This window comes from Serratia sp. DFXYC6, assembly GCF_057196085.1.
Genome location: NZ_JBXUNV010000001.1, coordinates 1912379 through 2133280, shown reverse-complemented (window position 1 = coordinate 2133280; position 220902 = coordinate 1912379). Strand labels below are relative to the sequence as shown.

The 220902-nt window shown below is 59.6% G+C and carries 232 protein-coding genes, 3 tRNA genes, 1 other RNA gene and 2 pseudogenes (2 of these 238 only partly in view); 139 read left to right on the top strand and 99 right to left on the bottom strand.

What is annotated here, in order from left to right; translation table 11 throughout:
* Window positions 1-981, bottom strand: partial view of a macrolide efflux RND transporter periplasmic adaptor subunit EtsA gene (etsA, locus tag AC2CGQ_RS10525; RefSeq protein ID WP_015377409.1) — the 5' portion only. The gene continues 210 nt to the left of window position 1, outside the view; only the first 981 of its 1191 coding nucleotides appear in the window; its start codon is at window positions 979-981; its stop codon lies off the left edge, out of view.
* Between the two features lie 231 nt (window positions 982-1212).
* Here etsA and cho point away from each other — a divergent pair, with 231 nt between their 5' ends.
* The 5 genes from cho (at window position 1213) to AC2CGQ_RS10500 (ending at window position 3584) form a co-directional block, all read left to right on the top strand.
* On the top strand, window positions 1213-2061 hold the full coding sequence (gene cho, locus AC2CGQ_RS10520) for an excinuclease Cho (RefSeq protein ID WP_484593658.1): 849 nt from the start codon (window positions 1213-1215) through the stop codon (window positions 2059-2061).
* 112 nt (window positions 2062-2173) lie between these two features.
* Window positions 2174-2270: transfer RNA gene (locus AC2CGQ_RS10515), tRNA-OTHER, on the top strand.
* Between the two features lie 186 nt (window positions 2271-2456).
* A complete protein-coding gene (locus AC2CGQ_RS10510; RefSeq protein WP_015377411.1) occupies window positions 2457-2756 on the top strand; it encodes a sigma-S stabilization anti-adapter protein IraP in 300 nt (99 codons plus the stop codon).
* A 123-nt stretch (window positions 2757-2879) separates the two neighbouring features.
* Window positions 2880-3383: a YlaC family protein gene (locus AC2CGQ_RS10505; protein ID WP_015377412.1), complete on the top strand. Its 504-nt coding sequence runs from the start codon at window positions 2880-2882 to the stop codon at window positions 3381-3383.
* Window positions 3384-3452: 69 nt separating this feature from the next.
* Window positions 3453-3584, top strand: coding sequence for a hypothetical protein (locus tag AC2CGQ_RS10500; RefSeq protein ID WP_015377413.1), 132 nt, complete (start codon window positions 3453-3455; stop codon window positions 3582-3584).
* 62 nt (window positions 3585-3646) lie between these two features.
* Here AC2CGQ_RS10500 and AC2CGQ_RS10495 read toward each other — a convergent pair whose 3' ends face one another.
* The 4 genes from AC2CGQ_RS10495 to mdoC form a co-directional block, all read right to left on the bottom strand.
* Entirely contained in the window at window positions 3647-3775 is a 129-nt protein-coding gene (locus AC2CGQ_RS10495; protein WP_016928228.1) for a hypothetical protein, read from the bottom strand.
* 240 nt (window positions 3776-4015) lie between these two features.
* Entirely contained in the window at window positions 4016-5737 is a 1722-nt protein-coding gene (locus AC2CGQ_RS10490) for a potassium/proton antiporter (protein ID WP_099982627.1), read from the bottom strand.
* A gap of 282 nt (window positions 5738-6019) precedes the next feature.
* Window positions 6020-6244, bottom strand: coding sequence for a hypothetical protein (locus AC2CGQ_RS10485; RefSeq protein WP_033633376.1), 225 nt, complete (start codon window positions 6242-6244; stop codon window positions 6020-6022).
* Between the two features lie 302 nt (window positions 6245-6546).
* On the bottom strand, window positions 6547-7677 hold the full coding sequence (mdoC, locus tag AC2CGQ_RS10480; protein ID WP_033633375.1) for a glucans biosynthesis protein MdoC: 1131 nt from the start codon (window positions 7675-7677) through the stop codon (window positions 6547-6549).
* Between the two features lie 259 nt (window positions 7678-7936).
* On the opposite strand from mdoC, the gene mdoG reads away from it, so the two are divergent.
* From mdoG to AC2CGQ_RS10465, 3 genes are all read left to right on the top strand, one after another.
* A complete protein-coding gene (mdoG, locus tag AC2CGQ_RS10475) occupies window positions 7937-9505 on the top strand; it encodes a glucans biosynthesis protein MdoG (RefSeq protein ID WP_004927882.1) in 1569 nt (522 codons plus the stop codon).
* On the top strand, window positions 9498-12056 hold the full coding sequence (gene mdoH / locus AC2CGQ_RS10470; protein ID WP_015377416.1) for a glucans biosynthesis glucosyltransferase MdoH: 2559 nt from the start codon (window positions 9498-9500) through the stop codon (window positions 12054-12056). Before mdoG ends, mdoH begins: the two co-directional genes overlap by 8 nt.
* A gap of 163 nt (window positions 12057-12219) precedes the next feature.
* A complete protein-coding gene (locus AC2CGQ_RS10465) occupies window positions 12220-12465 on the top strand; it encodes a YceK/YidQ family lipoprotein (protein ID WP_004927875.1) in 246 nt (81 codons plus the stop codon).
* A 6-nt stretch (window positions 12466-12471) separates the two neighbouring features.
* Here AC2CGQ_RS10465 and AC2CGQ_RS10460 read toward each other — a convergent pair whose 3' ends face one another.
* A complete protein-coding gene (locus AC2CGQ_RS10460; protein WP_415423628.1) occupies window positions 12472-13017 on the bottom strand; it encodes a GNAT family N-acetyltransferase in 546 nt (181 codons plus the stop codon).
* A gap of 33 nt (window positions 13018-13050) precedes the next feature.
* Window positions 13051-13428, bottom strand: a complete 378-nt coding sequence (locus AC2CGQ_RS10455) for a MysB family protein (RefSeq protein ID WP_004927872.1) — start codon at window positions 13426-13428, stop codon at window positions 13051-13053.
* Window positions 13429-13638: 210 nt separating this feature from the next.
* Here AC2CGQ_RS10455 and leuA point away from each other — a divergent pair, with 210 nt between their 5' ends.
* On the top strand, window positions 13639-15327 hold the full coding sequence (leuA, locus tag AC2CGQ_RS10450) for a 2-isopropylmalate synthase (protein WP_484593657.1): 1689 nt from the start codon (window positions 13639-13641) through the stop codon (window positions 15325-15327).
* On the opposite strand, the gene AC2CGQ_RS10445 is transcribed toward leuA, so the two are convergent.
* Complete coding sequence (locus tag AC2CGQ_RS10445) at window positions 15278-16078, bottom strand: AraC family transcriptional regulator (RefSeq protein ID WP_484593656.1); 801 nt, start codon at window positions 16076-16078, stop codon at window positions 15278-15280. The genes leuA and AC2CGQ_RS10445 overlap by 50 nt on opposite strands.
* Before the next feature lie 135 nt (window positions 16079-16213).
* Between AC2CGQ_RS10445 and AC2CGQ_RS10440 the strand changes: the two genes are divergently transcribed.
* The 4 genes from AC2CGQ_RS10440 to AC2CGQ_RS10425 are packed head-to-tail and all read left to right on the top strand — an operon-like array spanning window position 16214 to window position 17775.
* Complete coding sequence (locus AC2CGQ_RS10440; RefSeq protein WP_004927863.1) at window positions 16214-16531, top strand: ArsR/SmtB family transcription factor; 318 nt, start codon at window positions 16214-16216, stop codon at window positions 16529-16531.
* Entirely contained in the window at window positions 16521-16955 is a 435-nt protein-coding gene (locus AC2CGQ_RS10435) for a YeeE/YedE family protein (protein ID WP_484593655.1), read from the top strand. The genes AC2CGQ_RS10440 and AC2CGQ_RS10435 overlap by 11 nt, the downstream gene beginning before the upstream one ends.
* Before the next feature lie 2 nt (window positions 16956-16957).
* Window positions 16958-17386 carry a DUF6691 family protein gene (locus AC2CGQ_RS10430; protein WP_484593654.1) on the top strand — a complete coding sequence of 143 codons (429 nt, stop codon included), beginning with the start codon at window positions 16958-16960 and terminating at the stop codon, window positions 17384-17386.
* Window positions 17377-17775: a VOC family protein gene (locus AC2CGQ_RS10425; RefSeq protein WP_350981709.1), complete on the top strand. Its 399-nt coding sequence runs from the start codon at window positions 17377-17379 to the stop codon at window positions 17773-17775. The genes AC2CGQ_RS10430 and AC2CGQ_RS10425 overlap by 10 nt, the downstream gene beginning before the upstream one ends.
* A gap of 49 nt (window positions 17776-17824) precedes the next feature.
* Here AC2CGQ_RS10425 and AC2CGQ_RS10420 read toward each other — a convergent pair whose 3' ends face one another.
* The 4 genes from AC2CGQ_RS10420 to AC2CGQ_RS10405 all read right to left on the bottom strand — a co-directional run bounded on the left by AC2CGQ_RS10420 (window position 17825) and on the right by AC2CGQ_RS10405 (window position 22598).
* Window positions 17825-19378: a peptide MFS transporter gene (locus AC2CGQ_RS10420; RefSeq protein WP_484593653.1), complete on the bottom strand. Its 1554-nt coding sequence runs from the start codon at window positions 19376-19378 to the stop codon at window positions 17825-17827.
* Between the two features lie 475 nt (window positions 19379-19853).
* On the bottom strand, window positions 19854-21092 hold the full coding sequence (gene mdtG / locus AC2CGQ_RS10415) for a multidrug efflux MFS transporter MdtG (RefSeq protein ID WP_004927846.1): 1239 nt from the start codon (window positions 21090-21092) through the stop codon (window positions 19854-19856).
* Window positions 21093-21291: 199 nt separating this feature from the next.
* A complete protein-coding gene (locus tag AC2CGQ_RS10410; protein WP_004927842.1) occupies window positions 21292-21576 on the bottom strand; it encodes a YciI family protein in 285 nt (94 codons plus the stop codon).
* Between the two features lie 101 nt (window positions 21577-21677).
* A complete protein-coding gene (locus tag AC2CGQ_RS10405) occupies window positions 21678-22598 on the bottom strand; it encodes a Kdo(2)-lipid IV(A) acyltransferase (RefSeq protein ID WP_015377426.1) in 921 nt (306 codons plus the stop codon).
* A 261-nt stretch (window positions 22599-22859) separates the two neighbouring features.
* Between AC2CGQ_RS10405 and AC2CGQ_RS10400 the strand changes: the two genes are divergently transcribed.
* Together AC2CGQ_RS10400 and trhO are read left to right on the top strand one after the other, a co-directional pair.
* A complete protein-coding gene (locus AC2CGQ_RS10400) occupies window positions 22860-23018 on the top strand; it encodes a hypothetical protein (RefSeq protein ID WP_015377427.1) in 159 nt (52 codons plus the stop codon).
* Between the two features lie 118 nt (window positions 23019-23136).
* Complete coding sequence (trhO, locus tag AC2CGQ_RS10395; protein WP_015377428.1) at window positions 23137-24204, top strand: oxygen-dependent tRNA uridine(34) hydroxylase TrhO; 1068 nt, start codon at window positions 23137-23139, stop codon at window positions 24202-24204.
* Window positions 24205-24247: 43 nt separating this feature from the next.
* Here trhO and AC2CGQ_RS10390 read toward each other — a convergent pair whose 3' ends face one another.
* Together AC2CGQ_RS10390 and AC2CGQ_RS10385 are read right to left on the bottom strand one after the other, a co-directional pair.
* Entirely contained in the window at window positions 24248-24826 is a 579-nt protein-coding gene (locus tag AC2CGQ_RS10390) for a YceI family protein (protein ID WP_015377429.1), read from the bottom strand.
* Between the two features lie 23 nt (window positions 24827-24849).
* On the bottom strand, window positions 24850-25404 hold the full coding sequence (locus tag AC2CGQ_RS10385; RefSeq protein ID WP_044031485.1) for a cytochrome b: 555 nt from the start codon (window positions 25402-25404) through the stop codon (window positions 24850-24852).
* Window positions 25405-25846: 442 nt separating this feature from the next.
* Between AC2CGQ_RS10385 and AC2CGQ_RS10380 the strand changes: the two genes are divergently transcribed.
* On the top strand, window positions 25847-26905 hold the full coding sequence (locus AC2CGQ_RS10380; RefSeq protein WP_021504908.1) for an AI-2E family transporter: 1059 nt from the start codon (window positions 25847-25849) through the stop codon (window positions 26903-26905).
* On the opposite strand, the gene AC2CGQ_RS10375 is transcribed toward AC2CGQ_RS10380, so the two are convergent.
* From AC2CGQ_RS10375 to pyrC, 8 genes are all read right to left on the bottom strand, one after another.
* The gene (locus AC2CGQ_RS10375) at window positions 26853-27857 is read right to left on the bottom strand and encodes a zinc-dependent alcohol dehydrogenase family protein (protein WP_484593652.1); all 1005 of its coding nucleotides are present in this window, start codon (window positions 27855-27857) and stop codon (window positions 26853-26855) included. The two genes, AC2CGQ_RS10380 and AC2CGQ_RS10375, sit on opposite strands and share 53 nt — an antisense overlap.
* Window positions 27858-27860: 3 nt before the next feature.
* Entirely contained in the window at window positions 27861-27977 is a 117-nt protein-coding gene (locus AC2CGQ_RS10370; RefSeq protein ID WP_004927822.1) for a DUF2770 family protein, read from the bottom strand.
* Window positions 27978-28099: 122 nt separating this feature from the next.
* Window positions 28100-28726 carry a LuxR C-terminal-related transcriptional regulator gene (locus AC2CGQ_RS10365; RefSeq protein ID WP_015377442.1) on the bottom strand — a complete coding sequence of 209 codons (627 nt, stop codon included), beginning with the start codon at window positions 28724-28726 and terminating at the stop codon, window positions 28100-28102.
* A 216-nt stretch (window positions 28727-28942) separates the two neighbouring features.
* Window positions 28943-30058 (bottom strand): N-methyl-L-tryptophan oxidase, encoded by a 1116-nt coding sequence (gene solA, locus AC2CGQ_RS10360; protein WP_021504910.1) that lies wholly within the window; start codon window positions 30056-30058, stop codon window positions 28943-28945.
* Window positions 30059-30197: 139 nt separating this feature from the next.
* Entirely contained in the window at window positions 30198-30452 is a 255-nt protein-coding gene (gene bssS, locus AC2CGQ_RS10355; RefSeq protein ID WP_004927812.1) for a biofilm formation regulator BssS, read from the bottom strand.
* 201 nt (window positions 30453-30653) lie between these two features.
* Window positions 30654-30932 (bottom strand): hypothetical protein, encoded by a 279-nt coding sequence (locus AC2CGQ_RS10350; protein WP_484593651.1) that lies wholly within the window; start codon window positions 30930-30932, stop codon window positions 30654-30656.
* 130 nt (window positions 30933-31062) lie between these two features.
* Complete coding sequence (gene dinI / locus AC2CGQ_RS10345) at window positions 31063-31302, bottom strand: DNA damage-inducible protein I (RefSeq protein WP_015377444.1); 240 nt, start codon at window positions 31300-31302, stop codon at window positions 31063-31065.
* A gap of 75 nt (window positions 31303-31377) precedes the next feature.
* The gene (gene pyrC, locus AC2CGQ_RS10340) at window positions 31378-32424 is read right to left on the bottom strand and encodes a dihydroorotase (RefSeq protein WP_004927803.1); all 1047 of its coding nucleotides are present in this window, start codon (window positions 32422-32424) and stop codon (window positions 31378-31380) included.
* A 213-nt stretch (window positions 32425-32637) separates the two neighbouring features.
* On the opposite strand from pyrC, the gene AC2CGQ_RS10335 reads away from it, so the two are divergent.
* Window positions 32638-32925, top strand: a complete 288-nt coding sequence (locus AC2CGQ_RS10335; RefSeq protein ID WP_015377446.1) for a putative quinol monooxygenase — start codon at window positions 32638-32640, stop codon at window positions 32923-32925.
* 60 nt (window positions 32926-32985) lie between these two features.
* Here the strand turns inward: AC2CGQ_RS10335 and rne are convergent, their stop codons facing one another.
* The gene (gene rne / locus AC2CGQ_RS10330) at window positions 32986-36318 is read right to left on the bottom strand and encodes a ribonuclease E (protein ID WP_076740344.1); all 3333 of its coding nucleotides are present in this window, start codon (window positions 36316-36318) and stop codon (window positions 32986-32988) included.
* Window positions 36319-36870: 552 nt separating this feature from the next.
* On the opposite strand from rne, the gene rluC reads away from it, so the two are divergent.
* Window positions 36871-37830, top strand: coding sequence for a 23S rRNA pseudouridine(955/2504/2580) synthase RluC (gene rluC / locus AC2CGQ_RS10325; protein WP_015377448.1), 960 nt, complete (start codon window positions 36871-36873; stop codon window positions 37828-37830).
* Between the two features lie 6 nt (window positions 37831-37836).
* Here rluC and AC2CGQ_RS10320 read toward each other — a convergent pair whose 3' ends face one another.
* A complete protein-coding gene (locus AC2CGQ_RS10320; protein ID WP_004927784.1) occupies window positions 37837-38418 on the bottom strand; it encodes a Maf family protein in 582 nt (193 codons plus the stop codon).
* 141 nt (window positions 38419-38559) lie between these two features.
* Here AC2CGQ_RS10320 and yceD point away from each other — a divergent pair, with 141 nt between their 5' ends.
* The 14 genes from yceD to ptsG all read left to right on the top strand — a co-directional run bounded on the left by yceD (window position 38560) and on the right by ptsG (window position 50869).
* Window positions 38560-39081, top strand: a complete 522-nt coding sequence (yceD, locus tag AC2CGQ_RS10315; RefSeq protein ID WP_004927780.1) for a 23S rRNA accumulation protein YceD — start codon at window positions 38560-38562, stop codon at window positions 39079-39081.
* A 16-nt stretch (window positions 39082-39097) separates the two neighbouring features.
* Window positions 39098-39265 (top strand): 50S ribosomal protein L32, encoded by a 168-nt coding sequence (rpmF, locus tag AC2CGQ_RS10310; protein ID WP_004927778.1) that lies wholly within the window; start codon window positions 39098-39100, stop codon window positions 39263-39265.
* Between the two features lie 11 nt (window positions 39266-39276).
* Window positions 39277-40311: a phosphate acyltransferase PlsX gene (gene plsX / locus AC2CGQ_RS10305; protein ID WP_071796784.1), complete on the top strand. Its 1035-nt coding sequence runs from the start codon at window positions 39277-39279 to the stop codon at window positions 40309-40311.
* A 6-nt stretch (window positions 40312-40317) separates the two neighbouring features.
* The gene (locus tag AC2CGQ_RS10300) at window positions 40318-41271 is read left to right on the top strand and encodes a beta-ketoacyl-ACP synthase III (protein ID WP_004928723.1); all 954 of its coding nucleotides are present in this window, start codon (window positions 40318-40320) and stop codon (window positions 41269-41271) included.
* Between the two features lie 18 nt (window positions 41272-41289).
* Entirely contained in the window at window positions 41290-42219 is a 930-nt protein-coding gene (gene fabD / locus AC2CGQ_RS10295; RefSeq protein ID WP_015377451.1) for an ACP S-malonyltransferase, read from the top strand.
* A gap of 11 nt (window positions 42220-42230) precedes the next feature.
* Window positions 42231-42965, top strand: a complete 735-nt coding sequence (gene fabG / locus AC2CGQ_RS10290; protein ID WP_004928729.1) for a 3-oxoacyl-ACP reductase FabG — start codon at window positions 42231-42233, stop codon at window positions 42963-42965.
* Window positions 42966-43119: 154 nt separating this feature from the next.
* Window positions 43120-43356 (top strand): acyl carrier protein, encoded by a 237-nt coding sequence (gene acpP / locus AC2CGQ_RS10285; RefSeq protein ID WP_004719003.1) that lies wholly within the window; start codon window positions 43120-43122, stop codon window positions 43354-43356.
* A gap of 82 nt (window positions 43357-43438) precedes the next feature.
* Window positions 43439-44680, top strand: coding sequence for a beta-ketoacyl-ACP synthase II (fabF, locus tag AC2CGQ_RS10280; RefSeq protein ID WP_015377452.1), 1242 nt, complete (start codon window positions 43439-43441; stop codon window positions 44678-44680).
* A 144-nt stretch (window positions 44681-44824) separates the two neighbouring features.
* Window positions 44825-45622, top strand: a complete 798-nt coding sequence (gene pabC, locus AC2CGQ_RS10275; RefSeq protein WP_484593650.1) for an aminodeoxychorismate lyase — start codon at window positions 44825-44827, stop codon at window positions 45620-45622.
* Window positions 45623-45635: 13 nt separating this feature from the next.
* Complete coding sequence (gene mltG, locus AC2CGQ_RS10270) at window positions 45636-46661, top strand: endolytic transglycosylase MltG (protein WP_082996849.1); 1026 nt, start codon at window positions 45636-45638, stop codon at window positions 46659-46661.
* Entirely contained in the window at window positions 46651-47289 is a 639-nt protein-coding gene (tmk, locus tag AC2CGQ_RS10265) for a dTMP kinase (RefSeq protein WP_033633352.1), read from the top strand. Before mltG ends, tmk begins: the two co-directional genes overlap by 11 nt.
* On the top strand, window positions 47289-48296 hold the full coding sequence (gene holB / locus AC2CGQ_RS10260; protein WP_484593649.1) for a DNA polymerase III subunit delta': 1008 nt from the start codon (window positions 47289-47291) through the stop codon (window positions 48294-48296). The genes tmk and holB overlap by 1 nt, the downstream gene beginning before the upstream one ends.
* A gap of 19 nt (window positions 48297-48315) precedes the next feature.
* Entirely contained in the window at window positions 48316-49092 is a 777-nt protein-coding gene (locus AC2CGQ_RS10255) for a metal-dependent hydrolase (RefSeq protein WP_033633350.1), read from the top strand.
* Between the two features lie 343 nt (window positions 49093-49435).
* The gene (gene ptsG, locus AC2CGQ_RS10250; protein WP_015377458.1) at window positions 49436-50869 is read left to right on the top strand and encodes a PTS glucose transporter subunit IIBC; all 1434 of its coding nucleotides are present in this window, start codon (window positions 49436-49438) and stop codon (window positions 50867-50869) included.
* A gap of 56 nt (window positions 50870-50925) precedes the next feature.
* Here ptsG and AC2CGQ_RS10245 read toward each other — a convergent pair whose 3' ends face one another.
* On the bottom strand, window positions 50926-51291 hold the full coding sequence (locus AC2CGQ_RS10245) for a DUF4180 domain-containing protein (RefSeq protein WP_484593648.1): 366 nt from the start codon (window positions 51289-51291) through the stop codon (window positions 50926-50928).
* A gap of 14 nt (window positions 51292-51305) precedes the next feature.
* Window positions 51306-51776: a manganese-binding transcriptional regulator MntR gene (mntR, locus tag AC2CGQ_RS10240; RefSeq protein ID WP_094143735.1), complete on the bottom strand. Its 471-nt coding sequence runs from the start codon at window positions 51774-51776 to the stop codon at window positions 51306-51308.
* 230 nt (window positions 51777-52006) lie between these two features.
* On the opposite strand from mntR, the gene AC2CGQ_RS10235 reads away from it, so the two are divergent.
* Window positions 52007-53311: an Nramp family divalent metal transporter gene (locus AC2CGQ_RS10235; protein WP_015377461.1), complete on the top strand. Its 1305-nt coding sequence runs from the start codon at window positions 52007-52009 to the stop codon at window positions 53309-53311.
* Between the two features lie 37 nt (window positions 53312-53348).
* Here the strand turns inward: AC2CGQ_RS10235 and AC2CGQ_RS10230 are convergent, their stop codons facing one another.
* Window positions 53349-54098, bottom strand: a complete 750-nt coding sequence (locus AC2CGQ_RS10230; protein WP_015377462.1) for an SDR family oxidoreductase — start codon at window positions 54096-54098, stop codon at window positions 53349-53351.
* A 99-nt stretch (window positions 54099-54197) separates the two neighbouring features.
* On the opposite strand from AC2CGQ_RS10230, the gene AC2CGQ_RS10225 reads away from it, so the two are divergent.
* Window positions 54198-54575 (top strand): winged helix-turn-helix transcriptional regulator, encoded by a 378-nt coding sequence (locus AC2CGQ_RS10225; protein WP_075685547.1) that lies wholly within the window; start codon window positions 54198-54200, stop codon window positions 54573-54575.
* On the opposite strand, the gene AC2CGQ_RS10220 is transcribed toward AC2CGQ_RS10225, so the two are convergent.
* A complete protein-coding gene (locus AC2CGQ_RS10220) occupies window positions 54572-55477 on the bottom strand; it encodes a transporter substrate-binding domain-containing protein (RefSeq protein WP_075685545.1) in 906 nt (301 codons plus the stop codon). The genes AC2CGQ_RS10225 and AC2CGQ_RS10220 overlap by 4 nt on opposite strands.
* 221 nt (window positions 55478-55698) lie before the next feature.
* Between AC2CGQ_RS10220 and hinT the strand changes: the two genes are divergently transcribed.
* The 9 genes from hinT (at window position 55699) to AC2CGQ_RS10175 (ending at window position 62867) form a co-directional block, all read left to right on the top strand.
* The gene (hinT, locus tag AC2CGQ_RS10215) at window positions 55699-56049 is read left to right on the top strand and encodes a purine nucleoside phosphoramidase (protein ID WP_004928776.1); all 351 of its coding nucleotides are present in this window, start codon (window positions 55699-55701) and stop codon (window positions 56047-56049) included.
* 11 nt (window positions 56050-56060) lie between these two features.
* Window positions 56061-56450 (top strand): YcfL family putative periplasmic lipoprotein, encoded by a 390-nt coding sequence (locus tag AC2CGQ_RS10210; protein WP_015377465.1) that lies wholly within the window; start codon window positions 56061-56063, stop codon window positions 56448-56450.
* Window positions 56451-56476: 26 nt separating this feature from the next.
* Window positions 56477-57067: a penicillin-binding protein activator LpoB gene (gene lpoB, locus AC2CGQ_RS10205; protein ID WP_021504924.1), complete on the top strand. Its 591-nt coding sequence runs from the start codon at window positions 56477-56479 to the stop codon at window positions 57065-57067.
* Entirely contained in the window at window positions 57048-57914 is an 867-nt protein-coding gene (gene thiK, locus AC2CGQ_RS10200) for a thiamine kinase (protein ID WP_015377466.1), read from the top strand. Before lpoB ends, thiK begins: the two co-directional genes overlap by 20 nt.
* Before the next feature lie 37 nt (window positions 57915-57951).
* Window positions 57952-58971 (top strand): beta-N-acetylhexosaminidase, encoded by a 1020-nt coding sequence (nagZ, locus tag AC2CGQ_RS10195; protein WP_021504926.1) that lies wholly within the window; start codon window positions 57952-57954, stop codon window positions 58969-58971.
* A 79-nt stretch (window positions 58972-59050) separates the two neighbouring features.
* Window positions 59051-59593: an alpha/beta hydrolase YcfP gene (gene ycfP, locus AC2CGQ_RS10190; protein WP_015377468.1), complete on the top strand. Its 543-nt coding sequence runs from the start codon at window positions 59051-59053 to the stop codon at window positions 59591-59593.
* A gap of 332 nt (window positions 59594-59925) precedes the next feature.
* Entirely contained in the window at window positions 59926-61230 is a 1305-nt protein-coding gene (locus AC2CGQ_RS10185; RefSeq protein WP_004928794.1) for an NAD(P)/FAD-dependent oxidoreductase, read from the top strand.
* A 356-nt stretch (window positions 61231-61586) separates the two neighbouring features.
* Window positions 61587-62123, top strand: a complete 537-nt coding sequence (locus tag AC2CGQ_RS10180; protein WP_004928798.1) for a glycine zipper 2TM domain-containing protein — start codon at window positions 61587-61589, stop codon at window positions 62121-62123.
* Between the two features lie 264 nt (window positions 62124-62387).
* On the top strand, window positions 62388-62867 hold the full coding sequence (locus tag AC2CGQ_RS10175) for an RrF2 family transcriptional regulator (RefSeq protein WP_015377469.1): 480 nt from the start codon (window positions 62388-62390) through the stop codon (window positions 62865-62867).
* 64 nt (window positions 62868-62931) lie between these two features.
* Here the strand turns inward: AC2CGQ_RS10175 and sdeB are convergent, their stop codons facing one another.
* Together sdeB and sdeA are read right to left on the bottom strand one after the other, a co-directional pair.
* A complete protein-coding gene (sdeB, locus tag AC2CGQ_RS10170) occupies window positions 62932-66075 on the bottom strand; it encodes a multidrug efflux RND transporter permease subunit SdeB (protein WP_044031466.1) in 3144 nt (1047 codons plus the stop codon).
* 24 nt (window positions 66076-66099) lie between these two features.
* Entirely contained in the window at window positions 66100-67287 is a 1188-nt protein-coding gene (gene sdeA, locus AC2CGQ_RS10165; protein ID WP_118892171.1) for a multidrug efflux RND transporter periplasmic adaptor subunit SdeA, read from the bottom strand.
* Window positions 67288-67582: 295 nt separating this feature from the next.
* Between sdeA and AC2CGQ_RS10160 the strand changes: the two genes are divergently transcribed.
* Window positions 67583-67939 carry a helix-turn-helix domain-containing protein gene (locus AC2CGQ_RS10160; RefSeq protein WP_004928813.1) on the top strand — a complete coding sequence of 119 codons (357 nt, stop codon included), beginning with the start codon at window positions 67583-67585 and terminating at the stop codon, window positions 67937-67939.
* Window positions 67940-67993: 54 nt separating this feature from the next.
* Here the strand turns inward: AC2CGQ_RS10160 and AC2CGQ_RS10155 are convergent.
* From AC2CGQ_RS10155 to AC2CGQ_RS10145, 3 genes are all read right to left on the bottom strand, one after another.
* Window positions 67994-68113: non-coding RNA, RtT sRNA (locus AC2CGQ_RS10155), on the bottom strand.
* A 47-nt stretch (window positions 68114-68160) separates the two neighbouring features.
* Window positions 68161-68250: transfer RNA gene (locus AC2CGQ_RS10150), tRNA-Ser, on the bottom strand.
* A 308-nt stretch (window positions 68251-68558) separates the two neighbouring features.
* Window positions 68559-68648, bottom strand: a tRNA-Ser gene (locus AC2CGQ_RS10145).
* A gap of 447 nt (window positions 68649-69095) precedes the next feature.
* On the opposite strand from AC2CGQ_RS10145, the gene AC2CGQ_RS10140 reads away from it, so the two are divergent.
* The 6 genes from AC2CGQ_RS10140 (at window position 69096) to AC2CGQ_RS10115 (ending at window position 75993) form a co-directional block, all read left to right on the top strand.
* Entirely contained in the window at window positions 69096-70562 is a 1467-nt protein-coding gene (locus AC2CGQ_RS10140; RefSeq protein WP_099982655.1) for a peptide MFS transporter, read from the top strand.
* 127 nt (window positions 70563-70689) lie between these two features.
* Window positions 70690-71631, top strand: a complete 942-nt coding sequence (gene ghrA, locus AC2CGQ_RS10135) for a glyoxylate/hydroxypyruvate reductase GhrA (RefSeq protein ID WP_021505290.1) — start codon at window positions 70690-70692, stop codon at window positions 71629-71631.
* Window positions 71632-71721: 90 nt separating this feature from the next.
* Window positions 71722-72459, top strand: a complete 738-nt coding sequence (locus tag AC2CGQ_RS10130; RefSeq protein WP_004928821.1) for a phosphatase — start codon at window positions 71722-71724, stop codon at window positions 72457-72459.
* A gap of 42 nt (window positions 72460-72501) precedes the next feature.
* Window positions 72502-73080, top strand: a complete 579-nt coding sequence (locus AC2CGQ_RS10125) for a TorD/DmsD family molecular chaperone (protein ID WP_484593647.1) — start codon at window positions 72502-72504, stop codon at window positions 73078-73080.
* A 157-nt stretch (window positions 73081-73237) separates the two neighbouring features.
* Window positions 73238-73891: a tellurite resistance TerB family protein gene (locus tag AC2CGQ_RS10120; protein WP_099982672.1), complete on the top strand. Its 654-nt coding sequence runs from the start codon at window positions 73238-73240 to the stop codon at window positions 73889-73891.
* A 68-nt stretch (window positions 73892-73959) separates the two neighbouring features.
* The gene (locus AC2CGQ_RS10115) at window positions 73960-75993 is read left to right on the top strand and encodes a S9 family peptidase (RefSeq protein WP_172574634.1); all 2034 of its coding nucleotides are present in this window, start codon (window positions 73960-73962) and stop codon (window positions 75991-75993) included.
* 35 nt (window positions 75994-76028) lie between these two features.
* Here the strand turns inward: AC2CGQ_RS10115 and exoX are convergent, their stop codons facing one another.
* Together exoX and AC2CGQ_RS10105 are read right to left on the bottom strand one after the other, a co-directional pair.
* Window positions 76029-76697 (bottom strand): exodeoxyribonuclease X, encoded by a 669-nt coding sequence (gene exoX / locus AC2CGQ_RS10110; protein WP_004928833.1) that lies wholly within the window; start codon window positions 76695-76697, stop codon window positions 76029-76031.
* Window positions 76698-76723: 26 nt separating this feature from the next.
* Window positions 76724-77470 carry a carbon-nitrogen hydrolase family protein gene (locus AC2CGQ_RS10105; RefSeq protein ID WP_015377477.1) on the bottom strand — a complete coding sequence of 249 codons (747 nt, stop codon included), beginning with the start codon at window positions 77468-77470 and terminating at the stop codon, window positions 76724-76726.
* Between the two features lie 369 nt (window positions 77471-77839).
* Between AC2CGQ_RS10105 and dksA the strand changes: the two genes are divergently transcribed.
* Entirely contained in the window at window positions 77840-78265 is a 426-nt protein-coding gene (gene dksA / locus AC2CGQ_RS10100) for an RNA polymerase-binding protein DksA (RefSeq protein WP_004928840.1), read from the top strand.
* 4 nt (window positions 78266-78269) lie between these two features.
* On the opposite strand, the gene AC2CGQ_RS10095 is transcribed toward dksA, so the two are convergent.
* Entirely contained in the window at window positions 78270-79166 is an 897-nt protein-coding gene (locus AC2CGQ_RS10095; RefSeq protein ID WP_484593646.1) for a LysR family transcriptional regulator, read from the bottom strand.
* A gap of 148 nt (window positions 79167-79314) precedes the next feature.
* On the opposite strand from AC2CGQ_RS10095, the gene AC2CGQ_RS10090 reads away from it, so the two are divergent.
* Together AC2CGQ_RS10090 and pip are read left to right on the top strand one after the other, a co-directional pair.
* Entirely contained in the window at window positions 79315-79710 is a 396-nt protein-coding gene (locus AC2CGQ_RS10090; RefSeq protein ID WP_166445024.1) for a RidA family protein, read from the top strand.
* A 156-nt stretch (window positions 79711-79866) separates the two neighbouring features.
* A complete protein-coding gene (gene pip / locus AC2CGQ_RS10085) occupies window positions 79867-80820 on the top strand; it encodes a prolyl aminopeptidase (protein ID WP_004928848.1) in 954 nt (317 codons plus the stop codon).
* 31 nt (window positions 80821-80851) lie between these two features.
* Here the strand turns inward: pip and AC2CGQ_RS10080 are convergent, their stop codons facing one another.
* The gene (locus tag AC2CGQ_RS10080; RefSeq protein ID WP_044031457.1) at window positions 80852-81082 is read right to left on the bottom strand and encodes a DNA polymerase III subunit theta; all 231 of its coding nucleotides are present in this window, start codon (window positions 81080-81082) and stop codon (window positions 80852-80854) included.
* 344 nt (window positions 81083-81426) lie between these two features.
* Here AC2CGQ_RS10080 and ftnA point away from each other — a divergent pair, with 344 nt between their 5' ends.
* The 5 genes from ftnA to AC2CGQ_RS10055 all read left to right on the top strand — a co-directional run bounded on the left by ftnA (window position 81427) and on the right by AC2CGQ_RS10055 (window position 84841).
* A complete protein-coding gene (gene ftnA, locus AC2CGQ_RS10075; RefSeq protein WP_015377481.1) occupies window positions 81427-81945 on the top strand; it encodes a non-heme ferritin in 519 nt (172 codons plus the stop codon).
* A gap of 323 nt (window positions 81946-82268) precedes the next feature.
* On the top strand, window positions 82269-82652 hold the full coding sequence (yobA, locus tag AC2CGQ_RS10070; RefSeq protein ID WP_019454719.1) for a CopC domain-containing protein YobA: 384 nt from the start codon (window positions 82269-82271) through the stop codon (window positions 82650-82652).
* A 2-nt stretch (window positions 82653-82654) separates the two neighbouring features.
* Window positions 82655-83536, top strand: a complete 882-nt coding sequence (gene copD, locus AC2CGQ_RS10065) for a copper homeostasis membrane protein CopD (protein WP_484593645.1) — start codon at window positions 82655-82657, stop codon at window positions 83534-83536.
* Between the two features lie 69 nt (window positions 83537-83605).
* Window positions 83606-83947 carry a YebY family protein gene (locus tag AC2CGQ_RS10060; RefSeq protein WP_004940890.1) on the top strand — a complete coding sequence of 114 codons (342 nt, stop codon included), beginning with the start codon at window positions 83606-83608 and terminating at the stop codon, window positions 83945-83947.
* A gap of 489 nt (window positions 83948-84436) precedes the next feature.
* Window positions 84437-84841 carry a hypothetical protein gene (locus AC2CGQ_RS10055; RefSeq protein WP_261438332.1) on the top strand — a complete coding sequence of 135 codons (405 nt, stop codon included), beginning with the start codon at window positions 84437-84439 and terminating at the stop codon, window positions 84839-84841.
* Here the strand turns inward: AC2CGQ_RS10055 and AC2CGQ_RS10050 are convergent.
* Window positions 84838-85056: a hypothetical protein gene (locus tag AC2CGQ_RS10050; protein ID WP_044032093.1), complete on the bottom strand. Its 219-nt coding sequence runs from the start codon at window positions 85054-85056 to the stop codon at window positions 84838-84840. The two genes, AC2CGQ_RS10055 and AC2CGQ_RS10050, sit on opposite strands and share 4 nt — an antisense overlap.
* 74 nt (window positions 85057-85130) lie before the next feature.
* Window positions 85131-85481 (bottom strand): hypothetical protein, encoded by a 351-nt coding sequence (locus AC2CGQ_RS10045; protein ID WP_099982658.1) that lies wholly within the window; start codon window positions 85479-85481, stop codon window positions 85131-85133.
* 248 nt (window positions 85482-85729) lie between these two features.
* Here AC2CGQ_RS10045 and AC2CGQ_RS10040 point away from each other — a divergent pair, with 248 nt between their 5' ends.
* A complete protein-coding gene (locus tag AC2CGQ_RS10040) occupies window positions 85730-86080 on the top strand; it encodes a DUF4377 domain-containing protein (protein WP_033638116.1) in 351 nt (116 codons plus the stop codon).
* Between the two features lie 39 nt (window positions 86081-86119).
* Here the strand turns inward: AC2CGQ_RS10040 and AC2CGQ_RS10035 are convergent, their stop codons facing one another.
* Entirely contained in the window at window positions 86120-86956 is an 837-nt protein-coding gene (locus AC2CGQ_RS10035; protein WP_484593644.1) for an aminoglycoside phosphotransferase family protein, read from the bottom strand.
* Between the two features lie 207 nt (window positions 86957-87163).
* On the opposite strand from AC2CGQ_RS10035, the gene fabV reads away from it, so the two are divergent.
* From fabV to AC2CGQ_RS10015, 4 genes are all read left to right on the top strand, one after another.
* Complete coding sequence (gene fabV, locus AC2CGQ_RS10030) at window positions 87164-88363, top strand: enoyl-ACP reductase FabV (protein WP_004940952.1); 1200 nt, start codon at window positions 87164-87166, stop codon at window positions 88361-88363.
* A gap of 226 nt (window positions 88364-88589) precedes the next feature.
* Window positions 88590-88808, top strand: coding sequence for a hypothetical protein (locus AC2CGQ_RS10025; protein WP_021504846.1), 219 nt, complete (start codon window positions 88590-88592; stop codon window positions 88806-88808).
* A 171-nt stretch (window positions 88809-88979) separates the two neighbouring features.
* Window positions 88980-89285: a hypothetical protein gene (locus tag AC2CGQ_RS10020; protein ID WP_004940954.1), complete on the top strand. Its 306-nt coding sequence runs from the start codon at window positions 88980-88982 to the stop codon at window positions 89283-89285.
* Window positions 89286-89333: 48 nt separating this feature from the next.
* On the top strand, window positions 89334-89669 hold the full coding sequence (locus tag AC2CGQ_RS10015) for a hypothetical protein (RefSeq protein WP_004940957.1): 336 nt from the start codon (window positions 89334-89336) through the stop codon (window positions 89667-89669).
* Between the two features lie 37 nt (window positions 89670-89706).
* On the opposite strand, the gene dcuR is transcribed toward AC2CGQ_RS10015, so the two are convergent.
* From dcuR to AC2CGQ_RS10000, 3 genes are all read right to left on the bottom strand, one after another.
* Window positions 89707-90426, bottom strand: coding sequence for a two-component system response regulator DcuR (gene dcuR / locus AC2CGQ_RS10010; RefSeq protein ID WP_004940959.1), 720 nt, complete (start codon window positions 90424-90426; stop codon window positions 89707-89709).
* On the bottom strand, window positions 90419-92032 hold the full coding sequence (locus AC2CGQ_RS10005) for a sensor histidine kinase (protein WP_076740328.1): 1614 nt from the start codon (window positions 92030-92032) through the stop codon (window positions 90419-90421). The genes dcuR and AC2CGQ_RS10005 overlap by 8 nt, the downstream gene beginning before the upstream one ends.
* A 125-nt stretch (window positions 92033-92157) precedes the next feature.
* Window positions 92158-93000, bottom strand: coding sequence for a class I fructose-bisphosphate aldolase (locus tag AC2CGQ_RS10000; protein ID WP_015377543.1), 843 nt, complete (start codon window positions 92998-93000; stop codon window positions 92158-92160).
* Window positions 93001-93484: 484 nt separating this feature from the next.
* On the opposite strand from AC2CGQ_RS10000, the gene AC2CGQ_RS09995 reads away from it, so the two are divergent.
* The 5 genes from AC2CGQ_RS09995 to AC2CGQ_RS09975 all read left to right on the top strand — a co-directional run bounded on the left by AC2CGQ_RS09995 (window position 93485) and on the right by AC2CGQ_RS09975 (window position 98917).
* Window positions 93485-94414: a sugar ABC transporter substrate-binding protein gene (locus tag AC2CGQ_RS09995; protein ID WP_015377544.1), complete on the top strand. Its 930-nt coding sequence runs from the start codon at window positions 93485-93487 to the stop codon at window positions 94412-94414.
* A 75-nt stretch (window positions 94415-94489) separates the two neighbouring features.
* Entirely contained in the window at window positions 94490-95974 is a 1485-nt protein-coding gene (locus AC2CGQ_RS09990) for a sugar ABC transporter ATP-binding protein (protein ID WP_004940975.1), read from the top strand.
* A 15-nt stretch (window positions 95975-95989) separates the two neighbouring features.
* A complete protein-coding gene (locus AC2CGQ_RS09985) occupies window positions 95990-97030 on the top strand; it encodes an ABC transporter permease (RefSeq protein ID WP_004940978.1) in 1041 nt (346 codons plus the stop codon).
* Window positions 97031-97093: 63 nt separating this feature from the next.
* Window positions 97094-98014: a sugar ABC transporter substrate-binding protein gene (locus tag AC2CGQ_RS09980; protein WP_004940980.1), complete on the top strand. Its 921-nt coding sequence runs from the start codon at window positions 97094-97096 to the stop codon at window positions 98012-98014.
* A 138-nt stretch (window positions 98015-98152) separates the two neighbouring features.
* The gene (locus AC2CGQ_RS09975; RefSeq protein WP_004940984.1) at window positions 98153-98917 is read left to right on the top strand and encodes an SDR family oxidoreductase; all 765 of its coding nucleotides are present in this window, start codon (window positions 98153-98155) and stop codon (window positions 98915-98917) included.
* A gap of 46 nt (window positions 98918-98963) precedes the next feature.
* Here AC2CGQ_RS09975 and metQ read toward each other — a convergent pair whose 3' ends face one another.
* Window positions 98964-99779 carry a methionine ABC transporter substrate-binding lipoprotein MetQ gene (metQ, locus tag AC2CGQ_RS09970; RefSeq protein WP_015377546.1) on the bottom strand — a complete coding sequence of 272 codons (816 nt, stop codon included), beginning with the start codon at window positions 99777-99779 and terminating at the stop codon, window positions 98964-98966.
* A 236-nt stretch (window positions 99780-100015) separates the two neighbouring features.
* Here metQ and AC2CGQ_RS09965 point away from each other — a divergent pair, with 236 nt between their 5' ends.
* The gene (locus AC2CGQ_RS09965) at window positions 100016-100534 is read left to right on the top strand and encodes a hypothetical protein (protein ID WP_015377547.1); all 519 of its coding nucleotides are present in this window, start codon (window positions 100016-100018) and stop codon (window positions 100532-100534) included.
* A gap of 148 nt (window positions 100535-100682) precedes the next feature.
* The gene (locus AC2CGQ_RS09960) at window positions 100683-101108 is read left to right on the top strand and encodes a universal stress protein (protein ID WP_015377548.1); all 426 of its coding nucleotides are present in this window, start codon (window positions 100683-100685) and stop codon (window positions 101106-101108) included.
* Between the two features lie 43 nt (window positions 101109-101151).
* Here the strand turns inward: AC2CGQ_RS09960 and ygjK are convergent, their stop codons facing one another.
* Window positions 101152-103521 (bottom strand): alpha-glucosidase, encoded by a 2370-nt coding sequence (gene ygjK / locus AC2CGQ_RS09955; protein WP_484593643.1) that lies wholly within the window; start codon window positions 103519-103521, stop codon window positions 101152-101154.
* Window positions 103522-103538: 17 nt separating this feature from the next.
* The gene (gene ygjJ, locus AC2CGQ_RS09950; protein ID WP_021504841.1) at window positions 103539-104609 is read right to left on the bottom strand and encodes a protein YgjJ; all 1071 of its coding nucleotides are present in this window, start codon (window positions 104607-104609) and stop codon (window positions 103539-103541) included.
* Window positions 104610-104945: 336 nt separating this feature from the next.
* Here ygjJ and ebgR point away from each other — a divergent pair, with 336 nt between their 5' ends.
* The 7 genes from ebgR (at window position 104946) to AC2CGQ_RS09915 (ending at window position 112575) form a co-directional block, all read left to right on the top strand.
* Window positions 104946-105926: a transcriptional regulator EbgR gene (gene ebgR / locus AC2CGQ_RS09945; protein WP_076740327.1), complete on the top strand. Its 981-nt coding sequence runs from the start codon at window positions 104946-104948 to the stop codon at window positions 105924-105926.
* 167 nt (window positions 105927-106093) lie between these two features.
* A complete protein-coding gene (gene ebgA, locus AC2CGQ_RS09940) occupies window positions 106094-109183 on the top strand; it encodes a beta-galactosidase subunit alpha (protein ID WP_076740326.1) in 3090 nt (1029 codons plus the stop codon).
* Entirely contained in the window at window positions 109180-109632 is a 453-nt protein-coding gene (locus tag AC2CGQ_RS09935; protein WP_015377553.1) for a beta-galactosidase subunit beta, read from the top strand. Before ebgA ends, AC2CGQ_RS09935 begins: the two co-directional genes overlap by 4 nt.
* Before the next feature lie 58 nt (window positions 109633-109690).
* Window positions 109691-111193, top strand: coding sequence for an amino acid permease (locus tag AC2CGQ_RS09930; protein WP_015377554.1), 1503 nt, complete (start codon window positions 109691-109693; stop codon window positions 111191-111193).
* A gap of 102 nt (window positions 111194-111295) precedes the next feature.
* The gene (locus AC2CGQ_RS09925; RefSeq protein ID WP_004941008.1) at window positions 111296-111610 is read left to right on the top strand and encodes an ArsR/SmtB family transcription factor; all 315 of its coding nucleotides are present in this window, start codon (window positions 111296-111298) and stop codon (window positions 111608-111610) included.
* Window positions 111607-111936: an SRPBCC family protein gene (locus tag AC2CGQ_RS09920; RefSeq protein WP_015377555.1), complete on the top strand. Its 330-nt coding sequence runs from the start codon at window positions 111607-111609 to the stop codon at window positions 111934-111936. The genes AC2CGQ_RS09925 and AC2CGQ_RS09920 overlap by 4 nt, the downstream gene beginning before the upstream one ends.
* A gap of 45 nt (window positions 111937-111981) precedes the next feature.
* Window positions 111982-112575, top strand: a complete 594-nt coding sequence (locus tag AC2CGQ_RS09915; RefSeq protein ID WP_015377556.1) for an ATP-dependent Clp protease proteolytic subunit — start codon at window positions 111982-111984, stop codon at window positions 112573-112575.
* Window positions 112576-112580: 5 nt separating this feature from the next.
* Here AC2CGQ_RS09915 and AC2CGQ_RS09910 read toward each other — a convergent pair whose 3' ends face one another.
* From AC2CGQ_RS09910 to AC2CGQ_RS09885, 6 genes are all read right to left on the bottom strand, one after another.
* Window positions 112581-113447: a hypothetical protein gene (locus tag AC2CGQ_RS09910; RefSeq protein ID WP_015377557.1), complete on the bottom strand. Its 867-nt coding sequence runs from the start codon at window positions 113445-113447 to the stop codon at window positions 112581-112583.
* A 43-nt stretch (window positions 113448-113490) separates the two neighbouring features.
* Window positions 113491-114243 (bottom strand): fimbrial biogenesis chaperone, encoded by a 753-nt coding sequence (locus AC2CGQ_RS09905; RefSeq protein WP_322193889.1) that lies wholly within the window; start codon window positions 114241-114243, stop codon window positions 113491-113493.
* Window positions 114240-115580 carry a fimbrial protein gene (locus tag AC2CGQ_RS09900; RefSeq protein WP_484593642.1) on the bottom strand — a complete coding sequence of 447 codons (1341 nt, stop codon included), beginning with the start codon at window positions 115578-115580 and terminating at the stop codon, window positions 114240-114242. The genes AC2CGQ_RS09905 and AC2CGQ_RS09900 overlap by 4 nt, the downstream gene beginning before the upstream one ends.
* Before the next feature lie 27 nt (window positions 115581-115607).
* Window positions 115608-118139 carry a fimbria/pilus outer membrane usher protein gene (locus tag AC2CGQ_RS09895; RefSeq protein ID WP_484593641.1) on the bottom strand — a complete coding sequence of 844 codons (2532 nt, stop codon included), beginning with the start codon at window positions 118137-118139 and terminating at the stop codon, window positions 115608-115610.
* 20 nt (window positions 118140-118159) lie between these two features.
* Window positions 118160-118882 (bottom strand): fimbrial biogenesis chaperone, encoded by a 723-nt coding sequence (locus AC2CGQ_RS09890; RefSeq protein WP_484593640.1) that lies wholly within the window; start codon window positions 118880-118882, stop codon window positions 118160-118162.
* An 88-nt stretch (window positions 118883-118970) separates the two neighbouring features.
* Window positions 118971-119504, bottom strand: a complete 534-nt coding sequence (locus AC2CGQ_RS09885) for a fimbrial protein (RefSeq protein WP_015377562.1) — start codon at window positions 119502-119504, stop codon at window positions 118971-118973.
* 375 nt (window positions 119505-119879) lie between these two features.
* Between AC2CGQ_RS09885 and AC2CGQ_RS09880 the strand changes: the two genes are divergently transcribed.
* Complete coding sequence (locus tag AC2CGQ_RS09880) at window positions 119880-120563, top strand: helix-turn-helix transcriptional regulator (protein WP_232471582.1); 684 nt, start codon at window positions 119880-119882, stop codon at window positions 120561-120563.
* Between the two features lie 7 nt (window positions 120564-120570).
* Here AC2CGQ_RS09880 and AC2CGQ_RS09875 read toward each other — a convergent pair whose 3' ends face one another.
* Window positions 120571-121041: a winged helix-turn-helix transcriptional regulator gene (locus AC2CGQ_RS09875; protein WP_243750858.1), complete on the bottom strand. Its 471-nt coding sequence runs from the start codon at window positions 121039-121041 to the stop codon at window positions 120571-120573.
* Window positions 121042-121220: 179 nt separating this feature from the next.
* Between AC2CGQ_RS09875 and AC2CGQ_RS09870 the strand changes: the two genes are divergently transcribed.
* Window positions 121221-121646, top strand: coding sequence for a tautomerase family protein (locus tag AC2CGQ_RS09870; protein ID WP_049240239.1), 426 nt, complete (start codon window positions 121221-121223; stop codon window positions 121644-121646).
* A 110-nt stretch (window positions 121647-121756) separates the two neighbouring features.
* Here the strand turns inward: AC2CGQ_RS09870 and AC2CGQ_RS09865 are convergent, their stop codons facing one another.
* The gene (locus AC2CGQ_RS09865; RefSeq protein ID WP_484593639.1) at window positions 121757-122638 is read right to left on the bottom strand and encodes a LysR family transcriptional regulator; all 882 of its coding nucleotides are present in this window, start codon (window positions 122636-122638) and stop codon (window positions 121757-121759) included.
* 181 nt (window positions 122639-122819) lie between these two features.
* On the opposite strand from AC2CGQ_RS09865, the gene AC2CGQ_RS09860 reads away from it, so the two are divergent.
* The gene (locus AC2CGQ_RS09860; protein WP_049240237.1) at window positions 122820-123764 is read left to right on the top strand and encodes an amidohydrolase family protein; all 945 of its coding nucleotides are present in this window, start codon (window positions 122820-122822) and stop codon (window positions 123762-123764) included.
* A 127-nt stretch (window positions 123765-123891) separates the two neighbouring features.
* Here AC2CGQ_RS09860 and ychF read toward each other — a convergent pair whose 3' ends face one another.
* Window positions 123892-124983, bottom strand: a complete 1092-nt coding sequence (ychF, locus tag AC2CGQ_RS09855) for a redox-regulated ATPase YchF (protein WP_033633304.1) — start codon at window positions 124981-124983, stop codon at window positions 123892-123894.
* Between the two features lie 334 nt (window positions 124984-125317).
* Here ychF and AC2CGQ_RS09850 point away from each other — a divergent pair, with 334 nt between their 5' ends.
* Window positions 125318-126847: a SulP family inorganic anion transporter gene (locus AC2CGQ_RS09850; RefSeq protein ID WP_484593638.1), complete on the top strand. Its 1530-nt coding sequence runs from the start codon at window positions 125318-125320 to the stop codon at window positions 126845-126847.
* Window positions 126848-126867: 20 nt separating this feature from the next.
* On the opposite strand, the gene pth is transcribed toward AC2CGQ_RS09850, so the two are convergent.
* Entirely contained in the window at window positions 126868-127458 is a 591-nt protein-coding gene (gene pth, locus AC2CGQ_RS09845) for an aminoacyl-tRNA hydrolase (protein ID WP_021504829.1), read from the bottom strand.
* Between the two features lie 301 nt (window positions 127459-127759).
* Here pth and ychH point away from each other — a divergent pair, with 301 nt between their 5' ends.
* Entirely contained in the window at window positions 127760-128038 is a 279-nt protein-coding gene (gene ychH / locus AC2CGQ_RS09840; RefSeq protein WP_004941056.1) for a stress-induced protein YchH, read from the top strand.
* A 185-nt stretch (window positions 128039-128223) separates the two neighbouring features.
* Here ychH and prs read toward each other — a convergent pair whose 3' ends face one another.
* The 3 genes from prs to lolB all read right to left on the bottom strand — a co-directional run bounded on the left by prs (window position 128224) and on the right by lolB (window position 130832).
* Window positions 128224-129171 carry a ribose-phosphate diphosphokinase gene (gene prs, locus AC2CGQ_RS09835; RefSeq protein WP_004941061.1) on the bottom strand — a complete coding sequence of 316 codons (948 nt, stop codon included), beginning with the start codon at window positions 129169-129171 and terminating at the stop codon, window positions 128224-128226.
* 174 nt (window positions 129172-129345) lie between these two features.
* Entirely contained in the window at window positions 129346-130212 is an 867-nt protein-coding gene (gene ispE / locus AC2CGQ_RS09830; protein WP_484593637.1) for a 4-(cytidine 5'-diphospho)-2-C-methyl-D-erythritol kinase, read from the bottom strand.
* Entirely contained in the window at window positions 130209-130832 is a 624-nt protein-coding gene (lolB, locus tag AC2CGQ_RS09825) for a lipoprotein insertase outer membrane protein LolB (RefSeq protein WP_004941069.1), read from the bottom strand. The genes ispE and lolB overlap by 4 nt, the downstream gene beginning before the upstream one ends.
* 467 nt (window positions 130833-131299) lie before the next feature.
* Here lolB and hemA point away from each other — a divergent pair, with 467 nt between their 5' ends.
* From hemA to kdsA, 6 genes are read left to right on the top strand one after another with little or no spacing between them, the layout of a single operon-like run.
* Window positions 131300-132562 (top strand): glutamyl-tRNA reductase, encoded by a 1263-nt coding sequence (hemA, locus tag AC2CGQ_RS09820; protein ID WP_019454778.1) that lies wholly within the window; start codon window positions 131300-131302, stop codon window positions 132560-132562.
* A 31-nt stretch (window positions 132563-132593) separates the two neighbouring features.
* Window positions 132594-133679 carry a peptide chain release factor 1 gene (prfA, locus tag AC2CGQ_RS09815; protein ID WP_015377573.1) on the top strand — a complete coding sequence of 362 codons (1086 nt, stop codon included), beginning with the start codon at window positions 132594-132596 and terminating at the stop codon, window positions 133677-133679.
* Window positions 133679-134512, top strand: a complete 834-nt coding sequence (gene prmC, locus AC2CGQ_RS09810; RefSeq protein ID WP_049188211.1) for a peptide chain release factor N(5)-glutamine methyltransferase — start codon at window positions 133679-133681, stop codon at window positions 134510-134512. The genes prfA and prmC overlap by 1 nt, the downstream gene beginning before the upstream one ends.
* A gap of 40 nt (window positions 134513-134552) precedes the next feature.
* On the top strand, window positions 134553-134954 hold the full coding sequence (locus AC2CGQ_RS09805) for a SirB2 family protein (RefSeq protein WP_484593719.1): 402 nt from the start codon (window positions 134553-134555) through the stop codon (window positions 134952-134954).
* The gene (gene sirB1, locus AC2CGQ_RS09800; RefSeq protein WP_015377575.1) at window positions 134951-135760 is read left to right on the top strand and encodes an invasion regulator SirB1; all 810 of its coding nucleotides are present in this window, start codon (window positions 134951-134953) and stop codon (window positions 135758-135760) included. The genes AC2CGQ_RS09805 and sirB1 overlap by 4 nt, the downstream gene beginning before the upstream one ends.
* Window positions 135761-135818: 58 nt before the next feature.
* Window positions 135819-136673 (top strand): 3-deoxy-8-phosphooctulonate synthase, encoded by an 855-nt coding sequence (kdsA, locus tag AC2CGQ_RS09795; RefSeq protein ID WP_004941087.1) that lies wholly within the window; start codon window positions 135819-135821, stop codon window positions 136671-136673.
* 46 nt (window positions 136674-136719) lie between these two features.
* Here kdsA and dauA read toward each other — a convergent pair whose 3' ends face one another.
* Both dauA and AC2CGQ_RS09785 read right to left on the bottom strand, forming a co-directional pair.
* Window positions 136720-138408, bottom strand: coding sequence for a C4-dicarboxylic acid transporter DauA (gene dauA, locus AC2CGQ_RS09790; protein ID WP_015377577.1), 1689 nt, complete (start codon window positions 138406-138408; stop codon window positions 136720-136722).
* A gap of 232 nt (window positions 138409-138640) precedes the next feature.
* A complete protein-coding gene (locus AC2CGQ_RS09785; protein ID WP_004941092.1) occupies window positions 138641-139126 on the bottom strand; it encodes a heme-degrading domain-containing protein in 486 nt (161 codons plus the stop codon).
* A 200-nt stretch (window positions 139127-139326) separates the two neighbouring features.
* On the opposite strand from AC2CGQ_RS09785, the gene AC2CGQ_RS09780 reads away from it, so the two are divergent.
* On the top strand, window positions 139327-140427 hold the full coding sequence (locus AC2CGQ_RS09780) for a GGDEF domain-containing protein (RefSeq protein ID WP_484593636.1): 1101 nt from the start codon (window positions 139327-139329) through the stop codon (window positions 140425-140427).
* Window positions 140428-140459: 32 nt separating this feature from the next.
* Here the strand turns inward: AC2CGQ_RS09780 and mfd are convergent, their stop codons facing one another.
* Window positions 140460-143933: a transcription-repair coupling factor gene (gene mfd / locus AC2CGQ_RS09775; RefSeq protein ID WP_021504825.1), complete on the bottom strand. Its 3474-nt coding sequence runs from the start codon at window positions 143931-143933 to the stop codon at window positions 140460-140462.
* Window positions 143934-144137: 204 nt separating this feature from the next.
* Complete coding sequence (locus AC2CGQ_RS09770) at window positions 144138-144743, bottom strand: serine O-acetyltransferase (RefSeq protein WP_164122932.1); 606 nt, start codon at window positions 144741-144743, stop codon at window positions 144138-144140.
* 419 nt (window positions 144744-145162) lie between these two features.
* Here AC2CGQ_RS09770 and lolC point away from each other — a divergent pair, with 419 nt between their 5' ends.
* The 5 genes from lolC (at window position 145163) to cobB (ending at window position 150208) form a co-directional block, all read left to right on the top strand.
* The gene (gene lolC, locus AC2CGQ_RS09765) at window positions 145163-146365 is read left to right on the top strand and encodes a lipoprotein-releasing ABC transporter permease subunit LolC (protein ID WP_004941116.1); all 1203 of its coding nucleotides are present in this window, start codon (window positions 145163-145165) and stop codon (window positions 146363-146365) included.
* Complete coding sequence (gene lolD / locus AC2CGQ_RS09760) at window positions 146358-147062, top strand: lipoprotein-releasing ABC transporter ATP-binding protein LolD (protein ID WP_004941120.1); 705 nt, start codon at window positions 146358-146360, stop codon at window positions 147060-147062. Before lolC ends, lolD begins: the two co-directional genes overlap by 8 nt.
* Window positions 147062-148309: a lipoprotein-releasing ABC transporter permease subunit LolE gene (lolE, locus tag AC2CGQ_RS09755; RefSeq protein WP_484593635.1), complete on the top strand. Its 1248-nt coding sequence runs from the start codon at window positions 147062-147064 to the stop codon at window positions 148307-148309. Before lolD ends, lolE begins: the two co-directional genes overlap by 1 nt.
* Window positions 148310-148362: 53 nt before the next feature.
* Window positions 148363-149280, top strand: coding sequence for an N-acetylglucosamine kinase (gene nagK, locus AC2CGQ_RS09750; protein WP_484593634.1), 918 nt, complete (start codon window positions 148363-148365; stop codon window positions 149278-149280).
* Between the two features lie 91 nt (window positions 149281-149371).
* Window positions 149372-150208, top strand: coding sequence for a Sir2 family NAD+-dependent deacetylase (gene cobB, locus AC2CGQ_RS09745; RefSeq protein WP_033633293.1), 837 nt, complete (start codon window positions 149372-149374; stop codon window positions 150206-150208).
* 47 nt (window positions 150209-150255) lie between these two features.
* On the opposite strand, the gene potD is transcribed toward cobB, so the two are convergent.
* Window positions 150256-151299 carry a spermidine/putrescine ABC transporter substrate-binding protein PotD gene (potD, locus tag AC2CGQ_RS09740; RefSeq protein ID WP_033633291.1) on the bottom strand — a complete coding sequence of 348 codons (1044 nt, stop codon included), beginning with the start codon at window positions 151297-151299 and terminating at the stop codon, window positions 150256-150258.
* Entirely contained in the window at window positions 151229-151546 is a 318-nt protein-coding gene (locus AC2CGQ_RS09735) for a hypothetical protein (protein WP_134954151.1), read from the bottom strand. The genes potD and AC2CGQ_RS09735 overlap by 71 nt, the downstream gene beginning before the upstream one ends.
* Here AC2CGQ_RS09735 and AC2CGQ_RS09730 point away from each other — a divergent pair.
* Window positions 151536-152246, top strand: coding sequence for a MurR/RpiR family transcriptional regulator (locus tag AC2CGQ_RS09730; protein ID WP_004941137.1), 711 nt, complete (start codon window positions 151536-151538; stop codon window positions 152244-152246). The genes AC2CGQ_RS09735 and AC2CGQ_RS09730 overlap by 11 nt on opposite strands.
* Before the next feature lie 12 nt (window positions 152247-152258).
* Here AC2CGQ_RS09730 and AC2CGQ_RS09725 read toward each other — a convergent pair whose 3' ends face one another.
* From AC2CGQ_RS09725 to AC2CGQ_RS09700, 6 genes are all read right to left on the bottom strand, one after another.
* Window positions 152259-153644, bottom strand: coding sequence for a family 4 glycosyl hydrolase (locus AC2CGQ_RS09725; RefSeq protein WP_103085664.1), 1386 nt, complete (start codon window positions 153642-153644; stop codon window positions 152259-152261).
* Window positions 153645-153668: 24 nt separating this feature from the next.
* A complete protein-coding gene (locus tag AC2CGQ_RS09720) occupies window positions 153669-155228 on the bottom strand; it encodes a PTS transporter subunit EIIC (protein WP_015377586.1) in 1560 nt (519 codons plus the stop codon).
* 219 nt (window positions 155229-155447) lie between these two features.
* Entirely contained in the window at window positions 155448-156230 is a 783-nt protein-coding gene (gene potC / locus AC2CGQ_RS09715; RefSeq protein WP_004941147.1) for a spermidine/putrescine ABC transporter permease PotC, read from the bottom strand.
* On the bottom strand, window positions 156227-157087 hold the full coding sequence (gene potB / locus AC2CGQ_RS09710; protein WP_004941149.1) for a spermidine/putrescine ABC transporter permease PotB: 861 nt from the start codon (window positions 157085-157087) through the stop codon (window positions 156227-156229). Before potB ends, potC begins: the two co-directional genes overlap by 4 nt.
* Entirely contained in the window at window positions 157071-158186 is a 1116-nt protein-coding gene (gene potA, locus AC2CGQ_RS09705) for a spermidine/putrescine ABC transporter ATP-binding protein PotA (protein ID WP_103085663.1), read from the bottom strand. The genes potB and potA overlap by 17 nt, the downstream gene beginning before the upstream one ends.
* A gap of 25 nt (window positions 158187-158211) precedes the next feature.
* The gene (locus AC2CGQ_RS09700; protein ID WP_126180994.1) at window positions 158212-158484 is read right to left on the bottom strand and encodes a hypothetical protein; all 273 of its coding nucleotides are present in this window, start codon (window positions 158482-158484) and stop codon (window positions 158212-158214) included.
* A gap of 57 nt (window positions 158485-158541) precedes the next feature.
* Here AC2CGQ_RS09700 and pepT point away from each other — a divergent pair, with 57 nt between their 5' ends.
* The 15 genes and pseudogenes from pepT (at window position 158542) to AC2CGQ_RS09625 (ending at window position 169357) form a co-directional block, all read left to right on the top strand.
* Complete coding sequence (pepT, locus tag AC2CGQ_RS09695) at window positions 158542-159771, top strand: peptidase T (protein ID WP_099981848.1); 1230 nt, start codon at window positions 158542-158544, stop codon at window positions 159769-159771.
* 316 nt (window positions 159772-160087) lie between these two features.
* Entirely contained in the window at window positions 160088-161218 is a 1131-nt protein-coding gene (locus AC2CGQ_RS09690; RefSeq protein ID WP_484593633.1) for a tail fiber domain-containing protein, read from the top strand.
* 206 nt (window positions 161219-161424) lie between these two features.
* Entirely contained in the window at window positions 161425-163584 is a 2160-nt protein-coding gene (locus tag AC2CGQ_RS09685) for an S-type pyocin domain-containing protein (protein ID WP_484593632.1), read from the top strand.
* Window positions 163584-163841, top strand: a complete 258-nt coding sequence (locus AC2CGQ_RS09680) for a hypothetical protein (RefSeq protein ID WP_015377593.1) — start codon at window positions 163584-163586, stop codon at window positions 163839-163841. The genes AC2CGQ_RS09685 and AC2CGQ_RS09680 overlap by 1 nt, the downstream gene beginning before the upstream one ends.
* Window positions 163842-163969: 128 nt before the next feature.
* Window positions 163970-164278: an S-type pyocin domain-containing protein gene (locus AC2CGQ_RS09675; protein ID WP_370456264.1), complete on the top strand. Its 309-nt coding sequence runs from the start codon at window positions 163970-163972 to the stop codon at window positions 164276-164278.
* Window positions 164188-164480 (top strand): annotated as a pseudogene (locus AC2CGQ_RS09670) (HNH endonuclease signature motif containing protein). The gene AC2CGQ_RS09675 and the pseudogene AC2CGQ_RS09670 overlap by 91 nt, the downstream one beginning before the upstream one ends.
* A 4-nt stretch (window positions 164481-164484) precedes the next feature.
* Window positions 164485-164742: a bacteriocin immunity protein gene (locus AC2CGQ_RS09665; RefSeq protein WP_015377595.1), complete on the top strand. Its 258-nt coding sequence runs from the start codon at window positions 164485-164487 to the stop codon at window positions 164740-164742.
* Window positions 164743-164885: 143 nt separating this feature from the next.
* Window positions 164886-165410, top strand: a complete 525-nt coding sequence (locus AC2CGQ_RS09660; protein WP_484593631.1) for a colicin D domain-containing protein — start codon at window positions 164886-164888, stop codon at window positions 165408-165410.
* Entirely contained in the window at window positions 165407-165682 is a 276-nt protein-coding gene (locus AC2CGQ_RS09655) for a colicin immunity domain-containing protein (protein ID WP_230199829.1), read from the top strand. The genes AC2CGQ_RS09660 and AC2CGQ_RS09655 overlap by 4 nt, the downstream gene beginning before the upstream one ends.
* 122 nt (window positions 165683-165804) lie before the next feature.
* A complete protein-coding gene (locus AC2CGQ_RS09650; RefSeq protein WP_242141764.1) occupies window positions 165805-166071 on the top strand; it encodes a colicin immunity domain-containing protein in 267 nt (88 codons plus the stop codon).
* A gap of 138 nt (window positions 166072-166209) precedes the next feature.
* Complete coding sequence (locus AC2CGQ_RS09645; protein WP_076740313.1) at window positions 166210-166683, top strand: colicin D domain-containing protein; 474 nt, start codon at window positions 166210-166212, stop codon at window positions 166681-166683.
* 5 nt (window positions 166684-166688) lie between these two features.
* The gene (locus tag AC2CGQ_RS09640) at window positions 166689-166946 is read left to right on the top strand and encodes a colicin immunity domain-containing protein (protein WP_242141762.1); all 258 of its coding nucleotides are present in this window, start codon (window positions 166689-166691) and stop codon (window positions 166944-166946) included.
* A gap of 235 nt (window positions 166947-167181) precedes the next feature.
* The gene (locus AC2CGQ_RS09635) at window positions 167182-167736 is read left to right on the top strand and encodes an S-type pyocin domain-containing protein (protein ID WP_085336603.1); all 555 of its coding nucleotides are present in this window, start codon (window positions 167182-167184) and stop codon (window positions 167734-167736) included.
* Window positions 167733-168005: a hypothetical protein gene (locus tag AC2CGQ_RS09630; protein WP_015377598.1), complete on the top strand. Its 273-nt coding sequence runs from the start codon at window positions 167733-167735 to the stop codon at window positions 168003-168005. The genes AC2CGQ_RS09635 and AC2CGQ_RS09630 overlap by 4 nt, the downstream gene beginning before the upstream one ends.
* Before the next feature lie 263 nt (window positions 168006-168268).
* Window positions 168269-169357, top strand: a complete 1089-nt coding sequence (locus AC2CGQ_RS09625) for a malate/lactate/ureidoglycolate dehydrogenase (RefSeq protein WP_484593718.1) — start codon at window positions 168269-168271, stop codon at window positions 169355-169357.
* Between the two features lie 41 nt (window positions 169358-169398).
* Here the strand turns inward: AC2CGQ_RS09625 and AC2CGQ_RS09620 are convergent, their stop codons facing one another.
* The 3 genes from AC2CGQ_RS09620 to phoP form a co-directional block, all read right to left on the bottom strand.
* Window positions 169399-170520 (bottom strand): ribosomal protein uL16 3-hydroxylase, encoded by a 1122-nt coding sequence (locus AC2CGQ_RS09620; protein ID WP_004941161.1) that lies wholly within the window; start codon window positions 170518-170520, stop codon window positions 169399-169401.
* Between the two features lie 84 nt (window positions 170521-170604).
* Window positions 170605-172062, bottom strand: coding sequence for a two-component system sensor histidine kinase PhoQ (gene phoQ / locus AC2CGQ_RS09615; RefSeq protein ID WP_004941164.1), 1458 nt, complete (start codon window positions 172060-172062; stop codon window positions 170605-170607).
* A 5-nt stretch (window positions 172063-172067) separates the two neighbouring features.
* Window positions 172068-172739 carry a two-component system response regulator PhoP gene (phoP, locus tag AC2CGQ_RS09610; RefSeq protein WP_004941169.1) on the bottom strand — a complete coding sequence of 224 codons (672 nt, stop codon included), beginning with the start codon at window positions 172737-172739 and terminating at the stop codon, window positions 172068-172070.
* A gap of 379 nt (window positions 172740-173118) precedes the next feature.
* Between phoP and AC2CGQ_RS09605 the strand changes: the two genes are divergently transcribed.
* Complete coding sequence (locus tag AC2CGQ_RS09605) at window positions 173119-174138, top strand: ADP-ribosylglycohydrolase family protein (protein WP_033645924.1); 1020 nt, start codon at window positions 173119-173121, stop codon at window positions 174136-174138.
* Between the two features lie 21 nt (window positions 174139-174159).
* Here the strand turns inward: AC2CGQ_RS09605 and AC2CGQ_RS09600 are convergent, their stop codons facing one another.
* Window positions 174160-174924: a GntR family transcriptional regulator gene (locus AC2CGQ_RS09600; protein WP_484593630.1), complete on the bottom strand. Its 765-nt coding sequence runs from the start codon at window positions 174922-174924 to the stop codon at window positions 174160-174162.
* Between the two features lie 139 nt (window positions 174925-175063).
* Between AC2CGQ_RS09600 and pdxR the strand changes: the two genes are divergently transcribed.
* From pdxR to AC2CGQ_RS09585, 3 genes are all read left to right on the top strand, one after another.
* Complete coding sequence (pdxR, locus tag AC2CGQ_RS09595; protein ID WP_380693613.1) at window positions 175064-176578, top strand: MocR-like pyridoxine biosynthesis transcription factor PdxR; 1515 nt, start codon at window positions 175064-175066, stop codon at window positions 176576-176578.
* 116 nt (window positions 176579-176694) lie between these two features.
* Window positions 176695-177147 (top strand): GNAT family N-acetyltransferase, encoded by a 453-nt coding sequence (locus AC2CGQ_RS09590; RefSeq protein WP_015377605.1) that lies wholly within the window; start codon window positions 176695-176697, stop codon window positions 177145-177147.
* A gap of 15 nt (window positions 177148-177162) precedes the next feature.
* Complete coding sequence (locus AC2CGQ_RS09585) at window positions 177163-177867, top strand: GNAT family N-acetyltransferase (protein WP_015377606.1); 705 nt, start codon at window positions 177163-177165, stop codon at window positions 177865-177867.
* A 51-nt stretch (window positions 177868-177918) separates the two neighbouring features.
* On the opposite strand, the gene purB is transcribed toward AC2CGQ_RS09585, so the two are convergent.
* On the bottom strand, window positions 177919-179289 hold the full coding sequence (gene purB / locus AC2CGQ_RS09580; RefSeq protein WP_484593629.1) for an adenylosuccinate lyase: 1371 nt from the start codon (window positions 179287-179289) through the stop codon (window positions 177919-177921).
* 22 nt (window positions 179290-179311) lie between these two features.
* On the bottom strand, window positions 179312-179938 hold the full coding sequence (hflD, locus tag AC2CGQ_RS09575) for a high frequency lysogenization protein HflD (protein ID WP_004941196.1): 627 nt from the start codon (window positions 179936-179938) through the stop codon (window positions 179312-179314).
* 331 nt (window positions 179939-180269) lie between these two features.
* Here hflD and kup point away from each other — a divergent pair, with 331 nt between their 5' ends.
* The gene (gene kup, locus AC2CGQ_RS09570; protein WP_484593628.1) at window positions 180270-182138 is read left to right on the top strand and encodes a low affinity potassium transporter Kup; all 1869 of its coding nucleotides are present in this window, start codon (window positions 180270-180272) and stop codon (window positions 182136-182138) included.
* Between the two features lie 50 nt (window positions 182139-182188).
* On the opposite strand, the gene mnmA is transcribed toward kup, so the two are convergent.
* The 4 genes from mnmA to rluE all read right to left on the bottom strand — a co-directional run bounded on the left by mnmA (window position 182189) and on the right by rluE (window position 184839).
* Window positions 182189-183289 carry a tRNA 2-thiouridine(34) synthase MnmA gene (gene mnmA, locus AC2CGQ_RS09565; RefSeq protein ID WP_015377608.1) on the bottom strand — a complete coding sequence of 367 codons (1101 nt, stop codon included), beginning with the start codon at window positions 183287-183289 and terminating at the stop codon, window positions 182189-182191.
* 106 nt (window positions 183290-183395) lie between these two features.
* Window positions 183396-183842 (bottom strand): NUDIX hydrolase, encoded by a 447-nt coding sequence (locus AC2CGQ_RS09560; RefSeq protein ID WP_015377609.1) that lies wholly within the window; start codon window positions 183840-183842, stop codon window positions 183396-183398.
* 9 nt (window positions 183843-183851) lie between these two features.
* A complete protein-coding gene (locus tag AC2CGQ_RS09555) occupies window positions 183852-184190 on the bottom strand; it encodes a lysozyme inhibitor LprI family protein (protein WP_015377610.1) in 339 nt (112 codons plus the stop codon).
* Window positions 184191-184212: 22 nt separating this feature from the next.
* Entirely contained in the window at window positions 184213-184839 is a 627-nt protein-coding gene (rluE, locus tag AC2CGQ_RS09550; RefSeq protein WP_021505540.1) for a 23S rRNA pseudouridine(2457) synthase RluE, read from the bottom strand.
* 131 nt (window positions 184840-184970) lie between these two features.
* On the opposite strand from rluE, the gene icd reads away from it, so the two are divergent.
* The 3 genes and pseudogenes from icd to tnpA all read left to right on the top strand — a co-directional run bounded on the left by icd (window position 184971) and on the right by tnpA (window position 187993).
* Complete coding sequence (gene icd, locus AC2CGQ_RS09545; RefSeq protein WP_015377612.1) at window positions 184971-186224, top strand: NADP-dependent isocitrate dehydrogenase; 1254 nt, start codon at window positions 184971-184973, stop codon at window positions 186222-186224.
* Between the two features lie 496 nt (window positions 186225-186720).
* Window positions 186721-187281, top strand: a complete 561-nt coding sequence (locus AC2CGQ_RS09540) for a zinc ribbon domain-containing protein (protein ID WP_135638098.1) — start codon at window positions 186721-186723, stop codon at window positions 187279-187281.
* A gap of 306 nt (window positions 187282-187587) precedes the next feature.
* Window positions 187588-187993 (top strand): annotated as a pseudogene (gene tnpA, locus AC2CGQ_RS09535) (IS200/IS605 family transposase).
* Window positions 187994-188103: 110 nt separating this feature from the next.
* On the opposite strand, the gene uspF reads toward tnpA, so the two are convergent.
* Together uspF and AC2CGQ_RS09525 are read right to left on the bottom strand one after the other, a co-directional pair.
* Window positions 188104-188559, bottom strand: coding sequence for a universal stress protein UspF (gene uspF / locus AC2CGQ_RS09530; RefSeq protein WP_033633280.1), 456 nt, complete (start codon window positions 188557-188559; stop codon window positions 188104-188106).
* Window positions 188560-188791: 232 nt separating this feature from the next.
* Entirely contained in the window at window positions 188792-189337 is a 546-nt protein-coding gene (locus AC2CGQ_RS09525; RefSeq protein WP_099981931.1) for a GNAT family N-acetyltransferase, read from the bottom strand.
* A 219-nt stretch (window positions 189338-189556) separates the two neighbouring features.
* On the opposite strand from AC2CGQ_RS09525, the gene tolA reads away from it, so the two are divergent.
* Complete coding sequence (tolA, locus tag AC2CGQ_RS09520; protein ID WP_166445036.1) at window positions 189557-190000, top strand: cell envelope integrity protein TolA; 444 nt, start codon at window positions 189557-189559, stop codon at window positions 189998-190000.
* Window positions 190001-190161: 161 nt separating this feature from the next.
* On the opposite strand, the gene AC2CGQ_RS09515 is transcribed toward tolA, so the two are convergent.
* Window positions 190162-190452 (bottom strand): hypothetical protein, encoded by a 291-nt coding sequence (locus AC2CGQ_RS09515; protein ID WP_015377616.1) that lies wholly within the window; start codon window positions 190450-190452, stop codon window positions 190162-190164.
* Window positions 190453-190598: 146 nt separating this feature from the next.
* Between AC2CGQ_RS09515 and AC2CGQ_RS09510 the strand changes: the two genes are divergently transcribed.
* Window positions 190599-191018, top strand: a complete 420-nt coding sequence (locus AC2CGQ_RS09510) for a GNAT family N-acetyltransferase (RefSeq protein ID WP_015377617.1) — start codon at window positions 190599-190601, stop codon at window positions 191016-191018.
* On the opposite strand, the gene AC2CGQ_RS09505 is transcribed toward AC2CGQ_RS09510, so the two are convergent.
* Together AC2CGQ_RS09505 and AC2CGQ_RS09500 are read right to left on the bottom strand one after the other, a co-directional pair.
* Window positions 191015-191227, bottom strand: coding sequence for a hypothetical protein (locus AC2CGQ_RS09505; RefSeq protein WP_015377618.1), 213 nt, complete (start codon window positions 191225-191227; stop codon window positions 191015-191017). The two genes, AC2CGQ_RS09510 and AC2CGQ_RS09505, sit on opposite strands and share 4 nt — an antisense overlap.
* 93 nt (window positions 191228-191320) lie before the next feature.
* A complete protein-coding gene (locus tag AC2CGQ_RS09500; protein ID WP_015377619.1) occupies window positions 191321-192436 on the bottom strand; it encodes an AI-2E family transporter in 1116 nt (371 codons plus the stop codon).
* A gap of 294 nt (window positions 192437-192730) precedes the next feature.
* On the opposite strand from AC2CGQ_RS09500, the gene AC2CGQ_RS09495 reads away from it, so the two are divergent.
* Window positions 192731-192868, top strand: coding sequence for a hypothetical protein (locus tag AC2CGQ_RS09495; RefSeq protein ID WP_004941229.1), 138 nt, complete (start codon window positions 192731-192733; stop codon window positions 192866-192868).
* Window positions 192869-192952: 84 nt separating this feature from the next.
* On the opposite strand, the gene AC2CGQ_RS09490 is transcribed toward AC2CGQ_RS09495, so the two are convergent.
* The gene (locus AC2CGQ_RS09490) at window positions 192953-193162 is read right to left on the bottom strand and encodes a tautomerase family protein (protein ID WP_015377620.1); all 210 of its coding nucleotides are present in this window, start codon (window positions 193160-193162) and stop codon (window positions 192953-192955) included.
* 17 nt (window positions 193163-193179) lie between these two features.
* Window positions 193180-193920 (bottom strand): SDR family NAD(P)-dependent oxidoreductase, encoded by a 741-nt coding sequence (locus tag AC2CGQ_RS09485; protein ID WP_021505537.1) that lies wholly within the window; start codon window positions 193918-193920, stop codon window positions 193180-193182.
* Between the two features lie 122 nt (window positions 193921-194042).
* Here AC2CGQ_RS09485 and AC2CGQ_RS09480 point away from each other — a divergent pair, with 122 nt between their 5' ends.
* A complete protein-coding gene (locus AC2CGQ_RS09480) occupies window positions 194043-194945 on the top strand; it encodes a LysR family transcriptional regulator (protein WP_015377622.1) in 903 nt (300 codons plus the stop codon).
* Here the strand turns inward: AC2CGQ_RS09480 and AC2CGQ_RS09475 are convergent.
* Window positions 194920-196128: an MFS transporter gene (locus AC2CGQ_RS09475; protein WP_164044750.1), complete on the bottom strand. Its 1209-nt coding sequence runs from the start codon at window positions 196126-196128 to the stop codon at window positions 194920-194922. The genes AC2CGQ_RS09480 and AC2CGQ_RS09475 overlap by 26 nt on opposite strands.
* Window positions 196129-196356: 228 nt before the next feature.
* Here AC2CGQ_RS09475 and AC2CGQ_RS09470 point away from each other — a divergent pair, with 228 nt between their 5' ends.
* The 5 genes from AC2CGQ_RS09470 to AC2CGQ_RS09450 all read left to right on the top strand — a co-directional run bounded on the left by AC2CGQ_RS09470 (window position 196357) and on the right by AC2CGQ_RS09450 (window position 200725).
* Complete coding sequence (locus AC2CGQ_RS09470; RefSeq protein ID WP_484593627.1) at window positions 196357-196815, top strand: hypothetical protein; 459 nt, start codon at window positions 196357-196359, stop codon at window positions 196813-196815.
* A 98-nt stretch (window positions 196816-196913) separates the two neighbouring features.
* Complete coding sequence (locus AC2CGQ_RS09465; RefSeq protein WP_004941246.1) at window positions 196914-197330, top strand: DUF2000 domain-containing protein; 417 nt, start codon at window positions 196914-196916, stop codon at window positions 197328-197330.
* 72 nt (window positions 197331-197402) lie between these two features.
* Complete coding sequence (locus tag AC2CGQ_RS09460) at window positions 197403-198434, top strand: LacI family DNA-binding transcriptional regulator (RefSeq protein ID WP_015377625.1); 1032 nt, start codon at window positions 197403-197405, stop codon at window positions 198432-198434.
* 180 nt (window positions 198435-198614) lie between these two features.
* On the top strand, window positions 198615-199538 hold the full coding sequence (locus tag AC2CGQ_RS09455) for a TIM barrel protein (protein WP_021505535.1): 924 nt from the start codon (window positions 198615-198617) through the stop codon (window positions 199536-199538).
* Between the two features lie 14 nt (window positions 199539-199552).
* On the top strand, window positions 199553-200725 hold the full coding sequence (locus tag AC2CGQ_RS09450) for a Gfo/Idh/MocA family protein (RefSeq protein ID WP_021505534.1): 1173 nt from the start codon (window positions 199553-199555) through the stop codon (window positions 200723-200725).
* Window positions 200726-200738: 13 nt separating this feature from the next.
* Here AC2CGQ_RS09450 and AC2CGQ_RS09445 read toward each other — a convergent pair whose 3' ends face one another.
* Window positions 200739-201089, bottom strand: coding sequence for a GFA family protein (locus AC2CGQ_RS09445; protein ID WP_015377628.1), 351 nt, complete (start codon window positions 201087-201089; stop codon window positions 200739-200741).
* Window positions 201090-201230: 141 nt separating this feature from the next.
* Here AC2CGQ_RS09445 and AC2CGQ_RS09440 point away from each other — a divergent pair, with 141 nt between their 5' ends.
* The 3 genes from AC2CGQ_RS09440 to AC2CGQ_RS09430 all read left to right on the top strand — a co-directional run bounded on the left by AC2CGQ_RS09440 (window position 201231) and on the right by AC2CGQ_RS09430 (window position 203386).
* Window positions 201231-201440, top strand: a complete 210-nt coding sequence (locus tag AC2CGQ_RS09440) for a hypothetical protein (protein WP_004941260.1) — start codon at window positions 201231-201233, stop codon at window positions 201438-201440.
* Window positions 201441-201593: 153 nt separating this feature from the next.
* Window positions 201594-202715, top strand: a complete 1122-nt coding sequence (locus AC2CGQ_RS09435; RefSeq protein WP_484593626.1) for an SMP-30/gluconolactonase/LRE family protein — start codon at window positions 201594-201596, stop codon at window positions 202713-202715.
* 26 nt (window positions 202716-202741) lie between these two features.
* The gene (locus AC2CGQ_RS09430; RefSeq protein WP_015377630.1) at window positions 202742-203386 is read left to right on the top strand and encodes a Qnr family pentapeptide repeat protein; all 645 of its coding nucleotides are present in this window, start codon (window positions 202742-202744) and stop codon (window positions 203384-203386) included.
* Here the strand turns inward: AC2CGQ_RS09430 and AC2CGQ_RS09425 are convergent.
* On the bottom strand, window positions 203376-203993 hold the full coding sequence (locus tag AC2CGQ_RS09425) for a LysE family translocator (protein ID WP_484593625.1): 618 nt from the start codon (window positions 203991-203993) through the stop codon (window positions 203376-203378). The genes AC2CGQ_RS09430 and AC2CGQ_RS09425 overlap by 11 nt on opposite strands.
* A 279-nt stretch (window positions 203994-204272) precedes the next feature.
* Between AC2CGQ_RS09425 and AC2CGQ_RS09420 the strand changes: the two genes are divergently transcribed.
* Together AC2CGQ_RS09420 and budC are read left to right on the top strand one after the other, a co-directional pair.
* Window positions 204273-204701, top strand: a complete 429-nt coding sequence (locus tag AC2CGQ_RS09420; RefSeq protein ID WP_033633267.1) for a universal stress protein — start codon at window positions 204273-204275, stop codon at window positions 204699-204701.
* A gap of 315 nt (window positions 204702-205016) precedes the next feature.
* A complete protein-coding gene (gene budC, locus AC2CGQ_RS09415; protein WP_015377633.1) occupies window positions 205017-205772 on the top strand; it encodes a meso-2,3-butanediol dehydrogenase in 756 nt (251 codons plus the stop codon).
* Between the two features lie 43 nt (window positions 205773-205815).
* Here the strand turns inward: budC and AC2CGQ_RS09410 are convergent, their stop codons facing one another.
* Genes AC2CGQ_RS09410 through puuD form a run of 4 tightly spaced genes read right to left on the bottom strand, consistent with a single transcriptional unit; the run spans window position 205816 to window position 209935 of the window.
* On the bottom strand, window positions 205816-207096 hold the full coding sequence (locus AC2CGQ_RS09410; protein ID WP_004941279.1) for an NAD(P)/FAD-dependent oxidoreductase: 1281 nt from the start codon (window positions 207094-207096) through the stop codon (window positions 205816-205818).
* An 11-nt stretch (window positions 207097-207107) separates the two neighbouring features.
* On the bottom strand, window positions 207108-208604 hold the full coding sequence (gene puuC, locus AC2CGQ_RS09405; RefSeq protein WP_049240210.1) for an aldehyde dehydrogenase PuuC: 1497 nt from the start codon (window positions 208602-208604) through the stop codon (window positions 207108-207110).
* Between the two features lie 15 nt (window positions 208605-208619).
* On the bottom strand, window positions 208620-209177 hold the full coding sequence (gene puuR, locus AC2CGQ_RS09400; protein WP_015377636.1) for an HTH-type transcriptional regulator PuuR: 558 nt from the start codon (window positions 209175-209177) through the stop codon (window positions 208620-208622).
* On the bottom strand, window positions 209174-209935 hold the full coding sequence (puuD, locus tag AC2CGQ_RS09395; protein ID WP_004941285.1) for a gamma-glutamyl-gamma-aminobutyrate hydrolase: 762 nt from the start codon (window positions 209933-209935) through the stop codon (window positions 209174-209176). Before puuD ends, puuR begins: the two co-directional genes overlap by 4 nt.
* A 219-nt stretch (window positions 209936-210154) precedes the next feature.
* Here puuD and AC2CGQ_RS09390 point away from each other — a divergent pair, with 219 nt between their 5' ends.
* The 5 genes from AC2CGQ_RS09390 to AC2CGQ_RS09370 all read left to right on the top strand — a co-directional run bounded on the left by AC2CGQ_RS09390 (window position 210155) and on the right by AC2CGQ_RS09370 (window position 215824).
* Window positions 210155-211573, top strand: coding sequence for a glutamine synthetase family protein (locus AC2CGQ_RS09390; RefSeq protein WP_015377637.1), 1419 nt, complete (start codon window positions 210155-210157; stop codon window positions 211571-211573).
* A gap of 308 nt (window positions 211574-211881) precedes the next feature.
* Window positions 211882-213252: an APC family permease gene (locus AC2CGQ_RS09385; RefSeq protein ID WP_484593624.1), complete on the top strand. Its 1371-nt coding sequence runs from the start codon at window positions 211882-211884 to the stop codon at window positions 213250-213252.
* A 91-nt stretch (window positions 213253-213343) separates the two neighbouring features.
* Window positions 213344-214237: an aromatic amino acid DMT transporter YddG gene (yddG, locus tag AC2CGQ_RS09380; protein WP_021505526.1), complete on the top strand. Its 894-nt coding sequence runs from the start codon at window positions 213344-213346 to the stop codon at window positions 214235-214237.
* Between the two features lie 73 nt (window positions 214238-214310).
* Window positions 214311-214583 carry a hypothetical protein gene (locus AC2CGQ_RS09375; protein WP_004941292.1) on the top strand — a complete coding sequence of 91 codons (273 nt, stop codon included), beginning with the start codon at window positions 214311-214313 and terminating at the stop codon, window positions 214581-214583.
* Between the two features lie 362 nt (window positions 214584-214945).
* On the top strand, window positions 214946-215824 hold the full coding sequence (locus tag AC2CGQ_RS09370) for a nucleoside-specific channel-forming protein Tsx (protein WP_031300510.1): 879 nt from the start codon (window positions 214946-214948) through the stop codon (window positions 215822-215824).
* A 54-nt stretch (window positions 215825-215878) separates the two neighbouring features.
* Here the strand turns inward: AC2CGQ_RS09370 and AC2CGQ_RS09365 are convergent, their stop codons facing one another.
* On the bottom strand, window positions 215879-216058 hold the full coding sequence (locus AC2CGQ_RS09365; RefSeq protein ID WP_031300509.1) for a hypothetical protein: 180 nt from the start codon (window positions 216056-216058) through the stop codon (window positions 215879-215881).
* Between the two features lie 442 nt (window positions 216059-216500).
* On the opposite strand from AC2CGQ_RS09365, the gene AC2CGQ_RS09360 reads away from it, so the two are divergent.
* A complete protein-coding gene (locus tag AC2CGQ_RS09360) occupies window positions 216501-217013 on the top strand; it encodes an anti-virulence regulator CigR family protein (RefSeq protein ID WP_048323073.1) in 513 nt (170 codons plus the stop codon).
* Window positions 217014-217127: 114 nt separating this feature from the next.
* Entirely contained in the window at window positions 217128-217658 is a 531-nt protein-coding gene (locus tag AC2CGQ_RS09355; RefSeq protein ID WP_166445040.1) for a chorismate mutase, read from the top strand.
* A gap of 3 nt (window positions 217659-217661) precedes the next feature.
* Here AC2CGQ_RS09355 and AC2CGQ_RS09350 read toward each other — a convergent pair whose 3' ends face one another.
* From AC2CGQ_RS09350 to hutI, 3 genes are all read right to left on the bottom strand, one after another.
* Complete coding sequence (locus AC2CGQ_RS09350; RefSeq protein ID WP_015377642.1) at window positions 217662-219197, bottom strand: serine hydrolase domain-containing protein; 1536 nt, start codon at window positions 219195-219197, stop codon at window positions 217662-217664.
* Between the two features lie 237 nt (window positions 219198-219434).
* The gene (gene hutG / locus AC2CGQ_RS09345) at window positions 219435-220238 is read right to left on the bottom strand and encodes an N-formylglutamate deformylase (RefSeq protein ID WP_004941302.1); all 804 of its coding nucleotides are present in this window, start codon (window positions 220236-220238) and stop codon (window positions 219435-219437) included.
* Window positions 220235-220902, bottom strand: partial view of an imidazolonepropionase gene (gene hutI, locus AC2CGQ_RS09340; protein ID WP_048323079.1) — the 3' portion only. It continues 556 nt past the right edge of the window; the window shows 668 of its 1224 coding nt (coding positions 557-1224); its start codon lies off the right edge, out of view; its stop codon occupies window positions 220235-220237. The genes hutG and hutI overlap by 4 nt, the downstream gene beginning before the upstream one ends.

Below are 220902 nucleotides of genomic sequence, written 5' to 3'. Positions count from 1 at the left end.
CAGGGTGTTCTTCGCGTCGCCGAGCAGCAAGGACACCTGCGCGGTCATGGCAATGCGCAGGCGGTTCTCCGGGTTGGGTACGTCCAGCAGCGCGTTGTAATAGACCGAGGCGTTCGAGGTGCCGGAGCCGGAAGCGGAGCTGGTGCCGGCGAGCGAATCGTCTTTCATCACCGATTCCGGCGCCAGCTCGATGGTGCGCAGCGTGGCGTCGTACCGTTTATCCGGATCGGAGAAAATAGTGAAGTACGCCTTTTGCCCCGGTGAAATGCGGGTGATGTCGGCTTCGGAGATCTGCGCCTTGATGGTCATCATATCCAACCGCGCCAGCTTGACGATGGTCGGCGCGCTTTGGCTGGAGTTGACCGTTTGCCCCTGCTGCGTGACCACGGCGATAACGATGCCGTCCATCGGCGCAACCACGCGGGTATAGCCCAGATCGATTTTTTTCTTCTCGACTTCGATCTGCGATTGCACCAACTGCGCATTGAGCGCCTGCAGATCGGCGCGAGTGGTGGCGAGCGAGGCTTCGGCAGTTTCGAAGTCTTCCCGCGAACTGGCTTCGTCGTTCAGCATGCGGCGCTGGCGTTTGAAACGCGACTCCGCCTGTTTCAGCAAGGCCTGTTTGGCTAACATATTGGCTTTGACTACGTTCAGCGCCGCCTCGGCGTTGCGCAGATCGTTGCGCTGTTGCAGATCGTCGATGTCGGCGATCGGTTGCCCTTTGGTGACGCGATCGCCCAGCTTGACCTTCAGCGATTTGACTTCGCCGGAGACGCGGGCGCCGACGTTGACGCGTTCGATGGCATCCAGCCGCCCGGTGGCCAGCACGGCGTTTTCGATATCGCCCAGGCGGGCCGGCGCGGTAACGTAATCCTGCTGCGGCGGGCGTTGCCAAAAGATGGCCAGCGCGACGGCGACGGCGATGAAAACGATGGCGGCGAGCAACGCCAGACGGCGGGAGGGGAGTTTCAGTGATGACATACCCAGGTTTTCCATAACGATAAAAGCGGCGGTTCCAGTCTGCCATCATGGCAGCGCCAGCTTGAACTGGCGCTAAACGTGAGGCGCTTTCCCGCTGGAAAGGGGATAGTAAAGGCTTTCCCGTTAAAGATCACGGTGAGTTATTATCCGCCGGGTGTGCAACCGGCTGCAGGGCGCGTTATACTGGCTAAAAAACCAGTATTCATTCATCAGCAGGATAATGCCACCGCCATGATGCCAAACCGCCTCGAGCCGGAACTCGACATTTATCAATACCCGGAGCACCTGCGCGCCTGCCTGGCGCCGTTGCCTAAAGGGCCGGGCGTGTATGTGTTTCACGGTCAAAGCGAGAGCCTGCCGCTTTACATCGGTAAAAGCGTCAATATACGCAGCCGGGTGATGGCGCACTTCCGCGCGCAGGACGAGGCTAAAATGCTGCGCCAAACTCGACGCATCAGCTTTATCGAGACCGCCGGTGAGTTGGGCGCATTGCTGCTGGAGGCGCAGTTGATCAAACAACAACAGCCGCTGTTCAACAAACGTCTGCGGCGCTCGAAACAGCTTTGCGCGCTGCGCTTGCAGGCAGATGCGGTGACGATTGCTCACGCCAAAGAGATCGACTTCGCCGTCACGCCCGATCTCTACGGGCTGTTTGCCAATCGCCACGCCGCGCTGGAAAAGCTGCGCGCCATCGCCGACGAGCATCGTTTATGTTACGGCAAGCTGGGGATCGACAAGCTGCCCGCCGGGCGAGCCTGTTTCCGTTACAGCCTGCGCAAGTGCGCCGGCGCCTGCTGTGGCGTGGAGTCGGCGCAGGAACATGCTCTGCGGCTTAGCGCGGCGCTTGAACAGTTGCGCATCGCCTGTTGGCCGTTCGCCGGACGCGTGGCGCTGGAGGAGCAGGGCGAGACGCTGCGTCAGTACCATGTGATCCACAATTGGTTTTATCTGGGCTCGGTCGGCAATCTGGCGCAGGCGAAGTTGCTGCAGAGCGCGGCCAGCCACTTTGACAGCGATGGCTACAAGATTCTGTGCAAGCCGCTCATCGGCGGCGATTACCGGATTATTGCGCTGCCTTAATGCCAGAACGCTATCGATAACCTAAGACTTATCTGTAAATTCAGGGCATTATGCTAAAAAAGCTTGAGTCCATAATGTTGTTATGGATAATGGCACCCCGAAGCGAAGGAACGCGCTATTAACTCAGTTGGCAGAGTGATTGGTTTTATAATGGCTTGTTTTGGCTTGAAAATTGATAGACGCGGGTTCGAGTCCTGCATAGCGCGCCAGCTTTCTTTCCCTTCACCTCACCGCGTTTACCGTAAAGCGCACCCGGGTTGATTTGCACTATCGGCTCCTCGTTGGGATTTTCGGGTGTGCTTTACCGTAACCGCTGGCTTTCCTTCCTCTTTCTCTTTCGATCCTTTGCTAAACTGTAATCAGGCAGGCTTGCTGCCCGGCAACAGGAGGTCGATATGTCTCACTCCGAGCAACTGCAGGAGCTCTTGCAACGCGTCGCCGCCCTTGAGGCGAGGGAGAAAGCGCTGAGCGCCGCGTCCAACGCTTACCAGGCGATTATCACCACCATGTTGGGCAATATGGAGAAGGTCGAACGTGACCGGATCATCGCCATGATCGATCAGGCCCATGAAATCGCCTACGCTCGCGCCATTCAACGCAGCAACGAACCGCAAAAGCAAAAAATCAAACAGGCCGACGACGTCGCCCAGCGCATGTTCATGTTTGCGCAAGGCAAAGCCGCTCAGCCGCGCTGAAGCCGAACTATAACAGTTGCCGCCATTAAGTTGGCTAACTGATCTACCCGGCAAAACTGTACTTGTGTTACTTTTAGCGGTGAGATTTGATGGCAATGCTGTTTCCAGCATAAGGTTGTAACGATGGACGCGATTAAAAGCATCTTGGTTAAAGAGATTGAACAGATCAATCGGCGCGAGGGGCGCGACGGCAAGCCGCGTTTCAACAGCGAATTCGCCCGCACTCACCGCTATTTGTGCCTTGCCATGTTCGCCGGTTACTTCGCGGTGATCGCCGTGATGTATCAGGTGCCGTATATGGGGATGTATGCCTTCCTGGGCTTCACCGCTTTCGTGCTGTTCATGTTCGCCATGCTGCTGATCGAGATCCGGCCGGTGTATCGTTTCGAGGACATCGGGGTGCTGGATTTGCGGGTTTGCTACAACGGCGAATGGTACTTCACCCGCGCGCTGTCGCCTTATGCGGTGCAGCAGCTGCTGGATGAGCCGTCCATCGGCGCCGCGCTGAAACAGAAGATGCGAATCATCATCGGCAACAAGGGCGAAATCGATTTCTACGACGTGTACGACATGGCCTACGGAAAAAAGCCGCAGGATGAACCGTCTCAGCTGGCGGCGGCGAACTGAAAGGTTTCCGGCCGGCGGCTTGTCGATTATACTCAGCGTTTGAACGCGAAGCAGAATGAGGACCAAGCGATGAGTGATGATATTTTCGATTTTGATATCGATGCCGAACTGGCGAAAGCCGAAGAAAAAGCGGCGCAGAAGGTAAAAGAGGTCCCCGAGTTCCTCGAAGACGAAGCGGACTGCGAAGGTTGCAAGATCTGATTGCCTGCCCCATAAAAAAAACCGCCGCGGCGGTTTTTTTTATGTCTGAGCGTCGCGCGGCGTCAATCCAGCACGAATCCCCAGATCAGGAACGCCGCCACCAGAATCAGGCAAAGCGCGGACACCGTCACCAGTATTTTCCCCAGAATGTCTTTTTCTTGTTCCTGCTGCGTCACGTTGAAATTATCCAATTAAAAGTCTATGGACCAAACCGGCGATGCCGAGATCGAGCGCCGCTACGCCCAGCGCCATGATCACTATCACCGAAAGAAATCGAGTCTTGCCGTTCACTTCCCTAGTCCCTATCGGCGCCGTTATATCAAAGGGATATAATTTGGCGGCGCCGTACTGCATACATCGTGATAGAGATTAAGAGCGTTCTTAAGGCCAGAAGTTCCCTCATCTGGTAGGCCGGCGCCTGAGCGGCAGCGTTAGTCGGTCACGATCCGCACGCCTATCTTGCTGACTTGATTGCCGTCCATTTCGGCGATGGTCCAGGTCAGACCGTCCCATTCCACCTGGTCGCCGATCACCGGTTCACCGCCGATCAGCTGAATGACGAACTGCCCCAGCGTCTGCTGCTCGTCGACGTCGTCTTGCAGATTGAGACCATAAACCTGCGAGATGTCGCTTAAACGGGCGTCGGATTGCAGGATAAAGTCGCCGAAGAAGCGTTCGTCGAGCGTCACGGCCGGCGCCTGGCTGAACAGCTTGCCGAGGATCGGCAGATCGTGCTCATGGCCGATGACGCACAGAATATCGTTCTCCCGCAGCCGGGTACTGCCGCTAGGATGGAGCAGCTCTTTGCCACGGAACAGGGCGGCGATGCGGGTATTGGGCGGCATTTTCAGCTCACGCAGCGCCGCGCCGACGCACCAGTTTTCCGCCGAAAGCTGATACACGAACTGTTCCCACTGGTTCTCCGGGTGCACGTCCAGCCCAACGCGGGAGATCGGCGTCAGCGCCGGCGGCACGATCACCTTGGCTTTTTTGGCGGCGAACGACAGTGTGGTGCCCTGCAGCAGCAGGGAGACCAGCACCACGAAGAACGCCACGTTGAAGAACAGCTGGGCGTTGGGCAGCCCGGCCATCATCGGGAACACCGCCAGGATCACCGGCACCGCGCCGCGCAGGCCGACCCAGGAAATAAAGCCGCGCTCGCGCAGGGTAAAGCTGCGGAACGGCAGCAGGCCGATAAACACCGACAGCGGGCGGGCGAACAGGATCATCCACAGCGACAGCAGCAGGGCAGGGATGGCGATCGGCAGCAGCTCGTGCGGGTTAAGCAGCAGCCCGAGCACCAGGAACATGCCGATCTGGCTGAGCCAGGCGAGGCCATCGAAGGTTTGTACGATGCCGTGACGGTTGCGGATCGGCCGGTTGCCCAGCAGCAGGCCGCACAGATACACCGCCAGAATGCCGCTGCCGTCCAGCGCGGTGGTCAGCGCGAAAATAAGAATACCGCCGCTTACCGCCAGCAGCGGATAGAGGCCGTCCGCCAGTTTGATGTGGTTGATCAGCGTCAGGAGCAGCCAGCCGCCGCCCAGACCGAAGACGATGCCCATGCCGAACTGCTGCATCAGATGCAGCGGGAAGGTCCAGCTCAGTGCGGTTTCCCCGGCGGCGATCATCGCAATCAGCGTGATGGTGAGAAACACCGCCATCGGATCGTTGCTGCCGGATTCGATCTCCAGCGTGGCGCTGACGCGTTCGTTCAAACCTTTGCCCCCCAAAAGAGAGAAGACCGCGGCGGCGTCGGTGGAACCGATGATGGCGCCGATCAGCAGCCCCTGCAGCAGATCGAGATTGAACAGCCAGGCGGCGGCCATGCCGGTCAGGCCGGCGGTGATCACTACGCCGACGGTGGCGAGAGAGAGTGCCGGCCACAGGGCGACGCGGAAAGAGCTGACCCGGGTACGCATGCCGCCGTCGAGCAGGATCACCGCCAACGCGAGGTTGCTGACCAGATAAGCGGCCGGGTAATTGCTGAAGACGATGCCGCCGGGGCCATCGACGCCGGCCAGCATGCCGATCGCCAGGAAGATCACCAGGATCGGAATGCCGAGCCGGGAAGAAAATGAGCTGAGCAGAATGCTTGCCCCCACCAGCACGGCACCGATGACGAACAAACTGTTAATGGTGCTGGCATCCAAAATATCGCTCTCCTGAGGCTGGGGGATAGGGGCACTGCGCTGGTGTCGATGATAACGTGTTTAGTGGGTAAAACGCCAAGGCTGATTGCGAAAACAACCGATCAATTATTGCCCTTTGGTGCGATTAACCGAATAAAGTGAGGGGAAGAGGGAGAATGCTGTCTTTTATCCAACATTATCAGGCTGCTGTATTTCGGTTTTGGCAACAATGCCGGGTTTGCACGGTGGGAAAAACCATTAAGCCCGCGCCGGCAGGCTTAATGGTTTGCAGGCGCGGTAGGATTAATGATCGAGCGATTCCAGCGCCCGTTTGATCAGCTCGGTGGCCAGCTTGCTTTCTGCTTCAGAAATGCCGTCGAGATTGAAGTTGGAAAGCTCAGCGACCAAAACGCTGCGTTCTTTGCCGCTGATCGAAGCGTCCAGCGCGGACAGCAACCTGCCGAGGATCTTCAGCAGGGTGGCGTTTTCCGCTACGGCTTCTTGAGCCGGGGTGTTCTTATCGGTCATTCAAAATCCTCTCTGTCGTGACGGAAGGGAGATGCAGCTAACGCCATCGAATAAATTAAACGATCGCGCAGCCCTTCGGGGGTGCTGAGCCCAATCACTACCGTAAGGCAGGGATCCGGATTTCTACTTATGCATTGCAGTTATAACGGCTAGGTTATCTATGCAGCCGTATCACTTTGCCCGAACGGGCGACGCCAGGCTGAGCAATGCGTGCTCTGCATGCAAACGACCAGTATAGGCTTTTTACGCGGCGGCAATATGACAGAATCCCCCTGCAAACGGTCGGGTTTACAGGGGCAAGGTTATTGCGGTTTGCCGGAGAACAGGAAGCGCAGTGCCGGAATGCGCTTGTGCAGTTCATATAGCGCGAAGGCCAGGGAGAACACAAACAGCAGGCCCAGCAAGAATCCCAACAGGTTGTTGCCGATATACGGCGTCACGAAAGCGCCATATATCAGGGTTAACGGATGGTGCACCAGATATATAAACAGCGAGGCGTTGACCAGATAGGTGATGCGCGGCGAGTGATAATTCAGCAGGTTATGCCCGAAAGAGAACACGACGTTGGTCATCAGGATCCCCATTAGGGTTTTGATCACCACTTCCAGCTCGAACATATAGCTGCTGTGCGCCAACAGCTTTTGGTTAAGCATATATGCGATAAACAGCAGCAGCGAACCGAGCAGTGCCAGCGGCGAGCGGCGCAGAAAAATCTCCTTAAGCCACACATACTTAAACGCATAGGCGCCGAGGAGGAAGAACGGCAGGTAGAACATCGTCTCCATCACCACGAAATTGAACAGGCCGTTGGATAATAGCTGCGGGGCGAAAATTAAAATAATGCGGTGCGCGGCCGAATAGCATACCGCATAAATAAAGAAATACAGTGAGATGTTTCCTAATCCACGCATTCTGTTTATTAGCGTTGGAATATGTTCACGGGTTTGACGCTTGATTTTACGGAACAGATAAAAACAGGCGCAGGTTAACAATGACAGCGTCAATAAGAACCACAGATGAGAAACCAATTCCCAAACTGTTACATTTATTTTCTGATAGAGAGAAAATTCATCCCAGCCGTTTAATTTGTCGGTGAAATATTTCAGCATGAAAAACTGCGGCACCGTGATCAGCGGGATGGAGCTCAACAGCGGGATCGCCACCCGCTCCAGCCTGACCTTCAGCCACTGGTGGCGCTCGTAGCGCTCGTAAAGCATGTAGGAGAAGTAGCCGGATATCACGAAGAACACCTGCATGCGGAAGGCGTGGATGAAGTCGTTCAGCACCGTGAGCGAGAAGGAGGGCGAAGCGCTGTTCACCGCCCAGGCGTGGCTGGAATAAATCAGGGAGAGGTGAAACGGAATGCCGAGCAACATCAAATAGGCTCTGATGGAGTCGAGGAAAAACTCGCGCTGTTTGCTGCCTTTAGTCATAGATTACCGCTGGTGATTTAATCGAGAGTTCATTAACACGCTTAATAAGTCGTCAAACGTTAAATTGTTATCCGGAACCCTACTATAGCCCCCCGCATTTTTCCATAGCGTCTTGTTGCGCGGCTTGCTACGCTGGTGTTCCATCAGCTGCTTAAACAATGAGCCGTAAACATGAACCATCCATTTATCATGTTGTCGGAAAGCTGAGTAATCCATTAATATGGATTTAAATGCTTTGAGCACACGAATAGGGGGGGATGTGCTAGTTAATATATTATCCGGACAACCACGCGCCGCGAGCGTTCGTTGGTTAGGTGCGACCGTATTGTTCACGCTGTTCAGTTCGCCGGCTTGGGCCTTTTCTATTGATGATGTCGCCAAGCAGGCGCAGGATCTGGCGGCGAAAGGTTTCGAAGCCCCGAAGAGCAACCTTCCTTCTCAGTTCCGCGAGATGAAGTTCGCAGACTATCAGCAAATTCAGTTCAATCACGATAAAGCCTATTGGAGCAAGCTGAAAACCCCTTTCAAGCTTGAGTTTTATCATCAGGGGATGTACTTCGATACGCCGGTGAAAATCAACGAAGTCACCTCCACCAGCGTAAAACAGATCAAGTACAGCCCGGATTACTTCAACTTCGGTTCGGTCAAACACGACCCTGAATCGGTGAAAAACCTCGGCTTTGCCGGTTTTAAGGTGCTTTATCCGATCAACAGCGCCGACAAAAACGATGAGATCATGAGCCTGCTGGGCGCGAGCTATTTCCGCGTGGTGGGTAAAGGACAGGTTTACGGGCTTTCCGCTCGCGGCCTGGCTATCGACACCGCTTTGCCGTCCGGCGAAGAGTTCCCGCGTTTCCGCGAATTCTGGGTTGAGCGTCCGAAGCAGGGCGACAAGCACCTGGTGATTTATGCGTTGCTGGATTCCCCGCGCGCCACCGGCGCTTACCGTTTCACGGTGATCCCGGGCCGCGACACCACCGTGGACGTCGAGTCTAAAGTGTTCCTGCGCGACAAGGTGGGCAAACTGGGCCTGGCGCCGCTGACCAGCATGTACCTGTTCGGGCCGAACCAGCCGTCGCCGACGCTGAACTACCGCCCGGCGTTGCACGATTCCAACGGTCTGTCTATCCACGCCGGCAACGGCGAGTGGATCTGGCGTCCGCTGAACAATCCTAAACACCTGTCCGTCAGCACCTATACCGTCGAGAATCCGAAAGGCTTCGGTCTGCTGCAGCGCGGCCGCAACTTCAAGGATTACGAAGATCTGGACGATCGCTACGATCTGCGCCCGAGCGCCTGGATCGAACCGAAGGGCGACTGGGGCAAAGGCAAGGTCGAACTGGTGGAGATCCCGACGGCGGATGAAACCAACGACAACATCGTCGCGTTCTGGACGCCGGATACCTTGCCGGAAGCCAAAAAGCCGCTGACGCTGAGCTACCGTTTGAACTTCACCCGCGATGAAGACAAACTGCATTCGCAAGATATCGCCTATGTGGCCCGTACCATGCGTTCGACCGGCGACGTGAAGCAGTCCAACCTGATCCGCGAGCCAGACGGCAGCGTGGCCTTCCTGGTCGACTTCGTTGGCCCGGTGCTGAAAGGGCTGGACGCCAATACCCCGGTCGCCTCTCAGATCAGCATCGGCGACAACGGTGAGATGGTAGAAAACAACGTCCGCTATAACCCAGTGACCAAAGGCTGGCGCCTGACGGTGCGTCTGAAAGTGAAAGACGACAAGAAGCCGGTAGAAATGCGTGCGGCGCTGGTCAATGGCGATAAGACTCTGTCGGAAACCTGGAGCTATCAGCTACCTGCCAATGAATAAGCCTACTCAACCCGCCCAGGATTATCTTGCGGCGCTGCCTCTGACCGCCGAGCGGTCGGAGGCGCTCAACCCTCAAACGGCGGATGGCGCTCAGGCACTGGAGGCGCTCCATCGGCAGATGGGCGCCGCCGACGCCAACGTTAATAGCCTGTCGGCGGATGACGTGGCGCTGGCCTCGGTCAAACCGCGTATCGAAAACGCCTGGCCGGATGCGGTCAGCGATGACGACTTCGATACCGACGCCGAAGGGCGCGCCATTCTGAAGGCGACGCCGCCGATCAAACGCACCACCATGTTCCCGGAAGCCTGGCGCACCAACCCGGTGGCGCGCTTCTGGGATTCTCTGCTGGGGCGGTCGCCGCACAATCGGCACGCCACCAAAGAGGAGGCCGAGGCCGAGAACCGCTGGCGTACCGTCGGCTCCATGCGCCGCTATGTGCTGCTGGTGCTGATGCTGGTGCAAACCGGCATCGCCACCTGGTACATGAAAACCATCTTGCCTTACCAGGGCTGGGCGCTGATCGATCCTATCGCCATGCTGGATCAGGATCTGATGCAGTCGGTGTTGCAACTGCTGCCGTATGTGCTGCAAACCGGCATTCTGATCCTGTTCGCCGTACTGTTCTGCTGGGTCTCGGCCGGTTTCTGGACCGCGCTGATGGGCTTCCTGCAACTGCTGATCGGCAAGGACAAATACAGCATTTCCTCCACCATCAAGGGCGATGAGCCGATCAACCCGGCGCACCGCACTGCGCTGATCATGCCGATCTGCAACGAAGACGTCGAACGCGTGTTCGCCGGCCTGCGTGCGACCTATGAGTCCGTCGCCGCGACCGGTCAACTGGAACACTTCGATATCTACGTGCTGAGCGACAGCTACGATCCGGACATCTGCGTGGCCGAGCAAAAAGCGTGGATGGAGCTGTGCCGCGATGTCGATGGCCACGGCCGCATCTTCTATCGCCGCCGCCGCCGCCGCGTCAAACGCAAGAGTGGCAACATTGACGACTTCTGCCGTCGCTGGGGCGGTGAGTACAGCTACATGGTGATCCTGGATGCCGACAGCGTGATGAGCGGCGAATGCCTCACCGGGCTGGTGCGCCTGATGGAAGCCAACCCGAACGCCGGCATCATCCAGTCGGCGCCGAAGGCGTCCGGCATGGATACCCTGTATGCGCGCGTGCAGCAGTTCGCCACCCGCGTTTACGGGCCGTTGTTCACCGCTGGCCTGCATTTCTGGCAGCTGGGCGAGTCGCACTACTGGGGGCACAACGCCATCATCCGCGTGAAGCCGTTTATCGAGCACTGTGCGCTGGCGCCGCTGCCGGGCGAGGGCTCTTTCGCCGGGTCTATCCTGTCGCACGACTTCGTTGAAGCGGCGCTGATGCGCCGCGCCGGCTGGGGCGTGTGGATCGCTTACGATCTGCCGGGCAGTTATGAAGAGCTGCCGCCAAACCTGCTGGACGAGCTGAAGCGCGACCGTCGCTGGTGTCACGGCAACCTGATGAACTTCCGCCTGTTCCTGGTGAAAGGCATGCACCCGGTGCACCGCGCGGTGTTCCTTACCGGTGTCATGTCCTACCTGTCGGCGCCGCTGTGGTTTATGTTCCTGGCGCTCTCCACCGCATTGCAGGTGGTGCATACGCTGATGGAGCCGCAATACTTCCTGCAGCCACGGCAGCTGTTCCCGGTCTGGCCGCAGTGGCGGCCCGAGCTGGCTATAGCGCTGTTCTCCACCACGCTGGTGCTGCTGTTCCTGCCGAAGTTGCTCAGTATTGTGCTGATCTGGGCCAAGGGCGCGAAAGAATACGGCGGGGCGTTCCGTCTGTTCATTTCGATGCTGATGGAAATGCTGTTCTCGGTGCTGCTGGCGCCGGTGCGCATGCTGTTCCATACCGTGTTCGTGGTGAGCGCCTTCCTCGGTTGGGAAGTGGTGTGGAATTCGCCGCAGCGTGACGATGATGATACGCCGTGGGGCGAAGCGTTCCGCCGCCATGGCTCGCAGATGTTGCTGGGCCTGGTGTGGGCCGGCGGCATGGCGTGGCTGGATCTGCGCTTTCTGTGGTGGTTGGCGCCGATCGTGTTCTCGCTGATCCTGTCGCCGTTTGTGTCGGTGTTGTCGAGCCGCGCAACGCTGGGCATGAAAAGCAAACGCGCCAAGCTGTTCCTGATCCCGGAAGAGTACAATCCGCCGCGTGAGCTGTTGGCGACGGAAGAATATCTGCATCTCAACCGCAACCGCGCGCTGACCAACGGCTTTATGCATGCGGTGGTCAATCCATCCTTCAACGCGCTGGCGACGGCGTTGGCGACGGCGCGTCACCATCTGCGCGCGACGCTCGATCGCAATCGTGAGGAGCGGGTGAACGAAGCGCTACAGTTAGGGCCTGAGAAGCTGGTGAAGGGCAAACGTCTGGAGCTGCTGAGCGATCCGGTCACGCTGGCTCGTTTGCATCAGCGCGTCTGGCTGTTGCCGGAAGGCGCCGCCTGGCGTGAGCATTATCAGCAGTTGCCGCACAACCCGCTGGCGCACCCTACGGGCCGGCGTTAATTGCTAATCGGCAACGCTCAGACGGGGAATGCGCATGGCGCATTCCCCGTTTTTTTTACCTTTTGCTTACGTGCGCCGGTACCGGTGGAGAAAGGGAACTGTGATAGACTGCGGCCGATGCGTTGTTCACTCGCGAAACAACCCCTTGCTCAGAGTCAATGTCGTGAAGCTCTCTTCCTATCTTCGGCTGGCCTGCGTGACGGCCGGTGTGATGACACTCACCGGCTGCGGCAGCATTATCAGCCGCACCGTGCCCGGTGCGGGGCATGGCCACCAGTACTATCCCGGCGTGCAGTGGGATCTGCGTGACACGCCCTGGCGCTACGTCACGGTGATAGATGTGCCGCTGTCGATGGTGGTGGACACCTTTATGCTGCCGTTCGATGCGCAACACGGCCCCTATGAATAAACCCGTTCAGCGGGTGGCGAACACCACCAGCTGATAGCCTTGCTGCCCGCAATGGAAAGGCGCCAGCGCCGTCATCCCCAACCCTTGCACGTGAGCGGCCAACGAATGCGGATTGTCATCGTCGATAAACAACGCGCCCACGTCATAGTCATGGCAGGTATGCGCTTTGACCGCGGCGTAGAGGCGCTTCAGCACGCCTTTGCCGCGCCAGGCGGCGGCGAGGCAGACCGGGCCGTAGAGAAACACCCGCTGCTCACTCAGCGGCCGTCCGGCGAAGGATTGCGTGGCGAGCGTCACCAGCATCGCCTCCACCACCGGCGGGCGCGGTTGCACGTCGGTGGGCATCAGGCAAACAAACCCCGCCAGTTGGTTCTCCTGTTCGGCCACCCATATGCCGATGCCGCGGTTGATCGCCGCCAGCTGCGCCTCATTCATGCGCGATACGATAAATCCCTGCCGTTTTTGGCGCTCGTCGAGCGCTTCCGGCACGTTTTCCCCCTGTAGCTGCAAAATGGCGGGGTAGTCGGTAGGGCGGGCCCGGCGAATAATCATGCGGCCTCCTTGGCGATGAAAGCGTGGTGCGGGTTAACGTTCATCCCACTCATCGGCTGCGGCCTGGCCTTCTTCGGTATCCAGCGGCGGTTCGAGCTGGAAGTCGCCTTCCTCCCATTCGTACAGGGTGTTTTCATCTATCCACTCGGCGGTAATTTCCACCTCGTCGTAGTCACCGTCGAAGATCGCCTGCGCCGCCGCACCGCTGCGCAGCGTCAGACATTCTACCGCCTCGCCTTCTTCTTCGAAGAACTCCGCCTGCCACATCGTGTCGCCATCCTGCATCACGTACTTTTGCAGATTGAACTGCTGGGGCACCGGCGGTTCGTCACCGCTGCCGCCTTCGGCGGTGTCGATAAACTCTTCGCGTGCGGCCTCGATGGCTTCTTCCAGGGTTGCATACAGGCTCATGTTCGCCTCCGTTGACAATGAGAGTAAAGCGTCCGGCGTGCTGCCGGCGCGGTGGGGGAAAACGTCAAAACTAATTGTTGTCTCACTGGCGCAGGATGCAAATTTTTTTGTTGTCCGCTTTGCGACGATGGTTGTCCGCAAAGCGGGAGAAGAGGAGGCGATGGCGGGAAATAATGACGCGATCGTTCACTCTGGCGTCAGGAGAAGCCCATGTTAATCGACCCTTCAAGCAAATACCGACCTTTCCCGCCGGTGGCGTTGCCGGACCGCCAATGGCCTGCGCGTACGCTGCGGCAGGCGCCGCGCTGGTGCTCCAGCGATCTGCGCGACGGCAACCAGGCGCTGGCGGAGCCGATGGATAACGCGCGCAAGCGCGAATTCTATCAATTGTTGTTGCAGTGTGGTTTCAAAGAGATCGAGGTGGCGTTCCCTTCGGCGTCGCAAACGGATTTTGACTTTGTACGCGCGCTGATCGACGAGCGGCTGATCCCGGACGACGTTACGATCCAGGTGCTGACGCAGTCACGTGACGATCTGATCGATCGCACCTTCGAGGCGCTGCAGGGGGCGCCGCGGGCTATCGTGCATCTGTATAACGCCACGGCGCCGATGTTTCGCGATATCGTGTTCCGCCAGGATAAGGCGGCGACCGTGGCGCTGGCGGTGAACGGCGCGCGGCGCATTCGCCGGCAGTGCGAGGCGCAGCCCGATACCGCCTGGTGCTTCGAATATTCGCCGGAAACCTTCTGTTTTACTGAGTTAGAGTTTGCGCTGGAGATCTGCGAAGCGGTGGCGGAGGTTTGGCAGCCGGGGCCGCAGCGGCCGATGGTCATCAACCTGCCGGCGACGGTGGAAGTGAGCACGCCCAACGTGTATGCCGATCAGATCGAATGGTTCTGCCGTCACTTCAGCCGTCGCGCCGATGTGGCGATCAGCGTGCATCCGCATAACGATCGCGGCACCGGCGTGGCCTGTGCGGAGCTGGCCTTGCTGGCCGGCGCCGATCGGGTCGAAGGCTGCCTGTTCGGCAACGGAGAGCGCACCGGCAACGTCGATCTGGTCACGCTGGCGTTGAATCTCTATACCCAGGGCGTGGCGCCGGGTCTCGACTTCAGCCGCCTGAAGCAGGTGGTGGAGATGGTGGAGCAGTGCAATCAGCTGCCGGTGCATCCTCGCCATCCTTATGCCGGTGAGTTGGTGTTTACCGCCTTCTCCGGTTCGCATCAGGATGCGATCAAGAAAGGTTTCGCCGCACAGCGGCAGCGGCAAGATGGCCGCTGGCAGGTGCCATACCTGCCGCTCGATCCCGCCGATGTCGGTTGCAGCTATGAGGCGGTGATCCGGGTCAACAGCCAGTCCGGCAAAAGCGGCGCCGCCTGGCTGTTGGAGCAGAATCATGGGCTGGCGTTGCCGCGTGGTTTGCAGATTGATTTCAGCCAGGTGGTGCAGCGCGCGACCGACGATAGCGGCAAAGAAATGAGCGGCGCGCAGCTGTGGCGCTTATTCCGCGATACTTACGGGCTGGTGGAGCAGCCGCGTTTGCAGCTGTTAAGCTACCAGACGGAAAGCCATGGGGTAGAGGCCTACAGCTTCAACGCGCGAGTTGCCTGCGAGGGAGAGCCGCTGCGCCTGCAGGGGGCCGGCAACGGTCTGCTGTCCAGCGCGGTGGATGCACTGCGTCAGCGCTTCGGCTTGCCGCTGGCGATCGAGGATTACCACGAGCATACGTTGGGGCATCAGAGCGATAGCCGAGCGGTGGCCTATATTCGCTGTACGCTGCCGCAAGGTGAGGCGACTTATGGCGTTGGCATCGACGTCGACTCCGCCAGCGCCTCGCTGCAGGCGCTGTTCAACGTCGCCGGGCGCTATCTGGCGCCAACGTCGGCGCAGTCCGGCTGAAATAGTCGCTGGGTGCTACTCCCAGCAGCCGGCGGAACATGGCGCTGAACGCGCTGGGGCTGTCATAGCCGAGATCCAGCGCCACTTCCAACACCGAGCGGCCGGTCGCCAGCGCGTTTAATGCCGCCAGCAAACGGGCGCGTCGCACCCAGTCGCTAAAATGTAGCCCGGTTTCTCGCAGGAAGCGTCGCGACAGGGTGCGTCCGCTGACGCTGAGATGAGCGGCAGCCTGTTCCAGCGTCCAGGGCTGCGCCAGCGTGGCCTGGATGTGGCGGCACAGGGCGAGCAACGAGGCTTCGCGAGGTTCCGGCAGGTGCAGCGGCAGGATCGGCAGCATTCGCAACTCATCCAGAATCAGTTCCATCACGCGCTCATCGCGCCCGCCGCTGGGGTAGCCGGGCGCAATCTCCATCGCACAGATAATCAACTCGCGCAGCAGCGGGGAAACCTGCACTACCTGGCATTGGGCCGGCAGATCGGCGCGCGCCAACGGATCGACGAACAACGTCCTGGCCGCCACCTGGCCGGTGATACGCAGGCTGTGCACCACTTTCGCCGGCACCCAGACGCCGCGGCCGGGCGGCACCACCCAGCTGCCGAGCCGGGTCGTGACCTGCACCACGCCGCTCAGGCTGTGGATCAGCTGCGCGCAGTTATGGTAGTGGTCCGGCTCGCTGTCGCCGTGGCGATAATCCCTGGCTAATGGCTGGACAGGCCGAGCGGGCGGCAGAACGTCGTGAAAAAACAGCATCGTAAGCAGGCTCCGCGCGGCAAAAGGGGGAGGACAGCATGCCATGCGTCGCTGTTTCACACCAGTCTGTGGCGCGGCACGGTAAAATGGTTTATAAAATTATATTATATGATTTTATAAACTGATGGAGAGGCAATGGATATTGATGCGATGCGCAAGGCGGCGGCGCAGGCCGGTGCGATGCTGCGTACCCTGGGCAACGAAGATCGGCTGCTGCTGCTGTGCCGGCTCAGTCAGGGCGAGATGGCGGTGAGCGAACTGGCGCAGGCGCTGGATATCCGCCAGCCGACGCTGTCCCAACAGCTTGGCGTGCTGCGCGAGGAGGGGTTGGTCTCCACCCGGCGAGCCGGCAAGCAGATTTACTATGCGGTGGCCGATGCCAAAGCGCTGGCGCTGCTCGCGACCCTGTATCAACTGTATTGCCCACAGCCGGAGAACCGCGATGACCATTGACTGGCAGCACTTCACGCCGTATTCCGCGTTGGCGGGCGGGGCCATTATCGGCGGCGCGGTAGCGCTGCTGCTGTTGTTCAACGGCCGGATCGCCGGTATCAGTGGCATTACCGGCGGTTTATTGAGCGCGGCCGGCCGGGAGCGGGGCTGGCGCGCCGCATTTATTGGCGGGTTGCTGCTCTCCCCGTGGCTATATGCTGCCGCTGCGACGTTGCCATCCGGTGAGATCTCGGTTGGCAACGGCTGGCTGGCGGCCGCAGGGCTGTTGGTGGGCTTGGGTACTCGATTGGGCAGCGGTTGCACCAGCGGGCACGGCGTGTGCGGTGTCGCGCGGTTGGCGCCGCGTTCACTGGCCGCCACGGCGTTGTTTATGCTGCTGGGCTTTATGACCGTGTGGCTGATGCGCCACACGTTGGGGGGGTGAAAATGCTTAAAACGCTGTTGGCGCTGCTGAGCGGCGTGATTTTCGGTCTGGGGTTAATTATTGCTGGCATGGCCAATCCGGCCAAGGTGTTGGCGTTTCTCGACGTTACCGGCCAGTGGGATCCCTCGTTGGCGCTGGTGATGGCTGGGGCAATCGCGGTGGCGACGCCGGCCTTCCTGTGGGCGCGGCGACGCGAGCGGAGCCTGTTGGGCGAGCCGCTGCAGATCCCGGCCGCCGGGCGTGTGGATCGCCGTTTACTGGCGGGCAGCGCGCTGTTCGGCATCGGCTGGGGCATCGCGGGGATTTGCCCTGGCCCCGCCTGGGTGTTGGCCGGGGCGGAGATAAGTCGGGTATGGCCGTTCCTGTTGGCGATGCTGGCGGGTATGGCGCTGTATGAAATTATCATGAGGCGGAGGCGTTCATGTCGATAGCCAAAGCGGTGTTGCGCATCGCGCGCCCGACAGATCGGTTGCAAGAGATTGCCGCGCTGTATTGCCGTGGGCTGGGGTTCGAAAGGCTGGGCGAGTTTGTCGATCATCTGGGCTTTGACGGCATGATGATCGGGCATCCGCAGCATGCTTACCATCTGGAGTTTACGCAGCATCGCGGGGTGCGGGTCGGGCAGGCGCCGACGCAGGATCACCTGCTGGTGTTTTATCTGCCGGATGAGAACGAATGGCGAGCCGCGTGTGAGCGTATGCGGGCGGCGGGGTTCTTGGCGGTCGCCGCCTATAACCCCTATTGGGAGCGGGCGGGGCAAACCTTTGAAGATCCTGATGGCTACCGGGTGGTATTGCAACACCAGGCCTGGCAGGCATAAAAAAACCGGCGCATCGAGCGCCGGTTTGCGAGATAAAACGGTTTATCCGTCAGGCGCTGGTCGCCGGCTTTTGTGCGCTCTTGGACTGGGTATTTTCCAGCATGCGGCGAATCGGCACGATCAGCACAATAAGCACGGCGGCGCAGATCAGCAACGCGACTGAGCAGCGGGCGAACAGATCCGGCAGCATATCCAGTTGGTCGGCCTTGACGTGACCGCCGATCAGACCGGCCGCCAGGTTGCCCAGCGCACTGGCGCAGAACCACAGCCCCATCATCTGACCGCGCATTCTCTCCGGCGCCAGCAGCGTCATGGTGGCCAGCCCGATCGGGCTCAGGCACAGCTCACCCAGCGTCAGCATCAGGATACTGCCCACCAGCCACATCGGCGATACGCCGGTGCCGCCGTTGCTCAGCACATTCTGCGCGGCCAACATCATCAGGCCGAAACCGCCGGCGGCGCACAGGATACCGATCACGAACTTGGTGATGCTGCTCGGACGCACGTTATTGCGTGCCAGCGCAGGCCAGGCCCAGCTGAACACCGGCGCCAGCAGGATGATGAACAGGGCGTTGATCGACTGGAACCACACCGCCGGGATCTCGAAGCCGCCAATCATGCGATTGGTGTAATCGTTGGCGAACAGGTTGAACGAGGTCGGTTTTTGCTCAAACGCCGACCAGAAGAACGCAGCGGAGATCAGCAGGATGAAGCACACCAGCAGGCGTGCGCGCTCTTCGCGGCTCAGGCCGGCAAAGGCGAACAGATAGATGAAGTACAGGGTGACCGACGCAGCGATCACGTACACCAGCACGCTGGCCACTTCGACCGGATTGATGACGATGGTGCCCTGAGCGATCAGCACGATGACGGCCACCAGGATGACCGCCAGCGCCAGCAACCAGGCGCCGACGCCTTTTTTCTTCGCTACCGGGCTGTTCCAGGTGGAGTCCAGGCCCACTTCGCGGTCATAGCGTTTCATCGCCGGGACGGCGAACACCCGGAAGATCACCAGCGCCACCAGCATCCCGATACCGCCGATGCCGAAGCCCCAGTGCCAACCGTGTGACTTGATCAGCCAACCGGAGATCAGCGGAGCGATGAACGAGCCGATGTTGATGCCCATGTAGAACAGCGAGAAACCGCCATCGCGGCGCGCATCGCCTTTTTTGTACAGCGTGCCGACCATCACCGAGATACAGGTCTTGAACAGGCCGGAACCGAGCACGATGAACATCAGGCCGATGAAGAACAGGTTGGTGCCCATCACCGCGGACAGGGCGATCGACAGGTGGCCGAGCGCGATCAGGATCGAACCGTACCAGACGGCCTTGCGTTGGCCGAGCCAGTTGTCCGCCAGCCAGCCGCCCGGCAGTGCCGCCAGGTACATGCTGCCGGCGAAGATGCCGACGATCGCCGAGGCGTTCTCGCGCGCGAGACCCAGACCGCCGTCGTACACGGTGGCGGCCATAAACAGGATCAGCAGCGGACGGATGCCGTAGAACGAGAAACGCTCCCACATTTCGGTGAAGAACAGAGAACCCAGCGGATAGGGATGGCCGAAGAAGGTCCGGCTTTCTGACTTATTGACAGAGGATTGCATAACGATTTCCCAATAAAAGGCGCTGCAAGGCTGCAGCCCGTACTGTGGTATGTATGTGTATTTAATAAAGGCGATCCGCCCAATGCGGAGTACCCGACAAACACCGTGGCTGCAACGCTGATAAACCGTGGAAAGCGTGCTGACCTTTTCTTCACTTGGCCGATGCTTCACATCTGGCGTGATATTATTTAACCATTTGATAACTGGTCGTTGGTTTTGTCTAGTACCTGTATCCCATTTTTTAGACGAAAAGTCGACAAGCATCTCCTTTTCTGGTTTTTATGTTGGTTGTGACAGGAATATGATTGACAGCGGGTTTTATGTGCTGAAAGTTATTTTTTTGTTGATAAACAAAACGTTGAGATAAAAAAGTTCTGGGTGGGACGAAAATTCGCCGGCCCGAAGGAGGCATTATTAAAAGTGGGGGAAATGCGCCGTTGATCCGGCAAATGGAGGAAGCTGGCGATAAATGCAGCTATTGTTCTTCCTGCAGCGTGTCTTCCCGCAAATAGCCCGGCCGCCGCCGCAGGCACCACCAGGAATAACCGGCGTTGAACAGCACCACTAAAGCGGTGACGGCGAAGACCGCGCGAAAACCGTAGCCGGCGGAGACCGCAGCGCCGAGCAGCGGACCGCTGACGTTGCCGACGTCGCGGAACGACTGGTTGTAGCTGAAGATTCGGCCGGCTACCTGATTAGTGCAGTTGTAAATCAACAGCGTCTGTACCGCCGGCAGCAGCGCGCCGTCGGCCGCCCCCAGCAGAAAACGCAGCACCCCAAGCTGCCACGGCGTTTGCACGAACGCCATCGGGATCAGCAGCAGCACCGAGACGATCAGCATAAACACCAGAATGCGCTCCGGGCCGATGCGATCGCCCAGCTTGCCCAACCGTGGGGCGCTCATCAAGGCCGCGACGCCGGGCACCGAGGCAATCAGCCCGCTGATAAACGCCAGGTTATGGGTGGCGCCGGCCAGATCGCGCACATACAGCGTCAGGATCGGCGCGATCGAGCCGGTGGCGATCTGGATGATCATGGTGGTCACGAACAGGCTGAGCACCAGCTTCGGGTTCTTCAGCGAGGCGAACACCTGTTTTGCGTGCAACATGTCGCGCTTTTGCACCGGGGTGAATTGCTCTTTGACATACAGCAGCGTCAGCACGAAACAGACGAACAGCACCGCGGCGGTAATATAAAACACCGGGCGCAGACCATAAAGGTCGGCCAGCAAACCGCCGATCAGCGGGCCGACCAGCGCGCCGCCGACGCCGCCGGTTGACAGGGTGCCCAGCGCCCAGCCGCTGCGGTTGCGCGGCACCTGGGTGGCGATCAGCGCGTTGGCGTTGGGGATGAACCCGCCGAGCAGCCCCAGCACCGCGCGCAGCGCGAGAAACTGCCAGACCGTTTGCGCCATGCCCATCAGCACCATGACGATCGCCATGCCCAGGGCGGAGCGCAGCAGCATCAGTTTACGGCCGCGTCGGTCGGCCAGGGCGCCCCAGAACGGCGCGGCGATAGCGGAAAACAGGAAGGTGATGCTGAACAGCAGACCGGACCACATGTTGAGCGCCTGATGGCCGGTAACGCCCAGCGTCTCTACGTACAGCGGAAGAAACGGCATCACCAGGCTGAAGGCGGCGCCGGTGAGAAAACACCCGACCCAGGCGACGAAAAGGTTGCGTTTCCAGTTAACGGGTTCTGCTGCCGAAGCCATAAATGTCCACTGTAGAAGGGTGACGCGCTTTGCCGGCGGCATGATGAAGGGGCAAAACGTGAAAGTTAGCCTGATAAGTATGCGCCGCCTGCGTGGCAACGGCAAACCAGAGGACGGAAATAGGGCGAAAAATGAAATAAAGTTTTAAAAATGGCGTTTAAACCTTATTCCGCGCTTAGCGCGCGGAATTTACAGCGTTTTATAAGCCGGCCAGCGCCTCGAAACCGGCGGCGGTGGTGGTCGCGCTAAAGTCGATGACCTCGTAGTGGGCCACGGCGTTGAATGGATCTTCGGCCAGGATGGCGTCCAGCTGCGCACGCTCAATGCCCTTGGCCAGGATAACGCCGCCGGTGCGGGGATTCTTGCGGCCGGAAGCGACGAAGGTGCCGTCCTGAAAATATTTCTTAAGCCAGGCGATGTGCCCGTCAAGGTGGCTGTCGACGTCGGCGATCGGGCGATGGTAGGTCAGGCTGACAATGTACATAGCGGCTCCTGGGGTGTCGGCAAAGGCATTACCATCCCACCCTCGCCGGCGATTCTCAAGAGGCACGCAATAAAAAACCCGCCGACGGCGGGTTGGTTTTATCAGTAAAGCGAAGGCTCGCCTTCCGGACGGGTCTTGAAGCGGCGATGCAGCCACATGTATTGGTCCGGCGCCATCAGGATCTCTTTTTCCACCACTTTATTCATGAAGGCGGCGGCGTCGAGTTCATTATCCAGCGGGAAGTTTTCCACCGCCGGCTGCATGATCAGCTCATACCCTTTGCCGTCCGGCAGGCGACGCGGGGTGAACGGAATGATCGCCGGTTTACCCATTCGCACCAGCACATAGCTGCCGGTGGTGGTGGCGGCTTTGTCCACGGCGAACAGCGGCACGAAAACGCTGCTGCGCGGGCCGTAGTCGTGATCCGGCGCATACCAGATGATATCGCCCTGTTTCAGGGCACGGATCATGCCTTTGACGTCCTTGCGATCCAGCATCGACTTGTTGGAACGCATGCGTCCCCAGGTTTGCAGCCAGTCCATCAGCTTGTTGTCGTGCGGGCGGTAAACGCCGATGCCCGGGTTGTGAATGCCGAAGATGCGCGCGCCCAGCTCCAGCGTCAAAAAGTGCAGGCCAATCAGCAGCACGCCCTGCTGGTTGTCGCGCGCTTTTTGGATATGCTCCAGGCCGCTGACCTTGAACCAGCGCTCGATGCGCCAGTTGGGCCAGAACCACGCCATGCCGGTTTCAAACAGCCCCATGCCGACCGATTCGAAATTCTTTACCACCAGCGCATCGCGTTCGGCCTGCGGCATGTCGGGAAAACAGAGCTCGAGGTTGCGTTGGGCGATAGCGACGCGCCGCTTGAGAAAGCGCATGGAAAATCGCCCAATCGAGGTGCCGAGCCAGTAGATGACGGGGTAAGGCAGCAACACCAGCAGATACAGCAAGCCGATGCCGACCCAGGTCAGCCAGTAGCGCGGGTGCAATAAGGAGCGATTGAAAGTAGGAACTTGAGTCATGGGTTCTCTGTTTGAATACGGTTGTTTAAGTGTAATGACAGCGTCATCGCACGGTCTGGCAGCCGGGTGAACTCGGCGGCAAGGTTCGTTTCTGCCGTTTGTTTGCGACTATTGTGGCATTTTTCTGGCGATCCGGGAAAACACAACGCATTAAAATCCCTTTTGGGGCGTTAAATATGCATCGAATGCCGAATTTTTCCACAATCTTTCCTGCCAAAGATAATGGCGATATTATTGTCGGTAATTATTTAGAGGGTAAATATGTTGGCATCATGGATCAGTGCGGGGCTGCTGGTGTTGGGTGCGGCGGTCGGCAGCGTCGGCGCACATCTGCAGATGAACGCGATATTGGCGCTGGCCGGCGTAATGATGGCGCTCGGTATGGTGGCCTCCGCGTTTACCGAAGGCGGCGGGCGCTGAACGGGGCGCTGCGCCAGGGCTGCGCGGCGGTGGTTTTTCGGGTATGATGTGCGCCGCGCGTGGGCCTGCTGGCTGCGCGCGGTAATCAGTCACCTCCCGAAAGACAGGAAAGTACACCATGCCAGTGTTACATAACCGAATTTCTAATGAGGAACTGAAGGCGCGCATGCTGGCGGAAACCGAGCCGCGCACCACAGTTTCTTTTTACAAATACTTCTCCATCGACGATCCCAAGGCGTTTCGCGACAGCCTGTACGTTCAGTTTGAAAAACTGAAGGTGTTTGGCCGCATCTACGTGGCGAAAGAGGGCATCAACGCGCAGATCAGCGTGCCTCAGCATAACTTCGACGCGTTCAAAGCCGCGCTGTTCGCCTCGCACCCGGCGCTGGATCAGGTACGCCTGAATATCGCGCTCGAAGACGACGGCAAATCCTTCTGGGTGCTGCGCCTCAAGGTGCGTGAGCGTATCGTGGCCGACGGCATCGATGACGAAAGTTTCGATCCGAGCAACGTCGGCGAGTATCTGCAGGCCGAGCGCGTCAATCAGATGATCGACGATCCGAATACGGTATTTGTCGATATGCGCAACCACTATGAGTACGAAGTCGGCCACTTCGAAAACGCCATCGAGGTGCCGTCGGATACCTTCCGCGATCAGTTGCCGATGGCGGTGGAGATGCTGCAGGACAGCAAAGACAAGAATATCGTCATGTACTGTACCGGCGGCATTCGCTGTGAAAAAGCCAGCGCCTATATGCTGCACAACGGTTTTAAAAACATCTACCACGTGGAAGGCGGGATCATCGAATACACCCGCAAAGCGAAAGAACAGGGGTTGCCGCTGAAGTTTATCGGCAAAAACTTCGTGTTCGATGAGCGCATGGGCGAGCGCATCTCCGACGATGTGATCGCCAACTGCCACCAGTGCGGAGCGCCGTGCGACACTCATACCAACTGCAAGAACGACGGCTGCCATCTGCTGTTCATTCAGTGCCCGAGCTGCGCCGCCAAGTTTGAAGGATGCTGCAGCGAGATTTGCCGCGAAGAGCTGAAGCTGCCGCGCGAAGAGCAGCGCGCGCGCCGTGCCGGCCGTGAAAATGGCGTCAAGATCTTCAATAAGTCGAAAGGCTTGCTGCAGACCACGATGCACATTCCGGCACCGGAAGAAGAAGGCCCAGCCCGCTGAGCCTGAGGAAATGAGAAGCCCGGCCGCCAAGCCGGGCTTTTTTTTATTTCTCGCGCACGCCTTCTACGGAGATGATCAGCTCAACGTCTTGCGACGCCGGGCCCAGATCGGTGGTGATGCCGAAATCTTTCAGCTTGATCTTGCCGTTGGCTTCAAAGCCGGCGCGGTAGCCGCCCCACGGATCGTTGCCCTGGCCAATCAGTTTGGCGTCCAGCGTAACCGGTTTGGTGACGCCGTTCAGCGTCAGGTTGCCGACCACCGCATAACCGTCGCCGTTTTTCTTCACTTCGGTGGATTCAAACTTGGCCTGCTTGTTCTTCTCCACGTTGAGGAATTCGGCGCTGCGCAGGTGCTTGTCGCGCTCGGCATGGTTGGTGTCGACGCTGGCGGTATTGATGGTCACGTTGACCTTGTCCTTCGAAGGATCTTTTTCGTCGAAGGTGAAGCCGCCGTCGAAGTCTTTAAAGCTGCCGTACAGCCAGCTGTAGCCCAGATGCTGGATGCGGAACTCGATAAAGGCGTGCTGGCCCTGTTTGTCGATCTTGTAGTCCGCCGCCAGTGCGGAACCGGCGCTCAGCAGCAGGGCGCCTGCGGTCAGGCCCAATACGGTCTTTTTCAACATAGCAATCTCCATAAATCCAAAGGTTAATCGGCGCTGCTACCCAGCATCCGTTTCAAAGTGACATCACGATCGATAAAGTGATGTTTAAGCGCGGCCAGCCCGTGCAGTACCGAGAGCACTACCACGGCCCAGGCCAGGTAAAGGTGTATGGCGCCGGCGGTGTCGGCCTGTTCCGCCATGCCGGTCACGGTGGCGGGCACGTTGAACCAGCCGAATACGCTGATCGGTTGGCCGTCGGCGGTGGAGATCAGATAGCCGCTGATCAGAATGCCGAACAGCACGGCGTACAGCGCCAGATGCGCGAGGATGGCGCTGACGCGAGTGAGGCGGCCATAGCTGGCCAGCGGCTTGGGTGGCGGTGAGACAAAGCGCCAGATCACGCGGATCACCATCACGATGAACAGCAGCGTGCCGATGCTTTTGTGGATCTCCGGCGCCTGGTGGTACCAGACGTCGTAATAGCCCAGCGTGACCATCCACAGGCCGAGCGCGAACATGCCGTACACCGTCAACGCCACCAGCCAGTGGATCAACACTGACACATGGCCGAAACGATCGGCGGTATTTTTCCAGAGCATCCTGTTTCCTTCGATTACCGATTGGCTGGCTGCAATAATTAAACTTTAGGAAACATAAAATCAATAATAAATTTAACTATGTTACTTCTTAGAAATATTAGTCAGTGAATTTGTTTGAGATGTTCGTGAACCTTCAGATAAATCGTTGAAGATGATATTGTTTCTCTCGCCCGGTGATTGTGCTAGTTGTTGAAAATTAGGCTTATTATCTATTAATGTCAGCTTTTGTCATTTTACGTAAACCTCGCGTGAGTTGCCCGGTGAGATTATTTGTTGGCAAAGGTTATGCCTATTTTTTGCGGCGCAGAGCAGGGCGGAAAGATTAACGTTGTCGAACGGTTTCGCTAAATCCCCTGCGGTGCAGCGGCGGATTTTGCTACCATTAGCGCCAAGAGACGGCCCCATGAGGCCGGTTAACCCAGTGAAATAACAAGGAAACGTCATGGGCCGAACCCGCGTGACCGACAGCAGCCTGCGTCTGGCCGTCCTGCTGGCGATGTTGGTGATCATTTTGGCCGGGGTGAAAGCCGCCGCCGACATCGTGGTGCCGTTTTTGCTGGCGGTATTTCTCGCTATGGTGTTGAACCCGCTGGTGGCGATGCTGGAACGCAAGCGGGTGCCGCGTATCGTCGGGGTGACGCTGCTGCTGACGGCGGTGATCGTGGTCGTGATGCTGTTTATCGGCATGCTGGGTGCTTCGCTGAACGAATTCGCCCGCTCGCTGCCGCAGTACCGCGGCATGATGATCGAGAAGCTGCGCGAGCTGCAGCATTACGCCGATCGCTTCAATATCAGCCTCTCCAGCGAAGCGATGCTGCAGTATGTCGATCCCAGCGCGGCGATGAATCTGGTCACCCGCATGCTGGGGCACCTGTCTGGCGCCATGACCAACGTCTTCCTGCTGCTGATGACCGTGGTGTTTATGCTGTTCGAAGTGCAGCTGCTGCCTTACAAGCTGCAGCAGGCGCTGGATAAGCCGAACGAGGGGCTCGCCGCGATGCGGCGGGCGCTGGACGGCGTGACGCGCTATCTGGTGATTAAAACCATCATCAGCCTGGCCACCGGGGTGATCGTCTGGATCTTCCTGGCGGCGGTCGGCGTGCGTTTTGCCTTTATCTGGGGGCTGCTGGCGTTTCTGCTCAACTATATTCCCAATATCGGCTCGGTGTTGGCCGCCATTCCGCCGCTGATTCAGGCGCTGTTGTTCAACGGGCTGGGTGATGCGCTGGTGGTGGCGGGCGGCTTTATCGCTGTCAACATGGTGATCGGCAATATCCTCGAACCGCGGGTGATGGGGCGCGGGCTGGGGCTGTCGACGCTGGTGGTGTTCCTGTCGCTGATCTTCTGGGGCTGGCTGCTCGGCCCGGTGGGCATGTTGCTGTCGGTGCCGCTGACGATCGTGGCGCGCATCGCGCTGGAGACCACCGAGGGCGGCTATCGGCTGGCGGTTATCCTGGGGGACGGCCGCCCGCCGCGCCAGCCTCCGGCGGCGCCGGAGTGAGGAAGATTTTTCCGCTCACGCCAGGTTGTGCGGCATGCTGCAGCGCCGCTGCGTACTGATGCAAAGGATAAATCGCGGCGGGTGGGCGCAGCGCCAGCTGGCCGCGCCGCAGCAGCTGGAACAACTGATAAAACGCCATCTGCCATTGCGCCGGCGCCGCCTGTGCGTTCCATTTGCGCAGGTGGAACAGCGAAGCGCGCAGCTTTAACTCGTCCACCACGCGCCGCCAGTCTACCTGGCGGCCGCTCAGCAGGCCCAGCGCCACAAAATCGCCGCCGGAGCGCACCGCCCGCGCCAATTGCAATCCGTCTTCTCCACCGATGCAGTCGATGGCCGCACGGGCGCCAAAATTCGTCATTTCCACCAGCTGCGGCGCTTCGATAACGCGCCAGGCGCCGGCGGCCAGTAAAGCCTGGCGATGAGCGACGTTGCGCACCACGACCGCCAGACGAATGCCGCGCAGCGCCGTCAGCTGCGCCAGCAGCAGGCTGACAGCGGAGCCGCCGCCGTTGAGCAGCAGTACGTCGCCGGCGTTGAGCGGCAGCCATTGCGTCAACAGCACCCAGCAGGTGAGCGGGTTGATATAGATTTGCGCTGCGCAGGCGTCGTCGATGTCGTCCGGCACCCAGACCACTCGATCTTCAGGCAGCGTGACGAAGGTTTGCCAACTGCCGTTACCCGCTACCGCCAGCGCGCGTCGGCCCGTTGAATGCCCATTCTGCGGATTGACGATGATGCCTACGCCTTCATATCCCGGCACCTGCGGCAGGGCGGTGCGGTGCGCGTATTGGCCGTGGATCGGGATCAGATCGGAAGGGTTGATCGGGGCATAGCGCATCTGCAATAACCGCTGCCCGGGGCGCAGCAGCGGTCTGCTCATCTGCTGCAATTCCAGCACCTGGGTGGGATCGCCGAAGCGGCTGAAGCTCAATCGGGGAAATAACGGCGGCATGGCTTACATGACGAAGAAGAAATAGACATCCAACGCCAGCAGCACCAGCCACAGACAAAGGTAAAGCACCAGGTGCTCACGCACATTGTTGACGATAGCCGCCAGTATTCGGTTTAACATTTCAGCTGCCTGAAGAGAAGGACCCTTGATTATAGTCCTTTTCTCGGCGTCTTTTACAGCGCGCCGCGCGTGAGTGCTGGAAGAGCGGCGATAAAAAAGCCTGCGTTATCGCAGGCTTGATGTTATACCGCCAGCAGCGCCAGCGGCGTCGAATTGGTTGGCGTGCTCGGTGGGTAGAAATAGCGCAGCACGTTATACAGCGAGTAGAACTCCAGCCGGTTGCGCGCGTTGATCTTCTCCGTGATGTGACGCTTGTGCACGTACACCGTATGCGAGCTGATCTGCAGCTTTTTCGCGATGCGGTAGTTGGGCATTTCCGCCATCCAATATTTCATTACCGTCAGTTCTTGCGGGCTGAACAGGGAACGCTCTTCGCCGTCATCGGCCAGCGCCAGCGGATTTTCGCGCAGCGTGCGTAAGGTGAGCGGCAGAATGCTTTTATTGAACAGAAAGGCATTATCGGCAATGCGCATTGGCGCTTCGCTGTAAGGATAAGGTGTATCGAGATAGATAAACAGCAAGGCGGACTGGCTGGCTTCCATAAATGCCTGCAGCTGTGCGTCCGCTTCGTTATAGCGGCATTGGTTGCTGAGGTTCACCAGAATGTGGCTCGGCTGAAAGCTGGCCAACAGCGGCGTAGCGTATTCAATGCTGTGGCAGCACTTGATCGTCGTAATCCCACTATCAGCAAAGTAGCTGGCTATACCGACCCGGGTGAAGCAGCATTCGTCCACGACAAGTAGTTTCATGGTGACGTCCTTGTTGAAAGCCGATGGAGCATATCTTCTGTAAAATAGGACTTACACTGCAAGTGTTCAATTCGGAAATTCAAATGCTGAATGCAAGAAATTTCCGTTATCAGAATTTTTACTTGGTATTTAAAAGAGTTAGCAGGTTAATAAATTGTAACCGGCAGATTTCGCTGTCCAGGGCGCGACGGGAACGTGGACAGCGAAATCCTTCGCTTAGCTGAATCGCTTCAGACCAAAGCTGGAGAGGTCAACCGGCGGCGCTTTGTCCTGCGCGAACAGCGCGGCGATCTCGCCCAGTGCGCTGGCGAACTTGAAGCCGTGGCCGCTCAATCCGCTGATGACCATCAGGCGATCGCAATCCGGCAGGGTATCGATAATAAAATCTTCGTCGGGGCTCATATCATAACTGCAGGCTTCGCCGTGTAAACATACGCCTACACCCGGCAAAAATTGCCGCAGGAAGGAGAAAACTTCCGTGCCGTCGCTGGCGTAGCTGCCGAAGGGTTTGCGCTGTTCGGGGGCATCCATCGGCTGGCCGCCGTCGTGTTTGCCCACTTTCAGGCCATCGTTATCCGCCGGGAAGCCGTAATAGTGCGTGCCGTCCTGCGCTTCGACGGTAAAGGCCGGGAAGCGATTGTTCACGCTGTAGCGGCCGTCCGCCTGATGCCAGGAGAATACCTTGCGCAATGGCGCGATAGGCAGCTGCGGCAACAGCGCTTTCACCCAGGTGCCTGCGGTGACCACCGCTTTTCGCGCCGTGAAACGCCCTTCGCCGGTGACGATCTCAACGCCGCCATCAATGGGGTTCACCGCGCTGACCGGGCAGTTGAACAGCTGGCTGCAGCCGGCCTCTTTCGCCAGTTTGATCAGGCTGGCAACCGCCTGTTCGGAGCGCAGGAAGCCGGCGTCTGGCTCGAAGACGCCGACGTAACCTTCCGGCGCGCGGAATTCCGGCCAGCGTTGAGCGATCTGTTCGGCGCTGAGGGTTTGCGCATTCAGGCGAAACTTTTGCGCGCTCTGCTGAGCATTGCGAATGAATTCGGAGTGCTGCGGCCCCAGGTTGAGTACGCCGCACGACTGGAACAGTTCTTCACCGGATTGCTGAATCAGCGCATTCCACAGCGCCTGTGCACGCAGCACCAGCGGCACGTACTTTTCACCTTCGCCGTAAGCGTGACGAATGATGCGGGTATCGCCGTGATGGCTGCCGTTGCGGTGTGGAGGAATGGCGCTGTCGATCATCAGCGCTTTCAAACCGGCCCGGGTAGCGTAATACCCTGCCGCCGCGCCGACTGAACCGCTGCCCACCACGATCAAATCATATTCCACGTGCCCACCCTCTCTGATAGCAATTGCTTATCGCCCCATGATAAAAGGTTGGCGAGCGCAATGCACTGATTGAACGGCGAAAGGCAAAGAAAAAGGCGCCGGGAACGGTCACGGCGCCTTAGGGTTAGGGGACGATGAATCAATGTTTTCTGCGATCAAGATCCTGGTAATCCGTAGCTTCAATCTTGGCGATGCCGGCCTCTAAAATATTGATTAATTGACGGGCGACATCTGTAGTCAGCCAAAGCGTTCGGTCTACTTGGGCTTCTTCGGGCGTTTGGTCTAGTGAAGACAGGTAATGAAGGCGTATCATCATGGCGTCGTAAACGTCGACAGTACTGATATCCCAACCGACAAGCGGGTGCGTCTGAATTACTTCATCATTTCTGTCCATAAAGACCCCTTATTGAGTAGTAACTACCGTGAGTGACTAACGAGGATCAATGCGGCTCATCATCATGAGAGCAATTACAGTATACGCATCCGCTTTCAACGGTGGAGAGGGTTGTCACCGAAATTTGCAAAATAAATATTTATTTGAACAATTATTCTACAAATTTGTATGTGCAGCAGTGGATGAGCAGAGCGCAGCGCGTTATTCCGCGTCGGCAGGCGGCGATGCGCCATGCAGACATTTTTCCAGCTCTTCGGCCAAATGGGCGAAATGCTTTTGCGTTTCGGCATCGCGATTCTGGCTGTGCGATTCCAGCTTCAGGCTGTGGATCAGCCGTTGGTTGGCTTTGTCATCCAGGCTGAAGGCCAGATAAGAAAAAGCCACTTCCAGTACGTTCAAGCGCCTTTTCTGATCGGCTATCAGCGTCAGCAGTTCGCCAAACGTCATTGCGTCTTCGGATTTCACCTTGTCCGGGGCCATGCTAACTCCTTTGCGTTAAATACAGCGCTGAGGCGGATTTTGTTCCAGAGTAAGGGTAAGCGATGAATGGGCAGGGCGCCAGAAACAAAAAAGCCGGAGAGCGACCCCCGGCAAAAACAGCATTGCAGTGTTATTCTGCGCTAAACCATTCGTCTGCGCTTTCCCAGGTTTCCTGAAGGATTTCCTCGATCAGATCCCGGTCGGTTTTGGCGCCCCCCAGCACGGAGAGCCCGTTGGCGCCGGCATAGCGTACGTGCACGACGGCGTCTGGAAACTGGCGGTTGACCCGCTTGCCCAGTTCTCCGGTCAGCGCCTCAATGGCGCCCGCCGGCAGCGGCCGGGTTTTATCTATAGTGACTTCAACACGCATAATTGCCCCCGAAGCGATTTACTGTTTATTTATACAGTTAACCGAGTGCGGGGGCAAGAGGGCGAAGCAAAAATATCAGTCTTTCAGCGACCAGTTCAGGGTTTCACCCGCCAGGAAGGGGATCACGGATTCATTGCCGAGGGCGATCTCTTCCGGCTGGGTGGTTGGCACGCGCTGCAGTTCGATGAAGTCTTCGTTGAGCGGCAGGCCATAGAAGCGCGGGCCATTGAGCGAACAGAAGGCTTCAAAGTGTTCCAACGCGCCGAGTTGTTCGAACACGGCGGCGTAAGCCGGGATGGCATTCGGCGCGTTGAAGCAGCCGGCGCAGCCACAGCTGGACTCTTTACGGTGCTTGAGGTGCGGCGCGGAGTCGGTGCCAAGGAAGAAGCGGTCCGAGCCGCTGGCCACCGCCTGACGCAGCGCCTCCTGGTGGACATTGCGCTTGAGGATCGGCAAGCAGAACAGGTGAGGGCGAATGCCACCGACCAGCATGTGGTTGCGGTTGAACATCAGGTGCTGCGGCGTGATGGTGGCGCCGAGGAAACGATTGCCTGCCTGCACATATTGCGCCGCTTCCTTGGTGGTGATGTGCTCGAAGACGATCTTCAGCTCAGGGAAATGCTGGCGAATCGGTTCCATCACCTGTTCGATAAAGCGCGCCTCGCGGTCGAAGATATCGACGGCGGGATCGGTCACTTCGCCGTGGATCAGCAAAGGCATGCCGATTTTTTGCATCTGTTCGAACAGCGGGTAAATACCGGTCACGTCGCTGACGCCGTGGCTGGAGTTGGTGGTGGCGTTGGCCGGATACAGCTTGGCGGCAGTAAACACCCCTTGTTCGAAGCCGTTGACCAGTTCACTGGCCGCCAGGGAGTTGGTCAGGTAGCAGGTCATCAGCGGAGTGAAGTTGTGCCCCTGCGGGACCGCCGCCAGAATGCGATCGCGGTAGGCGCGCGCGGCGGCCACGGTCGTTACGGGCGGAACCAGGTTCGGCATCACGATCGCCCGGCCAAATACCTGACTGGTATAGGGCACCACCGTTTTCAGCATTTCATCGTCACGCAGGTGGATATGCCAGTCGTCTGGGCGGCGGATTTTCAGAACTTGAGGTTGTGCGGTCATCTAGCTAGGCTCCGGCGGTCAAATACGTCTAATGAAAAGCGAATAATGGGTTTATTCACGCCGGGGTGTAAGGATAAGCGGAAAGTGCCGCAGATGCATCTGTTTGTTGCCGACAAGTTGAAATCAATAGCGCGGCGGGCGCATAGTAACCGGGATTTCAACGATGCCGACGCCAATACCGTCGACCTTCATCAAGTGGAAAGGGAGAAAGCAATGGAAGTACGCGTTATCGCCACCCTGCAAGCGAAAGCGGGATTTGAAGCCGCCGTCAGCGAAGCGGTGCACGACATTATCGAGCCGAGCCGCCAGGAGTTGGGCAACCTGCAATATGACTTGCATCGCGATCTGGAAAAGCCGGGTGTTTTCGTGTTCTTTGAGCGTTGGGCCAGCAGCGAAGCGCTGGATAAGCATAATGAGACGGCGCATTTTCAGCAGTTCGTCAGCCGGCTTGACGGCAAGTTGGATGTTCTGGACATCAAAAAACTGAAGAAGATCGCCTGAGTATTTTACAGGCAAGAAAAAACCCGCCGATGGCGGGTTTTTTTAGGGGTGCAGATTAACTTATTCGTTAACCGGCTGCGGTTTGGTGGCCGGCGCGGTTGCCTGGCTCACCGCCGAATGGCCGCCTGCGGAGCCTTTGCCTTCGAAGTTGAAGGAAGGGCGCTGCCAGTCGCTGTGCTTGCGTTCTTCCGGTACATAGGCTGGTGCCGGCGCTTTGGTCATCGGTGCAGTGGCGATGTGTTTGTACAGCACGTTCTGCACGGCTTTCACCGGCGCCGGCTGCTGAGCAACCACTGGCGCAGGGGCTGTTTCCACCGGAGCGGCTTCCACGGCCGCCGCCGTAGGTGCAGCTTCTACCACTGGCGTTTCTTTCGCTGGCGTGGCTTCTACCGGCGCAGTTTCGACCACAGGCTCGTCCTCGACCGACTTAGCTTCAACTACAGGCTCTGCAGCAACGGTTTCAACTACCGGCTCGGCTTCCACTGCCGGGGCAGTCTCTTCCACTTTCGGCTCTTCAACCGCGGCTTCCGCCGGCGCCGGGGTTTCCTCGGCCGGGATAGCAACGACAGGCGCTACGGCTGCAGCTTCTTCCGTTACGGTGACGGCGGCAGTTTCAACGGCGGCTTCTGGTGCCGGTTCGTTGACGCTGGCCGCGGCCTGGGTTTCTTCCACGGCAACGTTGTGTTGTTCAACCGCTGCGGCGACAACCGGTGCCTGCTCTACGGCTTCGGTCTGCACTTCGGCTTCTTCAACCTGAGCGACCGGGTAGCTTACCCAGACTTTGCCCGATGCCATTTCCGGCGAAGCGAAGGCACCCGCCAGCGGCATTGGAGATTGCAGCGGGTAACGCTCATCGCGGTAACGACGGCGGCGCTGGCCGCTGACGCGCAGGTGACGCGGTGAACGACGGGAGCGGCGCGGCATGCCTTCGCCGTTGCCGCGGTTTTCACCCTGGGCATCGTCTTCCGGCTGTGCGGCAACGGTTTCCGGCAGCAGCTTGACGCTATCGTCGGCGGTCGGCTGCACGTCTTCGGCTTTCGCTACCGGCGCTTTCGGCGCCAACAGCTCTTCCGCTGCACGCTGCAGCTCTTCTTCGGCAGACAGGATACGCACTTTCTGCGTCAGCGTGCGGCGCTGACGGCGCTGCATGTTCTGCTGCTGGCGTTCTTCCTGCTCTTCGTCGGTGCTCTCGACCGCTTCAACGCTTTCCAGCGCTTTCACTTCCTGCTGAGCCTGACGTTTCTCTTCCTGACGGCGACGCTGGCGTTCAGCACGCTGCTCACGACGCTGCTGCTGATCTTCGCGCGGCGCTTTAGCGCTTTCTTCCGAAGTGGTTTCCTCCGCTACCGGCGCGTTCTGCTGCTGGTTGCGGCGGTTACGACGCTGCTCATCGCGGGACTCACGCGATTCACGGCCTTCACGGTTCTCACGCGGTTCACGGTTGTCGCGCTCGCGATTGTCACGGCCTTCACCGCGCTCTTTACGCTCGCCGCGTTCAGGACGATCGCCACGCTCACCGCGCTCTTTACGGCCGGTGCCTTGGCGGCGCTGACCGCGACGATCCTGACGACGGTTTTCACCGTTGCCTTCCGCTTTCGGCGTTTCGGCCGGTTTGGCTTCTTCGACGGCAGGTTGTTCTTCACCGGCGAACAGGCTCTTCAGACCACCGAACAGGCGGCCCAGGAAGCCCTGCTTGGCGGCGACCGGCGCTGCGGCTTTCGCCTTGGCGGCGGCAGCGACAGGTTTGGTCACGGCGACGGGCTCTTCAGCCGGCGGCGGCGCATCGGCGGACAGCGAGAAGGAAGCCAGGGCCGGTTGCTCCGGACGCTTGCGTTCCATCGGCGCATCTTCCAGCGGGCGCTCCATGTCTTCTTCGTGCAGCTTCGGCAGCAGGTAGCTGAGGGTAGAGGTTTCCTCGCCCTTGCGCACGCGCAGCACCGAGTAGTGCGGGGTTTGCATCTGATCGTTCGGCACGATGACGGCTTTCACGCCGCCCTGGCGTTTTTCGATCGCGCTGACGGATTCGCGCTTTTCGTTCAGCAGGTACGAAGCGACCTGAACCGGCACGATAGCGTGAACTTCTTTGGTGTTTTCCTTCAGCGCTTCTTCTTCGATCAGGCGCAGAATGGACAGCGCCAGCGATTCGTTGTCGCGAATGGTGCCGGTGCCGTTACAGCGTGGGCACACGTGGTGGCTGGACTCGCCCAGCGACGGGCTGAGGCGCTGACGCGACATTTCCAGCAGGCCGAAGCGGGAGATGCGGCCGATTTGGATGCGCGCGCGGTCTTGGCGCACGGCGTCACGCAGGCGGTTTTCCACTTCGCGCTGGTGGCGTACCGGCGTCATGTCGATGAAGTCGATGACGATCAGGCCGCCGAGGTCGCGCAGGCGCAGCTGGCGAGCGATCTCGTCCGCCGCTTCCAGGTTGGTGTTGAACGCCGTCTCTTCGATGTCGCCGCCGCGGGTTGCGCGCGCGGAGTTGATGTCGATGGCGGTCAGCGCTTCGGTGCTGTCGATGACGATCGAGCCGCCGGACGGCAGGCGCACTTCGCGCTGGAAGGCGGATTCGATCTGCGATTCGATCTGGTAGTGGCTGAACAGGGGAATTTCACCGCTGTACAGTTTGATTTTGCTGCTGAAATCCGGGCGACCCAGCGCAGCGATGTGCTCTTTGGCCAGATCGAGAATTTTCGGGTTGTCGATCAGGATTTCGCCGATGTCCGGGCGCAGGTAGTCGCGGAAGGCGCGCACGATAACGTTGCTTTCCTGGTGGATCAGGAACGGCGCAGGGCGGCCTTCGGCGGCTTTTTTAATCGCTTCCCAGTGCTTCAGACGGAAGGAAAGATCCCACTGCAGCGCGTCGGCGGATTTGCCTACGCCCGCGGTGCGAACGATCAGGCCCATGCCGTCCGGCAGCTGCAGCGAGGAGAGCGCTTCTTTCAGCTCGGTGCGATCGTCACCCTCGATGCGGCGAGAAATACCGCCGGCGCGCGGGTTGTTCGGCATCAACACCAGATAGCTGCCCGCCAGGCTGATGAAGGTGGTCAAGGCGGCGCCTTTGTTGCCACGTTCTTCTTTGTCTACCTGAACAATGACTTCCTGGCCTTCGCGCAGCACATCTTTGATGTTTGGGCGACCATGGGAAGAGTAATTGCTAGGGAAGTATTCGCGGGCGATTTCTTTAAGGGGGAGGAAACCATGTCGTTCTGCGCCGTAATCCACGAACGCTGCTTCAAGACTTGGTTCAATGCGGGTGATTTTGCCTTTGTAAATATTCGCTTTTTTCTGCTCATGACCCGGACTTTCGATATCCAAATCATACAGCCGCTGTCCATCTACGAGGGCAACACGCAACTCTTCCTGCTGAGTTGCGTTAATCAACATTCTTTTCATCTTAACTTACTCGTTATTTTTACATTATCGACAAAGCTGCGGGCAAAATAACCTCATGGCCGGAGTTAAACCGAAAGCCCCGTGTCTTCTCGCAAAGTCGTCAACCTCACGGTTGTCGCCTGCATAGGGGCGCATTATCTCGGTAAGCCTGCTTTTCTTTGTGAAAGACAGCACTTTTACTAGGGGAATAGCCTCTGATTTACGTCGACAGATCTGATTCCATTTGCCGGCCAAGCTGCAACCCGCAGCCCGCTAATTGTTTGATTTCGCATTACGTCTTACGCCATTGCTGCGTTTTTGCGCGATCAGACAAATTTTATAATTCCACCGTTTTCCCTGTTTAACGAGAATCAACGCGGAAAGTGACTGCATTATTCCACTGCTGATGCCGTTATAGCAAGGTGACTTTTCCTTAACTGCGGAAGAAATCGCAAACGTTCAAATCGGCTTGCTGCCTTATTGTCCGCTGGGGTTTCGCCCGCCGTCAGAGAGACAGTTAAGCACAGAAAAAGATGTGGCGCTATTCACGCGCTCTATTTAGAATCCCGCACCATGAAAACGAACAATCCAGCAGTACAATTCATCACGATTTCCGACGACGAAGCCGGTCAGAGAATCGACAACTTTCTGCTCGCTCGCCTGAAAGGCGTACCGAAGAGCATGATTTATCGCATCGTGCGCAAAGGCGAGGTGCGGGTCAATAAAGGGCGCATCAAGGTTGAATACAAATTGGCGGCCGGCGACGTGGTGCGCGTGCCGCCGGTGCGGGTGGCCGAGCGCGAAGAGACGCCGGTGTCGGCCAAGCTGGATAAGGTGGCGGCGCTGGCCGACTGTATTCTGTATGAAGACGACCACCTGTTGATCCTCAACAAGCCTTCCGGCACCGCGGTGCACGGCGGCAGCGGCCTGAGCTTCGGCGTGATCGAAGGGCTGCGCGCGCTGCGCCCGGAAGCCCGCTTCCTCGAGCTGGTGCACCGTTTGGATCGCGATACCTCCGGCGTGCTGTTGGTGGCCAAGAAGCGTTCCGCGCTGCGTTCGCTGCATGAGCAACTGCGGCTGAAGGGCATGCAGAAGGATTATCTGGCGCTGGTGCGCGGCCAGTGGCAATCGCACTGCAAGGCCGTACAGGCGCCGCTGCTGAAAAATATTCTGCAAAGCGGCGAACGTATCGTGCGCGTCAACAGCGAAGGCAAGCCTTCGGAAACCCGCTTCAAGGTAGAAGAGCGTTACGAATTCGCCACCCTGGTGAAGGCCAGCCCGATCACCGGGCGTACTCACCAGATCCGCGTGCACACTCTGCATGCCGGGCACCCGATCGCCTTTGACGATCGCTATGGCGATCGCGAGTTCGATCGTCAACTGGCGGGTACCGGCCTGAAGCGTCTGTTTCTGCACGCCGCGGCGCTGCGTTTTGAGCATCCGGCCACCGGCGAAACGATGCGCATCGAAGCGCCGATGGACGAAGAACTGCGCCACTGCCTGCAGGTGCTGCGCCGGCAGGCGGCCAAGTAATCTGCGTCACACCAGCGGGTTGATGCCTTCAGCCCGCAACATGTCCAACAGCGCGATCAACGGCAGGCCGATCAGGGCGTTCGGATCCCGGCCTTCCAGCCTGTCGAACAGCGCGATCCCCAATCCCTCGCTCTTGAAACTGCCTGCGCAGTTCAGCGGTTGCTCCAGACGCACATAGGCGGCTATCTCCGCTTCGCTTAGCGCGCGAAAATGCACGTGAAACGGCTCGCACAAGGCTTGCAGCTGCTTGCTGCGGCCGTTGTACAGCGCCAGGCCGGTATAGAAAGTCACTGCCTGGCCGCTGGCCTGCCGCAGCTGCGCGCGGGCGTTTTCCTCGGTATGGGGCTTGCCGGTGATGTTGCCATCGATCACGCAGACCTGATCGGAGCCGATGATCAGATGCTCGGGATAGGCGAGGGCCAACGCCTGAGCCTTCGCCGCCGCCAGGCGCAGCACCAGCGCTTCGGCGCTTTCGCCGGGCAAGGGGGTTTCATCCACCTCCGGCGCGGCGCAGTCGAACGGCAGCTGCAGCTTCTCCAGCAGCATTTTTCGATAGGGGGAAGTGGAGGCTAAAAGCAATCTCTGCATAATTTTTTTCGCAAACCGTAGCGTAAATGGGTACGGCATTTTAAACTGTCGGCCGCTGTGGAAGCGAATATTGGTGAAAGGAGCCGTTTTACGGCCTTTTTCTTTGACTCTATGTCGTTACAAAGTTAATATGCGCGCCCTATGCAAAAGGTAAAATTACCCTTGACCATTGATGCGGTACGTACCGCTCAGAAACGCCTGGACTATGCTGGTGTCTATGCGCCTGAGCAGGTTACTCGTGTTGCCGACTCCGTGGTCAGTGTGGACAGTGATGTCGAGGTGTCGTTGTCGTTCAATATCGACAATCAACGCCTCGCGGTGATAACAGGGCATGCGGACGTCACGGTAACGTTGATGTGCCAACGCTGTGGAGTCCCGTTCGAACATCAGGTTCACACAACATATTGTTTTAGCCCGGTCGTCAATGATGAGCAGGCTGAGGCATTACCGGAAGCGTACGAACCGATCGAAGTTGACGAGTTTGGCGAAGTCGATCTGTTGGCAATGATTGAAGACGAAATTATTCTTTCACTGCCTGTCGTTCCGGTACATGAATCTGAACACTGTGAAGTGTCCGAAGCGGACATGGTATTTGGCCAACTGCCTCCCGAGGCGGAGAAACCGAATCCGTTTGCCGTATTAGCCAGTTTAAAGCGTAAGTAATTGAGGAGTAAGGTCCATGGCCGTACAACAGAATAAACCAACCCGTTCCAAGCGTGGCATGCGTCGTTCTCACGATGCTCTGACCACGACTACTCTGTCTGTAGACAAAGTATCCGGTGAAACTCACCGTCGTCACCACATCACTGCCGACGGTTTCTACCGCGGTCGCAAGGTTATCGGCTAAGTAGCGATACCTTGACTCGTCTAACCCTGGCGTTAGATGCAATGGGCGGGGACTTCGGTCCCTGCGTCACAGTGCCTGCTTCGTTGCAGGCACTGGCCTCTAATTTACAGCTTCATCTCCTGCTGGTCGGCAATCCCGACGTCATCTCTCCCTTGCTTGCCCACGCCGATCCGGTTCTTCTGGAGCGTCTGCAAGTCGTGCCCGCCGTGTCCGTGATCGCCGGCGACGCCAAACCTTCACAAGCGATACGCGCCAGTCGCGGCACGTCGATGCGCATTGCGCTCGAACAGCTCAGCAGCGGCAACGCGCAGGGGTGCGTCAGCGCCGGCAATACCGGTGCGCTGATGGGATTGGCGAAGCTGCTGGTCAAGCCGCTGGAAGGCATCGAGCGCCCGGCGCTGATGACGGCGATCCCGAACCAGCAACGCAGCAAAACCGTGGTGCTGGATCTGGGCGCCAACGTTGAGTGCGACAGCACCATGCTGGTGCAGTTTGCCGTGATGGGTGCGGTGATGGCGGAAGAGGTGATCGGCATTGCGCAACCGCGGGTGGCGCTGCTGAATATTGGCGAAGAAGAGACCAAAGGCCTGGATAATATCCGCGAAGCGGCCGCTGTGCTAAAAAATACTCCGGCAATCAACTATATTGGTTACCTGGAAGGAAACGAACTGCTCACCGGCAAGACCGACGTGTTGGTTTGTGATGGCTTCGTGGGCAATGTCACCCTGAAAACCATGGAAGGGGTGGTCAGGGTGTTCTTATCGCTGCTGAAATCGTCCGGCGACGGAAACAAGCGAGCGTGGTGGCTGAAATTGTTGGGCCGTTGGTTGCAAAAACGGGTGGTTAAGCGGTTCGGCCACCTGAACCCCGACCAGTATAATGGCGCATGTCTGTTAGGATTGCGCAGCACCGTAGTCAAGAGCCACGGCGCTGCGAACCCTCACGCGTTTGCAGTCGCAATCGAACAGGCTGTGCAGGCGGTGCAGCGGCAAGTCCCGGAAAGGATTGCTGCGCGCCTTGAGGCTGTATTACCTAAGAGTGACTGATCGTACATGTATACAAAGATTCTCGGTACGGGGAGTTATTTGCCCGTACAAGTGCGCACCAATGCTGATTTGGAAAAAATGGTGGATACCTCTGACGAGTGGATCGTCACGCGTACCGGTATCCGCGAACGTCGCATCGCCGCCGCGGATGAAACCGTTGCGACGATGAGCTTCCAGGCCGCTGAAAAAGCGCTGGAAATGGCAGGTGTGGCTAAAGAAGACATCGGGCTGATCGTGGTGGCGACCACCACGAATACGCACGCGTTCCCGAGCGCGGCGTGCCTGGTGCAAGACATGCTGGGTATCAAAGACTGCGCGGCGTTCGATCTGGCTGCGGCCTGCGCCGGCTTTACTTACGCGCTCAGCGTGGCCGATCAGTACGTGAAAAACGGCGCGGTCAAACATGCGTTGGTGATCGGCGCAGATCTGTTGTCACGCACGCTGGATCCTGAAGATCGCGGCACCATCATCCTGTTTGGTGATGGCGCAGGGGCGGTGGTGCTGGGGGCGTCTGAAGAGCCGGGCATTCTGTCTACCCATCTGCATGCCGACGGCAGCTACGGCAACCTGCTGACGCTGCCATATAAGGATCGCCAGAATCAAGACAAGCCGGCCTATGTCACCATGGCGGGCAATGAAGTCTTCAAGGTTGCGGTCACCGAGCTGGCGCGCATCGTCGACGAGACGCTGCAGGCCAACAACATGGACCGCAGCGAGCTGGATTGGCTGGTGCCGCACCAGGCCAACCTGCGCATCATCAGCGCAACGGCGAAAAAACTGGGCATGGGGATGGACAAAGTGGTGGTGACGCTCGATCGTCACGGCAACACCTCTGCCGCCTCGGTGCCTTCCGCACTGGACGAAGCCGTGCGCGACGGGCGAATTCAGCGTGGCCAACTGGTGCTGTTGGAAGCCTTCGGCGGCGGCTTTACCTGGGGCTCGGCGCTGGTTCGTTTCTGATTTGGACAGGAAGAAAAAATGACGCAATTTGCTTTTGTTTTCCCGGGCCAGGGGTCGCAGACCGTTGGCATGCTGGCCGAGTTGGCCGCCCAGTTCCCGATCGTCGAAGAAACCTTTGGCGAGGCTTCTTCCGCCCTGGGTTACGACCTGTGGCAGCTGGTGCAGCAAGGTCCGGCGGAAGAACTGAACAAAACCTGGCAGACCCAACCGGCTCTGTTGGCCGCTTCCGTGGCGATTTTCCGCGTGTGGCAGCAGCAGGGCGGTAAAGCGCCTGCGCTGATGGCGGGCCACAGCCTGGGCGAGTACTCGGCGCTGGTCTGCGCCGGCGTGCTGGACTTCAAGGCGGCGATCCGTCTGGTCGAGCTGCGCGGCAAGCTGATGCAGGAAGCGGTGCCGGAAGGCACCGGCGCGATGTACGCCATCATCGGTCTGGACAACGACGCGATCGCCAAGGCGTGCGAAGAGTCCGCGCAGGGGCAGGTGGTTTCTCCGGTCAACTTCAACTCGCCGGGCCAGGTGGTTATCGCCGGCAATAAAGAAGCGGTTGAACGTGCAGGCGCCGCCTGCAAAGCCGCCGGCGCCAAACGTGCGCTGCCGCTGCCGGTGAGCGTGCCTTCGCACTGCGCGCTGATGAAACCGGCCGCCGACAAGCTGGCCGTGGCGCTGCAGGACATCACCTTCAACGCGCCGCAGGTGCCGGTGGTGAACAACGTCGACGTACGCACCGAAAACGATCCTGAAGCGATCCGCAGCGCGCTGGTGCGTCAGCTTTACAGCCCGGTGCGTTGGACCGAGAGCGTAGAATTTATCGCAGCACAGGGAGTGACGTCGCTGCTGGAAGTGGGGCCGGGCAAAGTGCTGACCGGTCTGACTAAACGTATTGTTGACACCCTGACGGCTGCGGCGGTGAACGACACCGCCAGCCTGTCGGCGGCGCTTGAACAATAAAGAGGAAAATGATGAGCTTCGAAGGTAAAATCGTTCTGGTCACCGGCGCGAGCCGCGGTATTGGCCGAGCCATTGCAGAAACGTTTGTAGCACGCGGCGCCAAAGTGATCGGCACCGCGACCAGTGAGAGTGGCGCTGAAGCGATCAGCGGCTACCTGGGCGCAAACGGCAAAGGGTTTATGTTGAACGTTGTTGATGCGCAATCTATCGACAGCGTGCTGGCATCGATTCGTGCCGAATTTGGCGAAATCGACATTTTAGTGAATAATGCCGGCATCACGCGTGATAACCTGCTGATGCGTATGAAGGATGATGAGTGGGAGGATATCCTCGACACCAACCTGACTTCCGTATTCCGCCTGTCAAAAGCGGTAATGCGCGCTATGATGAAAAAGCGGTTTGGCCGTATCATCACCATCGGTTCCGTTGTCGGTACCATGGGGAACGCAGGGCAGGCGAACTACGCGGCGGCTAAAGCCGGTCTGATTGGTTTTAGCAAATCTTTGGCACGTGAAGTTGCTTCTCGTGGCATTACGGTCAACGTCGTGGCACCTGGCTTTATTGAGACGGACATGACACGGGCGTTGACAGATGATCAACGCGCAGGCATTTTGTCATCAGTTCCAGCCAACCGGCTGGGCGATGCTAAAGAAATCGCCAGCGCTGTTGCATTTTTGGCCTCTGATGAGGCCGGCTATATCACCGGTGAAACGTTACATGTCAATGGCGGCATGTACATGATTTAAAAAATGCGAAAACCATTTGCGTTATTTGAGGCAAAAACCGCAAAATAGCGTAAAATCGTGGTTTGACCAGCCGGGATTTAGTTGCATCTTTTTCAGCATTTTATACACTACGAAAACCATCGCGAAAGCGAGTTTTGATAGGAAATTTAAGAGTATGAGCACTATCGAAGAACGCGTTAAGAAAATCATTGTTGAGCAACTGGGTGTTAAACAGGAAGAAGTTTTGAACAACGCTTCTTTCGTTGAAGATCTGGGCGCTGATTCTCTTGACACCGTTGAGCTGGTAATGGCACTGGAAGAAGAATTCGACACCGAGATTCCAGACGAAGAAGCTGAGAAGATCACTACTGTTCAGGCAGCTATTGATTTCATCAACGCTAGCCAGCAGTAAGAGAACATATCTAGGCGGTCGTTCGACCGCCTAAGTTTTTTCTATCCCTAGTGTCATATTTTTCCCTCCCTGGAGGACAAACGTGTCTAAGCGTCGAGTAGTTGTGACCGGACTGGGCATGTTGTCTCCTGTCGGCAATACGGTAGAGTCCACGTGGAACGCTCTTCTTGCCGGTCAGAGTGGCATCAGCCTGATCGACCATTTCGATACCACTGCCTATGCGACCAAGTTTGCTGGCCTGGTAAAGAATTTTAATTCTGAGGATTTCATCTCTCGCAAAGATGCGCGCAAGATGGACGCCTTTATCCAGTACGGTATCGCTGCCGGCATGCAAGCCATGCAGGATGCAGGTCTGGACATCACCGAGGCTAACGCCACCCGCATTGGAGCCGCGATCGGTTCCGGCATCGGCGGCCTGGGTTTGATCGAAGAAAACCACAGTTCACTGGTTAACGGTGGCCCACGGAAAATCAGTCCGTTCTTCGTGCCATCCACCATCGTGAATATGATTGCAGGCCACCTGACAATCATGTACGGCATGCGTGGTCCAAGCATCTCTATCGCCACCGCCTGTACTTCAGGTGTGCACAATATCGGCCATGCGGCGCGCATCATTGCCTACAATGATGCGGACGTGATGCTGGCCGGTGGGGCAGAGAAAGCCAGCACCCCATTGGGCGTCGGCGGCTTTGGCGCAGCGCGCGCCCTGTCCACCCGTAATGACAATCCGCAGGCGGCGAGCCGTCCGTGGGATAAAGACCGCGACGGCTTCGTGCTGGGCGACGGCGCCGGCATGATGGTGCTGGAAGAGTACGAACACGCGAAAAAACGCGGCGCGAAAATCTACGCCGAAGTGGTGGGCTTTGGGATGAGCAGCGATGCTTATCACATGACGTCACCACCGGAAAACGGCGCAGGCGCTGCGCTGGCGATGGAAAATGCCCTGCTTGACGCCGGTGTGACCCCGTCACAAATCGGCTACATCAATGCGCACGGCACCTCTACGCCGGCGGGTGACCAGGCGGAAGCGCAGGCGGTGAAATCCGTCTTCGGTGCCGACGCCCACCGCGTGCTGGTGAGCTCGACCAAATCGATGACTGGCCACCTGTTGGGTGCGGCAGGCGCGATCGAGTCCATCTTCACCGTGCTGGCGCTGCGCGATCAGGCGGTACCGCCAACCATCAACCTGGATAACCCGGATGAAGGTTGCGATCTGGACTTCGTGCCTCACGAAGCGCGCCAGGTCAGCGATATGGAGTACACCTTGTGTAACTCCTTCGGCTTCGGCGGCACCAACGGCTCGCTGATCTTCCGCCGAGTGTAACTCGCGCTGTCGAACGCTGATGAAAGCCCGGTTTTTTAACCGGGCTTTTTTACGCCTGGCGTCCGGCCGTCAGCAGGGCTGCGTATTGCCTCGCCGCCTGCTATTCTGCGAGCGTAATGAAATAACCCGGCAACAGGAGGAAGCATGTACTGGATTAACGGACAACGCCACGACGCGCTGGCGCCGAGCGATCGCGGCCTGCAGTTCGGCGATGGCTGTTTTACGACTGCCCGGGTTATCGACGGTAAAATCGAGCTTTTGCCCTGGCATCTGGAGCGGCTGAAGCAAGCGGCGCAGAGGCTGATGCTGCCCGCCACCGATTGGGCGGCTTTCGAGCGCGAGATGGCGCTGGCGGCCGAATCAATTCCGCTCGGCGTGGTCAAAGCGATACTGACGCGCGGCAGCGGTGGGCGGGGTTACAGCCCGACCGGGTGCGAGAACCCGACGCGCATTGTTGCCCGCAGCAGCTACCCTGCGCACTATTTGCAGTGGCGCGAGCAGGGCATTACGCTTGCGCTCAGCCCGGTGGCGCTGGCGCGCAATCCGCTGCTGGCGGGGTTGAAGCATTTGAACCGCCTGGAGCAGGTGCTGATCCGCGCGCATCTTGACCAGACGGGCGCCGACGAGGCGCTGGTGCTTGACACTGCCGGTATGCTGGTGGAATGCTGTGCGGCTAATTTGTTCTGGCGTAAGGGAAAAGCGGTATTTACCCCGGATCTGAACCAGGCGGGCGTCGCGGGCCTGATGCGGCGGCGAGTGATCGCGCTGCTGGCGGGCTCGGAATACCGTCTGCATTGCGTCAGTGAACCGCTGGAGACGCTGGCCGATGCCGACGAAGTTCTGGTGAGCAATGCACTGATGCCGTTGCTGCCGGTAAACGCTGCACAATCATGGCGTTATGCTTCGCGTCAGCTGTATGATTTTTTGCGTCCACACTGTTAACCATGGCTAATTGATGAAGAAAAGAAAGCTGAAGGTCCTGTCTGTTATTGTTGTTCTGGCATTGGCGCTGCTGTTTTGGGGCTATCAGAAGATCGAACGCTTTGCCGATACGCCGCTGGCCATCCAGCAAGAGACCATCTTCAAACTGCCGGCCGGCACTGGCCGGGTAGCGCTCGAAGGGTTACTGGTGCGCGACAAATTGGTGCACAATGGCCGCTGGTTCCAGTGGCTGCTGAAGCTGGAGCCGGAGCTGGCGGAATTTAAAGCCGGTACCTACCGGTTCACGCCGGGCATGACGGTGCGTCAGATGCTGAAACTGTTGGCCAGCGGCAAAGAGGCACAGTTCACCGCACGCTTTATCGAAGGCTCACGCCTGCGTGACTGGCAGCAGGTGTTGCAGCAGTCCAAATACCTGAAACACACCCTGGCGGGCAAGAGCGAAGCGGAGATCGCCGCTGCGCTCGGCATTCCTGCGGGCGAAACCCCGGAAGGGCATTTGTACCCGGATACCTATCAGTATACCGCCGGCATGAGCGACATCGCGCTGCTCAAACGCGCGCACGTGCGCATGAACAAAGCGCTGCAGGCCGCCTGGGCCGGCCGCGACGCCAGCCTGCCGTACAAAACGCCGGAGGAGCTGCTGACCATGGCTTCGATCGTCGAGAAAGAGACCGCGGTGCCGGAAGAGCGCAGCAAGGTGGCGTCGGTGTTCGTCAACCGCTTGCGCATCGGCATGCGTCTGCAGACCGATCCGACGGTGATCTACGGCATGGGCGAAAGCTATAATGGCAACATCACGCGCAAGGATCTGGAGACGCCGACGCCTTACAACACCTATGTGATCGCCGGCCTGCCGCCAACGCCGATCGCCATGCCGGGTGAGGCCTCGTTGCAGGCGGCCGCCAATCCGGCCAAAACGCCATATCTCTATTTTGTCGCCGACGGCAAGGGTGGGCATACCTTCACCACCAATCTGGCGAGCCATAACCAGGCGGTGCGCGTGTACCGTCAGGCGTTAAAGGAAAAGAATGAAAAGTAAATTCGTTGTTATCGAAGGGCTGGAAGGCGCGGGCAAGACCACCGCGCGCGATACGGTGGTCAATGTGTTGCGCGAACACGGCGTCAGCGACATCGTCTTCACCCGTGAACCCGGCGGCACGCCGCTGGCGGAGAAACTGCGCGATCTGTTCAAGCGCGGCATCGACGGCGAATTGCCGACCATCAAGGCCGAAGTATTGATGCTGTACGCCGCGCGCGTGCAGCTGGTGGAAACCGTGATTAAACCGGCTCTGGCGCGCGGCGCCTGGGTGGTGGGCGATCGCCACGATCTCTCTTCACAGGCTTACCAGGGCGGTGGCCGTGGCGTAGATCCGCAGCTGATGGCCTCGCTGCGCGACACCGTGCTGGGGGATTTCCGCCCGGATCTGACGGTTTATCTCGATCTGCCGCCGCTGGTCGGCCTGCAACGCGCACAGGCGCGCGGCCAGCTGGATCGCATTGAACAGGAGGCGCTGCCGTTCTTCGAACGCACCCGCGCGCGCTATCTCGAGCTGGCGGCGCAGGATGAAACCATCGTCACCGTTAACGCTGCCCAGCCGCTGGAGCAGGTGACGGCGGCGATCCGCGACTGCGTCGGCCACTGGTTGCGGCAGCAGGAAGGCGCATAATGAACTGGTATCCGTGGCTGAATGGCCCTTATCGCCAGCTGATTGGGCAGTACGCCGAGGGGCGCGGCCATCATGCGCTGCTGCTGCACGCGGCGCCGGGCAACGGTGACGATGCGCTGACCTATGGCCTGAGCCGTTGGTTGATCTGTCAGCAGCGCAACGGTGAAAAAAGCTGCGGCGAGTGTCACAGCTGTCGGCTGATGCTGGCGGGCAACCACCCGGATTATCACGTGCTGGCGCCGGAAAAGGGCAAGAGCAGCCTGGGCATCGAACCGATCCGCCAGGTGATTGAAACGCTGTATGCCCACGCGCAGCAGGGCGGCGCCAAGGTGATTTGGCTGCCGCAGGCGGAACAGCTGACCGAGGCGGCGGCCAACGCGCTGCTTAAAACGCTGGAAGAGCCGCCGGAGAAAACCTATTTCCTGCTGGGTTGCCGTGAGCCGTCGCGGCTGATGGCGACGCTGCGCAGCCGCTGCCTGTACTGGCATTTGGTCAGCCCGGAGGAGCAGCTCAGCCTGCAGTGGCTGGGCCGACAGGCGGCCGGCTCTCCGACGGACCGCCTCACGGCGCTGCGCCTGCACGACGGCGCGCCGCTGGCCGCCGAACAGCTGTTGCAGCCGCAGCAGTGGCAGCAGCGCAGCGCGCTGTGCGCCGCGTTGAGCGCCGCGCTGCCGCAGCGCGATATGCTGTCGCTGCTGCCGGTGCTGAACCATGAAGATGTCGCTGAGCGCCTGCACTGGCTGTGCGCGCTGCTGGTGGACGCCATGAAGTGGCAGCAAGGCGCGCATCACTATGTATTGAATCAGGATCAGCAACCGCTGGTGCATCAGCTGGCCAGCCTGCTGAGCAGCGCCTCGCTGCAGCAGATCGTGCAGCAGTGGCTGAACTGCCGTCACCAGCTGCTCAGCGTGGTGGGCGTTAACCGCGAGCTGCTGCTGACCGAACAGTTACTTCGCTGGGAACAGATGCTCGGCGCCGCCGGCTATTCCCACCCTCACTCGCTGTAAAGTTAAAGAGTTAAAAATTATGTTGTTAGTCGATTCTCATTGCCACCTTGACAGTCTGGATTATCAGACGCTGCACCAGAATGTGGACGACGCGCTGGCCAAGGCCAAAGCGCGCGACGTCGGCTATGTGCTGGCGGTCGCCACCACGTTGCCGGGCTACCGTTCCATGACCGAACTGATCGGCGAGCGTAACGACGTGGCCTTCTCGTGCGGGGTGCATCCGCTCAATCTGGAAGAGGGCTATGATTACGCCGAGCTGCGTCGCCTGGCGGCGGCGGAGCAGGTGGTGGCGCTGGGGGAGACCGGGCTCGATTACTTCTACCAGAAGGATAACCTTGAGCTGCAACAGGACTCTTTCCGCGAGCATATCCGTATCGGCCGGGATCTGAACAAGCCGGTGATCGTCCACACCCGCGACGCGCGCGCGGACACGCTGGCGATCCTGCGTGAAGAGAATGCACAGGACTGCGGCGGCGTGCTGCACTGCTTCACCGAAGATCTGGCCACGGCCGAAGCCTTGCTGGATCTGGGCTTCTACATCTCTTTCTCCGGCATCGTGACCTTCCGCAATGCTGAACAGCTGCGCGAAGTGGCACGTTACGTGCCGCTGGATCGCATTCTGGTGGAAACCGACTCGCCTTACCTGGCGCCGGTGCCGCATCGCGGCAAAGAAAACCAACCCGCCTATGTGCGCGATGTGGCTGAATACATGGCGGTATTGAAGGGCGTTAGCCTGGAACAGCTGGCCGAAGCCACCACCGCCAACTTTTCACGCTTATTTCACCTCGATCTGTGATCTTTGACCTAGGCTATAGCTGTAGGTCATTGTCTGCGTAATTTTTTTTAAGCTCGTAATTAATCACTGAAACGGGTAAGGTTCCCTCCCGTTTCAAGGTGGTTGGTGCGCGTTTTTTGCTCTGTTTTGTCAAAAAAACGCCGGTTTATGCAAAGTTGCCGCGGCTCGATCATCGAAACGTGATTGTCATCAAACATTGCGCAGGCTATTTATTTTACTCTGCGTAATAAATTCAAGGGGTGCTCAGACACCCTGAATTGCAGGGGTTTTTCTCCCCCCCTTGCAGCGCGACGTATCGCGACAAGAAGTAGCAAAGCATTATTACTCAGGAGCACACTCAACTATGTTCAAGAACGCATTTGCAAACCTGCAAAAAGTAGGTAAATCGCTCATGCTGCCGGTGTCCGTGTTGCCTATCGCAGGTATCCTGCTGGGCGTCGGCTCCGCCAACTTTAGCTGGCTACCTGCGGTAGTCTCCCACGTGATGGCGGAAGCGGGCGGTTCGGTCTTCGCCAACATGCCGCTGATTTTCGCCATCGGCGTCGCCTTGGGCTTCACCAACAACGACGGCGTTTCCGCGCTGGCGGCGGTGGTGGCCTACGGCATCATGGTGAAAACCATGGCGGTGGTTGCGCCGCTGGTGCTGCACCTGCCGGCTGAAGAGATTGCGGCCAAACACCTAGCGGATACCGGCGTGCTCGGGGGGATTATCTCCGGCGCCATCGCGGCCTATATGTTCAACCGCTTCTTCCGCATTCAACTGCCGGAATACCTGGGCTTCTTTGCCGGTAAGCGTTTCGTGCCGATCATTTCCGGTCTGGCGGCGATCGTTCTGGGCGTAGTGCTGTCCTTCATCTGGCCGCCGATCGGTACGGCTATCCAGACCTTCTCGCAATGGGCGGCTTACCAGAACCCGGTTGTAGCCTTCGGCATTTACGGCGTGGTTGAGCGTGCTCTGGTGCCGTTCGGTCTGCACCACATCTGGAACGTACCGTTCCAAATGCAGATTGGTGAATTCACCAACGCGGCGGGTCAGGTGTTCCACGGCGACATCCCTCGCTATATGGCGGGTGACCCAACCGCGGGCAAACTGTCCGGCGGCTTCCTGTTCAAAATGTACGGTCTGCCTGCTGCGGCCATCGCCATCTGGCACTCGGCCAAGCCGGAAAACCGCGCTAAAGTCGGCGGCATCATGATCTCCGCCGCGCTGACCTCGTTCCTGACCGGTATCACCGAGCCGATCGAGTTCTCCTTCATGTTCGTCGCGCCGATCCTGTACGTGATCCACGCTATCCTGGCCGGTCTGGCGTTCCCAATCTGCATTCTGTTGGGCATGCGTGACGGCACCAGCTTCTCGCACGGCCTGATCGACTTTATCGTACTGAGCGGCAACAGCAGCAAAATCTGGCTGTTCCCAATCGTCGGCATCGTCTACGGTCTGGTGTACTACACCATCTTCCGCGTGCTGATCGCCAAGCTGGATCTGAAAACGCCGGGCCGTGAAGACACCGCTGCCGAGCAGTCTGCGCAGGGCGGTTCCGAAATGTCCGCGGCGCTGGTTCAGGCCTTCGGCGGCAAAGAAAACATCACTAACCTGGATGCTTGCATCACCCGTCTGCGCGTCAGCGTGGCCGACGTGTCCAAAGTTGACCAGGCGGGCCTGAAGAAACTGGGCGCAGCCGGCGTAGTCGTCGCTGGCTCCGGCGTGCAGGCCATCTTCGGCACCAAGTCCGACAACCTGAAAACCGATATGGACGAATACATCCGTAATCACTGATTCAGGCAGGGGAGTTACCAAGGGAGGCGAAAGCCTCCCTTTTTTATTGCCTGTCGTCAGGCGCCAAGGCGCTGATTTAGTTCAGCGAGAGAAGGGAGGAACCAGACCTGTTCGCCGCGATTGGCTTCGCGCACAAAGTCTTGCAGCGCGTTGCTTTGCGCTAACCAAGGGGTGATATCGCCCAGCAGGGCCACACGCAGGCGGTAGTTGATGAATTTCTGCAATACGGCGCCGGCCATGCCGCTCCTCAGCTGGAAAAAGGTGGCGTCCAGGCGGCTGACAGGGAGGACGATCATCCCGGCCTCGTGTTCAAAGGCGGGCGCGATAAACAGGCTGACGTCATTTTCATCTTTCAGCATCGGCCCGGCTTCGGCGAAAACCACCAGGCGCAGATCATGAATTTGCTGCACGGCGTAGCTCATCGGCGCTCCGGGGCTCAGGGTTTGGCGTGCTTTTGCAGGTAATGCTCGAACACCGCCAGCGTTTCGTCCGAGATATGGTGTTCAATCCCTTCGCTGTCCAGCTCGGCGGTTTCGCTCGGCACCCCGAGGCACATCAGCAGATCGACCACGATGCGGTGGCGGCGGCGCACCTTCTGCGCCAGCTGCTCGCCTTCCTCGGTTAAAAACACCCCGCGATAAGGGCGCGATTCCACCAGCCCAGCGCTTTTTAGCCGCGCGATATTTTTGATCGCCGTCGGGTGAGACACGCCGAAACGGCGCGCGATATCGGTGGTTCTGGCTTCGCGGGTGCTTTGCAGCAAATCGGCGATCAGCTCAACGTAATCTTCGATCAGCGCATTGGACTGCGCTTCGCGGGCGCGGCTAAAACGCAGGGCGTGCTCGGCCTCGTCCGGCATATCGGTCAGGGCGGGGCGTTCGGCGTTATCTGGCGCGCGGGTAACCATAGCGTGGGGCGTCCTGTAAGCATAAAAATGGCGTCTCCCGGCAATGCGGGGAGGGTTGCCCTAAGTTAGTCCAAATAGCACACATTATCAATTCGATGCCACGCATTGTGGTAGTTAGAAATATCTCTACACAAAGCCAATGAATTTCGCCTGTTGCATAAAGTGTAGCCGATGCTACATTGTCAGCATGACCGGTGGAAAAATAACCAGCAAAAGATTAAGGGCAATTCATGCGTGACGCGGCAACCCCCTCATCGTTAACCGAACGGACCAACATCGCGATTGGCGCCGCCCTTGCCGGACGCAAGCGCGGTGCCTTCACGCCGTTGCTGTTCGCCGGCCCGGCGGTGATTGCCTCTATCGCCTATATGGATCCCGGTAATTTCGCCACCAACATTCAGGCCGGGGCGAAATACGGCTACAGCCTGCTGTGGGTGGTGGTGATGGCCAACCTGATCGCCATGCTGTTTCAGGCGCTGTCGGCCAAACTGGGCATCGTCACCAACCGCAATCTGGCGGAAATGTGCCGTGACCAGTTTTCACGGCCGGTGGTGATCGGCATGTGGCTGCTCAGCGAAGTGGCGGCGATGGCCACCGATCTGGCGGAGTTTCTCGGCGGGGCGATCGCGCTGGCGCTGCTGTTCCACATGCCGCTGCTGGCGGGGATGGGGGTGACGGCGGTGATCACTTATGCGCTGTTGATGGTGGAAAAGAAAGGTTTCCGCCCGGTCGAGCTGATGATTGGCGGCCTGGTGGGCATCATCGCGCTGTGCTACCTGGTGGAGATGTTCATCGTGCCGGTGGACTGGCAGGCGGCCGGCCTCGGCATGGTGACGCCGCAGTTGCCGGATGCCCAGGCGCTGACCATCGCCGTCGGCATTATCGGCGCCACCGTGATGCCGCACGCCATTTTCCTGCACTCGGGATTGACTCAGCACCGCAGCCCCGCCAGCGACAACGGCGAGCGGCGCAAGCTGCTGCGTTTTTCCAATATTGAAGTGGTGATCGCGCTGGCGCTTGCCGGGCTGGTGAATATTGCGATGGTGATCATGGCCTCGAGCGCCTTCCACGCCGGTAACAGCGACGTGGCCGAAATCGGCACCGCCTACCATACGCTGACGCCACTGTTCGGCGCGGCGGCGGCCGGCATCTTCCTGGCTTCGCTGATCGCCTCCGGCATTTCCAGTTCGGTGGTGGGTACCATGGCCGGGCAAATGATCATGCAGGGCTTCGTCGGCTTCCGCATTCCGGTGTGGGTGCGCCGCCTGGTGACCATGGTGCCGGCGTTTATCGTGGTGGCGATGGGCGTCAACGCCACCGACGCGCTGGTCTACAGCCAGGTGGTGCTGAGCCTGGCGCTGCCGGCGCCGATGATCGCGCTGGTGATGTTCACCCGCCGCCGCGACATCATGGGCGAGTTCGCCAACGGCCGCTGGACCAGTCTGGCGGCGGTGGTCGGCACGGTGGTGATCGTGCTGCTCAACGTGGTGTTGCTGCTGCAGACCTTTGGCGTCGACATCCCTGGATTGGGGTGATCTTGCGGGCCGCGCGGGGCGCGGCCGCGTCGCTAAATTATAAATTCCCCACGCCGCCGTCCATCTGCAGCTCCGCGCCGACCATAAATGCCGACTCGTCCGCCGCCAGAAACACCGCCGCTTTGGCCAGCTCCAGCGCGCTGCCCATGCGGCCGATCGGCACCAGCGCGCGGATATCGTCGCGTAAGGCCCGCTCGTCCGCTTCCGCCAACCCCAGTTTACCCAATGCCGGGGTTTCGGTCGGGCCGGGGCTGAGGCCGTTGACGCGAATGCCGCGCGCGTGCAGCTCGCCGGAGAGCGTTCTGGCCAGCGATAACAAACCGGCTTTGCTGGCGGCGTAGGCGCTGCTCTGCGGCAGGCCGATATGGGCGCTGACCGAACCGCACAGGATCACCGAAGAAGGGTTGGCCAGCAGCGGCAGCAGCGCCTGGATCAGAAAGAACGGCCCCTTCAGGTTGATGTCCATCAGCCGCTGATAGCTTTGCTCATCCCACTCCTGCAGCGGGCGGTGCGTGACGTCGCCGGCGTTGATGTACAGCACGTCCAGCCGCGGCCACCGCTGCTCCAACTGCTGCGCCAGCGCGCGCTGCTGTGGGATGTCGCCGGCGTCGCTCAGCAGCAACAGCGCCTTGTCCGCCAATGCCTGGCCCGCCGCGTCCAGGGCGCGTTGGCTGCGGCCGGTGATCGCAACCAAAGCGCCCTCGGCGATGAACTGGCGAGCGGTTTCCAGCCCGATGCCGCTGGTGCCGCCGGTAATCAATGCGTATTTGCCTTGCAGTCGTGACATAACCGATTCCTCTTTAGCGTCTGTTACGGCATTATTTGCGCTATAGTTCCTTTTGCATAGTAGGCACCTTTTGGATACTAAAGGACGAGGAGGGATGAAATGACGACGCAAGCGCCCTTAGAGGCAGAAAATAATTTGGCGGCGTTGCCGACGGCGGGCGAACCCTGCCCGATGGTGGACTTCGTCAATCTGGTGTCGGGCAAATGGGCGATACCGATCTTGTACCGGCTGATCATGATCGACGGCCCGGTGCGATTCAGCGAGCTGCAGCGGGCGGTGGCGCCCATTGCGCAGAAGGAGCTGACGCGCCAGCTGCGGCTGTTCGAACAGCGCGGCCTGGTGACGCGGCAGGTGTTTCCCGAAGTGCCGCCGCGGGTGGAGTATCAGGTCACCGCGCTGGGCAAATCGCTGCGGCCAACGCTGGACTCGCTGGCCGAGTGGATGCGTCGGCATGCGCCGCAGCTGATCGGCGGCTAGTCGCCGATGCCCGGCGGGTTGATGGTGGAACGCTCGACCTTTTCGTCGCCTTCGCCCCAGCGTTCCAGCACCTGCGCATATTCGCCGCTGACGATCGCGCCATTGATCGCGGCGTTGATGGCGTTCACCAGCCCGTTGCCTTTTTTGGTGGTGACCGCGACATAGGCCACGTTGGGGCCGATGCCGACCATTTTGGTTTTGCCGGTCAGCGCCGCCTTGTAGGCGCCGGTGGAGTGGGGGCCGAAGAACGCATCGGCGCGCCCGGACTGAATGCTGAGGTTGGTGGCGGCGTCGTCGGTCACGTAGATCGGTTGTACCGGCGGCAGCCCGGCGGCGCGATTTTGCTTATCCCATCCCAGCAGAATGTTTTCCTGATTGGTGCCGGATCCGACGATGATCCGCAGACCGGCGACGTCCTGCGGCCGGTTGATCGCGGTGATGTGGCTGGTGGATTTGACGTAAAAGCCCAGCGTGTCCACTCGGTAAGTGGCGAAGTCGAATTTGGTTTTGCGCTGTTTGGTGACGGCGATGTTGAAGATCGCCGCGTCGTATTTGCCGGCGCTGATGCCCAATGGCCAATCCTCCCAGGAGGTGGGCACTAGGTTCAACTCTAGCCCGAGGCTGTCGGCCACCAGGCGGGCGATGTCCGGATCGCTGCCGATCAGCGTTTTATTGTCTTCGGCGAACAGCGCCAGCGGCGGGGAGTTTTCGAACGCCACCGCCACCGTCAGCTTGCCTGGCACCGCGAAGTGAAAGTTCGCCGGGATCAGCGCGATAGCGGCGGGATTCTTCTCTGCGTGTATCGGCTGTCGGTTAGCCTGCAGGTCGATACCGCCCGTCGTGGCCGCCTGCACGGCGGCGCTCAGCAACAGCGCGCACAGCGCCGAAATTCTCGGTAACATAACGCCCTCTATCCTTTGTTAATCATGGAGTTACTATTGGCGGCGGCGCGGGGCAAGTAAAGCAACAATAGTGAATAACCAAAGTGAAAAGATGCACAAGCGGGGGGCCGGGCTGCGCGAATCTGCAGCACTCGACGTGGAAAGTGCGCAATCAGGTTGAAAGCAGTAGAATTTGTCACTCATACTGCGTACAGCTAATTGTGTAAAACAAGGAACGCCAGATGGCCGAAGAAACGATTTTCAGTAAAATTATCCGCCGCGAAATCCCTGCTGATGTGGTTTACCAGGATGAACTGGTGACCGCTTTCCGTGACATCTCCCCCCAGGCGCCCACCCATGTGCTGATCGTTCCCAACGTGCTGATCCCAACCGTCAACGACGTGACCGTGGAGCACGAAGCCGCGCTGGGCCGCATGATCACCGCTGCGGCGAAAATCGCCGAACAGGAAGGCATCGCCGAGGACGGCTACCGCCTGATCGTCAACTGCAACCGCCACGCCGGTCAGGAGGTCTATCATATTCATATGCACCTGGTCGGTGGCCGCTCGCTGGGGCCGCTGCTGTCACGTTAAGCGAGGAAATCATGCGCGGTAAAAAAACTCTGCGTGGTCTGATGGCGTTGGCGCTGCCCGCCGCGTTGTTGATGGGATGCAGCTCACCGCCCGGCATCGCTGTCAACCAAGGGCAGACGGTGGTGATGGATCCCTCGGTGCTGACCGCCGGTATTCTGGCCGATACGCCCTCGATTTCGAACGCTTCCGGGCGGGTGATGGCAACCTCGGTGCTCAATAACAGTCAGCCGACGCCGGTCACCGTACATTACCGTTTCTATTGGTACGACGCGCAGGGGCTGGATATTCGCCCCTTCGAGAAACCGCGTGAGATCGTGGTGGCACCCGACTCGGACGCCAAAATCTACTCGATTAACGGCAATCTGGACGCTAAAAGCGCGCGTCTGTATCTGTACCTGTAAGCGCTTGCCAGGTTTGGAGAAAAAGCATGAAAAAGTACGTCTTAGTGGCGCTGGCCGCATTAACCCTGAGCGGCTGTCTGTCGCGCCCGCCTGAGCCGGAACAACCGTTGCCGCCGGTCACCGTCGAGCCGGATCAGCCGACGCCGCCGGTGGAGCAGCCGCAGCCGCCAACTACCGAGCCGGTGCCGCAGCCGCCGAAAATCCAGCAGCTCGACTGGCTGGGCAGCGTTCAGCCGCTGGTGGGGCAGATGTTGAAGGCCGATGGCGTCACGGCCGGCAGCGTGCTGCTGCTGGACAGCGTCAAGAACAACACCAACGGCTCGCTGCAGATGGGCAAAGCCACCGCGGCACTGTATAAGGCGTTGGCGTCGAACTCCACTTTCAGCGTGGTGCCGGAAGCGAAGCTGACCAGCGCCAGACAAACGCTGGGCCTGTCGGCGGATGACAGCTTCGGCTCGCGCAGTAAGGCGATTGGCCTGGCGCGCATCGTCGGCGCGCAGTACGTGCTGTACAGCGATGTCAGCGGCGACGTGAAGTCACCGGCGCTGGATATGCAGCTGATGCTGGTGCAAACCGGCGAGATCGTCTGGTCGGGCAATGGCGCCGTTAAACGCTGAGGCCGCGCTGCGACGATTGATGGAAACCAGACTGCCGGCGGTGAATACCGCCGGTTGTCATTTCAGCCCGGTGCAGGGGCTGACCGGCGAGAGCTGGCGCATCGACGGCTCGGGCGTCACGCTGCTGGCGCGGCAACATAGCGCGGAGAAACGCGCGCTGGGCGTGAGCAGGCGGCGGGAGGCGCAGGTCCTGCGTCGCTGTGCGCCGGGGCTGGGGCCACGGGTTTTCGCACAGAATAATCAGTGGCTTATCCTCGAATGGCTTGAAGGTGACGTCGTCACAAATTCCGAATTTGACGCGCTGAATCAGCGCGGCGAGCTGGCGGCGATGGTGGCGACGCTGCATCGGCGGCCGCTCAGCGGTTACCGGCTGGATCTGCGGCGGCAATTCCTCCGCTACTGGCAGCAGTTGGATACGCGGCGTTTAACCCCCGCCTGGCTGCGCCTGCAGCGTCATTTTTTACGCAGCGCCTTGCCACGGCCGCTGCGCCTGGCGCCGCTGCACATGGATATCCATCCGGGCAATCTGCTCACCACCGGCGAAGAGCTGCGGCTGATCGACTGGGAGTATGCCGCCGACGGCGACATAGCGCTGGATATCGCCGCGCTGTTTCGCAGCAACGGCTGGTCGGCCGAACAGCAGCAGCGCTTTTTGCAGCACTACGCGCATCAGGGCTATCGCGACGTCGCCCGGTTGCAGGCGCAGGTGCGCCGTTGGCTGCCGTGGGTGGATTATCTGATGCTGCTGTGGTTTGAAGTGCGCTGGCAGCAGAGCGGCGACGTTGAATTTTTGCGCTGGGGCGCTGCGGTGCGCCGGCGATTCTGTTTATCATCATCTGAATTCTGAACGAACAAAATGAAGTGAGGTGCCCGTGGGCCCAGTAATGCTAGATGTCGCCGGCTACGAGCTGGATGCAGAAGAACGCGAGATTTTGAAACACCCGCTGGTTGGCGGATTGATCCTGTTTACCCGTAACTTCCACGATGCGGAGCAACTGCGTGAGCTGGTGCGCCAGATCCGCGCCGCCTCGCACGATCGGCTGGTGGTGGCGGTAGACCAAGAGGGCGGGCGCGTGCAGCGCTTCCGCGAGGGTTTCACCCGTTTGCCGGCGGCGCAGTCGTTCGCCGCGTTGCACGATGCGCAGGAAGGCGGCCGTCTGGCGCAGGAGGCCGGCTGGCTGATGGCGGCGGAGATGATCGCGCAGGATATCGACATCAGCTTCGCGCCGGTGCTGGACATCGGCCACGGCAGCGCGGCGATCGGCGAGCGTTCGTTCCACAGCGATCCGCCGCAGGCGCTGGCGATGGCGGAGCGCTTCATCCTCGGCATGCACAGCGCCGGCATGAAAACCACCGGCAAACACTTCCCGGGGCACGGCGCCGTCAGCGCCGATTCGCACAAGGAAACCCCGCGCGATCCGCGGCCGCTGGCGCAGATCCGCGAGCACGACATGGCGATCTTCCGCGAGCTGATCAACCGCCAACTGCTGGACGCCGTCATGCCGGCCCACGTCATCTATACTGAAGCGGACCCGCGTCCGGCCAGCGGCTCGCCTTACTGGCTGCAGCAGATCCTGCGTCAGGAGCTGGGCTTCGACGGCGTGATCTTCTCCGACGATCTGTCGATGGAAGGCGCCGCCATCATGGGGAGCTACGCCGAGCGCGGCCAGGCGGCGCTGGATGCCGGATGCGACATGATTCTGGTGTGCAACAACCGCGCCGGTGCGGTCAGCGTGTTGGATAACCTGTCCCCGGTCAAAGCAGAGAAGGTGAAGCGGTTATATCATCGCGGTCAGTTCACCCGTCAGGAACTGCGTGACTCCGAGCGCTGGCAGCAGGCGCACAAGGCGCTCAGCGCGTTGAGCGAGCGTTGGGAGGAGCACAAGCAGCGTTCGCAAGGGTGAATCCAGGTGCCGCATCGCGGCGCAGAGCGGAAATGATGAGGGCCGCGCCCGCGGCCCTTGGCTTGTTGCGAGGATCCACATGATTATCTATTTGCACGGCTTCGATTCCACCAGTCCCGGCAATCATGAAAAGGTATTACAGCTGCAGTTTATCGATCCGGACGTGCGCTTTATCAGCTACAGCACGCTGCATCCGCGTCACGACATGCAGCATCTGTTGAAAGAGGTGGACAAGGCGGTGCAGCAGGGCGGCGATGCGCACCCGTTGATCTGCGGGGTTGGCCTCGGCGGCTTCTGGGCGGAGCGCATCGGCTTCCTGTGCGGCATTCGCCAGGCGATGTTCAATCCCAACCTGTACCCGGAAGAGCACATGCACGGCAAGATAGACCGGCCGGAAGAGTATCGCGATATCGCCACCAAGTGCGTGGAGGATTTCCGCGAGAAAAACCGCGATCGCTGTCTGGTGGTGCTGTCGCGCCACGACGAGGTGCTGGATAACCGGCGCAGCGCCGAATTGCTGCATCACTACTACGAGATCGTGTGGGATGAACAGCAGACGCACAAGTTCAAAAACATCTCTCCGCATCTGCAGCGGCTCAAGGCGTTCAAGGCGCTGGGTTAACAGTTTCATAACGCTGCCGCGAGCCGCGCGCCCCGTTTTTCACCGGCGGAAAGTGCGGCTTTTTTGTACGTCAAAGCAAGATTCTGTGTGGCAATCGGCAAAATTTAAAACTGTGACTCAGCGCTAACTATTTGAATCACAATCCCCAAAAAATCCCCGCGTCCAGCCTTTAACCAAAAAAATTTGATGTACGTCAATTTTGGTATGACCAAATAACCTCACATGCTATTCTGGCTGCAGAGAGCCGATTTATTTTAAGCGAACCCTATGTATTCTAAGGATATTATTTATTTACCCTGGGATAACAAATGGTTCACATTTAGGGGGTTATTTTGACAACGCCAAAGAAGAAAATCGTTATTGTTGGCGGCGGCGCCGGTGGTTTGGAGCTGGCGACCAGCCTGGGCCATAAACTTGGCCGCAAGAACAAAGCCGAGATCACGTTGGTGGATCGCAACCACAGCCATTTGTGGAAACCGCTGTTGCACGAAGTGGCGACCGGTTCCCTCGATGACGGCGTAGATGCGCTCAGCTACCTGGCGCACGCGCGCAATCACCATTTCAGCTTCCAGCTGGGGTCGTTGACCAACATCAACCGTGAGACGCAAACGCTGCAGCTGGCGCAGATCTGCGACGAGCAGGGCGGCGAGCTGGTGCCGGCGCGCGAATTGCCGTACGACATTCTGGTGATGGCGTTGGGCAGCACCTCGAACGATTTCGGTACGCCAGGCGTGAAAGAGCACTGCATCTTCCTGGATAACCCCCATCAGGCACGTCGTTTCCACAACGAAATGCTCAACCTGTTCCTGAAGTTCTCGGCGCAGCCGGGGCAAAAAGAGCGGGTCAACATCGCTATCGTCGGCGGCGGCGCCACCGGCGTTGAACTGTCCGCCGAACTGCACAACGCGGTGAAGCAGTTGCACAGCTACGGTTTCGAAGGCCTGGACAACAGCGCGCTCAACGTGACGCTGGTGGAAGCCGGCGAGCGCATCCTGCCGGCGCTGCCGCCGCGTATTTCCGCCGCTGCGCATCAGGAGCTGATCAAACTGGGCGTGCGCGTGCTGACCAACACCATGGTGACCAGCGCGGACGCCAAGGGGCTGAACACCAAGGGCGGCGAATTCATCGACGCCGATCTGATGGTGTGGGCGGCCGGCATCAAGGCGCCGGACTTTATGAAGGACATCGGCGGCCTGGAAACCAACCGCATCAACCAGCTGGTGGTGGAGCCGACGCTGCAGACCACGCGCGATCCGAACATCTTCGCCATCGGCGACTGCGCTTCCTGTCCGAAAGAGGGCGGCGGTTTCGTGCCGCCGCGCGCCCAGTCGGCGCACCAGATGGCCTCACGCTGCGCCACCAATATTCTGGCGCTGATGAACGGCCAGACGCTGAAGCCTTACGTGTACAAAGACCACGGTTCGCTGGTGTCGCTGTCGCGCTTCAGCACCGTCGGCAGCCTGATGGGCAACCTGATGCGCGGTTCGATGATGGTGGAAGGGCGCATCGCGCGCTTCGTCTACATCTCGCTGTACCGCATGCATCAGGTCGCGTTGCATGGCTACATCAAAACCGGCCTGATGATGCTGGTGGGCGGCATTAACCGGGTGATCCGTCCGCGCCTGAAGATGCACTGATCCCGCCTTTGTCGACCAACCCGCGCCGGTTCGCCCGCGCGGGTTTTTTTATGGCGGCGCGAGCCGATCGGCGGCGGTTGCTTGATTCTTCTGCATAAGCCGTCGTTGGCATGGGTAAAATTCTTAAGATTCCTCCTAAACAACAGGAAAACGGCCGTTTTCCCGCATTTTTGGTCCCCTTGTCTTATTGCGGGCCTTCAGATCATTGTGCAGACTTTACCTCGTTTACAGACGGCGCGTCGCGCACGCCGTAAACCGGGATACCGCCAGCCGCCCATGCGCAAAATAATAAGCGCGGTGCCAGCCGGTAACAGACCCCGGAAAAAATGCGTGGTAACACTTTCAGGAGGTTTCCTGTGAACAAGTCAATGTTAGCCGGTGTTGGAATTGGTATCGCTGCCGCTCTGGGGATTGCCGCGGTAGCCAGCCTGGACGTCTTTTCTGCCGGTCCGCAATATGCGCAGGTGCTCGCCGCCACACCGATTAAAGAAACCATCAAAACGCCGCGTCAGGAATGCCGCAACGTCACCGTCACGCACCGTGCACCGGTGCAGGATGAAAACCGCATCGCCGGTTCTGTGCTGGGCGCAGTGGCGGGCGGCGTGATCGGCCACCAATTCGGCGGCGGTCGCGGGCGCGACGTGGCGACCGTGGTCGGCGCGCTGGGCGGCGGCTACGCCGGCAACCAGGTGCAAGGGGCGATGCAGAACAACGACGTCACCACCAGCGTTCAGCAGCGTTGCAAAACGGTCTACGACAAGTCCCAGAAAATGTTGGGCTATGACGTGACCTACAAGATCGGCAATCAGCAGGGCAAGATCCGCATGGATCACGATCCGGGCACGCAAATCCCGTTGGATAAAAACGGCCAGCTGGTGCTGAACAGAGCCTGATCGCCACATTCGAATTAAACCCGCGGGCAGTGTTAGTTCTGATCGTTTAACCCGGTTAAGCGAGCGGCGTTAACATTGACGCGGGTTTCTGTTTTCTGCCTGCCCAAAAGTTTGCGATCGTTCTAATGTCTGCGTGCGATATCGCTGGGCGAAACTTCAAAAAAGCCCCTGCGTTTGTTATATTATTGTGCAATTAAGCGGTGTTATCGGCGCCAATCGCCACACCGGCCAAACCCGAGTATTTCGTCTCGCAGAGATAACGACATGTTAGATTTTCGCTTTCCGACAGCGTTGCAAATGGTCCTTAGCGTCGCCGTAGCTGAGAAGCAGGGCATGCGTTCGACGAGCGCCACCCTCGCCGCCGCTCTGGAAGCCAACCCCAGCTTTATCCGCAAACTGATGGTGCCGCTGACCAAAGACGGCATCATCGTTTCCACCTTGGGCCGAAACGGCTCTATCCACCTCGGCCGCCCGGCGGAAGAGATCACCCTGCGGGACATCTATCTGGCGGTGATCGACGACAAGCGCATCTGGGCTTCCCGCCCTGAAGTGCCGGCTCGTTGCCTGGTGAGCGCCAACGCCTGCTGGTATTTCAAATCGGTGGTGAACGAGGCCGAGCAGGCTTCGCTCGCGGTGCTGGCGCGCCACACCGTGGCCGACTCGCTGGCCGAGCTGGAGCGGGGCGACAAGCGCGCCTGCGCGGAATACGCCGCCGAGCAAGAGGCTGAAGCCGCCGGTAAATAATGCCGGATGGAGCGCATAAAAAAGGTCGGGCATTGCCCGACCTTTTTGCATTTCAGGATGATGATTACGCCGTCTGCGGCTGCGCTTTGCGCGCCACCAGGCGCCGCAAGGTGACGTAGAACACCGGCGTCAGGAACAGCCCGAACAGGGTGACACCCAGCATGCCGGAGAACACCGTGATGCCGGTGACGCCGCGCACTTCGGCGCCGGCGCCATGGCCAAGGATCAGCGGGATGGTGCCGGCGATGAAGGCGATGGAGGTCATCACGATCGGCCGCAGCCGCAGGCGGCAGGCCTCCAGCGCCGCTTCGACGATGCCTTTGCCCTGCATTTCCAGTTCGCGGGCGAACTCGACGATCAGAATGGCGTTCTTGCAGGCCAGCCCCATCAGAACGACCAGCCCGACCTGCACGAACACGTTGTTGTCGCCGCCGGTCAGCCACACGCCGAACAGCGCCGACAGCATGGTCATCGGCACGATCAGGATCACCGCCAGCGGCAGCGTCCAGCTTTCATACAGCGCCGCCAGCGCGAGGAACGCCAGCAGCACCGCGACCGGGAATACCACCAGCGCGGCGTTGCCCTGGGTCGATTGCTGGTAGCTCAGATCGGTCCACTGGATGTTCATGCCGTTCGGCAACAGCTTGCCGGCCATTTGCGTCAGCGCGCTCATCGCCTGGGTAGAGGAGAGGACGCGCGGATCGGCGTCGCCGATCAGGTCCGCCGCCGGGAAACCGTTGTAGCGGATCACCGGATCCGGGCCGTAGGTGGTGCCGATGCTGACCATACTGCCGATCGGCACCATTTCGCCTTTGTCGTTGCGGGTACGCAGGTTGGCGATGTCTTCCACGCTGTCGCGGAACTGGCCGTCGGCCTGCGCCATCACCTTCCAGGTGCGGCCGTAACGGTTAAAGTCGTTGATGTAAGACGAACCGAGGTAGGTCTGCAGCGTGCTGAACAGCGCATTGAGCGGCACCCCCTGGGCCTTGGCCTTGTCGCGATCGATTTTGGCGTCCAGCTGCGGCACGTTGGCCTGATAAGAGGAGATCGGGAAACCCATGCCCGGCGTTTGCATAATGGCGCCGGACATCGTGTTGATCGCGGTCTGCAGCGCGCCGTAACCCAGCCCGGCGCGATCCTGCACGTACAGTGAATAGCCGGAGCCCTGGCCGATGCCGAGGATCGGCGGCGGCATGATCGAGAAGGCGAAGCCTTCCTGGATCTGTGAAATGCGCGCGTTGATCTCGGCGTTGATCTGCGCCGCGGTGCGGGTACGGGTGCTCAATGACTCCAGCGCGAAGAACACCGTGCCGGTATTCGGCGTATTGGTGAACTGCAGCGCGTTCAGGCCGGGGAAGGCCACCGCATCGGTGACGCCGTCCACGCTCAGGCCGATGGCGCTCATCTTGCGGATCACCGCATCGGTGCGCTCCAGCGAGGCGCCTTCCGGCATCTTCACGCCGCCGATCAGGTATAGCTTGTCCTGCGTCGGGATAAAGCCGCCGGGCACGGTCTTGAACATCACGCCGGCGGCGGCCAGCAGCAGCAGGTAGACGACGAACACCGCGCCGCGTCGGCCAAGCACGCGGGATACCCCGTGCTGATAACGCTGCGAGCCGCTGGCGAAGAAGCGGTTGAACGGCCGGAACAGCCAGCCGAACAGCCGGTCGATCAGGCGCGACGGCAGGTCTTTCGGCGCGCCGTGCGGTTTCAGCAAGCGCGCCGCCAGCGCCGGCGACAGGGTCAGCGAGTTGATGGCGGAGATCACCGTCGAGATGGCGATGGTGACGGCGAACTGCTTGTAGAACTGGCCGGTGACGCCGGAAAGGAACGCCATCGGCACGAACACCGCACACAGCACCACGGCGATGGCGATGATCGGGCCGGAGACCTCGCGCATCGCCTGGTGCGCCGCCGCCAGCGGCGACAGCCCCTCTTCGATGTTGCGCTCGACGTTCTCCACCACCACGATGGCGTCATCCACCACGATGCCGATCGCCAGCACCAGCCCGAACAGGCTGAGGGTGTTGAGCGAGAAGCCGAGCAGATACAGCGCGGCGAAGGTGCCGACCACGGAGATCGGCACCGCCAGCAGCGGAATGATCGAGGCGCGCCAGGTCTGCAGGAACAGAATGACCACCAGCACCACCAGGATCACCGCTTCCAGCAGGGTATCTACCACCGCGCGGATCGAGTCGCGCACGAATACCGTCGGGTCGTATGGCGACTTCCAGCTCATGCCGTCCGGGAAGCGGGTCGCCAGCTCGGCCATCTTGCCGCGCACCGCGTCCGACAGCTCGATGGCGTTGGCGCCCGGCGACTGGAAGATGCCGATGCCGACCGCATCCTTGTTATTGAGCTGGGCGCGCAGCGCGTAGCTGCCGGAGCCCATTTCGATGCGCGCCACGTCGCGCAGCCGCACGATCTCGCCGTTATCACCGCTCTTGAGAATGATGTTGCCGAACTCTTCTTCGGTTTGCAGGCGCCCCTGGGCGTTGATCGACAGTAGATAGTCGCTGCGCGTCGGCATCGGCTCCGCGCCAAGCTGGCCGGCGGAAACCTGCACGTTCTGCTCCTGCATGGCGCTCACCACGTCGGAGGCGGTCAGCCCGCGCGCGGCGACCTTGTTCGGATCGAGCCAGATGCGCATCGCATATTCGCCGGCGCCGAAGATCTGCACCTGGCCGACGCCCGGCAGGCGGGCCAGCTCATCCTTGACCTTCAGGGTGGCGTAGTTGCGCAGGTACAGCGAGTCGTACTTGCCGGAAGGCGATACCAGATGCACCACCAGCGTCAGCGCCGGAGACTGTTTCTGGGTGGTGATGCCCTGGCGGCGCACGTCTTCCGGCAGGCGCGCTTCGGCCTGCGCCACGCGGTTTTGCACCTGCACCTGCGCCTGATCGGGATCGGTGCCCGGGCGGAAGGTGACGGTGGTCACCAGCACGCCGTCGGAACCGGCGACCGATTTCATGTACATCATGTTTTCGACGCCGTTGATCGCTTCCTCCAGCGGCGTGGCCACCGTTTCAGCGATCTCTTTCGGGTTGGCGCCCGGGTATTCTGCACGCACCTGCACGCTGGGCGGCACCACGTCCGGGTACTCGCTGATCGGCAGCAGCGGGATGGCTATCACCCCGGCGACAAAAATCAGTATCGACAGCACCGCGGCGAAGATCGGCCGGTCGATGAAAAAGCGGGAAAAGTCCATGGGTCAGAAGTCTCTGCTGGGAGCTTAGTTAAGCGTGGAGGCGATAGGATTCATGGCGACGGCTTTCGCGTCGACCGGCATGCCCGGCATAAACACTTTCTGCATGCCGTCGACGATCACCCGATCGCCGTTTGCCAACCCTTTCTGCACGATGCGCAATCCTTCGGCCATGCGGCCCACGTCAATGTCGCGGCGCTGCGCCTTGCCGTCTTTATCGACGATGTAAACGAACTTGCGGTTCTGGTCGGTCATCACCGCTTTGTCGTCGATCAGCATGGCGTTGAACTCGGCGCTGCCGGGCATCTGTACCCGGGCGAACAGCCCCGGCGTGAAGCGGCGATCGCGGTTGTCGAGCAGGGCGCGCATGCGGATGGTGCCGGTCCCGGCGTTCAGTTGGTTATCGGTGAAGTCCACCAGCCCCTGATGCGGAGTGCCGTCTTCGCCTACCAGGCCGACTTTCACCGGCAGGCGGGCATCGTGCCGGCCTTGCTGCTGATAGCGCAGGAAGGTGGCTTCATCCACGTCGAAATAGACGTAGACCTTGTCGAGCGACACCAGCGTCGTCAGCACGCTGGCGCTGTCGCCGGCGGTGACCAGGTTGCCGGCGGTGATCATCGCGCGGCTGGCGCGCCCGTCAATCGGCGCGGTAACGCGGGTAAAGTCGAGATTCAGCTGCGCCATATCGAGCTGGGCCTGCGCCGCCAGCACGTTGCTTTGCGCCTGCGCGGCGGACGACCGGCGCTGCTCCCACACTTCCTGAGAGATGGCCTGAGTGCCGATCAGTTTCTCGGTGCGCGAGGATTCGCTGCGCGCCAGGGCGGCCTGGTTGCGCGCCCGCACCAGCTCTGCCTGCGCCTGTTCGCGCGCGGCGCGGTAGGTGCGATCGTCGATGGTGAACAGCACCTGGCCTTTTTTCACCTCGTCGCCTTCGGTGTAGTTGACCCGCTCGATGTAACCGGAGACCCGTGGGCGCAGTTGCACGCTCTGCACCGCCTCGACCCGGCCGTTGAAGGCATCCCACTGGCTGATCGGCTTGACCACTACGCTGGCGGCGCTGACCACCGGCGGCGGCGGTGGGGCATTGTGCGCGACGCTGTTGTCGCACCCGGCGAGCAGGGCGGCCAGCAGCGCCACCCCGGAGAGCCGCTGACCCAGAGCGACGGTGCGCGTGCGGCCGCCGGCGTTGAACGATGAGTTTGGTTGATTTGCCATTATTTTTATTCCGATAAGTAAGCGCGGTCAGGCCCCACACCCGGCCCTGTTCTCCGGGATTCGCCCCCGCACCGGCGAGCGGTGAGGGGGCGGCTGCGCCGTGCAGCGGCGCAACGTTAGGTTTTGAAACACATTGGTGTCACATTAATGTATCAATATCGGTTACATTAATTGGGTGGAGTATAGTGGCGGCTTTCCGGTAAATGCAATAATAAAAATTGCATTTAAAGCGAAACTGTTGCAACGTATGTGCATCGGGCAGAGGGTGACCCTGCCGAATGATGGGAGCATCAGCATGAACACTACGGGCTTTATTACCGATTTGAAGGCGTGGATCGACAACAATCTGGAAGAGAAACTGGATATTAACACCGTGGCGGACCGCGCGGGCTATTCCAAATGGCATCTGCAGCGCATGTTCAAACGCCAGACCGGCTACGCGCTGGGGGAGTATATCCGCATGCAAAAACTGAAAGTGTCGGCGGAGCGCCTGGCCAACAGCGGCGAGCCTATCGTCAGCGTGGCGATCTCGCTTGGCTTCGACTCACAGCAGTCGTTCAACCGCAGCTTCAAACGCCAATTCGGCCAAACGCCGGGCGACTGGCGCCGCGCGCTGGCGCAGCCGGCGTCAATGGGGCGCACGCACCACTGAGCGGTTGGGGTATGGGGATAAAAAAGCCTGAATTTGCGTTCGGGCTTTTTTGTATGGCGGTGAGGGAGGGATAGATTCGCTGCGCTCACCCTGCGGGCCGCCGTTGGCGGTCCAAAACGCAGGCGTTATGTCGAACCCTGTCGAGGGTTCTCACCCTCCCGGTCGGTGCGCTATGCATACAAAAAAGCCTGAACTTTCGCTCAGGCTTTCTCGTTAGAATATGGCGGTGAGGGAGGGATTCGAACCCTCGATACACTTTCGCGTATACACACTTTCCAGGCGTGCTCCTTCAGCCACTCGGACACCTCACCATATTTTTTTGTTGCGAAATCATCGCTGCAACGGGGCGCTACTATAGGGAGTGGGGCCGATCCGGTCAAGAATAATTTCTGTGTTTTTGTTTGTCCGCTCAACCCGTGTTCACTTTGCTGAAAACTGCGGCGAACGGCAGGGCGGAAGCCATGAAAGAGCGAGAACATCAGGGGTAAGGTTCGTTGATAACCGGCGGAAATGGGAATCACGGTCACAGAGGGAGGGAGATGCGCTGCGCACGCCCCTCTCGGCGGTGCACCATGCAAAAAAAAAGCCTGGACGCGAATCCAGGCTTTCTCTTTGAATTTGGCGGTGAGAGAGGGGTTCGAACCCTCGATACACTTTCGCGTATACACACTTTCCAGGCGTGCTCCTTCAGCCACTCAGACACCTCACCGTTTTGTCGTCGATAACGCCTTGCGCTGTCGACGGGCGCTAATGTAGGAGAATCTGATCTCAGCGTCAACCCTCTTATTTCATTCTCATGACTGTTTAGCCAAACTTGCAGCAATTTGCTGATTTACCGAACGATATTCCCACTCTTGGCCGTCGGCGGGCAGGGCGGACTACGTTCAAAACGCGTGAAAGATGATTGTTTGACCTTTTTCTGTACGGGTAGCTCAATATATCGCCAATGAGATCGGTCTATTTGCTGTTATATGCATTAATACTGGATTATTAGTCAAATGTGTCGCTAAATGGAATTATGTCGGCGCGGCGTTTTTGGCAAGGAACATCACGGCGCCGCGCAGATTGCCGGGAGACAGGCCGGCGATATCGCAGACAGGGACAGACTCATTACATAATAATGCAGTAGAGGTTCGTTTTGACTCCTTCAGATGCCATGCCGGCGCCGCAAGCGCGCCATGCCATTCCCCCCGGTGCGGGGGCGCTGTTCTTCATCCAGATCTTCGCCACACTGGGCTTCGCCGTGCTTTACTCCACGCTGGTGCTGTACGCCACCAAGCGATTGGGCTTCAACGAAAGCAGCGCCAACGCCATGATGGGCGTGTTCGGCGCCTTCAACTATGGTCTGCACATGTTCGGCGGCTACCTCGGCGGCCGTTTCCTCAGTAACCGCAATCTGTTCGTGCTGGGCATGGTGTTGCAGGTGATCGGCTGCGCGCTGATTGCCGTCGCGGGCGTGTGGGGGCTGTACTGGGGGCTGGCGATGTTCCTGACCGGCAGCGGCCTTAACGTGACCTGCATTAATATGATGCTCACCCAGCGTTTCAAACCGGATGATGACCGGCGCGAATCGGCATTCCTGTGGAACTACGCTGGCATGAACCTCGGGTTCTTCGTTGGCTTTACCGTCGCCGGGTATTTCCAACTGACGGAAAACTATCGCGCGCTGTTCCTGTTCGCCACGCTGGGCAATGCGGCGGCGATCATCGTCGCCGTCTGCCGCTGGCGGATTCTGGCGGATCTCAATACGCCGCTGCACGATGCCAGCCGCAGTCAATACCGTTGGCGCATGCTGGTCGGGCTGGCGGTGCTGGTGGCGCTGGTGCCGATTATCCGCGTGATGCTGACCCACGCCGAGTTCAGCGGCCATTTCGTGATCGTGCTCGGCGCGCTGATCTTCCTGATGCTGTGCGTGGTGACGCTGCGCCACCATCCGCGCGATGAGCGCCGCAGAATGGCGGCCTATCTGATCCTGGCGCTGGGGTCGCTGGTGTTCTGGGCGCTGTATCAGCTGGCGCCGATGGGGCTGATGCTGTTCTCCGAGCACAACATCAACCTGAACGTTTACGGCATTCAGGTGGCGCCGCAGTGGATCCAGAATATCAACACGCTGGTGATCGTGGTGGGCGGCCCGCTGCTGGCCTGGTGGTTCAATCGCCTGCGCGCCCGCGGTTGCAACATCGACATTCCGCTGCAGTTCTCCGGATCGCTGTTCTGCATCGGGCTCGGCATGCTGGTGCTGCCGCTGGGCATCAGCATGGCCGGCGGCGACGGGCTGGTGGCGTTTAAATGGATCGTCATCAGCTATGTGCTGCAAAGCGTCGGTGAATTGATGATCTCGCCGATCGGTTACGCGATGATCGGCAAGCTGGCGCCGCCGCGCTATCAGGGCGTGATGATGGGCTGCTGGATGATGGTGACCGGCGTCGCCTCGGTGCTGGCGGGCTACGTCTCCGGCCTGATGCCGGAAAACAGCGGCAGTACGCCGCTGCAAACCAATCCCGGCTACAGCGAAATCTTCAGCGCGCTGGGCTGGGGGGCGACGGGCGTCGGCATGGCGATGCTGATCCTCATTCCGCTGTTGCGGCGCCTTATCCGGCGCGACGGTCCGTCTGCCGCCTGATTTGGCGAGAATACACAGCAGCCCCACTGGTCGGGGCTGTTTTTATTTTGGGCTTTAACGCTTGCATCCGGCGGCGAATCGCGGAAGGCTGAAGGAAAACCAATAAAAACAAACCGGAGCCCGCAGTATGAACATCATCTATTACCACCCCTTGTTTAACGCCCAGGAATGGCTGACCGGCATCAAGCAACGCCTGCCGCAGGCCGAGATCCGCGAATGGCAGCGCGGCGACGAGCGGCCGGCGGATTACGCGCTGGTATGGCGCCCGCCGCACGAAATGTTAGCCAACCGCCGCGATCTGAAAGCGGTGTTCGCCCTCGGTGCCGGCGTCGACGCCATTCTCGATCAGGAGCGCAAACACCCCGGCACACTGCCCGCCGGCGTGCCGCTGCTGCGGCTGGAGGATACCGGCATGGCGCAGCAGATGCAGGAATATGCGCTGAGCTATGTGCTGCGCTATTTCCGCCGTTTCGACGAGTATCAGGCGTTGCAGCAGCGGCAGGAATGGCAACCGCTCGATCCGCACTCGCTGGATGATTTCACTATCGGCATCCTCGGCGCCGGCGTGCTGGGGCAGAGCGTGGCGCGCAAGCTGACCGAGTTTGGCTTCAGCGTACGCTGCTGGAGCCGCAGCGCCAAACAGATCGACGGCGTGCAAAGCTTCGCCGGAGAGGCGCAGCGCGGCGCCTTTCTCGACGGCGTCAAACTGCTGATCAACCTGCTGCCCAATACGCCGGAGACCGTCGGCATTCTCAACCGTGAGCTGTTCGCGCAACTGCGGCCGGGAGCTTACCTCATCAACATCGCGCGCGGCGCGCATCTGGTGGAGGCCGATCTGCTGGCGGCGCTGGAGCAGGGGCAACTGGCCGCCGCCACGCTGGACGTGTTCGCCCGCGAGCCGCTGCCGCAGGATCACCCGTTCTGGCGTCATCCGCGTGTCACCATTACCCCGCATATTGCTGCCATCACGTTGCCGCAGCAGGCGATGGATCAGATCGCCGCCAACATCCGCGCGCTGGAGGCGGGGCATGCCCCGGCCGGCGTGGTCGACAGGCAACGGGGTTACTGAGCCTTCAGCCGCCGTTCGGTAACTGATAAGCTGTTATCGTCATCGCGCCTGTCCGTACCTTTGCGGGCGGGCCCTCTGGAAGGAGAAACAATGTACCCCGTTGATTTGCATATGCACACCGTCGCCAGCACCCACGCCTACAGCACGCTGCACGATTACATCGCCGAAGCCCAGCAGAAGGGCATCAAGCTGTTCGCCATCACCGATCACGGCCCGGACATGGCCGATGCGCCACACTATTGGCACTTCATGAACATGCACGTGTGGCCGCGCCGGGTGAACGGCGTGGGCATTTTGCGCGGTATCGAAGCCAACATCAAAAACCTGCAGGGCGATATCGACTGCACCGGCCCGATGCTGACGGCCACCGACGTGATCATCGCCGGTTTCCATGAGCCGGTGTTTGCGCCGCAGGATAAAGCGTCCAATACTGAAGCGATGATCGCCGCGATGGCGCAGGGAGACGTGCATATCATCAGCCACCCCGGCAACCCGCGTTACCCGATCGATATTCCCGCCGTCGCGGCGGCGGCGGCCAAATACGAGGTGGCGCTGGAGCTGAATAACTCGTCGTTCACCCACTCCCGCAAGGGCAGCGAGGCCAATTGCCGGGCGATCGCCGCCGCGGTGCGCGACGCCGGCGGCTGGCTGGCGCTGGGTTCGGATTCGCACGTCGCTTTTTCACTGGGTAATTTCGAGCACTGCGAGCGCATCATCGAAGAGGTGGGCTTCCCGCAGGAGCGCATTCTCAACGTCAGCCCGCGCCGGTTGCTGGATTTTCTCGAGCGGCGCGGCAAGCCGGCGATTGCGGAATTGGCCGATTTGTGACATCGTCCCGGCAAAATTTTCCGTATTGTATAAGGCATTATCATGAATGAGTTTTCCATTGTCTGCCGCGTGCTGGGTACGCTGTTCTACCGCCAGCCGCAGGATCCGCTGCTGGTGCCGCTGTTCGCGCTGATCAAAGAGGGCAAGCTTCAGCAGCACTGGCCGCTGGAGCAGGATGACCTGCTGAAGCGCCTGCAGCAGGGCTGCGACGTCAACCAGCTGGCGACCGACTTTAACGCGATGTTCGTCGGCAGCGAATGCAGCGTGTCGCCGTTCCGCTCCGACTACGTCGAAGGCGCCAGCGAAGCGGAAGTGCGCACCTTCCTGCAGCAGCGCGGCATGCCGCTGGCGGAGGCGCCGGCCGACCATTTCGGCCAGCTGCTGCTGGCCGCTTCCTGGCTGGAGGATCAGTCGCAGGAAGATGAAGCGCAGGCGCAGATCGCGCTGTTCGACGAGTTTCTGCTGCCGTGGTGCGGCCGCTTCCTCGGCAAAGTGGAAGCGCACGCCACCACCGGTTTCTACCGCTCGCTGGCGCTGATGACCCGCGACGCCATCCAGGCGATGCGCGACGAGCTGGCGGAGTACGAGCAGGACGACGAAGCGGGCGACGAAGACGCGTAACGCCGCAGCCATCCAGGCGGGCCGCCCGGCCCGCCGAGCCGCTAAACACAGGTTTGCATCCCCCAGACGTAAATTGACAAAAGATCCCCTAATCTGGCGGTTTACCGTCGGTTCGGCCGCGCCTGCGCGCCGCGCTTTTTCACGCAAGGGGTAGATGATGAAAAGTAACTGGATGCAGCAGATTCAAACGTTGATCGGGCAGAAGGCCGGCGCGATGGGCGGGGCGGAAGGCATCGGCAAGCTGCTGGCGCCCACGGCGCTGGGCGGTTTGGTCGGCGTGCTGTTGGCCAACAAATCCTCGCGCAAGCTGGTGGGCAAGTTCGGCAAGAATGCGCTGATTATCGGCGGCAGCGCGGCGGTGGGCGCGGTGCTGTGGAACAAGTATAAGCAGCGGGTGAAAGAGACCCACCAGGACGAACCGCAGTTCGGTTTGCAAACCACGCCGGTGGATCTGCGCGCCAAGCGTTTGGTGCAGGCGCTGGTGTTCGCCGCCAAGAGCGACGGCCATATCGATGCCGACGAGCAGCGCGCCATCGATCACAGCCTGTCGCAGCTGCAGGTGGGGGAAGAGGCGCAGGCCTGGGTGCAGGAAGCGCTCGATCAGCCGCTCAACCCGGAATTGATCGCCCGCAGCGTGCAAAATGAAGACGAGGCGCTGGAGGTTTACTACCTGAGCTGTCTGGTGATCGACGTCGATCACTTTATGGAGCGCGGCTACCTCGATGCGCTGGCGCAGGCGCTGAAGATCCCGGCGGACGTCAAGCAGGGCATCGAGAGCGACGTCAACGAGAAAAAGCGCGAGCTGGCGTAGCGCCGCTTGGCAAGCCGGGGGGAATCGTGTCACTCTTGCCGCAATCTATGTAAGCGGATGATTTAGCAATGATGACCCCACCGAAAGCGGAAAAACGCCCTTATCCCATCACCATTCACGGCGACACGCGCGTGGATGACTACTACTGGCTGCGCGACGACGAGCGCGCAGACCGCCAGGTGCTGGACTACCTGCAGGCGGAGAACGCCTACACCGATGCGATGCTGAAGCCGCAGCAGGCGCTGCGCGAAACCCTGTACGAAGAGATGGTGGCGCGCATTCCGCAGCAGGAACATTCGGTGCCTTACGTGCGCCACGGCTATCGCTATCAGACGCGCTATGAACCGGGCAACGAATACGCGATTTATGTGCGCCAGCCGCAAACCGAGAGCGAGCACTGGGAAGTGCTTATCGACGGCAACCAGCGCGCCGAGAACCACGAGTTTTACACCCTGGGCGGGCTGGACGTCAGCCCAGACAATCAGCGGCTGGGGGTAGCGGAAGATTTCCTGTCGCGCCGCCAGTATGACATTCGTTTCAAGAACCTGGCCGACGGCAGCTGGGCGGACGAAGTGTTGGAAAATACCTCCGGCAGCTTCGAGTGGGCTAACGACTCCTCGACGGTGTACTACGTGCGCAAGCACGCCAAGACGCTGTTGCCGTATCAGGTCTATCGCCACGTGGTGGGCAGCGATCCGCAGCAGGATGAGCTGATTTACGAAGAGCTGGACGATACCTTTTACGTCGGGCTGGAGAAGACCACCTCCGAGCGTTTTATCCTGATCCACCTGAGCAGCACCACCACCTCGGAGATCCTGCTGCTGGACGCCGATCGTGCGGACGCCAAACCGCAGCTGTTCGTGCCGCGCCGCAAGGATCACGAGTACGCCATCGATCACTATCACCAGCATTTCTACATCCGCTCCAACAAGGACGGCAAGAACTTCGGCCTGTACCAGAGCGAGCAGGCGGACGAAGCGCAGTGGCAGACGCTGATCGCCCCGCGCGCCGACGTAATGCTGGAGGGCTTCAGCCTGTTCCGCGATTGGTTGGTGGTGGAAGAGCGCAATGCCGGCCTGACGCTGCTGCGCCAGATCCACTGGCAGACGGGCGAAGAGAAACGCATCGCCTTCGACGATCCGACCTACACCACCTGGCTGGCGTATAACCCGGATCCGGAAACCGCGCTGTTGCGCTACGGCTATTCGTCGATGACCACCCCGACCACGCTGTACGAACTGAACATGGACAGCGGTGAGCGGACGATGCTCAAACAGCAGGAAGTGAAGAACTTCACGTCGGAAAACTACCGCAGCGAGCGGGTGTGGGTGAAGGCGCGCGACGGCGTCGAGGTGCCGGTCTCGCTGGTGTATCGCCAGGACAGCTTCCAGCGCGGCGCCAACCCGCTGATGGTGTACGGCTACGGCTCTTACGGCAGCAGCATGGATCCGGCGTTCAGCGCCAGCCGCCTGAGCCTGCTGGATCGCGGTGTCGTGTTCGCGCTGGCGCACATTCGCGGCGGCGGTGAGCTGGGGCAGCTGTGGTATGAAGACGGCAAACTGTTCAACAAGCAGAACACCTTCAACGACTTTGTCGACGTGACCGAAACGCTGATCGCCCAGGGGTACGGCGACGGCAAGCGGGTGTTCGCCATGGGCGGCAGCGCCGGCGGCCTGCTGATGGGCGCGGTGATCAACCAGGCGCCGCAGCTGTTCCACGGCGTGGTGGCGCAGGTGCCGTTCGTCGATGTGGTGACCACCATGCTGGACGAGTCGATCCCGCTGACCACCGGCGAATACGACGAGTGGGGCAACCCGAACGAGCAGGCCTATTACGACTACATCAAACAGTACAGCCCGTACGATCAGGTGAAGGCGCAGGCATACCCGCATCTGCTGGTGACCACCGGCCTGCACGATTCGCAGGTGCAGTATTGGGAGCCGGCCAAGTGGGTGGCCAAGCTGCGCGAGCTGAAAACCGACGATCGGCAGCTGCTGCTGTATACCGACATGGATGCCGGCCACGGCGGCAAATCCGGCCGCTTCAAGGCCTATGAGGATATTGCGCTGGAGTACGCCTTCATTCTGGCGCTGGCGGAGTAACGGCGAACAGCGGGCGGCCTGCGCCGCCCGCTGTGCTAGCCAATCAGATAGTATTTCAGCGTGTGTTTCATGTCCGGGCTCAGATCGTCGATGGATTTCAGCATCCAGCGCAGATAGCCGGGATCTTCCTGGGCGATGCGATCGATTTCCTGCCCGCGATACTTGCCGAATTTGAACTTCTTCAGCAGCACCGGCTGTTCGGTGATCTGCACCATTTGCTCCGGCGTCCAGCCCGAATCCTTGATGATGCGTTGCAGCAGCGCGGCGGTGACGTAGCAGTCGTACAGCGCGCGGTGCGGGTACAGCGTGGCGTCTGCCGGCAGCTGCACGTCCAGGTTCAGCGCGTAGCGCAGATACTGGTTGCCGTACTTGATGTCCGGATACAGCGTGCGCGCCAGCTTGAGGGTGCAGATCCAGGCGCCGTTCATCTCCGGCAACACCCCGCGATCAAAGGCGGCGTTGTGCGCCACATAGTAGGGGCTGCCCTGATAGCGGCCGATCGCCACCGCAATGCGCGGTTTGCCTTCCACCATCTGTTCGGTGATGTGGTGAATAGCCATCGCGTCGAGGCTGATGGGGCGATCCGGGCTGACCAGGTCGCTCATCGGATTGGTTAACTGGCCGTCGAGCAGATCGAGGGAGGCCACTTCCACCACGCCGCCGTCCAGCCCGCAGGTCTCGGTATCTATTACGCGTAACGTCATGCTTTCCTCCGCGTTGCCGTCAGGCTTCAGCTTAACCGGCACAGGCGGCCGTGCCAACCGTCGAAAGTCTTGCCGGCGATGATCAGCCCAGGAGCGTCATCCGGCGCGGCAACCAAAAGCGCTCCCGTTTCATCCCAGATGGCGCTGCGGCCTGCCGGGATCCAGCCGCCGGTCGGCGCCGCATGGTTGGCCATCAGCGTGACCATGCCGTAACGCCGGGCATAGCCTGCCAGCGCGGCGCTGTCTTTCGCGTAACCGGCTTCAGATACCAGCACGCCGGCAGCATAAATCTGCGCGCCCGCCTGTGCGGCGGCGCTTGCGTGGCCGGGCTCCGAAGTATCGGCGCAGATGGCCAGCGCGATGCGTTGCCGATGTATTTCCAGCAGCGAGCCGCCATCGCCGGGCAAGAACCGTTGCCGTTCCGCGCCGTGCAGATGCTGCTTGGTATAGGGCGTCAATGCGCCATTGGGGTGAAAGATCAAGGCGGCGATATGCAGCGCCTGGCCGCTGCGTAAGGGCGCGCCGACGATGATCGTCATCTGATGCGATTGCGCCGCCGCAGCGAGCGGTTGCAGACGCGGATCGCCCAGCGTCAGCGCCAGTTCGGCAGCATCAGCCAGTTCATAGCCGCTTAGCGACAGTTCGGGAAACACCAGCAGCTGCACCTGCTGTTGGGCTGCCTGCGCGACAAATTCAAGGTGACGTTCAAGGTTACAGGCGATATCGGCCGCAGCGGCGGGGTATTGGGCGGCGGCGAGGGTGAAGCAGGACATCGGCCATCTCTCCTGTGAGGCAATAAAAAACCCGCCTTGGCGGGTTTAATGACGGATGGAAGGACGCTTACTCACCAGACGGATGCGCTTTTTTGGCGCGTTTCTCCGCACGTTTCTCTGCTGGGGTTTTCAACGGCTTCTTCTTCGCATTTTTTTTGCTATCCATTCCCTTACTCATGATGGCCTCTCGTTACCTATGATTGGGTGGCTTGCTCAGCCATTAACCGCCTAAAGCCGGCAGGATGCAAGCGACAAAGTGCGAATTGCACTTAACCGGCTGTTTGCACGTGAAATTTTGTTTTTGGATGACCGGGTGATAAAAATAATTATTATGTTATAATATTACACTTTCAATATTCGGAGAACGCAATGACTGTGATGGCATTACCGGATGCGCAGCAACTGCTGGCCATGCCGGATTCTGATTATATGAACTCGGTTCAACGGGCGTTTTTCCGTCAGCTGCTGCAGGATGAGCGGCAAAAGCTGCTGCTGCACATCGATGAGCTGAAAAAAGAGATCGATGGCGGCGAAGCGACGGGCGATGAGGCCGACAAGGCGGCGCGCGAAGAGGATCTGCGCCTGCTGTTCCGCCAGCTGGATCGCGAAAGCCGCCTGCTGCCGAAAATCGATGCGGCGCTGGCGCGCTTGCAGAACGGCGAATACGGCTACTGCCGGGAAACCGGCGAACCCATCGGGCTGGCGCGCCTGCTGCTGCGTCCGACGGCGGAACTGAGCATTGAGGCGAAAACCGCGCAGGAGATGCGTGAGCCGCATATGCGTAAAGGCGGGTAAGGTCTCAGCCGCCGAGCGTATCCACCAACAGATCGAGAAAGCGCCTGACGCGAGGTTCCAGCAGGCGCTTATTCGGATAGAGCGCCACAATCCTGACTTCTTCACCCGCCACGGCGCGCAACACCTGCCGCAGACGGCCGGCGGCCAGGTCCTCCGCAATCATAAACTCCGGCAGATACGCGATGCCCAACCCGGACAGAGCGGCGTCGCGTAACGCTTCCCCACTGTCTAGCCGCAGGCGGCCGCGCACCGGGGCCTTGACCCATTCGCCGCGCTCGTCGCGCAGCCGCCAGGGCTGTTTTTGGTTGCGGCTGCTGAACAGCAGAGCCTCATGCCCGGCGAGCGACTCGACGGTTTGCGGTTCGCCACGGGCGGCGAGGTAGGCGGGGGAGGCGCACAGCAGGGCGCGATACCTGGCGAGGGTTCTGGACACCAGCCGGGTATCCGGCGCCGTGACGCCGATCCGCACCGCTAAATCAAATCCTTCTTCCACGATATCCGCCAGGCGATCGGAAAAACTGATCTCCACCTGCACCTCAGGCCAGGTGACGAGAAATTTCGGCACCAGCGGCAACAGGATCCGTCTGCCGAAGGCGGCGGGAGCGGTCAACCGCAGCACCCCGCGTGCGGTGCCTTTGTCGCCGGCCACGCTGGCCTCGGCGTCGTCGACCGAAGCGAGGATCTGCAGACCGCGCCGATAAAACTCCCGCCCCTCGTCGGTCAGGCCAAGCGAACGCGTGGTGCGATGCAACAGCCGCACGCTCAGCCGTTGCTCCAGACGCGCGATGGCCTTGCCCGCCGCCGAACGCGATAGCCCCATCGTCTGTCCGCCGGCGACAAAACTGCCGGCGTCGACGACGGCCATGAAAACCTGAATGTCATTGAGATTCGCCCGTAGCATGCTGCCCTCCGAGAACCGGTGAAAAGACAATAAATTTAACATATTCAATATATTAAATGCATCGTTAACGTCGTTTCAGTGACGACATCCATTCGCCAATCAAACGATTATAGTCGCCATGGAAACGATAAACGGTTGGAGAAACAGCATGAAAAACGGCATCACGCACTACCATCACGGGGTCATTTGGGAAGAGGAGAATGGCGTGTCCCAAGGCATTCGCGTCAAAGACACCCTCTATATTTCGGGGCAGTTTTCCCATGATATGCAGGGTGAGTTTATCGGCGCGGGCGATATCGAACGGCAAACCCAGCAGACGTTGGACAACCTGGATCGGGTATTGGCGGGATTCGGCGCCGAACGTTCGAACCTGGCGTATGTGGAGATCTATCTGACTGACGTACAGGCGCATTTTGAACCCTGCGTTGCGTTGTTCAAGCGCTATGTCGGCGATCACCGGCCTGCCGGTTCGCTGATCGGCGTCATTGGGCTGGCTTCGCCCGAGCAGTTGGTGGAGATCAGCGCGATTGCGCACCTGAACTGATCGGGCCTGTGGGCGTTTTGCAAGCAGGTCGTTGTGATTTTGAGCAAACGCGCGCCGAGTTCCCGGCGCGCGTTCGAGTTTTCGGGTTTTACCGTTGACCTGCCGGGCGGCTTCCGCTTTGATGAAAGCATGACTCACAGAGAGACGGAAAGCGCCATGGAACAATTACGAGGTTTGTACCCGCCGTTAGCGGCATACGACAGCGGTTGGCTGGACACTGGGGATGGCCACCGGATCTACTGGGAGCTGAGCGGTAACCCGAACGGTAAGCCGGCGGTTTTCATTCACGGCGGGCCGGGCGGCGGCATCTCCCCGCATCATCGTCAGCTGTTCGATCCCGAACGCTACAAGGTGCTGCTGTTCGATCAGCGCGGCTGTGGCCGCTCCCGTCCGCATGCCAGCCTGGACAACAACACCACCTGGCATTTGGTGGCCGATATCGAGCGGCTGCGCGAAATGGCCGGCGTCGAACAGTGGCTGGTGTTCGGTGGTTCCTGGGGATCGACGCTGGCGCTCGCCTATGCGCAGACCCACCCGGAGCGCGTCAGTGAAATGGTGCTGCGCGGCATCTTCACCCTGCGCAAGCAGGAGCTGCATTGGTATTACCAGGACGGCGCTTCGCGCTTCTTCCCGGAAAAATGGGAGCGCGTGCTGTCCATCCTCTCGGATGACGAGCGTAAAGACGTGATCGCCGCCTACCGGCAGCGGCTGACCTCGGCCGATCCGCAGGTGCAGCTTGAAGCGGCCAAACTTTGGAGCGTGTGGGAAGGGGAGACGGTCACGCTGCTGCCGAGCCGCGAATCCGCTTCGTTCGGCGAGGATGATTTCGCGCTGGCGTTCGCCCGCATTGAAAACCACTACTTCACCCATCTGGGCTTCCTGGAGAGCGACGACCAACTGCTGCGCAACGTGCCGCTGATCCGCCATATTCCGGCGGTGATCGTCCACGGCCGTTATGACATGGCCTGCCAGGTGCAGAATGCCTGGGACCTGGCCAAGGCCTGGCCGGAGGCGGAGCTGCATATCGTGGAAGGGGCGGGGCATTCGTATGATGAGCCGGGCATTTTGCACCAGCTGATGATCGCCACCGACCGGTTTGCCGGCAAGTGACGCAAAAAACCCGCCGTAACGGCGGGTTTTTCTATTTAGCCTTCGGCTCGTACGGCAGGCGCGAAAACTTGTGGGATTCCGCGCGGTAGTGTGCCACGCGCTCGCGAAAATAGTCGCGCAGCGCTTCCGGTTGCTCGCGCTCCACCACTTCCGGGATCACCGGCATGTTGTAGCGCTCTTTATACGCCACGCCTGAGGCGGCGAGATCCACATTCACCCTGTCCATTTCCTCTTTGGGCAGCTCGGCCAGATTGTAACCCACGCTATGCTCCTTACTTACTTTGCCGCATTGAATCTGCGCAGAAGGTAATCCACCCGGCGGCGCTTGGCAAGCCCATTACGCCGTTGCCGGGAGCGATATTTATCCAGCAGTAATGCAATCTATTTATTCTTTTAAATAAGAATGATTCGCTTTTTGATTAAACTAAAAGATGAAAATAATTATCATGTTAATTCTCAATGTGGCGGTGATATTATAATTTGTTGATATATATGATTTTTATAATTAATGTGATTTGAGTGTAAATAAGGTGTTTTTATTTTTACGGCAGCAGGGCATAATGCGCGGAAATTAAATTCATGACCTGCAAAATAAAAGGAATCATTATGCTTACGCAAGAAATGACTCAAAAGCTGAATGAGCAACTGAATCTGGAGTTCTACTCCGCCAACCTGTATCTGCAGATGAGCGCATGGTGCAGCGATAAAGGCTTTGAAGGCGCCGCCGCATTTCTTAAAGAGCATTCTCAGGAAGAGATGCAGCATATGCAACGTTTGTTCGACTATCTGAGCGACACCGGCTCTCTGCCGCTGCTGGGCACCATCGCCGCGCCGCCGGTGGCGTTTGAGTCGCTGGCGGACGTGTTCCAGCAGACCTACGAACACGAACAGCTGATCACTCGTCAGATCAACGAACTGGCGCACGCCGCCATGACCGCACACGATTACTCCACCTTCAACTTCCTGCAGTGGTACGTGGCGGAGCAGCATGAAGAAGAGAAACTGTTCAAATCCGTGCTGGACAAGCTGGCGCTGGTGGGCACCAGCGGCAAGGGCCTGTTCTTCATCGACAAAGATCTGAAGAAAATGGGCGCGATGGGCCAGGGCGGCAACGACCAGGCCTGATCTGCACCAGAGCATCGAAAAACCGCGCGCGGGCGAGCCTGACGCGCGGTTTTTTTTACCCTGCGTTTATCGCGGTTATGCGGCGATACGTGCTGCCGGATCGCAAAATGCCAGTGATGCGCTCGACTTGCCGCGGCGTGGTCGTTATGATTTACCGCGATACGCTACAGGGATGGTAGAGTCAAAACAGCGGGTTAGCCGATACAACCCGTTTTCTGTTTACCCGTGGCGCAATCATTTGCGGTGGGTTGGGGCCGCTGATACATCGCCTTGGCTGTGGCCTTAACCCTTATGACCCTCTTTTACTGTTAAGGGATACCACTGTGATCGGTAAAATTCGTTCCTCCTGTCGCCTGCTTTCCACCATTTTCGTCCTGTTCGTTGGCCTGTCTTCACAGCAAGCGCTGGCGCACGCCCACCTGAAAGTGGAAACGCCGAAGGCCGACGCCAGCGTCAGCCCGGCACCGAAGGCGCTGACCCTCAGCTTCTCCGAAGGCATCGAGCCGAACTTCAGCGGCGTGAAAATCACCGGCCCGGACAACGCCGTGGTGAAAACCGGCAAGCTGCAGCTCGATCCGAACAACAACACCCAGGTCAACGTGCCGATTGAAGGCGAGCTGAGCGCGGGCAAATACAACGTCAGCTGGCATGTGGTGTCGGTCGACGGGCATAAAACCAAAGGTCAGTACAGCTTCACCGTAAACTGACTGTGAGTCTGGCGACCCTGTTCGTTCTGTGTCGCTTGGTGCACTTTGCGGCGGTGATGCTGATGTTCGGCATCAGTCTGTTCACCGCCTTATTGTCACCGCAGCGCCTCTCCCCGATCCTCTCCCGCGATGTGCGTCCGCTGCTGCTTGCCGGCACCTGGGTAGCCGGGCTTTCCGCCGTGGCGCTGCTGGCCATCCAGGCCGGGCAGATGGGCGACGGTTGGCAAGACGCCTGGCGGCTGGAGGTCTGGTGGGCGGTGCTCGGCACCACCTTCGGCGAAGTGTGGCGCTGGCATCTGGGCCTGACGCTGCTGGCGATCCTGGGCCTGCTGCTGCCGGAACGGCCGCGCGTACAGGCGTTGGCGCTGTGCTCGGCGCTGCTGCTGGTGAGCCTGGCGTTCATCGGCCACGCGGCGATGCATGAAGGCGCGTTGGGCGCGCTGCACCGCGCCAACCATGCGGTGCACCTGCTGGCCGCCGGTTACTGGTTCGGCAGCCTGGCGCCGCTGCTGGTTTGCCTGCGTTACCTGTCGCCGCCGCAGTGGCGCAGCGACGCCATCACCACGCTGATCCGTTTCTCGCGCTGGGGGCACCTGGCGGTGGCGGCGGTGATCGTCACCGGCATCGTCAACAGCCTGATCATTCTCGGCGGTTGGCCGCTCAACCTCGGCTCGCCTTATCAGCGCCTGCTGCTGATCAAAACCGCGCTGGTGGCGCTGATGGTGATGGTGGCGCTGGCCAATCGCTACGCCATCGTGCCGGCGATGAGCCGCGTACCGGCGCTGGCGCAGCGCGGCGTGGTGCTGGCCTGCTGGCTCGAAGTCGGGCTGGGGATGGCGGTGCTGCTACTGGTCAGTTTATTTGCAACCTATGCGCCGGTATGACATTTCAGCTTGCCGCAACCGGCCAAGCTGCGGGAAAATCGGCGCGAATAGCAACCTTAAGGCCATCACATGAAATCGGTATTACTCGGCATTACGCTGCTGGCAACCGCGACCGGCGCGCTGGCGGCAGACAAACTGGTGAACATCACCAAACTGGAGTACGGCAAACAGTGGGCGTTCACCAAGGAAGAAGTGACGCTGCAGTGCCGCAGCGGCGGTGCGCTGTTTGTGCTGAATAACAGCACTCTGATGCAATATCCGCTCAACGACGCGGCGGAGCAGCAGGTGAAGAAGGGCCATCAGCGCGCGCAGCCGCTGGAAGTGATCCTGCTGGACGACCCTGCCGAACCGGGGAAAAAAATGAGCATGGCGCCGTTTATCGAGCGCGCCGAGAAGCTGTGCGCTGACTAACCGCTTGTTTGCCAACGCCTTGCCCAGCGTGCGCAGATTGATGCGCATTTGCCGCATAGTTATTTCGTCACGAAACTATCACGCGGCCGCCGGGCGGCTGGCAAAACTGGCGCGGTAGGCTACTCTTAAAGTGCACGGCTGAACAAGCCCTGCATTAAATGCCAACTTTTAGCGCACGGCTCTCTCCCAAGAGCCATTTCCCTAGACCGAATATAGGAATCGTATTCGGTCTTTTTTTGTGTGATTGATTTATAAGGAAATTCCACTTAAGACGCCAATAAATTTCTGGTTTCTCTTTCCAGTCGTAACACCTCAGCCCGATCTCCGGCTCCACACACCCACCGCACCTATCGCTAATTTAGCCGCACCAAAAGTCATTACGTCATTTATGGCGCTGATAAGCTCCGTTCATTGTTCCCATTATCGGTTTAACGAGAGTGGCATTATGCAGAATATCAAGGCATTAGGCGTTGTAAAAGGAAACCTGCGTTGAACGACCGGTTGAGCCAGTTGAAGAAAACGCTACCCGGCTATCTCAATGCGTGGCGTGAGGGGGCCTTACCCTCTGACTGGGGGCTGGTGGCTAACCCTGAAGTGGTTGCCGCCCTGTTGGCGGAGTGGGAGGCGCTAAGCGAGTTGGCGTCTCAGTTCGACACCGCCACTGAAACACGCGCCGATGCCACCGCGTTTTGGCAGGCGCGCGCCGAGCTGATGGCGCAGCGCAATCGTGAGCTGATGGCCCAACTGGCGACGCCAGTCCGTTTGCCCGGCGCACGGGTGGCCTTTTTTGGCTATGTGAAAACGGCCGTGATGGACGCCAGGCAGGTTAAGGCGGCGATTCGCGATGCCGGTTTTATCGTTGCGGGCGGCGCCCCCAACGAGAACACGGCTTAACGCGGTTTCTTCTCAAATTTCTCGGCAAAAAAGAACCGCAGCAATTTATGGGTCCACAGCAGGATGGCGCCAACCACCACCAGCGAGACGACGAAATGCGACAGATTTTTAGGCGCGGCGTAGCCGTGGGTAAAGGAGACCCCCGCGCCGCTGAGCAGCAGGGTGGCGATCCAGAAGCTGAGCAGCAGGCATAAGGTACGAAACAGTTTAAACATGGTTATCACCAAAAATATGGAAAGCACCGACCGAACGGAGAGGTTCAGCCGGGGCTTTGATTAATTAAAACCGCTTAGCGCGAACAGGTATTGCCGCCTTTATTGCTATTGTTATTGCAGCTGCTGCCGCTGTTTTTGTTGCCGCCTTTCCCCATGCCGACGTTGCCGCCGCCTTTGCTGCCCTCCTTGAAGCAGCCGCCGTTGAGCGCGCCCACAGCCAGGCCGCCAAGGCCGCCCAGAGAACCGGTGATCACGCCGTTAACGCAATCCGGCGAGGTGTGCTTGCCGTAGAATCCCTGATTGGATGACCCGCCCCCGTTCTTGTTGCCGCCGTTGTTGTTGACGCGGCCATTGCTGCCGCGGTTGTCGGCAAAGTTACCGGCACCGGCGATCAGGTGAAAGTGTTTGGCATCGATCTCTTGCATAAAATTCCCTCTTTATCGATTCAGTTAAATTCAGTAAAGCTTGCGCAAGCCAGCTGTTTTTAACAGAAAAAATAGCGGGGGTAATTACCGGTTCGGATAAGAACAGGGGGTTTATTTTGCGATATTTTCCAGACTGATAGAGCACAGAGGAATGATATTTGGGGCGTGTGGAACCGTAGCGCTATCTGTTCTCTTGGGTCGGTTAATTTGTTAGCATGGCGCCCCTGGATGACTATTGGTGCAGTACATTGAAAATTAAAGCGTTGTTATTTGTTGCGTTGGCCGCGCTGGCCGGCTGCAGCCAGGAGGGAACCTCGATGAATCAGCCCGCAAACGAGAAAGGCGGCCAAACGGAAGTGTTGCTGGTGAACAGCGCGCTGGTGGACTGCGTGGGCGTTGCCCCGATGAAGTGCATGCAGGTGCGCCGCTCCGCGCAGCAGCCGTGGGAGTTGTTCTATACCGGCATCGAGGGCTTCACCTTCGAACCTGGCTATCAGTATCGATTGAAAGTGCGCGTCACCCCGGTGGAGAACGTACCGGCCGATGCCTCATCGCTGCGTTACACGCTGATTGAGCAGCTGGAAAAGAACAAGGCGTAATGATCATCAGGCCGGGCGAAGTGAGCCCGTCCTGCTGTTTTATAGCGTCAACCCCATCTCCGCCGCGACCTGCTCCAGCTGGTAGCGTGATGTGCGCGTGAGTGAAGGCTCCTTATCGACATAGTAGATGTAAGCGATAACGCCAATCGACAGCGCCCAGGCGCGGCCGCGCCGCCAGGTCTCATCGTCCACTTTCACCGCCTGGCGGAAATGTTCGCGGGCTTCCGCTCCCATCAGGTTCCAGGCAACTATCATATCGACCGCAGGATCGCCGATGGCGATACCGCCCCAGTCGATCACCGCCGCCAACTCACCGTTGTCGATCAGCACATTGCCGGGTTGAATGTCCGTATGCAGCCAGCATGCGCCGCTGGTGTTTTCACTCACCTGGCTCACGCTGTCCCATGCTTGCAGTAGGGCGGCAGCGTCGAGGTGAGGGGCGGACTGGGCAATAGATTCGCGAGTGAGGGCATCTCTGGCGCTGACCGGGCCGCCGCGATAAGCGCTGATCGCGTGGCCTGCGGTTGGGATGGCGTGGAGTGCGCGCACGAACTCACCCAATTGCGTCGCCAGCAGCGGGCTGCACTCGCCGCAGGTGGGCGTGCGGCCGGTGATCCAACGGCCGATGCTCCAAGCGAAAGGATAGTGGACGTTCGGCTTACCCTGGGCCAAGGGCGCGGAAATCGTCACTGGCAGATGAGGTGCCAGCAACGCGGGGTAGCGGTTCTCGCGCGCCAGCGCTTCGGCCGCCGAGGCGGTACGCGGCAGACGAATCAACAGCTCGTCGCCTAGCCGCAGCATCACGTTGTCGGTACCGCCGGTGGTGACGAGTTCGATGGGCAACGCCGCCCAGGCCGGGAATTGTTCGGCGAGCATGACTCGGACATGGGGGAGGGAAATCTCGGCCTCATCGGCATGTATTTTGGGAATGGCATTCACCCGGTACGGCTCCTTCACTGGCGCGGGGGGGGGGGGGCGGTCCCGACTGGTCTGTTCACTGCGCTTGTTTTCGCACTTTCTTAAGTATATCGAGAAAATCAGGTATATTGTCCTTCGGTTTTTAGCTACCAAGAAAAAATTACTATGATTATCAAACCTAAAATTCGTGGTTTTATCTGCACCACCGCTCACCCGGCAGGCTGTGAAGCCAACGTCCGTGAGCAAATCGCCTACGTTAAGTCACGCGGCGAACTGAAAAACGGGCCTAAAAAGGTGCTGGTTATTGGTGCATCCACCGGTTACGGTCTGGCCTCGCGCATCAATGCCGCTTTCGGCAGCGGTGCGGCCACCATCGGCGTATTTTTCGAGAAGCCTGGCAGCGAAGGCAAAACCGGTTCCGCCGGTTGGTACAACTCCGCCGGTTTCGACAAGGCAGCTAAAGAAGAAGGCCTGTACGCGAAAAGCATCAACGGCGACGCATTCTCCAACGAGTGCCGTCAGACCGTGATCGATCTGATCAAAAAAGACCTGGGTCAGGTTGACCTGGTGGTTTACTCGCTGGCTTCACCGGTGCGTAAGATGCCGGAAACCGGCGAAGTGGTGCGTTCCGCACTGAAGCCGATCGGCGAGCCATACAAATCCGTCGCGCTGGACACTAACAAAGACGTGCTGGTTGAAGCCGTGGTCGAGCCGGCCAACGAGCAAGAAATCGCCGACACCGTGAAGGTGATGGGCGGCCAGGACTGGCAGCTGTGGATGGACGCGCTGGACGAAGCGGGCGTGCTGGCGGATAACGCGCAGTCGGTCGCTTACTCCTACATCGGTACCGATCTGACCTGGCCAATTTACTGGCACGGTACGCTGGGCAAGGCGAAAGAAGATCTGGATCGCGCGGCGCACGCCATCAACCAGAAGCTGCAGGCCAAAGGCGGCGCGGCTTACGTTGCGGTGCTCAAGTCGGTAGTGACTCAGGCTTCCTCCGCCATTCCGGTGATGCCGCTGTATATCTCCATCGTGTTCAAAATCATGAAGGAGCAGGGCATTCACGAAGGCTGCATCGAGCAGATCCAGCGTCTGTTCGCCACCAAGCTGTACAGCGGTGCGGCGCCGGACACCGACGAGAAGCACCGTCTGCGTCTGGATGACTGGGAACTGCGCGACGAAGTGCAGGAAACCTGTCGTGAAATCTGGCAGCAGCTGAACGACAACAACATCAACGAACTGACGGATTACCAGGGCTACAAGGCGGAATTCCTGCGCCTGTTCGGCTTCGGTCTGCAGGGCGTTGACTACGACGCCGATCTGAGCGGCGAAGCCAATTTCGATGTGATCGAGCTGGTCTAAGCGCGTCGAGCGGTCAAACAAGGTCGGGTTAGCCCGGCCTTTTTTATTGCCTGCGAATTATCGGGTGGCTAAGCGAAAATGTTTATTTCGGGTTAAGAGAGGAACCGGGTGGTTAACATCGGCAGTCGGATGGTGAAATAACGGCGGTTATTAAACTAAAGAAAGTCATTTTTTATTTACCCTTGCCGCCGGCTGCGGGTATTTTATTTCCTTTAAGGAGAAAACCATGACATGGCGTTATTGTGCCACGGTATCGTTGTTTTTGTTGGGCGGCTGCAGCGCGATCCAGCCAACGTCGACGTCCCCGGACTGGTCTCAGCCTCAGCCGGCCACGCGGGAACAGCGGCAACGCATCATGGCGGGTGAGTCTGCCTCGTCGGTATTGCATGAAGGTAATATCGGTATTGGCGGCACGTTAGATGGGGCGAAAATATTCGATCGTTAAACCGCTAAATATATTCAGCCAAATTAATGCGCGCATTCTGCCGATATTGTCGGAGGGTTTACCTTTCCTGCGTTATTCTGCCGTGGCTTGACCATTCATTGCGTTAGCAGACAATTCGTTTTCCTTATAGGGAACCGCCGGTTTATTTCGGCGTAATCAAAGGAGTTGCCCATGACGAAGAACATGGCCGCGATCTTTCTCTTGCTGTTGCCGCCGCTAAGCCAAAGCGCCGGCGCAGCGCGCTACGACAGGCCGTGCGAAGGAGTGTCGCCGGTGCTGTTTCAAAAGCGCCTGAAAGCGCTGGCGCAGGATCTGCGTCAGGAAATGAGCGAGGAAGCGCCGCCGACAGAGCGCGATGCGGAAGAGCTGGCGCGGTTGGCGGAGTGCGCTATCGAGCCCGGCAAAGCGCCCGTCACCGGCGGGCAGCGCGTCTCCCGTTCAGAGGAAAAGCCGACGGCATCGCCGAACGGTTGCTGAGCCGGCGTGTACGCAGAGTCTAGCGATGTAATGTAAAAGGAGTCATTGATGAAAAGGATCGTGTTGGCCGGCGTGGCCTTGTGTTGTTCCAGCTTCGCGCAGGCGCGGGTGGATCTGGAATACCATGCGGCGGCGCCGAAGGACAGTAAGGTCACCGAGGAGTACCAGAAAAAGCGCGACGCATTGCGCCACAAGGTGTGGAATGTCGATAACCTGACGCTGGCCAACGAGCAGGCGATTGCACGCGAACAGCAGCGCGAAGCCGCTGAGACCGCCGAGCGGCAGCAGCGGAACCTGGAACAGCAGCAGAAAAAGCAGCGCTGCCTGCGCAGACACTCGAAAGATCCTCATCCCGAGGCGAAGTGTTACATGCACAACTTCTAACCTTTAACGTCCGGGCGCTTTCTGCGCCCGACGTCGTTTAGGCCGGGCGGCAATGCTCTTTCAGCATGGCGATAGCGTCCGGTTTCAGCTGATACAGATAGACCGGCCGGCCGGTGGCGCCGTACAGAATACGGGTGCCGAGGATGCCGCTTTCCGCCAGATAGATGAGGTACTTGCGGCAGGACACCCGCGAAATGCCAATGGCGTTGGCCAGATTGTCGGTAGAGAATTCGCTGTCGTGCTGCTGTTCGATCCACTCGCACACCGTGCTCAGGGTGATGCTGGTCAGGCCCTTCGGCAGCTTTTTGCTCTCCTGGCCGCCGGGCTGGCGGCGCAACAGGCTGTCGACGTCGGCCTGCGAAAACTCGCGTTGCGCCAAGAGCTGTGACTGTTGCCGGTAGTGGCTCAGCGCCTCCTTGAAGCGGCTGAACTGGAACGGCTTGATCAGATAATCCACCACGCCGTAGTGCAGCGCTTTTTGCACCGTGTTCACGTCGCTGGCGGAGGAGATGATGATCACATCGGTCTTTTCGCCGAGTTCGCGCAGGCCGGGCAGCAGATCCAGCCCGTTCTCCTGCTGCATGTAAATATCCAGCAACACCAGATCGATGCTGACGCTGGCGTCGGCCAGCAGGGCACGCGCCTGGCTCAGGGTCGCGACCGTCGCCTGGCAGTGAAAACCGCCGACCTGGCTCAGGTAGTATTTATTCAGCTCCGCCACCATCGGGTCGTCGTCGACAATCAGTACGTTAATCATGGGCTCTGCTCTTGGCCTGATAGGGAAGGTGCACGAAAAATTGGGTCAGCTCGCCCGGTTCGGATTCGAAATCGATGCTGCCGCCCAGTTTCTCCAGATGGCTGCGGATCAGCGCCAGGCCGATGCCGCGTCCCGTTCCCTTGGTGGAAAATCCGTGTTCGAAGATGCGCGCGCCGATCGCCGGATTTATGCCGGGGCCGTCGTCGCTGACGATACAGTGTAATTGATCGTCGTGATGATGGAAGCTCAGGCCGATCTCGTGGCCCTCAACGCCGTCGATGGCGTCGATGGCGTTTTCGATCAGGTTGCCGAGCACGCTGATCAGCACGTGGGTGGTTTCCGCATCGTCGGTTTCCGGCAGCAGGCTGTTTTCCTCGATGGTCAGTTCGATGCCGGCCTCGTGGGCGCGGCTGATCTTGCCGATGAAGAAGCCCGCCACCTCCGGCGAATGGATCTTGCGCAGCAGCGCGCCGATCTCTTCCTGGTAGTTGCTGGCGGTGTTGATGATGTAGTTTTCCAACTGCTGATAGGCCTTCATATGCAGCATGCCGAGTATCACATGCAGCTTGTTCATAAATTCGTGCGACTGCACCCGCAGGGCGTCGGCGTAGTGCGCCATGCCGCTCAGCCGCTGCAGCAGGCGGCTGATCTCGGTCTTGTCGCGGAAGGTGGCGATGGCGCCGGTCACCTGGCCGTTGACGATCACCGGCACGGTATTGGTCAGCAGTTCGCTGCCGTTGAAGCTGATCTGCCGATCGCGCAGCGGTTCGCCGCTGGCCAGCACCTCCGCCAGATGCAGCTGCGCCGGCCAATGTTTGCTGGCGGCTTCCAGCAGCAGGTTTTCCACCGGCCCGCTCTGGCGCAGCAGGCGCTTGGCTTCGTCATTGACGATGGTGATGCGGGATTCATTATCGACCGCGATCACGCCTTCTTTAATCGATTGCAGCATGGCGTTGCGCTGTTCGAACAGGTTGGAGATTTCGTAAGGCTCGAAACCCAGCATGATGCGTTTGAGCGCAGAGACCAGGAAAAAGGTGCCCAGGCTGCCGACCAGGGCGGCGAAGGCGATGGTCCAATAGATGATCCATCGGCTTTCCGCCACCACCCGCTGCACGGTGTCCAGCGCGATGCCGAGCGCCACCACGCCGATTTGTTTTTTCTGATCGTCATACACCGGCACGAACACCCGCAGCGCCGGAGCCAGCGTGCCGCGGTTGATGGCGCTGTTGACGTTGCCTTGCAGCGCGGGCGCCAAATCGTCGCCGATAAAATGCTTGCCGATCAGCCAGGGTTTAGGGTGCGAATAGCGGATGCCCTGCATATCCACCACCACCACGAACAGCAGCTCGTTTTGATGGCGCACCTGCTCGGCGAAGCGCTGAATGGCGCCGCTGTGATCGCGCCGCTGCAGGCCGTCGATCACGGTGTTGGAGAGCGCCAGCGTGTTGGCGACGGCGATGGCTTTTTGCTGCAGCTGATCTTGCCCCTCGCGGCTCATCTGCACGAAAAACAGCGCGAACACCACCAGCAGCACCGAAGCGATGATGGCGGACACCATCAGCGTGATGGAGGTGCTCAGCTTGAGCGGCACCCGTTGTTTTGGCATGGCGGTTCTCCGAATGGCGATATCACGGCGTATTCTAGCGAGGAATGCGGCAAGCTGCAGTTACCGGCAGCAGGTTATAGCACGCTGCCGGGGTGCGGAGGGGTTATTTTAGTTACAAAAGCGGGTTACTGCTGGTGGTAGATCTCCAGCGCCTGTTGGCCGCTGGCGCCCTGATGGATGATCGCCATCAGGGCGCGCACCACCTGCGACGGGTTGCTGTGTTGATAGACGTTGCGGCCATAGACCATGCCGGAGGCGCCCTGGGCCATCAGCGCGGCGGATTTCTCCAGCACCGGGCCCAGCTCTCCCTTGCCGCCGCCGCGCACCAGCGTCGGGCAGCGCGCCGCTTCCACCACGCGGTGGAAATCTTCCACCCGATCGGTCGGATCGGCCTTGATGATGTCGGCGCCCAGCTCGCGCGCCAGCCGCACCAGCGGCACGATTTTCTCCACGTCACCCAGCGATCCGTAGGCGGCGCCCTGGCCGGCCGGGGCCATCACCAGCGGTTCGATCATCAGCGGCATGGCGTAGCGATCGCAGGCGTGGCGCAGGCGGCCGATGTTTTCTACGCACTGGCGGAAAATGCCGGGTTCATCCGGGATCATATAGAGGTTGACCACCACCGCGGCGGCGTCCATTTGCAGCGCGGCCAGGATCGGCGCTTCCGGGTTGTGCAGCACCGCCCACATTTCGCGGTGGCGTGCGGCGTTATAGGCGTTGCCGACGTCGGTGCGCATCACCAGCGCCGGTTTTTCGCGCTGTGGCGCGCGCTGCAGCAGATCCGCCTGCCCGTAGTTGACCTGAATCGCGTCGGGGCGCGCGGCGATCAGGTTGCCCATCACCCGTTCGATATCTTCCAGCCCGATTAAAAAATCCGGTTCGTTGGCGATGCCGTGATCGATCGCCACATCCAGGCACTTGCCGTTGTTGAACAGGCGGTTCATCCGCACCTTACTGCTGAGCTGCATGTCAGGTCCTCCTGAGATAGGGATATGTCCATTATTGCCGAGTAAGGATGGTCGGGAAACGCGGAAACCGCAAACTGCGCGCCCGCTCGCAGTTTTTGCCTGCGCACGAAAGGGGAACGCTCGCGGGCGGCTTTCATTTCATTTGTTAGATCCGTGTCATGTTTTTGTTAATAAGCCATTCCAAAACGCATGTTTCGCTTGTTTGGGTTAAAAAGTTTCAATAGTCTAAATTATGAAATAAACATTTAAAAAAGCGGCGAGGACGCGACTTGCTCCACCAGGGGTTTATTTCAATTGATTGTTTTTAATCTGTTTTGAGATATCGATCACCATTTTGTTCACGGCCTTAATACGGCGATAACGCGGTAATTTCGCCGTATCAAAGGGATAACACCGACCGTATTGTTGTTTGAATGTAAAAAATATTTTTCATTAGCTGTCAACCAACAGACCTCTTCATTCTAACGATTAAAGGGTAACGAACATGAAGCTGAAGAAATTGATCGCCGCCTCGGTACTGATGTGCATGCTGCCGGCCAGCGTGTTGGCGAAAGACATCAAGATCGGCGTTTCCATGGCTTACTTCGATGACAACTTCCTCACCATTCTGCGCCAGTCGATGCAAAGCAAAATGAAGGCCGACGGCAACGTCAGCGGCCAGTTCGAAGACGCCAAGGGCGACATCGCGCAGCAAATTCAACAAATCGAAAACTTCGTCAGCCAGGGCGTCGACGCCATCATCCTCAACCCGGTGGATACCCAGGGCGTCAAGCCGATGATCAAACTGGCCGAGAACGCCAAGATCCCGCTGGTGTTCGTCAACCGCAAGCCGGAAGTGACGCTCCCGGCCGGCATGGCCTACGTCGGCTCCGATTCCAAGCTGGCCGGCAAACTGCAGATGGAAGCGTTGGCCAAGCTGATGAACGGCAAGGGCAACGTGATGATCCTGATGGGGGAACTGTCGAATGAATCGACCCGCGACCGCACCCGCGGCGTGGAAGAGGTGGCGGCCAACTATCCCGGTATCAAGATTGTCGATAAGCAAACCGCCAAGTGGACGCGTAAAGATGCGGTGGATATCACCACTGACTGGGTGCTGACCGGCCAGCAGATCGACGCTATCGCTTCCAACAACGACGAAATGGCCATCGGCGCTATCCTGGCGCTCAAGCAGGCTAAAAAGTCCGGCGTGCGGGTGGCCGGCGTGGATGGCACGCCCGATGCGCTGGAATTCATCAGAAAAGGCGATCTGGCGCTGAGCGTGTTCCAGGACGCCAAAGGCCAGGGCGAGGGTGCGGTGCAGACCGCCGTTCAACTGGTGAAAGGCGAGAAAGTGGAGAGCAACGTGCTGATCCCTTACCAGCTGATCACCCAGGCCAATTACCAGCAATTCGCCGATAAAAACAAGAAATAAGCCTTGAAGCCCGCCGCGGGCGCCGGTGTGGGGCGAGCGCGGCGGAAAACGTGGGTCAGTGCGGAGGTAAGCGGTATGTACCCTTATGTTCTTGAGGCCGAAGGCATCAGCAAGCAGTTCCCCGGCGTCAAAGCGCTGGATAAGGTCTCGATTAAAATCAAACCCGGCAGCGTGCACGCGCTGATGGGGGAAAACGGCGCAGGCAAATCGACGCTGATGAAATGCCTGATCGGCATCTACCACCCGGATGAAGGCTCGATAAAAATCAAAGGCCGGCCGGTCACCTTCAGCGACACGCTGCAGGCGCTGCATTCGGGCATTTCCATGATCCACCAGGAGCTGAACCTGGTGCCTTATATGACGGTAGCGGAAAACATCTGGCTGGGGCGCGAGCCGGCGCGGTTGGGGTTCGTCAACCACGAGCAGCTGAACGAGAACACCCGCGAGCTGCTGGCGCGGCTGAACATCAAACTGCAGCCGGACACGCTGGTGGGCGAACTGAGCATCGCCAACCAGCAGATGGTGGAGATCGCCAAGGCGGTGTCCTACAACGCCGACGTATTGATCATGGACGAACCGACCTCGGCGCTGACCGAAGGTGAAGTGGTGCACCTGTTCGCCATCATCCGCGAACTGCGCGAGCAGGGCAAAGGCATCATCTATATCAGCCACAAGATGGACGAGATCTTCGCCATCACCGACGAAGTGAGCATTTTCCGCGACGGCACTTTCATCGCCTGCGACAAGACCGAAAATCTGACCAAACAGTCGCTGATCACCATGATGGTGGGGCGTGAACTGACGCAGATGTTCCCCAAATTCAACAACAATATCGGCGAGGAAGTGCTGCGGGTGGCGGGGCTGCGCCGCAGCGGCTGGTTCCACGACGTGTCGTTCAGCGTCAAACGCGGCGAGATCCTCGGCGTCGCCGGGCTGGTGGGCGCCGGGCGCAGCGAAGTGATGGAAAGCCTGTTCGGCATGCACCCGGCGGACGGCGGCGAGATCTTTATCGAGGGCCAGGCGGTGAAGGTCGATTCCCCGGCGAAGGCGATCGAGAGCGGGTTGGCCTTCCTCACCGAAGACCGCAAAAAATCCGGCCTGTTTTTGGTGCTGTCGGTGGTCGAGAACATGAGCATCGTCAACCTGTCGGAATACATCGGCAAGAACGGTTTCGTCAGCCACGTGCAGATGGCTAAAGACTGCATGGATCAGATCAAAAAGCTCAACATCAAAACGCCGACCATGGATCAGATCATCAATAACCTCAGCGGCGGCAACCAACAGAAGGTGCTGATTGCGCGCTGGCTGCTGGCGCAGCCGAAAATCCTGATCCTCGACGAACCGACGCGCGGCATCGACGTGGGAGCCAAAGCGGAAATCTACCGCCTGATCAGCGAGCTGGCCAACCGCGGCGTCGCCATCATTCTGGTCTCCTCCGAGCTGCCGGAGATCCTCGGCATGAGCGATCGGGTGATGGTGATGCACGGCGGCCGCATCACCGGCATTTTGGACAAAGACGACGCGGACCAGGAAAAGATCCTGGCGCTGGCCTCAGAATAACGAAGGGTGAACATCATGAGTAACGTAAAGATTGAGAAGCCGCTCTCCGCCGATTCAACGAGCAAGGGAACGCTGTTCTCCGGGCTGAGCGGCAAAATGCCGAAGGATACCGGCATCTTCATCGTGATGCTCGGCATCGCGCTGGTCTTCGAAATCCTCGGCTGGTACATGCGCGATCAGTCGTTTCTGCTGAACCCGAACCGCCTGCTGCTGATCGTGCTGCAGGTGGCGATCATCGGCATCATCGCGGTGGGCGTCACCCAGGTGATCATCACCACCGGCATCGATCTCTCCTCCGGTTCGCTGATTGCGCTGACTGCGGTGGTGGCGGCCAGCCTGGCGCAGACCTCGGACAGCATTTCGCCGATGTACCCGGGGCTGCTCGATCTGCCGGCGGCGATCCCGATCGGCGCGGGGATTGGGGTGGGCATTGTCTGCGGCTTTATCAACGGCTTCCTGATCACCCGCACCGGCATTCCGCCGTTCATCGCCACGCTGGGGATGATGGTATCGGCGCGCGGTCTGGCGCAGTACTACACCAAGGGTAACCCGGTCAGCTTCCTGTCGGACGGCTTCACGTCAATCGGTCAGGGCGCGATGCCGGTGATCATCTTCCTGGTGATTGCGGTGATCTTCCATATCGCGCTCAAACACACCCGCTACGGCAAATACATCTACGCCATCGGCGGCAACATGACCTCGGCGCGGGTGTCCGGCATCAACGTCAACAAATATCTGGTGACGGTTTACACCATCGCCGGCGGGTTGGCGGGACTGGCGGGCGTGGTGCTGGCGGCGCGCGTCAGCAGCGGCCAGTCGAGCATGGGGATGTCGTACGAGCTGGACGCCATCGCCGCGGCGGTGATCGGCGGCAGCAGCCTGATGGGCGGCGTCGGGCGCATCACCGGCACGCTGATCGGCGCGGTGATCCTCGGCCTTATCAAAAGCGGCTTCACCTTTATCGGCGTCGATTCTTACATTCAGGACATCATCAAAGGCGTGATTATCGTCGCCGCCGTGTCGATCGACATGCGTCGCAACCGCAAGAAACACTGATTGCCGTGAATTGCCGCCGGCGCCAGGGTTGGCCGGCGGTGTTTTTTTACCGGGGGGCACATCATGAATTACCTGAAAGGGCTGTGGCTGGCGGTGGCGCTGTGTGCGTCCACCCCGGCATGGGCGCAAACCATCGGCGTATCGATGGCCTATTTCGACCAGAACTTCCTCACCATTATCCGCCAGGCGATCGACAAGGAGGCCAAGGCGCGCGGTATTACCGTGCAGTTCGAGGACGCGCGCGGCGACGTCGGCCGCCAGACCGACCAGGTGCAGAGTTTTATCAGCGCCGGGGTGGACGCGATTATCGTCGATCCGGTCAACTCGGCCAGCACGCCGGTAATGACCAAAATGGTGCAGGCCGCCGGCGTGCCGCTGGTGTACGTGAACCGCACGCCGGGCGACGCCAAACTGCCTCAGGGCGTGGTGTTCGTCGGCTCCGATGAGCGGGAGTCCGGCACGTTGCAAATGGAAGAGTTGGCGCGGCTGGCCAACTATCAGGGCAACGTGGCGGTGATGATCGGCAACCTGACCGACGCCGGCGCGCTGCAGCGCACCAAAGACGTGGAGCAGGTGGTGGCCAAATACCCGAACATGAAGGTGGTGCAGAAGCAGAGCGCCAACTATTCACGCAGTGAAGGCATGGATCTGATGATGAACTGGCTGACCAACGGCGAAGCGATCGACATCGTCGCCGCCAACAACGACGAGATGGCGATCGGCGCGATCATGGCGCTGCAGCAGGCGGGCAAGGCGGACAAGAAAGTGCTGATCGGCGGCATCGACGCCACGCCGGACGGCCTCAAGGCGCTGGCCTCCGGCAAGATGCAGGTCACGGTGTTCCAGGACGCGATCGGCCAGGGCAAGGCCTCGGTCGAGGTGGCGCAGCGCATGATCAACGGCGAAAAGCTTGAGCCGTATTACTGGATCCCATTCGAGCTGGTGACGCCGGCCAATCAGGAGAAATACGCGGCCAAACCGTGAGTTCGCCGTCGGATCCGCGTTGCCGGGGCGCTGCTTGCAGCGCCTTTTTTATTGCGCCAATTGCATGTCCGCTTGCGGCCAGCGCGGCGTCGAACCTTGCCTCACACTGAGGATCTTTAAACAGCGTGAGGATGAGCGATGAACGCATTAAACGGCAAGGTGGCGGTGATCGGCGGCGCCAGTTCAGGGATCGGCAAAGCGGCAGCGCTGCTGTTCGCCCGGCAGGGGGCGGCGCTGGTGTTGGGCGCCCGGCGCGCGCCGCTGTTGGCCGAGCTGGTGGAGGACATTCGGCGCGAGGGCGGCCGGGCATTGGCGGTGGCGGGTGACGTGCGCGATGAAGCCTTCGCCGAACGGCTGACGGCGACGGCGGTCGACGAATTCGGCGGCCTGGATATCGCCTTCAACAACGCCGGCACGTTGGGGCCGCTGGGGCCGTCGCTGGCGCTCAGCGCGTCAGAATGGCGCGAGGTGCTGGAAACTAACCTGTCCAGCGCCTATTACGGCGCCAGGCATCAAATTCCCGCCATGCTGGCGCGCGGCGCGGGCTCGGTGATCTTCACCTCCACGTTCGTCGGCCACACGGCGGCGTTTCCCGGCACGGCGGCCTATGCGGCCGGCAAATCGGGGCTGATCGGCCTGACGCAGGCGCTGGCGGTGGAGTTTGGCGGGCGCGGCATTCGGGTGAACGCGCTGCTGCCGGGAGGCACCGATACGGCGATGGGGCGGCAGATGAGCAATACCCCGGAAGCCTTGGCGCAGGTGGCCGACCTGCACGCACTGAAGCGGCTGGCGATGCCGGAGGAGATCGCGCAGGCGGCGCTGTATTTGGCGTCTGACGCTTCCTCATTTGTCACCGGCACCGCGATGCTGGTGGACGGCGGCGTGTCCATTCAGCGCGGCTGAGGTTGGCATGGCCCGTGGCCTGGCGCCACGGGCATACGGGAGAGCGTTACCAGCCTTTGACGGCGTCGCCCTTGTAGATTTCGGCGGCGCTGGCCGCCACTTCGTCGGTCTGATAGGCCTTGACCAGATCCTTCACTTTCTCGCTGTCTTTGTTGTCGATGCGGCTGGCGAAAATGTTGACGTAAGGCGAGTTTTTGTCTTCGACAAACAGCCCGTCCTTGGCCGGCGACAGGCCAATCTGGCTGGAATAGTTGGTGTTGATGATCGCCAGCGTCACCTGTTGGTCGTCCAGCGCGCGCGGCAGCTGCGGCGCTTCAATCTCGACGATCTTCAGCTTTTTCGGGTTGCTGACGATATCCAGCGCGGTCGGCAGCAGGCCGACGCCGTCTTTCAGGGTAATCAGCCCCTGTTTTTGCAACAGCAACAGCGAGCGGCCCAGGTTGGTGGGATCGTTCGGCACCGCCACCTGCGCGCCGTCCGGCAGCTGGCTGAGTGCGGTTATCTTCTTCGAATAGCCGGCGATCGGGTAGACGAAGGTGTTGCCCACCGCCGCCAGCTTGTAGCCGCGCTCCTGCATCTGCTTGTCCAGATACGGTTTGTGCTGGAAGGCGTTGACGTCCAGATCGCCGTTGTTCAGCGCTTCGTTCGGCAGCACGTAGTCGTTGAAGGTCACCACCTCCACGTCCAGATCGTATTTCTGCTTGGCGACCTTTTGCACCACCGCCCACAGCGACTGATCGATACCGGCGCTGATGCCGACCTTGATGTGGTGATCGTCCTGTGCGGTCGGGCCGCAGGCGGTCAGCAGCAGCGTGCCGGCGGCGGCCAGCGCCAGGGTGAGGTTTTTCAGCGTAAATGTCATTTTCCCAGGGTCCTTGTCAACATTGCCTGCTAATTTTGGCGGGCAGAATAGTGGCAGTGACTGTAGGTAATCGCTGGGCTAAAACAAAATACTGATTCACTATGACTCATAGCGATTAGCTATGAGCGGCCGCGGCCCGGTGCGGAGCGGATTGTTTTGACGGCGAATCGGCGGGCTTATTATGATAGCCGTTGGCCCGCGAGGGCAGACTGGGTACTGAAACGAAGGAAAAGACAATGCGATTGAACACTTGGAGCAAGGCGCTGCTGCCGCTGGTGGTGTTGGCCTGCGTCTCGGCGACTCAGGTTCGGGCGGCGGAAAGCGATACCGGGCCGATCCCCAAACAGCTGCTGGGCAACTGGCGCGTCAGCAAGATCGTGCCGACCCAGACCACCGGCTGCTGGGATCAACAGCAGGCGCAGAGCCTGATCGGCGGCAAAATCAGCTACAAAGCGGATGCGTTCAGCTGGAACGGCACGGCGCTGAAAAGCGAAGGGGCCACCGTCAGCACCGTAGAAGCGCAGGAGTTTGTCGAGGACAATGCCGGCAGCAGCTCCTACATCGATTTCCCGATGCTGGGCATCAGCACGCCGTCGGTCGAGCGCGTGGCCATTCAGCACGCGGATACCGCCATCAAAGGCATCACCGATCAGGGCACCGATGGGGTGCCCGGCGATAACGTGCTGGTGAAAGACGCCAACACGCTGATCCTGTCGCTGTGCAACGTCTGGTTTGAGGCGCAGCGCGAGAAATAATTTTTTGCCTTCAGCCCCGGCGACGGGGCTTTCCCACTGCATCACCTCCCGCCACGAGCGCCATTTCTGAACTAAAATTAATCATAACGATATGACCCCGGCGTGATATCGGAGCCTCGGCTCAACCGAGTCCATGACAGGAGGCGCTATGTGTTACCACCATATTGTCATCGCCACCGATCTGAGCGATGACGGCAAACGGCTGGTCGAAAAAGGGGCGTTGCTGGCGGAGGCGCTGCAGGCCAAACTCTCGCTGATCTATGTGGACGTCCACTACGACACCTACCACGCGGCGATCGGCTTTTCGGAGCGCAGTTATGACGGCGTGCCGTTCGAAGAGAAGATCCGCAAAGAGCTGGAACCCACCACGCAAAACGTCAATTATCCGATCGCGGAAGTGATTATCGGGCGCGGCGGCTTCGTTGACGAACTGCGCACGGCGGTCGTGGACAAGAACATCGATCTTCTGGTGTTCGGCCATCACCACGATCTGTGGAGCAACCTGTTTTCTTCTACCCGCAACGCCATCAACCAGCTGAATATCGACGTGCTGGTGATCCCGATCCGATCATAAACGCGGGCCACCGCCGGGCAACGATGGCGGTGGCCGCCGCGGCTTATTGCGTGAAGAAGTCGTTATACAACATGTACAGATGCGCCGCGCTCCAGGAGAAGTTCGGCGCGCCTTGCTGTTTGCCGGTGAGCGGGTTGTAGTTCTCGCGGATCGGCCCGTCGGCGACCAGGCCGTCGGCGTGGCGGAAGAAGGCCTGCGCCATCGCTACCGCGTCGTCGCGATAGCCGTAGCGTTCCATGCCCTTGAGGCCGAAATACAACTGATCGACCCACACGCGGCCGCGCCAGTAGATGTCCGCGCCGAACGCCGGGTTGGTCAGCGCCGCGGTGCCGAGCGGCACGTAGGTATTGAACTCGCGCGGATCCTTCATCACCCTGACCACCGCATCGGCGTGCGTCTGGCTGGCGGCGCCGTTGAACAGCGGCGACCAGCCTTCCGGCCCTTTGCCGCGTTCGACGATCGGTTTGCCGGCGCAGCCGTTGGCCAACGGCCGGCTTTCGATGCGGATGTCGTAGAAGAAACCGCTCTGCTTGTCGAACATGCAGGTGTTGATGTAGGCCGCCAGCCGGTCGGCTTTGGCGCGGAAGGCGGCGGCTTCCGCGCCGCGGCCCAGAATATCGGCCATCTCCGCCAGGTAGCGGTTATCGCTGTACATATAGCTGGCCTGATCCACCGACTCCTGCAGCAGCGAGTAGCCGAGCAGCGTGCCGTCCGGCGCGCGGTTTTCGGCGAATTTCACCTGCCAGTCTTCGCGTTTGCCGCCCTGCGCCACGTAGCGCGCCAATTGATCCGGATCGATAAAGCCGAATACCGCCGCATCGTCACGGCCCGACTCCCAGGAGGCGGCGGTCTGCGCCGGGATCGCGATGCTGTCGTAATGCCCCTCGCGCACGATGCGATCGTAGTTGTCGAGGCCGGCCAGCGTTTGCTCGCGTTGCCCGCGTTTGACGGTAAACAGCATGCGCCCGTCGGGAGTATTGTGCGCTTTGTCACGGGTGGCGCCGTACTCCGGCACGCCGTTGCCGTTGTGATCGCGGTTGCGCAGCCACCAGTCATGGTAAGCCACCAGCTTCGGGTACATCTCCGCCAGCCAGCCCTTATCGCCGGTGACGCGATAGACCTCCATCACCGCCCAGGCCGCCAGGCTCGGCTTGGTGTTGCGTTCGTTCCAGTTGCCGCCGTCGCCGCCGCGCTCCGGGCTGGGGTTGTAGGCGATAAGGTCGGGCAGGAAACCGGCGTCCCACGGCCGCAAAGCGTCGCCCGGCCGGATCTGGTAGGCGAACACCGCGCGAATGTTGTCCTTGGCCACGTCCGGGTTGAAGTGCGCCATGGCGTAGGCCTGTTTCCAGGTGTCCCACGGCCAGGTCTGGTTGCCGGAGAACCAGCGCCCGGTGACCGACGGGGTGACCGAGTCGAACTTCATCGCCCCGGCGGCGCCGCGCCAGTTGCCGTTCAGCGTTTCTATCGCTTTGACCGCCACACGCGTTTGTTCCGCCGTGGCGTGCGGGTTGCGGAGCCCGGCGGCGAGATAGCGTTCCCAACGCTGGGCCGATGCGGCCATATAGCGCTGCGGGTGAGCGAGGATGTCGGCGATAGCGCGCTGTTCGCGCTGCGCCTCGTCGGCGGTGAGCAGGTGCGAATAGGTGGTGTACAGCGTGGTTGTGCCGGCGATGCGCGCCGTGGCGCGGAAGCGGTGGCCGTCGACCGTGGTGCGCTGCGGCAGCGATTTATGGATCTGATACTCGGACTGGCCGGAGGTCATCAGCTGCGACGGCGCACGCACCTTGCCGAAGGTGACGCGCAGGCCGTCCGCCGTCGGCACAATGCGGCGCGTGTAGTCCGGAAACGCCTGTTCGAGGGTCGCCGGCGGCTGCGGTTTTTGCTCTTTGGCCGCGTAGCGCTCCAGCAATTCGCCATCCCACACCAGCTCCAGCGGCGCATCGGTGATAATTTGCGTCTCCAGCAGCGAGGTGCGCGCACTGGCGAAGCGCAGCGTCAGGTTGACGGTAACCCCCGGCGCGCTGAGCCGCTGCACCAGGGCGCCGGGCAGGCTGTAGGCCGTCATGGTGAAATGCACCGGCTTGCCGTTGCGATACACGCTGAGCCGATCGAAATTGTTGGCCATAAAGTTGATGTATTCTTCGGTCAGCAGCGCCGGGCCGGGGAAACCGCCCATGCCTTCCGGGCCGCTCGGCAACAGGTGGCCGTGCCAGGCGCCGAGATCGAAGAACGGGTTGAAGCGTTGATGATCGTCGAAGTCATAGTCGAGCATAAAATGCGGCGCGCCGTGGCGATCGATAACGTTTGGGTAGCGTTCGGCCTGTGGGGCGGCGGGCGTTTTCGGCGCGCAGCCCGCCAGCGTCAGCGCGAGGGTGAGGGCGGTGGCCAGCGGCGTCAGGGGAGTCATGTTCATCGTAGGGGCCTCAACGGTTACCAATAGAAATATTGCATCAGAAACACCGAGTTGCTGGCGCCGGTGCTGTCATTGCGCATAAAGAATTTGCTGTCCAGCGCGGTGGCCAGCTTACCGCCGGCATATTCGTACCAGACGCCGAACTGGGCGTAGGAGGTGGCGGTATCCGCCGCGTTATCAAACCGGTGGCGGGCGTAGCTGTAGGCGGTGGAGAGGTACAGCCCTTTGGCGGTTTCCGTCATCGCGCTGAGCATCAGGCCCGATTCACTGCCGGGATGGCCGCCGCTGTCGCCTTTGCCGGTGTGGTGCCAGACGCGGCCGGCCAGGTGTTTGCCGCGCAGCCCCAGCAGAAACAGCTGCCCCAGGCCGTCGGTCACCTCCAGGCCGTTCAGCAGCGTCAGACCGTCTTGCAGATCGTACTGGGTGTAGCCGTTGATCATCGCCCGGTAGGTGTATTTGTCGGAGTAGCGGTCGTATTTGCCGAAGTGCAGCAGCGCCTTGCTCTCGTCGATGCGGCTTTCCGGCGCCGCCGTCACGCTGTAGCGAAAGCGCCCGGTCAGGTTTTGCAGCTTGGCGGCGTAGCTGAGATCGCGGGTGTTGGGGATCACGTAGCCGTACTCCGGCGTGAAGTCGCCCCACCATTGCAGATCGTCGAGCGACGAGTCGTTGCGTACGCTGAGCATCATCTCGGTGCCGTCATCGGTACGGTAACCGCCGTAGAAACGGTTCAGGCCCCCCTCGAAGCCGCCCCAGCCGTGTCCGGGCGTCCAGGCGTGGCCCTGGCTGTCGGCCTGCACGGTCCAGCCCTCGCCGTAAATCAGGCCGAACCAATGGCCCTGTTTGATCTCGAGGCCGCCTTCGATGTAGGTGCCGTCGCTGTATTTATGTTGATGTTCGCCGTTCAAATAGACGCTGCCGCCGATGCCGAGCTCGCCGTAAAAGCGCAGGGCGGTCGCGGCGGTTTCGGGCAACGGCGGCGGCGGCAGCTGATTGCGCTCCGCCGGGGTAACGGGTTCCTGCGCCGCCCAGACCGGCGCGCTGAGTATCAGTAACAAGGGCAACAGGGCGTGATGATTTATTGATGTCATGGGGCATGTGCCTGGTGTTGGATGGATCGGTGCGTCAGTCGAACGGCGGCTCACGCAAGGTCGCTCCCGGCTCCTTGGGAGAAGAGATAAAGTCCGCCCGGTCGCGGGCGGTAAACGGCAGGTATATTAGTAAAATATTTAGTAAAAAATACGCTTTAATCAGTAAATCGTTAACTTGATCACAACGGGTGAAATGGGTATCTTTCGCTGCAGGCGCCCGGCAGCGGTTTGCATGAGCGAGCGCTGGCCCGGTCTGGGAAGAGAGGGGCGGGCGGCACTGTACGTTGCGCCGCTATCCGATTAAGCTACCGTTTTTCGTCTGTGCATTGGGACTCTATGGCCACACTGAAGGAAATTGCTGAAGCCGCTAATGTGTCCGTCGCCACCGTTTCGCGCGTGTTGAATGACGACCCCACCCTGAGCGTGAAGGCGCAAACCCGCCAGAAGATCCTGGAAGCGGCGGAGCGCCTCGAATACAAGGTGGCGCCCTCCAAACGGCAAAGCGGACATCGCCTGCATTTCACCGCGCTGTTCACCTATACGCAGGGTGTGGAGATCAACGATCCCTATTACCTGGCGATGCGCTACGGCATCGAAACGCAGTGCGAAAAACTGGGCGTGATGCTGAGCGCCGGTTACGACTTTACCGGCGACAAGGCGCTGCCGGCGGCCGACGGCCTGCTGGTGATCGGCCGGCCACAGCCCGCGCTGTATGAGCAGCTCAGGCTGCAGGAAACGCCGGTGGTGTTTATCGACGGCGTGGTGGACGATGAGCGTTTCGACTGCGTCAATGTCGACCTGTACAAGATCAGCCGCAAGGTGATCGATTACTTCATCGGCCGCGGCTATCAGCGCATCGGCTTTATCGGCGGGCGCGACCATCCGGCCGGCATCGACCAGCGCGAGCAGGCGTTCGTCGAGTATGGCCGGCAGCAAAACGTGGTGCGGCCGCAGGATATTTACCACGGCGATTTCAGCAGCCAGTCGGGCTACCAGTGCGCCAAAGCGATGTTGCAGAGCAAGAATGGCTATCCGCCGGCGCTGCTGGTGGCGACCGATTCGATCGCCATCGGCGTGCTGCGCGCGCTGCACGAACACGGCGTCCAGGTGCCGGGGCAGATTGCGCTGATCAGCGTCAACGACATTCCCACCGCCCGTTTTATTTTCCCCGCCTTGTCCACGGTGCGCATCCCTTCGGAAACCATGGGCGCACAGGCCGTTAATCTGCTGGCGGAGCGGCTGCGCGATGAGCGCGCGGTCCCGCTGTCGATCTTCGTTCCCAGCTCGCTGCAGCTGCGTGACACCACCGTCGCCTGACCGGCCCCCGCCTCGGCGGGGGGCGTTGGCGCTCAAAATTAACGTCATGATAAAAAAAGGCATTTGAGATTTATTGTGATCCTGTCGTCATTTGGTAAATATCGGCTGTAGTTTTTACTAAATATTTACTATCGTTTCCGCATTGCACAGGTGTCGGGAGACGTGACGTGAATAATTGGGAAAACATTGAAAAACAGTCGGAGCACCGGTTGGCGCCGCGCGCGAGCTTCTTCAGCTACGCGGACGCCGGGCAGGCGCTGAGCTTCGATCGCAACGCCAGCCGGCGTTTCCAACTGCTGAGCGGCCGCTGGCGCTTTCGGTTCTTCGAGCACCCGGCGCAGGTGCCGGCGGCGTTTTACCGTGAGCCGATGAGCGACTGGGGCGATATGGCGGTGCCGGGCATGTGGCAGCTGGAAGGGCACGGCCACCTGCAGTATACCGATGAGGGCTTCCCGTTCCCGATCGACGTGCCTTACGTGCCGACCAACAACCCCACCGGCGCCTATCAGCGCCACTTTACGCTCGACGCCGGCTGGCGGGACCAGCAAGTGCTGATCAAATTCGACGGCGTGGAAACCTACTTCGAGGTGTACGTCAACGGCCATTATGTCGGCTTCAGCAAGGGCAGCCGACTGTGCGCCGAATTCGACATCAGCCCCTATGTGCGGCAGGGCGAGAACCTGCTGTCGGTGCGGGTGATGCAGTGGGCCGACTCCACCTACATCGAAGATCAGGACATGTGGTGGATGGCCGGCATCTTCCGCGACGTTTATCTGATCGGCCAGAACGCCACTCATCTTCACGATCTGACGCTGGTCACCACCTTCGATGAACGCTATTGCGACGCGCAGTTGGCGATCGACGCCGAGCTGCGCCATCTCGGATCGCCGGCCGCCGAGGGCTGCCGCCTGCAGGCGCAGCTGTTCGACGGCGATCGCTGCGTGGCGGAGCAGTGGCGCGACGATCTGCGCATCGAGCGGGCGCTGATCTGCCGTTTCGAGCTGCCGGTCAGCCGCCCGCAGCAGTGGAATGCGGAAAATCCCTATCTGTATCAGCTGTTGCTCAGCCTGTATGACGGCGCCGGCAACCTGCTGGGCGTGGTGCCGCAGCGGGTGGGCTTCCGCGAGATCGCGGTGCGCGACGGGCTGATGTACGTCAACGGGCGTTACCTCAAACTGCACGGCGTTAACCGCCACGATCACGATCACCGAAAAGGGCGCGCCGTCGATATGGCGCGGATGGAGCGCGACATCGTGCTGATGAAACAGCACAACATCAACTCGGTGCGCACCGCCCATTATCCCAACGATCCGCGTTTTTACGAGCTGTGCGATCTCTATGGCCTGTTTGTGATGGCGGAGACCGATCTGGAGAGCCACGGCTTTGCCAACGTTGGCGATCTGAGCCGCATTACCGACGATCCGCGCTGGGAGCAGGCTTACGTCGAGCGCATCGAGCGCCACGTGGCGGCGCAGAAAAACCACCCGTCGATCATCATCTGGTCGCTCGGCAACGAGTCCGGCTACGGGTGCAACATTCGCGCCATGGCCCGGCGCTGCAAGGCGCTCGATCCGACCCGCCTTATCCACTACGAAGAAGATCGCGACGCCGAAGTGACCGACGTGATCAGCACCATGTATTCCCGCGTGGCGATGATGAACGCCTTCGGTGAATACCCGCACCCCAAACCGCGCATTCTGTGTGAATACGCCCACGCCATGGGCAACGGCCCCGGCGGGCTGTTCGAATACCAGTCGGTGTTCAACCGTCACGCCAGTTTGCAGGGGCACTATATCTGGGAATGGTGCGATCACGGTCTGCTGAGCCACGACGAGCAGGGGCGCGAGCGCTACCAGTACGGCGGCGATTACGGCGACTACCCGAACAACTACAACTTCTGCATGGACGGCCTGATCTACCCGGACCAGCGCCCCGGCCCCGGCCTGCGTGAATATCAGCAGGTGCTATGCCCGGTGGAAGTGACGGCGGAAGAAGGCGCAGGCGACGTGCTGCGGGTGAAAAACCGCTACTGGTTCAGCTCGCTGGCGGACATCACGCTGAAGGTCAGCGTCAAGACCGACGGCCGCCAGGTGGCGAGTTACGAATTCAAGCTGCCGCATCTGCAGCCGGGCGAGAGTGAAGACATGCACCTGCCGGTGCTGGCGCTGGGGCAGGGGGAAACGCTGATCGACGTGGCGGTGCATAAAGACAGCGCCACCCGCTACAGCGAGAGCGGCCAACTGCTGGGGCATTACCAGCATCTGCGCCAGGCGGCGACGCGGCTACCGGCTCCACCGTTGGCCGATGCGCCGGCGCTGCAATGCCGCGAGGAAAATCATCAGCTGCTCGTCAGCGGCGGCCGGTTCCAGCTGGCGTTCTCGCTGCTGAGCGGCGAACTGCTGTCGTGGCGGGTAGACGATGAAGAAATGGTGGGGCGCGCGCCGCGCATCACCTTCTTCAAACCGGTGATCGATAACCATAAACAGGAATATGAGGGGATTTGGTTGCCGTATCACTTCCCCATCATGCAACAGCATTTCCGCCGCCTTAGCCGGCAATGGCAGGGCGAAGATCTGCTGATCGAGGTGCGCAGCCTGATCGCGCCGCCGGTGTTCGACTTCGGCATGCGCTGCACCTATCGCTGGCGCATCTCTCCGCAGGGCTGTGTCAGCCTGGATCTGGCCGGGGAGCCTTACGGCGATTTCCGGCAGGTGATCCCGAAAATCGGTCTCGATTTCGGCATCAGCCGCCGCTTCGAGCAGGTGGAGTACTACGGCCGCGGGCCGGGTGAGAACTACCGCGACAGCTGCCGGGCCAACCTTATCGGCCGCTACCGGCAGCGCGCCGATGCGCTGTTCGAACACTATCCGTTCCCGCAGGACAACGGCAATCGGCAGGACGTGCGCTGGCTGAGCCTGCAGGACGCGGCGGGCAAGGGGATCTTCATCCAACCGCGGCGGCCGATCAACTTCAGCCTGTGGCCGTACAGCGCCGAGATGCTGCATCGGGCTCAGCACATCAACGAGCTGGAGCCTGACGATTGCCTGACGCTGAACCTGGACGATCAGGTGCTCGGTCTCGGCTCCAACTCCTGGGGCTCCGAGGTGCTGGATACCCACCGGGTCTATCTGGCGCCGTTCAGCTACGGCTTCACGCTGGTGCCGTTCGACGGCCGGCAAACGGACGGCGCCACGCTCGCCGGTTATGACTTCGCGCCGGCCCCTCATCACCCGCAGTCTGCGGAGGAAAACGCATGATCATTCTCGAATCCCTGACGGAGTTTCAGCGCATTTATCACAGCGGCAAGAAATGGCTGCGCTGCATGGAGGCGATCGCCAATGTCGATCGCATCAGCCCGAACGTGTGCCATTCGATCGGCGACTCGCTGACCTATCGGCTGAGCGTCGGCGCCGGCCGGCAGCACGGCTGGCTGGAAGGCAACCGCCGCTACTTCGACGTGCACTACTACCTCGAGGGAGAAGAGATCGTCGAAGTCGCCGACAAACGGGCGCTGACGACGGTGGCGCCCTATCAGGACGAAACCGACCGCGAGTTTTTCAGCGGCGAAGGCGAGAGGCGCCGGGTCGGTAAAGGCAACGTGGTGATCTTCGAAAACCACCAGGCTCACCGCTTCAAAGAAAGCGGCAAGGTAAAAAAAGTCATTTTAAAAGTGACGGTGGAAGACAGCTATTTCATCAACAAATAGCGCGACCGCCGATCGATAACAACAAACCGAAGTCCCCTACACCATTCGGAGAATCTCTATGGCTGCGTCGAACAGAAACACCATCGGCAAGTTTGGCCTGCTGTCGATGACGTTTGCGGCAGTGTTCAGTTTCAACAACGTGATCAACAACAATATTCAGCTCGGCATCGCCTCGTCGCCGGTATTCCTGGTGGCGACGATCATTTACTTCATTCCCTTTTGCCTGATCATCGCCGAGTTCGTCTCGCTCAACCGCAACTCCGAGGCCGGCGTCTATGCCTGGGTCAAAAGCGCGCTCGGCGGGCGCTGGGCGTTTATCACCGCCTACACCTACTGGTTCGTGAATCTGTTTTTCTTCACCGCGCTGCTGCCGCGCGTCATCGCCTACGCTTCTTACGCGTTCTTGGGCTATGACTATGTGTTTACGCCGCTGACCACGGCGATCATCAGCATCTTCCTGTTCGCCTTCTCGACCTACATCTCCAACAGCGGCGCGAAACTGCTGGGGCCGATGACCTCCGTCACCTCGTCGCTGATGCTGCTGCTGACGTTTTCCTACATCATCCTGGCGGGCGCGGCGGTGCTGGGCGGCATCGAGCCGGCCGATCCGATCAACGTGCAGGCGATGACGCCGAACTTCAACTGGGCGTTCCTCGGCATTACCGCCTGGATCTTCCAGGCGGCGGGCGGGGCGGAATCCGTGGCGGTGTACGTGAACGATGTGAAAGGCGGCAGCCGCGCCTTCGTGAAGGTGATCATCGTTTCCGGGCTGTTCATCGGCGTGCTGTATTCGGTGTCATCGCTGCTGATTAACGTATTCGTGCACCGCACCGACCTGCATTTTACCGGCGGTACGGTACAGGTGTTCGAAGGTTTGTCGGCGCACTTCGGCCTGCCGACGGTATTGATGAACCGCTTTGTCGGCATCGTTTCCTTCACCGCCATGTTCGGTTCGCTGCTGATGTGGACGGCGGCGCCGGTGAAAATTTTCTTCACCGAGATCCCGAAGGGCATTTTCGGCGAGAAAACCATCCGCCTGAACCGGCACGGCGTGCCGACGCGCGCCGCCTGGATCCAGTTCTTCATCGTTATCCCGCTGATGCTGATCCCGACGCTGGGCTCCAGCAGCGTGCAGGATTTGATGAACACGCTGATCAACATGACCGCCGCCGCCTCGATGCTGCCGCCGCTGTTCATCATGCTGGCCTACCTGAATCTGCGTCTGAAGTACGATCGGGTGGCGCGCGATTTCAAAATGGGCTCGCGCCTGCAGGGCATCGCCATCGTCAGCGTGCTGATCGCCATCTTCACCGTCGGCTTCTTCGCCTCGACGTTCCCGACCGGCGCCAGCATCATGACCATCGTGTTCTATAACGTCGGCGGGCTGGTGGTGTTCCTCGGCTACGCCTGGTGGAAGTACAACCGCTACTCAAAGACTCTGAATGCCGAGGCGCGCTACCACGAAGACATGCCGCTGGCGCGTCTCGCGCTGGAAGCGCAGGAGGGGGCGCCTGCCGGTCAACCGGCGCTGACCACGCCCGCATGCAATAAACCGCTGTAATTGCTCACCTCTCGACTCCGCGCCCCGGCGCGGAGTCTCGCCTTGCGAAAAAAATCTGCCTCTGCGTTTGCATAATACATAAGTGAATACTAATGTGTTTGTATGAACGAAAATGACATCTTCAAGGCGTTGGCCGATCCGACCCGCCGCAGCATCTTCGACAAACTCGCTGTCGCCAGCATGAACGCCAGTGCGTTGCGCGAAGGGCTGCCCATCAGCCAGTCGGCGATGTCGCAACACCTGGCGGTGCTGCGTAACGCCGGACTGGTACGCGAGACGAGGCAGGGGCGCTGCGTCAATTACCAGGTCGACCCGGAAGGGCTGGCGCAGATCGCCCAGTGGCTGGCGAAGTACCGCGCCTACTGGCCGGCGCGCATCGACGCGCTGCAAACTTTGCTGAAGGACATGGATCAATGAACAAACAGGCTGAGCGGCCGCCGCGCGACCGGCTGGTGTTGGAATATTCGCTCGAGGCGCCGCCGGAAAAAGTGTGGCGGGCGCTCAGCGTTCCCGAATTGCGTGAGCAGTGGCTGCCGACGGGGGATCTGGCGCAGGCCGAGCCGCTGGCCGCCACGCCGGGCGAGGCGGTGAGCTATCGCTTGCGCGACGACCAACCGCCGTTTCTCGAAAGCGTCGTCACCCTGCAGATCGTGCCGGACGCCGGCGGCGGCAGCCTGCTGCGGATTATCCACCAGCTCGATGCCGCCAACGATGGCCCGCCGACGGTGATGCGCGCCGCCTGACGCGTTAAACACATTTCCCTTTGTTGCCAACCCAGGAGTTCACCGATGCGTGAGAAGATGATGCTCGTCCCGATGGTGGTGGAACAGACCAGCCGGGGAGAACGTTCCTTTGATATTTATTCGCGTCTGCTGCGCGATCGGATCGTGTTCCTTAACGGCGAAGTCAACGACGACGTGGCCGAAATGCTGTGCGCCCAGCTGCTGTTTCTGGAGGCGGAAAACCCGGAAAAACCCATCCATCTTTATATCAACTCGCCGGGCGGAGTGATCACCAGCGGGTTGGCGATTTACGACACCATGCAGTATATCCGCGCCCCGGTGCATACGCTGTGCATGGGCACCGCGCGCTCGATGGGCTCGTTCCTGCTGATGGCCGGCGAATCGGGGCACCGCATGGCGCTGCCTAATGCCAGCCTGCACGTGCACCAGCCGCTGGGCGGCTTTCAGGGGCAGGCCTCCGACATCTTGATCCACGCCGAAGAGATGAAGCGCACCAAAGACACGGTGATTCGGTTGTATGCCCAACATTGCGGCCTAAGTTATGAAGAGGTGGAGCGGGTGTTGGATCGCGATCGCTTTATGACCGCCGACGAAGCGGCGGCCTGGGGGCTGATCGATCGGGTGCTGCGGGCGCGCTAAAGGGCTCAGGAGTGCGTGGCGGATTGTAGCGTTTGCCAAACCCGTTCAAGTCCGAATTCGACCATCGCGAAATAGAGACTAAAATAGCGCTCCGCCATGATGAAGAACGAACTGTTGAGTTCGATCACCACATTATTGGTGGTGGTCAGCAGGCCGGATTTTTCCGCCGCCTGCAGAATGCGGTTCACGTGCGCGCGTGAGACGGAGCAGGACTTGGCGATTTTCGCCGAGGAGAGCAGCAGAAAGGGGGAGTCCTGTCGGATGCTTTCGATAAACAACATCAACAGCACCATGTGGCCAGCATCTTTGCTGATGAACAGCGCGGATTGCGGCACCAGGTCGATCAGGTAGACCTCCTTGAGCATCAGTTGCCCGTAGGCGGCGAAAAAGGTGGACAGAAAGTCGGGCGCCGCCAGCAGCGCCGCGATGGGCATCTGTGGCGCCAGCGCCTGATAAGGGCGCGCCATTGAGGCGATCAGCGCCTGGGTTTCCGCCAGCGCGTGCGGCGTAGGCTTATAGCGTAACTGGCGTTTGTCATGTTCGCAGGGTTTGACCTCCAGCCGGCGCCCGACCCGTAAAAAGAACAGAAAGGAATCCAGGGAATTCTCGCTGATCATATTCTTCCCTTTGAAAAAGGCTTTGATGTCTTTCAGCGCGGCGGCGTGCTGGTGGTAATAAATGGACAGGATGGTGGAGCAGATGATGAACCGGCTGTTCCTGAAAATGATTTTGTAAAACAGCGGATGCTTCTTGTAGGTCTCCCTCAATAATTCCCCGTGTTTGACGATGGCGGCGTGGAACGCCGGTGACTGCCTGATGATGTTGGCCTGTTTCTCCAGGTGAAACTGTAGCTGGAATCTGCTTAGACTCATTTTCCCTATTTCCTGTACTTAAAAAATGTGCTGCTTTTTATCGTTATGGGTTTGCTGTGTATGGCTTGACGATCTGTTGGCCCTGGTCGTTGATGAGAGTGGCCTGAACGGTGACCTGAGAAGGGAGTGTCGGCGCTGCAACGCCGTCCAGGTGATAATCTCGCGTGCTGAACGGCGCGGTCATCATGTCGCTTTCTTGCCGCACCGGGTAATCGCGCCTGTCGGCGTGCACGGCGATGCGCGCGAACGAGAGATAAAACGCCGATCGGTTTTGACAGCGCAGCAGATAACCGTCCGGCGATTTTTGCAGCGTGAATGAGACGGCCTCGGCCGCGTTCTCGGCTTTCCCCTGCAGCGCTCTGGGCCGGTAGAAGATCTTCATCTGGGTGTTCATCGCCAGCGTCACGCGCGACGCCAGCGGCGGCGTGGTCGGCGGGTTAGGCGGGATCTCATACAGGTTGAGCCAGAATACCGACTCCCGGTCGGTGGGCAGGTTAGCGCCGGCAAACAGGATGCGCAGCCCTTTCAGCGCAGAAGGCGGCAGGGCGAAAACGCTGGGCAGGGTGACAAACGGCGCGCGGGACAGTTCGGGGGCGGCGTTGACGTCACCGTTATCGACCCAGGTTTGCGCCACGATCGGGTAGCCGTTGGTGTTGAGCAGCATCAGGGTTTTTTCCGTCTCGCCCTCATGAAAGATCACCCGCGTGGCGGAGGCGATGATGCCCGCCTGCGCGCCGATGGAAGCCAGCGCCAGCAGCAGGGCGCATCCCATCGTCAGATATTTCTTTCTCATCATTGAACCTTAACCCAAACGTAGGCCCTGGCGTCCACCTTGCCGGCGGTGACGGTTTGGCCGGGCAGCCGGGCGAGCGTGGCGGTGAGCTGGGTGGTGTAGTGGGTAAACCCCGCCGCGGTGCTGCCGCCGCCGCTGGCGCCGTTGAGCACCGGGTACCAGCCGGCGTCGTTGCCCTGCGGGCATTGCCCGGCGCTGCAACGCGCCCAGCCGACAAAGTTCATCGGCGCGCCGTTGCCGGCGTTGGCGAGCGCGATGCCCACGCCGGTGGCGATGCTGCTGTCAGTGCCGTAGCCGCTGGAGAGCAGGTAGCTCACGCCGCCGTTGGCGCTGACCAGCCCGAGCTGCTGCGCCGCGACATAGCTTTCATACGGTACCTGCAGGCCGAGGGCGGTATTGTTGCTGCTGACGCCGGACACGGCGGCGTTGTCGCATTCGATATTGATAGTGAACTGCGCCTGTGAGGTTTGCCCGGCGGTCAACTGGCTGACGGAAATGGTCGGCAGGATCACCAGCGGCGTGACGTTGCGCGCCACGCAGGTGGCGGTATAGGTCAATGAGGAGATCGGTGCGGTGCCCATGCCCATCGCGTTCCAGCGCCCGGTGCCCCAGGTGGCGTAGTTGGTGGCGGAATCGCTGCCGATAGGATCCGAAGCGATGCCGGGCCCCTGAAAGGTAACATAGCCGTTCGGCTGCGTGCAGGTATAGTGCGAATTGCCGGTGGTCGACGCCATGCCCACCAGCGGGTTGCCGGCGCTGTAGCCGCAGTAGTTGCTGGCGCCCGCGCCCGGCAGCGAGCTGATGCGGATCAGATCGGCGCGGATGGCGCTGAAGTCTTTCACCCGGATCTGGATTTTGTTGCCGACGGTGGCGTAGCGGGTAATCGGCGCCGACTGCCAGTAACGGGTAAAAACCTTGCCGGAATCCAGGTGGGTCAAACGGATGCCGACGTAAGGGAAGTAGGTGGCGTAATAGTTGGGGTTGCCGTCCCTGGCGCCCAGATCGAAATAGCCGCCGACGCGATCGTCGCCGTTGGTGGCGAAGACTTCATAAATTTGCCCGACATCGCCTGCATCGCATTCATACAGCACCTTGTTGGGATCGGGATAACGGGTGCCGGAGGTCAGATCGAACACGCTGGTGCCGAGCGGCGTGCCGACGGGCTGCAGGTAAGTGCTGGTCAGGTTGACCCGGCCCAGCGCCGTGCCCACCCCGCAAGGATCGCAGCCGGAGTCGATCCAGGGGGCGACCCGCGTGCATTGCGCCAGCGCCGCGGGGGCGCCGAACAGCGACAGGGCGAACAGCGCCGGGGCGGCGACCAGATAAGAAATGTGTTTCATCGTCTCTCCTGAGATCAGTTAAACGGGCTAGCGGCATGGGGCGCTGAGCCGCTGAATCGGGCTGTCTTCCGCGGCGGGCAGGCGATAATGCAGCGTGCACTGCTGGCCGGGCGCGTCGCCCCAGTTCAGCGTCAGTTCGCCGGCGCTCCGATCGCTGCGTAGGTACACCTGGTTGGCCTGGCCGACCATGCCCACGCTGTTGCCTGCCGCGTCAAGGACGTTGGCGCCCATCGGGATCGGTGCGTTATCGGGCCGCTGTGCGGTGATCAGCAGCGCCTGGCCGCGCACGGTGTTGAAGCGCAGGCGCACCGTGGCACCGGCATAAGGAGCCACGCGCCGCTGGCCGTCTTCCAGTTCCGCTTTGTCGTTCATGCCCTCGGGGTTCAGTGCGACGGTGTTGTAGTGATAGGGCACCAGCGACGGCGCCAGCGCATAGCCGAAGCGATCGACGCGCGCGCCCTGGCCGTCCATCACCCGTGCGCCGCTGGCGCCGGGCGCTTCGATCAGGGCGAAGGTGTCGCCGACATACGGCCCTAATGTCACGCCGCCGCGGTGCGCCACCACCGCGCCCTGCAGCGACAGGGAGCCTTGTCGGTACTGGCGCGCGGTGGAGAACGAGCCGGTGACGTTGGCGTAAGGCAGGCGGGTTTGCAGGTTGCCGCCCCAGACGCTTTGTTGGCGATCGTCGTCGGTGGTGAAGTTCAGGCCGTAACTGACCGGCTGTTCGTCGCCGACGCTGCCCGACAGCGCAGCCTGATAGTTGCCGCCCTGACCCTGGCTGTGGTTGGCCAGCAGCGAGACGCTGGGGGCGGATGATGAACGCCCGAGCGGGAAGCTCAGCGACAGGGCGGTGACGGTCTGCGCGTTCTGCGCCAGCGGCGCGCTGTAGACGTTATCCAGCGGCCCGTAGCCGCGGTAGTCGCCGTTGCTGTAGCCCAGGCTGCGGGTGCGGGTGACGGAGAGGTTAAGCGCCACGCCGTTGCCGAAGGTTTTCCCCCAGCCCAGCTGGAGCTGATTGTCGCGGCCGCGCTGATCGCGGTAGTCCTGAGTCGAGCCGGACATCGTCAGGCTGCCGAACGCGCCCATGCCCTGATTGACGGCCACCTCGAAACGCGAACGCTGGTGGTAGGAGTCGGACTGCCAGTTTTGGCCGGTAACGGCGGCGCGCCGCACGCCGAGCACGTCGCTGAGATCGCGAAAGCCTTCGGTAGAGTAGCGGTAGCCGGCGATGGATAGCGTGGTGTCCGTCGGGCTGAAAGTTCGGCTGTAAGAGAGGTGCAGCATCCAGCCGGAGGCGCCGCCGTCCGGCAGGCTGGCGTGGGAATAGGTGGTATCCATGCCGAAGGCGCCCAGCCAGCTGCTGTACACGCCGCCCAACATCATCGCCTGGTAGCCGTCCGCCAGCTGATTGCCGAGGTTGAAGGTCAGGGCGTTGGTCAGGCCGTGCTGCCAGGTCACTTCGCTGAACAGATCGTTGTCGCCGACGTAGCGGGAACGGCCGACGATGGCGGAGTAGCGCGACTGGCCGGGGCGAATGGATTCCGGCACCGCGGCGAACGGCACGGTGAAGGTGCTGACGCTGCCGTCGGCTTCGGTCACCACCACGGTCAGATCGCCGGCGTAGTTGGTGGCGTACAGATCGTTGATGGCGAACGGCCCCGGCGCCACGGTGGTTTCGTACAGCGTGCTTTTACCCTGCAGCACCGTCACGCGCGCGTTGCTTTTCGCCACGCCGCGCACCACCGGCGCATAGCCGCGCTGTGAATCCGGCAGCATGCGATCGTCCGAGCTGAGCTGAATGCCGCGAAAGCCCAGGCCGGAGAAGAAGTGCCCGTCGGTAAAGCCTTCGCCCAACAGCATTTCGCTGCGCCAGGGCAGGATTGCGCGCTGCACGTAGCGGCGGCTGGTGTCCAGGTGACCGCCGAACTCCCGATCGTAGCGGTAGCTGGACTGCTGGCGGTAGCGCCAGAGCCCGAGGTTGAACCCGCCGTTCAGGTTGGCGTAGGTCGAATCGAGATCGCGGGTTTGCCCCTGCCGGTAGCTGACGTGGTACTGGTTGAGGTTGTAATTGACGAAGGCCATTGATTCGCCGCTGTCCAGGCTGGCGGGATTGACGCTGCCGCGCGGCCGGCCGTTCAACAGCGCCTGCGGAATGCTGAGATCCAGCCGCAGCCGCGAGATATCGGCGTTCACCATGATGTCCTTCAGATCCCGGCCGGGCAGCAGGCATGCCGTTTTGGCCGCCGGCGGATTTTTCAGCCCGAAGCGCGTCAGCTGCGGCCGATCGAAACAGGGCAGCACCTGCTGGCCTGCGCGCACGAAGCGAATTTGATCGCGCTCGAGAAACTGGCCGTTGAGGTACAGATCGATCTGATAGCTGCCGGGGGCGACGGCGTCCTGCTGGTTGAACTGGCTCAGGGCGCTGTTGCTCAGCACGCTGCCGCGCAGCAGCGCGGGATCGAAGGTGTAGCCGTCGGCGGCGGCGCAGCCCAACGGCAGCGCCAGCAGCGCGCAGCACCAGCGTGCGGGCAACGGCGTCGCCTTGCGGACATCGAACATGAAAACCTCCCTGTCTGGTTTCAGCGCGCGACGTTCAGGGTGCGCGTGATTTCCACCCCGTAGTCATTGATGACGCGCAGCGCGACCTGCCGCACTTCCCCGTTCACAGGCCAATTGGCCTGTGAAAACGGCGGGATCAGATCCGCCTGCGGAATGGCGCTGCGCTTCGCACCGCTCAGAATTACCGCCTGGCTGACGTTGGCGTAGTAGCCGGTCGGGTTGTCGACGCGCAGCGCGTTGCCGACCTGACGCAGGCTAAGGCGATCGATGACGTGGTTGGCGTCGCCGGCCAGCCCGGCCGGGCGATAGAACACTTTCAGCCGGTTGGTGACCACCAGCAGCAGTTTGTTCTTGTCGCTGTCCGTCTGACGCACGGCGGGGACCTGCAGGAAGTTGAGGTGGAACAGCGATTCGCGATCGCGCGCCAGCGGCTGGCCGACGAACGACAGCCGCACCATTTGCCCGCTGTGCGGATCCATGCGGAAGATTTGCGGCGAGGCGACAAAGGGCGCATCGGCGTTTTCCGGCGTGGACTGCGGGTTGTTGATGTCGAGCCAGATCTGCATCAGCGCCGGGGCGCCGTCATCGTTGGTGAACTGCAGCGTTTTCTCCCGCGCCTCGGCGGGGTAGATCACGCGGTTGCCGAGCAGCGTTACGCTGGCCAAGGCGTGGGTGGCGGCAAAACTCATCAGGCAAAGCGACAGGGCGGCCCATCGGCGGGCGGAACGGGATATCTGCGGCATAAACGTGAACCGATAAAGAAGCGAGTCATTCAGCGCCGTCCGCTAAGGAACGGCGCTGGCATCAACAGGTATGGCGCCTGACGCCGGCTTATTTGTAGCTAATGGCGAACTGGGCGGTGGCGATCACCGAACCGGCCGCCACGCCGGTGTCTTCCGCGTAGTAGCGGGCCACCAGGTTCTGCGAGGTGGAGGTGGCGTCTTTCGCCAGCGTCATCGCCGACGTGGTGACGGTCGAACCGCTGGCGAATGACAGCGGCGTGGTGGCGTCGCTGTCCAGCAGTTGAATGGACACCTTGGCCGCATCGCCCGCGTTGCCCAGATTGCCGTTGGTGGTCGGGTTGTTGCCCGCCAACACGGTTTTGATCGCCGTATCGCTGGTCGCCGCCGCACAACCCGTGACGTTAACGGTAAAGGTGGTGTCGCCGGCGGTGGCGCCTTTGGTGGCGAGTTTGCTGGCGGCGACGGTTGGCAGCAACACGACCGGGTTGGATTGGTTGCCGTTAATATTCACCGAACAGGTTTGCGTGCTGACTTCGCCTTTGAATTGCACGGTATTGGACGAGGCGGCCGCACAGGCGCCGGAGAGAGCCAGCATGGATAATGCGACTAATTTAACATTCATGTGAAATACCCTTTAATTAACTTTAGAGAAAAGCTTTCCTGACAGTAATAAATTACTGACGTGCGTTTGTTGATTAATCATGTTGCGCAATTGTTTTTTAAACGCGTCGGCAAACATGGATTTTCATCCTAACAAACTAAGAATTTTCCCTATAGGTGTTTTCCGCATGGTAATAAGTTTGCGATGCGGGTTGTTACATTTATTTTCATTTTTGCTTATATCATACAAAATGGAAAATAGATCTATATCATTGCGTTGCGTTTTTATTGGATCGTCGGCTTTTGTTTATGAAATAATTTGAAACATTCATGCCTTTTTTGCGTATTAATCAAAGTGCTGGCTGTTGCGTGATTATTTGAAAAACATGTTATCAAGATGTTTTATATCGGTGTGCTTTGCAGGCGAATTACCCCAAAAAAGAGCAGCGACAAGCCGCCTGAGGTGTGGAAGCATACTTTCACGCTGATAAGGAGAATTAAAGTGAGAGTGATTTATATCGACGGTTCGCCGCTGTGCTGTTTGGGGATGAAAACATTATTGGGAGAAGGAGTGATAACCTTATCCTCGCCCAATATTAATATTATTAAAAATATAAGCCCTGCGCCTGATTTAATTATCATGGATTTTCCCCATGAAATTTACCGGTTCGAAGCGTATTTGCGATTTATTCACGCCTCACGTGCTGAATATGAAGGCGTCCGGATACTGTTCTTCGTCGATAAGACTTCGCCGCTGATCCTGGCATTTATCGCGGCGGCGCAGCCGGATGCGATTTTGCACAAACGGGAAGCGCTGCGGGTGGTGCGGGAAACCTGCGCGGCGCTAGTCCGCCGTGAAGAGACGGGCGAACGGCGCGTGGTGAGCCGGCATCGGGCGGCGGCGATCACGCCTGGCGAGGCGGCGGTGTTGTGTGAAACCGCCCGTACGGAAGATATCCGCCAGACTGCGCGGCGGCTGAATTTGCACCCGAAAACCGTTTATTCGCACCTCAACAATGCCGGCAAGAAGTTCGGCATCCGTAATCGGGTGGAACTGCTGAAGATGATTGCGCTGCTGTAGCGCGCCGTTAACAGGCCTGGCCTACGGCCAGCCGCCATCGCGTGATCTCATCGGCGCCGGGCCCGGCGGCCAGCGCCAGGCTTTGCGGCGGCAGAGATTCGCCGGTCACGGCATCTACCACGCGCAGGGTGGCGGGGTGGCCGGTCACGCGGTCAACTACGCGCAGCGGCGGCCCGGCCAGCTCGGACAGATTCCATTTGTCGCCAATCTGAATCATCGCCATCACCAGCAGCCCGAGATCTTTTCCCTTCTCCGTCGGCAGATACTCGTAGCGATCGGGACGCGTCTGGTATTGCCGCTTTTCGATAAGGCCGTGGCTTTCCAGGGCCTTGAGGCGATCGGTCAGCGTATTGTTGGTGATGCCGGTCGATTGGCGCAAATCGTCATAGCGCGAGAGCCCCAGCAATAGATCGCGCATGAGAATCGCGCCCCAGCGATCGCCCAGTGCCGACAGCACGTGCGCCACCGAGCACGTCATACCTTCAAACCCTTTTGCTTTCACGTTGCCTTACCTCCGCTTGCCGCCTGATTGCCGAGAATGTTATCGCCTCGGCTTGATAACTTCAATAATTGGAGTTATTACTCTTATTATTGGAGTTTTCGTTTAACAACGGCTGATGGCCTGAACGCCGGCCGGAAAACCTAGGAGACAACGCGATGCCACTGTGGCAGATCTACCACCCCGAACCGGCCTTCAGCGCCGCCGATAAACGCGCGATTGCGCAGAAGGTCACCGCCCTGTACCAGGACTTTTTGCCGCGTTTCTACGTCAACGTCTTCTTCCATGCGTTGCCGACAGGTTCGGCCTATCTTGGCGGCGAACCGGCCGATGACTTCGTGCGCGTGACCATCGACCATATCGCGCGCGCCATGGACAACGACGCGGAGCAGCAGCAATTTCTGGCGGCCTGCACCCGCATCCTGCAACCCTACATCGCCGCACGCGGGCTGCGCTGGGAGCTGCACGTGGACGAAACGCCGTTCCCGCTGTGGACGATAGACGGATTGAAACCGCCGGCGCCGGGAACGGCGGCCGGGGAGAGGTGGCGCAAGGAGAACCGGCCTTCGGCGTGGGAGGGGTAGCGGCGTCTTCGGAATGCCCAATGCTTAAAGGCAGCTATGAGTGTCGGTTTTGATCTTCGCGTTCAAAGAGGGGCGAGATTAAGCGTGGGGGGAGGAGAAATCGACGAAAGTCATAGACTACTTTTTACATCTGATATGAAGGCATTAACGATGGCGGATTTTTCATTCTCACGATAGATGAAAAAAAACTCAGTCACGTTATCGACACCGGGGATCGCTCTGTAGGTAATGTTAGGCAGCTTGATTGAGGATAGTGTAGAAGGAACGATAGCGATGCCCAGGCCAGAAGCCACCATGGCGAGCACGCTTAGTGTGCTGTCCAGCCGATAGGAAACCTGGACGTCTTCTTCAAGAATGGCTTTCAGGATACGAAGCTGGCCATCGTCTCCGCTGTTTTCCGAGTAGATGATAAAGTCTCGTCCCGAGAGGTCTTCTTTTTTCAAGGTCTCTTTTTTCGCCAGATCGGAGTCTTCCTGAATCACGACGACCCAGTCAAACTTTTTAATGGGTATAAGGCCGAGCCCCGGTGGGATTTTGAGATCCAGATTGGGGCAGTAGCTGACGTCGATATTTCCGTTGACGATCTCATCGATTTGTTTCCAGTAAGACATCTCTTTGGCGCGGAAGTTAACGCCGGGATGATCTGCTTTAAATCGATGAATATCGGCGGTGACTAATCCCGCCGCGACGGCATTGCCGACAAATCCGATGCGCACATTGCCATTCTCACCTTTCGCTGCTGCTTTGGTTTCGTCAAGCGCGCTTTTTATTTTTTCATAAATATCCGGTGCATTTTTTAAAAATATCTCTCCTACTTCGGTAAGTTCGACATTGCGGTTGGTGCGAATAAAAAGTGGTGCACCAATTTCTTCTTCCAGCGCTTTTATCTGCATGCTGAAAGCCGACTGTGTAACATGAATTCGCTTAGCCGCCTTGCCGAAATGTTTTTCTTCAACGAGAGCCAGGAATGCCTGGATATGGCGAAAATTCATGGATTAGATTCCTGCATCAGTTGTTCAAAAAAATGAATTGGATATATAGCGACCATGAAAATACACTCTAATAGAACTCACGTTAAAGTGTAGATTATTTCTGGAATGCGGGTTAGTCAACAACACTCAGCATGTTGCTATCTGTTTCAAAGACCGAATATATGCATAGTGGAGGCGTTAAATGAATTCATTAGCCAGAATCGATGTTCATACTCACCTGGTCCCACCTTTTTGGGGCAGCGCGCTGCCCAGCCACGGCGGCGATCCATCCGGTTGGTCTCTGCCCAAATGGACGGCGGACGACCATCTGGGCTATATGGACAAACAGCAAATAGCGACCAGCGTCCTGTCGTTAACCGCGCCGAGCGTGGTTGGCTGGGAAGGCCAGGCGCGCCGCGATATGGCCAGAAAAGTCAATGAGTATACGGCGGATCTGGTGGCGAAATACCCTACGCGGTTTGGTAACTTCGCGACAGTGCCGTTGCCGGACGTTGAGGGGGCGGTGCTGGAAGTGGAGTATGCGCTGGATGTGCTGAAAGCCGATGGCGTGGTGTTATTAACCAACTATGAAGGGGTTTATTTAGGGGATAAAAAGTGGGCTCCGCTTTGGGCTGCACTAAATCAACGCTCTGCCGTTGTTTTCATTCACCCTGGTCATCCCATCATGGATTTGCTGGATGGCGTTCCGGGTCCCTTGGTTGATTATCCGTTTGATACTGCCCGCAATGCCGTCCATATGGTGTTGAACGGCATTATGGACAATTATCCTAACGTGAAAATTATTCTTTCGCATGCCGGCGGATTCCTGCCTTATGCCGTTCTGCGCTTTACATTGCTGGCGGAATCGCTTAATCCAAATGGGCCGTCAGCTCAGGAATTGAACGATAAATTTAAGCGTTTTTATTTTGATACCGCATTGTCTTCCGGCCCGAATGCATTTTCCAGCCTGCTGACGTTTGCGAATCATAACAATATTCTGTTCGGCAGCGATTATCCTTATGCGCCTGAGTCCGTCGCCGCTAAGTTTAATCATATTCTCGACGCCGAGACAAACCTGACGGATGCCCAGAAAGCAAGTTTCAACCGGAATAACGGTCTGGCGCTTTTCCCTCGATTAAATAAATAAAGGTTCTGCTGGGGCGATGCCGCACTGCTTCAAGCGCTGGTGGGTTCCTTCCCGAAAACAAAAAATCCACGCCGAAGCGTGGATTTTTCCGTTTCCGGCAGCGGAGAGAAACGCTGCGGGGAAGGGGTTAGACGTTGAACAAGAAGTTCATCACGTCGCCGTCTTTGACGATGTAGTCTTTACCTTCGGAACGCATTTTGCCGGCTTCTTTGGCGCCTTGCTCACCCTTGTAGGTGATGAAGTCGTCATAGGAGATGGTTTGGGCGCGGATAAAGCCTTTCTCGAAGTCGGTGTGGATCTTGCCGGCCGCCTGCGGGGCGGTGGCGCCGACCGGGATGGTCCAGGCGCGCACTTCTTTCACGCCGGCGGTGAAGTAGGTTTGCAGGTTCAGCAGCTCGTAACCGGCGCGGATCACGCGGTTCAGGCCCGGCTCTTCCAGGCCCAGCTCGGCCATGAACTCGTCGCGCTCTTCGTCTTCCAGCTCGGCGATATCGGATTCCACAGCGGCGCACACGGCAACTACCACGGAGCCTTCGGCATCGGCGATTTTACGCACGGTGTCCAGGTACGGGTTGTTCTCGAAGCCGTCTTCGTTGACGTTGGCGATGTACATGGTCGGCTTCAGCGTCAGGAAGCTCAGGTATTTGATCGCCGCTTTGTCTTCCGCAGTCAGATCCAGCGCGCGCAGCATGCCGGCGTTTTCCAGGTGCGGCAGGCATTTCTCCAGCGCCGCCAGCTCGGCCTTGGCGTCTTTGTCGCCGCCTTTGGCTTTTTTCTGCACGCGGTGGATAGCGCGTTCGCAGGTGTCCAGGTCAGACAGCGCCAACTCGGTGTTGATGACGTCGATATCTTCGGCCGGATCGACCTTGTTGTTGACGTGAATGATGTTGTCGTTCTCGAAGCAGCGCACCACGTGGCCGATGGCTTCGGTTTCGCGGATGTTGGTCAGGAACTGGTTGCCCAGGCCTTCACCTTTAGACGCGCCTTTCACCAGGCCGGCGATGTCGACGAATTCCATGGTGGTTGGCAGAATGCGCTGCGGCTTGACGATCTCGGCCAGCTTATCCAGACGCGGATCGGGCATCGGCACCACACCGGTGTTCGGTTCAATGGTGCAGAACGGGAAGTTGGCTGCTTCAATGCCCGCTTTGGTCAACGCGTTGAACAGGGTGGATTTGCCTACGTTAGGCAGGCCGACGATACCGCATTTGAATCCCATGTTGTAATCACCTTAAATATCTTAACTATCAGCTGGTTAGATTTAACCGACTGCATAAAGGGCAAAATAATGCCGCCATTATACACGTAATGGGCGTTTATCTCGATCAGACTTGCTTGGCCGGGGCGAACGCAGCGCGGACGGCCGGTTTTTATTTGAGATTTGGATCACATTTACCCATACTGGCCATTCCGATTAACCGACAGGAAACGCGCCGGATGTATTTCTTGCCTACGCCACCCTGAGCTGTGCCCGCCTGCACTCTGCCGCCCCTTGCGGCTCCCCATACCCGCTACGCGGGGAGATGATGTCATCTGTCATAAGTGAATAATGCATGTTTAATCTGAGTAACGTCAGGATCGCGGACGTTAAAAATGAAGTCCTGGCGGGCTTTGTGGTGGCGGTTTCGATGATCCCCGAGGCGGTCGGCTTTTCGCTGGTCGCCGGTCTTTCGCCAATTGTCGGCTTGCATACCGCGTTTATTATCGGCCTGGTCACGGCGCTGTTCGGCGGCAAACCGGGCATGGTTTCCGGCGCCGCCGGCTCCATTGTGGTGGTGCTGATGAGCCTGGCGGCGCAGTACGGCATGGGTTACGTGCTGTGGGCCACGCTGTTTGCCGGGGCGATTCAAATCCTGATCGGCGCCTTCCGGCTGGGCAAGTTCATTCGTCTGGTGCCGCTGCCGGCGATCCACGGCTTCGTCAACGGCCTGGCGATCGTCATCATGCTGGCGCAGCTGAAGATGATCGCCGGGCAGGGGCCGCTGATGTACGGCCTGGTGGCGCTGGCGATTGCGGTGGTGGTGCTGTTCCCGCGCCTGACCAAAGCCATTCCGTCTTCGCTGGCGGCGCTGCTGGTGGTCTCGGCGTTGGCCATCGGCCTCAACCTGCACACGCTGCGGGTGGGCGATCTGGCGGACATTTCCGGCGCGCTGCCGCACTTTAGTCTGCCGACGGCGCCGTTTACCCTGGAGATGGTGCGGGTGGTGCTGCCCTATGCGGTGGTGATCGCCCTGGTCGGTTTGATTGAATCGCTGCTGACCATGACGGTGCTGGATGAAATGGGCGGCAAGAAGGGCAACGGCAATCGCGAGAGTATCGCGCAGGGCGCCGGTAACGCGGTATGCGGCCTGTTCGGCTGCTTCGCCGGCTGCGCGATGATCGGCCAGTCGATCATCAACTTCACCTCGGGCGGGCGCGGGCGCATCTCCGGTACGGTGGGCGCCATCCTGCTGATTCTGTTCGTGGTCAGCCTGTCGCGCTATATCGGCCTGCTGCCGGTGGCGGCGCTGGCCGGGGTGATGCTGGTGGTGTGTTACAACACCTTCGAGTGGAGCTCGCTGCGCCGCTTGCGCCGCATGCCGAAAGCCGACGCGCTGGTAATGATCGTCGTCACGCTGATCACCATCTTTACCGATCTGGCGGTGGCGGTGATCAGCGGGGTGATTATCTCAGCGCTGGTGTTCGCCTGGCAGCAGGCGCGCATCCGCGTGCGCCAGCGGCAGGTGACGGGCGACGTGGCGGTGTATCAACTGGATGGCCCGCTGTTCTTCGGCTCCGCCGCGGCTTTCGCCGAGCTGTTCGATCCGCAGAGCGATGCGCAGAATGTGGTGCTGGATTTTGCCGGCACCCGGGTGATGGATTCCAGCGGCGTGGAGGCGATCGATAAGCTGACGGCGCGTTATCTGGCGGCGGGGAAAAGCATTCGTCTGCGCCACCTGAGCAGTGACTGCGTGCGCCTGCTCAAGCGCGCCGGGCCGTTCTGCAGCCATGAGCTGGACGATCCGCAGTATTACGTGGCGGAAGAGGGCTTCACCGCCGATGAGCGCCGCGTGGGCGAGGAAACCTTCAACCCGCGCGGCTAAAAGCAGGCAGCGGGCAGGGTTCAGGCCTGCGCCTTGAAGCTGTGCAGGCGCTGAACGGTTTTTTCCAGCCCGTCCTTCATCAGCATTTCGGTGCAGCGCAGCGACTCGTCGATCGCTTCGTCAATCATCTTCTGTTCGCTGGCCGGCGGCTTGCCGAGCACGAAGCCCACCACCTTGTTCTTGTCGCCCGGATGGCCGATGCCGATGCGCAGGCGATAGAAGTTCGGGTTGTTGCCGAACTTGTTTTGGATGTCTTTCAGGCCGTTGTGGCCACCGTTGCCGCCGCCGAGCTTGATTTTGGCCACGCCGGGCGGCAGATCCAGCTCGTCGTGCGCCACCAGGATCTCGCTGGGTTCGATGCGGTAGAAGTTGGCCATCGCCAGCACCGCTTTGCCGCTCAGGTTCATGAAGGTGGTCGGCACCAGCAGGCGCACGTCGTTGCCCGCCAGGTTCAAACGGGCGGTGTAGCCGAAGAACTTGCTCTCTTCTTTTAACTGCTGATTGTGGCGCTGGGCCAGCAGATCGACGTACCAGGCGCCGGCGTTGTGGCGTGTCTGGGCGTATTCCGCGCCCGGGTTGGCGAGACCGACTATCAATTTAATACTGCTCACTGGGAGATTCGCTATGATCAGGGTAATGGAAAGGGCCTTAGTCTACCTGTCGGGGCGATGAATGACAAAACCCGATCTCTGCCGTCACCCTGGGTAAGAAAAACGAATGATTCATTAGCTGAATAATTCAATTTGTCCGCTAATTTTCAGCGCCGTGTTAAGAAGTGTCAATAATTCTTTACCATTTGTGATCGCCTCCGCAATCCCCTTGCCACAACAGGGACTATACTTAACTTATCAAAGTGGGTTAACAAGTTGCAGCGTTATCCCGGTTGGCACATGGCAATCATGGAGGTGGCATATGAAACGTAGAAGCGCGGACAGAGTGGGCAACTTTTTTATGGGGCTGGGGCTGGTCGTGATGATCGGCGGTGTCGGATACTCAATTATTGCTGAAGTATCCCAGTTCAATCTGCCGCAATTTTTCGCCCACGGCGCCATCATGAGCATCTTCGTCGGCGCGCTGTTGTGGCTGGTGGGCGCGCGTATCGGCGGCCGCGAACAGGTGGCGGATCGCTACTGGTGGGTAAAACACTTTGATAAACGGTGCCGCAACGATCAACATCGTTCGTCGCATTGATTAAAAAAGCAGAAGGGAAGCAAGAGCGGGGCAAGGGAACATCTGCCGTGCATTAAGGTTTGAGGTCATGTCGGACTACAAGTAGAAAACCCGTTGTTGCTCGCGCACCAACGGGTTTTTCTTTTTCTGCTGTCGGGCGCGCTATCTTTCCGGCGCAGTGGGCGCCGCACCGGAAAGACGACGAATTAATGCTCGAACATCGCAGAGATCGACTCTTCGTTGCTGATGCGGCGGATGGCTTCAGCCAGCATGCCGGACAGGGTCAGAGTGCGAACGTTTTTCAGTGCCTTGATTTCCGGCGACAGCGGAATGGTGTCGCAGACGATCACTTCATCAATCACCGAGTTCTTGATGTTGTCCACGGCGTTGCCGGAGAAGATCGGGTGCGTCGCGTAGGCGAATACGCGCTTGGCACCGCGTTCTTTCAACGCTTCAGCCGCTTTACACAAGGTGCCGCCGGTGTCGATCATGTCGTCGACCAGCACGCAGTCGCGGCCTGCCACGTCACCGATGATGTGCATCACCTGAGAAACGTTCGCGCGCGGGCGGCGTTTGTCGATGATGGCCATGTCGGTGTCGTTCAGCAGTTTGGCGATGGCGCGGGCGCGCACGACGCCGCCGATGTCCGGGGAAACCACGATCGGGTTTTCCAGGTTCTGCTGCAGCATGTCTTCCAGCAGGATCGGGCTGCCGAACACGTTGTCTACCGGTACGTCGAAGAAGCCTTGAATCTGCTCAGCATGCAGATCCACCGTCAGAACGCGGTCAACCCCTACGCTGGAGAGGAAATCGGCAACCACCTTGGCGGTGATTGGCACACGCGCGGAACGCACGCGGCGATCCTGGCGGGCATAGCCGAAGTAAGGGATAACGGCGGTAATACGACCTGCGGAGGCGCGACGCAGGGCGTCGACCATCACAACCAGTTCCATCAGGTTGTCGTTGGTCGGGGCACAGGTGGACTGGATGATGAAAATATCACCGCCGCGTACATTTTCGTTGATTTGCACGCTCACTTCGCCGTCGCTAAAACGACCTACAGCGGCGTCACCAAGGCTGGTGTACAAACGGTTGGCAATACGTTGTGCTAGTTCCGGGGTGGCGTTACCAGCAAAAAGCTTCATATCAGGCACGAGAAGAACCTCAGGCTTGCGTCCAGAGAAGATATTGTCATACGACATCGCCAAGGGGCAGTCGGCGACGCCGGCGCAATATACATACGGGTATGTAAAACTAAAATTGAGACCGCAGGCAGCGCAGGGATAACAGGGCCAGGTGTGCATGACCCTGCGCAGCGAAACGTTGAGCTACGACTCAAACCGCCCGGAACGAATGCGATGTAGTGGGGAGACGTTAACGCCGCGCGCTACAAAACCACACAACCACTCCGGGGCTTGATTTAACACCTGACGGGCGGCGATTTCTGTGTCGAATTCAGCAAACACACAAGCACCTGTGCCAGTCAGGCGTGACGGGGCGTATTCTAACAGCCATGAAAGAAGCTGTTCAACCTCGCGAAAACGTTTTCTTGCGATCGGTTCGCAATCATTTGCGTACGGCGCCTGCAACAGCTCACTTAAGGAGCGAACCGGGGTGTCCCTTTTCAATTCGGCGTCGCCGAAGATAACCGGCGTCGGGATGCCGACGCCGGGATGCGCCACCAGATACCATTTTTCCTGCGGCTCGGCCGGCTGCAGGCGCTCGCCGATGCCTTCGGCGAAGGCGGCGTGGCCGCGCACGAACACCGGCACGTCGGCGCCGAGGCTAAGCCCCAACGCAGCCAGTTGGTCGTCGTCAAGGCCGCAGCGCCACAGTTCGTTCAGCGCCACCAGCACGGTGGCGGCGTTGGAAGAGCCGCCGCCTAGGCCGCCGCCCATCGGCAGGCGCTTGTCGATGCTGATGTCGGCGCCGCGCGGTGCGGTCTGCAGACCCTGTTCATCACAATAGCGCTGCAGCAGGCGGGCGGCGCGCACGATCAGGTTCTGCTCGTCCGGCACGCCGTCGACCGGCGTCAGCAGGTTAATGCGATCGTCCTGGCGCGGGTCAATGGTCAGGGTGTCGCCGTAGTCCAAAAACTGGAACATCGTCTGCAGCAGGTGATAGCCGTCTTCACGACGGCCGGTGATGTACAGAAACAGGTTGAGCTTCGCGGGGGAGGGCCACTGGCGGATCATTTGAGCGTCCAGTTATCCATTTTCAGCTTGATGCGTTGGTCGCCCTGCTGCAGCTCCAAACGGTTCGGCAGCGTCGGCTGCACCTCGGTGCTGTAGCTCTGGTAATCCACTTTCCAGGTTTGACCGCCTTGCTGGTAGGTCAGTTTGCTCAGGCGATATTGGTCATCCAGCGCAAAATCGCTGGCTTCGCCCGGCAGGCCGACCATCCACTGGCGCAGGTTGTTCAGCGGGATCGCCATCCCGGTCAGCTTGCGGATCATCTCTTCCGGGTTGTCGCTGACGTAGCGTTTGCCCTGGTTGTCGGTCAGCTGCACCACGTTTTTCTGTACGTTGAGATCCATTTCCGTGCTGCCCAGCGGGTTAGTCAGTAGCAGGCGGTAGCGCTCCGGCGAAAACTGCTGCCAGAAGAAGCGGGCATAGACTTTTTTCTGATCAGACAAGTAGGCGAAAGAGCCGCGGGTCTGATAGGTGCTAAGCTGCTGCACCGCCTGCTCATGGGCGCGCCACTGCGGTGAGGTCGGGCTGGTGGCCGGGCCGGTTGGCTTGGTGGTGGTACAAGCGGCCAGCACCAGGCTGGCCAGCGGGATCAGACGGAGCAAACTAACTTTGCGTATTGGCATAACTTTTTCTTGTCCTTTTGTCCTTGCGGGCATGCGCGACGAAACCCGGATTCAGCGCTCACGCTAACGGGGCGGCGGCGGCGCGTCAATTTTTTGCTGCATCGCGTTGAATCTTGCCGCGTTTATCGGCGTAGTGCCAACGCGGCGCGCGCGTCGGGGTTGCCATTAAGCGTAACACAATCGCCTGAAGGCGGGGGAGGCGCTCCCGATAAGCGGTGCAGAGTTGCGCAAACGCCAACGTTATGTGCGCCGAATAGCGTGCGCGTCTTCGCAAACTGCGCTAAAATTTAAACCATCAACCTACCCTTTGACTATTTATCCCGCTGTATTTATTACTTATTCATTAATTGATGTCGTCTATGACAGCGATTGAACGGAAGATGCGGTTGTTACTTTTATTGATCCCGCGCATCAAGTAGAATGCCGCTCAACGAGAACCCGTACCAACAGAAGTATTACTCGAAGCAATGACCCTGCTGGCGTTAGGTATAAATCACAAAACCGCTCCGGTTTCTCTGCGTGAAAGGGTGACCTTCTCGCCAGAGTCCATCGATGAGGCGCTGACCAGCTTGCTCCAACAACCGTTGGTGCAGGGCGGCGTCGTGTTGTCCACCTGCAACCGCACCGAGCTGTACCTCAGCGTGGAGCAGCAGGAACACATGCACGAGCAGCTGGTCGCCTGGCTGTGCGCCTACCACAATCTGCGTCCGGAAGAGGTGAAGAAAAGCCTCTACTGGCATCAAGGCAATGACGCGGTCAGCCATCTGATGCGGGTGGCCAGCGGGTTGGATTCGCTGGTGCTGGGCGAACCGCAAATCCTCGGCCAGGTGAAAAAGGCCTTCGCCGAGTCACAACGCGGCCAGTCGCTGTCCGGCGAGTTAGAGCGTCTGTTCCAGAAATCCTTCTCCGTCGCCAAGCGCGTGCGCACCGAAACCGAAATCGGCGCCAGCGCAGTCTCCGTGGCGTTCGCCGCCTGTACGCTGGCGCGGCAGATCTTCGAATCGCTGGCCGATCTCAACGTCTTGCTGGTGGGCGCCGGTGAAACCATCGAGCTGGTGGCGCGCCACCTGCGCGAACACAAAGTGCGGCACATGATCATCGCCAACCGCACCCGCGAGCGCGCGCAGCTGCTGGCGGACGAAGTCGGCGCGGAAGTGATCACCCTGCCGGAAATCGACGAACGCCTGGCGGACGCCGACATCATCATCAGTTCCACCGCCAGCCCGCTGCCGATCATCGGCAAGGGGATGGTGGAGCGGGCGCTGAAAGCGCGCCGCAACCAGCCGATGCTGCTGGTGGATATCGCCGTACCGCGCGATATCGAGCCGGAGGTCGGCAAGCTGGCCAACGCTTATCTGTACAGCGTGGACGATCTGCACGCCATCATTCAAAGCAACCTGGCGCAGCGCAAAGCGGCGGCGGTGCAGGCGGAATCGATCGTGCAGCAGGAAAGCACCAACTTTATGGCCTGGCTGCGTTCGCAGGGCGCGGTGGAAACCATCCGCGACTACCGTTCGCAGGCCGACCAGATCCGCGCAGAGATGGAGGCCAAAGCGCTGGCCGCCATCGCGCAGGGCGCCAACGTGGAGCAGGTTATTCACGAGCTGGCCCATAAACTGACCAACCGTCTTATTCATGCCCCTACCAAATCCCTCCAGCAGGCCGCCGGCGACGGTGACGTGGAGCGGTTGCAGTTATTACGCGACAGCCTCGGGCTGGATCAGCATTAGTTTTCTCTATTAACAGGGTTTATTACCACGCATGAAGCCTTCTATTGTTGCCAAACTGGAAGCGTTACAAGAGCGCCATGAAGAAGTGCAGGCGCTGCTCGGCGATGCCGGCGTTATCGCCGACCAAGACCGGTTCCGCGCGCTGTCGCGAGAATACGCGCAGCTGACCGACGTCAGCCGCTGCTTCCTGGAATGGCGTCAGGTGCAGGAGGATCTGGAGACGGCGGAAATGATGCTGGACGATCCGGAAATGCGCGAGATGGCGCAGGAAGAGCTGAAACAGGCGCGGGCGAGCAGCGAAGCGCTGGAACAGCAGCTGCAGGTGTTGCTGCTGCCGAAAGATCCGGATGATGAGCGCAGCTGTTTCCTCGAAGTGCGCGCCGGCACCGGCGGCGATGAGGCGGCGATCTTCGCCGGCGATCTGTTCCGCATGTACAGCCGTTACGCCGAAGGCCGCCGGTGGCGCGTCGAGGTGATGAGCGCCAACGAAGGCGAGCACGGCGGCTTCAAAGAAGTGATCGCCAAAGTTTCCGGCGACGGCGTGTACGGCCAGCTGAAGTTTGAATCCGGCGGCCACCGCGTGCAGCGCGTGCCGGAAACCGAATCCCAGGGGCGCATCCACACCTCCGCCTGCACCGTGGCGGTGATGCCGGAAGTGCCGGAAGCCGAGCTGCCGGACATCAACCCGGGCGATCTGAAAATCGACACCTTCCGCTCCTCCGGCGCCGGCGGTCAGCACGTTAACACCACCGATTCGGCGATCCGCATTACCCACCTGCCGACCGGCATCGTGGTGGAGTGCCAGGACGAACGTTCACAGCACAAAAACAAAGCCAAGGCGATGTCGGTGCTGGGCGCGCGCATTCGCGCCGCCGAGATGGCCAAGCGCCAGCAAGCCGAGGCGTCCACTCGCCGCAACCTGCTGGGCAGCGGCGATCGTTCCGATCGCAACCGCACCTACAACTTCCCGCAGGGGCGGGTGACCGACCACCGCATCAACCTGACGCTCTACCGTCTGGATGAAGTGATGGAAGGCAAACTGGACATGCTGATCCAGCCGATCGTGCAGGAGTATCAGGCCGATCAGCTGGCTGCGCTGTCCGCCGAGCAAGAGTGATGGATTATCAACACTGGCTGAAAGCCGCCGCCGCGCGTTTGACCCACAGCGACAGCGCCCGGCGTGACGCGGAAATCCTGTTGGGTTTCGTGACCGGCAAGGCCAGAACCTTCCTGATGGCGTTCGGGGAAACCCTGCTGACGCCGCCGCAGCAACAGCAGCTGGAGACGCTGCTGGCGCGCCGCGAACGCGGTGAGCCGGTGGCCTATCTGGTGGGCGAGCGCGAGTTTTGGTCGCTGCCGCTGTCGGTCTCGCCCGCGACGCTGATCCCGCGCCCGGATACCGAATGCCTGGTGGAACTGGCGCTGGCGCGCCTGCCGCCGCAACCCTGCCACTTCCTCGATCTCGGCACCGGCACCGGCGCCATTGCGCTGGCGCTGGCCAGCGAGCGCCCGGATTGTTCGGCTATCGGCGTCGATGTGCAGCCGGAGGCGGTTGCGCTGGCGCAGCACAATGCGCACAAGCTGAAGATCGACAACGTCCGATTTTTACAGGGCAGCTGGTTTGCGCCCGTCGCGGGGCAACGTTTCGCGCTGATCGCCAGCAATCCGCCCTATATCGACGCCGCCGATCCGCATTTGTCACAGGGCGACGTGCGCTTCGAGCCGGGCAGTGCGCTGGTCGCCGCCGAGCATGGCTTGGCGGATCTGGCCGCCATCGTGCGCCAGGCGCCGCACTATCTGCAGCCGCAGGGCTGGCTGCTGTTGGAACATGGCTGGCAGCAGGGTGAGAGCGTGCGCGCGTTGCTGCAGGCCGCCGGATTTTCCGCTGTCGCCACCCACCGTGATTACGGCGACAACGACCGCGTGACGCTCGGCCAATGGCCGGGATAAGCGCCCTCATAATAACGACGCCCGGGCCATTTAAGGGAGCATCATGACTGCATACACCGCGTTGAAACATTTCCATTTGCTGACGGTCGCCATCAGTATTACCTTGTTTGTGCTGCGTTTCTTTTGGCAGTGGCGCCGTTCGCCGATCATGGGCCGCCGCTGGGTCAAGATAGCGCCGCACCTGAATGACACGCTGCTGTTCGTCAGCGGCATCGCGCTGGTGGTGACGTTCGCGTTTTATCCGCTGCTGGGTATGGACTCATGGCTGACCGAGAAGCTGTTTGGCGTTATTATCTATATCCTGCTTGGCTACGTCGCATTGGGCAAGAAGACCAAAAATCAGCGGCTGCGAACCGTGGCGTTCGTGCTGGCGTTGGGCTGCCTGTACCTGATAATTAAACTTGCCACGACGAAAATACCGTTTCTGATGGGATACCTATGAGTAGCATTGCTGATTTTGAATTTAACACCTCGCCGCTGAGCGAAGGGGTGATCCTGGTGTCGCAGTCGGTGCGGCGCGATTTCCCGGCTGCCGACGTGGAGCGCAAGCTGCAACAACTGGTGGACGAAGCGCGCGCGGTGGTGCCGGCCGATATCACTCAGGAGCAGCAACTGGATGCGCTCATTGAACTGTTCTACAAGACCTGGGGATTCGGCGGCGCCAGCGGCGTGTACCGCCTGTCGGACGCCATCTGGCTGGACAAGGTGCTGGAGGGGCGGCAGGGCACGCCGGTTTCGCTCGGCACCATCTTCCTGCACATCGCCAACGCGCTGGATCTGCCGCTGCTGCCGGTGATTTTCCCCACTCAGCTGATCCTGCGCGCCGATTGGCTGGATGAAGAGCTGTGGCTGATCAACCCGCTGAACGGCGAAACCCTGAGCGAACACCAGCTGGAAGTGTGGATTAAGGGCAACCTGGGCTTGGGTGCCGAGCTGGAAGACGACGATCTCGACGAATCCGAGAACATCATGGTGGTGCGCAAGATGCTGGATACGCTGAAGGCCGCTCTGATGGAAGAAAAGCAGCTGGAAATGGCGCTGCGCACCAGTGAAACGGTGTTGTGCTTCGATCCGGAAGATCCGTACGAGATCCGCGACCGCGGGCTGATTTACGCCCAGCTGGAGTGCAACCATATCGCGATTTCCGATCTCAACTATTTTGTCGAGCAGTGCCCTGAAGACCCGGTCAGCGAAGTGATCAAAGTGCAGATCCATTCGATTGAGCCGAAACAGGTGACGCTGCATTAATTTAATGACTCCGTGCAGTTTGCAAGGCGACGGTTACAACCTTAACAAAGGCGAAAGCATGAAACAGAAAGTGGTTAGCATTGGCGACATCGACGTAGCAAACGACCTGCCGTTTGTGCTGTTTGGCGGTATGAACGTGCTGGAATCGCGCGATCTGGCGATGAGCATCTGCGAGCACTACGTCACCGTGACGCAAAAACTGGGCATCCCTTACGTTTTCAAAGCCTCTTTCGACAAAGCCAACCGTTCTTCCATCCACTCGTACCGCGGTCCGGGCCTGGAAGAAGGGATGAAGATCTTCGAAGAGCTGAAGAAAACCTTCGGCGTGAAAATCATCACCGACGTTCACGAAGCGGCGCAGGCGCAGCCGGTTTCCGAAGTGGTTGACGTGATCCAGCTGCCGGCCTTCCTGGCGCGTCAGACCGATCTGGTGGAAGCGATGGCGAAAACCGGCGCGGTGATCAACGTCAAGAAGCCGCAGTTCGTCAGCCCGGGGCAGATGGGCAATATCGTCGACAAGTTCAAAGAGGGCGGCAACGACCAGGTGATCCTGTGCGATCGCGGCAGCAACTTTGGCTATGACAACCTGGTGGTCGACATGCTGGGCATCAACGTGATGAAGAACGTGACCGGCGGCCATCCGGTGATCTTCGATGTGACCCACGCGCTGCAGACCCGCGATCCGTTCGGCGCCGCGTCCGGCGGCCGTCGCGCTCAGGTGGCCGAGCTGGCGCGTGCCGGCATGGCGGTTGGCCTGGCAGGGCTGTTCCTCGAGGCGCACCCGGATCCGAACAACGCCAAGTGCGACGGGCCGTCTGCGCTGCCGTTGGACAAGCTGGAACCGTTCCTGGCGCAGATGAAAGCCATCGACGACCTGGTGAAGAGCTTCCCGGAGCTGGATACCAGCAACTAAGCGCTCATCGCCAAAAAAAAGCCCGACGCGTCGGGCTTTTTTACGTTTAGGCGCCGGTGGCCGCCAGCGCTTCCGGCAGCGTCGGGTAGAACTGCAAGCGGCCCTCGATCGGCTGCACCCGCGCGCGCGCCAGGGTTTTCAGCGGCTGGAACGGCACGTCGGTGATCACCAGCTTTTTATCCGCCGGCAGCGCGTCGATAAAGCGCCGCAGGGCGCTCAGGCCGCCGGCGTCGAGCACCGGCACCGCATCCCACTGCAGCACGATCGTCCGGTAATCCTCGCTGCGCGCCAGCAGTTCGCTAAAGATGCGCTCGGCGGCGGCGAAGAACAGCGGGCCATTCACTCGCAGCACCAGGCGGCCATCGTCGGCGCTCAGCTCGCTCAGCCGCGTCATGCGGGCGATGCGACGCATAAACAGCAGCGACGCCAACACGATGCCCACGGTAATGGCGATCACCATGTCGAACAGCACCGTCAGCGACATGCACAGCAGCAGCACCAGAATGTCGTCCTTCGGCGCCCGGCGCAGCAGGTAAATCACTTTGTGCGCCTCGCTCATGTTCCAGGCGACCATCAACAGCAGCGCCGCCATCGCCGCCAGCGGCAGATAAGAGAGCCACGGCGCCAGAACCAGCAGCGCCAACAGCACCAGCAGCGCGTGGATGATGGCGGAAACCGGCGAGGTGGCGCCGGCGCGCACGTTGGCGGCCGATCGGGCAATCGCAGCGGTCGCGGTGATGCCGCCGAAGAACGGCGCGATGATGTTGCCCGCACCCTGGCCGATTAATTCGCTGTTCGAGTTATGCTTCTTGCCGGTCATGCCGTCGAGCACCACCGCGCACAGCAGCGATTCGATCGCCCCGAGCATCGCCATCGAAAACGCCGCCGGCAACAGGGCGGAAACGGTTTGCCAACTCAGAGTGAACGGTTGCCCGCCGCCGCCCGGCAGATCCCAGGGCAGCAACAGCTGCGGCAGGATCGGCGGAATGCCCTGGCCGCTGCTGCCATCGGCCAGCAGGTAGCTGAAGCGGGAGCCGATGGTCGCCACCGGGTGGTCAAACAGCGTCAGCAGCCCCATCAACGCGGTGCCCGCCAGCAGCGCCGGCAGGTGCCCGGGCACCCGCAGGCCGAGTTTGGGCCAGAAGATCAAAATCAGCAGCGTCACGGCGCCGATCAGGGTATCGCCGATATCCAGCGTCGGCAGCGCCTGCAGCAGGGCATACAGCTTGCCGACGTAATTTTCCGGCGTGTGCGTCAGCTGCAGGCCGAAGAAGTCCTTGATCTGCATGGTGGCGATGGTGATGGCGATGCCGGAGGTAAAGCCGAGCGTCACCGGCAGCGGAATGTACTCGATCAGCCTGCCAAAGCGCGCGAGCCCCATCAGCAGCAGAAATACCCCGGAGATCAGCGTGGCGACCAGCAGGCCGGCCAGGCCGAACTGCTGCGAGACCGGATAGAGGATCACCACGAAGGCGGCGGTGGGGCCGGAGACGCTGTAGCGCGAACCGCCGCTGACGGCGATGACGATGCCGGCGATGGCGGCGGTATACAGACCATACTGCGGCGGCACGCCGCTGGCGATCGCCAACGCCATCGCCAGCGGAATGGCGATAATACCGACCGTCACCCCGGCGATAGCGTCTTTCAGCAACCGCGCCAGGTTATAAGGTTCCCGCCAGCAGGCGTCTATCAGCGCGCTGAAGGGGCGAATTTTGTTTATTTCATGCGTTTTCATCTACGGTGCGTACCAAATCTTCAAAAGTGAAAGGAATGGCGGGCCCGATGAGGTCCGTCTTGTCACGTGACAGATACCATACGCCTTTTGTTCAGCGGATTACCAGACCTGTATCAATTTGGCGCAGGAAATCAGAGAGTCGCCCTTTTGTTCGGCGCTAAATTTCGATAATAGAGAAGTCAGCCGCAGATTCTGCGGCTGAAAAGAAAGGTGACAGTCAAGGTTTTAACGGTTATTGCAGGGCGGGCAGGGATAAGCCGAGAAAATGGGCTAAAGTGCTCACCAGCAGCTGGTGATCTTCCTTCTGCGGCGCGCCGGAAATGCTGATGCTGCCGACGCAGCCGAGGCCGGTCAGGGTGAGCGGGAAGGCGCCGCCGTGCACCGAATAGTCACGCACGCTCAGCCCGTAACGCTCCTCCAGCGACGTTTGCCGCTGCTGCAGGCGCAGGCCGATGGCGTAAGAGCTTTTGTGAAAATGGTTCACCAGATTGCGCTTGCGCCGCACCCAGTCGGCAATGTCCGGCGTTGCCCCCGGCATGGCGTAATAAAACAGCGTCTGCCCGGCCAGTTGGATCTCGATGGCGATGCTCAGGCCGCGCCGCTCGGCGGCGGTTTTCAGCGCCGCGCCCAGTTCCCAGGCGGTGGCGGCGTCAAAATGGGTAAAGGCCAGCGTCGCTTCCTGTTCGCTGAGCGCTTGCAGTTCATCGTCGATATTCATGCGGTTCTCCCCCGATAACACAACGCACAGAGTAGCCTGAAGCGGGCGTCGTGAGATAGACGGCTTGGCGATAAGATAGAACTGCTACTCTATTAATAGACTGTGTAAAATGGCCGCCGCCGAAGCGGAGACGACAGGGATGCGTTATTCAACGTCTGCACATTACCCCCTGGCGATCCCGAGGAGCGCGCTGACTATTTATGACTTACATTGCGTCCATTTCTACCCTTTACAGCGACGCCTGCATCACCTACGCCACGCTGTCGATAAGCTATTTCCTTCTCAGCAAGAATGCCCCTTTTTCTTATCAATCCGCACTGTGGAAGCGGGTTATTTTCGGCCTGCTGGCCGGGGTGGCGGTGCTGTATTTGAGCCAGGATCGGCTGGAGCTGACCGATAAGGTGCATTACAGCTTTGCGATGATCCCGATGATATTGGTGACTTTCTTCGGCGGCGGCGTCAGCGGGCTGGTGAGTTTTCTGTTCGCCATGACGCTGACCGGCGGTTTCACCGTCGATAACCTGTTCATCGCCTCGATCGTCGCGCCGCTGCTGTTGTCGCGCGTGTGGCTGAAAAAATCCCACCGGACGTTTTACCTGACGATCGGCATCATCGCGCTGTATCGCATCGCGGTGGTGTGGCTGCTGGTGGACATGAGCGGGCTGTGGCCGGATGTGTTGCTGTACCAGGCGGTTTCCGCGCTCTGTCTGGCGATTTGCTATCATGCACTGAATTTCAAAGAGCGCCATATCTACGCCTATTTCGCGATGCGCGCGCGCGCCACCACCGACAGCCTGACCCACATCAACAACCGCGCCAGCGTCGATTATCAGCTGATGCTGCAGCGTGCCGAGCGCCGCCCGTGCGGGCTGATGATCCTCGATTTGGATAACTTCAAAAGCATCAACGATACCTACGGCCATCCGGCCGGTGACGTGCTGCTGGCCAGCGTCGGCCGGCTGCTGCAAAACAGCGTGCGCAATGAGGACTTCGTCGGGCGCTACGGTGGCGAGGAGTTTATGGTGATCACCGCCAGCTACGATCCGCAGGTCATCGGCGGGGTGGCGGAGCGCATTCGCAGCGCGGTTGAAAGCTCGACGTTCTTGCTGAATGCGCACGACGAAGCGCACATCACGCTGTCGATCGGCGTGTCGCTGTATCTGCCGGGCATGAGGCTGGACAAGGCGATCGCCATGACCGACGAGGCCTTGTATGAGGCGAAGCGCAGCGGCAAAAACCGGGTGGTGACCAGCCGCGTGATGCAGCTGGCGCCGCTGGGCGCCGGATTCCCGCGCGAATAAGCCGCCCCCGCCGCCACGGCGGGGGCATTGGCTCAGACCGCCAGCGTGTGTTCGCGGAAGGCGTTCAGCAACTCTTCGGTGAACGTCAGGCGCTTCTGACGATCGGCCAGATCGAGCGTGAACTTCAGCTTGCTCGGGCCGTCCAGGCGGTAAACCTGCGGATTGCCCTGCAGCAGACCGATCAGATAGCCGGGATCGACGCGGTTATTGTCGCCGAACTCGATAAAGCCGCCGCGCTCGTTGCTCTCGATGCGTTTGATCCCCAGCTTCTGCGCATGCAGGCGCAGCGCCGCGCACTGCAACAGGTTGCGCGCCGCATCCGGCAACTGGCCGAAGCGGTCGATCAGCTCGACCTTCAGCTCGTCAAGCTCACCGTCGTTCTTCGCGCTGGCGATGCGCTTATACAGTGACAGGCGGGTATTGACGTCGGGAATGAAATCTTCCGGCAGCAGCGCCGGCATGCGCAACTCTACCTCGGTCTGGTTGCTGGTGAGATCTTCCAGCGACGGTTCGCGGCCGTTTTTCAACGCGTCGACGGCGCTTTCCAGCAGCTCCATATAGAGCGAGAAGCCGACGGTGGTCATCTGGCCGCTCTGGTCTTCGCCCAGCAGTTCGCCGGCGCCGCGGATCTCCAGATCGTGAGTCGCCAGCGCGAAACCGGCACCGAGATCTTCCAGCGACGCGATGGCCTCGAGCCGTTTATGAGCGTCGGTGCCCATGGCTTTCGGGTTTGGCGTCAACAGATAGGCGTAAGCCTGATGGTGGGAACGCCCGACGCGGCCGCGCAGTTGGTGCAGCTGCGCCAGGCCGAAGCGATCGGCCCGCTCGATGATGATGGTGTTGGCGCTGGGGATATCGATGCCGGTTTCGATGATGGTCGTGCACACCAGCACGTTGAAGCGCTGGTGGTGGAAATCGTTCATCACCCGTTCCAGATCGCGTTCGCGCATCTGACCGTGACCGATGGCGATGCGCGCCTCCGGCACCAGCTCAGCCAGGCGTTGCGCCGCTTTCTCGATGTTTTCCACGTCGTTGTAGAGGTAGTAAACCTGGCCGCCGCGCAGCACTTCGCGCAGGATCGCCTCGCGCACCACCAGACTGTCGTATTCGCGCACGAAGGTCTTCACCGCCAGCCGGCGCGCCGGCGGAGTGGCGATGATCGACAGATCGCGCATGCCGCTCATCGCCATGTTCAGCGTACGCGGGATCGGCGTGGCGGTCAGCGTCAGGATATCGACGTCGGCGCGCATCGCTTTGATGCGCTCCTTGTGGCGCACGCCAAAGCGGTGTTCTTCATCGACGATCAGCAGCCCCAAATCCTTCCAGCGCAGATCGCTCTGCAGCAGTTTGTGGGTGCCGATGATGATGTCCACTTTGCCATCGGCCGCGTCGTCCAGCACCTGCTGCTGCTCTTTGGCGCTGCGGAAGCGCGACATCATCTCGATGCGGATCGGCCAGGTGGCGAAGCGATCGCGGAAGTTGTCGAAGTGCTGCTGTGCCAGCAGGGTGGTCGGCACCAGCACCGCCACCTGCTTGCCGTTTTCCACCGCCAGGAAGGCGGCGCGCATCGCCACTTCGGTTTTGCCGAAGCCGACGTCGCCGCACACCAGGCGGTCCATCGCCAGCGGCTGGCACATGTCGCTCAGCACCGCGTTGATCGCCTGTTCCTGATCCGGCGTGGTTTCGAACGGGAAGGTCTGGCAGAACAGCTGGTATTGTTCGCGGTTATGCTTGAAGGCGAAACCGGCCTTGGCGGCGCGCTGGGCGTAAATATCCAGCAGCTCCGCCGCGACGTCGCGCACCCGTTCGGCCGCTTTTTGCCGCGCGCGTGTCCAGGCGTCGCCGCCCAGTTTGTGCAACGGAGCGTTTTCATCCGCGCCGCCGGCGTAGCGGCTGATCAGATGCAGCGAAGACACCGGTACGTACAGCTTGTCCTCACCGGCGTAGGAGAGGATCAGGTATTCAGCCTTGATGCCGCCGGCTTCCAGCGTGGTCAGGCCGACATAGCGGCCAACGCCGTGCTCCAGGTGCACCACCGGCTGGCCGGGATGCAGCTCCGCCAGGTTGCGGATCAGGGTATCGGTGTTGATGGTGCGCCGGTTGTCCTGCCGGCGGCGGCTGACGCGCTCGCCGAGCAGATCGCTTTCGCAGATCAGTGCACGCTGGCGCAGGCCGTCGAGGAAGCCGTGTTCGGCGGCGCCGACCATCATGTAACGGCCCGCGGTTTCCGCCTGATCGAGACGCTGGATCAGCGCCGGCGCCAGCTTGATGCGGCCGAGCAGATCCTGCAGCGTTTCACGCCGCCCCTCGCTCTCGACGGAGAAAATCACGCTGCCGACGAAGCCTTCGATAAAGCGCCGCAGATTATCCAGCGGGGATTTATGCTGCGCCTGTACCGCCAGATCGGGCAGGGCATGGTAATCCAGATTGGTATTGCCGGCCTTGGCCGGCAGCTCATCGGTTTTCAGCGCGATGCGCGGCCAGGCTTTCAGCTCGCCGAACAGCGCGTCAACGCGCAGCCACAGCGTATCCGGCGCCAGCAGCGGGCGCATCGGATCGACGCGGCGGCTTTCGTAACGCTGGTTGACGTCCTGCCAGAAGCGCTCGGCGGCGCCCTCCAGATCGCCGGTATTGACGATCAGCGTATTGGCCGGCAGGTAGCTGAACAGCGATGGCAGCGGCTGGCTGAAGAACAGCGGCTGCCAGTATTCGATACCGGCGGGCCAGGCGCTTTTGCTGACCTGCTGATAGATGTGCTCGGCGTCGCGACGCACCTCAAACTGCTCGCGCCACTGGCTGCGGAACAGCTCGATGGCGTTCTTGTCGGTGGGGAACTCGTGGGCCGGCAACAGATTGATGGCCTCGACTTCGCTCAGCGTGCGCTGGGTATCGACGTCGAAGATGCGCAGGCTGTCGATTTCGTCATCGAAGAAGTCGATGCGGTAAGGCTCATCGCTGCCCATCGGGTAAAGATCGAGCAATGCGCCGCGGGTGGCGAATTCGCCGTGCTCCATCACCTGATCGACGCTGCGGTAACCGGCCTGTTCCAGCTGCGCGCGCAGCTTATCGCGCGACAGGCGCTGGCCTTTCTTCATCACCAGCGCGTGGCCGTGCAGGAATTCGTGCGGGCAGACGCGCTGCATCAGGGTGTTGACCGGCAGAATGATCACGCCGCGCGCCATGGTCGGCAGGTGATACAGGCTCGACAAACGATCCGAGATGATTTCCTGATGCGGCGAGAAGCTGTCGTACGGCAGGGTTTCCCAGTCGGACAGCGTGGTCACCATCTGATCGGTGAACTGCTGGATCTCGTCGCGCAGCCGCAGGGCGTTTTGCATATCCGGCGCGATCAGCATCACCGGGCCAGGGTGGCGCTCGACGATCTCGGCGCACTCCACGGCGCAGGCCGCGCCGGTCAGTTGCCCCAGCTGGCGCAGATCGCCCGCGCGATCGGGCAGAGAATAACGAGGGGATGAAGAACGGTTACGGCTATCGGAAGTGCTCATTCAGGTATCTTTAATCAATGTGTTAGAGGGCGTCCCGGCACGGATAACCCAGTGCTTTTATGCTGTTTATAGTAGCCCAGCGGCCGGTAAACTGACACCGATAAAAGTGCCCTATCTCGTTAGTTATCGGGGCGACGATGCACGCAAGCGCGACGCCAACAAGGCGTCGCCGGAAGGAAAGATAGAACGCCAGTCAGCGCAAGATTAGCGCTTTTGATATTCGTCAAAGGACAAGTAATCCGTATTCAGCACAATTGACTCTTTGCGCGAAATAATCTTGGCCGGCATGCCTGCCACGATGCAGTTTGGCTCAATGTCACTGGTGACAACGGAGTTGGCGCCAATCGTCACATTGTCACCGATAGTGACCGGACCAACGATCTTGGCTCCGGCTGCAATGGTGACGTTATCGCCGATAGTGGCGACGTCTTCACGGCTTTTGAAGAGGTTGTTGCCGATGGTCACACCTTGCAGGATGGTGCAATTTTTACCAATCTTCACGTTGGGATGGATAACGATGCCGCCGAAGTGCGGAATAAGCAGGCCTTCACCGATACTGGCCTGATGGGGAATTTCGATGCCATATTTTATCTGCAGGCGCTTGAGATTTTTCACCAGTAGACGAAAACAAAGTCTCTCAAAGATATTGCGTTTTTTGGCGTGAAAATCACTGTGCAGCCGCAAGGTGAAAATGTAGTTAAAGCCGACGTAGTTCTGTTGGAAAAGGGACTTGATTAGCCTTGCGATGCCAGACTTTCTGCTCGCGCGAAAGAAGTCGGCATAGATTTTATATTTTGTTTCCGTTCTCATTGATTGCCCTTGCGTTTAACCGATAACTATCATCAACTTTGTCAATGTTGGCAGATAGTAGCATAGGGTGAAATCGCTGGCGATCCTGCGCTCAGAACCTTGAGTGAAACCCGCTTGGCCGGCGGCGTGTTGCAACGGTGGGAAACGGCAATGTGGCCAGTGCCTGGTGAGTTACAGAAGCAAACGCGATATCGCAGGTCTCACTATCATTTTCAGAAGAAACTGAGGCGGAACGCCGCAAGTATTTTGCCGATTCACTAAAAACAGTTAAGTGTAAACAAGGGGTTATCCGAGATGGGAAGGCCGGATTCGTACTGCTGTAAGAATCGTAAAAATCTTTATTTTTCATTTAATTGTTTTCAGGGCGACGATATAATCCATGATCACTTTGCTTAAGCCACGGCTATCAAACGGATTTCATGTATCAACCTGTCGCGTTATTCATTGGCCTGCGCTACATGCGCGGGCGAGCCTCAGACCGCTTTGGGCGGTTTGTATCCTGGCTTTCCACCATCGGCATTACGCTGGGGGTGATGGCGTTGGTCACCGTGCTGTCGGTGATGAACGGTTTCGAAAAGGATCTGGAGAACAACATCCTCGGCCTGATGCCGCAGGCGCTGGTCACCAGTCCGCAAGGATCGGTCAACCCGCAGCAGCTGCCGGCCTCCGAGGTGCAGAAGCTGCAGGGCGTCACGCGCGTTGCGCCGCTGACCACCGGTGACGTGGTGCTGCAAAGCGCCCGCAGCGTGGCGGTAGGGGTGATGCTCGGCGTGAATCCCGACGAGGCCGACCCGCTGACCCCGTATCTGGTCAACGTCAAGCAGCAACAGCTGCAGCCGGGCCAATACAACATCATCATCGGCGAACAGCTGGCGGGGCAACTTGGCGTCAAGCGCGGCGATTCGCTGCGCGTGATGGTGCCGAGCGCCAGCCAGTTCACGCCGATGGGCCGCATTCCCAGCCAGCGTTTGTTCACTCTCATCGGCACCTTCCACGCCAACAGCGAGGTGGACGGCTATCAGCTGCTGGTCAACCAACAGGATGCTTCGCGCCTGATGCGCTACCCGGCCGGCAACATCACCGGCTGGCGTCTGTTCCTGCAACAGCCGCTGACGGTCGATACCCTCAGCCAGCAGGCGCTGCCGGCGGGCACCGTCTGGAAAGACTGGCGCGATCGCAAGGGCGAGCTGTTCCAGGCGGTGCGTATGGAGAAGAACATGATGGGGCTGCTGCTCAGCCTGATCGTGGCGGTGGCGGCGTTTAACATCATTACCTCGCTCGGCCTGCTGGTGATGGAGAAGCAGGGCGAGGTCGCCATTCTGCAGACTCAAGGGCTGACTCGCCGCCAGATCATGTCGGTATTTATGGTGCAGGGCGCCAGCGCCGGCATCATCGGTTCGCTGCTCGGCACGCTGCTCGGCGTGCTGCTGGCTACCAATCTGAACAATCTGATGCCGATCCTCGGCGCCTTGATCGACGGCGCTTCGCTGCCGGTGGCGGTCGATCCGCTGCAGGTGACGATTATCGCCGTGGTGGCGATGGCGGTTTCCCTGTTGTCCACGCTCTATCCTTCATGGCGCGCTGCCGCCGTACAACCCGCTGAGGCTTTACGTTATGAGTAACCATCTTTTGCTGCAGTGTGACAACCTGTGCAAGACCTATCAGGAAGGCAACCTGCACACCGACGTGCTGCGCAACGTCAGCTTTGCCATGCAGCAGGGCGAGATGATGGCGATCGTCGGCAGCTCGGGTTCCGGCAAGAGCACCCTATTGCACCTGCTGGGCGGGCTGGACTCGCCGACCTCCGGCGAGGTGATCTTCAAGGGCGAATCGCTGAACGCCATGTCTTCGGCGGCCAAGGCCGAGCTGCGCAACCGCCAGCTGGGCTTCATCTATCAGTTCCACCATCTGTTGCCGGACTTCACCGCGCTGGAAAACGCCGCCATGCCGCTCTTGATCGGCGGCGCCAAGCCGGCGCAGGCGCAGGAGAAGGCGCGGGAGATGCTGGCGGCGGTCGGGCTGGAAAAACGCAGCAAGCACCGCCCGTCCGAGCTCTCCGGCGGCGAACGTCAGCGCGTGGCGATCGCGCGCGCGTTGGTCAACAACCCGGCGTTGGTGCTGGCGGACGAACCGACCGGTAACCTGGATAAACGCACCGCGGACAGCATCTTCGATCTGCTGGGCGAGCTGAACGTGCGCCAGGGCACCGCTTTCCTGGTGGTGACGCACGATCTGCAGCTGGCCAAGCGCCTGAGCCGCCAGCTGGAAATGGCCGACGGCCACCTGCAGGCGCAGCTGACCCTGATGGGGGCCGAGTAATGGCGGGAGCCTCACTGTCCTTCCTGACGGCCCTGCGTTTCAGCCGCGGCCGTAAACGCGGCGGCATGGTGTCGCTGATCTCGGTCATCTCCACCATCGGCATTGCGCTGGGGGTGGCGGTGCTGATCGTCGGGCTGAGCGCGATGAACGGCTTTGAGCGTGAGCTGAAGAACCGCATTCTGGCGGTGGTGCCGCACGGCGAGCTTGAGCCGGTCAATCAGCCGTTCAGCGGCTGGCCGTCGATTCTGCAGCGGGTGGAAAAGGTGCCGGGCATCTTGGCCGCCGCGCCGTACATTAACTTTACCGGCCTGATGGAAAACGGCGCGCAGCTGCGCGCGGTGGAAGTCAAAGGCGTTGATCCGCAGCAGGAGAGCCGGCTGAGCGCGCTGCCGCATTATGTGCAGGGCGAAGCCTGGGCCAACTTCAAGCCCGGCGAGCAGCAGGTGATCCTCGGCAAGGGCGTGGCCGACGCGCTGGGCGTCAAGCAGGGCGCCTATGTCACGGTGATGATCCCCAACAGCGACCCGGAAATGAAGCTGCTGCAGCCGAAGCGCATTCGCCTGCACGTGACCGGCATTTTGCAGCTCAGCGGCCAGCTCGATCACAGCCTGGCGCTGGTGCCGCTGGCCGATGCGCAGCAGTATCTCGACATGGGTGACAGCGTCACGGGCATCGCTCTCAAGATGAACGACGTGTTCGCCGCCAACAAGCTGGTGCGCGACGCCGGCGAAGTGACCAACGCTTACATCTACATCAAGAGCTGGATCGGCAAGTACGGCTATATGTACCGCGACATCCAGATGATCCGCGCCATCATGTATCTGGCGATGGTGCTGGTGATCGGCGTGGCCTGCTTCAACATCGTCTCCACGCTGGTGATGGCGGTGAAAGATAAAAGCGCCGACATCGCGGTGCTGCGCACCCTGGGCGCTAAAGACGGCTTTATTCGCGCCATCTTCATCTGGTACGGGCTGTTGGCCGGGCTGCTGGGCAGCCTGAGTGGCGTGGTGATCGGGGTGATCGCTTCGCTGCAGCTGACCAACATCATCCGGGGCATCGAGAAACTGGTCGGTCATTCCTTCCTGTCGGGCGATATCTACTTCATTGACTTCCTGCCTTCCGAGCTGCACTGGCTGGACGTGCTGATCGTGCTGGCGACCGCCATCGTGCTGAGCCTGTTGGCCAGTTGGTATCCGGCGAGGCGCGCCAGCCGCATCGATCCGGCGCGGGTGCTGAGCGGACAATAACACCGACGGGGAGGCAGCGATGCCGCCCCGTTTTTTTAGCCTGGGGATGGGTTATGTACTACGGTTTCGATATGGGCGGCACCAAGATTGAGCTGGGGGTGTTCGACGGCAACCTGCAGCGCATTTGGCAAAAGCGGGTGCCGACGCCGCGTGAAGACTACCGGCAACTGCTGGCCACGCTGTGCGATCTGACCCTTGAGGCGGATGCGTTTTGCGGCCGGCGCGGCAGCGTCGGCATCGGCATACCGGGCCTGCCCAACGACGATGACGGCACGTTGTTTACCGCCAACGTGCCGGCGGCGATGGGGCGGCCGCTGCCGCGCGATCTGGCGGCGCTGATCGGGCGCGAGGTGCGCGTCGATAACGACGCCAACTGCTTTGCGCTGTCGGAAGCCTGGGACGACGAGTTCCGCCGCTACCCGACGGTGCTGGGCATCATCCTCGGCACCGGCGTGGGCGGCGGCCTGATCGTCGATGGCAAGACGGTGCCTGGGCGCAACTATATCGCCGGCGAGTTCGGCCATTTGCGCCTGCCGGTGGACGCGCTCGAGGTGCTGGGGCGTGATGTGCCTCGCGTTGCCTGCGGGTGCGGCCATCAGGGTTGCATTGAAAATTACATATCGGGCCGCGGTTTCGAATGGATGTACGCCCATTTCTATGGCCGGCGCTTGCCTGCCATCGAGATCATTGCCCATTATCAGGCAGGTGAGCCGCAGGCGGTGGCTCACGTCGACCGCTTTATGGACGTGCTGGCGATCTGCCTGGGTAACCTGCTGACGGTGCTGGATCCGCATCTGGTGGTGATCGGCGGCGGGCTGTCGAATTTCGACGCCATTTACCAGGCGTTGCCGCAGCGGCTGCCGGCGCACCTGCTGCGGGTGGCCCGGCTGCCGCGCATCGAGAAGGCGCGCTATGGCGACGCCGGCGGCGTGCGCGGCGCGGCGTTCCTCAATTTGGCGCGCCCAACGTAATGGGCGTTGAGGCCGGGCGTGAATGTATGCAGCCAACAACGCCGCAACGTCCAGTAAGAAGGGTAAACAGGGAAAAGTAAGGAGAGAGTTAATGTACACTCGCCATCGGCTGTGTCAGTTTCGCAAGAGTAAGCATGTGCTGCATCAGCGCTTTCGTTCACGCATTTTTCACCGTGACACCATGGCGGCGGCCGAGCTGAAAAAGCCGTTTGTGGTGGTGTTGACCGGGGCCGGCATTTCGGCCGAGTCGGGCATTCGCACCTTCCGCGCCGCGGATGGGCTGTGGGAAGAGCACCGGGTGGAGGACGTCGCCACGCCGGAAGGTTTTCAGCGCGATCCGGCGCTGGTGCAGGCGTTTTACAATGAACGCCGCCGCCAGCTGCAGACGGAGGAGATCGCCCCGAACGCCGCACACCGCGCGTTGGCGGATTTGGAAGAGTGGTTGGGAGACAACTTCCTGCTGGTCACGCAAAACATTGATAACCTGCATGAGCGCGCCGGCAGCAAGCGGGTGCTGCACATGCACGGCGAACTGCTGAAGGTGCGTTGCACCCAGTCGGGGCAGGTGTTCGAATGGCCCGGCGATCTCAGCGTTGACGATCGTTGCCATTGCTGCCAGTTCCCGGCGCCGCTACGGCCGCACGTGGTGTGGTTCGGTGAGATGCCGCTGGGCATGGATGACATCTACCAGGCGCTGAGCAAGGCCGATTTCTTCGTCGCCATCGGCACCTCCGGCCATGTCTACCCGGCGGCCGGCTTCGTGCATGAGGCGCGGCTGGGCGGCGCTTACGCCATGGAGCTGAACCTGGAACCGAGCCAGGTAGAGAGCCAGTTCGATGAGAAACACTACGGTCTGGCCAGCGAAGTGGTGCCGCGTTTTGTGCACAAGTTCCTGGTGGGCAAGGTGGCGCGGGCCGACCGGCCCTGAGAAAGGCATCAGGGCGCAATGCGCGCCCTGATGGGATGGCGGGCGTATTAGCGCCCGGCTTTCAGCTTTTGGAAGTAGCTTTCGTACAGCGTGCTGGCGTCGCCGACGTCGTTTTGCCACTCGCCGTGCTCAATCACCGCCTTATCCGGGTAGAGTGACTTGTCGTTGGCGATCTCCGGCGACAGCAGCTTCTTCGCCGCCAGGTTCGGCGTCGGGTAACCGATGGTCTCCGCCACCTGCACCGCGATTTCCGGCCGCAGCAGGAAGTCGATCAGCTTCAGCGCCCCTTCGACGTTGCGCGCGTTGGCCGGAATGGCCAGGCTGTCCATCCAGAAGATCCCGCCTTCCTTCGGCCAGACGATCTCCAGCGGCGTGCCGGCCTGGCGCGCCACAAAGGCCGAGCCGTTCCACACCATGCCGACGTTGACTTCCCCTTCCATAAACGGGTTGCCCGGGTTGTCGGAGTTGAAGGCCAGCACGTTCGGCATCAATTTCTGCAGCTCGTGGTAGGCGGCTTCGATCTCTTTCGGGTCAGTGGTGTTGCCGGAATAGCCCAGCTTGAGCAGCGCCATCTGGAACACTTCGCGCGCGTCGTCGGTCAGCAGCAGGCGGCCTTTGTACTGCGGTTGCCACAGATCGGCCCAGGCGGTGACGGTGGACGGATCCTGCGCGTCGCTGTTGACGCCGATGGCGGTAGCGCCCCAGATGTAAGGGATGGAGTAGTCGTTGTTGGGATCGAACGGCTTGTTCAGCAGGGTGGGATCGAGATCCTTGAAGTGGCTGAGCTTGCTCTTGTCGATTTTTTGCAGCATGCCTTCCTTGCTCATCTTGGCGATGAAGTAGGTGGAGGGCACCACCAGATCGTACGCGCCGTCCTTGTAGGTCTTCAGCTTGGCGTACATGCTTTCGTTGGATTCATAGGTGGAATAGATCACCTTGATGCCGGTTTCTTTGGTGAACTGCTCCAGCAGCCCCGGCGGGACGTATTCAGTCCAGTTATAGAAATACAGCGTTTTGCCGTCAGAGGCGTTTGCAGAGCAGAAACTCAGCGCCATCATCCCGGCTGCGAGCAGATGTGACCACTTTTTCATGCAGCGTATCCTTCAGCAGTAGTGAGCCGAACCCGTATGGGCTGCCGTTTTCGGCCGCGCCATACCCCAGAAAGGGGCCATTATAGGGGCCGGGGCGGGGTGGGTAAAGGCGGTTATCCCGCTGGCAAATCAAGGGGTTCAGCGCCTTAAAGCGCATCACAATTTGTGTGTCTCGCGCTGGACAGGCGGTGAAGCGCGTGCGAAACAATAATTTTGGCGAATAAACGAGGGCAGCGATGAATTTCAAACAGGTCTTCAGCCAGGCTGAGCTCAGCAAGACGGATCTGACGATTTTGCACTGCATTCTCGACAACCCGGACGCCTGCATCGACGACGGCATCCGTGCGGTGTCCGCACGCTGCTACAGTTCCCCCTCGACGCTGGTGCGGCTGGCTAAAAAGCTGGGCTTTCGCGGCTATCTCGAACTGGTCTATTTCATCAAATTCAACCTGACGATGGCGCCGGCTTACCAGGCGGAACGCGCTACGTCGGCGGCACCGCCGGCCCAGCAGGCGCAGTTTCTCGATCTGCTCGACAACGGCAAGATCCTGATCCACGGCAGCGGTTTTTCGCAGCTGGTGGCTCAATATATGTACAACAAGTTTATGACGCTGGGTGTAGACAGTTATCTGTCGCTGTGGCCGGATTTCGACATTCTTGACCGTGAGACGCGCTTTCGCTTCGACATGGTGATCGTGATTTCAAAGTCGGGCAACAGCGGCTCGGCGCTGAGCTGGAGCGAGGCGGTGAAGCGTAACCGCATTCTGCTGGCGGCCTTCTGCGGCGACGGCGGCAGCCCGCTGGCGCAGCAGGCCGACATGACCTTTCTGTTTGAGGACCGGCAAAAATACGATCACGATATCTACTATCCCAACCCGTTTTTCGGCCACTGTCTGTTGGGATTCGAGAATGTGATCACCGCCTGGTTTGAACGTCGCGGCCGCTGACGGCCGCACCGTTTAGCGCCAGTGCCCGGCATACGCGCGGTGGGCCTGCAGGTACTCCTCTACCAGCGTTTTCGCCAGCGAGTAGGAGTTGACCAGCGGGTGCACCATCAGCGCCTTGATGGCCAGTTGGCGGTTGCCGGTCAGGATCGCCGCCACCGCCAGCCGTTCGTACTCTTTCACCTGCGAAATCAGGTTTTTCTGGGTGTCGGGAATATCGCGCATTTTGACCGGCTGAATGCCGGCGCTGCTCAATTCGCAGCTGATTTCGATCACGTCTTCCGGGTGCAGAAAATCGAGCGTGTCGCGGTTTTGCATCGACACCACCACGCGTTTTTGCCGGCCGCTGTTGACCGCCTCCAGAATGTCGATCGCCACCCCGGCATAGCCGCCGCTGTCCGGCTGCTCGATAAACTGTTGCAGCGTCAGCATCTCGCGCGTTTTCACCTTGCCCTGGTTGGACTCGCGCTGCATGTAGGAGTTTTCGCGCTGCAGATAATGGCTGAAATAGACAGAGAAGGCGTGTTCCAGCTGGTGGGGGATGTCCAGCTCGCCTAACTCTGACAGCATTTGGCGGTTGATCGCCGCGATTTGTTCGCCGCGGGTCTCGCCGCCCGCGACGATGGCGGCGATCGCCTGCTCACGATAGTAGTAATAATAGAGATACTCGTTGAGCATCAAATTGTCCGACAGCGCCACCAACTCCGGCGAGAAGTATTTCATGCAGGTATCACGATACAGGCGCGGATCCGCCAGCAACCGTTCCGTGACCGGTTCGCCGTTGACGCGCGCATTGCGGAACCAGGAAAGATGGTTGAGGCCGAAGCAGTCGACGCTCAGTTGGTCTTCGCGGCAGTCCAGCAGCTCGGCCAGTTCGCGGATAAACTCGCTGGGGGCGTCGCAGATGCCATAGACCCGGCGCTGGAAGCCGGATTTGATGATCGCCTCGGTCACCATGCCGGAAGGATTGGTGAAGTTGAACAGGACCGCGTCCGGTGAGGAAACCTGTTCGATCAGGCGGCAATAGTCGAGGATCGCCGGAATCGAACGCATCGCCATGGCGAAGCCGCCGGCGCCGGTGGTTTCTTGCCCGAGCAACTGGTGATTGAGCGCGATGCGCTCGTCATGGATGCGGCCTTCCTCGCCGCCGATGCGCAGGGTGGTGATGATGTAGTCGGCGCGTTGCAGCGCCTGGCGCGGATCGCTGCTGAGGCTGAAAGTAATGTCGCCGCGAATGCGCTGGAATACGCCCTGCGCGAGGGCACCGTAGACCGCCAGATGGCGCTCATCGGTATCCATAAACACCACTTCGGTAATGCCGATGCGATGGGCGTTATAGGCGATGGATTTGGCGAGGAACGGGGAACGCACGCCGCCGCCGCCGAGAACGGTTAATTTCATTCGATATCTCCCATTAATAAAGCGTTAGAGTGTCGCTAAATATTTTTCTACCTGATTTTTGACCTTGCCGACCGTGACGCCGTAAATTACCTGCACTTCACGGCGATTCTTCACTACGCCTTTGGCGCCGGTGCTTTTTAACGCGGCTTCATCCACCCGTGTCATATCCTTTAATTCCACCCGCAGTCGGGTAAAACAGTTATCGACGGAAATAATGTTTTCCTTGCCGCCCAGCGCGCGAATAATGATGCCGCTCGGCTCGTCCGGGGTATTTTTGCGGTTCCGGTAATCCTGTTTGGAATAGAGTCTGACGTCCTGATCATCTTCACGGCCCGGCGTCTTCAGATTGAGCTTCAGCACCAGCGTTTTGAACACCAGGTAATACACCGCAAACTGCACCAGGCCGATGACCACGTACAGCGGCCAGCGGGTGAGGGAAACCGGCAGCGGCAGGTTATAGGCCAGGAACTCGACCAGCCCGCTGGCGCCCCAGGGGCGCACCTGGAACAGGTTGCAGACCACCTGCGACAGCGCGGTCAACACGGCGTGGATCACCCACAGCAGCGGAGAGATAAACAGGAAGGTGAACTCTATCGGCTCGGTGATGCCGACCAGGATCGAGGTGGTGATGGCCGGGATTAGAATCGCCTTGGCCAGCATTTTCTTTTCCGGCTTGGCGGTGTGATAGAAAGCCAATGCCGCGCCCGACAGGCCGAAGATGGTCACCATCCCTTGCTGCGAGAAGCGCAGCGCTTCGTTCATCAGCGGCGAGATGCTCGGGTCGCGCATATAGGCCAGGAAAATCGCCTGCGAGCCGGAGACGGTCTGGCCGTCCTGCACGATCGAACCGCCGATGCTGGTAAGCTGGAACGGCGACCAGATAAAGTGGTGCAGCCCGGTGGGGATGAGGAATTTCTCAAAGAAGCCGTAGACGAATACCCCGAGCGAGCCGGCGCTTTTCATAAAGCCGGTCAGCGCGATCAGGCCCTGTGAGATCGCCGGCCACAGGTAGCTGAAGGCGACGGCGTACAGCATGATGATCGGCGTCATGGCAATCAGCACCAGCTTGGCGCCGCCGTAGACCGAGAACACGCCGTTGAGTTCGACGTTGCACAGGCGGTTATGCACCCAGGCGATGGTGACGCCGAGGATAAGACCGAGGAAAATGCCCATATCCACCACGGTAAAACCCAGCAACTCCGTCTGCCCGGTGCCGTAATATTCGCCGTTGATCTTGGCCGCGACATGGCCGCTGAATTGCAGATAAGAGGCGTTGGCGCCGAGGAACATGATAAAGCACATCACGGCGACCAGCGCCGCTTCGCTTTTCTTGTCTTTGGCCAGACCGTAGGTAATGCCGATGCAGAAAATCAGCCCGAGGTTGCCGAATAATGGCCAGAAGGTATCGCCGATCATTTTACCGATAGAGAAGACGGCGGAATGTTCATTGATTAATGTGGCATTGGTGAGAATAGAACTGAGCGCCAGGATCAGACCGATTACCGGCAGGAAAAATATCGGCCCCATCATGGCTTTGGAGAAAAGCTGCAGCTTGCTTAAGATATTATCGATAATACCTTTCATGGCAGTTCCTTTTTATATTTTAATGGATGACGACGTTGCTGAATAAACTCCCTGGAAGCGAGAAAAAAATAAGGCACCTTGCCTGAGTTCAGTTATAGGGGGAAGTTTTCGCCGCTGCAATCGGCGGGGCGGAAATAGGCACCGATGGTCAGGGAGTGACAACCGGTGCCGGTTGTGAAGGGGATCACAACCGGGCGCCGCAGCGCCCGGCGGGATGGGTTACTCGGCCTTGGGCGAGCGATCGCGCATCACCCACTGGCTGGCGATCACCAGCACCAGCGACAGCAGCAGCAAAATGGTGGCCAGCGCGTTGACCTCCGGTGAGACGCCGACTTTCACCATCGAGTAGATCTTCAGCGGCAAGATCTCGTAGCTCGGCCCGGTGACGAAGGAGGAGACCACCACGTCGTCCATCGACAGGGTGAAGCTCAGCAACCAGCCGGCCGCCACCGCCGGCATCGCCAGCGGCAGGATGATTTTGCGCAGGATGGTGAACTCGCTTGCGCCGAGATCGCGCGCGGCTTCCAGCATCTTCACGTCGAAGCCTTTCAGGCGCGCGTAGACGGTCACCACCACGAACGGCAGGCAGAAGGTGATGTGCGAGAACAGCAACGACCAGAAGCCGAGCGAAATGCCCAGCAGCATGAACAGCACCAGCAGCGAGATGGCCATCACGATGTCCGGCGACATCATCACCACGAACAGCATGCCGCCGACAAACGGTTTGCCGCGGAAGCGGTAGCGGTACAGCGCCACCGCGGTCAGCGAGCCGATCAGCGTGGCGAAGGTGGCGGAGAGCACCGCCATGGTCAGCGAGTGGCCCGCGGCCTGCAGCAGGCTGTCGTTATTCAGCAGGGTGCTGTACCACTTGGTGGTAAACCCTTGCCAATTGATGCCGAAGCGCGAGGCGTTGAAGGAGTTGACGATCAGGATGACGATCGGGATATACAGATAGGCGTATACCAGCGTCATAAAGCCGCCGCGCAGCAGACGTCCGATCATGCCAGATCCTCCTTCTTGTTCAGCAGGCGTGCGGCCCGGTAATAAACCAGCAGCAACAGCCCCATCACCAGCGTCAGGCAGATGCTGGTGGCCGCGCCGAACGGCCAGTCGCGGATATTGAGGAACTGGCTTTTAATCACGTTGCCGATCAGCAGGTTTTTGGCGCCGCCCATCAGATCGGCGACGAAAAACAGCCCCATCGCCGGCAGCACCACCAGCAGGCAGCCGGCGATAATGCCCGGCATGGTCAGCGGCACGATGATGCGGATAAAGGTTTGCAGCTTGCTGGCGCCGAGGTCGCGCGCCGCCTCCAGGCAGGACTTATCGAGCTTTTCGATGCTGGAGTAGAGCGGCATCACCATAAACGGCAACAGGATATACACCAGGCCGAGGACGACCGCTTCCGAGGTGTACATGATGCGCAGCGGCTTGTCGATGACGCCGATCCACAGCAGCGCGTCGTTGAGATAGCCGCGGGTGCTGAGAAACAGCTTCAGGCCGTAGATGCGGATCAGCGAGTTGGTCCAGAAGGGCACGATCAGCAGAAACAGCAGCAGCGGCCGCACCTTCTGCGGCAACCGCGCCAGGATAAAGGCGAACGGATAGCCGATCGCCAGGCAGCACAGGGTGGCGATCAGCGCCATGTTCAGCGAGTGCAGCAGCACCTGGGCGTACAACGGATCGAACAAGCGCCGGTAGTTGTCCAGCGTGAACACCATCTGCACCAGGTTGGCGTCGTCGCGGGTCAGGAAGCTGGCGCCGATGATCATCAGGTTCGGCATGAACACGAACAGCAACAGCCAGGCGACGACGCCGACGATCACCACATTCTGGAAGACTTTACGCGATTTCTTCATCGGCCAGCACCACCTCCCAGCTTTCAACCCAGGTTACCGCCATCTTCTGATTGAGCGAGTGATCGACGTCCGGATCGTCTTCGTTGAAGAACTCGCTGACCATCACCGTTTTGCCGCTCTCCAGCTCGACCACCGATTCCAGCGTCATGCCTTTGTAGTTGCGCTCGCGCACGTAGCCGATCAGCCCGTCGTGCTGCGCGCTGTCGTTCACTTCTTCCACCCGCAGATCCTCCGGACGCAGCAGCACCTTCAGCTTTTGGCCCGGCTCTACCGGCAGATCGGCGTAGATGTCGCACTCGCGGCCTTCCACGTTGGCGCGCACCCGCTGCGGATCGAGGCGTTGCAGGACCACCGCGTCGAAGATGTTGATCTCGCCGATGAAGCTGGCGACGAACAGGTTCTTCGGCTCTTCGTAGATCTCACGCGGCGTGCCGTCCTGCTCAATGCGGCCTTCGCGCATCACCACGATGCGATCCGACATGGTCAGCGCCTCTTCCTGATCGTGGGTGACGAACACGAAGGTGATGCCCAGTTTGCGCTGCAGCGCTTTCAGTTCGTTCTGCATCTGCTTGCGCAGCTTGTAGTCCAGCGCCGACAGCGATTCGTCCAGCAGCAGCACTTTCGGCTTGTTGACCACCGCGCGGGCGATGGCCACGCGCTGCTGTTGGCCGCCGGAGAGCTGGCCCGGCCGCCGCTTGGCAAAGTCGTCCAGCTGCACCATGCGCAGCGCCTCTTCGACGCGCGGCGTCAGTTCCGCCGCCGGCACCTTTTGCATGCGCAGGCCGAAGGCGACGTTGTCGAACACCGACATGTGCGGAAACAGAGCGTAGCTTTGAAACACGGTGTTGATGTGGCGATGTTCGGCCGGAATGGCGGTGATGTCCTGGCCGTCGAGCACGATGCGGCCCACATCGGCGTCTTCCAGACCGGCGATCAGGCGCAGCACCGTGGTTTTGCCACAGCCGGAGGGGCCGAGAATGGTGAGGAATTCGCCGTGGTTAATCGTCAGATCCAGATCGGCAATGATGGTTTTGCCATCGAACGCTTTGCTCAGGGCATGCAGTTCAACAAGGGGAGTCGGAGAGGATGTCTCAGTCATTTATCGTATTACTCTATCCCGTGGGCTAATGCAGATAGAACCGCAACTGGAAAAGACTGCCGGAGCTTGCGGGATACCCGCTGATCAAATGAAGCTCAAACCAGTTACGCCAATGGAAATTTTTCGAGCGCGCATGATAGACGCTGAATGCCGGAATTGAAAGCCGATCCGGCCCAGATGCCGCGTTTTTCATCATGATAGCGACAAATGACCCTGTGATGACAGCATTATTCCCCTCAGAAATCATCACAAAGATTAATGATATTGGCGAATTCTGGTTAAAAATGACCTGACGCAATATTTGATCCTGATCGGTTCCGCATAATGAAACGCGATATTCTGAGGGGCCGCTACCATGGACAAATTACTTGACCGCTTTTTCAACTACGTCTCTTTCGACACCCAGTCCAAAGCGAACGTAAAGCATGTGCCGAGCACCGACGGGCAGTTGAAGCTGGCGCGTGCGTTGCAGCAGGAAATGATCGCGCTCGGCTTCGAGCGGGTGTCGCTCAGCGAACACGGCTGCGTGATGGGCACCTGGCCGGGTAACGTCGCCTGGCCGGTGCCGGCGGTCGGTTTCATCGCCCATCTGGATACTTCGCCGGATTTCAGCGGTAAACACGTCAATCCGCAGATCGTCGAGAACTATCGCGGCGGCGACATTGCGCTCGGCATCGGTGATGAAGTGCTGTCGCCGGTGATGTTCCCGATCCTGCACCAGATGCTGGGGCAGACGCTGATCACCACCGACGGCAAAACGCTGCTGGGCGCCGACGACAAGGCGGGCATCGCCGAGATCCTCACCGCCATGGTGCGCCTGCGCGCGCGCAAGATCCCGCACGGCGACATCCGCGTGGCCTTCACTCCGGACGAGGAGGTGGGCAAGGGGGCGCAGCTGTTCGACGTGGCGGCCTTCAATGCGGAATGGGCCTACACGGTGGACGGCGGCGGCGTCGGGGAGCTGGAGTGCGAAAACTTCAACGCCGCCTCGGTGACGATCAAAATCCTCGGCAACAGCGTACACCCCGGCAGCGCCAAGGGGGTGATGGTCAACGCGCTGTCGCTGGCGACCCGCATTCATCAGGCGCTGCCGGCGGACGAAGCGCCGGAGACCACCGAAGGCTACCAGGGCTTTTATCATCTCAGCAGCATCAAGGGCAGCGTGGAGCGCGCCGAAATGCACTACATTCTGCGCGACTTCGAGCGCGAAGGGTTCGAGGCGCGCAAGCGCAAGATGGTGGACATCGCTCGCGAGGTCGGCAAAGGTCTGCCGCGCGATTGCTATATCGAAGTGAGCATCGAAGACAGCTATTACAACATGCGCGAACAGGTGGCGGAGCACCCGCACGTGATCGCGCTGGCGCAGCAGGCGATGCGCGATTGCGACATCGAACCGGTGATGAAGCCGATCCGCGGCGGCACCGACGGCGCGCAGCTGTCGTTCCGCGGCCTGCCGTGCCCGAACCTGTTCACCGGCGGCTACAACTACCACGGCAAGCACGAGTTCGTGACGCTGGAAGGCATGGAGCGAGCGGTGGCGGTGATCATGCGCATCGCGGCGCTGGCCGCCGAGCGGGCGCGGTAAACACCTTCGTTCCCCGGCCGGCTTGGCCGGCCCGCATTCCCTTTTCTGATCCGCCCGGCGGGGCCCAGCGCGCCCGCCGTTATCTTCTTCTTCTGTTCTCTTTATGGTTCCCAGTCTCATGGTTGTTTCGTTCACTACACAACCCGCGGTGAGGGAATCCCATTATCCTTCGAGATAAAGTGCTGTTTATGCATACAGTGTTGCTGTGTGCTTAACCGGTTTTACAGCTTCGGTGCGGTGAGCCCAGTCGCCAGGGGATGCTGGGGGAATGAGCGCTGTTAACCGCCATCAAACAGGACGTAAGAGGGTAACAATCATGGCAGAAGAAAAGAAAAATGCTCAGGTGATTAACGGCGTTAACGACGATATTACCGAACTGAAATCGCTGTCTACGCTGCGCCAGCGCGTGGTCAGCGACGGTGAAATCGTCTCCAAATCGGCCAATGGTTTTCGGCTGGCAAATGGCAATACCGGCGTGATGCTGCGTAATGATGGCCGCGATTTTTACGCGCTGGCGACGCCGGGCGGCCAAGCGCTTAACGGGCAGTGGAACACCTTGCGCCCGTTCTCATTCAATTTGGCGTCTGGCCGGGTTGCGATGCGCAATGGAGTGGATATTTCCGGCGGTGCGGTGGTGTCGCACAACGCGGGTATCTCCACCTCGACCACCGGCCCGACTCCGCTTATCAATGATCAGGTTTATGATGCGGCTGCCATGCATACTAATTTTACCAGCGGCAACGTCACTACGGTGATGTTAATGGGCTCGCGGATTGTCGCTGGTAAAGAAAATTATGGATTGCTCTCTTATCGAGACTGGCAGGGTAACTGGAACGAACTGCAGGTAAGGCCCAACGCCGAGCTTTCTGTAGGGCAATTGACTAAACGCAACCCCGATGGATGGATTTGGGCTGCTGGGAACCGTAGTGTTGACAATGATAAGGGACGTATTACCAATGGATTGCATTTGCAGGGGCGATACGACCTGTATGCCAACCTTTATCATCATGAATTTGTCGGCTCTCACCATTCGCTGGTGCTGAATGTCGCCAACGGTGGTGGGCAAGGCTGGTACGAATTCCGTAATGATGGTAACGCCTACACCAACGGCGCCTGGCACAGCAGCTCCGACGCCCGCATGAAAACGGACATCACCCAAATTGCCGGTGCATTGGACAAGCTGGCCAATATTGGCGGCTACACCTACCTCAAACAGGGCGTGCCGGAGGCCGGGGTGATCGCTCAGGAAGTGGAGAGCGTATTGCCGCAGTCGGTGACCCAAACCGAATTGAAACTTAATGACGGCAGCGTGCTGAAGGATGCGCGGGGCATCAATATCAACGGCGTGGTGGCGTTGCTGGTTGAAGCGCTTAAGGAAGAGCGTTCGGCTCGAGAAAGGCTGGAAGCGCGGTTGGCGGCGTTGGAAAAAGCGATTACGTGCGCCTGAGTAATAACAATTTTTGTGGGTAGCGCAGAGTATTAACCGATAGTGCTGCTGGCGATAAGCACTTAAGAATTTACTCTGCTGCCACATCAACGAAATAAAAGGACTGACATATGAGTGGCGGAGATGGAAAAGACAGCCGTGGCCCAACGGGTGGAATTAAAGGGGGGGCTTCAGACCAGGGACCCAATGTAGGGCACGGTGGATCTATGGATATAAATATTCCTGGCATGGGGGATGTGCATATCGATGGAGTACATGGTTTAAATCCCGGTAAAGATAACAGTACCAACTGGGATGATGGTAAAGGGAACGGTAATGGCGGCAGGGACAGTAGCAGCAGTGGAGATTCCCAGGGGGCAGCGATACGGCGGCAGGTTAACGCTATCAAAAATGACCCTAAAGTTAATAATATACTGAAAGATTTACAAAAAAAGGTACGTGCGGTTACAACTTATGCAAAGGTAGCTTTGAAAAGTGTTGAGGCTGACGGAAAAATACAGGTGCAGGTTGGTGAAATTCGTACAACCGATGAAGCCGCCGTCAGCAAGGCTATTACCTCTGTCTCACAAGTTAAAAATGTACTTGGCGTGGGGTTGCCTGCTCAAGGCGGGATCGTGTTCGCCGGTAATATCGATACCCATCATAGAATCGGTAATTATCAGAACATACCCAACGGCAACAATAACGGCAACAATTCTGCCGCAGAGGATAAGGCGTCATTAGCCACCTATTCCGAGGTGCTTAATGGAAAAATCCCACCGGGTTTCTGGCTTGATAATAATAGGGTGATGACAGAAATTACGGAGCAATATGAAATCAACGGCGGCGGCAAAGGGAGCGATCGCACAGGTTACCGGCAACGTAATGTCGAAGTGCCTTCTTTGACGTCGGCCTATCAACAATTTAAGCAGGTAGAACGAGAAGTGGCCGAAGAGGCCCGTAAAGCTGAAGAGGCCCGTAAAGCTGAAGAGGCCCGAAAGGCGGAAGAGGCTCGCAGAGCCGAAGAAGCTCGTAAAGCTGAGGAGGCTCGCAAAGCCGAGGAAGCCCGAAAGGCGGAAGAGGCACGCAAGGTAGAAGCAGCCAGAAAAACGTTATTCGCCAAAGCGGGGATTTTGGATGCTCCGGCGTATACGCCGGAAAAGCTAAAAGCGGCCAATGCGGCGCTGGCGGCAGCAGGTGCCATGGTGCTCAACCGTGCGCCCGCGATGCTGCAGACGTCGGTAATCGGGAAAGGCGTGATGACGACCACGAGCGAACTGGCCGGCTGGGCAGCGAGCGCGTCGTGGCGGGCAGCCTACGAAATTGGCAGTATACGCGCCGGCACTGTGGTCGCTGCCGGATCGGTGCTGGGGGCTTTTGCCCTTGGTTTCTACCCGTCGGAGGTCGGTGCAGGGAGCGACCGGGTACCCGGGCGGGATGTCAATTTGTTTGCCCTCCAGGCGAGCCTGGCGGCAGCGGGCCGGGCGACCATCCAGCCCGGCATGACCTCGGTCGATTTGCCGGTGCGCGGGTTTATCACCACCGACGACGACGGGAGACAGAGCGTCAACTTTGTCAGGACGGGGGTTGGCGGCGTATCGCCGAGTGTGCCGGTATTCAGACCCGTTCGCGATGAGCTGACAGGGCTGGACAAAATCACGCTGCCAGCGGTGGTGGGCGCACCGGCCAGAACGATACTGATCAACCCGGTGCCGACTGGGCCGGCCGCGCCGGCGCATACCGGCAACGGCTCACCGGGGCCTAAATCGCCAGTGCATACCGGCACCGGCATCAGGCAGGCGGACAGCATCGTGGTCACCACCTTCCCGGCGGATGTGGTGCAGGATCTGCAAGATTTTATCCTGTGGCAGCCGGATGCGACGGAGTTTGGTGTAGAGGCCATCTATGTGATGGTGAGCAAGCCCTATGGTGAAACCAATGCCAGGGGCAAATACAGCGGTCGTGAATACAACACCAATAAAGCTGGAGGCCCCATTCAGAATCTGGATTGGAAAGGGGCCAGCATCGACCGTGCCGGCGTGGATAAGGTGAAGCTGCATACTGGGCGTTTTGAACAGACCCCGGAAAACCAAGTGATGATTGACCGTTTGGATAAAATTTTGAAGGGGGATCTACAACCTACTGACACTGATAGGCGATTTTATACTCATGAAATCAGAGAGTTGGAAAGGTACAGGAATCTTGGTATAAAAGATGGTGAGGTTCCGCACAGTGTTCAAGAACAGAAGGCCGTATGGAATAATACTCATACTGCTACGCTTGAAGACTATAGAATAAATGAAAAGGAACAGGCGCTTTATACAGATGGGGCCCTACAAGCCGCATATGAACAGGAACTGAAAGATGCTATGGGAGGGAAGAAATAATGCCTTTAAAAGATATCGTTAAAAATGAAAGTGTAGAAGATGTGCTAACTTTTTTGGGGCCGACCTCTGATTACCGTAAATTGGATCGGCTATATACCTATAATCGCTTTGATGCAATTTCCAGCGGGGAGCTCTCTTCTACTTACGATGCATTATTCCAAAAAGGGGTGCTTCAAGATCAAAATGGAAAAGTAGTGAAAGGCCCCAATTGGAAAGAGCCGAAATTTGTAACCGAGAAAAAATACGGTATCGAATAGCTATAGTTATGCTCTGATTAGTGCATTTTTAACCCCCAGCAAACGAAATTTTGTTGGGGGTTTTCTTTTGGTGATGTACCGGGCAGAACGAAACTAATAAACCTAGTACCGATCGGGTCGGCACCGGTATTAGGCAGCCGGACAGCATCGTGGTCACCACCTTCCCGGCGGATGTGGTGCAGGATCTGCAAGATTTTATCCTGTGGCAGCCGGATGCGACGGAGATTGGTGTAGAGGCCACCTATGTGATGGTGCGCAGTCCGAGATATACTCCGGGTAAAGTGAGCGGCAAAGGACAGCAAGTGGGAGACGGCTGGTTGAATACAGCGGGGCAGTTCCCAGCCAGATTGCGGATAAACTGCATGGGCGAGAGTTTGCGAGCTTTGACGCGTTTCGTAAGGCGTTTTGGACTGAGGTGGGGAAAGATCCTGAGCTGAGCAAACAATTCAAGTCGGGGAACTTCGGCGATATCCAAACAGGTAAAGCACCTGCGCCTAGAGAAACGGAGCAGGTGGGGGACGTGTTAAATATGAATTGCACCACGTAAAACCGATCAAAGATAACGGTGAGGCTTATGATGTTGATAATATCAGCATAACTACTCCAAAGCGCCACATTGAAATTCATAGAGGGAGTTAATGAGATGGAAAAGAAAACAATATCTGATTATACGGAAGCGGAGTTTTTAAACTTCGTGAAAAAAATTTTTGATGTGCAAAATACGACGGAAGAGGAGGATATAAGGAATATTCTCGAGTTTAAACGGCTGTGTGAGCATCCTTCAGGATCCGATCTTATCTATTACCCAGATGAAAACAGGGAGGATAGCCCTGAAGGTGTCGTAAAAGAAGTCAAAGAGTGGCGTTTCAAGAACGGGAAACCAGGCTTCAAACAAGGGTAACCGTGTCTAATCGTCTTATGATGATCAAACGGTAATGAGCACTTCAGAAGCGCCCAGCAAACTAGCGTTTGTTGGGCTTTTTTTGGTATTTCAATCAACTAACCTAGCTATCAGAAGGTGTTACGAAACTCGAGTTAAACTCCATGACAACAAGTGGGGACGGCTGGTTGAATAAACCTGGCTGGCTCCTAGCCAAATCGCCAGTGCATACCGGCACCGGCATCAGGCAGGCGGACAGCATCGTGGTCACCACCTTCCCGGCGGATGTGGTGCAGGATCTGCAAGATTTTATCCTGTGGCAGCCGGATGCGCTGGAAACCGGGGTTGAAGCTGTTTATGTGATGGTCAGTGATCCGCTGGACTCGGGGCGTTTTACGCGTCAGCAACTGGATAAAAAGTACAAGCACGCGAGTGACTTTGGTGTTGCGGACACCAGAAAAAACAGAGAGACTCTGACTCAATATCGCGATGCGCTCGAGGCCCATTTGAAGGATAAGGATACGGTAGAGAAAGGGACTTATAGAAGAGAGAAAGGGGCTAAGGTGTTTTTCAACTCAAGAAAAAATAATGTCGTTGTGCTTGATAAAAATGGGGTGTTTATATCAGGATGGCATTTAACGCCAGGAACCCCACAGTATAATGGCTATATAAATACAGGAGTCTTATGATGAGTATGAAATTAATAGAAATAGCAAGGGAGCTTGTAAGCTCAAAGTTAACTGCCGATGATTTTGAGTCGCAATTCTTCACAATATGGAAGGAGGAAAGCAACTCAGGACAGCTAGCGAAGGATAGCCAGCGTGTTGGCGAATGCGCATCAGAGCTTTTTATTCTTGCTGACTGTTATACATCTCAGCCGAATCGTAGAGAAAGTGAGCTAGACGCTGATGGATTAAAAAAGGAAGTGAAGGATACTTTGGAGCGTTTCCACCTTCTTTGATTTTTAATTCTAAGATTAGAGATATACGCTAAGCAGTTTTTTATCGATGGTGTTTTAATCTCCGAATGGAAGATGGATCCAACAGAAGAAAATGGAAAGATATATTTGGATACGGGGGTTTTATGAGTAGAATGAGACTTGTTGAGCTTGGAAAAGAATTCGTAGAGAATAAAATAAGCGCGGAGGGTTTTTCTGAGAGCATTGTGAAAGAACGACGCAAATTATATGGTTATGAAGAAATAGATAAGCAGGTTGATAAATGCAGTGGAGAGCTTTTCATTCTTGCTGACTGCTATAATCCTGCGTCTGATCGAGCGGAATCTGAACTGGACGAAGTTGAATTGAAGAAAGAAGTAATTACTGTTCTTAAGAAATTTAATTTTATCTGAACATGGATTTAACGAGTAGTAAAAAGAGCTATCAGAATTTTTTAGTGAAAACAAAGTATATGCTCAATAGATGAGAGTCTATTGGGCATTTTCTTTTTTTCACGGTGATAAGGACGTGAAGAGCTAATTTAATGCCGGTTGCTCGGTTGCCCAGCAAGGTCCGGCATCAGGCAGGCGGACAGCATCGTGGTCACCACCTTCCCGGCGGATGTGGTGCAGGATCTGCAAGACTTTATCCTGTGGCAGCCGGATGCGCTGGAAACCGGGGTTGAAGCTGTCTATGTGATGGTCAGTGATCCGCTGGACTCGGGGCGTTTTACGCGTCAGCAACTGGATAAAAAGTACAAGCACGCGAGTGATTTTGGTGTTGCGGACACCAGAAAGAACAGAGAGACTCTGACTCAATATCGCGATGCGCTCGAGGCCCATTTGAAGGATAAGGATACGGTAGAGAAAGGGACTTATAGACGAGAAAAAGGATCTAAGGTGTTTTTCAATCCTAACACAATGAACGTTGTTGTTTTAAAAGAAAACGGCGATTTCTTATCAGGGTGGAAGATAAATCCAGACGCAGATAACGGTAGGATATATTTAGATACGGGGGATTTATGAATCGGATGACAATTATTGATCTGGCTAAGAGTTTTCTAAGTAAAGAGGTCGGGGCATTGGAGTTCTCCGAAAAAATATGTGTAGAAAGACGTATGCTCTATGGAGTTAAGGATCAGGATAGAGACGTTATGAATTGTGGGGAAGAGCTATTTATGATAGCTGAAGTTTACAATCCTGATTCAGAACGTGCTGATTATGAACTTGATGATGCCGGATTGCGTGCCGCAGTTATAACGGCACTGGAAAAATTCAATTTTATCTGAACACATTATTAGAATGGGTGCTCTCGTAGATTTGAACTTATCTGAGTATTAGGGACGGTAGAAAGAACCGCCTACATAGTGACAGAATAGTTAACAAAAGTGACCCTTACGCCCAATAGACGAGAGTCTATTGGGCATTTTCTTTTTTTCACGGTGATAAGGAAGTGAAGAGCTAATTTAATGCCGGTTGCTCGGTTGCCCAGCAAGGTCCAGCATCAGGCTGGCGGACAGTATCGTGGTCACCACCTTCCCGGCGGATGTGGTGCAGGATCTGCAAGATTTTATCCTGTGGCAGCCGGATGCGACGGAGATTGGTGTAGAGGCCATCTATGTGATGGTGAACAAGCCCTATGGTGAAACCAACGCCAGGGGCAAATACAGCGGTCGTGAATACAACACCAATAAAGCTGGAGGCCCCATTCAGAATCTGGATTGGAAAGGGGCCAGCATCGACCGTGCCGGCGTGGATAAGGTGAAGCTGCATACTGGGCGTTTTACAGAGTCAGACGCTAACAAAGTGATGATCGGCCGCCTGGAAAAAATCTTGAAGGGAGAACTGCCTCCCACCGATACTGACAGGCGATTTTATACACATGAGATCAGGGAATTGGAGCGTTATCGCAATTTGGGTATTAGAGATGGATCGGTGCCAGATAATCAAGGGGAAGTGTGGAATAATACGCATACTGCGACGTTGGAAGATTATCAATTAGGCAACAGCGAGGCTTTGCTCTATACGCAGGAGGCTTTAGACGCTGCTGAACAACAAGAGTTGAGGATGCTAAAATGATTGATTTAGAACGCTTGGCAAAAGAAGAAAAAATTTCTGACGTCATTGCCTTTTTGGTGAGAAATGAGGACGGGTTTGGTTATCCCCAAATGGATCGATTCTTTAGTCGCCATAATTTTACAGTAATTGGGAATGGTGAATTCAGACGGGTGTTCGAACAGTTACGTCAGAATGGCGTTATTGAATGGGGTGACAAAATGCTTGTTAAAAAAGGCCCCAACTGGAAAGAGCCGAAATTTGTAACCGAGAAAAAATACGGTATCGAATAGCCATAGTTATGGTCTGATTAGTGCATCTTTAACCCCCAGCAAACGAAATTTTGTTGGGGGTTTTCTTTTTTGGCTGGTGGGGGCGCCATAACCTGAGCCTTGTGCCGGGTGGCTAAAGTAGCGGCGCCCGCTCTTTTCGTCGCCTGGGCTAACGTGCGGATACCATAGTTAAAACGGGACGCTTGCGATCGGCATAATCGCTTGCCGTAACAAGGCGTTGCTCATAGTGTGGAAGCCTATTCCCCACGCATAAGGACCGCATGATGAGCACCGAATACCGCATCGCCAGCCCGCATTTGGCGCAGTTCGTTCAGGCGATTTGGCGCCAGGCCGGCAGCACGGCGCGTGAAGCCGAGCTGGTGGCCGAGCATCTGGTGCAGGCCAATCTGGCCGGGCACGACTCGCACGGCGTCGGCATGATCCCCAGCTACATGGCGTCGTTGGCGCAGGGGCAATTGCAGCTCAATCAGCATGCCGAGGTGGTGCGCGACGCCGGCGCGGTGCTGACGCTCGACGGCGCGCGCGGCTTCGGCCAGGTGGTGGCCAGCGAAGCGATGGCGCTGGGCATTGAACGCGCCGGCAAGCTGGGCCTGGCGGCGGTGGCGCTGCACAACGCGCACCATATCGGCCGCATCGGCCATTGGGCGGAACAGTGCGCCCGCGCCGGTTTTATCTCGATTCACTTCGTCAACGTGGTAGGCGATCCGATGGTGGCGCCGTTCGGCGGCAGCGATCGCCGCTTCGGCACCAACCCGTTCTGCGCCATTTTCCCGCGGCCGGGCCGCACGCCGCTGCTGTTGGATTTCGCCACCAGCGGCATCGCCTTCGGCAAGACCCGGGTGGCTTATAACAAAGGCTTGTCGGTGGCGCCGGGCTATCTGATCGACGAACACGGGCAACCCACCACCGAACCGAAGGTGATGCACGAAGCGCCGTTCGGGTCACTGTTGCCGTTCGGCTTGCACAAAGGCTATGCGCTGGCGGCGATGTGCGAGATCCTCGGCGGCGCGCTCTCCGGCGGCCGCACCACCCACGACGCCACGCTGAAAGCCGACAGCGACGCCATCTTCAACTGCATGACGACCCTGATCCTCGATCCTCAGGCCTTCGACGCCCCGCAAATGCAGGCCGAGGCCGAAGCGTTTATCGGCTGGGTGAAGGCGTCGCCGCCGAGCGGCGAACAGCCGATCGCGGTGCCGGGAGAATGGGAAGAGGCCAACCGCGCGGCGCGGCTGGAGCAGGGCATACCGATAGACGCCAATACCTGGCGGCAGATTTGCGCGGCGGCGGAGCAGGCGGGCATGGCGAATGAAGCGCTGGCCGGTTTTCGCGCGCAGGCGCGGCAAGCATAAAAAAAGCCACCCGATAGGGTGGCTTGTTCGCGTACTCGCAATCAGTCGTTAAAGTACCAATAGCCGCTGTTGACCAGCGCGGTCAGCAGCGCCAGGAACGACGGATCGTCCACCGCGTCGCCGAGCAGGGCGGCATCGACGCTGAAGTGCTGGCACAGGGCGTCTGCGGCCTGCAGCTGGTCGGTGTCGATCAGTTCACCGTTTACGAAGCAGCGATCGCCGACGCGCAGCACGCGCAACCCGCCCAGGCGCTGCAGTGCTTCACCCTGTTGCAGCAGTTCGTAGATTTCCCCGGCCTGATACGGCGGCTCCGGCGGCGCCAGATCCAGCTCGTGGCGCGACTGGGAGATGAACTCGCCGAACCAGTGCTGGAAGTGTTCCGGCTGTTGCACCAGATCCAGCATCATCTGCCGTAAGGCGTCCACTTCCTGCGGCAGGATCTCCGCCGGGTGTTCGCGCAGTTTAACGTCCGGATCGCCGTAGCGCTTGCTGCCGAGCTCGCGCGCCAGCACGTAGTCGGCGAAGCCGCTCACCAGCTCGCGGCCGTTCGGCGCGCGGAAGCCCACCGAGTAATTGAGCGCGTTTTCCAGCGCGTAGCCTTCATGCGGGAAGCCCGGCGGAATATAGAGAATGTCGCCCGGCTCCATCTCTTCGTCGATGATGGCGTCGAACGGTTCGACCTGCAGCAGATCCGGGTGCGGGCAGTGCTGTTTCAGCGGCGTTTTTTCCCCGACGCGCCAGCGGCGGCGGCCAGTGCCCTGAATGATGAACACGTCGTACTGATCGAGGTGCGGGCCGACGCCGCCGCCCGGCACCGAGAAGGAGATCATCAGGTCATCCATCCGCCAGTCCGGCAGTTGGCGGAACGGGCGCATCAGCGCGGCGGAAGGCTCATGCCAGTGGTCCACCGCCTGCACCAGCAGCGACCAGTTGTTTTCGCTCAGGTGGTCGAAGCTCTCGAAGGGGCCGTGCGCAACCTGCCAACGGCCGTCCTGGTGGCTGACCAGACGGCTGTCCACTTCGTTTTCCATCGCCAGCCCGGCCAGCTCATCCGGGGAGATCGGATCGATAAAGTTTTTGAAGCCGCGCTTCAGAATCACCGGACGCTTTTGCCAATAACGTTGCAAAAAATCGTTCCAGTCCAGATCTAATTGATAATCCATGTTCTATTCCAGGATAGGGGAGTGAGCCTGAGTGCGATTATAACGGAAGTTTGGCCCCGTGGATCGGGGCCGCAGCGGCATAATTTACTCGTTGTGGTGGGTGTCGTGCTGGCGGGCGAAGGTGACCTGCATGCGCGCGCCGCCGAGCGGGCTGTCGCTGATGACGATTTCGCCGTCGTATTGCTCGATGATCTCCGCCGCCACCGACAGGCCAAGGCCCTGGCCGGGGCGCAGGGTATCCACCCGCTGGCCGCGCTGGAAAATCAGCTGGCGCTTGCTTTCCGGGATGCCCGGGCCGTCGTCGTCGATAACGATGGTGAGGTTTTTCTCGGAGTGCAGCGAGGTGATCTCCACGAACTCCAGGCAGTATTTGCAGGCGTTTTCCAACACGTTGCCCATCACTTCCATAAAATCGTTCTTCTCGCCCATAAAGGTCACTTCCGGCGAGATGTCCAGCGTGATCACCACCCCTTTGCGCTGGTAAACCTTGTTCAGCGCCACCACCAGGCTGTCGAGCAGCGCCGGCACCGAGTGGATCTCGCGCGTCAACACCGTCTGGCCGGAGTTGATGCTGGCCCGGTGCAGGTAGTAACCGATCTGCTGCGAGATGCGCCCGATCTGATCCAGCATGATCGGCTCGGCTTCTTCGATGGTGGTTTGCTTGCCGCTGCGCAGCGAGCGCAGGGTGCTTTGCAGCACCGCCAGCGGCGTTTTCAGGCTGTGGGTCAGATCCGACAGGGTGGTGCGATATTTGGTGTAGCGCTGGCGCTCGTTGCGCACCAGAATGTTCAGATTGCGCACCAGCCCGCGCAGCTCGCTGGGTGGATTTTCGTCGAGCTGATCGCGCTCGCCGTTCTCCAGCTCGCCCACCTGATTGACCAGCGCCTTGATCGGCCGCAGGCTCCAGTAGGCCGCCAGCCACAGCAGCGGCACCACCAGCAGCAGGTTGGCCAACAGCACGTAGCTGAACCACTCCCACACCACGTCGGAGCGCTGCAGCTCCTGCGGAATGCTGTCGACCACCACGATGGTCAGCGCCGGCAGGCGAGGCGTGGCGGCATAGGTGTTGACCGCCACCGAGTGGGTCAGCGCGTTCTGATCGGTATCGTCGTAATTCTTCAGCTGATCCTGCGCTTTGGGGTTGTCCCCCAGCACTTCGCTACTGACGCGGGTGTCGGTGTCGATTTCGTAGAAGCCGGACTCCTCCAGCCATTCCTTGTTGATCAGCTTCTCGAGCTCCGGCACCTTGCGCTGGCTCCACAGCAGGTTGCCTTTATCGTCGTAGATAAATACCAGCGTCGGGAAGTTGAGATCGAGATCGGGGGGAATGGCGATGGTGAGCTTGTTGTCTTTCCACTGCGCCAGGCTGAAGAACAGGTTGCTCTCGCCGCGCAGCAGACGGAAGGCGGTTTTGTCGAAGCTGACGATATAGCCGACGACCGCCACCAAACCGTAAGAGAGCGACAGCGCCAGGATCACCCCGGCGGTCGCCATCAGGAAGCGGGCACGCAGCGAAAACGGTTTTTTATTCTTGTTGAACATCATGTTCACTTCGCGTCAAAACGATAGCCCTGGCCACGTACCGTGGTGATCACTTCATGCGGGTATTCCGCCTGCACTTTCTTGCGCAAGCGGCCCATCAGCACGTCGATGGTGTGGCTTTCACGCAGTTCGGCGTCCGGGTAGAGCTGCAGCATCAACGAATCCTTGCTCACCACCTTGCCGGCGTTGCGGATCAGGGTCTCGATGATGGTGTATTCAAAGGCGGTCAGCTTGATCTGTTGATCGTTGACGCTCAGTTCGCGGCGCGACAGATCGATCTGGAACGGCGGCAGCACGATCACTTGCGAAGCCAGGCCGCTGTTGCGGCGCATCAGCGCCTGCATGCGGGCGATCACTTCTTCCAGGTGGAACGGCTTGGTGACATAGTCGTCGGCGCCGGCTTCCAGCACCGCCACTTTGTCCTGCCAGCTTTCGCGGGCGGTCAGCACCAGGATCGGCAGCTTGGTCTGATGGGCGCGCCAGCGGCGGATCAGGCTCAGGCCGTCTTCACCCGGCAGGCCGAGATCGACGATGGCGATATCCGGCGCGTGTTCCTGCAGGAAATAATCGGCTTCCTTGGCGTCTTCGGCCGCGTCGACCTGATGGCCCATCTCGCGCATCTGAACGGAAAGGTGGTGACGCAGCAAACCATTATCTTCAACAACCAGTACTCGCATGGCGAACTCCTGTGACTATGCGGGTGAACGTCCTGTCACCCACGCGATAAAAGGGAACACGCTCTGCGGCGTGTCAGGGAATAACGCGGCCACCTGAACCATTTTGACAAAAAGTGCTGAGGCTATGGTAGGTATAACCCGCCCGGCTCGCAAGAGAGCCGAAGCAATGTATTAAAATAAGCGTTATCAATTTGTTCGCCGACATTATCGACAAGCTCTGATAAACGTCGGATAAACAGCGGCGGGGCAACATTAAACGCAACTTAAACGCCCCAGGCATTGCCCGCGAAAGGGAAGTGTGAGCCGGGGCGCTTGATAAGCTTTAAAGGTACTAATAAGGTATTATTGAGGCAACGGTACATTTTCTCAGGAGCGACGGATGAAGCAGTTAACCCAGGCAGAACGCATAGCGGGCGCACTTTACGGACAGATGCTGGGCGACGCGCTCGGCATGCCTTCCGAGCTGTGGCCGCGCGAGCGGGTTAAGCGCCATTTCGGCTGGATAGACGGCTTTCTCGATGGGCCGGCGGAGAACACCGCCGCCTGTTACTTCAAGGCCGGGCAATATACCGACGATACCGCGATGGCGTTAGCGCTGGCCGATGCGCTGCGGGAAGCGGAAGGCGAGGTGGTGCCGGAACTGATCGCCCGCAACGTGATCCGCTGGGTGGACAGTTTTGACGCCTTCAACAAGAACATTCTCGGCCCCAGTTCCAAACTGGCGTTGAGCGAGCAGAAGGCGGGCACGCCGATCGCCGAGTTGGAAAACAACGGCATCACCAATGGCGCGGCGATGCGCATTTCGCCTTTGGGCTGCGTGCTGCCGTCCGCGCCGCTGGAGGATTTCTGCCAGCAGGTGTGGCTGGCCTCCAGCCCGACGCACAAATCCGACATCGCCGTCGCCGGTGCGGTGGCGATCGCCTGGGCCGTCGCGCGAGCGGTAGAGGGCGCGGACTGGGCCTCGATTCGTCTGGCGCTGCCGGGCGTGGCGGAGTATGCCCAGCGCCGGCAGGAGACGACGTTCAGCCCCTCGCTGGCGGCGCGCATCGAGTTGGCGTTTCAGGTGGTGGATGAGGCCGCCGATCCCGAGCAGGCCTCTGAGCGGATATATCAACTGATCGGCGCCGGGGTGAGCACCATCGAGTCGGTGCCGGCGGCGCTGGCGATGGTGCAGCTGGCGCAAACCGATCCTACCCGTTGCGCGGTGCTGTGCGCCAACCTGGGCGGCGATACTGACACCATCGGCGCGATGGCCACCGCTGTCTGCGGTGCGCTGCACGGTGCAGAAGCGATCGAACCCGGATTGCTGGCGGAGTTAAAACGGGTGAATCCGCTGGACGTTGAGGCGTATGCCCAGGCGTTCGTGCGTTTTCGCCGCCGCCGGCAGGGCGAGGCGTGAGCCGCCGCAAGGTGCAACGGGTCAGCTTTCGCTGGTAAATTCGTACATGTCGCTGCGGCAGAAGCTTTCGCTGTATTCGACAGGCTTCTTGCGGTGGTCGAACAGCGTCTGGCGCACGATCAGCAGCGGCATCGGTTCTGATAGCTGCAGCGTCCGGCGGATATCGTCGTCGGCCATCGCCGCGCTGACCTGGCTGCGCAGCGAGCCCATCTCCACATTATTGCGCCGGAAGTAATCGTAGAGCGAGATGCCAATCTCGTCGATGTTGGCAATCGCCGCCGCCACCACGTAGGACACCGCCACCGACATCGGCCGCCGATCGATAAAGTGAATGCGCTTGAGTTGGTAGATCGGCACTCCAACCGCCAGCTGGAGCCTTTCCGCCAGTGCGGCGCTGGCCGGCACCCGCTCGCGGCTGATCCATTGCGTGTCCGGCTGACGCCCCTGTTGCGCCGCCTCGCGCGAGAACCCTTTGATGTCCGCTAAGGAATAGCGCAGCTTCGGCGCGGGCCGTTGCGGCTGGATGAAGGTGCCGTAGCCGCGTGAACGGCCGATGATGCCGTCTTGCTCAAGGCAGGCCAGCGCTTTGCGCACCGTGATGCGCGAGATGCCGAGCCGTTCGGTGAACAGGCGCTCGCTGGGCAGGAAATCCCCCGCGCTCAGCAATCCTTGCTCGATAGCCTGGCGCACCGAGGCGTTAAAGCGCAGATACAGCGGCATCGCGCCCGCGCTGGCCAGATCCTGCAGCAGTTTTTCCAGCAGACGCTGGTTGATCTCCTTGCTCATAGCTGACGGAAGTCCTGTAGCCGCAATGCGATGGCTTATTTAAGGGGATTTCGCCGGGCAGCGCAACCGCCGCCGCCGCTGGGAGAAAATGAGGTAGAGTAGTGTGCAATCGCCCCAGGCTCGGAGAAACAGACTGCCCATGAGTGACACCCCACGACACGCGGACGACGCGGCAATCCTGGCAGCCTTCACCCAGCAGCGTCAGCAGGGGCTGACCCGACGTTCGGCGCTGCACCAGGCCCTGTTGCGGCTCATCACCGCCGGGGAACTGCCGTGGCGGGCGAAGCTGCCGCCGAGCCGCGCGTTGGCGGCCCGGCTGGCGGTGGCGCGTGACACGGTGGAACAGACTTACGCGCGGCTGGAGGCGGAGGGGTTCATCAGCCGAACGGTGGGGCGCGGCAGCTTTGTGCGTTATCGCTGCGATACGCTGCTCGGCCGTGAACTGCTGGCGACGCAGGCAGGCCAGGAGGCGCGGCTGGCGGAACGCGAGTTAAGCGATCGCGGCCGGGCGTTGCTGGCGGTCAGCCATACGCCGCACACCAGCCGCCAGGCCTCGTTGACGCCCTCGCTGGCGGATCTGCGGGCGTTTCCCATCGATTCATGGCTGCAGTGGGAAAAGCAGGCGCTGCGGCGGCACGGCGAGCGGCTGTTGGGGTATGCCGATCCGCAGGGCTTGCCGGAGCTGCGTGCGGAGATCGCGCACTATTTGCAGCGGGAGCGGGGCGTCAAGGCGACGGCGGAGCAGGTGATCGTGGTCACCAGCTCTCAGCAGGCGCTGGCGCTGTGCACGCAGGTGCTGTTCGATCCCGGCGATGCGGTATTCGTCGAAGAGCCGGGTTACCAGGGGGCGAAAAAACTGGTGCAGTCGGCGGGGCTGCAGGCGCGGCCGATCGGCATTGATGAGCAGGGGCTGGACGTCGGGCAGCTGATGCAGGCTGCGGGCGGCGGGCGGGGCGTTTACATCACGCCGTCCCATCACTACCCGCTGGGGTACTCGCTGAGCCTCGAGCGGCGTCTGGCGCTGTTGCAGTGGGCCCAGCGTCGGCGGGCCTGGATCATCGAAGACGATTATGATGCCGAGTTCAACTACGATCGACAAACCAAGGCGGCGCTGCAGGGGCTGGACAGCGGCGGGCGCACGCTGTACATCGGCACCTTCAGCAAGACGCTGTTTCCGGGGCTGCGCATCGGCTTCATGATTGCGCCGCCGCAGCTGGTGCGGCCATTGGTCGCCGCCAGGCAGTTTCAGGACGGCTACACCTCGGCGCTGGCGCAGATGACGCTGTTCCACTGCCTGCACGAGGGCGGCTACGCCGAGCATCTGCGCAATATGCGCACGCTTTACAAGGCGCGGTTGGATGTGCTGTACGACGCGGTGCATCGCCATCTCGCGCCCTGGACGCGCCCGGCGCTGCCGCAGGGCGGGCTGCAGCTGGTTTGCCCGCTGGCGGATGCGGCGACGGAGCGGCGGCTGGTGGCGGCGGCGGCCGAACGGGGCATCCGGCTGTACGGCCTGGCGGACTTCTACACCGGCGCGCCGCAGCGCGGGGCGCTGGTGCTCGGTTTCTCGGCCTATACGCCGGACGAGATCGTGCGCTTTATCGCCACGCTGGCTCAGGTGTTCAGCGCGCTGCCGCGGGAAAACGGCGGTTAAAATTGGTCTGCCCGGCGTTTTGAATTGGTCCGTATTACGCCGTCGCTGCGCGGTGTATTCTGCCGCTATTCGGTTATTTCCCTAATGGAAATAATATCTTAACCCCGTGAGGCGCTATGAACCCATCAAATCGTGAAGTGACCATCCGCAGAATCAATGGCGACGACAGAGCGCAATGGCTGGCGTTGTGGCAGGGCTATCTCGACTTTTACCGCGCCGAGGTGGCGCCGCAGGTGACCGATCGCACCTTCGAACGCTTGGGGCAGGATGAACAGGTGTACGGGCTGGTGGCGGAGGATGCCGACGGCCGGCTGCTGGGGCTGATGAACCTGGTATTCCATCCGTCCACCTGGAGCGCGGTGGGCTATTGTTATATCGAAGATCTCTATGTGTCGCCGCAGGCACGCGGCCATAAAGTGTCGGAAAAACTGTTCGAACAGGCGTATCGGCTGGCGGAGGCGCGCGGCAGCGATCGGGTCTATTGGATGACCCAGGAGTACAACGCGCCGGCGCGTTCGCTGTACGACAAAATCGGCAGAAGAAGCTCGTTTATCGTGTATACCCGTTAACCGCAGGAGGCGCGTATGGCAATGAATCGTTATGGTCAGCCGATTGGCGAACCGATGCCGGATTGGCAGCCGGCTCGCCGCCCGGGCGGCGTGACGCTCGGCGGGCGTTTCTGTTCACTGGCGCCGCTCGATCCGCAGCGGGATTACGCCGCGCTGTATGACGCTTTCCAGCTGGCGCCGGACGGCCGCGACTGGACCTATCTGTCTATCGAACGGCCCGACACGCCGGCGGCGATGTTGCAGCACCTGGAGACGCTGCAGGCCAACCCGACGCTGGTCAATCTGACGGTGTTCGACGCCGCCAGCGACGCGCCGGTGGGGACGGTGGCGCTGATGCGCATCGACGAGGCCAACGGCGTGCTGGAGATCGGCCACGTCAGCTGGTCGCCGTTGATGAAACAGCGCTCCAGCGCCACCGAAGCCATCGCGCTGCTGCTGCGTTATGCCTTCGACACGCTGGGCTATCGCCGCTGCGAGTGGAAGTGCGACAGCCATAACGCGCCGTCGCGCCAGGCCGCGCTGCGCTTCGGCTTCCGTTACGAGGGCAACTTCCGCTTTGCGGTGATCGTCAAGGGGCGCAGCCGGGATACCGACTGGTTCGCCATCACCATTGACCGTTGGCCGGCGGTGCGGCAGGCGCTGGCGCGTTGGCTGAGTGCGGACAACTTCGATGCGCAGGGGCGGCAGATTGCCCGGCTGCAGGTGTTGCGCGGCGAATAATAAGCAAAAAGGCGGCCCGTGGGCCGCCTTGTCGTTGTGGGTCTAACGCGCTTACTTCAGCTCGTCGACCATGGTGGTGGCGCGGCCGATATAGTTGGCCGGGGTCATCGCCTTCAGACGGGTTTTCTCTTCTTCCGGCAGCGCCAGGCTATCGATGAACGCCTGCATGCCGGCGGCGTCCACGCGCTTGCCGCGGGTCAGCTCTTTCAATTTCTCGTAAGGCTTTTCGATGCCGTAGCGGCGCATTACGGTCTGGATCGGCTCGGCCAGCACTTCCCAGTTGTGATCCAGTTCGTCCAGCAGGTGCGCCTGGTTGACTTCCAGCTTGCTGATCCCCTTCAGGGTGGCCTGATAGGCGATCAGCGCGTAACCCAGGCCCACGCCCAGGTTACGCAGCACGGTGGAGTCGGTCAGGTCGCGCTGCCAGCGGGAAACCGGCAGTTTGCCCGCCAGGTGGCCCAGCACGGCGTTGGCCAGCCCCAGGTTGCCTTCGGAGTTTTCGAAGTCGATCGGGTTGACCTTGTGCGGCATGGTGGAAGAACCGATTTCGCCGGCGATGGTCTTCTGCTTGAAGTGGTTCAGGGCGATGTAGCCCCAGATGTCGCGGTCGAAGTCGATCAGAATGGTGTTGAAACGCGCTACGCAGTCGAACAGTTCGGCGATGTAGTCATGCGGTTCGATCTGGGTGGTGTACGGGTTCCAGGTGATGCCGAGCGAGGTGACGAACGCTTCGCTGAACTGATGCCAGTCCACTTCCGGGTAGGCGACGATGTGGGCGTTGTAGTTGCCGACCGCACCGTTGATTTTACCCATGATCTCCACGCGCTCCAGTTGGCGGTACTGGCGCTCCATGCGGTAAGCCACGTTGGCGAACTCTTTGCCGACGGTCGACGGGGTCGCCGGCTGGCCGTGGGTGCGCGACAGCAGCGGGATATCGCGGTATTCCTGCGCCAGCCCTTTCAGCGCGTCGATGATCTTGCGCCAGTAAGGCAGCACCACGTCCTGACGGGCGCTTTGCAGCATCAGCGCGTGCGACAGGTTGTTGATGTCTTCGGAGGTGCAGGCGAAGTGGATGAACTCGGACACCGCGTGCAGCGCAGGCACCGCCGCCACTTTTTCCTTCAGGAAATACTCGACCGCTTTCACGTCGTGGTTGGTGGTGCGCTCGATGGTTTTGATGCGCTGTGCGTCTTCTTCATTGAATTCCGCGACGATTTTGTCGAGGAAAGCGTTTGCGTCGGCGTCAAAAGCGGGAACTTCCTTGATTTCTGCGCAGGCGGCCAGTTTTTGCAGCCAACGTACTTCAACCTGTACGCGGAATTTCAGCAGACCGTATTCGCTGAAAATGGGGCGCAGTGCGCTGACTTTATCACCGTAGCGTCCATCAACGGGGGAAACGGCGGTCAGTGAGGATAATTCCATCGGTAGCAACTCCTGGGATCGATTAACAATGAGCAACGATATTTTGCGCCTGCTTGAACAGACGATTACGGGAAAACATTAACTGCAGGCGGCTGCCGCCGACCTGTTGCCACAGCACGGCGGCGCGAATGCCGGCCAGCAGCGTGGCGCGAACCTTGGCCTGCACCTGCGGGTTCTGCAGGATGGCCGGCGAGCCGGTCACCTGGATGCGCGGCCCGAGCGGGCTGACCACGTCGACGTAAATGCCGGCCAGCGCGCTGATGATGGTGTCCGATTCAAGATCGAAGTGCGCCAGCTGGCGCTCGAGCTGGCCGAGGCGTTCGCCGAGCGTGTTCATCGCCTGTTTGTTGGCGTTGAGCTTGCGCTCCAGCACCATCAGGCTGATGGTGTAGCGGGTCAGTTCCGCGCCCGGCCCTTTGTTGTTGGCATTCAGCACGCCCATCAGGGTTTCGAGGCCGACCATCAAATTGCGTTCTTCGCCGCCGAACACCGCCAGCGTGGAGGGCGGATCCATTTGCAGCAGGCTTTTCAGCGAGGTCTGAAACGCTTCGCGGTTGCATTGCCCTTCATGGGCCAACTGCTGAACCAAACGCGCCGACTGGCTGATGCCCGCCATGGCCAGCGTGATGTCATAATAATTCTTCGCCACGATGACTCCTGTAAACGCGGTGAACGGTACATGGCTTACTGCATAAGGTTGTGTGTATCGCAGGGGTAACGGCGGCGGCCGCGAACGGTAACGATCGGGCGTGGCTGTAACAACGATGACAACGAATGCCGCGGATCATGCCACAAAATCGAGGGTAAACCCAGCGTCTAATACGTCTGCGGTGAGGCGGAGGTGCCGTGCGGCGCAGAACTGCGCAAATAGGCGACGAAAATCGCCGGCGCGGCGGCGCGAACTTATTGTTGCTGCGGCAAATAAAGTGCGGCGGCTGCATCTATACTGCCAACGTGAACCCTCAAATAAAGACCTTTATATGCACGTAAAAAACAAGCAGCCACTGCCGGCGGTGACGCTGGCGGCCATCGGCGTGGTGTACGGCGATATCGGCACCAGCCCGCTGTATACCCTGCGCGAATGCCTGACGGCGGAGGAGGGCATCACCCTGACGCCGGCCTCGATTTACGGCTTTTTATCGCTGATTTTCTGGCTGCTGACGCTGGTGGTGTCGATTAAATACATTTGTTTCGTGATGCGCGCCGACAACGACGGCGAGGGAGGCATTCTGACGCTGATGTCGCTGGCGATCCGCAAGCTGGATGCGCGCTGGGTGCCGGCGGCGGTGCTGATCGGGCTGGTGGGCGGCAGCTTCTTTTACGGCGATGGGGTGATCACCCCGGCCATTTCGGTGCTCTCGGCCATCGAGGGGCTGCAGATTATCGCCCCCGAGCTGGACAGCTTTATCGTACCGCTGTCGCTGCTGGTGCTGACCGCATTGTTCGCGATCCAAAAACGCGGCACCGGCAGCGTCGGCAAACTGTTCGCCCCGGCGATGGTTATCTGGTTCCTGACGCTGGCGCTGCTGGGCCTCGGCGGCATTTTGCATCACCCCGGCGTGCTGCGGGCGCTGAACCCTTACTGGGCGGTGAATTTCTTCCTCGAATACAAGGCGGTGTCGTTCTTTGCGCTGGGCATGGTGGTGCTGTCGGTCACCGGCGCCGAAGCGTTGTACGCCGATATGGGCCACTTCGGTAAAAAGCCGATCCGTCTGGCGTGGTTTACGCTGGTGGCGCCGGCGCTGGTGTTGAACTACTTCGGCCAGGGGGCGCTGCTGCTGGCCAACCCGGCGGCGATCAATAACCCGTTCTTCCTGCTGGCGCCGACCTGGGCGCTGATCCCGCTGCTGGTGATCGCTACGCTGGCGACGGTGATCGCCTCGCAGGCGGTGATCTCCGGCGTGTTCTCGCTGACGCGGCAGGCGGTGCGGCTGGGCTACCTGCCGCCGATGCGTATCATCTATACCTCCGATCAGGAGTCCGGGCAGATCTACATTCCGGTGGTGAACTGGCTGCTGTTCGCGGCGGTGCTGATCGTGATCCTCAGCTTCAAACACTCCAGCAACCTGGCCTCGGCCTACGGCATCGTGGTAACCGGCACCATGCTGCTGTCGTCGATTCTGCTGAGCATCGTGGCGGTGAAAAACTGGGGCTGGCCGCGCTATCTAGGCGGGCTGATGCTGCTGGTCATGCTGTGCATCGACGTGCCGCTGTTCGGCGCCAACCTGATCAAGCTGGCGACCGGCGGCTGGTTGCCGGTGGCGCTCGGGCTAATCATTCTGCTGATCATGCTGACCTGGAAGACCGAGCGTTCGCGCCTGATCCGCCGATTGCGCGACAATCAGGAAGGGCTGAGCGCGCTGATCGAGTCGCTGGAGAAGGCGCCGCCGAAGCGGGTGCCGGGCACCGCGGTGTTTATGGAGCGCACGCCGCATGCGGTGCCGCTGGTGCTGTTGCATAACCTGAAGCATAACAAGGTGCTGCACGAGCGCGTGGTGCTGTTGACCATCGTCACCACCGACATGCCGTACGTGCACAACGTGCAGCGGGTGGCGATCGAACAGCTGTCGGCGAGTTTCTGGCGGGTGGTGGCGAGCTACGGCTGGCGCGAGACGCCCAACGTGACAGACATTCTTTACCGCTGCGGGCTGGAGGGGATGAGCTTCACCATGAATGAGACCTCGTTCTTCATGTCGCGCGATACGCTGGTGCTGGGCAAACGGCCCTGGTATCTGCGCGTGCGCGGCAAGGTGTTCCAGTTGTTGCAGCGCAACGCGCTGCGGGCGCCGGATCTGTTCGAAATCCCGCCGAACCGGGTGATCGAGCTGGGAGCGCAGGTGGAATTTTGAATAAAAAAACGCTGCGGTAAACGCAGCGTTTTTCTTGGGCGGCAGGCGAATTACGCCAGGCGCTGTTCGATGATGCCGCCGCCGAGGCAGATTTCGCCCTGGTAGAATACCGCCGACTGACCGGGGGTGACGGCGGAGACCGGCTCGTCGAAACGCACTTCGATGCGTTCGTCGTCGAGCGGGGTCACGGTGCAAGGGATATCCTGCTGGCGATAGCGGGTCTTCACCGTGCAGCGGAACGGGCCGCTCAGCGGCAGACGATCCACCCAGTGCAGCTGCTGCGCGATCAGGCCTACGGACATCAGGCGCGGGTGATCGTGCCCCTGCGCGACGACCAGCACGTTGTTGGCCACGTCTTTATCCACCACGTACCACGGATCTTCGCTGCTGTCTTTCAGGCCGCCGATGCCCAGCCCTTTGCGCTGGCCCAGGGTGTGATACATCAGGCCCTGGTGTTCGCCGACGGTCTGGCCGTCAACGCTGACGATCGGGCCCGGCTGGGCCGGCAGGTAGCGGCCGAGGAAGTCGCGGAACTTGCGCTCGCCGATAAAGCAGATGCCGGTAGAGTCTTTCTTCTTGGCGGTGACCAGCTCCAGTTGCTCGGCGATGCGGCGCACCTCCGGCTTCTCCAACTCGCCGACCGGGAACAGGCTCTGCGCCACCTGCTCGTGGCTCAGGGTATAGAGGAAGTAGCTCTGATCTTTGTTGCCGTCGACGCCGCGCAGCAGGCGGCTTTTGCCGTCCACGTCCTGGCGGCGCACGTAGTGGCCGGTGGCGATGAAATCGGCCCCCAGATCTTCGGCGGCGAACTCCAGGAAGGCTTTGAATTTGATCTCTTTATTGCACAGGATGTCCGGGTTCGGCGTGCGGCCGGCCTTGTACTCTTCCAGGAACAGCTCAAACACGTTGTCCCAGTATTCCGCCGCAAAGTTCACCGTGTGCAGTTCGATGCCCAGCTTGTCGCAGACCGCTTGCGCGTCGGCCAGATCGGTCGCGGCGGAGCAGTACTCTTCGTCGTCGTCTTCTTCCCAGTTCTTCATGAACAGCCCAGCGACCTGATAGCCCTGTTGCTGTAACAGATAGGCGGTAACGGAAGAGTCGACGCCGCCGGACATACCGACGATTACTTTTTTCTGGCTGTTGTCTGACATGGGGATCTCACGAACTTGAACACGAACCGTGCTGATAAAAACAAGCGCAGGATTTTACCACGTTGGCCGCGCCGGCGCACTGTTCATCTTGTGCTGCCCGGCACGCTTAATGCGGCCAGGCGAAGCTGCCGACCAGCGACAGCGGGTAGCGCTCCGGCTGCTGATAGCTGCGAATGCTCTCCGCCACCAGCGCGGAACGCAGGTTGGGCGCCTGCAAAATCTCGTCGGCGCTCAGCCACAGGCAGCGATCGATGTCGCTGTCGTGCGGCTCGGTCGGCAGCGGCTGTTCCAGCTCGATGACGAAGCAGAAGCGCAGAAACGGTGTGCGATCCGGCGCGATCCACTGGTGCAGGCGCAGGAACGCCTGCGGCGTGGCGCGGATGCCGGTCTCTTCCCACAGCTCGCGCTCGGCGGCCTGCACCAGCGTCTCGTCGGCCTCCAGATGGCCGGCCGGCTGATTCCACAGCGCTTTGCCGTTGATGGTCTCTTCGACGACCAAAAATTTGCCGGCGGCGTGCACCACGCAGGCGACGGTGACGTGCGGTTTGAACATGCGGTCTCCTTACAGCGGTTTATCGATGCGCCGGTAGATGTCGTCCAGCTCGGCGATGCGGGTGCGGTAGCTTTTGAGCAGACAGGCGGTGTCACCGCCGCACCGCTGGCGCTTGGTCAGCCAGGCCTGCTGGCTGTCCTGCATCGCGCCGCGCGCGCCCATGGCGAACAGGCCGCGCAGGAATTGATATTTGGTGGCCATTTGCACGTCCAGATCGTTCAGCGTGCGGTCGGCGCAGATGGCGCGTTCATCGCTGCCTGCCGCCTTGGCGCAGTCGAAGCTGGCGGCAGGGGCGGCGAACGGGGCCGCCAGAGCGGCGAGCAGCAGCGCGATCGGGGTAGATTTCATGGCGCCTCCATCAGTTATCGGTCTACAGGGAATCGATGATTTTCCATTCACCGGGCTGCAGTGAACCCAGCGAAAGATTACCCATACTGTAGCGAATCAGGCGCAGGGTAGGGAACCCGATATGCGCCGTCATGCGACGCACCTGGCGGTTTCGCCCTTCGAACAGGGTGATTTTCAACCAGCTGGTGGGGATGGATTTGCGTTCGCGGATCGGTGGGTTGCGCGGCCACAGCCACTGCGGCTCGGCGACCAACTCCACCCCGGCGGGCAGCGTCGGACCGTCTTTCAGCGTGACGCCGCTGCGCAGCGGCGCCAAATCGCTCTCCTGCGGCGCGCCCTCGACCTGCACATAGTAGATTTTGCCGGTGCGCTTGCCCGGCTGGGTGAGCTGCGCCTGCAGCTGGCCGTCGTTGGTCAGCACCAGCAGCCCCTCGCTGTCGCGATCCAGGCGCCCGGCGGCGTAAACGTCGGGGAAGGGGATGTACTCTTTCAGCGTGGCGCGGCCGGCTTCGTCGGTGAACTGCGGCAATACGTCGAAGGGCTTGTTGAATAACACAATGCGGCGCGGCCCCTTCGGCGCGGCGGGTTTGGCGGCATTCGGCTTGCTGAATCGTTTAACGTTGTGATTTCTAACAGAGAATTTTTTCATAACGGTTGAGATTACGGATGATAAGCGCATTATAACCGAATCCGTTTCGGATTGGCGCGGACCGAATATTCAAGTAGTATCTACACGCATCTTACAAAGCATTAACAAAATTGCGCTTGAAGGAGAGGTTGATGGAAAGCAAAGTAGTTGTTCCGGCAGAAGGTAAAAAAATCACGGTTGACGCCCAGGGTAAACTGGTTGTTCCTCATAACCCGATCATTCCGTTCATCGAAGGCGACGGCATCGGCGTTGACGTGACTCCTGCCATGATCCACGTGGTTGATGCGGCCGTTAAAAAGGCTTACCACGGCGAACGTAAAATCTCCTGGATGGAAATCTACACCGGCGAAAAATCTACCCACGTTTACGGTAAAGACGTGTGGCTGCCGGACGAAACTCTGGACCTGATCCGCGACTACCGCGTCGCCATCAAAGGCCCTCTGACCACCCCGGTCGGCGGCGGCATCCGTTCTCTGAACGTGGCCCTGCGCCAGCAGCTGGACCTGTACGTGTGCCTGCGCCCGGTGCGTTACTACCAGGGCACCCCAAGCCCGGTCAAACAGCCTGAGCTGACCGACATGGTGATCTTCCGCGAAAACGCCGAAGACATCTACGCTGGCATCGAGTGGAAAGCCGGCTCCGCCGAAGCGGACAAAGTGATCAAATTCCTGCGCGACGAAATGGGCGTGAAGAAAATCCGCTTCCCGGAGCAGTGCGGTATCGGTGTGAAGCCATGCTCCGAAGAAGGGACCAAGCGTCTGGTGCGTGCGGCGATCGAATACGCCATCACCAACGACCGTGACTCCGTGACCCTGGTTCACAAAGGCAACATCATGAAGTTCACCGAAGGTGCCTTCAAGGATTGGGGCTATGAGCTGGCGCGCGAAGAGTTCGGCGGCGAGCTGATCGACGGCGGCCCATGGCTGAAGATCAAGAACCCGAACACCGGCAAAGAGATCGTGGTTAAAGACGTGATCGCCGACGCCTTCCTGCAGCAGATCCTGCTGCGCCCGGCGGAATACGACGTGATCGCCTGTATGAACCTGAACGGCGACTACATCTCCGACGCCCTGGCGGCCCAGGTAGGCGGCATCGGTATTGCGCCGGGCGCCAACATCGGCTCCGACTGCGCCCTGTTCGAAGCGACTCACGGCACCGCGCCGAAGTACGCCGGCCAGGACAAAGTGAACCCAGGCTCCATCATCCTGTCTGCAGAGATGATGTTGCGCCACATGGGCTGGTTCGAAGCGGCTGACCTGATCGTTAAAGGCATGGAAGGCGCCATCGCCGCCAAGACCGTGACCTATGACTTCGAACGCCTGATGGAAGGCGCTAAATTGCTGAAATGTTCAGAGTTTGGCGACGCTATCGTTAAACACATGTAAGTGTGTTAAAGCGTTAAATGAGAACGGGAGCCTTAGGGCTCCCGTTTTTTATTGTTCCAATTGCATGGGTTATTGCGCTGCCGCAATCCGGCGCCGGAGCCAACAGAGCAGGGCTGTTATGCAATTGCGCGAGATTGATATCAGCTCGAACAAGGGGAGAGTTACCTCATTATTCCCGGACAGACGGCTGATGGAATCGTGGTGAAAACCTCTACATGGCACGCTGTGCGGAGGCTGGATTTGTACTGATCTCAGGAAAGTTGCTGATCGGCGACGTCATCATAATGTCAGTGAGAGCGGATGAACTGAACCATGCCGGTGCGCACTCGCTGGGGGCGTGATGCTCCATCACATGTACGGTCAGCTAAGTAATCGTGTCCCTTACGAGTGATATTGGCAGGAACGAACAATCACGATTTTGCGTTTTAACGGGTGAACTTCTTGACTTCAACTGTTAACATTAAAGGGGATTATTATTCTATAGGAAAAGGATTAAATGAGAGAGTTTGGTTTTTTATTGCTGGCAGTAGGTGTCGTTTGGCTGCTGATAGCTTTTAACATGGACACCTATGTTTTTACTGGGTATGGTGAACGTGTCAATAACATTGGTTTGATCGCATCTAAACAGAATCACTTGCTGATATCATCAGTTATTTCTATTTGCGCCATTTTGATGATCATCTTTGGGAAATCGTCGTCTAAGGCAACCAATGTATATGTAAAATGCCCGTTCTGTGCTGAAGAAATAAATCCTGAAGCAATAAAATGCAAGCATTGCGGTAGTGATGTATCGGTTCAGTTGAAAGTACAGAAAGAAAACAAGTTCTCATTTTATGGATTTGATCATAATTTATTGCTATCAGAAGATGATAGTCCAACACTAAATGACAGTGAGGTGATGAAATTAGCTAATAAAATCAAGTCAATATCAAATTCAAGTCGTGATTCTTATATTTTTGGTGAGCATCAATCAGATATCACATACATTAAATACAAACTCCCTAAAGCTGTTCAAGATGAGTTTGTAAAAAGGTTAAAATACTGGCTTGCTAAATAAAACTTATTCGTCAAGAAAGCCGCGCCATGCGCGGTTTTTTTATGGGGCGAGTATGCCTTTTAAGATTCCCGAAATTAAATGAATTTGCCTCTAAGGTGTTCTGAAAACGGGGGCTGGGAGAGTTTACCGTTTATTCTCCGGAAGTCCAATTTAAACATTAAAAGCCCTTGCTGCAATTCTACCTGATTTACAAAAATTTATGCTGGAAAGCTGGGGGGCAATTATTCTTGGGAGGCTATAGTCTGAAGGAAACCCATGCCGGTATATTCCAGCTTACTCACCACTAGTAAGCTGGAAATTACCAATATGGGTTTATACAAGAGTTCATCACATGTGTTCTGTCGTTGCAAATACCACCAAGTCTGGACGCCGAAGTATCGACTTCAAATACTTTGCGACAAGGTGGGGAAAGAGCTCTATTGAACAATTTCCATCCTCTGCAACATGAAGGTCTGTGAGGTTTTGGAGCTAAATATTCACCAACTCACGAGCATTTGTCCCACCGAAGTTATCGACTTATACGTTGATGGACGTCCTAAAAGGATGCAGTGCAATCCGCCTTTACAGTCGTTTTCCGCACATACGCAAGAAGCTGTGAGGCAACCATTTTGGGGCAAGGGAATACGGTAAGGATAAACGAGGAAATTATCAGAGATACGTAAAGCATCAGGATGAAAGAGACCAGGAGATCGAACAGCAGATGGAATTGTAGCAGGATTAACTCGAATATTGCCCCCTTTTAAGGGGCTTCATGTAAAGCCACCTCCTCAGGAGGTGGTCTTTGACTGTCTACTGTCCGAATGCACAAGGTATCGGACAAGATCACCGCGCGGCGTTAGCCGATTCACGCACCACCAGCACAGGGCAATTGGCGTGGCGGACGACGGCGGTGGCATTGGAGCCGAGGAGATAAGTGATCGCAGAAGGGCGGTTGGAACCCATCACGATAATCTCCGCGTTGAGCGCATCGGCGAGCTCCAGGATCTGATCTTTGGGATCGCCGACGGCAACGTGCGTGGTCACTCTATCTTCAGGCACGCTGAATTCTTTGGCCGCTTTTGCCAGCCCCTCGGTTGCTACCGCAATGATTTCGTCTTTGGTTTCTATCGCCGCCGTGGCGGCAAAGCCGAAAGCGGCATAGGTGGCGCGCGACGGGATCACCGCCAGGAAATGGACGTGGGAGTCTTCGAGCCTGGCGAGCGCGTTGACATGCGGGATGACCTGCTGTGTTAATTCCGGTTCGGTAATATCCACGGGAACCAAAATAGTTTTGTACATACTCCCTCCTTATCGTTTTCAAAAAACTCCACTTTTTGGATTATAGCTGCTTGACGCAGGGAAAACGGCGATCGGTATGGCAGAACCAGGTAAAGTTGGCCGCCGAAAATTTAAGGTAGGCGGAAATGGCGCTCTAGGCTAGTGGCTAGAAGTGGGGAATGTCAGCAGAGGCGGAACAGCAAGTTATCAAAACCTAACGTTCGCGCTTGCTGACGTTCTTGAACATGAGAGACTAAGTGCGTGTCAGCCACTCTTTTTTAAGCAACGCGTATACGAACGTATTATCATACAGCTCTTCGCCGCCATCTTCAGATGCAAACGACACAAACTCCCTGAAGCAACCTTCCTGAAACATATGAAGACGATCGCAAAGCCTCTGTGAGGCCGTATTATAGTCTTCAACATAGGCATACAGGCGTCTGGCTGCTTTTTGAGTAAATAAATAATCAAACAACGCCGTGACTGCTTCTGTGGCAAAACCCTGGCCTTCATAACTCGAGTTAAAGTGCCAACCAACGCTCCAGGTATTGGGATCCGGCTCTTCGCTGTTATCGGCGAACAGATGGCCGATAAGCTCGTCGCTCTCTTTAAGACAAACAGCGAACTGACTGGTATCGAGAGCGCGTTTTTTGACTTCTTCCATTGCTTCTGCAAGGGAAGCGAGTTTTTCATCATAAAAACAGGGCGCTCGGGGTGATGAGAGGTAGTCAAAGAGTGCATCGGCATCTTTGCTATTGAATGCACGAAGGATGAGTCGTGGTGTGTGGGTGAAGATCATAATGCCTCATAAAATAGGTATTTTCGGCTGTTATTCTAACATTAGCCAAATTAACACCGGGATAAACATGCTGCTGTTAATTCGGAGAAAATAACGTATGTTTAAGCGTTGTTGACGCTGATATACCTTTGTCAAGATCAATGATAATTCAATACGTTAGATAGTATTGAGATCGTTGCAAGGCCAATTGTTAACCGATTTATCCATAAGGACAGGGATATGAAAATAACGCATTCAGGCTATAAAACCGGCGTTGCCACAGTATTGGCGGCGATGACCGCGCTGGCATTAGCGGGGTGTGCCAAGAGCACTGCCCCCAGCCAAACCGATCCGGTAAATAAAGAGGTTGACGATCTTTTCACCAACCTTGGCGACCCAAAGAAGCCGGCGCCGGGAAAAGAGAAAGAACACTATATCGCCCAGTTGCAGGCCGCGATTCAAAGCCATTTGAAAGATGCCGAAGCCTACTCAGGCAAGCGTTGCACATTGAGCATCAAGCTGGCACCGGACGGTATGCTGATCAGCATTCGGGCTGAACAAGGGGAACCGGAACTTTGCCAGGCCGCGATCAAGGCAATCGCCAATGCGCGTCTGCCTAAGCCGCCAACGGCCGCGGTTTACGAAGCGGTCAAAAGCAGCACGTTGGAATTTCGTCCGCAGTAAAGATAAAGGGCGGCAACTGCGATGCTAGACAATTAAACCAAAGCCATAGGCCGTACTTTCATGCGGCCTGTGAGTATTGGGTTGGGCAATGTTTCGTATAACGTTTCCTAATGCTGAAGCCAGTTTTTTCGGCATTATTTCACGGTATATGTCGCTAGGGTTTACCGATACATCATCGCGCTCACGCGCTCGCTTCGGTCTTTAAAACCGTTGCTGCGCATCGTGACCACATAGTAGCGATAGTGATGTTTCTGTGCGTATTCGCGCACCAGATCTTCGGCGAACAGGCCGCTGAAGGTAACGGTGGTGACAAACGTCAGCCCTTTCACTTCGTAGGTGCTGATCTCTTGCGGGGTGCCGATATACGGCGGCGGGAACACGGTTTTGTGGAACTGGCAGCCCGCCAGCAGCAGGGTAAACAGCAGGGCGGCGGGTATTTGCGGTATGCTCATCGGGAAAAGCTTTCCTTCCTTGGCGTGTGTTTTAGTAACTCTATAATAGGATTACAAAATTCGGCGGGGATGTAAAAATTATCCCGCTTCGGTTGCCGTTTCGTTGAAGCGGTGTCGCCGCCCCCCATCAGAATGAAGGGATAAACATGTTTGTTCGTCTTGCCACTGAAACCGATGTCGCAGCCCTGATCGCCCTCGACAGCGTCGCCGAACACGAACCGCAGCGCGCGGCGCAGATCCGCGCCTGGTGCGGGCAGGGGGATTGCTATCTTGCCGAGGAACAGGACGTGGTGATGGGCTATGGCGTACTGCACTATCACTTCTTCGGCTGCGGTTTTATCGAGATGCTGATGGTCGGCGAGCGCTATCGCCGCCGGGGCGTCGGGCAGGCGTTGATTACGGCATTGAAGTCCCATTGCCGACACCCGAAGCTGTTCACTTCCACCAATCGTTCCAACCTGCCGATGCAGCGGCTGCTGCTGAACGCCGGATTTGTCGCCAGCGGCCAGATTGACAATCTCGATGACGGCGATCCGGAGCAGGTCTTTTTTATCCCGCTGCGCTAATACAACCGGACATCGACCGCCTGCTGTTGCAGCCAGGTGCTGACGTAGCCATAAGCGGCATAGAAGGCCAGCAGCGCGAAGATCAGCACCGAAAGCGAGGCCAAAAATTTGACGTCGCCGTGCTTCGAAAGCTGGTAAGCACAAAAGATAAAGGCCAGCAGGCACAGCAGGGTGAAGGCGATGGCCAGCGTGGCGTAGAAAATAAGCATAACGAAACCCGTTCTTCCTTGTGAGCCTGGCAAGGATACCACAGACAAAAAAAGGGGCCCAAACGGGCCCCTGCGTGATTCGCTGCGGGAGGTTTACTCCACCGCGTCGGGATGGTTTTTGCCTTCCTCGATAAATTCTTCGTCGATCTCTTCGATATTCTCCTCGCTGTCGCGGCCGGACAGGATGTTCCAGCAGGCGATGAACAGCGCGGCGATCAAGGGGCCGATAACGAAGCCGTTGATGCCGTAGATCTCCATGCCACCCAGGGTGGAGATCAGGATCAGGTAGTCCGGCATTTTGGTGTCTTTGCCCACCAGCAGCGGGCGCAGGATGTTGTCCACCAGGCCGATCACCACCACGAAGAACACTACCAGGAAAATGGCTTTCCACAGCATGCCGGTGGCGAAGAAGTAGATCACCGCCGGCACCCAGATGATGGCGGAGCCCACGGCCGGGATGATCGACAGGAACGCCATCAGCGCGCCCCACAGCAGGCTGCCGTCGATGCCGGTAAAGTAAAACGCCAGCCCGCCGAGCGCACCTTGCACCACGGCGACCACCACCGTGCCCTTGACGGTGGCGCGGGAGACGGCGGCGAACTTGACGAACAGATGGTGTTTCACGTGCTGGGAGAGCGGCAGCGCTTCGAGCGCCAGGTTCACCAGATAGGGGCCGTCTTTCAGCAGGAAGAACAGCAGATAGAGCATCACGCCGAAGCCGACGACGAAGTTGAAGGTGCCCTTGCCGATCAGGAACACGCTGCCCGCCAGATATTGCCCGCCCTTGAGCGCCACCTCGGAAAGCTGCTTTTGGATCTCGGCGGCGCTGTTGAGGTTATGCTCCGCCAGGAAGCGCTGCGCCCAGCTGGGCAGGTGGCGCATAAAGTCCGCCAGCATGGTCGGCAATTGGCTGTTGTTGGTCTGCAGCTTGGTGTAGATCACGTTGAATTCCATCGCCAGCGACGAGGCGATGATCGCCAACGGCGTGAACACGATCAGGCAAATCAGCGCCACCGTCAGCAGCGACACCACGCCGTTGCGTTCGCCGACGTACTGCTTCAACTTCTTTTTCACCGGATGGAAAATCACCGCCAGAATAACCGCCCACAGCACCGAGGAGTAATAAGGCCCCAGCACGTCGAGAAAGGCGGCGGTAACGATGAACAGGATCAGAATAAAGAATCCCTTGGAAATGCCTTTAGACATCATAGTCGTCCCTCAAAAGATGAATTTTCAGCATAGATGAACTGAATGAAAACAACACTATCATCACCTTTGCTTAACCGGTAGGGGATTTTTAGTGGCGTATTCCATAGGGTTATTAAGGGCAAGGCGGGCGCCGCACGGTGAACAGGCGGCGGCGTGAGAAAAGAAAGAGGGCTAAATAATTAACAAAATTTATCGATTGTGTTTCATTTTGTGAGCCGCGCTTGCCGCCTGCGCCAGGCTTTCCTAGTTTTTAGGAGGGCGGCCGTTCGCCCGATACCACGAAGGAGTATGCAAATGACTGAACACAAACGACTTGCCGTTATCGAAAAGGTGCTGCTGATCGCTTTCGCCGGTGTGCTGGTTTATCTTGCCGCGACCGGCGCCTTGTCATTATCGGGTCTGGACCATCACTGGCCTTATCCTTCGCGCTGAGCGTGATTGATCTCACCACGCAGACCCGATAACGATAACTAGCAGCTGTACCCTACAACACTGGATCCCAGAATAAATCGCCCGTCATTCGCCTCGTTCTTTGGCGCGCAGGGCGGTGACGCTCTCTCCGCCGACGCCCCAGTTGTCGGTGGCTACCTCGTCAATCACCACGAAAGTGGTGTGGCGTGGCTTATTCAGCACCTGCTCCAGCAGCGCGGTGGTTCCCTCGATCAGCATGCGCTTTTGCGCGGCGCTGACCCCTTCGTCGGTCACTTTAATGTTGACGTATGGCATGGCGTTTCTCCCCGGTTTCACCAGACGCCGGCGGTGGCGCCGCCGTCAACCGCGAGCGCCGCGCCGGTAACGAAATTGGCGTCGGTCAGATACAGCACCGCATCGACGATGTCCTGCGGCTGGCCGACGCGGCCGGTTGGCGCCAGTTGCCGCATCTGCGCCAGACTCTGTTCATCATTTTGATGCATCGGCGTGGCGATGATGCCGGGCGCCACGGCGTTGACCATCACGTTGTGCGGCGCTAACTCCAATGCCAGCTCGCGCACGGCGTGGTTAAGGCCGCCTTTAATCAGCACCGGCAGCAAAGCGGGCACTTTGCTGTTGGGCTGCATGGCGATCGACGCGGTGATGGCGACGATGTGGCCGGCACCGCGTTGCTGCATATGCCGGGCGGCGGCCTGCGCCGGGTAGAAGAAGCCTTTCAGATTGGTTGCCACCATCGCGTCGACCTCCTCCGGCGTATAGTCGGCGATCGGCTTGGCGATAAATATGCCGGCGTTATTGATGAGAATATCTACCTGACCAAAAGCCTGTATCGCCAGGCTGAACAACCGTTCGGCGGTTTCCGGCAGCGCGATGTCTCCCGGCGCCAGCAGCAGATTGGCCGGGCGGCCGAGTTTGTCCGCCGCCGCCTGCAGCCGTTCAAACGAACGGGCGTTTGCGACAACCTGATAGCCGCGCGCCAGGTAGGCTTGCGCGATGGCGAAGCCCAAGCCGCTCGATGCGCCCGTGACGATGACCGTTTTTACTTTGCTCATTTTCTCTCCTCGACAGGATAGGGATTGATCGTACGTGAACGGTAATCCATACCTGATGATTGAAAAATGAGGGGGAAAGAACTTTAATTTATACCTTATGTAATGAATTAGCAGGGAGAGACATGCAACGCCATTTTGACGACGTTCAGGTGGGCAGCATCGAGCTGTTTTGCCTGACGGTAGAAACCGGCAGCTTCACCGCAGCGGCCAATGCCGCCGGGATAACCCCTGCGGCGGTCAGCCGCTCGGTCGCGCGTCTGGAGACGCGATTGCAGGCGAAGCTGTTTATCCGCACCACACGCCAGATGCGCGTCACGGATGCCGGCCAGCGTTATTACCTGGAATGTCGCCGGGCGCTGAGCCAGCTGATGGAGGCCGAGGCGAGCATTTCCGGCGAACGGGACAAACCGGTGGGCACGCTCAGCATCAGCGCGCCGACGCTGTACGCGCATTTTAGGCTGTTGCCGCGTTTGCCCGAGTTTGCGCAACGCTATCCCGATCTCAAGCTGAATCTGCACGTCAGCAATCAGAATATCGATTTCTCCGAAGATAAATTCGACGTCGCCATTCGCGGCAGCGAGCTGAACGACTCCGGCCTGGCGGCGCGGCGTCTGGAGGAGGCTGAACTGATCGTGGTGGCGACGCCGGGCTATTTGCAACGCCACCCTGCGCCGCTCACGCCGGCGGATCTGGCCCGGCACGATTGCATTCAGTATGCGTTGCCCAGCACCGGCAGAAAAACCGCCTGGACGTTTAAGGTTCAGGGCGAAAACAGCAAAGTGGATACTGCCGGACGCTGGCTTTGCCAGGAAGATTACCTCGCCACACTGACGCTGGTGAAAAGCGGCGCCGGACTGATGCAGGTGTATCGCTTTACCGTCGAACAAGAGTTGAGCAGCGGGGCGCTGGTCGAGGTATTGAAAGATTACGCCGGCGCCTCGCGTCCCTTCATCCTGCTTTACCCCTATGCGCGCTTTGTCCCGCTGAAGGTGCGGAAATTCATCGATTTCCTGACGCAAGCGTAGCCGCCAGCGCCAATACCGCTCCAGACACCGCCGCCGCCAGCACCAGCCACGCCGGGGCAGCCCAGCCGGCTGCGGCCACGATGGCGCTCAGCGCGACCGGGCCGATCACCTGGCCGAGGTAGTTTCCCTGCATCACCAGCCCGAGGCTCAGCGGCAGCAGCGTCGGTTCCGGCGTCGCCGCCGGCGTGGCGGCCAGAATGGTGGCGGGCAGTATGCCGGCGATGGCGCAGAACAGGAAACACAGCGGGATCAGCAGGCCGTTGGGCGTCATCGGCAGGAAAATGCCGACGCCGAAGACCCCGATCAACAGGCTGGTGGCGGCGAGCAGCGTTCTGGCGGGCAGGCCGCGCGACAGCAGCACGCCGGCGGCGAGGTTGCCGATGATGTTGGCCGCCACCGCCGCCGCGCTGATGCCGCCGGCGGCCGCCAGTGACAGGCCGATGCGCTGCATCAGAAAGATCGGCAAAAAGGTCATTACCGAGAAAAACTGCAGGTTGTATGTGGTGAACATCAGCGCCAGCAACAGCGGCTGACGCGCCCGCAGCATCGCGCCCAGCGCCTGCCGCAGCGGCAGAGACGGCGAGTGCGCGTCGGCGGCGCGGCGGGATGTGGTCAGCGGCAGCAGCAGGGCGGCCAGCAGCGTCAGCGCCGCACCGGCCTGCCAGCTCTGCTGCCAGTCGGCCAGATGCGGGCCGAAAAACAGCGAAATGGCGATGCCCGCCGGCATGAAGGTGCTCCAGATGCCAAAAACCAGGCTGCGCTGCGCCGGGGCGACGATGCGGTTCAGCACCGCCGGCGAGGCAACCACCACGATCACGAAGCCGAGGCCTTCGACAAAGCGGCTGACGATCAGCCCGCTGAAGTCGTGCCGCGTGGCGCCGGCGAAGCTGGCGGCGCTGATGATCAGCAGCCCGAACGCCAGCAGGCGCCGGTCGCCCCAGCGGCGCACCAGCAGCCCGGCGGCTATGCCGCCGAACACCCCGACGAAAGGAAACGCCGAGATGACCCAGCTTAGTGCCTCCAGCGAGCGGCCGAACTCGGCCTGCAGCGCCGGCAGCGCGATGGTGGCCTTGCCCACGTGCAGCGCCGCGGCGATGCCGGCGAACAGCACATTGATGACGGCCAGCCAGGGCGTGGCGGCGGGGAGAACGCGGTCGATGGCGTCCGGTTTAATCGCAGTCATAACACTCTCCAGTGGCGGTAACGCCCTCACTATGCGTCTGCGCTACGACAGAAGTCGTTCAAATGCTGCGCTGTCACGTGGGGAAATTATTCATTTCGAGCTTTATTTTGCGCGCCTCGTTGTTTGGAGCGCCAGCGTGCCGCCCGGCGTGGACGCGTGTCCCCCTGCAACGGTTTACTGTTCCGGCACGCAGCAGGCGTGTTGAATTCACTTTATAAGGAGCAGTGTATGTCAGAGATGATGAACGAGAGTAGGGCGCCGGCCATTGAATGGAGCTATGGCGGCCGGGGTGACGATATCAGCAGCAGCCTGACCTTCGACACGGTTGAGGAGCAGCCGCAGGGTTTCCTGATGACGGTCGATCGGCCGGTGCAGATCTTTACAGAGGCGCTGTCGCCGATGATGGCCTTTGTCACGCTGCTGCGCCCGCTGTACGCCAAGACCAGCGCAGGCTTCCAGTATGTGCCGGTTTCCCACCCCTGGACCGACGTGCAGCGCCTGCCGGCCAGCGCCGGTTATCTGGGGGTGCAGGTCAACGCCGGGCTGTTCTTCCACGGGGCCAAACCGACGCACTATAAAGATCGCGACGGCCAGATGAAACCGATCGACGGCGGCACTATTTTGCAGAACATCACCGTGCTGCATCAGGTGGCCCAGCCGCTGGGGCCTGGCGAAGGCGCGGTCTGAGCCGGCAGTGCTACCACGGGGCCGGACGCGGCCCCTTATCGTGCCTTGAAACCGTGCGCCGGTTGGGTAAAACTGGCTGTCTATTCAAGGAGAAGAGTATGTACAGCGACAACGAGAAAAAGTTTTATATCATCCTCAACCGCAATCACGAACCGGCCACGCTGTTTAACGCCTCCTGCCATCTGACGGCGGGCATCACCGATCTGATCGAGCAGCGCGAGTTTCACCACTATCCGAGCAGCCTCGACGGCGTCAGCGCCAATATGAGCCACTACCCGATCGTCATCCTGCAGGCTAAAAACAGCAGCCAGCTCAGCAACCTGATCCTCAAATGCAAGGAGGAGGGCGTGCTGTCCAACTTCTTCACCACCACCATGCTGTCGCACTCCGCCGAGCAGCAGATCGCCGACACCGCCAACACGCCTTACGAGCAGTTGGATTTCGTGGCGGTGGCGCTCTACGGCGACACTGAACAGCTTAAGCCGCTCACCAAGAAGTTCTCCGTCTACCGTTAATCGCGAACGGCATCACATCAGGGGCGGCAACGGCTATGATATTTTTCCATCAAATCGTTGATGGAGATGAACATGAGCGGCAAGAAAACCACCATGGCGGCCATCGCCAGAGAGGCGCGGGTCGGCATCGCCACCGTCGATCGGGTGATCAACCAACGCGCGTCGGTGCGGCCCGTCACCCAGCGCCGGGTGATTGAGGCGGCGAAAAAGTTGGGGTTCGCGTTGGAGAAGTCCCACTGCCTGTCGGCGGTGCTGGGCAGGCCGGAACGCCGCCTGAGAATGGGGTTCATCCTGCTGCGGCGCGAACACTCTTTCTATGCGCAACTGGCCGATGAGCTGATGGCGCAAGCGGCGCCGTATCATGAGCCGGGTCAGCCGCCGCAGTTTATCTTTCACTCTCTCAATGCCATCGGCGACACCGCCGCCGCCATTAGCCAATTGAGCCGCCAGGTGGAAGCGATCGGCGTGCTGGCGCTGGATCACCCCCTGATCCACTATGCCGTAGAAGAAGCCGCCCAGGCGGGCATCAACGTTTTCGCGCTGCTGTCGGATTTATCGGTGCCCAGCCGCGCCGGCTACATCGGTCTGGATAATCAAAAAGCGGGCCGCACCGCCGGCTGGGCGGTGGATCGTCTGTGCCGGCGGCAGGGCGACGTCGGCGTGATCATCGGCGACAACCGTTTTACGTGTCAGGAGGCCTGCGAGATCGGTTTCCGCTCCTATCTGCGTGAGCAGATGAGCGGTCAGCGCGTGCTGGAGCCGGTGCGCAGCCATGAGGACGCGGAAACGGCGCGCCGGGTCACGCGTGAACTGCTGGCGAGCCACCCGGAGCTGGCGGCGCTTTACGCGCCGAGCGGCGGTGTGGAGGGCATTATTCAGGCGTTGCGAGAGAGCGGCCGGCAGCGCGACATCACGCTGGTGTGCCACGGCCCGGTGCAGGGCGGTGAAATGGCGCTGCTCGACGGCACGGTGGATCTGCTGCTGTGCCACCGCATTCCCGAATTGGCCGCCACGATCGTCGAGACGTTACTCGCCGCCGATGAACAACCGGGATTACGCCACATCATTAATCGCTTCGATGTGATCACCAAAGAAAACCTCTGACGGCCGCTGAGCCGTATTCTGCTGGGCGCAGCCAGGCGCCGCCTATATTTGATTAAAAACCATCAAATATTTTATCAAAAATAGCGCGATCTCTATCAAAAAATAAAATTTTCATTATTGATGGTTTTGGAATTTTTGTTTGATACTGCCGGCATTCCCTGCAAAAAAGGAGCCGTCGCCATGACTTTGCCTATCGCCAATGCGCCCTGCAGTTGGGGCGTAGATGATCCGAACAACCCCCATTTGCCGCCCTACGCCACGGTTCTGCAAGAAGCGTCGGCGGCCGGCTACCGCAGCATCGAGCTGGGGCCGTGGGGCTATCTGCCGACGCAGAGCGAGGCGCTGTGCGCCGCGCTGGAGCAGCATCGTCTGTCGCTGGTGGCCGGCACGATTTTTGACGATCTGGTCAGCGAGGCGAACATTGAGCGCCTGCTGGATCTGACGCATCGGATTTGCCGCAACCTCTCGCGGGCGCCCAGGGCGGAGCCGAGCGAGGGCGATCGCGCCGCGCCGCCGTTCCTGGTAATTATCGATTTCGGCAATCCGCAACGCGCCAGATTCGCCGGGCGTTCAGATTTAGCACCGCGTTTGTCGCAGGCGGAGTGGCAGAGGATGATCGGGCACATTACGCGCATCAGCGAACTGGCCTGGCGGGAATACGGCGTGCGGCCGGTGGTGCATCCGCACGCCGGCGGCTGTATCGAGTTCGCCGACGAAATCGACCGGTTGGCGGCGGACATTCCGCATCACACCGCCGGATTGTGCCTGGATACCGGCCATCTGTATTACGCCGGGCTGGACCCGGCTGCCTGGCTGATCAAGCACTTTGATCGCCTCGATTATCTGCACTTCAAAGACGTCGATCCGCAGGTGTTCCGCGAGGTGCTGGCGCGCGGCGTCGATTTCTTCACCGCCTGCGCCGAGGGCGTCATGTGCCCGTTGGGCAGCGGGGCGATCGATTATCCGCAGCTGCGTGCGCTGTTGGCCGAGCGCGGATACCGGGGCTGGATCACTATCGAGCAGGAGCGCGATCCGCGCAATGTGCAGGGCAGCCTGCAGGACGTCACCGCCAGCTTGCGCTACTTGCGCGGCCTCGGCTTTTAATCAGGAGAAACACGATGATCAACGGCAGCAAACCTTTGGCGAGATCGTTGCGCTGGGGCATGGTCGGCGGCGGCGGCACCAGCCAGATCGGTTACATCCATCGTTCGGCGGCCTTGCGCGACGGCGCGTTTACTCTGTTGGCCGGCGCGTTCGACATTGACGCCGAACGCGGGCGTGATTTTGGCCGGAGTCTGGGCGTGGCGGCGGAGCGCTGTTATGCGGATTATGCCGAAATGTTCCGCGCCGAAGCCGCGCGGGCGGACGGCATTGAAGCGGTCTCGATCGCCACGCCGAACAACACCCATTACGCCATTTGCCGGGCGGCGCTGGAGGCGGGATTGCACGTGGTATGCGAGAAGCCGCTGTGTTTCAGCGACGAAGAGGCACAGGCGCTGGCGGCGCTGTGCGAGCGGCAGCGCAAAGTCATCGGCGTGACCTACGGCTATGCCGGGCACCAGATGATTTTGCAGGCGCGGCAGATGATTGCCGATGGCCGGCTGGGGGAAATTCGGCTGGTGAATATGCAGTTCGCCCACGGCTTCCACGCCGCGCCGGTGGAGCAGGATAATCCCAGCACCCGCTGGCGGGTCGATCCGCGCTTTGTCGGCCCCAGCTATGTGCTGGGCGATCTGGCGACCCACACGCTGTTCCTGGCGGAAACCATGGCGCCGCAGCTGAAGATCCGGCGGCTGCTCTGCAGCCGACAAAGCTTTGTGCCGTCGCGCGCGCCGTTGGAGGACAACGCCTATGTGCTGATGGAGTATCACAACGGCGCCATCGGCTCCGTGTGGGCTTCGGCGGTCAACTGCGGTTCGATGCACGGCCAAAAGGTGCGCATTGTCGGTGAAAAGGCCAGCCTGGAGTGGTGGGATGAACAACCCAATCAGCTGCGCTTCGAAGTGCAGGGCGAGCCGGTGCGGATCCTGGAGCGCGGTATGCCGTATCTCGCCGCGTCGGCGCTGGCGGACGATCGCATCGGCGGCGGCCATGCGGAGGGGCTGTTTGAAGCCTGGTCGAATCTCTACCGCCGCTTCGCGCTGGCGATGGACGCCACCGATCGGCGCGACGCGGCCTTCCTGGCCGACTTCTGGTACCCGGACGTGCAGGCCGGCGCGCTGGGCGTGAAGTGGGTGGCGCGCTGCGTGCAATCCGCCGAAACCGACGCCGGCTGGGTCGCCTTCGACTGAGCGCGCGATTCGCTCAGACGCTGGCCCCGTCGTAGCTGTGGATCTGTAACGCATCGAGCGCGACGTCAGGCACGCAGCGCAGATTGACGGCGCACATCGCGGCGCCGTCCGGCGCGGTGCCGTAGGCAAAGGGCTGGGCGCCGCAGACTCGGCAGAACTGATGGCGGATCTTGTGCTGATTGAAGGTGTAGGTGCTGAGCTGGTCTTGGCCGCTGCTGAGCGTGAACGCGCTGATGGGAAAGAAAGACAGCAGCAGGCCTTTGCGGCGGCAGATCGAGCAGTTGCAGCTGAGGGCTTCGGTCGGCAGTTCGGCGTCTACGGAGAAGGTGACGGCGCCGCAGTGGCAGCTTCCCTGGAATGACATGGCGGTGATCCTGTGGCAGGAGGGCGGGTTTGCCCAGTATAGTGCAATTTATCGCCATTCGGCCGCACCGGGCGGGGTTTCCTTAATAAATGCGCGGTTTTCTGGTAGGTTAAGGTTTAACGTCATCAAAAGGAGATCGCGATGTTAGAACATTACTATCCGGCCAATATGGGCGCCGAACCGGTCACGGACGAACAGCACAAACGGCTGGTGGCGGTGCAGGCGGCGCTGGAACTGATCAAGGCCACGCTGTCGGATACCAACGACGGCAACGGCGTGGACTTCCAGCTGAAGGCGGCGGAGAAGCACATCGGTCCGATGGCCGACGCCATTCAGGAAGCCCTGAAGTAACGGTTCGCCGTCACGTCAACCGCCCGTATCGGGCGGTTTTTTTTTGCGCCGATTACTGCGATTTTTTTAGTGGCGCATTGCCTTTTTCCCGGCTGGTGCCATGAGCGGCGCGATCCTACTCTAGCGATCCGAGTCCTCATCAGGGTCATGCTCATGTTCCGCTTCAGCTTCTTTTCTTTCTTATTGCCGTGCCGCCGATGCGTCACCCAGTTGGCCGGCGCTGCGCTGTTGCTCTGCGGCGTTATGCAGGCGCAGGCCACGCAACGCATCGAGTTTTCACCGGACCCCGCCGGCGCCTACCCTGAGGGCATTGCCTGGAATGCACGCGCCGGTGCGTTCCTTATCTCCTCCCTGCGCGGCGGGCAGCTTGGCCTGGTCTACCCGGATGGCCGCTATCGGCGGTTTTCCACCGGCACGGGGCTTATCACCACCTCCGGCATGCTGGTGGACGCCGAGCGCAACCGGGTGCTGGTGTGCAACGAAGACGTGGGCGTGTCCCGCAACTCTGCCGCCGGCACGCGCAATCGCGTGGCGCAGGTGCTGGAGTTCAATCTCGATACCGGCGTGCTGCAGCAGACGTACGACCTTTCATCGCTAAGCCATGGGCCGACGCTGGCCAACGATCTGACGCTCGACGCGCAGGGCAATATCTACGTCACCGACAGCTTCCAGCCGCAGATTTACAAGATCGACCGGGCAACGCACCAGGTATCGATTCTGGTACGCTCAGCGCGCTTGATGCCGGCCGTCGCACCCGCCGCTGCGCAGGGCACGCGGCCCTATCTCAATGGCGTCGTGTATCACCCTGATGGCTACCTGATTGCGGCGGACTACACCCGCGGGCTGCTGTGGAAGGTGACGCTGGATACCACGCCTGCGATAAGTGAAATCAGGCTGCCGCAGCGGCTGAAAGGGCCGGACGGGCTGCGGCTCAAAAACGCCCATGAATTGGTGATCGTACAGTCTTTTCCGGGTGAAAAGGGGAGCATGTCCGGTGACGTGACGCTGCTCTCCTCGATCGACGGCTGGGCGAGTGCGCGTATCGCTGCGGTCGCCGCACCGCCGGGATTGGATGGGCCGACCGGCGCCGCGCTGCGCGATGGCGAGGTGTGGGTCGTCAACTCCCGTTACCCCCGGCTGTTTGCCGACGTCGCTCAGGCGGAAAGTACCAAGACGTTCAGTATCGTCAAGGTGGCGTTCGAACCGGCCGCAGCGGATGGCCGCCGATCGACGGCGATTGCCATCCCTGCCGGAATAGGATTAAATGCGCACTGACTGTATAAATAAACAGGTGCGCTGCGATGAGTCTGATGTTGAAGGGTGAAAAGATTGACCGTAACCGCTTTACCGGCGAGAAGATTGAAAACGGCAGTTTTATGCTGTGCGATTTTTCGGGCGCCGATTTGACCGGCACCGAGTTTATCGGCTGCCAGTTTTACGATCGCGACAGCCGACAGGGCGGCAATTTCAGCCGCGCGATCCTGAAAGACGCCAGCTTCAGAAGCTGCGATTTGTCGATGGCCGATTTCCGCCATGCCAGCGCGCTGGGGGTGGAGATCCGCGAATGCCGCGCGCAGGGCGCCGATTTTCGCGGCGCCAGCTTTATGAACATGATCACCAGCCGCACCTGGTTTTGCAGCGCCTATATCACCAAAAGCAACCTGAGCTATGCCAACTTCGCCAAGGTGGTGCTGGAGAAATGCGAGCTGTGGGAAAACCGCTGGCACGGGGCGCAGGTGCTCGGCGCCAGTTTCAGCGGTTCCGATCTGTCCGGCGGCGAATTCTCCGGTTTCGACTGGCGTGCCGCCGATGTCACCCAGTGCGATCTGAGCAACGCGGAACTGGGTGAGTTGGATTTACGCACCACCGATCTGCAGGGCGTTAAAATGGACAGTCACCAGGCCGCTCAACTGCTGGAGCGGCTGGGGATCGCGATCATCGGCTGAGTAACTGCCGCAGTCCCAGTGCGATGATCAAGGTGCCGCAGGCGCGATCGATCCAAGCCTTGCTGCGGCGGTAGGCGCCGGCGACAGGCGCGTGCGACAAGACCAGCGCCACCAGCCCGTACCACAAGCTGGCTATCACCGCGACCTCCAGCAGCATGGCGAGAAAAGTCGGTGTAGAAACATGGCTGGGCGCCGCTGATGAGAAGACGGCGGCGTAAAACGCAATGGATTTGGGGTTGGCGATGTTGGTGGCGATACCCTGTAGAAAGGCGGCGCGAAAACCGCTTTTTCCGGTGGCCGCTGGGGTGCCGGAAGAGGGCGCCGCCTGGGCGTTAAGCCGATAGCCGAACCACATTAAATAGCCAGCGCCGGCGACTTTAATCGCCATAGCCAACCAAGGGAACAGGGCGAAAACCACGCCGATGCCAAGAAGGGCGCTGCTCGCCCAGAACAGATTGACCAGCACGATGCCGGCCACCAAGGCAAACGCCTCTGTCCGGCGTGCTGAAACGGCTTTGTGAGCGACAGCGACGAAATTGGGGCCGGGGATCACCACGCCGACAATATACACGGTGAAAACGGCGAGTACGGCGGACATATCGATCATGGAAGATTGCCTGTTACAACAAGAGTACCGTTAGTTTTATAACGAATCCCGCACAGAATCCACCCGACCGATCGCGCCGCCGCTCCGATGACGGCCGGGAAGAGTTACGCATGCGGCACATTCCGGTGAATGCCTGGGGCACCGAGGCGATGGCGCTCGTCGACCGTTTGCCGAGGGGGCAGGCGAGCGGCCCGGCGCTGGGCTAAACTTAAGATGCATAAGAAACATGCGGCAAGGAGCGCCATCCTGTTTACGGATCTAACGAGGAGGGCCGCCATCATGGCTTACCGGCATATCGTTGTCGCCACGGATCTCAGCGAAGACGCCGAGTTCCTGCTGGGCAAGGGCGCCAGACTGGCCGCCGCGCTCAATGCCAAACTTTCCCTGATCTATATCGACATCCACCGCGCCGGCTATTACGTCGATCTGGGCGTGGGCGATTACAACTACACCGATCGCACCTTTTCGGAGCGGGTGAAGAATATGCTCAATGCGATCAAAGGGCAGTCGTCGTATCCGGTGGAAGAGGTGATCGTCAGCCGCGGCGCGTTGACGGAAGAGCTGAACCGGGTGGCGAAGGAAAAAGGGTTCGATCTGGTGATCTTCGGCCACCATCATGATGTCTGGAGCCGACTGGTTTCTTCGGCGCGTCAGGCGATCAACGAGCTGAACGTTGATCTGCTGGTTGTTCCCATCGAGAAAAAATAGTCGCGGCCGCCGACGGGCGGCTGCCGTTTTCCATTCGCATCGCTTATCTCTGGGTGAAGATAACCGCATACCTGCAATAATTCCGCTTGCTGACAATCCGCCCGAAAAATAGTGACTGCCTGGAATTTTATTTTTTCCATCAATATGTTGGCCAAAATCCGATAAAGGTTAATCCAGCGCATTGAAATCACTGTCATACCTCCTTTTGGTTAATAAACCGCACGTTTTGACTGGCTCTCCGCGAAGAGGCGTCTTATCCTCGGGGTAATGAGATTTGTATGACTTATATAAATACGTTCACATGGAGGAGGTCTCATGCGTTTTGACAATAAAGTCGTGGTTATCACCGGTGCGGGCAATGGCATGGGGGAAGCGGCGGCGCGGCGTTTCTCCGCCGAGGGCGCGATCGTGGTGCTGGCCGACTGGGCCAAGGAAGCGGTGGACAAGGTCGCCGCTTCGCTGCCGCAGGGCCGGGCGATGGCGGTGCATATCGATGTGTCCGATCACGTCGCGGTTGAAAAAATGATGAACGAGGTGGCGGAAAAACTGGGCCGCATCGACGTCCTGCTGAACAACGCCGGCGTACACGTGGCGGGCAGCGTGCTGGAAACCAGCATCGACGACTGGCGTCGCATCGCCGGGGTCGATATCGACGGCGTGGTGTTCTGCTCCAAATTCGCCTTGCCGCACCTGCTGAAGACCAAGGGCTGCATCGTCAATACCGCGTCGGTGTCCGGCCTGGGCGGTGACTGGGGCGCGGCCTATTACTGCGCGGCGAAAGGCGCGGTGGTCAATCTGACGCGCGCCATGGCGCTCGATCACGGCGGTGACGGCGTGCGCATCAACTCGGTCTGCCCGAGCCTGGTCAAAACCAACATGACCAACGGCTGGCCGCAGGAGATCCGCGACAAGTTCAATGAGCGCATCGCGCTGGGGCGTGCGGCGGAGCCGGAAGAAGTGGCGGCGGTGATGGCGTTCCTGGCCAGCGACGACGCCAGCTTTATCAATGGCGCCAACATTCCGGTCGATGGCGGGGCGACCGCCTCGGACGGCCAACCGAAGATCGTCTAAGCGTTAACGCACAGGCCCGGCCATGATGACCGGGCCTGCTGTTTTAGACGCCGATGCGGTCGCGCAGCGTGTAGTAGGCCGCGCCGATGGCGGTGAACGGGATCTGCAGGTTGCGTCCGCCGAAGAACGGCAGGTGCGGCAGCTTGGCGAAGGCGTCGAAGCGTTCGGCGTCGCCGCGCATCAGCTCGGCGATCAGCTTGCCCGCCAGATGGGTGCAGGTCACGCCGTGGCCGCTGTAGCCCTGCATGTAGTACACGTTATTCTCCAGCCGGCCGAACTGCGGCATGCGCGACAGCGTCAGCAGGAAGTTGCCGGTCCAACGATAGTCGATACGCACCCCTTTCAGCTGCGGGAAGGTCTTCAGCAGCTTTGGCCGGATCAGGTTGTCGATGTCGTCCGGATCGCGCGCGCCGTACACCACGCCGCCGCCGTACAGCAGGCGATGATCGGCGGTGATGCGGTAGTAATCCAGCAGGTAGTTACAGTCTTCCACGCAGTAATTCTGCGGGATCAGCGCCTGCGCGATCTCCGGCGCCAACGGTTCGGTGGTCACCACCTGAGTGCCGCACGGCATGCTGCGTTTGGCCAGCCGCGGCTCCAGCTTGTCGCCCAGGTAGGCGTTGCCGGCGACGATGACGAAGCGCGCCTTCACCTGGCCGTTGGCGGTGCTGATGAGCGCCGGTTCGCCGTGGCGGATGTTCGTCACCGCCGATTGCTCGAAGATGCGCCCGCCCTGCAGGCGAATCGCCTCGGCCTCGCCCAGCGCCAGATTGAGCGGATGGATGTGGCCGCCGCTGTGATCGAGCAGCGCGCCGACATAGCGATCGCTGGCGACCTCCTGGCGCACCCGGTCCGCATCGAGCAGCTCGAGCTGGGTATTGCCGTAGCGCTCCCAGTTGCGCTTTTGCTCGATCAGCGCATGGAACTGCTTGTTGTTCAGGGCGGCGAAGATGCCGCCGGGGCGGTAGTCGCAGTCGATGGCGTAGCGGCTGATGCGGCTGCGAATGATCTCCGCGCCTTCAAACATCATGCTGCCGAGCAGGCGGGCGCTTTCCGCGCCGTAGCGCTCCTCGATCACATCGATGTCGCGGCTGTAAGAGTTGACTAACTGGCCGCCGTTGCGGCCGCTGGCGCCGAAACCGATGCGCGCCGCTTCCAGCACCACCACGTCGTAACCGGCTTCCACCAGGAACAGCGCGGAGGAGAGGCCGGTATAGCCGCCGCCGATCACGCAGACGTCGCACTCGAGAGATTCATTCAATTGCGGATAGGGCTGATGAGCGTTGGCCGTGGCCGCATAGTAGCTTTTTACGTGTTCAGTCATGAGAGAAGCCCTTATTCCAGCGAGATCCAGGTGGTTTTCAATTCGGTGAATTTGTCCAGCGCGTGCAGCGATTTGTCGCGGCCGTTGCCGCTCTGCTTATAGCCGCCGAACGGCACGGTCATGTCACCGTCGTTGTAGTTGTTGACGAACACCGTGCCGGCTTTCAGCTGGCGCGCCATGCGGTGCGCGCGCGCCAGATCGCGGGTCCAGACCGCGGCGCCGAGGCCGTAGTCGCTGTCGTTGGCCAGCTGCAGCGCCTGTTGCTCGTCGTCGAAGGCGGTCACCGCCAACACCGGGCCGAAGATTTCATCGCGCGCCACGCTCATGACATTGTCCACCTGGGTGAGGATGGTCGGCCCCAGATAGCCGGCGTGGTCGCCCTGTGGATGGTCGCGCCCGTCGAGGAACAGTGCGGCGCCTTGGCTCAGCCCCCGCTCGATATAGCCGGCCACTTTCTCGCAGTGGCCGCTGTCGATCAGCGTGCCCATCACCGTGGCGGGATCGAGCGGGTCGCCGGGGATGAAGGCCGCCGCATGTTTGCGCAGCGCCTGCAGGAACGCTTGCTCAATGCTCGCTTCGACCAGCAGGCGAGTGCCGGCGATGCACACCTGCCCCTGATTATAGAAGATGCCGGCGGCGGCGCTGCGGGCGGCCTGATCCAGATCCGGGCAGTCGGCGAAGACGATGTTGGCGCTCTTGCCGCCGGCCTCCAGCCAGACGCGTTTCATGTTCGATTCGCCGGCGTAAATCATCAGCTGTTTCGCCACCAGGGTGGAGCCGGTAAAGGTGAGGGCATCGACGTCGCGGTGCAGCGCCAGCGCCTTGCCGGCGTCGTGGCCATAGCCGGGCACCACGTTCAGCACGCCGTCCGGCAACCCGGCCTGTTGCGCCAGTTTGCCGAGCAGGATGGCGCTCAGCGGCGATTTTTCGGAGGGTTTGAGCACCACGCTGTTGCCGGCGGCCAGCGCCGGGCCGAGTTTCCAGCAGGCCAGCAGCAGCGGGAAGTTCCAGGGCACGATGGCGCCGACCACGCCGATCGGTTCGCGCTCGATCAGCGCCAGCGCATCGCGGCCGGTGGGGGCGATTTCGCCGTACACCTTATCGATCGCTTCGGCGTACCAGCGGATGCAGCGGATAGCGCCCGGCACGTCGTCGCGCAGGCTGTGGCGAATCGGTTTGCCGGTGTCCAGCGTTTCCAGCAGCGCCAGCTCTTCGTGATGCTGCTCCATCAGATCGGCGAAGCGCAGCAGCGTGGCTTTGCGTTGCGCCGGCGCGGCCTGCGCCCAGTCGCCGCGTTCAAAGGCGGCGCGCGCCGCGCTGACCGCCCGATCGATGTCGGCGGCTTCACCGCGCGCGACCTGCGCCAGCTCACGGCGGCCGGCGGGATCTTCCACGGCGAAACGCTTCCCCGCGGCGGCCGGTTGGTAGCGGCCGTCGATAAACAGCTGGTGCTCAATCTTCAGGGCCTGCGCCCGTTGTTGCCAATACTGCAAATGGTGAAAGTTCATGCCTGGCTCCGTTGATCAGAATGTCGTCGGCGTATGGGCGCTGATAATCCGGCAAATGCGCGCCGACGTGTTGCTGAAGCTGTGGGGAATGCCGGTATTGATGGCGTAGCTCTGCCCGGCCAGCAGGTGATAGCTCTGGCCGTTGACCTGCAGCACCACTTCGCCCTCCAGCAGCGTGCCGATCTCTTCCCCTTGGTGTTTGATGCGCTCGCCGGTGGTGGTGCCCGGTTCGTAGGTCTCGATCATCATTGCCAGCGTGCGGTTCGGATCGCCGTTGTGGATCAGCTTCATCGAAACGCCCTGGCTGCCGATTTCGATCAGATCGTCACTGCCTATCACGATCTGCGGCTGCGCCGGTTTTTCCGGCTCGGCGAAAAACGCCGACAGCGACAGACCGTATACCGTCAGCAGCTTTTGCAGCGTGCTGATGGCCGGACTGACCTTATCTTGCTCGATAGTACTGATGGCGCTGTGGGTTAACCCAGACAGTTCGGCGACCCGGCGCTGCGACAACCCCAATTGTTGACGGATCTGCGACAGACGTTTTCCCGGTGCCAAGCTGACGTCGCTCATGGGCGTTTTTCCTTTTGATAGTTCCGACAGGCGGTGATGAAACCATCAAACAACAGGCGCGACAGGGCGTACTCGTCACTGTTCCACTCCGGGTGCCACTGCACGCCGAGCGCGAAGGGCTGATCGCGCACGCTGATCGCCTCCACCAGTCCGTCGGCGGCGTGCGCCTCGATGCGAACGCTCGCGCCCAGGGTTTTGGCGCCCTGGCCGTGCAGCGAGTTCACCCAGAATCTGTTGCAATCCGGTATCAGTTGCGAAAGCAGCCCCCCTTCCTGAACGATGACTTCATGGGCGGGGGCGTATTGCTGTTCCAGCGGCAGGTCGTGATCTTCACGATGCTCCAGCAGCTCGGGCAGTTCGTACAGGCGGCGATGCAGGGTGCCTTGGGTGGCGACCACCATCTCCTGCATGCCGCGGCAAATGGCGAAAAGGGGAATGCGCCTGTCGAACGCCTGGCGGAGCAGCGCCAGGCTCAACGCGTCTCGGCCAGGATCGGCGTCAGGCTCATCGCCGTTTTCACCATAAAGGTGCGGCTGCACATTACTGGGGCTGCCCGGCAGCAAAATGCCGTCGAGGCGTGGCAACAGTTCCGCCAGCATTTCCGGCTCCGCCAGCGCGTGCGGCAGGGCGATCGGCAAGCCGCCGGCGGTGATAACGGCATTCAGGTACTTTTCTTGCAAGGTCTGTGTGAGGTGCCCGTTTAACCTATACCTGCACATGACGACGCCGATGACTGGTCTGTTAAATATATTGTCCATGCTATCCCCTTGGTACGTTCGAAATTATGAACGATAAGCTTCTCCACCGCCGATTTCGTTCAATATTCTATAAATCTAGCAGTCGATTGGGCAATATTCAAACCAAAAGTAACACTTGCAAAACAAATTTGTTTCATCTACGTTTCATTTGTGGGCATTATATTGAACAAGACGGTCAATAAACATCGACGACAGCAAAACACAAACGGCGGGTGAACCATGCAGACCAACATCGTAGAAGTGGAAAACTTTGTTCAGCACAGTGAAGAGAGACGAAGTAGCGCGTTCCAGCGCGAAGTGAAGAAGTATTTGGAACGTTATCCGTTAACCCAACATGTCGACGTACTGCTGACCGATCTGAACGGCAGCTTCCGCGGCAAACGCATCCCGGTCGGCGGCCTGAACAAACTGGAGAAGGGCTGTTATTTCCCTGCGTCGGTATTTGCGATGGATATTCTCGGCAACGTCGTAGAAGAGGCCGGGCTGGGGCAGGAGTTGGGCGAGCCGGATCACGTGTGCGTGCCGGTGCCGGGCACGCTGACGCCGTCGGCGGCGGATCCGCAATATATCGCGCAGGTGCTGCTCACCATGCTGGATGAAGATGGCACTCCCTTTGACGTTGAACCGCGCAATGTGCTGAACCGAGTGTGGCAGCGTTTGCGTCAGCGCGGGCTTTCCCCCGTGGTAGCGGTAGAGTTGGAGTTCTATCTCATCGATCGTCAACGCGATGCGGAGGGCTATCTGCAGCCGCCTTGCGCGCCGGGAACCCAGGAGCGCAACACCCAAAGCCAGGTGTACTCCGTCGATAACCTGAACCATTTCGCCGATGTGCTGAGCGAAATCGACGAGCTGGCCCGTTTGCAGGGCATTCCGGCGGACGGCGCGGTGGCGGAGGCGTCGCCGGGGCAGTTCGAAGTCAACCTGCACCATACCGATGATGTGCTGCAGGCCTGCGACCATGCGCTGGCGCTGAAACGGTTGGTGCGCATGGTGGCCGAGAACCACAACATGCAAGCCACCTTTATGGCCAAACCGTATGAAGAGCACGCCGGCAGCGGCATGCACGTGCACATCAGCATGCTGAATGCGCAAGGCGACAATGTGTTCGCCGACGACGACGGCGAAGATTCGGCGCTGCTGAAACAGGCGTTGGCGGGCATGATCGCCCTGATGCCGTCCTCGATGGCGCTGCTGGCGCCGAACGTCAACGCCTATCGCCGTTTCCAGCCCGGCATGTATGTGCCGACCCAGGCTTCCTGGGGGCATAACAACCGCACCGTGGCGCTGCGCATTCCCTGCGGCGATCGCGACAACCACCGCGTGGAGTATCGCGTGGCGGGCGCCGACGCCAACCCTTATCTGGTGATGGCGACCATTCTGGCCGGCATCGTCTACGGCCTGGAAACCGCATTGCCGCTGCCTGAGCCGGTGACCGGCAACGGGCTGGAGCAGGACGGGCTGCCGTTCCCAATCCGCCAGAGCGACGCGCTGTACGAGTTTGAGCATCAGCCGGTGCTCAATGCATTGCTGGGCGAACGCTTCAGCCATGTCTACCTGGCCTGCAAAACCGACGAGCTGGTGCAGTTCGAGCGCCTGATCACCGAAACCGAAATCGAGTGGATGCTGAAAAACGCCTGATCCCGCTCACCTAACGACTACCGCGCGCGTCCGGCGCATTTCATCGGCTCTCCTGTGGCCGGTGAGGCTGCGCGCTGCGGTACAGAATTTCTTCTATCACGGCGTACAGGACGCCGACGAGGAAATAACCATGACTCAGTCATCCCCATGCGCAGGCGTCTGCCTGTGCCGCAGTGCCTACGGGCCGGTCGCCGGCCGCCCGACAGTGACCCCAAATCGTTTTTCCCGCCGCCTGAACAGCAGTTTCCCCGCGGCCTCTCTGAATGACGTTGCACGGTTGACAGCAGAGGACCAAAAGGGGAACTGCCATGACGACTAAAGCCATCGACAGCGGCCCGGCGGGCAAACCGCAGCTGCGCAAATCCCTCAAGCTGTGGCAGGTGGTGATGATGGGCCTGGCCTATCTGACCCCGATGACAGTGTTCGACACCTTCGGCATTGTCTCCGGCCTCACCGACGGCCATGTGCCGACCTCCTATTTGCTGGCGCTGGCCGGCGTGTTGTTCACCGCCATCAGCTACGGCAAACTGGTGCGCCAGTTTCCTACCGCCGGCTCTGCCTACACCTATGCGCAGAAGGCGATCAACCCGCACGTCGGTTTTCTGGTGGGGTGGTCGTCGCTGCTGGATTATCTGTTCCTGCCGATGATCAACACGCTGCTGGCGAAGATTTACCTGACCGCGCTGTTCCCGGAAGTGCCGCCCTGGGTGTGGGTGGTGGGCTTCGTTATCCTGATCACCGCCATCAACCTGAAAAGCGTCAATCTGGTGGCCAACTTCAATACCCTGTTCGTGCTGGCGCAGGTGGCGATCATTCTGGTATTTATCTACCTGGTGGTGCGCGGCCTGCACAACGGCGAGGGGATGGGCACGGTGTGGAGCCTGCGGCCGTTCCTCAGCGAGAATGCCCACCTGCTGCCGATCATTACCGGCGCGACTATCCTGTGCTTCTCGTTCCTCGGTTTTGACGCGGTCACCACGCTGTGCGAGGAGACGCCCGACGCCGCCAAGGTTATTCCGCGCGCCATCTTCCTGACTGCGCTGTACGGCGGGGTGATCTTTATTAGCGTTTCGTTCTTTATCCAGCTGTTTTTCCCGACCATTCAACGCTTTCACCAACCCGACGCCGCGCTGCCGGAGATCGCGCTGTACGTCGGCGGCAAGCTGTTCCAGTCGATCTTCCTGTGCGTGACCTTTATCAACACGTTGGCTTCCGGCCTGGCGTCGCACGCCAGCGTGTCGCGCCTGCTGTATGTGATGGGGCGTGACAACGTGTTCCCGGAGAAATTCTTCGGCTATATCCACCCCAAATGGCGTACGCCGGCGCTGAACGTACTGATGGTCGGGCTGGTGGCGTTGTCGGCGCTGTCGTTCGATCTGGTGACTGCTACGGCGCTGATCAACTTTGGCGCGCTGGTGGCCTTTACCTTCGTTAACCTGTCGGTGGTCAGCCACTTCTTTATTCGCGAAGGGCGCAACAAAAGCTGGAAGGATCGCTTCAACTTCCTGTTCCTGCCGCTGGTGGGGGCGTTGACGGTGGGGGTGCTGTGGCTGAATCTGGAGAAGAGCTCGCTGACCATGGGGCTTATCTGGGCGACGCTGGGTTTCGGCTATTTGGCCTGGCTGACCCGACGTTTTCGTCAGCCGCCGCCGCAGTTGGAGCGGCAACCGCAGCAATAAATTCACAGGCGGGAGTTTCCCGCCTTTCTTTTTGGCGCGTGCGGCAGTAGAGTGAAAAAACTGATAAAAAATAACCTATTGGACCTGCCTTATGCCCGCTTTGCCCTTGCGTACCCGCGCCACGTTGCTCGGTTTGTTGGCCATCGTGCTGTGGAGCAGCGTCGTCGGCCTGATCCGCAGCGTCAGCGAAGGGCTGGGGCCGATCGGCGGCGCGGCGATGATCTACAGCGTCAGCGCGGTGTTTTTGCTGGTGGCGCTCGGCGTGCCGAAATGGCGCAGCTTTCCGCGGCCTTATCTCATCGTCGGCAGCCTGCTGTTCGTCAGTTACGAGATCTGCCTGTCGCTGTCGCTCGGCTACGCCAATACCCGCCTGCAGGCGATAGAAGTGGGCATGATCAACTACCTGTGGCCCTGTTTCACCGTGCTGATGGCGTTGGTGCTTAACGGCCAAAGAGCGAAATGGTGGCTGCTGCCGGGGCTGCTGCTGTCGCTGTTCGGCATCGGTTGGATCATGAGCGGCGAGGGCGGCTGGTCGCCGGCGCAGATGCTGGCCAACGTGCGCAGCAACCCGCTCAGCTACGCGCTGGCCTTCAGCGGTGCGGTGATCTGGGCGCTGTATTGCAACCTGACCAAGAAGATCGCCCAGGGCAGCAACGGCGTGGTGCTGTTCATCGTGCTGACCGCGCTGGCGCTGTGGCTGAAGTACGCCTTCAGCGCGGAAAGCGGCATGCAGTTCAGCCTCGGCGTGACCGTAACGCTGCTGTGCGCCGGGGTGGCGATGGGGGCGGGGTATGCCGCCTGGAACGTCGGCATCTTGCACGGCAACATGACGCTGCTGGCCACCGTCTCCTATTTTACCCCGGTGCTGTCGGCGGTGTTCGCCGCGTTGGTGTTGCACACCTCGCTGACCGTCAATTTCTGGCAGGGCGTGGCGATGGTCACTCTCGGTTCGCTGATCTGTTGGCGGGCAACTCGCGGAAATTAACGGAAATTATCCGCTGTCGTCGCAATGTTGAACTAGAATTTAACTAGCCATGTTGCCTGAAGGAACGACGACGATGAGAAGCGACATTCAATTTATTCAACAGCCTGAAATCGACGTGCATCACTATGAGCGCGGCGATACCGTTCGCCTGACCACGGCGAATTTGCGACATGAATATCAGCTCGACGTTTATATTTTGCGTCGCGACGACAAGCTGATTTACGGCTCGGTCGTCGCGGCGGCGCCCAAGACCGATATTCCGGTCGCCAGTTGGGAGGTGAAAAACGGTGAAGAGGTGGCGTTCCGCCAGGAAAACATCGCCAAAGCGGTGCCGGCGGTGAACTGATTTCACGTTCCGTACTTTCTCCTGATGCTGATGAAGGCCGGCGCTGGCGCGTCGGCTTTTTCTTTTCCACCTCGTGATGACGCCCTGATGTCATTTGGCTCAAAAACTGCGCTAAAAAACGCGGTGCATGACAAAAATCACAGCGAATGTGAATTTGCATGAAACATAATTTGACAAATGTGAACGCAATCGATTACCTATTCGCGAAATGCGTAACTGGATCACAGATTCTTACAGTCAGTGGTTTCTATAATGCGCGCGTCATCCGAGTTTCTGTGTGAAGACAACGCCAGGTGTCGGCAGACTCATTGTCATCTTTTCTAAACGGGCAGGAAATGGCCCTTTAAGCATGTGGTAATAAAATGAAAAAAATAGCTCTCGCAGCAGGTGTACTGCTCGCAGCGTCTTACAGTGCATCATCAATGGCTGATAGCAAAGACAGTCAATATGTCTCCGACTGGTGGCACCAGAGCGTCAACGTGGTGGGCAGCTACCACACCCGTTTCGGGCCGCAGCTGAATAACGATGTGTATCTCGAATACGAAGCCTTCGCCAAGAAAGACTGGTTCGATTTCTACGGTTACGTTGACGTGCCGAAGTTCTTCGGCGTAGGCAACACCCCGGATCGCGGTATCTGGGACAAAGGCTCCCCACTGTTTATGGAGATTGAACCACGTTTCTCCATCGACAAACTGACCGGCACCGATCTGAGCTTCGGTCCGTTCAAAGAGTGGTACTTCGCCAACAACTACATCTATGATCTGGGCCACAACGCCGACGGCCGTCAAAACACCTGGTACATGGGTCTGGGCACCGATATCGACACCGGCCTGCCGATGAGCCTGTCGATGAACATCTATGCCAAATACCAGTGGGAAAACTACCAGGCTGCCAACGAGAACAGCTGGGACGGTTACCGCTTCAAGGTGAAATACTTCGTACCGCTGACCCAGGTGTGGGGCGGCAACCTGAGCTACATCGGCTTCACCAACTTCGACTTCGGTTCCGATCTGGGCAAGGACAGTGGTAACGCGATCAACGGCAAACAGGTGCGCACCGGCAACTCTATCGCCTCCAGCCATATTTTGGCGCTGAACTACGATCACTGGCACTATTCTTTCGTGGCGCGTTATTTCCATAACGGCGGTCAGTGGCAGGATGGCGCGGATATCGGCACCCCGCAGGGCCCGATCAAGTCTACCGGTTGGGGTTATTACCTCGTGGTCGGCTATAACTTCTGATTTTCCGTGCTATCAGAAACAGAAAACCCCGCCTGGCGGGGTTTTTTTTCGTCATCACTGGGCTTGTTCAACCGGGAGATGCTTCACCGGCATAAACAGTCTGCCTTTGATCACGTGACATTCATTATTTATCCAACTAATGATTTGTTCACGGCTGACGCCTTCCGACTGCGCGTACTGATGAAGATCGCCGTTAAAGTGCCGAGTGATGTATTCCATGAGGGTCATTTGCACGTCTTTTGCTCCTGAACGCCCACCCGTTGCCAGCCTGGCCACCGCGGGAGGTTGAGGTTTCTCAGACAGCGAATGTAAATTATCGGCAACGAAATCTCAACATAAAGCACCAGATTGGGGCGACAGCGGCGGGAAAAAGAATCCCGCACGGAGAGGCGGGAAATGTTCGCTATTATCATTATGGATGATAAGAATAAGATTTGAGGTGCGACGAAAAAGAGCACGCTAACTCTTTTTTGTTACCTTCCCACGCTAGCGTAAGGCTTATTTTTCTTCAAGAAAAATCTGAGACAAGCATCGGCATTTTCGAGGCATTTTGCGTTAAAACAAGAGAGTGGCGCGAATGCCGTAAAACCGCACTGTCATCTCGGAGTTTTCCTTATACTTTGTCTGGAAAAGGCCAGCTATAGTCAACAGAGTCACCCACGCAGGAATACACAACATGAACAAACGTCGTACGACTCTCACGGTGTTGGCGCTGATTGCATCGCTGGGGTTGTCATCCGCCCCGGCCTTAGCCGACAAAGGCGGCAATGGTAACGGCAACGGAAACGGCCATGGCAACAGCGGCAATCACGGCAATAACGGTAACCATGGCAACAACGGTAACAACGGTAACAACGGCAATCACGGCAACAAAGGCAATAAAGATAAAGGCGGCTATAGGAACGACGATAATCTGGTATCCGTCAGCCTCTCGCGCGACCGCGCCCGTTCGCTGGCGCACAACTATGGCCTGACCGGCTACAGCTCGCTGCCACCGGGCATCGCCAAAAATCTGGCGCGCGGTAAACCGCTGCCGCCGGGTATCGCCAAAAAAGTGGTGCCTTACTCGATGCTGCGTGAGTTGCCGCAGTACCCGGGTTATGAGTGGCGTATCGCCGGCGACGATCTGGTGCTGGTCGCACTCAGCACCGCGATTGTGGCCTCCGTGATCAATGGCGTTTTCGACTAACGTTTGTCGAGCGTTATCGGGCCTCGCTGCGGCGGGGCCTTTTTATTTGCCAGCGCGGGGCGGACGTGGTGAACTTTGGGCCTTACGTTTTCACTGCATCATAAGGGAGGCGCCATGTTCAGGGCGTTATTGATAGCCTGCTGTTTGACCAGTTTTCCCGCGTTGGCGGGCGGCGCCGCCGCCATCGGCGAGCTGGTGAACCAACGGCTGTCGTTGATGAAAGACGTTGCCGGTTACAAGGCGCAGCAGCATTTACCGATCGAAGATCTGGCGCAGGAGGCGAAGGTGTTGGCCAACGCGCAGGCGGAGGCGGGGCGTTTGGGGCTGGAGCCGGCGTCGGTACGGCCTTTTATCACCGCGCAGATGGACGCCGCCAAGGCGATTCAGTACCGCTATCGCGCCGACTGGTTGGCGAACCCGGGATCCGGCTGGGAGCCGCGCCCGTTGGCGCAGGTGCGCCCGCAGATCGCGCAACTGAGCAGCCAGATATTGCAACGGTTGGCGGAGCGGCTGCGTGCCGGCCCGCTCGGCGAGGCGGATCGGGCGGCGTTTATGGCGTCGGTGGATCAGGTGAATCTCAGCGACGCCGACAAACGGCGGCTGGCGGATGCGCTGCTGGCGGTCAAAACCGGCAGCGCACGCTGAGCGTCAGTCGCGGCCGACGGTGCTGCGGCGGAAGGTCAGCATCCGGCTGCGGTTGGCGATGAGATCCACGTTGTAACCGCGGAAATAGAGGCAAAAGCGTTTTAACCACGGGCCGTCCTGGCACTCCACCAGCATGCGGCCCTGGCCGAGCGGGCTGAGCGTGCCGGTCTGCGCCGCCGGGCCGACGCCGATATGCACCCGATTGCCGCGAATTTCAAAGGCGGTGCGATAGTGCGGGTGATACCACAGCCCCTGCACATGCTTCAGGCAGTCGCCGTTGGCCGTGACCGGCAGGAAACGGCGCGCCACATGCCCGACTTCGCCCTCGATCGCTTCACCGGTCCATTTCAATTTGATCGGCATATGGGCAGACAGCGACACCGCGTACCCATCCTCGCCCTGATACAGCGGCTCACCGCTGCCCAGATAGGCCAGATTGCCGTCTTTGACCTCCAGCCAGTGCGGCTCCGCCAGGGTAGCGTAGAGGCCGTCGGGGATCGCGGCGCTGCGCTGCGGCAACGGTTCGCCCAGCAGCGTCGCCATCACCTGTAAGACCATGCCGAAGCTGTCGCAGTCTTCGCGGTTGGCCACCAGCGCGACGCCGGCCTGACGGTCGGGCGCCAGCAGGAAATAGGTTTTGTAACCGGCGTGGGAACCGCCGTGGCCGAGCAAGCGGCGGCGGCCCAGCGGGGTTTGCGCCAGCCCCAGGCCATAGGCGCTGAGCTGGCCCTGATTGAGGCGGCGCGGTGCGCCGAGTTGCGCCAGCACGCCTTGGCCGGGGCCCTCGTCGGCCAGCAGCGTCTGCAACCAGCGGGTGAGGGCGTTGAGGCTGCCGGTCAGGCTGCCGGAGGCGGAAAGGTGCAGGCCGGCGCTGGCGTGTTGCCAGCCCTGTGGCGCACGCCAGTAACCCGGCACCAACCCCGGCACTACGTCGAACCAGCTTTCCGGCGCCCGCATCTGCACCTGCAGCGGCCGGGCGATGTGCTGTTGCACCAGTTGGTCGAAATCATACCCTTTGCTGCGCAGCGCGGCCTCCAGCAGTCGATAGCCGGTATTGCTGTAGGCGATCTCGCTGCCGGCTTCGTAGTTCAATTTCTCCAGACCCTCGACAAACTGCATCACCGGCTGTGCCTCGCTGACGGCGTGCAGCGAGATGCCCAGCAGGCCGAGCGTCTCGCGCACGTCGGGCAGGCCGCCGGTCATGTCCAGCGCCTGGCCGACGGTAACGTCCGCCAACGCGGGCTGCAGGGCGGGGAGCAGTTCACCCAGGCGTTGCTCCAGCCGAATGGCGCGCTCGGTGGCGTTCAGCGCCAGCGCGGCGAAGATATGCTTGGTCACTGAGGCATAACGCACCACGCTGTCGGCGGTGAAGGGGGTGTTCTGCGCCAGATCGGCCAGGCCGGCGCAGGCGGTGGCGCGGCGTTGTTGGGCGTCAAACAGGGTGATGGCGCCGCCGGGTTCGCCATGCCGTTGCCAGCCGGCCAGCAGTTGTTCGGCCAAAGCGCCGGCAGCGCGCCAGTTTAACGGTGTTACAGACATAGGGCCTCCAGAGAGTATTCGAAATGGGCCTGCTCGGCCACACGCCGCCCGGCGCTGAGCGCGGGCTTTTGGGCTGATTGTGGCGCAGTGCGTTTTTCGTCGGCCGCCGTTTTGTGCGCTGTTTGGACCAGCTAGCGGGGAATCACGCGAAAATTTGATATAGCGCGCAGATTGCTGCTGGCGTTGCGGTTAGAGGCAGGAGAAAAACAGGCGCCCGGCGGCGCCTGTAAAGGGGGATCAATTCAGTCTGGCGGCACCGTCCAACAGGCTTTCAATCATCTGCTTGAGCAGGCGCTGCAGCGAGGCGGCGCGCTGGGGCTCGAACGCAAAAGGATACTGTTCGGACATGTAGTTGACCTGCGCCAGTTCGAGCTGGATCGCATGCTGTTGCTGCTGCGGTTGACCATAGGCGCGGGTGATATAACCGCCCTTGAAGCGGCCATTCAGCACGTGGGTGTACTGCTGTTGCTGCTCGCAGCAGGCGACCAGCCGATCGCTCAGCGCCTGGGCGCAGCTTTCACCGCCGTTGGTGCCGAGATTGAGATCCGGCAGCTGGCCGTCGAACAGCCGCGGGATCACCGAGGCGATCGAGTGCGCGTCGAACAGCAGCGCATAGCCGTGGCGCGCTTTGAGGCGCGCCAGTTCGTTCTGCAGCTGCTGATGATAAGGTTGCCAAATTTGCTGCAGGTAGAGGGCGCGTTCTTCGTCCGTAGGCGCTTTGCCCGGCAGGAAGCTTGGGCGACCGTCGAACAGCACGTCGGGATACAGGCCGGTGGTGGCGGTGGTGTACAGCGGCTTGTCGTCCGCCGGGCGGTTCAAATCGATGACGAAGCGCGAATAGTTGCCGACCAGTACGCTGGCGCCCATCGCCCGGGCGAAGTCGTACAGCTGCGGAATGTGCCAGTCGGTATCGGGCAGCGGGCGAGCGTCGTCGGTCAGCCCGGCCTCGACCGCCGGCGTCAGTTGTGTGCCGGCGTGCGGGATGCTGATCAGCAGCGGCAGGCTGCCGGTCTGGAAGCTAAAAGGATCGCGAATGGTCATTGACGTACTTCTCCTCGGAAAATCACCGTACAGGGCAGCTGGCCGCCCAACCAATAAGCCAGTTCCGCCGGCCGCGACAGCGGCCAGTGAACGAAGTCCGCCACCTTGCCGGTTTCCAGCGTGCCGTGGCTGTGCTGCAGCCCCAGCGCTTTGGCGGCGTGGGTGGTGACGCCCGCGAGCGCTTCTTCCGGCGTCAGGCGGAACAGCGTGCAGGCCATGTTGATCATCAGGCGCAGCGACAGTGCCGGCGACGTGCCGGGGTTGGCGTCGCTGGCGATCGCCATCGCCACGTGGTGTTTGCGGAACAGCGCTACCGGCGGGCATTGGGTTTCACGCAGCAGGTAGTAAGCGCCCGGCAGCAGCACCGCCACGGTGCCAGCGTCGCCCATGGCGCGGGCGTCTTGCTCGGTAGCGTATTCGAGATGGTCGGCGGAGAGCGCGTGATGGCGCGCCGCCAGCGTGCTGCCGCCGAGGGCGGAGAGCTGTTCGGCGTGCAGTTTGACCGGCAGACCGGCGGCTTCGGCGGCGGCGAAGACGCGCTCCACCTGCGCCGGTGAGAACGCCAGATGCTCGCAGAAGGCGTCGACCGCATCCGCCAGACCGGCGGCCGCCGCCTGCGGGATGATGGTGTCGCAGACCAGATTGATGTAGTCGTCGGCGCGGT

Bases quoted from the DNA above. Each gene is read 5' to 3' on its own strand.
- fabG (WP_004928729.1), top strand. From the start codon at position 42,231: ATGAGCTTCGAAGGTAAAATCGTTCTGGTCACCGGCGCGAGCCGCGGT.
- AC2CGQ_RS10455 (WP_004927872.1), bottom strand. From the start codon at position 13,428: ATGAGCCTGTATGCAACCCTGGAAGAAGCCATCGAGGCCGCACGCGAA.
- lolD (WP_004941120.1), top strand. From the start codon at position 146,358: ATGAGTAACCATCTTTTGCTGCAGTGTGACAACCTGTGCAAGACCTAT.
- yddG (WP_021505526.1), top strand. From the start codon at position 213,344: ATGCCCGCTTTGCCCTTGCGTACCCGCGCCACGTTGCTCGGTTTGTTG.
- AC2CGQ_RS10425 (WP_350981709.1), top strand. From the start codon at position 17,377: ATGTCGATAGCCAAAGCGGTGTTGCGCATCGCGCGCCCGACAGATCGG.
- AC2CGQ_RS09720 (WP_015377586.1), bottom strand. From the start codon at position 155,228: ATGAAAGGTATTATCGATAATATCTTAAGCAAGCTGCAGCTTTTCTCC.
- AC2CGQ_RS10370 (WP_004927822.1), bottom strand. From the start codon at position 27,977: ATGTTAAACCGAATACTGGCGGCTATCGTCAACAATGTGCGTGAGCAC.
- AC2CGQ_RS10335 (WP_015377446.1), top strand. From the start codon at position 32,638: ATGGAAGTACGCGTTATCGCCACCCTGCAAGCGAAAGCGGGATTTGAA.
- AC2CGQ_RS10015 (WP_004940957.1), top strand. From the start codon at position 89,334: ATGAAAAGGATCGTGTTGGCCGGCGTGGCCTTGTGTTGTTCCAGCTTC.
- AC2CGQ_RS09895 (WP_484593641.1), bottom strand. From the start codon at position 118,139: ATGTTCGATGTCCGCAAGGCGACGCCGTTGCCCGCACGCTGGTGCTGC.
- AC2CGQ_RS09980 (WP_004940980.1), top strand. From the start codon at position 97,094: ATGAATTACCTGAAAGGGCTGTGGCTGGCGGTGGCGCTGTGTGCGTCC.
- AC2CGQ_RS10175 (WP_015377469.1), top strand. From the start codon at position 62,388: ATGTTAGATTTTCGCTTTCCGACAGCGTTGCAAATGGTCCTTAGCGTC.
- bssS (WP_004927812.1), bottom strand. From the start codon at position 30,452: ATGGACAGAAATGATGAAGTAATTCAGACGCACCCGCTTGTCGGTTGG.
- AC2CGQ_RS09905 (WP_322193889.1), bottom strand. From the start codon at position 114,243: ATGATGAGAAAGAAATATCTGACGATGGGATGCGCCCTGCTGCTGGCG.
- AC2CGQ_RS09625 (WP_484593718.1), top strand. From the start codon at position 168,269: ATGAGCACCGAATACCGCATCGCCAGCCCGCATTTGGCGCAGTTCGTT.
- AC2CGQ_RS09850 (WP_484593638.1), top strand. From the start codon at position 125,318: ATGTTTAATCTGAGTAACGTCAGGATCGCGGACGTTAAAAATGAAGTC.
- AC2CGQ_RS10420 (WP_484593653.1), bottom strand. From the start codon at position 19,378: ATGCAATCCTCTGTCAATAAGTCAGAAAGCCGGACCTTCTTCGGCCAT.
- AC2CGQ_RS09360 (WP_048323073.1), top strand. From the start codon at position 216,501: ATGAACAAACGTCGTACGACTCTCACGGTGTTGGCGCTGATTGCATCG.
- AC2CGQ_RS09475 (WP_164044750.1), bottom strand. From the start codon at position 196,128: ATGACTGCGATTAAACCGGACGCCATCGACCGCGTTCTCCCCGCCGCC.
- AC2CGQ_RS10365 (WP_015377442.1), bottom strand. From the start codon at position 28,726: ATGAAACTACTTGTCGTGGACGAATGCTGCTTCACCCGGGTCGGTATA.
- AC2CGQ_RS09685 (WP_484593632.1), top strand. From the start codon at position 161,425: ATGGATATAAATATTCCTGGCATGGGGGATGTGCATATCGATGGAGTA.
- AC2CGQ_RS10050 (WP_044032093.1), bottom strand. From the start codon at position 85,056: ATGTTTAAACTGTTTCGTACCTTATGCCTGCTGCTCAGCTTCTGGATC.
- cobB (WP_033633293.1), top strand. From the start codon at position 149,372: ATGTACACTCGCCATCGGCTGTGTCAGTTTCGCAAGAGTAAGCATGTG.
- AC2CGQ_RS09960 (WP_015377548.1), top strand. From the start codon at position 100,683: ATGTGTTACCACCATATTGTCATCGCCACCGATCTGAGCGATGACGGC.
- potA (WP_103085663.1), bottom strand. From the start codon at position 158,186: ATGACTGAGACATCCTCTCCGACTCCCCTTGTTGAACTGCATGCCCTG.
- AC2CGQ_RS09875 (WP_243750858.1), bottom strand. From the start codon at position 121,041: ATGACGTGCTCGGTGGCGCACGTGCTGTCGGCACTGGGCGATCGCTGG.
- rluC (WP_015377448.1), top strand. From the start codon at position 36,871: ATGAAAACGAACAATCCAGCAGTACAATTCATCACGATTTCCGACGAC.
- phoQ (WP_004941164.1), bottom strand. From the start codon at position 172,062: ATGTTCAACAAGAATAAAAAACCGTTTTCGCTGCGTGCCCGCTTCCTG.
- AC2CGQ_RS09515 (WP_015377616.1), bottom strand. From the start codon at position 190,452: ATGAGCATACCGCAAATACCCGCCGCCCTGCTGTTTACCCTGCTGCTG.
- AC2CGQ_RS10320 (WP_004927784.1), bottom strand. From the start codon at position 38,418: ATGCAGAGATTGCTTTTAGCCTCCACTTCCCCCTATCGAAAAATGCTG.
- AC2CGQ_RS10225 (WP_075685547.1), top strand. From the start codon at position 54,198: ATGACGACGCAAGCGCCCTTAGAGGCAGAAAATAATTTGGCGGCGTTG.
- AC2CGQ_RS10020 (WP_004940954.1), top strand. From the start codon at position 88,980: ATGACGAAGAACATGGCCGCGATCTTTCTCTTGCTGTTGCCGCCGCTA.
- AC2CGQ_RS09525 (WP_099981931.1), bottom strand. From the start codon at position 189,337: ATGATCTTCACCCACACACCACGACTCATCCTTCGTGCATTCAATAGC.
- AC2CGQ_RS10460 (WP_415423628.1), bottom strand. From the start codon at position 13,017: ATGATTATTCGCCGGGCCCGCCCTACCGACTACCCCGCCATTTTGCAG.
- AC2CGQ_RS09450 (WP_021505534.1), top strand. From the start codon at position 199,553: ATGATCAACGGCAGCAAACCTTTGGCGAGATCGTTGCGCTGGGGCATG.
- AC2CGQ_RS10035 (WP_484593644.1), bottom strand. From the start codon at position 86,956: ATGCTCGCCGAACAATTCCCGGCCTGGGCGGCGTTGCCCATCGAACTC.
- AC2CGQ_RS09555 (WP_015377610.1), bottom strand. From the start codon at position 184,190: ATGAAATCTACCCCGATCGCGCTGCTGCTCGCCGCTCTGGCGGCCCCG.
- ycfP (WP_015377468.1), top strand. From the start codon at position 59,051: ATGATTATCTATTTGCACGGCTTCGATTCCACCAGTCCCGGCAATCAT.
- AC2CGQ_RS09620 (WP_004941161.1), bottom strand. From the start codon at position 170,520: ATGGATTATCAATTAGATCTGGACTGGAACGATTTTTTGCAACGTTAT.
- ygjJ (WP_021504841.1), bottom strand. From the start codon at position 104,609: ATGACATCAATAAATCATCACGCCCTGTTGCCCTTGTTACTGATACTC.
- mnmA (WP_015377608.1), bottom strand. From the start codon at position 183,289: ATGTCAGACAACAGCCAGAAAAAAGTAATCGTCGGTATGTCCGGCGGC.
- holB (WP_484593649.1), top strand. From the start codon at position 47,289: ATGAACTGGTATCCGTGGCTGAATGGCCCTTATCGCCAGCTGATTGGG.
- AC2CGQ_RS09915 (WP_015377556.1), top strand. From the start codon at position 111,982: ATGCGTGAGAAGATGATGCTCGTCCCGATGGTGGTGGAACAGACCAGC.
- metQ (WP_015377546.1), bottom strand. From the start codon at position 99,779: ATGACATTTACGCTGAAAAACCTCACCCTGGCGCTGGCCGCCGCCGGC.
- AC2CGQ_RS09990 (WP_004940975.1), top strand. From the start codon at position 94,490: ATGTACCCTTATGTTCTTGAGGCCGAAGGCATCAGCAAGCAGTTCCCC.
- pdxR (WP_380693613.1), top strand. From the start codon at position 175,064: ATGAGTGACACCCCACGACACGCGGACGACGCGGCAATCCTGGCAGCC.
- AC2CGQ_RS09885 (WP_015377562.1), bottom strand. From the start codon at position 119,504: ATGAATGTTAAATTAGTCGCATTATCCATGCTGGCTCTCTCCGGCGCC.
- exoX (WP_004928833.1), bottom strand. From the start codon at position 76,697: ATGACGTTACGCGTAATAGATACCGAGACCTGCGGGCTGGACGGCGGC.
- AC2CGQ_RS09925 (WP_004941008.1), top strand. From the start codon at position 111,296: ATGAACGAAAATGACATCTTCAAGGCGTTGGCCGATCCGACCCGCCGC.
- pepT (WP_099981848.1), top strand. From the start codon at position 158,542: ATGGACAAATTACTTGACCGCTTTTTCAACTACGTCTCTTTCGACACC.
- tmk (WP_033633352.1), top strand. From the start codon at position 46,651: ATGAAAAGTAAATTCGTTGTTATCGAAGGGCTGGAAGGCGCGGGCAAG.
- dinI (WP_015377444.1), bottom strand. From the start codon at position 31,302: ATGCGTGTTGAAGTCACTATAGATAAAACCCGGCCGCTGCCGGCGGGC.
- mdoC (WP_033633375.1), bottom strand. From the start codon at position 7,677: ATGACTAAAGGCAGCAAACAGCGCGAGTTTTTCCTCGACTCCATCAGA.
- rne (WP_076740344.1), bottom strand. From the start codon at position 36,318: ATGAAAAGAATGTTGATTAACGCAACTCAGCAGGAAGAGTTGCGTGTT.
- AC2CGQ_RS09910 (WP_015377557.1), bottom strand. From the start codon at position 113,447: ATGAGTCTAAGCAGATTCCAGCTACAGTTTCACCTGGAGAAACAGGCC.
- AC2CGQ_RS09890 (WP_484593640.1), bottom strand. From the start codon at position 118,882: ATGCCGCAGATATCCCGTTCCGCCCGCCGATGGGCCGCCCTGTCGCTT.
- AC2CGQ_RS09930 (WP_015377554.1), top strand. From the start codon at position 109,691: ATGGCTGCGTCGAACAGAAACACCATCGGCAAGTTTGGCCTGCTGTCG.
- AC2CGQ_RS09465 (WP_004941246.1), top strand. From the start codon at position 196,914: ATGTACAGCGACAACGAGAAAAAGTTTTATATCATCCTCAACCGCAAT.
- potB (WP_004941149.1), bottom strand. From the start codon at position 157,087: ATGAAGAAATCGCGTAAAGTCTTCCAGAATGTGGTGATCGTCGGCGTC.
- AC2CGQ_RS09480 (WP_015377622.1), top strand. From the start codon at position 194,043: ATGCAACGCCATTTTGACGACGTTCAGGTGGGCAGCATCGAGCTGTTT.
- AC2CGQ_RS10400 (WP_015377427.1), top strand. From the start codon at position 22,860: ATGTTGGCATCATGGATCAGTGCGGGGCTGCTGGTGTTGGGTGCGGCG.
- prfA (WP_015377573.1), top strand. From the start codon at position 132,594: ATGAAGCCTTCTATTGTTGCCAAACTGGAAGCGTTACAAGAGCGCCAT.
- AC2CGQ_RS10410 (WP_004927842.1), bottom strand. From the start codon at position 21,576: ATGTACATTGTCAGCCTGACCTACCATCGCCCGATCGCCGACGTCGAC.
- thiK (WP_015377466.1), top strand. From the start codon at position 57,048: ATGGCGCCGTTAAACGCTGAGGCCGCGCTGCGACGATTGATGGAAACC.
- AC2CGQ_RS09560 (WP_015377609.1), bottom strand. From the start codon at position 183,842: ATGTTCAAACCGCACGTCACCGTCGCCTGCGTGGTGCACGCCGCCGGC.
- trhO (WP_015377428.1), top strand. From the start codon at position 23,137: ATGCCAGTGTTACATAACCGAATTTCTAATGAGGAACTGAAGGCGCGC.
- AC2CGQ_RS10125 (WP_484593647.1), top strand. From the start codon at position 72,502: ATGAATGAGTTTTCCATTGTCTGCCGCGTGCTGGGTACGCTGTTCTAC.
- sdeB (WP_044031466.1), bottom strand. From the start codon at position 66,075: ATGGACTTTTCCCGCTTTTTCATCGACCGGCCGATCTTCGCCGCGGTG.
- leuA (WP_484593657.1), top strand. From the start codon at position 13,639: ATGTTAATCGACCCTTCAAGCAAATACCGACCTTTCCCGCCGGTGGCG.
- AC2CGQ_RS09370 (WP_031300510.1), top strand. From the start codon at position 214,946: ATGAAAAAAATAGCTCTCGCAGCAGGTGTACTGCTCGCAGCGTCTTAC.
- AC2CGQ_RS10160 (WP_004928813.1), top strand. From the start codon at position 67,583: ATGAACACTACGGGCTTTATTACCGATTTGAAGGCGTGGATCGACAAC.
- mdoH (WP_015377416.1), top strand. From the start codon at position 9,498: ATGAATAAGCCTACTCAACCCGCCCAGGATTATCTTGCGGCGCTGCCT.
- AC2CGQ_RS09770 (WP_164122932.1), bottom strand. From the start codon at position 144,743: ATGAGAACGGAAACAAAATATAAAATCTATGCCGACTTCTTTCGCGCG.
- uspF (WP_033633280.1), bottom strand. From the start codon at position 188,559: ATGTACAAAACTATTTTGGTTCCCGTGGATATTACCGAACCGGAATTA.
- hutG (WP_004941302.1), bottom strand. From the start codon at position 220,238: ATGACCATTCGCGATCCTTTTAGCTTCCAGACCGGCAGCCTGCCGCTG.
- budC (WP_015377633.1), top strand. From the start codon at position 205,017: ATGCGTTTTGACAATAAAGTCGTGGTTATCACCGGTGCGGGCAATGGC.
- AC2CGQ_RS10505 (WP_015377412.1), top strand. From the start codon at position 2,880: ATGGACGCGATTAAAAGCATCTTGGTTAAAGAGATTGAACAGATCAAT.
- fabV (WP_004940952.1), top strand. From the start codon at position 87,164: ATGATTATCAAACCTAAAATTCGTGGTTTTATCTGCACCACCGCTCAC.
- AC2CGQ_RS09590 (WP_015377605.1), top strand. From the start codon at position 176,695: ATGAACCCATCAAATCGTGAAGTGACCATCCGCAGAATCAATGGCGAC.
- AC2CGQ_RS09630 (WP_015377598.1), top strand. From the start codon at position 167,733: ATGATTGATTTAGAACGCTTGGCAAAAGAAGAAAAAATTTCTGACGTC.
- AC2CGQ_RS10430 (WP_484593654.1), top strand. From the start codon at position 16,958: ATGCTTAAAACGCTGTTGGCGCTGCTGAGCGGCGTGATTTTCGGTCTG.
- AC2CGQ_RS09430 (WP_015377630.1), top strand. From the start codon at position 202,742: ATGAGTCTGATGTTGAAGGGTGAAAAGATTGACCGTAACCGCTTTACC.
- tolA (WP_166445036.1), top strand. From the start codon at position 189,557: ATGAAAATAACGCATTCAGGCTATAAAACCGGCGTTGCCACAGTATTG.
- AC2CGQ_RS10210 (WP_015377465.1), top strand. From the start codon at position 56,061: ATGCGCGGTAAAAAAACTCTGCGTGGTCTGATGGCGTTGGCGCTGCCC.
- AC2CGQ_RS09510 (WP_015377617.1), top strand. From the start codon at position 190,599: ATGTTTGTTCGTCTTGCCACTGAAACCGATGTCGCAGCCCTGATCGCC.
- rpmF (WP_004927778.1), top strand. From the start codon at position 39,098: ATGGCCGTACAACAGAATAAACCAACCCGTTCCAAGCGTGGCATGCGT.
- kup (WP_484593628.1), top strand. From the start codon at position 180,270: ATGCACGTAAAAAACAAGCAGCCACTGCCGGCGGTGACGCTGGCGGCC.
- AC2CGQ_RS09500 (WP_015377619.1), bottom strand. From the start codon at position 192,436: ATGATGTCTAAAGGCATTTCCAAGGGATTCTTTATTCTGATCCTGTTC.
- AC2CGQ_RS09490 (WP_015377620.1), bottom strand. From the start codon at position 193,162: ATGCCATACGTCAACATTAAAGTGACCGACGAAGGGGTCAGCGCCGCG.
- AC2CGQ_RS09900 (WP_484593642.1), bottom strand. From the start codon at position 115,580: ATGAAACACATTTCTTATCTGGTCGCCGCCCCGGCGCTGTTCGCCCTG.
- prmC (WP_049188211.1), top strand. From the start codon at position 133,679: ATGGATTATCAACACTGGCTGAAAGCCGCCGCCGCGCGTTTGACCCAC.
- AC2CGQ_RS09460 (WP_015377625.1), top strand. From the start codon at position 197,403: ATGAGCGGCAAGAAAACCACCATGGCGGCCATCGCCAGAGAGGCGCGG.
- AC2CGQ_RS10220 (WP_075685545.1), bottom strand. From the start codon at position 55,477: ATGTTACCGAGAATTTCGGCGCTGTGCGCGCTGTTGCTGAGCGCCGCC.
- sirB1 (WP_015377575.1), top strand. From the start codon at position 134,951: ATGAGTAGCATTGCTGATTTTGAATTTAACACCTCGCCGCTGAGCGAA.
- lolB (WP_004941069.1), bottom strand. From the start codon at position 130,832: ATGCCAATACGCAAAGTTAGTTTGCTCCGTCTGATCCCGCTGGCCAGC.
- ychH (WP_004941056.1), top strand. From the start codon at position 127,760: ATGAAACGTAGAAGCGCGGACAGAGTGGGCAACTTTTTTATGGGGCTG.
- AC2CGQ_RS10095 (WP_484593646.1), bottom strand. From the start codon at position 79,166: ATGCTACGGGCGAATCTCAATGACATTCAGGTTTTCATGGCCGTCGTC.
- AC2CGQ_RS09870 (WP_049240239.1), top strand. From the start codon at position 121,221: ATGCCACTGTGGCAGATCTACCACCCCGAACCGGCCTTCAGCGCCGCC.
- dcuR (WP_004940959.1), bottom strand. From the start codon at position 90,426: ATGATTAACGTACTGATTGTCGACGACGACCCGATGGTGGCGGAGCTG.
- puuD (WP_004941285.1), bottom strand. From the start codon at position 209,935: ATGGACAATATATTTAACAGACCAGTCATCGGCGTCGTCATGTGCAGG.
- AC2CGQ_RS09470 (WP_484593627.1), top strand. From the start codon at position 196,357: ATGTCAGAGATGATGAACGAGAGTAGGGCGCCGGCCATTGAATGGAGC.
- AC2CGQ_RS10440 (WP_004927863.1), top strand. From the start codon at position 16,214: ATGGATATTGATGCGATGCGCAAGGCGGCGGCGCAGGCCGGTGCGATG.
- AC2CGQ_RS09995 (WP_015377544.1), top strand. From the start codon at position 93,485: ATGAAGCTGAAGAAATTGATCGCCGCCTCGGTACTGATGTGCATGCTG.
- AC2CGQ_RS09540 (WP_135638098.1), top strand. From the start codon at position 186,721: ATGAGAGAGTTTGGTTTTTTATTGCTGGCAGTAGGTGTCGTTTGGCTG.
- AC2CGQ_RS10235 (WP_015377461.1), top strand. From the start codon at position 52,007: ATGCGTGACGCGGCAACCCCCTCATCGTTAACCGAACGGACCAACATC.
- kdsA (WP_004941087.1), top strand. From the start codon at position 135,819: ATGAAACAGAAAGTGGTTAGCATTGGCGACATCGACGTAGCAAACGAC.
- AC2CGQ_RS10375 (WP_484593652.1), bottom strand. From the start codon at position 27,857: ATGCCGCCGTTATTTCCCCGATTGAGCTTCAGCCGCTTCGGCGATCCC.
- AC2CGQ_RS09390 (WP_015377637.1), top strand. From the start codon at position 210,155: ATGCAGACCAACATCGTAGAAGTGGAAAACTTTGTTCAGCACAGTGAA.
- AC2CGQ_RS10350 (WP_484593651.1), bottom strand. From the start codon at position 30,932: ATGGCCCCGGACAAGGTGAAATCCGAAGACGCAATGACGTTTGGCGAA.
- hemA (WP_019454778.1), top strand. From the start codon at position 131,300: ATGACCCTGCTGGCGTTAGGTATAAATCACAAAACCGCTCCGGTTTCT.
- dksA (WP_004928840.1), top strand. From the start codon at position 77,840: ATGACTGTGATGGCATTACCGGATGCGCAGCAACTGCTGGCCATGCCG.
- AC2CGQ_RS09440 (WP_004941260.1), top strand. From the start codon at position 201,231: ATGTTAGAACATTACTATCCGGCCAATATGGGCGCCGAACCGGTCACG.
- sdeA (WP_118892171.1), bottom strand. From the start codon at position 67,287: ATGGCAAATCAACCAAACTCATCGTTCAACGCCGGCGGCCGCACGCGC.
- AC2CGQ_RS09425 (WP_484593625.1), bottom strand. From the start codon at position 203,993: ATGATCGATATGTCCGCCGTACTCGCCGTTTTCACCGTGTATATTGTC.
- AC2CGQ_RS09665 (WP_015377595.1), top strand. From the start codon at position 164,485: ATGGAAAAGAAAACAATATCTGATTATACGGAAGCGGAGTTTTTAAAC.
- AC2CGQ_RS10385 (WP_044031485.1), bottom strand. From the start codon at position 25,404: ATGCTCTGGAAAAATACCGCCGATCGTTTCGGCCATGTGTCAGTGTTG.
- potC (WP_004941147.1), bottom strand. From the start codon at position 156,230: ATGATCGGACGTCTGCTGCGCGGCGGCTTTATGACGCTGGTATACGCC.
- AC2CGQ_RS10025 (WP_021504846.1), top strand. From the start codon at position 88,590: ATGACATGGCGTTATTGTGCCACGGTATCGTTGTTTTTGTTGGGCGGC.
- AC2CGQ_RS09975 (WP_004940984.1), top strand. From the start codon at position 98,153: ATGAACGCATTAAACGGCAAGGTGGCGGTGATCGGCGGCGCCAGTTCA.
- AC2CGQ_RS10500 (WP_015377413.1), top strand. From the start codon at position 3,453: ATGAGTGATGATATTTTCGATTTTGATATCGATGCCGAACTGGCGAAA.
- AC2CGQ_RS09880 (WP_232471582.1), top strand. From the start codon at position 119,880: ATGTTTTATATCGGTGTGCTTTGCAGGCGAATTACCCCAAAAAAGAGC.
- AC2CGQ_RS09505 (WP_015377618.1), bottom strand. From the start codon at position 191,227: ATGCTTATTTTCTACGCCACGCTGGCCATCGCCTTCACCCTGCTGTGC.
- potD (WP_033633291.1), bottom strand. From the start codon at position 151,299: ATGAAAAAGTGGTCACATCTGCTCGCAGCCGGGATGATGGCGCTGAGT.
- icd (WP_015377612.1), top strand. From the start codon at position 184,971: ATGGAAAGCAAAGTAGTTGTTCCGGCAGAAGGTAAAAAAATCACGGTT.
- mntR (WP_094143735.1), bottom strand. From the start codon at position 51,776: ATGGTTACCCGCGCGCCAGATAACGCCGAACGCCCCGCCCTGACCGAT.
- AC2CGQ_RS09680 (WP_015377593.1), top strand. From the start codon at position 163,584: ATGCCTTTAAAAGATATCGTTAAAAATGAAAGTGTAGAAGATGTGCTA.
- lolC (WP_004941116.1), top strand. From the start codon at position 145,163: ATGTATCAACCTGTCGCGTTATTCATTGGCCTGCGCTACATGCGCGGG.
- AC2CGQ_RS09435 (WP_484593626.1), top strand. From the start codon at position 201,594: ATGTTCCGCTTCAGCTTCTTTTCTTTCTTATTGCCGTGCCGCCGATGC.
- AC2CGQ_RS09350 (WP_015377642.1), bottom strand. From the start codon at position 219,197: ATGTCTGTAACACCGTTAAACTGGCGCGCTGCCGGCGCTTTGGCCGAA.
- ftnA (WP_015377481.1), top strand. From the start codon at position 81,427: ATGCTTACGCAAGAAATGACTCAAAAGCTGAATGAGCAACTGAATCTG.
- puuC (WP_049240210.1), bottom strand. From the start codon at position 208,604: ATGAACTTTCACCATTTGCAGTATTGGCAACAACGGGCGCAGGCCCTG.
- AC2CGQ_RS09485 (WP_021505537.1), bottom strand. From the start codon at position 193,920: ATGAGCAAAGTAAAAACGGTCATCGTCACGGGCGCATCGAGCGGCTTG.
- AC2CGQ_RS09655 (WP_230199829.1), top strand. From the start codon at position 165,407: ATGATGAGTATGAAATTAATAGAAATAGCAAGGGAGCTTGTAAGCTCA.
- puuR (WP_015377636.1), bottom strand. From the start codon at position 209,177: ATGAGCGACGTCAGCTTGGCACCGGGAAAACGTCTGTCGCAGATCCGT.
- AC2CGQ_RS09725 (WP_103085664.1), bottom strand. From the start codon at position 153,644: ATGAAATTAACCGTTCTCGGCGGCGGCGGCGTGCGTTCCCCGTTCCTC.
- AC2CGQ_RS10140 (WP_099982655.1), top strand. From the start codon at position 69,096: ATGCCGGCGCCGCAAGCGCGCCATGCCATTCCCCCCGGTGCGGGGGCG.
- AC2CGQ_RS09650 (WP_242141764.1), top strand. From the start codon at position 165,805: ATGAGTAGAATGAGACTTGTTGAGCTTGGAAAAGAATTCGTAGAGAAT.
- AC2CGQ_RS10380 (WP_021504908.1), top strand. From the start codon at position 25,847: ATGGGCCGAACCCGCGTGACCGACAGCAGCCTGCGTCTGGCCGTCCTG.
- AC2CGQ_RS09730 (WP_004941137.1), top strand. From the start codon at position 151,536: ATGAATTTCAAACAGGTCTTCAGCCAGGCTGAGCTCAGCAAGACGGAT.
- AC2CGQ_RS10120 (WP_099982672.1), top strand. From the start codon at position 73,238: ATGAAAAGTAACTGGATGCAGCAGATTCAAACGTTGATCGGGCAGAAG.
- AC2CGQ_RS10005 (WP_076740328.1), bottom strand. From the start codon at position 92,032: ATGCCAAAACAACGGGTGCCGCTCAAGCTGAGCACCTCCATCACGCTG.
- mltG (WP_082996849.1), top strand. From the start codon at position 45,636: ATGAAGAAAAGAAAGCTGAAGGTCCTGTCTGTTATTGTTGTTCTGGCA.
- ychF (WP_033633304.1), bottom strand. From the start codon at position 124,983: ATGGGATTCAAATGCGGTATCGTCGGCCTGCCTAACGTAGGCAAATCC.
- purB (WP_484593629.1), bottom strand. From the start codon at position 179,289: ATGGAATTATCCTCACTGACCGCCGTTTCCCCCGTTGATGGACGCTAC.
- mfd (WP_021504825.1), bottom strand. From the start codon at position 143,933: ATGAGCACTTCCGATAGCCGTAACCGTTCTTCATCCCCTCGTTATTCT.
- AC2CGQ_RS10390 (WP_015377429.1), bottom strand. From the start codon at position 24,826: ATGTTGAAAAAGACCGTATTGGGCCTGACCGCAGGCGCCCTGCTGCTG.
- AC2CGQ_RS09495 (WP_004941229.1), top strand. From the start codon at position 192,731: ATGACTGAACACAAACGACTTGCCGTTATCGAAAAGGTGCTGCTGATC.
- ptsG (WP_015377458.1), top strand. From the start codon at position 49,436: ATGTTCAAGAACGCATTTGCAAACCTGCAAAAAGTAGGTAAATCGCTC.
- AC2CGQ_RS09985 (WP_004940978.1), top strand. From the start codon at position 95,990: ATGAGTAACGTAAAGATTGAGAAGCCGCTCTCCGCCGATTCAACGAGC.
- AC2CGQ_RS10405 (WP_015377426.1), bottom strand. From the start codon at position 22,598: ATGACTCAAGTTCCTACTTTCAATCGCTCCTTATTGCACCCGCGCTAC.
- lolE (WP_484593635.1), top strand. From the start codon at position 147,062: ATGGCGGGAGCCTCACTGTCCTTCCTGACGGCCCTGCGTTTCAGCCGC.
- rluE (WP_021505540.1), bottom strand. From the start codon at position 184,839: ATGAAAAAATTCTCTGTTAGAAATCACAACGTTAAACGATTCAGCAAG.
- hinT (WP_004928776.1), top strand. From the start codon at position 55,699: ATGGCCGAAGAAACGATTTTCAGTAAAATTATCCGCCGCGAAATCCCT.
- AC2CGQ_RS09410 (WP_004941279.1), bottom strand. From the start codon at position 207,096: ATGACTGAACACGTAAAAAGCTACTATGCGGCCACGGCCAACGCTCAT.
- AC2CGQ_RS09455 (WP_021505535.1), top strand. From the start codon at position 198,615: ATGACTTTGCCTATCGCCAATGCGCCCTGCAGTTGGGGCGTAGATGAT.
- AC2CGQ_RS10130 (WP_004928821.1), top strand. From the start codon at position 71,722: ATGTACCCCGTTGATTTGCATATGCACACCGTCGCCAGCACCCACGCC.
- ygjK (WP_484593643.1), bottom strand. From the start codon at position 103,521: ATGAACATGACTCCCCTGACGCCGCTGGCCACCGCCCTCACCCTCGCG.
- AC2CGQ_RS10105 (WP_015377477.1), bottom strand. From the start codon at position 77,470: ATGTCCTGCTTCACCCTCGCCGCCGCCCAATACCCCGCCGCTGCGGCC.
- AC2CGQ_RS10060 (WP_004940890.1), top strand. From the start codon at position 83,606: ATGAAATCGGTATTACTCGGCATTACGCTGCTGGCAACCGCGACCGGC.
- AC2CGQ_RS09385 (WP_484593624.1), top strand. From the start codon at position 211,882: ATGACGACTAAAGCCATCGACAGCGGCCCGGCGGGCAAACCGCAGCTG.
- yceD (WP_004927780.1), top strand. From the start codon at position 38,560: ATGCAAAAGGTAAAATTACCCTTGACCATTGATGCGGTACGTACCGCT.
- AC2CGQ_RS10255 (WP_033633350.1), top strand. From the start codon at position 48,316: ATGTTGTTAGTCGATTCTCATTGCCACCTTGACAGTCTGGATTATCAG.
- mdtG (WP_004927846.1), bottom strand. From the start codon at position 21,092: ATGGCTTCGGCAGCAGAACCCGTTAACTGGAAACGCAACCTTTTCGTC.
- AC2CGQ_RS10510 (WP_015377411.1), top strand. From the start codon at position 2,457: ATGTCTCACTCCGAGCAACTGCAGGAGCTCTTGCAACGCGTCGCCGCC.
- dauA (WP_015377577.1), bottom strand. From the start codon at position 138,408: ATGAAAACGCATGAAATAAACAAAATTCGCCCCTTCAGCGCGCTGATA.
- AC2CGQ_RS09935 (WP_015377553.1), top strand. From the start codon at position 109,180: ATGATCATTCTCGAATCCCTGACGGAGTTTCAGCGCATTTATCACAGC.
- AC2CGQ_RS09920 (WP_015377555.1), top strand. From the start codon at position 111,607: ATGAACAAACAGGCTGAGCGGCCGCCGCGCGACCGGCTGGTGTTGGAA.
- AC2CGQ_RS10000 (WP_015377543.1), bottom strand. From the start codon at position 93,000: ATGCAGCTCAGCAGTAAGGTGCGGATGAACCGCCTGTTCAACAACGGC.
- pabC (WP_484593650.1), top strand. From the start codon at position 44,825: ATGTACTGGATTAACGGACAACGCCACGACGCGCTGGCGCCGAGCGAT.
- AC2CGQ_RS09690 (WP_484593633.1), top strand. From the start codon at position 160,088: ATGGCAGAAGAAAAGAAAAATGCTCAGGTGATTAACGGCGTTAACGAC.
- AC2CGQ_RS09865 (WP_484593639.1), bottom strand. From the start codon at position 122,638: ATGAATTTTCGCCATATCCAGGCATTCCTGGCTCTCGTTGAAGAAAAA.
- AC2CGQ_RS09860 (WP_049240237.1), top strand. From the start codon at position 122,820: ATGAATTCATTAGCCAGAATCGATGTTCATACTCACCTGGTCCCACCT.
- AC2CGQ_RS09375 (WP_004941292.1), top strand. From the start codon at position 214,311: ATGAGAAGCGACATTCAATTTATTCAACAGCCTGAAATCGACGTGCAT.
- AC2CGQ_RS09600 (WP_484593630.1), bottom strand. From the start codon at position 174,924: ATGAGCAAGGAGATCAACCAGCGTCTGCTGGAAAAACTGCTGCAGGAT.
- AC2CGQ_RS09585 (WP_015377606.1), top strand. From the start codon at position 177,163: ATGGCAATGAATCGTTATGGTCAGCCGATTGGCGAACCGATGCCGGAT.
- AC2CGQ_RS09445 (WP_015377628.1), bottom strand. From the start codon at position 201,089: ATGTCATTCCAGGGAAGCTGCCACTGCGGCGCCGTCACCTTCTCCGTA.
- acpP (WP_004719003.1), top strand. From the start codon at position 43,120: ATGAGCACTATCGAAGAACGCGTTAAGAAAATCATTGTTGAGCAACTG.
- ispE (WP_484593637.1), bottom strand. From the start codon at position 130,212: ATGATCCGCCAGTGGCCCTCCCCCGCGAAGCTCAACCTGTTTCTGTAC.
- AC2CGQ_RS10230 (WP_015377462.1), bottom strand. From the start codon at position 54,098: ATGTCACGACTGCAAGGCAAATACGCATTGATTACCGGCGGCACCAGC.
- AC2CGQ_RS10485 (WP_033633376.1), bottom strand. From the start codon at position 6,244: ATGACCGATAAGAACACCCCGGCTCAAGAAGCCGTAGCGGAAAACGCC.
- phoP (WP_004941169.1), bottom strand. From the start codon at position 172,739: ATGCGAGTACTGGTTGTTGAAGATAATGGTTTGCTGCGTCACCACCTT.
- AC2CGQ_RS10115 (WP_172574634.1), top strand. From the start codon at position 73,960: ATGATGACCCCACCGAAAGCGGAAAAACGCCCTTATCCCATCACCATT.
- AC2CGQ_RS09640 (WP_242141762.1), top strand. From the start codon at position 166,689: ATGACAATTATTGATCTGGCTAAGAGTTTTCTAAGTAAAGAGGTCGGG.
- AC2CGQ_RS10045 (WP_099982658.1), bottom strand. From the start codon at position 85,481: ATGCAAGAGATCGATGCCAAACACTTTCACCTGATCGCCGGTGCCGGT.
- fabD (WP_015377451.1), top strand. From the start codon at position 41,290: ATGACGCAATTTGCTTTTGTTTTCCCGGGCCAGGGGTCGCAGACCGTT.
- AC2CGQ_RS09660 (WP_484593631.1), top strand. From the start codon at position 164,886: ATGACAACAAGTGGGGACGGCTGGTTGAATAAACCTGGCTGGCTCCTA.
- nagZ (WP_021504926.1), top strand. From the start codon at position 57,952: ATGCTAGATGTCGCCGGCTACGAGCTGGATGCAGAAGAACGCGAGATT.
- AC2CGQ_RS09780 (WP_484593636.1), top strand. From the start codon at position 139,327: ATGACTTACATTGCGTCCATTTCTACCCTTTACAGCGACGCCTGCATC.
- AC2CGQ_RS10445 (WP_484593656.1), bottom strand. From the start codon at position 16,078: ATGCTGTTTTTTCACGACGTTCTGCCGCCCGCTCGGCCTGTCCAGCCA.
- pyrC (WP_004927803.1), bottom strand. From the start codon at position 32,424: ATGACCGCACAACCTCAAGTTCTGAAAATCCGCCGCCCAGACGACTGG.
- AC2CGQ_RS10245 (WP_484593648.1), bottom strand. From the start codon at position 51,291: ATGAGCTACGCCGTGCAGCAAATTCATGATCTGCGCCTGGTGGTTTTC.
- lpoB (WP_021504924.1), top strand. From the start codon at position 56,477: ATGAAAAAGTACGTCTTAGTGGCGCTGGCCGCATTAACCCTGAGCGGC.
- AC2CGQ_RS09355 (WP_166445040.1), top strand. From the start codon at position 217,128: ATGTTCAGGGCGTTATTGATAGCCTGCTGTTTGACCAGTTTTCCCGCG.
- cho (WP_484593658.1), top strand. From the start codon at position 1,213: ATGATGCCAAACCGCCTCGAGCCGGAACTCGACATTTATCAATACCCG.
- AC2CGQ_RS10300 (WP_004928723.1), top strand. From the start codon at position 40,318: ATGTATACAAAGATTCTCGGTACGGGGAGTTATTTGCCCGTACAAGTG.
- nagK (WP_484593634.1), top strand. From the start codon at position 148,363: ATGTACTACGGTTTCGATATGGGCGGCACCAAGATTGAGCTGGGGGTG.
- AC2CGQ_RS09420 (WP_033633267.1), top strand. From the start codon at position 204,273: ATGGCTTACCGGCATATCGTTGTCGCCACGGATCTCAGCGAAGACGCC.
- AC2CGQ_RS09785 (WP_004941092.1), bottom strand. From the start codon at position 139,126: ATGAATATCGACGATGAACTGCAAGCGCTCAGCGAACAGGAAGCGACG.
- ghrA (WP_021505290.1), top strand. From the start codon at position 70,690: ATGAACATCATCTATTACCACCCCTTGTTTAACGCCCAGGAATGGCTG.
- AC2CGQ_RS10090 (WP_166445024.1), top strand. From the start codon at position 79,315: ATGAAAAACGGCATCACGCACTACCATCACGGGGTCATTTGGGAAGAG.
- ebgR (WP_076740327.1), top strand. From the start codon at position 104,946: ATGGCCACACTGAAGGAAATTGCTGAAGCCGCTAATGTGTCCGTCGCC.
- AC2CGQ_RS09965 (WP_015377547.1), top strand. From the start codon at position 100,016: ATGCGATTGAACACTTGGAGCAAGGCGCTGCTGCCGCTGGTGGTGTTG.
- pip (WP_004928848.1), top strand. From the start codon at position 79,867: ATGGAACAATTACGAGGTTTGTACCCGCCGTTAGCGGCATACGACAGC.
- AC2CGQ_RS09605 (WP_033645924.1), top strand. From the start codon at position 173,119: ATGAAGCAGTTAACCCAGGCAGAACGCATAGCGGGCGCACTTTACGGA.
- AC2CGQ_RS10435 (WP_484593655.1), top strand. From the start codon at position 16,521: ATGACCATTGACTGGCAGCACTTCACGCCGTATTCCGCGTTGGCGGGC.